This is a genomic window from Neomesorhizobium albiziae (genome assembly GCF_900114255.1).
Lineage (GTDB): Bacteria > Pseudomonadota > Alphaproteobacteria > Rhizobiales > Rhizobiaceae > Neomesorhizobium > Neomesorhizobium albiziae.
This window is the reverse complement of record NZ_FOSL01000001.1, coordinates 563,873-771,419: the sequence shown is the minus strand read 5'-3', so window position 1 is coordinate 771,419 and position 207,547 is coordinate 563,873. Positions and strand designations below refer to the sequence as shown.

Here is a 207,547-nt window from a genome sequence, read left to right as displayed (position 1 = left end):
ATTCGCGTCTCAGAGGAGCTTCGCGCAGCGTTGGAGCAAGAGCGCGGAAAGACCATTGGTCTAGCCCGCGACGTCAGCACTGCGCGCAAGGAAATTGGCATGCTCAAGGACCAAGCTGAGCGTCGCACCGCGCGTATCGAGCCTGCGCCAAAGCCACGCGCCAATTCAAAGCCACGTGTGTCTGGGAAGGCGAGCGCTCGACCAGTCCGCCAATTGCGGTCGCGGGAAATTCGTGTCGTGGAGGTCCGCAACCCATCGCGACCCGTTCGTATGTCCACGATTAGGCTGCCCGACATCTTGCTGCCGACGCGGCCGCCAGGTCGGGGCCTTCGGTAGCGCGGGCTAAGTCGGAAGGGCATTTCTGTGGTTGGAATTGCGCGCAGGAGAGGAAAGATAGTGGCAAATAAGTACGTGTTTGTCGCATTGTCGATCATCGCAGCAATCGGGCCGGCCTCGGCTCTTGATGTTGGTCTTGGCGGCAAGGTCGGCGGTATCGGCGTCGGCGCAAACCTTGGCCTCGGCAAGGAGGGCGCCTCCGTGGGAGGTGGCGCGGGCGTTGACAACGTCGGGGAAGCAACCGTCGGAGGATCACTTGCTTTGGGCAAGGAATCGGTTGGCGCCAGCGTTGGGGCCAGCGGCAAACTTGGCGGCGCAAGCGGGGGCCTATCAGCGGGTGTCGGCTCGCAAGGCACCTCCGAAGCTGTTGGCCCGAGCGCCGGCCAAGCGGAGAAAGCAAACAGTGCCGGGTCAGTCGGTCCCAGCAATGCAGCCAGTGACAAATTTGGCGATGCAAGCGGTCGCCCCGCGGGCAGTTTGGCGGGATCTGGGCCGGCAGGCAAAAACGTGGGGACGGCGGCCACCAAGCTTGGTCCGACCAAAGGCGTTCGACATTTCTTCGTCTTGCCACGCACCCTTTGGCCTTCCAGAGTTGGAAGCAACAAGTATAGCCAAGGTGCGGTGGGCTACCCCTTACTGCTGGTTGCGCCATTGAAAGCGATACCGGGTACACCCCGTGCTGTGGTTCGCGTCTGCCGTCAGGCGATCGTGTCGGCGGCAACGACGCTGGGCGCCGTGAGAGTGCGCGCGGCGAGCGCAGGCCCACTAAGCCGGCAACGCCGTGGTGTCCTTACGGCCCCGATCGACGTGCGCATCGACTATGCCACACGAGGCGGCGTCGAGATTCGTCAGGCGCGCATCAGGTGTCGGCTTGACGCGGCAGGCAGAGTCATCGGGGTCACCGGCTAGAGCGGGGCGACACCAACCTGGCCGTCCGCAGCCACCGTGCAGGCGATGGTCGCCGAGCGCGGCTCAATGCCACCCTGGCGCAGGTAGTCGATCTTGACGAACAGCGTAGCGATCCGCGCACCACCGCTGCCTCTCCGCACCGGCTCGGTCAGGCTGGTCTCAACGGCAACCGGATTGTATTGCGCGGCCCATTCGGCGATCGCCGCGTTGCAGCGGTTTACGGTGGGCCGTTCGGCCAGTGAAACGCCGTGGCTAACCGGCATCACGAGTTGCTGTTTGTCCATCTGCGGCAAGTCGGCCGCCCAAACCGGGCCGGTGAGAAAAAGCATGGCGGCGCTGAGCACTCTGATCGTGTGCATGGTTTGTGGTCCCTTTTTCCCCAGAGCGTGACTGGCATTCTAGCTTATCGACCCATCAAGATCGCAGTGCGACTTTTGGTGGATGGGAGGAGGATCATCCGTGGCATAGCCGCACTGCGAAGCGCGCCAACCAGATCAAGAGGGAAGTTGGCCCAACCTTCCGGAACGGTGAGCTGGATGACCCGCCATCATGACGAGCAGGCCGAGTGAAGCCGTTCAAGCGAAAAGCAAAATCCGACGGACCGATTTCCTCATGTAGCTGACTGCAATTCAGCCGGCGCAGGGCAGTTTCCTTTTCCGAGAATGGCTTCCCAACGCTTTCTTTAGGACGGTGCCGCTCTTTCGAGCGGTGGAGCGGTGTTTCTGCCGGCTGCAAGTGCGGCCGGCAGCTTGGGGTTGCAATGCCGCTATTTCTGCTGGGACTTCACATGGGCGATGTAGCCGCGCACGTCGGCGGCCGGCTCCGAATAGGCCTTTCCGAGCTTCTTCTCCATCGCCGCCATATAGGCCGTGCCCCAGTCCGGCAGCGCATAGTCAATAGCCGCCAGGAATTCGAGCGTCGCCGCAAGCCTGATGTCGGCGATCGATGGTTTTGAGCCGCCGATGAAGGGCGTTCCGTTCATGTAGAAGGTGCGGAAGACCTCAAGCGGCTCCGCGATCGCGGCGGTCGCCGCCTTGGAGGCTTCCGTCTTCTCCGTCGGGCCAGCGTCGCTGGCGCCGACCTCGCCCGCATATTGCGGGAAGCCGAGCGCCGGGTAGGTGGCCCGCGCCACATACGGATAGAGCGTGCCGATCAGGTAGAACATGGCGCTGTCGATCATCGCCCGCTTGGCAGGCGCCTTGGGGTAGAATTTCTCCAGCCCATGCTTGTTGGAGAGATACTGCATGATCGCACAGCTCTCCCACAGAGCTCCATTGGGCAGACCCTTTTCCTCAAGCATCGGCGTCAGGTGCGCCGGGTTCTTGGCAAGGAATTCCGGTGTGCGCGTGGAGCCCCAGACGTCGCTTTCCGCGAAATCCAGTCCAGCGGCGCGCACGAAGACGCGCACCGACATGTTGTTGACGCTCGGCTTCAGCACGTTGAGATGCAGCGCCGGTTTCTTCGCAGGCTTGGCGGCCTTCGCGCTCCTTGCTGTCTTTGTGGCGGCCCCAAGAGCCGGCTTGACGGCGGATTTCTTGGCGGATTTGGCGGCGGGTTTTGCAGCAGTCTTCTTGGCCATGTGTTCCTCCCACGGGTTTTGTGTTTAGTATGGGTTTTTCGGCGAGCGGTCGTTCGACAGTGTCGGGCGCGACGATTCCACCAGGTTTTGGATCGCATCAGCGAGATGCACCTCGGCGATAGCGTAATCGCGGCGCGCCACACGGATCTTATGCGCTTCCATCAGTACTTCTGCATGAGTGAAGCCGTGCGGCGGCTCGAACCGGTAGCTGGCGAGTTCGACCAGGAGGCCGAGCGGATCCTGGAAATAGATCGAATCCATGAAGCCTCGGTCCTTGACCCCGGTGTGTTCGATCCGGCGCTCGTCGAGCCGTGCCACCGCCTGAAGGAAAGTGACGCGCGAGACGGAAAAGGCGATGTGGTGGACGCAGCCGATGTCGGTCGATGTTCGGTTTGGATCCGGCTTGCGGTTTTCGTCGGTAAAGATTGTGATCAGCCGCCCGTCGCCGGGATCGAAATAGATATGACTCTCGCTCGCCTTGTCGAGATTGGGTTGCTCGAAGATGAACGGCATGCCAAGCACGCCTTCCCAGAAGTCGATCGAGGTTTGCTTATCCGCGCCGACCAGAGTGATGTGGTGCACGCCCTGGGACTGAAGTTTCTGCATGCTTTCCTCCCGCGTTACTGCCCGACAAGCTTTGACTTGTATTCGCTGCGCTCCAGCGTTCCGAATGGCGCAAGCTCGACAGCTGCTGAAAAAACCAGCGCGGCGCGCAGACGTTCCTTGATCCGGTCGGCAAGTCCCGGCTCCGGCTCGCCGCCCCTTGCAAGCTCGACCACCACCGGCAGGGGCGGCTCCTGCTTGAAGCCCAACGCGGCCGGTCTCACGAGGATAGCGCCGCTCACGGCCGGCGAAAACTCTCCGACAATCTCGCGGATCGCCGACGGGAACACATTCACGCCGCGCACGATCAGCATGTCATCGGTGCGGCCGACGCAGCGCAGCCGTAGCGCCCTGCGCCCACAGGGACAAGGCGAGGTCCACACCTCGACATGATCACGGGTGCGGAATCTGAGCAGCGGCGCGGCCTGGTGCCTTAGATGTGTCAGCACGAGTTCGCCGCGAGCTCCGTCCTGCATGGCAAGCGCTTCTCCCGTCTCCGGGTCGATCAGTTCGGGATAGACGAAGCCGCGCCCGCCGAGATGCATGCCGTTCTGCTCTTCGCATTCGCCCCAGAGCGAGATCCCGATGTCGCCGATGCCCATGGCCTCGGTAACCTTGGCGCCCCACCCCCGTTCCAGCCGCGCCCGCATCGCCGGCTCGCCGCCGCCCGGCTCGCCCGCCACCAGAACCCGCCTGACGCTGGAGTTTTGGAGATCGAAGCCGCGCTCGGCGGCCCATTCGATCAGATGCGCCGCATAAGATGGCGTCATCACCGCCGCGGTCGGTTTTAGCAGCCGGATCGCGGCCATCAGCCGTTCGGAGTTGCCGGTGCCGATCGGAACATGGCACATGCCGAGCCGGTCGAAGGCGGCAAGGGCGGCACCGGCGACGAAAGGCCCGGCATTGTAGGTCGACACGATCGTTTCGCCGGCGGCGATCCCCGAGGCTGAATAGCTGCGAGCCGATGTCGTCACCCAGTTGTCGAGATCCTGTTGGGTGAGCGGGATGTAACTCGGAGTACCAGTGGTGCCGCTGGTCGAATAGATGCGGACCAATTGGTCTAGCGGAACGGCGAGATGCGCGCCGATCGGGTTTTCCGCCGTGCAGCTCGCGCGGATTTCCTGCTTTTCGGTGAACGGCAGGTTCGCGATTGTGTCCAGACCGCCGATCGCCTTAGCAGTTCGAAAGCCTGCCTTGGCAAGCTTTTCGCGGTAGAATGATGAATGATCGAGAAGGTAGGCCGCCTGGCGACGGAAAGAAATGTCGTCCAGCCGGAACTGGTCTTCAGCCGTACGTGTTTCGACCTCCGGCTCAAGCATTGCCGGCTTCGTCTCTCTCGTAGGCGACCGCCGCCTCCGCCTGGCCGGCCATCAGAAAGCCGATCGGGTTTTTCTGCTCCTCGGCCAGATGCGCCAGAAGGCTCGCGGTGCGCGCCAAGAGCGGGATCGACTTGATCACGGCCGCGGGAAAATCGAGGTCGAGCAGCACCGCTGCGATCGGCATGGAGACGTTCATCACCAGCGGCCTGCCCCACACCTCGGCCACCGCTCTCTCAATGCGTCGCGCCATGACGACATGCCTTCCAGCCACGCCGCGTTCCTCGGCGAGCGCCAGGATGCGCACAGTGCGCGGATCCACCGGCCTATGGATCGGGTGGCCGAAGCCGGGCACCTTACCGTCTGCATCACGTATATTGCGCACCAGTGCCAGCGCCACCGCATCCGGCTCGCCGCCTGCCGCGACCTTCGCATCGGCCTCCATCAACAGTCTGCCGCAGAGTTCCGACGTCCCGAGGATCACCGGCCCGGCACCCAGAATGCCTGCCGCCACCGCCCCCTGCAGCGATCCCGGGTTTGCAGCGAGCGTCATGCGCGCCGCCTGCACAGTCGGCACCAGTCCGTGTTCGGCAATAGCCACCAGGAGAAGGTCCAGAAAGAAGCGCTGCTCCTCGCTTGCTTCCTTGCCGGTGAGCAGAAGGAAGAAATAATCAGTAAAGCCTATCCGTCCCATGAGGTCGGACGTGAGGTCGCGGCCACGCACCTCAATGCGGTCGGCCTGCGCATCGCAGATGCTGGAGACCGCCCGCCTGCCCTTTCCGATCTGCATCACCGCTCCTTGGTCGGATTTCCGGGAATGCGTTCTTGGTGCCGCGCTTTTTCCACGATATGCTAATTCAACTCCGGTTCGCGGGCCAGACGAAAGCGCTGCGGCTTAGCTGGTGTAATGAGGATAGGGGGTCGATTATGCTGAGACGCCTTTCCATTCTCGGGTCGTTGCTGCTTGCCGCATGCGTTCCTTTTCAGGGCTTTGACCTAACGCCGGGCCCCGCGGCAAGCTGCTACAATAAGGTCCCGACAAAGTCTGAAGCCATGGCATGGCGATCGGCGCAGAGGGTCAATACAGACAAATCCTATCGCGCGTTCATAAACAATTACCCGCGTAGCTGTTATGTTCCGATGGCTACCAAAAAGCTCAGTGCCGCCGTCACTAAAAGGCCGACGATCGTGCGCAATGTCCCAAGGTCCGAAAATACTACCCGCATCGGCGGTAGATCCTATTAGGTTGGTTGCTTCGCCTCTTTTTGCTGAGTGGTGCATAGCCTGCAGATGGCGTTCAAAAGGTCCACAAATCTGACCGATGCATTTCGACATAGTTCACGCCGCTAACCCGAGATACCGTGGCGGGACGTCGTCCGCTTTGAGAGCCGAACTAAAGGCTGCCAAGCGCTTTGGACTGACTTGCGCCCTTCTTCCCTTCGTCGGCAGAAGCGACCAATTGGTCGGCCCCTTCGAACCGCGCACAGGGCGGTTGATCGATGAACTAGGCATGGTTTGGCTGACGGGCGATGATGTCGCGACATGCGACATCCTTTTCGCCAACCACCCCCAGGTATTTGAACGAATGCCGGATCGACCGGTTAGAGTCCGGCCAGATCGTGTCGTTTGCGTTCTCCATCACCCGCCCTTCGACGGTGCCTGGGTTCCGCAGTACGATCTCGGCGTCGTCGACCGAAACCTGGCGCGCCTGTTTGGCGCACCAGTCTATTTCGCACCGGTTGGACCGAAGGTTCGCACGCAGTTCGAAAGCCTGATCGGCAAGAAGCCGAACATATTGCCGCGCGACCTCTTCAGCATGATTGACATGTCTGAATGGAAACCCAGGCAGCGGCCCGCTCCCGAAGGAACTGCTACTGTCGGTCGCCACTCGCGTCCCGATCCGCTAAAATGGCCTGACAGTCGCGAAGACTTGCTTGCAGCCTATCCAGACAAACGGCACCTGACCATCAAGGCGCTTGGCGGCATCCCTCCAGAATTCCAACCATGGCTCGGCTCGAACTGGCAGCTTCTGCCATTTTCCGAGGACGGCGGCGCATCCGAATTCCTGAGCAGTCTCGATTTCTATGTCTACTTTCACAGCCGTCAATGGGTTGAGGCGTTCGGCATCGGCATCGCCGAGGCGATGGCAAGCGGTGTCGTCACGATACTCGACCCCTCTTACGAGACACTATTCGAAGATGGAGCAGTCTATACCGAAGCCGGTGGCACGTCGGAGGTGATCGAACGGCTCCTGTCATCTCCCCAAGCCTTTGCCCAACAATCCGCTACGGGCCGGAATCTCGTCGAGGCAAAGTTCTCGCTGGCAATATACCAGAAGCGCATGGCTGAACTCTATGGAGCACTGGAATTGCAACCGATTCCGGCTTTGAAAGCCGCAAAATCGTCGCGGACTGGACAGAAACGTCAAAGCGGAGCGGACGCTGGCCAAAATTCCGAGAAAGCATGCCGGATAACTGCGCGGCGGCGCATTCTTTTCGTGGCAACCAACGGAATAGGCCTCGGTCACATCACCCGCCTGATGGCCATCGCCGAGCGAATGTCATCGGATGTCGAGCCGATTTTTGTCACCCGTTCAGCTGGATCTTCCCTGATCAGCCAACGCGGACATGCAACGGACTATATCCCATGGCCTGTAAAGATTGGCGTGACCGACAACAGCTGGAATCAGGTCTACGCCCAGGAACTGCTCGCCGCGATCGAATCCTTCGACATTGCAGCAGTCGTGTTCGACGGCACCTACCCGTTTCCCGGTCTCCTCGATGTCGCGGCCGTTAGGCCCGACCTCGCATGGATCTGGGTACGGCGCGCCATGTGGCGCGCCGGTCACGAGCTCAAAGCCGAGCTTCAGTCCTGTTTCGACATGATCATCGAACCCGGCGAGCTCGCGCATGACGAAGACTACGGTCCCACCCAGTCCATGCCGGGCCCTATCACGGTTGTGGGTCCCATCCTTCTCAAAGAACCCGGTAATTTCCTGCCCAGGGCGGATGTGGCCCTGCGGCTTGGCTTGGATCCGCGAAAATTCACGGCGGCCATCCAACTCGGTTCGCGACGCAACTACAGCTACGACAATTTGCCAGAACTCATCATGAAGGAGTTGCTCGGCAGAGGTGTCCAACTTGTCCAGATCGACAATCCGTTGGCACGCCCACCGGACTTTGAAGTCCCCGGGACGATACGAAGAACCTTCTATCCCATTGCGGATTATTTCGGCGCAATCGACCTCATGATAACCAACGCCGGATACAACTCGTTTCACGAATGTATTTATGGCGGCGTTCCAGCAATATTCGTGCCGAACGAGTCGCCGGAAATGGACGACCAGCACCTGAGAGCAACCTATGCCTACGCCTCCGGTCTCGGGTTGCGGCTCCGCGCCTCCGAGTTCTCACGCGTCAAGTCGATGGTTGATCTCGCCACGTCCGAGGATTTCCGGCAGGAAATGCGGCGCCGAGCTGCGCGGCTGGATTTCGACGACGGCGCGGTCGCTGCGGCACGGGCTATCGAACAGCTGGTGTTCTCGGTCAGAGCCAATCGCCCGCTTCACGAATCGCTGGCGCGGACGTAGTCCGCCGCGTTGGGCAAAGCTTGTTGATGCCCAAGCTGATCGGCGATGAAATCATCGAAACTCATCCCAAGCTCGATCTGCTTCAGGAAATTCCATTTCGTCAGCATGAGCGACCAGCGGCGGCGCGCGTAGTGCTCATATTCGCTTGGCGCAAAAGGCAAATAACGAAGTGTCGGTATGAACTCCATGGGAACCATGTTGACCGCTATCAGGTCGGGCCTGAGTTCCGACATGACCACGACCGGATACTCGCCACGAAGCTGACAGGCATCGGCAACCGAGTTGAGGATTTCGCCAACGTTTTCTGTAGGCACCCCCAAATAGGTGATGAGGCATCTTGGCTTGGCCTCGTCTATCGGATTGGCCAGAACGTAGACAAGCTGGGCAGCGGGGTCGTCCACCGCACCGTCGGAAGTGGTCGCAGACGAAGCCCTTCCGCTCAACCTTGCCTTGATGCTGTCGATCACACGACGCAATGACTACGTCTCCGAAACAACGTAATGGATGAAACCGTCATTTGCCGTTCTGCTCAATGAATCTTTCGGCATCTGCTTCCATTTTACGGCGGATGTCCGGCTTCAGTTTCTTCCCGATCTGTTCCTTTAACTCGCCGGCCTTCTCGACCTTGAGCCGTTCCGCCAAGGCGGCGTTGAGATAAGCTTGCGGCAAGTCCGCTTTGCCGAAGGAACCGTCCTGGTAGCCTTTGGCAAGATCGAGGTAGCTCTCTTCGAAGCCGCGCCGCGCGGAGAGTTCGAACAGGCCGAGCGCACGTTTTGTATCACGGCTAACCCCGCCGCCGCCGTTGAGGAAGAGCTGGCCGGCAAATCGCGGCGCATACTGGTTTCCCATGTCGGTGGCCTTCAGCAGCAATTCGAGACCGCGCTTGACGTCCTTCTCTACTCCCGAGCCGCCGATATAGGCGCGCCCGAGATTGCTCATGGCATCGATCTGGCCCATGTCCGCCGCGGCGGTGTAGAGCTTCGCAGCCTCGACCGCGTCTTTTTGAACGCCGACGCCCTTGCTGTACGAATCTCCCAGCGCGGTGATCGCATTCGACCACCCGCTGGAAGCGGCGAGCTTGTACCACAGGATGCCTTCTTCCGGCAGTTCCGGCACGCCTTGACCGCGAATATACGCCGTGCCGATATTCGTGCGCGCCCTCAAATTGCCCATCGCCGCAGCCTGCATGTAATAGTCGAACGCCCGCTTGTAATCGACCTCGCGCCCCATCCCGACACGTGCCATGTAACCGAGGTTCACGAGGGCGGCGCTGTACTGCTGCTTGCCCGCAAGCTCATAATAATGCTCGGCCCAATCGTAGCGCCGCGCAATTTCGAGAACGCGGCCGAATTGGAACAACAACCGGGGATTGTTGATGTCGGCAGCGAGGTCGAACCCGCAGGCCCGCAGCGCATCGCGAACATTGACAAGCCCATTGCTGACACCGGGCACAGCGCGCTGCGGGTCGTTGGGATCAGCTGCATAAAGGTCGCAATCGGTGACCAGCGCCTTCATGCCTAGCTCGGTATCGGGCAGCTCGGACGGCCATGCACGAAACGTCTCACTGACGGCGCGTTCGCCGGCCTGCTGGAAAACAAATTCTTCGCTAGCAGCACTGCTTTGTCCGACGACCAGAATGTCGGCCGCAATCGGAGCGGAGGTGAGGGCGCCGTTAACGAAGACGCCACGCTGGGAAAGCGCCGCCATTTGTACTTGGCTCTTTTCGGTCGCCTCCTTGGCGAAACGGCTCTTTGGAAAGACCGTTGCAAAACGGCCGAAATCTTCCGGGTTCGGACTGTCCTTGATGAAGGACCAGAGTACTTCGTCGATGGTCAGGCCTTTGCCGGCCTCGGTCGGCTGTTCCGACCCGGCGATAGCGGCCTCTGCGCCGCCTTCCCTGAACACGAATTTCGTTTCGATCGAGCCCGTGATCCAGGGGATCTGAAATCCACCCGTTGCCTGGCGGACATCGCCACGCACCGTCCGGAACGTGTCGTAGATATCCAGATTGGGCGTTTGCAACGCATTGGCCAGCGCGGAGGAATACGGGCTGTTTATCCCGGTGCCATCGTAGGCAACTTCCCCAGCGCTCGTGGCAAATGCGATGAGAACCTGACCGCTTCCCGCCTCGGTATAGGCGAGACCCTCATCCAGGCCCTTTTCCTTCGCAACCGGGTTGTCGCGACAGGCGTCGAGGATAAAGAGTTTCACGCCGACGGGGTCGTCCTTCACAATATCGATCAGATCGTTAAGCCGCACCGCGGCGGCAACGATCTCTTTTGCGGAGGCGGTCGTCGTGTCGACAGGCAGCAGCAGGTTCTGGCGCTCGAACTGCAGGGCATGGCCCGCATAATAAAAAACCGCCATGTCCGCGCCGACGAGGTGCGCGCGGATCGCTTCTTTCAGATCCTTAACGGCTGCCTTTTTGACGTCGTAGAAAAGCAGGACATCGAAATCGAGCTCGGTCAGGGTATTGGCGATGAGCTTGGCATCGTTCAGGGGATTCGTCAGGGGAGCAAACGTGTATCCGCCGTTGCCAACGACGATCGCCGCACGCCTTTCTGCTTGGGCGTTGCCTGCAGAAACCAGGTTCAACGCAGCGAAAAGCGTTAGAAGGAAAATGAGGGGTCTGTTCTTGCGAAACGGCGAGCTTGTTAAAAGCATGCTCCCATCCCCAGTTCGTTCCGCCATGAGGCACTTCAAAATAGTCCAGATGGCCGCCGATTCCAATCAAGTTCGATCGCGTTGATCGCCGCAGGCGTCTGCGGCCGCTGCCGATGCGCCAAGACTATGATCGCGCAATCCGGTCACGGTGATATCACCCATTTCATTTTCGGATGGGTCGCGCGTAGACGCCTCTGGCCACGGTTTCGCACTCGAACTGGGTCAATTGTGCCGCAGCATGAGCAAGTCCAAAGCCGACCGAAGTCACCGGAGGAGGTCTGGCGGCTTATGCTGCATCAATTCACGCGCGTGAGCGGTATTCGGCTGCCTTGATGATTTTAGATACTTCGAGTTCCGAAAAAATTTCTCCATGCAGGTTGGGAGCTATTTACCTGACCGCGCTTTAGGCGGATTATCCCGCGCTGGGAGGAAGCTGTCAGATTTATCCGACAAAAAGGTCGAACGGCTTCTGACCGTTGGATGCAAGGGAGGATAATCATGAGACGGACAGTTCCGCTCGCGGCATACGCCGCGGCGTTGTTGCTCGGTGTCCCGCATGCGTTCGCGCAATCCGGCGGCGTCGAGAAGGCAGTCGGCGGCTACAGCTTCGAGGATGCCGCTAAGGAGGCCCCCGGCACGAAGGACTTTCATTCGGCCGACGGCCATCTCACTTTCGCCATCGTAACGCATACGGCCGGCAACGGCTTCTTTGATCCGGTCTATGTCGGCGCGACCGTCGCTGGCAACCTGATCGGAGCCAAGATCCTGCTGCTCGGCTCGGAATCGCCCACCGACGATCCGGCCCGCGAGATTGAGATCCTGAACCAGATCGTGCAGGACCCGACCATCGACGGCCTGATCATGACCACGCCGCAGGTCGGCGCCTACAACGACATCGTCAAGGCGGCCGAGGCGGCCGGCATACCGGTCGCCACGACCAACTCGTTCGACGGGAACATCCTGAACCGGAGCGGCATCAGCCATACCGGCCAGGACGCGTCGGCGGCGGCGATCGCCGGCGAGGCGCTCGTCAAATGCCTGGCCGACAAGGGCATAGAGAAGGGCTCGATCGTGCTGCCGTCGTCGACCGCGATGGGCAACATCGAGGTCAACAACCGCGTCACCTCGGCTTTCAACGCCATTGTGAAGAGCCTGAAAGACGCCGGGAAGCTCAATGCCTTCAAGGTCGATGCGGGTCCCGAGAACACCGGCATCGATACCAACCCGAACGACCCTGTGAACGGCATCGTCACGCTGTTCGAATCGCGCGGGGACGTGGTCGGCGCCTTCGCCGGCAACAACGTGTTTACACCGGCGCTCGCCAAGGCCGTCGCCCAAACCGGAAAAACGGGAAAAATCTGCGCCTATGGTTTCGACCTTGGGCCGGCCCAGCAGGATGCGCTGAAGAGCGGCGATCTCACCGGCGCGCTCGGGCAGCAACCTTTCCTGCAAGGCTTCTGGCCGGTCATGCAGCTCTGGCTGGAGATCGACCGGGGCATCGCGGCAGCCAACCTCGACACGCGCGCGCAGCTCGTGACGCAGGAGACGGTTGCAGACGTCGGCAAGCGGTTCGAGAACTGATCTCGACAGCGGTCGCAAGCCGTCGCGGGGGGACTGGCGTCCTCCCGCGCCTTTGCATAACGTCACCCGAACCCTGTCTGCGCGCATGACCGACGAAGCTTCTGTTCGCCGCCTTCCGTCCCAGCTTGTTGGCGGCTGGGAAACGGGCCTGCTTATCCTGCTCGTGCTGCTCTATCTCGGTGGGGCATTTGTCAATCCCGCCTTCTTCGGCTCGACCGAAGCGTTCCACGCACTGCTGCGTGACAGCTCGCGGGTCGGCATCATTGCGGTCGGAATGACCTTCGTCATCGTCAACAAGGACCTCGACCTATCGGTCGGTTCCACCTACGGCCTGGTCGCCGTCGTCTTCGCCCGGCTGTTCGCCCCGAGCTTTCTCGATCTTGGCATCGTCACGTCGGTTGTCCTCTGTTTGCTCCTCGGCACAGTGATCGGGCTGATCAACGGCGTGCTGGTCACCATCCTGAAGGTGCCGGCGTTCATCGCAACGCTGACGATCCTCTTCATCGGTCGCGGTTTCGTGCTCGCGCTTACTCACGGCCAGTCGATCTACTATCCCGCCAAGGCGACAGAGCACCCCCTTTTCTTCCATCTCGGCGAGACCAATCTCCTGGGTTTCAACAACCAGATCGTGATCTTCGCCGTCGTCGCGATGGTCGGCGCCTACGTGCTCGCCAAGACGCGTTGGGGCTACGAGACCTTCGCCACCGGCGGCAACATACAGGCCGCGGCCTATGCCGGCATCCCGACAAACTGGGTGCGCATCCGGGCCTACCTGATCTCCTCGCTGTGCGCCGCGCTCGCCGGCCTGATGTCAGCCGCTCAGGACAAGGGCGTGACACCCCTCTACGGCGTCAGCGGCGAGCTGACCGTCATCGCCGCGGTGATCATCGGTGGCGCATCGATCCTTGGCGGCCGCGGCCGAGTGGCCGGATCGTGCCTCGGTGCACTGCTGGTGGTGCTGCTCGACAAGGTGCTGCGCGAAGGCTGGCCGATCACCCGCATCATAAAGATCGGCAACGAGGAGGTGGCGGTCAACGCGGTCTTCTCGCTGCCGGTCGGGGCGGTGCCGGTCTTCCTCGGCCTGCTGCTCATTCTCGCCGTGCTGATCGAGCCCTATCTCATTCGCCGCCAGGTCGCGGCGCGCCTCTGGGCATGGCTCCGCGGCAGACCGCCGCCGCCGGCCTACGAGATCGGCGGCATCGCGATCGAGAGCGTCCAGACCAAGGGAGCGATGACGACCGACATTGCACTGTCGGCGACCGGGCTCGGCACGTTCCTTGCCCGGCGCGACGCCCTCGCCATCATCCTGACCGTGGTGCTGTGGCTGACCGGCCTGGCGCTCAGGCCCGACTACTGGTGGAACCTGTCCAACAGCTTCGCGATCCTGCTCAACTACACCGAACTGGCGCTGATCACCATCGGGCTCACCTATGTTATCGCCGCAGGCGACATCGACCTCTCGGTCGGGGCGGTCCTCGCCCTCGCCGGAAGCACTGCGGCCTATTTCTTGAAGGTTCTCGGCGCCGATCCCGCCACCGCAGTCGCAATGGGCTTGCTCGCCGGGATGGCCGCCGGGCTGGTCAACGCGATCGTCACCGTCGGTTTCAAGCTGCCGGCCTTCATCGCCACGCTCGGTATGTTCTACATCGCCCGCGGCCTCGCCGCCTGGTTCGTCGCCGGCCAGCAGCTGACCGGCTGGCCTGAAGGCTACAACCTGCTTGGCCGCAAGGTGAACGACATCCTGCTTCACTACCGCATCTCGCTTCCGGACGGGCTCCTGCGTTCTGTCGCCGAGGTGGTGAGCGTGCAAACGATCTGGATGCTGCTCGTCGCGCTGGTTGCCGGCATCGTGCTGGCCTACACGCCGTTCGGGCAGAAGGTCTACGCCACCGGCGGCAACGTCCGCGCCGCCGCCTATGCCGGCATCAACACCAACCGGGTCCGCTTCCTCTCGCTGATATTGGCGGCGCTGTGCGCCACCATGGCCGGAATCATCAACGTCGCTTACTTCCGCAGCTTCAACCCGGTGGCCGGCCAGTTCCGCGAGCTGGACGCCATCGCCGCCGTGATCATCGGCGGTGGCTCGATCTTCGGCGGCTACGGCACAATGATAGGTGCGCTCGCCGGCGCAGCGGTGATCACCCTGGTCCGGGCGCTGCTGCAGCTCAACGTTCAGGGTTTCGCGATGCCGCAGCACTGGATCAATGTCTTCATCGGCCTCATCCTGATCGTGGCGGTCCTGATCGACATCTGGGTGCGCGAGGTCAACCTCTTCGGCCGCCTGCGAGCCAAGCTCGCGCGCCGCGCGCCGGCAACGGACACCACCCATGCTTGACGCGGCCCGGCCAGCACCGATCGTGGAGATGCGCGGCATTGAAAAGGCCTTCGGGGCAGTACAGGCGCTCCGCAATGTCGACCTCGTGCTCTATCCGGGCGAGATCCTGGGCCTGGTCGGCGACAACTCTGCCGGGAAGTCGACCCTGATGAAGATCCTCACCGGAGCCTATCAGCGCGATGCCGGTCAGGTCTTCGTTGCCGGGCAGCCGGTGCATTTCAGGAGCCCGCACGAGAGCCGCGACGTCGGCATCGAAATGATTTACCAGGATTTCGCCCTGTGCGGGAACATGGACGTCGGCCAGAACATCTTTCTTGGCCGGTGGCCACGAAGGGGCTTTTTCATCAATCGGCGGAAAATGTACGCCGAAGCCGACACCGTGCTGAAGCGGCTCAAGGTCGATGTGAATTCGGTCTTCCAGAAGGTCGAGAGCCTGTCGGGCGGCCGTCAGCAATCCGTGGCGATTGCCCGCGCAATCTCTTTCGAGCCGCGCGTGGTTATCCTCGACGAGCCGACCGCCAATCTCTCGGTGATGGCGACCGAACGGCTGCTCGAGACGATGCTGGAACTGAAAAAACAGGGCGTTGCCCAGATCATCATCTCGCACCGTCTCATCGATATTTTCGCCGTGGGCGACCGGGTAATGGTACTCAAGCGAGGCGAGAACGTCGGCGACCGCTTCGTCAAGGACACCGACGATCGCGAGGTCTTGGAGATCATCGTCTCCGGCACGAGAGAGAACGCGCAAACGGCCGATGAGGCACGAGCGATTTAACTGGTCGTGGGCCGCTCTTTCCCTGCGTATCCGGATGGTCCACGGCCAAGAAGACGGATTATTGGGGGTCGCCAATGGGCGCGGAGCATCTGGCTTCATCAAGGCGTGTTCTCGAACCTATCGACCGCATTTCCGAAGTGCTTTTCGGATTGATCATGGCACTTACCTTTACTGGCTCTTTGAGCGTTGCAGGGGCGGGCCGACCCGAGGTACGCACAATGCTGGTCGGCGCTATCGGCTGCAATTTGGCTTGGGCGCTCATCGATGCAATCATGTATCTTATGGGTTGTCTTGCGGAACGAGCAGCAGACAGGCAGACCATGTCCCAAGTTCTTCGGGCTGCCACACCTGAGGAAGCAAGGGCCGCAATTGCTTCCAGGCTGCCCCCACTGATGGCGTCGGCATTGACCGCCGCCGATCTCGACAAGGTGCTTTCCACGCTGTCGCAATCTGCCGGTAGCAGCAAGCCAGCAAAGCTCGAGAAGGAAGACTGGCTGGGCGCGGCGGCCGTATCTGTGCTGGTGTTCGGCTCGACGATCCCGATCGTTGTTCCATTCCTGCTTATCCAGGACGTCCAGATTGCACTCCGCGTCTCGAACTCGATCGCCGTTTTGATGATGATGATCGCCGGTTTTGCGTTCGGACATCTGGTAGGGTACCGACCTTGGTTGACTGCCGGTTCCATGGTCTTGCTCGGTTGTTTTCTAGTTGCACTGACCATCGCGCTAGGCGGTTGAACCAGCGAAAGCTTTGCTGCAGTAACTTGCAACCTGCCGTCCTGGATTGCGGCAAACAAGCGGGGCCTGCTGGGGCCTTGCACGCTTTTTGGCCTCGGACTAGTCTTTAGGTCACACGCTGCCGTTCCGTAAATAACTGTAAGTAACCTGATGCGACTTGGATGTTTGCGCGTGAAGGCCACAAGATCAGACTGTGGCGCTCTTGCCCAGCAAAGCCCCACCGCTCTGACAAGAGTAGGAACGCCGGGAGACCTAGACGAAACTTGCGCGGGAAGGGGTTCTGGCAACCAGCCGTTACCGTCGGGCTGACAATTGCCTTCGCCCTCGGGTTTGTCATGCGCGCAATACTCCCGCTGTTCGGTACCAAGACGGCAGCCGAGGGGGTGGTCGCGCCCAGTGTGTCAGATGATCTGGCGGGGCCCCGATGCTCGATGAGGCGAGGAGTTGTCGGTATGAAAAATGTTCTGTTCAACATAAGCCGAGCCGCCGCCGCAGCTCTCGCCCTCCTTATGTTGTCAGGTCTTCCGGTACATGCCCAGACACCCACTCCCCGGCCGGCGCCCGACAGCGGATCGGCCGCGGTCGAGAGCGAGGAAGCCGCGCCGCTGACGCTCGATGAACTGAAGATCCTGGCGGCACCGATCGCGCTCTACCCTGACGATCTCGTCGCGCTCACCATCGCGGCCTCGCTCTATCCGCTGCAAATCGTGCAGGCGGCGCGTTTCCTGGAGGAGAAGGAAAAGTCGCCTGACCTCGAGCCAAGCGACAAATGGGACGGCAGCGTGATTTCGCTGCTCAACTATCCGAAGATCGTGAAGACGATGAACGACGATCTCGAATGGACCGAGCAGTTGGGGGACGCGGCCGCCAACCAGCAGAAGGATCTGCTGGTTGCCATCCAGCAATTGCGCGACGAAGCGGTCGCCAAGGATTATCTGAAGACGACTGAACAGGTGCAGGTCGTCAACGAAGGCGATAACGTCGTGATAAAGTCTGCCGATCCGCAGACAGTCTATATCCCGACCTATCCGCCCGAAATGCTCTATGAGCCTGACTACGTCGTAGCGGGCGACCCGATCGTCTACGATCCGTATCCATCCTATTATTATCCGACCGCGCCTTACTGGGCAGCACTCGCTACCGGTGCGATCTGGGCTGCCGCGGTCGACTGGGACGACTGGGGAACCTGGGGTGGCGATATCGATCTCGACGTCGACATCGGCGACAACATCGATATCGACTTCGACAAGATCGACATCGACAAGATCGACGTCGACAGGCTGAAGGGCCTCGACCTCAAGAACATCGACCGCTCCAAGCTCAATCTCAAGAACGCGAACATCGATCGGGAGAAGCTGAAGCAGAACCTGAAGAGCAAGGACTTCAACAACATTGCCAGCAAGGCCAAGGAGCGCCGGGAGACGGGCACGGGAAGGCAGGCACGAGCGCACGATCTGAAGGGCAAGGACGTGCGCAAGAACGTCGCCGAAGGATTGAAGGATCGGCCTCAGGCCAAACTGCCGAAGCCGGGAACGGTGCGACCGGATGCAAAACGCGTGTCGGACCAGCAAAGGAAGGCCAAGTCGGCCATAAACACGTCCGCGGCCAAAAAGGTGGCGCAGAAGAAGACAACTCGACAAAAGCCCGCGGCGCGGGTGGACAACCGGCCGCGCAAGCCCTCGGCGATGGGAAATCCCAGGCCTGGCAGGGTCGCCACCAACCATTCCAACCGCGGCGCCTACAGCCGAGGCGGCGGGCAACGCCATATGAGCCGGGGTGGAGGCGGACGCCAGATGCACCGGGGTGGAGGCGGACGAGGTGGAGGCGGAAGGCGTCGGTAACGTGTCGAGGCATTGCCGCTCGCCGTTGCACCTTACAGGAACACGACCATGAACCGGTACCTCATCACTGCAACTCTCGCCCTCTCGCTCAGTGTTCTCACGCTTTCGGCAGGCAGCAGCCAGGAAGCAGAACCGAACACGGTGAAGGATTTCGAGTCCTTTATCGGCGAGGCGCCCCCGTCCTTCGCCACGCTCGACGAACTCATCGAAGCGTTCCGCAATGGACTCGCGGCGAATGACAAGGAGGCGGTCGCATCGCTCTTGGGGCTTGAGCCCACCGAGGTGGCCAAGTCCAAGGAGATCGACGAAAGCTTCGGTGAGATCAAGCAGGCAGCGGCAGAGTCGATTGGAGTCAAGGAGACTGATCCCGACCTCAAGACACTCGTTCTCGGCGACAAGGTGTGGCCGTTTCCGTTCCCGGTCGTGCAGACAGAGGGCAAATGGGCGTTCGATACCATCGCCGGGCTGGAAGAAGTCATCAACCGCAGGATCGGCGAGAACGAACTGAGCACTGTCGCCAACATGCGCGCCTATGTCGATGCCCAGGAGGATTATAAGGAAACCGACTGGGACGAGGACGGCGTTAGCGAATACGCGCAGAAGCTGATCAGCACGCCCGAAACCTATGACGGCCTATACTGGGAACCCGGCGACGGTGTGCCGGAAAGTCCTTTTGGTTCGCTGATCAGCCAGGCCGAGTTGGCGACCGCCCCCGAGGATGGGTATTTCGGCTACCGCTACCGCATATTGAACGGCCAGGGGGCAAATGTCGCAGGCGGCCAGTACGACTATGTCGTCAACGGCAACATGATTGGCGGCTTTGCGCTCCTCGCCGCGCCAGCCGAATACGACCGCACAGGCATCATGACCTTCGTGGTAAACCAGTACGGCACCGTCTACGAAAAGGACTTGGGGTCCGATACGGCGGCGCTTGTCGAAAAGATCACGATGTTCGATCCCGATGACGGCTGGACCGTCGTCAACGATCCGGGGGAATGAGCAGACAATGCGCATCCCGGATGTGCCCCTTCGGATTAGACGTCTGTTGCGTACCCCGCATTCAGAAGGCGGCTCCCAATGAAAACTACAGCCCTGCTTCCTGTCATCACCTACCCCGACCCCAGTCCTGAGACAGCTATCCCCGGAGTGCTCGCAATGGCGGCAGCCCTCGGCGCGCAGCTGCATGCCTTGGCTATCAACGTAGAGGTCCGGTCCATCTCGAATGCGCTGTCGCGGAAGTTGGTCGACGTTTCAAAAATGACCCGGGAAGCCGAAGCCCAGTGCCGGGAGCACGGTGAAGCGTTTCTGGCAAAGCTGGTGGAGGAAGCGAAACAAGCAGGCGTTGATACAATCACAGGCGCGGTCGCCTCAAACGCTACCTTGCTCAATGATACCGCTGCAATTGAAGCGCGCTATCATGATTTCGTGCTTTGCGCCTGGGCCAACAATCCCACGGCCAGGTTGACGGCAGAAGCCATCATATTCGGGTCGGGAAGGCCAACGATCCTCTTGCCGGAGGTCGATCCGGTGAGGGAGCTAAGAAATGTTGCCGTTGCTTGGGACGGCAGCCGCGTGGCGGCGCGTGCAGTGGCGGATGCACATGAAGTCTTGCGCCGCGCGTCCAGGATCACTGTGCTTACTGTGACGGACGAGAAGCCTCTATCAGAGACGAATGCCGCTGAACGCCTGGCCCAAGGGCTGAACGCACGCGGGCTATCGGCCGAGGCAATGCCCTTCGGAACCGAGGATGGCCCGATCGAGGTGTCACTTCAGGATCGCGCGCTTGAAATCGGCGCCGACCTGATGGTCATGGGGGCATTCGGCCATACCAGACTTAGGGATTTTGTTCTCGGTGGGGTCACGAATGGCATTCTGAGGGACGTCCGTCTGCCGATCCTACTTTCGCATTGACCGGGACGGTGACGGCCCGGCGAAACGCCCTCTGGCCCGAAGTAGCCAATCGAGCAAAGATCTAAAGCTGATTTTCACCTCGATTATGACGGTTTAACAGATGAAACTGAGTTGATAGGATTGAGCAGATGCGGCTGTCGATTTGGTCGCGTCGGATAGTCAAGGGATGGTAATCATGAACCATATTCTGCCTGGTGATGATATTTTCCTGAAGCCGCTTCGGCTATTCAGAGGGATACTTCTTGTTGCCATCGCGCAATCTTCCCTTGCTGGAATGTACAGCCCGAGTGCGTATGCCCAAGAGGCATCGTTCGAGGACTTTCCCGTTTTGGTGCGTTGTGAACTAAGCGGGGTTGTTCACATTTACTATTTATCCAAAATCGGGCCGGACGGGGCTGCCGTTTATATGTCGCCCGATAATCGGGCTGGCACGATCACCATAACAGGTAAGGCTACGCCAGTAGGCGGTGAATGGTCGGGAAGTTGTTCCGGAAAAACACTCGAGCAACTAAGAACTGCGGGCCAAGCATATGACTTGCATCGTTGATCCTTGAGATGCCTTTGTTGCTCCCCATCATGTCGGGATAGACGCAGCGTGTCCGTCCGGATGCTCGTCCATCCAAGCATTGAGCAGCGTGTAGGCGACCGCAAGCACGGTAGGGCCTATAAAGATGCCCAGCATGCCAAACGCCACAAGGCCGCCGATAACACCGGCCAGAATAAGCAACATGGGAAGATCCGCGCCCCTGCGGATCAAGACGGGGCGGATGAACTGGTCCATCGTCGCTGCGACAACCGCAAAGAGCAGCAACACCGTAGCCCACAGTGAATCGCCTGACGAATACATCCAGATTGCTACTGGCGCCATTACCAGGATGGGGCCGAGTTGGATCAGGCACAATATGAAGATCAATGCCATTAGCACACCAGCATAGGGTACGCCCGCAACGGCCAGCCCAATGCCGGCCACAGCGCTCTGCGCAACGGCGGTCACCACCACGCCCAAGGCCACGGCGCGGATCGCCTGGCCGGCCAGCACCACGGCAGTCTCTCCGCGAATACCGCCTAGCCGGCGGCCGAACAGGATTGCGGTGGCAGCGGCGCGTTCACCTCCCGAATACATGACCGCGGCGATTCCCGTTGTCAGGAGGAAGTGGATGAATACGCCACCAAGGCTTCCCGTCGCCGATGCTAACCAGTAGGTCAGCTTTCCCGCATAGGGAGAGATCAATTCCTGCATGCCCGCCGAGTTGAGCTTTTCCCATGCTTCGGTGGCGCGTGCTCCGACGAGTGGTACTTCCGTCAACCAGGCAGGTGGCGTTGGCAGCCGCAGCGAAAGGATCGACCGAACCAGATCGCCAACCTGGTCGATATTTGTGATGACCGTGCTGAGTGCCAGCCAAATGGGTACAATCACAAGCAACAGCAGGGTCGACGTCATGATCAGGACCGCAAGGCCGCGGTGATTTCCGGTATGGCGTTGCAACCAAAGCATAAGCGGCCAGGTGGCGAGCACCAGTGTGGCAGCCCAGACGATCGCCGGCAGAAACGGTTTCAAAACCCAGAGGCTGGCTATGAGTAGACTGCCGATGAACAGCACCCCAAGCGTGACACGCGTGAGATCCTGGCGCGGATTGACGAGGTGAGGCGAACCGACCGGGTCCATTACAACCCCTCCAAACAAACCCTGACGGTCGACCAGCTTTCTAGACTGGTGGTGGAAGCAGGTAGATCGTCATGGCGAAAATCACATAGACCATTATCAGCAGCACCCCGACGAACCATGCTGAACGTCCGCCACTGGTCAACAGGGATGCAGTTATCGTTGCAATGAGCACCATGGAGACGGCCCCGGGCCAGAACAGCAAGTCCATAGGCGCCGGGCCAATGACGTAGCTGAGGAACACCATCATTGGCGCCACGAAGAGCGCGATCTGTGCCGCGGCCCCGAGCGCAATGCCAACGCTCAGGTCCAGCCGGTTCTTGCGCGCGCCGGAGAATGCCGATGCCATCTCGGCCGAGCCGCCCACCAATGCAACGACGACAAAACCCACAAATGCCGGGGTCATGCCCAGCGTGGCGGCCGCCTGCTGCACGGACTCAACGAACACTTCACTTACCAAGGCTACGAGGACCGTGACGCCGGCCAGCGTCGCAAGTGCAAGTCCCATGGGCCACGTTTCTTCGCCTGCCTCCGCATGTGCGGTGCCAGCAAAAAGTTCCCGGTGGGACCTGAGTGAAAAAAGCAGGCCCATCGCATAGGTGCCGACCAGGATCACCGACAGTCCAACGCTCAGCTGCTGCGTGAAGGCTGAGGTATCCAGGGCATCGACGTGGGATACCATCGATGGTGTGACCATCGCGATCGTGGCCAGAAGCAGCAGGCTCGTTTGCAGCCGGGCGCTCTCTCTGTTGTAGACCTGGACATGGTATTTGAGGCCGCCGAGCAGAAACGAGACACCCAGCATGAACAGAGTGTTGGCGACAATAGCTCCAGCGATGGAAGCCTTCACCAAGGTGTACTGACCGGCATGCAGTGCAGTCAATGCAATGACCAGTTCTGTAAGATTTCCGAGCGTGGCGTTGAGCAGACCACCAACCGAATCCCCAGTCTTGGATGCTACCGCTTCGGTTGCGGCGCTCAGCAATGTGGCCAGCGGCAAGATCGCCAGTACTGAAAGCACGAAGAGCAGTGTATGCGCTTCCGGGTCGAAAAATCTGACAAGGAAGACCACCGGAACAAACAGCAGGAGCCAGAGAACGGCATTGGAGCGGATCTCACTCAGCAAGGGGCTCATTTTGTCTGCCTTCGTCCAGGGGATTGCGGTCTGTGGCCTTCAGCGCCTGCACTGCGACCGCGGCAACAAGCCCCGTCACCACGATACCCGCGAAGCCGATCGCTACCGCCAGCAACCGGCTAAGAAAATGTTGCGGAGCATAATCGCCGTAACCGATCGTAAGGCCCGTCACGAAGGTGAAATAAAGAGCTTCATCGATCCGCCAGTTCTCTATGCGGCCGATGATAAGACCGGCTGCCATCATCGCGAGGAATATCCCGGAAAAGATCGGCCACAGGACACGCAGTTGCTGTAGGAGCGCACGAAAAAACGTGCGCCTCATCCGTCGTGATCGGTGCTTAGGAGATATTTCTCCAGCCAATGAATTTCCCCTTTCACCGTTGCGTTGCAATTCGTTACGTCGAAGTCGCTTACCCGCGCGGGCTAGCGTGGGACGTGAGACGAGCGGAAATTCAACGCGGCGAATACGAGCATGCAGCACCGGCTCGGTGTCGTCGCTTCAGTGGCCGCCGGAAAAGATAAGCGTTTGCACGGGAAGAAGGAGCGCTTGGAACCTCAGTATAATTGCATGTACCAGGCCGACGGTATCTATGACGTGCAGGAACACCCATTGTACTGTTCCCAAGTTCCCCTCGGCAAAGCGGTCGTGATTGTTGGTGTAAGCATTGGCGATGCAACTGCTGCCCGGCGGAACGCCGTCGAAGCCACCTTCAAAAAGTGGTTCCAGAAAGACGGTTATCGTCCCAGGCCTGACGATCTGCTGGGCATCGATAAGTTGGTCCGACGCCCGCACCTGGCCTGCTGCGATCAGATCCTGGACCTCGGTTACGACCATTGGAATGATGGCCATCGGCTTTGAAATGCATGTCGCTTCGGCGACCATGCCGACTTTCATGACCTGGGCTTCGAGCTGGCCGAAGCCTGCGATCAGCGCCTTCCTGCCAGCGTCGGTTGGGATGAGGACGCCGGCCGGCCGCATCAGGGGATTGACGATATCACCCTTGCGAAGCGTGAATTGTTCGAGCGTGCCTGCGACGCCCGCATAGACGACAGTCTTGTCCAGTTCGACCTGGGCCTGCGCAAGCGAGGCTTCCGCACTTTTTTTCTGCGCCGGCAGAACGGAAGCAATCTGGGTCTCGACGGCCTGTTTGCTAGCCATGACAGCCGAAACGGAGGCTTTGCGCCCGTCAACCAGGTTGGCGAGCCTTTCGATTTCCCGTTCGGCAACTGTAGAAGCACTACGCCTTTGCAACTCGGACTTGGTTTCAAATTCATCGAGTGCTTGCTGATAGGCGCTCTGGGCTTCCTGGATCCGCGCATCGGCCCCGGCCAGTTCGGTCTTGGCCAGTTCGAACTGAGCGTCTATCTCTGATACGCGCTGGCGCGCGGTCTCCAGGGCCGCCTCCTGCTCCGAGCTATCGAGCCTGAAGATGCGATCGCCCGCTTCGACCCGGTCTCTCACTCCTACATAAACCTCCTCGACGCGGCCGGAGCCCTCGGGGAGAATGGGGATCGTGCGATACAATGAGACCGCGCTGCTCGTCGATGGATGGTAGTAAAGAATAAGTGTCAGCAGAACTATAGTCAGACCAATACATGCTGTAATTCCGTATCGCAGCTCGTACCACACGGAAAAGAGGGTGATCTCATGACCAATCCTCTTACCCTGCACGAACCTCCGGATCAGAAAATCCGGAAGAACGGTCAACACCGAGCAAAGCAGAACCTCAATCATTGCTTGCGCACTCCCGCCGCAGCGACCTGAAATTGATCGTCGGAGGCTGCAACTGCACGGGTCGGCGCCATTTCGTCGAGAAGGTCACTTCCGTTTATTTCCTTCCCGGTGTGAGGGGCTGCACTTGGCTCATGGCTGGCTTCGTGTTGCCTTTCGCCCGCGGAGCGAGACCACCTCACTGCCATTTTGGTGAGCGAGTCGGCCATGCTGGCCAACGGCGTCCAGAAGTCAGGTACAGGAACGAGAGCAACCAGCAACGCGGCAATCCAGAACGCTTGTATATGGGTGAACAGCGCGAGCAGCGACAGGACCGCCACCAACTGGAATTGGCGCTGACCTGCGCCGTGGGACATGCGTTCCGGCAAGGCGTGGAGCCAGAAGTATAAGCTTCCAAGCCCCATGACGGCTAAAACAAGAAAGATCACTGCCCCGGTGAACAACACATCGGTTTCGCCAGGGCCTGTTATGAACGATGGGAGATAATGCGGGGCCGCAGGGTGCATTGCCTCGGACATTCCTGCACTCCCTCATTTGCTCGCGATTCTTGTACCCGCGCATTACACACGCAAAGTCTTCGAGCGTTTTGGCGAGGATACTCCGACAATAAGCAAATGCAATCGAAACGACCGACTGCTGCCTCAGTTAACCGTATATAACACTTGGGCGCTGGCTTTTCTTGTCTCTTCTCTGACATTGTTCTCTTGCAGCCAATGCTTGCTATCGCGCCGCCTTCGATTTTCGAGCGCTAGCGGGTTCGTGAGGGGAAAACGGACATCCAGGAGAATGGTCGAGCAGCCTCTTGCCGCCGCATGGGCGTTCACCGGCAGCTGTCCCGTTCCGGTTCACAGCGGACTTGGTCGTGCGCAGCGGACGCCGACATCCATGCGGTCCAATCGGCTCCGCTGGTGCTGTTGTCCAGTTCTAATCACCAGAACGACCGACGACATCGCCGGTCGTCGCCACATGAGCGGGTAACAGCATGGTCGACTGGTTCGCAAACACTCTCCGCAGCTATCCCGAGATCGCCATCTTTCTATCTTTGGCCCTGGGCTATTATTTCGGCTCTTTCACCTACAAGGGCCTTGGCCTTGGCGCGGTGACAGCAACACTCATCGCGGCCGTTATCATTGGTCAGCTCGGCATTACGATTTCGCCGCCACTCAAGGCTACCGTCTTCCTGATGTTCCTGTTCGCGGTTGGCTACGGAGTGGGGCCGCAATTCGTCCGAGGCATTGCCAAGGATGGCGTACCGCAGGCTCTGTTTGCGGCAGTCGTCTGCGTTTTCTGCCTGGCCGTACCCTTCCTTGCTGCGAAGATTGCCGGCTATGACGTCGGGTCCGCGGCGGGACTTTATGCCGGCTCACAAACGATTTCGGCATCCATGGGCCTGGCCACCGACGCGATCAACCGCATTGGATTGCCTCCGGACGAAACCAAGCGGCTGCTCGATGCAATGCCCGTTGCCTATGCCGTCACCTACATTTTCGGGACAGTGGGTTCGGCTATCGTGCTGGCGTTGCTTGGGCCGGCACTGCTTGGTATCGACCTTGAGGCGGAATGCAAACGCTACGAGGAAGAGCATGGCGGCAAGAAGGAGGCAGGTGGTGCCGGTACTGCGTGGCACCACTACGAACTGCGGGCCTATCGCGTCCGCGAGGGAGGAATGGCCGTTGGACTGACCGCGCGAGAGGCAGAGTCGCGGATCGTCGGCGAGAGGGTGTTTGTCGAACGCATCCAACGGGATGGAAGGATCATGGATGCAACGGCGGATACCGTCATCCAGGCGGGCGACATTCTAGCCGTTGCCGGCCGCCGCGAAGTGCTTGTAGCGCTGGTTGGCAAGGGGGCCGAGGAAGTTGAGGATCGGGACCTGCTGGCGGTGCCAGTCGAAGGCGTCGACGTACTGGTGACCAACAAGAAGCTGGATGGCAAGACGCTGGCCGAACTCGCGGTGGAGCCGGTGGCGCGCGGTGTCTTCCTTCGCAAGATTGTGCGTGGAGCCACGGCAACGGAGATTCCGATCCTGCCGAACACCAAGGTGCATCGGGGCGATATCCTGACTATCGTGGGTCGCACCCAGGATACGAGCGCCGCGGCAAAATATATCGGCGTGGCCGATCGCCCGAGCGATATTGCGGATGTCGCCTTCATCGGAGCCGCGATTGCAATCGGCGCGCTTGTCGGGGCCTTCGTCTACAAGGTCGGCGACATTCCCCTGACCCTGTCCACTTCGGGAGGCGCGCTCATTTCCGGGCTCGTCTTCGGCTGGCTTCGTTCGGTACACCCGACCTTCGGGCGGATACCGTCGTCGACGGTATGGTTCATGAACTCGGTCGGCCTGAACATATTCATCGCTGTAGTCGGCATCTCGTCAGGTCCGGGCTTCGTCGCCGGCCTGCAACAACTCGGCTTCAGCCTCTTCCTATGGGGTATCGTGGCCACGACCGTGCCGTTGGTTCTGGCGATGTATGTGGGCAAGTATGTGTTCCGGTTCCACCCCGCGATCTTGTTGGGGTGCTGCTCTGGTGCACGCACGACGACTGCTTCACTTGGCATGATCAACGACCGTGCCAAGAGCCAGATCCCAGGGCTTGGCTACACCGTCACTTACGCAGTGGGAAACACCTTGCTGACGGTCTGGGGCATGGTCCTCGTGTTGCTGATGACTTGACCCATCAGACTTCTTCTCGATGGAGTGAGAACACTTGTCGCGCGAAGCCAAACATATCGATCAGTTCCTGCTCATCCATTCCGCGCGCGACGACAGTTGGCGCGAGATCACGACGTTAGCGGATGCCTGGGCAGCCAAGCGAGGCGATCGGGCTGCGCTGGAGGCGGCCGTCGCTGCAATATCGGCAACCGAGGAATACCACGCCTATCCGGGTCTCCGTCTGATGAGAGCGCTGAACGAGTGCATCGCCACGGACGACGCAGGCGGTGCCGCAAAACTTGCGCGGCGTATCTCTAACGGGTTGCTCACCCGTGTCTATCGCGGGCGCCCGGCCGAGTGGGATGTCCACGACGAGATGGCGCCGGGCGAGGTGGCGGACGTCATGCCGCCTGCCACAGGCGAAGCGGGCGCCCGGCGGCCCTACTTCGAGGTGCTTTATGTCAACAGCCAGCCGGCGGCGCGTTGGCCAGCGCTCGCCGCGGAGATCCGAAGGTTGAGGCGACCGGAGGATTCTTTCATTTACGAGCCGATCTTCGTCGGCTCCTTTGAGGATGCGGTATGCGCAACGGCGGTGAACCCCGATATTGCGTCGGTCGTCCTCGCTGAAGGTTTCCCCTACCGTTCGCGCCACGATGCACCTGTCCTGCGTTCCGTGCTCGATCCTTTGGGCGCGTCTGAAGCACCGGACGTTTCTGCGCTGCGCCTTGCACGCGAACTGAAGAGGATCAGGCCGGAACTCGACATCTATCTATTGTCCGACCGTGAGGTGGAAAAGCTCGCCGGTGACGCCGCGGCATACTCGGTGCGGCGCATCTTTTATGCAGTCGAAGAGCCGCTCGAATTGCACCTCGCCGTCCTGGAGGGCGTGCAGGCTCGTTACGAGACTCCCTTTTTCGACAATCTGAAGAGATACGCCCGCCGGCCAATCGGCACGTTCCATGCCCTGCCTATCGCCCGCGGCAAGTCGGTGTTCCAGTCGGACTGGATTCGCGACATGGGGGAGTTTTACGGCATCAACCTGTTCCTGGCGGAAAGCAGCGCCACGACCGGCGGCCTGGATAGCCTGCTGGAGCCTACTGGCAACATAAAGCGCTCACAGGAGATGGCCGCACGCGCCTTTGGCGCTGACCACGTATTCTTCGTGACGAACGGCACGTCGACGTCGAACAAGATGGCAGTGCAGGCATTGTTGGCGCCTGGTGACATCGCAGTGGTCGACCGAAACTGTCACAAGTCGCACCACTACGGCATGGTTCTGAGCGGCGCCCAGCCCTACTATGTCGAAGCCTTTCCGATGACCGAATATTCGATGTACGGCGCGGTGCCGCTTGCAACGGTAAAGCGCGCGCTGCTCGCGCTGCGGGCTGAGAAGCGGCTCGATCGGGTGAAGCTGCTCGACCTTACCAACTGCACCTTTGATGGGCACATGTACAATGTCAGGCGGGTGATGGAGGAATGCCTTGCCATCAAGCCCGACCTCATTTTCCTTTGGGACGAGGCGTGGTCGGGATTTGCGCGTTTCTCTCCATTCCTGCGCCCGCGCACTGCAATGGGGGCGGCGGTCGAGATCGAGGCATGGCTGCGCAACCCCGAATCCGTCGCGGCTTACGAGAAGCAGCGCAAGGAACTGGGCGACAAGCCCTCGGACAAGGCGTTGCTGGCCGCGCGCCTGATTCCGGACCCCCGTCAGGTGCGGCTGCGCGTCTACCAGACCAACTCGACGCACAAATCGATGTCGGCGATCCGGCAGGGGTCGATGCTGCTGGTCAAGGACGTGGATTTCCACACCGTCGAGGCCCAGTTCCACGAGGCGGTTTTCACCCATGCGTCGACGAGTCCCAACCAGCAGTTGATAGCCAGCCTTGACGTAGCGCGCAGACAGATGGAACTCGAAGGCTACGGGCTGGTGATGAATGCGATCGAAATCGCGCTCAAGATCCGACGCGCTGTGAACGACCATCCGCTGATCTCGAAGTATTTCCGCGTACTCGGCGCGGATGCAATGATACCCGACGCCTATCGGCAATCTGGGTTCACGGATTACCTGACGCCGGGCGCGACCTGGGCGGCGGTTGTGAAGGCGATGCGTGAGGACGAGTTCTACCTCGATCCTACACGTATGACGATGGTCTGCGGCACCGCCGGTTTCGACGGGACGCAATTCAAAGGCCTCCTGGCGACCAGCTACAACATCCAGCTCAACAAGACTTCACGCAACAGCGTGCTGCTGCAGTCGAACATCAACAACACACGCAGCGATGTCGCACATCTCGTGCGTGTTCTGGTCGAGATTTGCGAGAGTATCGAGAAGCGCTTGGCCGATGGCGGCGAGGGCGAACGCTCAGCCTTTGCGGCGCGGGTAAAGTCGCTGATGACCGATGTCCCTGACCTGCCCAACTTCTCTTGTTTTCACGAGGTGTTTCGCGGCGACGCCGGCCGAACCACTCCCGAAGGCGACATCCGCACCGCGTTCTTTGGCGCTTATGACCCGTCGGTTTGCGAATATGTCCCTCTCTTTGGCAAGGAGTGCGACCGTCGGCTGAGCGAAGGACCGGAGATGGTCTCGGCGAATTTCGTCATCCCCTATCCTCCTGGGTTCCCGATAATGGTGCCGGGGCAGGTGCTGACGCAGGAAACGATCGACTTTATGCGCAAGCTCGATGTGAAGGAAATCCACGGATACGAGAAGGCGCGGGGCCTCAAGCTGCTGAAGCCCGATGCTGTCGCGGCGAGGGTCAAGCGTTGAGGCAAGTTAAGCCCGATGTTCGTCGCCAACGCTGGGGTTCCCAGATCGCCCCAGGTGAAAGGCGAAAGCCATGAGACGCCATAGCCACCGGCTCGTAGCTATCACGCTGCCGTTTGCCTTGTCAGCACTCGAAGCGCCGGCCACCGCACAGGAGACTGCGAGCCCGAATGTAGCGACTGAAGCGGCTAGCGCTCCCCGCAAGACGTTTATCCCCAAACTGCGTGTTGGCGACGACGATGCCTACCTCGAGCTCTACGGGCAGATCAACAAAGGGGTGCTCGTCTTCGACGATGGCGGTTCGACGCTCGGATACATTCCCGTCGATAACGGGAATTCGTCGTCGCGCATCGGCCTGAGGCTCTACGGAACCGTTAACGAGGATCTGTCGCTCGGTGGAAATCTCGAATGGGAATGGACACCTTACTCGACAAACAACGTCAATCAACTCAATCGGGACGACTTCGACTGGGAAGCCGATCTGCTTCGCAAGGCGGAAGCGTATCTGGAGTCGGAGACATTCGGGAAGCTATGGCTCGGCCAAGGGAGCATGGCTTCTGACTCTTCAGCAGAGGTGGATCTGTCGGGGACATCCGTCGTCGGCTATTCACTGGTTGCAGACATGGCCGGGGGACCGTTCTTTCGCCTGGCGGACGGCGATCTCTCATCCGTCCACGTGGAGGACGCATTCGGCAATTTCGATGGCCTTGGCCGCAAGCTGCGCGTTCGCTATGACACCCCGAAATTCTCGGGCTTCAGCTTCGCCACGTCGGTAGGAACTCAGGTGGTTCCAACAACGACGGACGTCACTGTTTGGGACATCGCTGCCCGGTACGATAACACGATCGGCGATTTCAAGGTGTCGGGCGCGGTGGCCTTTTCCCAACCCGACGATGGGGTTTCCCTCTACGACGGGTCGGTTTCGTTCCTGCATGAGCCGACCGGCCTGAGTCTTACCCTGGCAGCGGCCTACTCTGACGAGGACATCGCCGACGGACGCTACGGCTATGTCAAGCTGGGCTACCAGACCGATTTCTTTGATGTCGGCAAAACCGCTATTTCCGTCGACGCCTATTTTGGAGAGGACGTCGCGGCGGTGGGGAGCGACAGTACCTCGTTCGGTGCTCAATTCGTTCAGAATCTGGACTACCTACAGACCGAGCTCTTCCTGGGCGCGCGGTCCTATTCATACGACGAAGACACCCCGGACTTTGACGACAGTTTTGCCATTCTTGCAGGGGCCAGGGTGAAGTTCTGACACTCTGAGCGTCGATCGTCGGCATATCGCGAGGTTCCCATTTCCAGGAGCCACAACTCGATTCGAAGGAGAAATCTCATGGCGATCGTCGACTACCGCGAATACGAGAAAATGAGCCCGTTCGAGATCAAGGATGGGCTGATCAAGCTGGCCAAACAGAGCGCCCAGAAATCAGCACATGCTCTTCTCAACGCTGGACGCGGCAATCCCAATTGGATTGCCACCGCTCCACGGGAAGCCTTTTTCCTATTCGGCCAGTTTGCTCTGAGCGAGAGCCGTCGAACCATGGACGATCCGAAAGCGGGGCTTGCCGGAATGCCTCAGATGAACGGTATTGTCGGTCGCCTGGAAGGCTGGCTGGCAAAGCGCGCCGACGCACCAGGCGTCGACTTCCTTTCGAGGATGGTGGAGCATGGCGTCAAGGCGATGCGATTTGATGCCGACGCATTCGTGCACGAACTCACCGATTCCATTATCGGCGACAATTATCCAGTTCCTGACCGCATGCTGGTTCATGCGGAGAAGGTCGCCCACGAATACCTTCTGTGGGCTATGGGCGGCGACGCAAAAGCGGGAAAATTCGACCTCTACGCCGTGGAGGGTGGCACCGCCGCCATGTGTTACATTTTCAAGTCGCTGATCGCGAACCGCATCCTCAAGAAGGGCGACACGATCGCGATGGGCACACCGATCTTCACACCATATATCGAGATTGCTGAACTCGAAGACTATGCCTTCAAGGCGGTTCATGTCAGGGCCCCGCAGGAGAACCGTTTTCAGTACACCGACGAGGAATTGAAGAAGCTAGAAGATCCCAAGGTCAAGGCATTCTTCGTCGTGAACCCCGGCAATCCGACGTCGATGGCCATCGATACCGCGACGATGAAGAAGATCGTCGATCTGGTGAAGACAAAGCGACCGGACCTCATTCTGCTTACCGACGATGTCTACGGGACATTCGTTCCGAATTTCCGCTCACTGATGGTGGAGTTGCCGTACAACACGATCGGCGTCTATTCCTACTCGAAGTATTTTGGCTGCACCGGATGGCGCCTTGGCGTCATTGCCATCAACGAGAAGAACATTCTTGACGACTTGATCGCCAAGCTACCCGCCAAAGAGCTAGAGGCGCTCGACAAGCGCTATATCGCGATCACGCTCGAACCGCGGAAGCTCAAGATGATCGACCGGATCGTGGCCGACAGCCGGGACGTCGCGCTCAATCACACTGCCGGACTCTCGCTGCCGCAGCAGGTGATGATGACCATGTTCTCCTTGAGCGAATTGATGGATACGGAAAAGGTCTACCAGAAAGCCTGCATGGATATCTGCAAGCGCCGGGTGGACAGCCTCCTGGAGGGCCTGCCTCTGGATGTCCAGCCGAATGCGAATTTCGCCGGCTACTATGGAACGCTCGATTTCGAGTTCTGGCTGCGAAAATACCAGGGCGAGGAAATGGTCGCGTGGCTGAAGAAGAATGTCCACCCGCTGGATTTGGTCTATCGCCTGGCCGAGGACCACTCGATCGTGTTGCTCAATGGCGGTGGATTCGATGCCCCCAACTGGAGCGTGCGGGTCTCCTTCGCCAATCTGCCAGACGACGTTTATGACGACATCGGGCGGGCGGTTCGTGCAGTCGGACGCGGTTACGTCGATACATTCAACGCATTGAAACATGGGAAGTGAAGATGAATTCGCCGTAGCCCCGCCAACGCGCCAATCCGCACATGGGCGCGAGATCTCGCTCGGGGCGCTGATGTATGGTTCAGATTGAGCTCTCGGAACTAGAGACGTTGATAGTAGGGTTGATTGCTCTACTCGCCGGAACGTCTCTGCGCCGGCGCGTTCAATTGCTCAAACGGGTCGCTGTGCCTAACGCGGTCGTTGGCGCAGCCATTGTCGCCATAATCGTCTTGATCTTGAGCAGTTTCTTTAAAATCGACACCGCGTTTGCGACTCGCCTTCGCGACGTCATGCTGCTGGTTTTCTTCGCGACAATCGGTCTGGGAGCAAAGCTCAGCCAGTTGCGCGCCGGTGGCAGGCCCCTGGTCATATTGTGTGCAGTGACGGTGCTGCTCATCGTCCTGCAGAACCTGGTGGGTGTTGCCGTCGCCACAGCGTGGGGGGCCAATCCAATCTACGGATTGCTGGCCGGCGGGCTGTCTTTCATCGGTGGATTGGGAACAGCTCTGGCGTGGGCAAGAGAGGCGGAGGCTGTCGGTATCGGCAACGCACAGGTCGTCGGTGTCGGCGCGGCGACCCTCGCCGTAATCAGCGGAGCTCTAATTGCCGGGCCATTTACAGGCTGGTTGGTTCAACGGCACGGTTTGCAGCCTGGCTCGACCAGGAAGGATGGTCCTGCGCCAGCCCCGCCCGAGAGATCCAACTCTGCTGCAGATTTCGGTCTTGAGCCCCTTTTCTGGACACTTCTCTTGCTCTCGATTGTAGTCCTGGTTGGTGACAAGCTGAACGACTGGGCACGAGCAAACGGTTTGATAATGCCAGGCTTCCTGACTGCGATGCTCGTCGGCGTCGCACTCGCCAACGTCGCCGATGCGCTTCGCTTCCGCGTTGATGATCTGCTGGTCCAGAAGGCTGGTGACATCGCCTTGAATCTTTTTCTCGTCATCAGCCTCATGAGCGTGAAGCTCTCCGCCGTTGCGGCAGTTCTCGCCCCGCTCGCTATCAATCTGGCTCTGCAACTGACCCTGGCGCTCGCAATCGGCTATTTCGTGCTTTTTCGGCTTCTTGGCCGCGACTACGACGCGGCCGTTTCGGTAGGCGGCTTTCTTGGCTTCGGGGTTTCCTCCATGCCCGTTGCGATGGCGACAATGGATGAGATCGTCAAGAAGTTCGGTCCTGCGCCGAAGGCTTTCCTGCTGGTCACGCTCGCCGGTGCTTTCTTCGTTGATCTCGCCAATGCCGTTGTGACCAAAGCATTCTTGATGTTTCCCTATCTGGCGTCAGCCATTCGGGCGGCGAATATCTGAATGTCACGTTTGGGGTCGCGAGGCTCGCGCCCCCGCGCGCTGAGCCACGTTCGACCGTGAGCCTACCTATGTCCCCGGCTCGTAGTGCGCAGCCTATCGCGTTGCTGTCATCGGCGACTTATGCTGATACGTGAGCGCCAGGAAGCGCTTCGACCTCGCTGCCGCGCAGTCCCGCCTTGCGCAGACCTTGGATAACCAGCGTGATCAGATCGCCGTGCAGATTGCGACTTTCGAGATCACGAACGACACGATCACCATACGCCGGATCAATTTCAAGGATGCGACGCACCGCTTCAACAGCTTCCTGTTTGCGACCAAGCTCGGCTGCCGCGATGGCAATCGCGACGTGGCCATAAAGGACGCTGGGCGCAAGCACGCGGCGACCTTCATGGAGCGCCTCCTGGTACCGTCCATGCGCAAGGTGGTAAAGGAACATGCCGATGCGATAGCCCGTCGGCTGTGCCGGGTTGCGGTCGAAGGCTGTTTCGAGCAAGGGAACCGCTTTGTCCCACTGCATCAGGAAGGCGTAGCGCTGGCCAAGTTCAGCAAGGATGGTGGTATCGTTGGGATTGAGCTGCCTGCCGGTCTCCAGGGCTCGGATGCTGGTGGCGACGTCATTGGCGAACCAGTGCGCGACCGAGCGTGCATAATGGCTCCAGGCTGAATTCGGAGCGAGTTCGATCGCGCGGTTGGCCAGTTCCAGCGCGCGCTCTCGCAGGTCAAAGGTAAGTGGCCCGAGGGAATGACCGAAACGATGCGCGTTGGAATATAGCAGGGACAAGCAGGCAAAGGCCTCCGCATAGTTTGGGTCAACACGGATGGTGCGTTCCAGGCAATCGCGCGTCGGTGCGATCATTTCCCGATCGAACGTCTTCCAGTATTTGTAGAAGGAGAGAACGCAACTGTAGCTTGACAGCATGGATGGCGGGTCGCCATCGCTGTCCTTGGCCGTATCGGTAAAGATTATCCCGTAAGGCTGCGCGATGATCTGTGCGACGCGGTTCGCGATCTCATCCCTCAACGAGAAGAAATCGACGGGGAGCAAAGCGGAATCGAAACTGTCGGCCCATACCGTGCGCCCCGACCGTGCTTTCAGGAGCACGATGTCGACACTCAGGTGGTCCGCAGAGAGCGACACGACACCGCGCAACACATAATCTGGTACTGGTGCTGTCGCTCGCTGATCGCCTGAAGGCGTCTCAGGTTGCGAGCTGGTAAAATAAACCCGCAGGCCGGTGAAGCGCGTGAGTCGCACCACGAGGGACTGCGTCAGGCCGGCGGCGAAGTGCGGATGAGTAGCGCTGGCCCCTTCCTGTTCGAACGGCTCCACCAGGATGGCTGGACCTCTGTGGAAGCGCGCTTGCGAAGCGTCAGCGTTGGCAGGCACAGGCTCGACCCCACTGGTTTCGCGGCCGATGATGACAGGCACATAGGACCCTACGGGGATGCGGATCTGGATCTCGTCATCGCGTCCGCCGGTCAAATAATAACGTTCGAGCGTGCGTCGAAGGCGGCCCGCCTCAATCCTCACAATCGAATCGACCTGGGGGTCGAAATTCTTGTCCCGCCCGAAGACTGATGTCGCGATGGTGTAGGCCTTTATACGCTCCGCGCGGCCCTCCAGTGTCTCTTCAATGATGTATTTCAGGAAGTTGCGAATCCGCTCTGTCGCACCAAAATCAGGCGACGACAGAATGTGGTGAACGGTGTCTCGCACCACGTCGGCCGGGAATCCCATCACCTGGTGCGACACCGCTACCCCCTGAGCTGCCCCCCGACGGCCCGCCGCACTTTATCACTCGCTGAAATAGGAACAAACCGTAAATTACCTTCTCGCGAAATACTTCGCGCCCTAAGATTAAGGGCTACCATTGGAAAACTTTCGAAGGCCGTGTCGAAACGTCTTGACCTGGACAAAGTGATAGAACGCTTTCCGGAATACGGAGCGCTTATTCGCCGACTCGTCCTTCAGGACAAGACTTTCCGCGAACTTTGCGAAGACTACTTTGCTGCATGTTCGAGTCACGCCTGGTTCCAGTCCGCCGGGGAACCGCGCCCCGAGGTTGAGGAGTATGCTCTGCTGATAAAGCAACTCGAAGGTGAGATCGCTGATAGGCTCCATGGCCGGCTGCGAGAAGGCGGCCACGAGGTCGACGTTTGTTAGAAACATGGACGGATCACACGTGGAAATGCCATTGGCTTGCCCTGGCGCGGGTACCGCGTAGCGGGGGTACCGCCTCGTTGGAGTAGGCGTCAATTGCGCTGCGGAACCCGCGTTCTTCAGTCTGCCAGCACGTCCCGGCAAGTATTTGTCATGCCCGCCGATCGAAACGTGTCACGAATCAATCGGTTCGTTGATCGTTGCCGGTACCCAAAATTTCCGAAGCGGTGTGCTATCGGCGACCGAAAAAACTCGTCACCAACGCTGGCGGTTCGCTCGACCTTTGCTTTCACGCTAACATTCGCGGGAAAGAGCAAGAGGCGAACCGGCTCCCGACTGGCAACGGTCGCCTGTTATATATCTGCAAACATCCTTCATAGGCTGGCGCCTTTACTTAAAATTAACCATCAAATCCGACTCTGTGTGAAGGTATAGAAGGCACCCACTGTCGGTCACATGACTACATTGGCCCAAAACCGGATCAGAAAACAAAAAGGCGGCATCGGCGACTCTTGGCCTGACCACCGCTCCAACCCTTTCATCGAACAGCTCAGCAAGATCAACGCCAAGGGCAGATTCCGATCGATCCACGACGATTTTCCTTGCGGCCTGATCACCGAAACCCTGGCTGACCTGTACTCGCTGCTTGATGAAAGCTCGAGGGAAAAACGATCCTGGGTAAGCAACTACGATCCTCTCGCAGCCTTGTCGCACGAGATTGAGGAAATCGTCCGCGGCGACCGCAAGCCTGCCGACAGCATTTTCGACGATCAACTGGCTCATACCAACTTCGAACGCTGGAAAGACGGGCAGGGGGGCAGGCACCGCATCCTGCTGAACGCAACCACAAAAGCGGGTAATCTAAGCGTCCGTTTCAGTCCCGAGTGTCTCAGCGAGTCCGGAAGATGGGAGCATGCGCCCGAATGGCGGGACATCCCGCTACAATCCGGCGATGCAACGCAGCGTTCGCGTGACGAAGTGCTTCTCATCAGGAATGTGCATTGGCTGTTTGAAGGAAGCCTGTCCCGCTGGAACCGCCAGGGGGATATCGACCGGACGGAACAGACCTACATTGCGGCGGCGTGCCGGGCCGTCAACATGGCCTTTTGGCTCACTGTCCATCGCTTGGAGCAACGGTTCGAGGTTCATCTCGGCCGCTATATCGCGATGCTCTCGTCCACGTCCGAAGCGCTTGATTGCCTGGGTCTAGAACTGGTCGACGCGCTGGCCGAACATCGGGCGTCCGTCAGGGAAACGATTGCGGCCTTCGAGGCAAACAGCGGCCATTCTCCACAATCGTTCTGGGATGCGTGTGGATCCGGAGACGCGCTCGGATACGTCACCGCATCCAAAGCAATGCGTGGTTCTTTTGGTCCTTCGGCAAAACTCACCCCTTCCGCCGTCGAGCGGTTCCATCGGGATTTGCGCCGGGCGATCGCATACGGCCTATGGTCGCCCGGCCTCGGGGAACAGGACACACCGCCATGCGAACCTTTTGAAGCCACGGAAAGCGAATCCGAACCTCAGAAGACCGAAGAGTTGTCGGCCGAACAGAGGCCGCTGCCTCCCGGCCGTACGGTACGTATCGGCCTCGTTCCCGTGTATCCGTTGCAGCAACCCAAAACACCACCGTCCCGAAGAAGATCGCCTGCGCAACCGCCCGACTACTCCAGGATTGCACGTTACAGAGCCACCGAGAAAGAACTGGCGTTGGCGGGAGTTTCCTCCGTCGACGAATTGGTGGAACGCGTCAACGAATTCGTAGGGTGCGGAATTCAGTTTCCCGTCACCCAGTCGGATTTCCCGAATTCAAGGAAGAAATTCGACCGCCTTACGGCACTGCTCGCCAAGCTCACCTGGGACCGAACGGCCTCCAACGGATAGGCCGGGCAAGATAGCGCCGCCGAAGCGGCGGCTGCCGCAAGACGAAGCTTGCGACTTGCTTTTGCATGGCCAGATGTCGCTACGAGCCGTGCACTTCGCGACAGCTAGTGCGCTATGCCGAGCTTTGCTGCCATGTTGACCAGGTCGGCTAAAAGAGCCTCCCGGTTTTGCTCCTGGCAGGTTGCAAATCGCCACGAATTGTGCGCAGTTTATGAGTGCGAAAAGCTTTTCCCAGAAGAACTGGTAGATCTGAATCGGCTTTGCATCGGGAAGGAAGGAAAAGCTTTTCCCAAGAAAAAGATGCTGGCTCGCGACAGGGAGGAATCTATGAGCTTGCTGAAGAGATTGCGCGTCTCGGCCGTTGGCGGGCTGCTGGCGCTGGTGACGTTGCCGGTTCTCGCGGACGACCTGCAGATGTGGGAGCGGAGCGGAGGCAATGCCGGCATGGTCGATGCGCTGGTAGCCGCGTGGAACGTCAAGAACCCAGACCGTAAGATCAACCTGACCTACATTCCCCATACCGAAATGGTGCCGAAGATTGCGCAGGCGATCGCCAGCGGCGACGTTCCGGACCTGATGGGCATGGACCTCATCTACGGTCCGCAGTTCGAGGCCGCCGGCCAGTTGATCGACATCACCGACAAGATCAAGGATTGGCCGGAGCTGAAGACTGCGAGCCCGGGCCATATGGCTGTCTCGACCTATGAGGGCAAGCTTTATGGCGTGCCACTTTACGCCGACGTCTCGGCGCTGTTCTACAACAAGGACCTGTTCCGCAAGGCCGGGCTCGATCCGGAAAAACCGCCAACCAGCCTCGCGGAAATTCGCGAATATGCGGACAAGATCACCGCACTTGGCGGCGACGTGAAGGGCTACTTCCTGCCTGGCAACTGCGCCGGGTGCAACATCTTCACCGTCGGTCCACTGATGTGGGCGTCGGGCGCCACGATCGAACCAAAGGACGCCAATGACGAGCCGCTGACAGGCGATGGCGTCAAGGAGGTGCTGCAGTGGACCCGCGACATGATAAAGGCGGGCAATGTCCACGAAGATGCGCGCGCCGAAACCGGCGAGACGTTCCACCTTCGCTTCGGTTCCGGCAAGATCGGCATGATGGGCACCGGCAACTTCAACATCACGCTGGCCAAGGAGCAGAACCCGAACATGGATTTCGGCATCGCGCTCCTTCCGGGTGTGAAAGCCGGTGAAGTGTCATCTTTTGCGGGCGGCGACATCGTCACAATCCCGAACGGGTCGAAGCGCGTCGACGACGCCATCGACTTCATGAAGTTCCTGCTCTCGGACGAGACCCAGGTCGAGGTCTACGCCAAGATGCTGAACATGACGACGCGCGGGGACATGGCGGAAAACAAATACTTTCAGGCCGAGCCGAAGGTGCAGGACGTCGCCAGGGCGATTGCAGTGGCCAAGACGCCCTACACGCTGAAATTCTTCGAACTGATCAACTCGCCGCAAGGTCCGTGGCTGCAGATGCTGCAGCGGGCCTACTACGAGGATACGGATATCGATACGATCATTTCGGAGGCCAAGGCGCAGATGAAGGCGATCGCGGCCGAATAGACTTCAGGGGAGGGCCGCGGCACCGAAGGATCGGCGCTGCGGCCTGAACCCGAATTCGAAAGGGGGCCGGCGCGGCCGGCCGTTTCCAGTCAACACAAGGTTCGATGCACACAGGCACCAGCAGATATGTCGGATTGCTCTACGTCGCGCCGGCGCTCGCCTTCGTCCTGGTGTTCACGGCCTATCCGCTTGTCCAGATGGTGTGGATGTCGCTTCACAACTGGTCGCTGATAGCGGCCAAGAAGTATGTCGGCGCGGGTAATTTCATCAAGGCTTGGAATGATCCGCAGTTCTGGATGTCGCTCGAATTCACCTTGAAATACACCGCGCTGATCACGCCGATCCTGATGATCCTCGGCTACCTGATCGCGCTTCTTACGGTCGAGAACCGACCCCTGAGGCAGTTTACCCGTGGCGTAGTCTTTGCGCCGGTGGTGATCGGACTCGGGGCCTCGAGCCTGCTCTGGTACTGGCTGTTCAGCTATGATTTCGGGCTGATCAACCGGATCCTGATGGATATCGGCCTGATCGCGAAACCGGTCGTCTGGTTCGGAGCCGACGCCGATCTGTCGATGTGGGCGGTGATCGTCTCGATCGTCTGGAAGGTGGTCGGCTTCGGGACCATTCTTTTCGTCGCCGCCATCCACGCCGTTCCAAGTGAAATCGGCGAGGCCGCCATGGTGGACGGCGCCAGCTACTGGCAGCGTGTAAGGCTGATCACGCTGCCACTGACTGCGAAAACGATCCTACTGGTCACACTGGTCAGTGTGATCGGTTCGCTGTTGGCCTTCGACCAGTTCTACATCATGACGGCCGGCCAACCGCGCAACATGACAGCGACCTCAGTCTTCCTGATCTACCTGAATTCGTTCCCGTACCTGAAACTCGGCTACGGCGCGGCACTATCTCTGATCTTGGCCGGAATTATTCTCGTTTGCACCATGTTGCAGATGCTGCTCAGCCGACGGAGTCACGCATGAGCGCTTCCTCTGGCGCCGCCATGACACGTGCTTACGCCCCTGAAACCGCAGGGCCAAGACTGGCTGCAAGCCTGTTGAAGGGGCGTCTCAAATATCTGATCTCGGCTGCCTGCGTGGCGCTGTCGACGATCATGCTGCTGCCGCTGGTCGCGTCGGTGCTCGCGTCGCTGAAATCGACCCAGGAGGCCGCCGCCGTACCGCCGACCTACTTTCCGCATGCGCTTAGTCTCGATTCCTATGAGCGGCTCTGGAATTACCAGGCCGGCCTGCCGACCTATTTCTCCAACAGTTTCGGCGCCGCACTTCTCACGATCCTTTTCTGCCTCGTTCTGACCGTGCCGGCGGGCTACGGGTTGGCCAAATTCCGGATTGCGGGCAAGGAGATGCTGTTCGTCTTCCTCCTGCTCGGGCTTATCGTACCCTACCAGGCACTGCTGACGCCGCTGTTCTTCCTGTTCGTGCAGTTGAACCTGCACAATTCCCTCGTCGGCCTGGCGATCGTCCATACCGCGATTCAGTTGCCGTTCAGCATCTACGTCATGCGCAACGCCTTCGAGGCAGTGCCGCGCGAACTGGAGGAGGCGGCAATTATGGATGGCTGCAACAGTTTTCAAGTCCTCACGCAAATCTGCCTGCCGGCTGTCGTGCCCGCTATGATCACCGTCTCGCTTTTTGCCTTCATCACGTCGTGGAACGAGTTGCTGGCGGCGTTGGTGATCATGAACAAGGATTCTTCCTTCACCTTGCCGCTCATTCTTGCTGCGGCGCGACAGCAGACAAGCATCGGCGGCACCGATTGGGGGATGCTCCAGGCCGGCATCACCATCTCGATCATCCCTTGCATGGCTTTCTACCTGCTACTGCAAAAATACTACATGGCCGGCTTCCTCAATGGCGCGGTCAAATAACATGCAGGACGATGCCGCAACACCGTCGGACTCGCCGTCTCAGCGCCTCGCGGTTGCCGGCCCGCCAACCATTCGCGATGTCGCTCGTCTTGCCAACGTCTCGATCGGCACAGCGTCGAAGGCGCTCAACGCCGGAGGACGGCTGAGCAAAGAGACTCGGGAAAACGTGCTCCGGGTCGCGCGCGAGATCGGTTACCGTCCCAATGATTTGGCGCAGAGCCTTCATCGCGCGAAGTCGCGCACGATCGGCATCATCTCGAATGACAGTTTCGGACGGTTCACTTTTCCGATCGTCGAGGCTCTCGAGGAACGGTTGGCGGAGGAGGGCATCGCGGTGTTCATGTGCAACGCGACCGATGATCCGGCACGCGAGCGTCAGCACCTCGACCAACTGCTTGGCAAGCGCATCGACGGACTGGTGGTGACCGCCCGTCGCGCCGACAAGCGTCCGCCCATTGGGCCATTGGCCCATGGCCTGCCGGTGGTCTACGTCTTCTCCCAGGCTGACGATCCCGGTGCACTTTCTCTGCTGCCGGATGATGAAGGGGGTGCAGTGCTCGCAGTCGCCCATCTCGCCGCGCGCGGCCGCAAGCATATCGCACACGTCACTGGGCCGGAGCATTTCGAGGCCGTCAGGCTGCGCAAGACCGGCTACCGAGCCGCTCTGGCCGAGGCCGGCCTGCCGGAAATCGATGGTTTCTATCTGTCTGGTGTGTGGTCGGAGGCGTGGGGGCGCGAAGCGGTCGCAAAACTGTTCTCGAGGCGAGAACGGCCGGACGCCATCTTCTGCGGCAACGACCAGATCGCGCGCGGCGCGCTCGACGCGCTGCGCGAAAAGGGTGTCAGCGTGCCGGGCGATGTCGCCATTGTCGGTTTTGATAACTGGGATGTCATGACGCTGGCAGCGCGACCGCCGCTGACAAGCATCGACATGAACCTGAAGGCGCTGGGCCGCGAGGCGGGTGACAGTCTCCTCGACATGATCGCCGGCGGGGCGAACAGCGGCGTCAAGCGCCGTCCCTGCTCGCTGGTTGTCCGGGAATCGTCATGACGCTGTTTCAACGGAGGCGTTCGCATGAATGAGTTGAAGCCCGTTCGCTTCGTGGATGTGGCGCTGGAGGGACAGTTTTGGCGCGAGCGGCTGGAAACGGTTCTGACGCACACGATTCCCAGCCAGCATGTCCAGTTAGGCAAGCACGGCATACTGGAATCGCTGACATTGCCGGAACCGCCGCCGCCTTTGCGTTTCCCCCGCAATCAGCACAATTTCACCGTCCAGGTTTTCTGGGATTCCGACGTCGGCAAGTGGATCGAGGCGGCGTCCTATGCACTCTCCCATCGCCGGGACGCCGACGTCGAGGCGAAGATAGAGGCGATCATCGACGATCTGGAAAAAGCCCAGGCGCCGGACGGATATCTCAACTGCTGGTATCTGCAGCGCGAACCGGACAAGCGCTGGACCAACCTGCGCGACAATCATGAGCTCTACAACCTTGGCCACCTGCTGGAAGGCGCCATCGCCTACTTCCTTGCCACCGGCCGGCGCCGGCTGCTCGACATCCTTGAGCGCTATGTCGAGCATGTGCGCGAGACGTTCGGCCCGAATCCCGGTCAGAAGCGTGGCTATTGCGGCCACCAGGAAATCGAACTGGCGCTGGTCAAGCTCTACCGCCTAACGGGAGCGAGGAAGCATCTCGACCTCGCCGCCTATTTCATCAACGAACGCGGGAGTCAGCCGCATTACTTCGACCAGGAGGCAATCGCGCGCGGCGAGAAACCCAAGGATTTTTGGGCCAAGAGCTACGAGTACAACCAGTCGCACAAACCGGTGCGCGAGCAGACCAAGGTCGTCGGCCACGCGGTGAGGGCGATGTACATGTTCTCCGCTATGGCTGACCTGGCCGCCGAGCTCGATGACAAAAGCCTGAAGCGCACCTGCGAGGTGCTCTGGTCCGACGTCATCAGTTCGAAGATCTACATCACCTCGGGTCTCGGCCCTGCCGCGGCGAATGAAGGTTTCACCGAAGACTACGACCTGCCTAACGACACCGCCTACGCAGAAACCTGTGCGTCTGTCGCCCTTATCTTCTGGGCCCAGCGCATGCTGCATCTCGACCTCGACGGTCGCTACGCCGATGTCATGGAGCAGGCCCTGTTCAACGGCGCGCTGACCGGGTTGTCGCGTGACGGCGAGCACTACTTCTATTCCAATCCGCTCGACAGCGACGGCCGCCACAGCCGCTGGGCCTGGCACACCTGTCCCTGCTGCACCATGAATGCGTCGCGCCTGATCGCTTCGGTTGGAGGTTATTTCGTTTCCGCCAGCAACGACACAGTTGCGTTTCATCTCTACGGGGGCATATCGACGACGGTCACAGCTGCCGGCACTAAAGTGTTTCTACGCGAAACCAGCGCCTATCCTTTCTCCGGATCGGTCAAGATCGAAATCGGTCCGGAAAGCCCCACCGAATTCACGGTCAAGCTTCGCGTCCCGGGCTGGGCGAAGGGTGTCTCGGCCAGCATCAATGGAGAGCCTGTCGATGTGAAGGCGGCTGTCACGAACGGCTATCTAAGCATCACACGATCCTGGCGCGCCGGCGATAGTATCGAGCTCGACCTTCCCATGCCGGCTGAGCGAGTCTACGCGCATCCCGCGGTGAAGGAGAATGTCGGTCGCGTTGCCCTCAAGCGAGGTCCGCTCGTCTACTGCGTGGAGGAGGTCGACAATCCGGGCGGCCGCGTGCAGCAGCTGCAACTGCCGCGCAACGCGGAGGTCGCCGTGAAGAGCCGGGGGGATCTTTTCGATGGGATCGTTACGCTGACTGCTTCTGCCGAGCGCGTCGAGGCGAAAGACTGGGCGAACAATCTCTACAGAACCACCCCCCCGGCGAGGATCGAGAGCGAACTGACGGCACTGCCGTACTATCTTTGGAACAATCGCGGCGGTTGTTCCATGCAGGTGTGGATCTGTGAGGCGTAACGCGCAAACGCAAAGTTTGTCTACTGAACGTAGCCGATCGGCTGGCCCGTTTCCGGGTGGAAGAACACGCCCATTTCCACACCAAAAATGCCTTTCAGTACGTCGCCGTTCATCATCTCGTGCGGCGTCCCGCGGGTCAGGAGCTTTCCCTCCTTCAGTGCGATCAGTTCATCGCAATGCCGCGCCGCCATGTTGGGGTCATGCAGCACTATGATCACGCACAGCCCGCGCTTGCGGCTGAGTTCCTGCACCAGTCCCAGCACTTCTTCTTGATGGGCGATGTCCAGCGCTGACGTCGGCTCATCGAGAAGCATCACGCTGGCGTCCTGCGCCACCAGCATGGCGATCCATGCCCGCTGGCGTTCGCCGCCGGACAATTCATCGACAAGACGGTCGCTGAAGCTTGTCATGTCGGTGAGGGTGAGTGCTTCGTCGACATGGCGGTGGTCCTCGGGCCCGAAACGTCCAAGAGCACCATGCCAGGGATAACGGCCGAGTGCTGCCAGTTCGCGAACGGTCAGGCCGGTTGCCGCCGGGGTGGCCTGCGGAAGGTAGGCAAGTACCCGGGCGAGTTCGCGTGGACGCCAGGCCGGTAGCGGTCGGCCAGAGAAGGTTATGGTCCCTGAGCTTGGCGACTGCTGTCTGGCCAGAAGCTTGACAAGCGTCGTCTTGCCGGAACCGTTGTGGCCGATCAGGCCGTAGACCCGTCCGCGCTCCAGTTGGAGCGAGATAGGGCCAAGCAGCGTTCGCTCGCCCGTCGTGAAGCTCAGTTCGCTGATGCTGAAGGCGTTCTGATCGTCAGCTGAAGTCACAAAGCTTATCCCTTTAACCCATGGCGGCGCCAGTGGATGACACACGCCGTTCGGGTTGACTAAGAAACATGACTCCAATAGTCAACATATTGTCCGTCGGCAAGAATCGTTCCGGCGAAGATACCAGTTCGAGAGATGGTTGGGGGCGTTGCAGCGTGGACGATTTCGCGAAGTTAGACGGTATGGGACGGATGAGCAAAGACAAGTCCGCTTTTGGCTTAGGCCAGGCTAACAGAAGGCGGCTGTGTCTTTTGTCTCAGACAATGCTCGGACTGGGACTTCTCGGCGTTGCGGCGCATGCGCAGGAGGGCGGCGCCGTTGTTCTCGACACCATCACGGTGCAGGAGCGGATCGAAAAGGCCTGGGGACCAGTTGATGGATATGTTGCGCAGCGCAGCGCCACCGGTTCAAAGACCGACACCCCGCTGATTGAGAACCCGCAGTCGGTTTCGGTCGTCACTGCCGACCAGATGGCGGCGCAGAATGTGGAAAGCATCGGCAATGCCGTGCGCTACACGGCGGGTGTCGGCGGCGAACTGTGGGGCAACGATACTCGCGGTTACGGCCTGCAGATCCGTGGCTTCAACGTATCGGATGAGGCCTTCTACAAGGACGGGCTGCGCCTCAAGGGATCGGATTTCGCGACCTTTTTGTCGCTCGATCCTTATGGCGCCGAACGCCTCGAAATCCTGCACGGACCCGCATCGGTGCTCTACGGCCAGAACAGTCCGGGCGGCATCATCAACTATGTCAGCAAGCGCCCGACCGACGAAACGTTCCGCGAGGTCGAGGTTAGCGCCGGCAGCTTCGACCGCTACCAGGGCCAGTTCGACATGGGCGGCAAGGTCGATGAGACCGGCGTATTAAGCTATCGGCTGACCGGGCTTTTCCGCGATGGCGACACCGGCGTCGACTATGTCAACGACGATCGCGTTTTCATCGCGCCTTCGCTCAAATGGCAGCCCGATGCCGACACCAGTCTTACCCTGCTCGGGACTTATCAACGTGACAAAACCGGCTGGGGCATCCAGTTCCTCCCGGCCGACGGGACAGTGTTTCCGGGCCTGGATGGACAGCGCCTGCCAAACAGCCGTTTCGTGGGTGAGCCGGCATTCGATGAATTCAACCCGACGCTCGCCATGCTCGGCTACGAGTTCGAGCACCGGTTCAATGACACCTGGATGGTCAGGCAGAACGCTCGCTATTCCTATCTCGACAATGACGAGCAACTCGGCGTTTTTGGCGGGGGCGCGAACCCCAATCCAGATCTGGAACCCGGCCTCGATCCCGACGGCCATACCTACCATCGGTACGCGGATGCCGGCCGCTCGAAACTCGGCAACTTCTCGGTCGACAACCAGACCGAGGCGACATTCGATACGGGGCCGCTCGCCCACACGCTGCTGATGGGGCTCGACTACCAATATACCGACTACAGCGACTGGGGCGCCTCGGGGACAGTCGCCCCGCTCGATGACATCTTCAATCCAGTATACGGCGCGCCGGTGACGGATCTGACGGCCTATAAGGATACCGACACCAGGCAATGGCAGGCCGGCCTCTATGTGCAGGATCAGATCAAATACGAAAACTGGGTGCTGACCTTCGGCGGCCGTCAGGATTGGGCGAAAAGCGAAACGCTGGACAAGATGTCGGACAGCACCACGGAGCAGTCGGACAATGCCTTCACCGGCCGGGTCGGCCTGGTTTACCTTTCCGACATCGGGCTGGCGCCATATCTCAGCTATTCGACGTCGTTTTATCCGGAGATCGGCACAAACAACGATGGCGAGGCCTTCAAGCCGGAAACCGGCGAGCAGTACGAAGTCGGCGTGAAATACCAGCCCGAAGGCTGGAACAGCTTCGTCACCGTCGCGGCGTTCGACCTGACGCGCGAGAACGTGGTCCGCTATCTCGGCAACGATCCCTTCCAGACCGGCAAGATCCGCTCGCGCGGCGTCGAGGTGGAAGGCGTGGCCAGCCTGGACTCCGGCTGGGACATCAAGCTTGCCTATGCCTACATCGATATGGAAATTCTCGACGATGACGAAGGCACCGGTGGCAACACGCCTTATGGCGTGCCACGGCATCGCCTTTCGGTCTGGGGCGATTATACGTTCCGAAGCGGCATGCTGGAGGGTTTCGGCCTGGGTGCCGGCGTGCGCTACATCGGGTCGACTTTTGGCGACGATGCCAATTCCTTCGAGGTGCCCTCGGCAACGCTGGTTGATGCTGCCATCCACTATGACTGGAAGAACATGAAGTTCCAGCTCAACGCCAGCAACCTGTTCGACAAGACATATGTCGCCACCTGCTATGCTCGCAGTTCGGGCTGCTTCTACGGAGAGGGCCGCAAGATCACCGGCTCGATGAAATATCGTTGGTAGCGCGCTTCGGATCACCAGTTGAATGCGCGGCCACCCGGCCGACACGTCGCCAATTTGTTGGCGGGCTCGCAGCGGCGGGGTGGGTGGCAGGCGTGCTGCCTGCATCTGCCGCGCAACCATTGCGGATCGCCTGCCTTGAATGGACGTCGGCCGAAATGGTCATTTCTCTCGGTATCGAGCCGATCGCGGTCGCGGACACGAAGGGCTATCGCGACTGGGCAGTTGCACCTGAGCTTCCCGCCGGCTGTCTTGACCTCGGCTCGCGCGGTGAGCCTAACCTCGAACTGCTGCTGGAACTCAAGCCGGACCTGATAACCGGGGCCTACGGTTTCGGGCTCGACGAAGCGCCGTTCAAGCGGATCGCGCCGCTGCACATGGTGCCCTTCTATGACGGTACGCAGGCGCCGTACCGGCAGGCCGAAGCCGAAACGCTGAAGCTCGGCGAAAGGCTTGGCCGCGAAGCCGAGGCTCGGCACCTGATCGCGCAGACGGCGGCGACGATAGAAGACGCAAGGGCTAGATTGACGGGGCAGGCGGCGGCGCTTGCCGTGGTGAGCATGTTCGACGACCGCCACGTGCGCGTCTATGGCGGAGGGAGCCTGCTGCAGGACGTGCTCGACCGCATGGGAATCGTCAATGCCTGGACCGGTCCCACCGACAGTTGGGGTTTTGCAACGATGGGCGTCGAAGAACTGGTGGCGATCGGCGAGGCGCAGGTCGTGTCGCTGGAGCCGATCCCGCTGCATGTGAAGATCAGGATCGAGCAAAGCAGCCTGTGGGCCAACCTGCCATGCGTCAAGGCAGGCAAGGTCACGGCGATCCCGCCGGTCTGGCCTTTCGGAGGGCTGGCTGCTGCAGCCCGCTTTGCCGGTTTTCTCGCCGCTTTGGCATGACGGCAACGCGCGCCACTGCCGGTGATAATCTTCGCCACGACAACGGCTCTTGGCGGCTGATGCTTCTGGTGAGTGTTCCGGCGCTGGTTGCGGCGTGCCTGACGATCGATGGGCTGCTTCGGCTTCTGCCTGCCGACATGTGGTGGCGGGCCCTTGTGGCGGCGGATTTCACCGACCCGAGACAATTGCTTTATCGCCATGCCTTTCTGCCACGCGTTGCGATAAGCCTGCTCGCCGGCGCAGCGCTCGGTCTCGCCGGCACGATCCTCCAGCAGGTTTTGCGCAACCCGCTTGCCGAGCCAACGACCGTCGGTACCAATGCGGGCGCCAGTGTCGCCCTGACCATCGCCACGCTCTACGCGCCCTGGATGTTGGAAAGCGGTCGCGAATGGATCGCAATCGCCGGCGGCGCCGCCACGACACTCGCCGTTTTCGGGTTGGCGAGAGGCCGCAGCTTCTCACCGATCGCCATCATCATCGCCGGCCTTGTCATCAGCCTGACCTGCAGTTCGGCCAGTGCCTTGCTGATGGCGGCCAACCGTGAATACTCAGCAGAACTCTTCATCTGGCAGAGCGGGTCCTTGGTCCAGAATGGCAACGCCACGGTCTTGAAGCTGGCGCCATGGCTGCTGCTCAGCGCTGGCGCCGCTTTTCTGCTGAGCCGTCAACTGCGGTTGCTCGATCTCAGCGACGAAAGCGCGGCCAGCCTCGGCGCCAGTCCAATTTCGACACGGCTTTCCGGCCTGGGGATCGCAGTTGCGCTAAGCGGGATTGTCGTTGCGGCTGTCGGTGTCATTGGTTTCCTGGCCTTGGCGGCGCCGGCACTCGTCAAGCTTGCCGGTGCGCGGACTCTGCGCCAGCGGATGATTTGGGCATCGCTTGCTGGTGCGGTCTTGCTCTGGTTCACCGACAGGCTTGTGCAGATACTGCCGTTCGCGTCCGAAATTCCAGCAGGCACCGCAACGGCGTTTCTCGGCGCGCCGCTGTTGTTTCTGCTTTTGCCAAGAATGCGGATCACGCCGGATCGTGATAGGGCGATGTCGCCAGTCGCGCGTCGGCGCAATGGGTGGGCATGGCTGGTGCCGGGACTTGTGGTAACGGCTGTAGCCGTTTGGGCGGCACTTGCGATGGGGCGCGGCTCCGGCGGTTGGCACTGGGCTGCGTGGGGCGAGCTTGTCGAGCTTCTGCCGCTGCGAGCACCAAGAGTCGCGGTTGCGTTGTCCGCTGGCGCGATGCTGGCGGTCGCCGGTACAATGATGCAGAGGATGACCGGCAATCCGATGGCGGCGCCCGAGGTGCTTGGCATTTCCGGCGGTGCGGCGCTGGGCGTCCTCCTGCTGTTTGTGTCGTTGTCGACCTTCAATCGGCCGGCTCTGCTCGCGGCAGGGCTGATGGGCGCGGTGGTCAGCCTGCTGCTGATATCGCCCACGGGCAACCGGAACGCGCTGGCGCCCGACCGGCTGCTGCTTGCCGGCGTTGCCGTAGCGACGATGGCGTCGGCTTTCTCGGCAGTGGTACTTGCAGGCGGAGATCCGCGGCTGGATACCCTGATCGCTTGGCTGTCCGGCTCCACGTACACGGCGACGGTCAACGATGCGTTCACCGCGGCTCTCACCGCCATCCTTTTGCTGGCGATCGTGCCGCTCACGGCGCGCTGGCTGGAAATCCTGCCGCTTGGCGAAGCGGCCTCGCTTTGTCTTGGCCTCGGGCTGACCCGCGTCCGGCTCGTTCTGCTTGCACTCATCTCGGTGCCGACGGCGGTGGCCACGCTTGTCATCGGGCCTTTGAGTTTCGTCGGACTGATGGCGCCACATATGGCGCGCATGCTGGGATTCCAGCGCGCCCGGCCGCAACTTTTCGCTTCCGCAATCCTCGGTGGCCTGATCCTTCTTTGCGCCGATTGGGCCGGCCGGATGCTGATCTTCCCCTGGCAGATCCCTGCCGGTCTGCTCGCTGCCCTGGTCGGTGGGCCTTATTTCCTGGTGCTGTTATGGAAGCGCAGGCAATGACTCCGCTGGTATGGCGGGAAGCCGGCTGAGGCTCTTCCAAACCAGCCATATTAGCTGCAAAGAAAATCCCTTACCAAGAGTGGTTCAAAGCCGAAGGCAATGATCAAGCGGTTCTTCTCCTATTACCGGCCCTACAAGGGCTTGTTCATCCTCGATTTTTCCTGCGCGATTCTGTCAGGCCTGCTGGAACTCGGCTTCCCGATGGCGGTGAAGGTCTTTGTCGATGAACTGCTGCCCGGTCAAAACTGGACGCTGATCCTCATCGCCGCAGCGGGGTTGCTGGTCATCTATCTGTTCAACACAGCACTAATGGCCATCGTTACCTATTGGGGTCACATGCTTGGCATCAACATCGAGACGGAGATGCGGCGCAAGAGCTTCGACCATCTCCAGAAACTCTCCTTCCGCTTCTACGACAACAACAAGACCGGTCATCTGGTGGCGCGGGTGACCAAGGATCTGGAGGAAATCGGCGAAGTCGCTCACCACGGCCCGGAAGATCTGTTCATCGCGGTGATGACGTTCATCGGCGCGCTGCTGCTGATGTTCACAGTCAACGTGAACCTGGCACTGATCACCGCCTGCGTGGTGCCGGTGGTCACCTGGGTGACCATTCGCTACGGCGAGCGCATGGAGACCAACTGGCGGGCGCTTTACCGGCGGGTCGGCGATTTCAATGTCCGCATAGAGGAGAATGTCGGCGGCATGCGGGTCGTTCAGGCTTTCGCCAACGAAGACCACGAAAGACGGCTGTTTGCTGACGACAACCAGCGCTACCGGGAAACCAAGCTCAATGCCTACCGTATCATGGCCGCCAGCAGTTCCCTGAACTACATGAGCATCCGCCTGATCCAACTGGTCGTCATGATTGCCGGCAGCTATCTGGTCATCGACGGCCAACTCTCCAACGGCGGCTTCGTCAGCTTTCTGCTTCTGGTCAATGTGTTTGTGCGGCCGATCGAGAAGATCAATTCGGTCATCGAGACTTATCCAAAAGGCATTGCCGGTTTCCGCCGTTACACGGAACTGCTCGACACTGAACCGGATATCGCCGACCGACCTGGTGCGATCGATGTGAAGAGCCTGAAGGGCGACATCCGCTACCGCAGCGTCGGCTTCGGCTACAGCGGCGACCGGCTGATTCTGCGCGATGTCGATCTCGACATTCCGGCCGGCCAGACGATTGCGTTTGTCGGACCTTCAGGTGCCGGCAAGACGACGATCTGCTCGCTGCTGCCGCGTTTCTATGAAGTGCAGTCCGGCGCAATCACGGTCGACGGTGTCGATATTCGCGATATGACACTTTCCTCACTGCGCAGCCAGATCGGCATCGTCCAGCAGGACGTTTTCCTGTTTGGTGGCTCTATCCGCGAAAACATCGCCTATGGACGTCTCGATGGGCCTGAAAGCGCCATCGTCGAGGCGGCGCGGCGGGCGCGGCTCGACGAGATGATCGACGCGTTGCCGGAGGGCCTCGACACCATCATCGGCGAACGCGGCGTAAAACTTTCCGGCGGCCAGAAGCAACGCCTGGCGATTGCGCGGATGTTCCTGAAGAACCCGCCGATCCTCATTCTCGACGAGGCGACATCTGCGCTCGATACCGAAACCGAGCGCGAGATCCAGCAATCCCTGGCAGAACTCTCGGACGGTCGCACCACGCTGGTAATCGCGCACCGGCTGGCAACGATACGCAATGCGGACAGGATCGTCGTCGTTGACGCAACGGGTATCGCCGAAGAGGGCTCGCATGACGCTCTTGTCGCCCGAGGCGGCATCTATAGCCGGCTCCACACCGCGCAGCATGGCGAGAAAGGCAGGAAGGAGCCAACATCTTCGACAGCGCACGGCACGTTGTCATTGTGAGCGGCCCCTGAGTGGTTGGTCAGTATAGCCGGTTCAGTTGATTTCGTTGCATAAGGCGGAGCGCCAAACGTCGGTCCGCTCTAAGAAGAATTTCGGGTGGTCGACGGTCGCTAGCATGAAAGACGGCAACGTGAAGTCAAACGGCTGAATGTTGCGCTTTGCCGCTCTGCAGATATCCATCCAACTCGAGGCAGGGATGTGGCAGCGGGCGGATAGGCTTGGATACGACGAAGCGATCGCCTTTGCGGTCCAAGTATCTGCAGCGGACCTGTCCGCCCTCGGTGCGGGCGGCCCAAAGGGCGGACAGGCTACCGGGTCGACCTAAGGCCTGATGTTATGGTTTACCCGGAAGAGGTTCGTGGGATCGAACTTACGCTTCACCGCAGCAAGTCGCTCATAGTTGGCGCCGTAGGAGGCACGGACGCGGGCCTCGCTTTCATCCGCCATCATGAAGTTGATGTAGGCGCCGCCATGGGGGTTGTGCTTGTGCACCGCCGCCCAGTACTCGCTCGCCCAGCGTCGCAGCTCCGGAGCCTTGCTCGGGTCAGGATCGATACCGGCGATAACCATGGACCAGCGGGCTCGCCGCGCGCCCCAGGCGGTAGCGTCCGGAGCCACATCGTGAACCGCTCCGTCGATGGGGTAGAGATGCATTAGCGACAGTTCGCTTGGGCTCTTCGAGCCATATTCGGCATGTGCTGCGATTGCCGCATCGGACAGGTCGTCAACATAATCGCCTTTCCAGTACCACTGCAGTCCCTTGGGCAGCAGTGGATCGAACAGCGCCTGCAGATCGACAAAAGGCATCTGCATCATGCCGTCAAGGATCGGTTGAGGAAGTGCGTCGCGCACCGGCTGCATCGCCCGGACGCCATCCGCCTCCGAGCCGTTGTAGCAGCTGATCAGTGCGCAGATCCGTCTTCCCCATATCTCGCGCGGGAAGGGGTCACAGGAGGGTACCGTCTTGATGCCGAAGAAGATCCCGAGCTCCCGGGGGGCTTCGGACAAAAAGTCACTGTACCAACGCATGATCTTCGCAGCATGCGCGAGGTCATAGAAGATTGGCCCGCCATAGACATCCTTCGCCGGATGCACCCGAAATGTGAAACTCGTCACGACGCCGAAGTTGCCGCCACCACCGCGCAGCGCCCAAAACAGCTCCGGGTGGCGGGTGTCGCTCGCCGTGACCACGCTGCCGTCCGCCAGAACGACCTCAACCTCAATCAGATTGTCGATGGTGAGGCCGTGTTTGCGCGTCAGATAGCCGGTGCCTCCTCCCAACGTCAGCCCCGCGATGCCTGTGGTCGAGACGAGCCCCGCCGGGACCGCCAGCCCATGAACGCTGGTGGCGCGGTCGACGTCGCCCTGGGTACAGCCGGCCTGAACGCGAACCGTGCGCGTGGCGGGATCGACATCAACCTGCTTCATCGGCGACATGTCTGTGACCAGGCCACCATCGCAACTGCCGAAACCCGGGCCATTGTGGCCGCCACCGCGAATAGCAAGAAGCAAGTGCTTCTCCCGGGCATAATTGACCGCGGCGACGACATCGGCGACCTCGGAGCAAGGGACGATCCAGCGTGGCCGTTTGTCGATCATGGCGTTGTAGAGCATGCGAGCCTCTTCATAGCTCGGATGATCTTGGTCAATGAGGTTCGCGCGGAGCCTCTGAGGGAAGTCGTTCGGAGTAATTGACTTGTCCATCTTTGAACTCTCGGGTTCTAGGCGAGGCGCAATAGTGTCTCGTTCAAGACTAGATTTACCTTGACGAGAGACATTTACGCTCACTGGTTGTTATCTCTGCTTCCGCAGCCTTCCAGTAATACGCCACCTTCATTTCAGATGGTTTTCTGTAGCCCCGAGGAATTGTTTCATTTGTTTCACCGGTGCGATCTCTCGCACCGACGGAGACCAGCATCCATAGGGGAGGGCTGCTGTGTTGGTGCCACAAGGACCAGCTCGGCTGTCAAACGTGAACTTCCCCATGCATCGTTTCATCGGCATCCCCTGTCAGCAATGCCACGTAGCCGAGCCAGCAGTAGAAAATGATCACGCCGAGCAGCACGATCGCGCCGGGAATTGGCCCGAATGCAGCGTTGCTGATTATCTCGGATAGCGATCGTGCAATGTCGTAGGGCGCACCGCCATCCTGTAATTTCGGGGTTGAGATCTTGAGCACCCAGGCAAACAGCAGGATGAGGAACATCCACGAATAATTTCGTCTCAACCGACGCGACATTGCAGCACGGATGGAAATCAAAAACCGTGGCCTGCGCAAATCTTGACCAAGGAGCTCGGCCCAGCCTTGGTCGACGTCGGGCAGTGGCGCGAGGATCTGAGCAAAATAGTTCTTCTCCATCTGGCGTACGCGGCCCCGATAGACATCAAAGAAGCGGTACCGCCGAGCCTCGATCAGCAGCAAAAGCTGGACGAGCACCATGCCGAAGAGAAGTACGCCGTGATGGGAGGTTGGCGATGACAACGACAGCGACAGCATTGCAGCAACGCCCGTAATCGCCCAGTTGGTCGTCCGATCGATGCGGTCGCGCCAGCCTGCCATGCGGCTCATTTCGGCGCGGTGATAATGCGCCAACACGGTAATGTACTCTGCTGATGTTGCCGGGAATGGAGGAGTGGTCCACCTCGCCACATTCTCCGCGACTGGTGCTTGCTCGTGAGATCTGTCCATTTCTGCCTCCCATCGGAAGACTTAAGTTCGCCAGCTAGGCGCCATTTTTCTCCACGCGCCATTGAACGGGCGTTGAGAGATCGCTTGTGCCGACACGTTCCCCGCAGGAAGCCGCCGCAATTGCGGTTCTATTTTGTTTACGAGAAAATATACCCCACGCCACGGACGGTCTTGAGCACCTGTGGTTTGGACGGGTCGGCTTCGATTTTCTTCCTCAGGCGAGAGATACGAATGTCGATGCTGCGGTCATACGGATCCCAACCGCGGTCATGGGCGAGTTCAAGCAGCTGATCGCGGTTGAGAATACGCCCGCGATGCGTGGCAAACACTCTCAGGAGGCTGAATTCCATCGCGGTGATCGCAATCTCGACACCGTCCCTATCGAACAGTTTGCAGGTGTCCAAATTCAAAGTGCAATTCCCGAATGGGACAGTCTGTGAAAGCCTCGCCCCGTCCTCTTCAGTGACTTTCTCTGCAGTCGCTGTTCGGCGCAAAACGGCTTTCACGCGGGCAAGCAACTCTCGCAGATCAACAGGCTTGGCAACGTAATCATCGGCGCCGATCTCCAGGCCGACGACGCGATCGATCACATCGGCCGAGCCGGTCAACATGATGATGGCGACCCCAGAGCGCTCTCGCATGTATCTCGCCAGCGAGAGGCCATCCTCGCCCGGCATACGGATATCCAGGATGACCACGTCGACACGTTGCTTGTCGATGACCTCCCTGAGTGCAGGGCCGCCATCGGCAGTCGTGACCGCATAACCTTTATCGTGCAGATATTCGGCGACGGTATCGCGTATATCCTGCTCATCGTCGCAGACGACAATATGTGGACTTTCCTTCAGCAACGGCAGTGACCATCCATAGGTGGAATACATGTCGCCAAGACATGCTCGCCCCTGTTCTATGACAAATCAATATACGCTTTCGAACTCAGCCGACCAACCGTGCAACGAAGGCCCGTAATTCATCCGGCTTCACCGGCTTTTCAAGAAAAGGCCGTTTCGTGGCGCGCAGGAATATCTGTGCACTCGGGCTGATTGTATCTCCGGTCAGGAAGGCAAGCCTTGCGAGTGCTTCGGGGTAGGAGTCCGAGATATGTTTGAACATGGCCCGACCATCGATGTTTGGCATCTTGAGATCGCTCAGGATCAAGGAGAAGGAATGGCCCGCAAGATGAAGCAAGGCTTCTTCGCCTGATCGAGCTACCGTGACTGCGAAACCGTCCTGCTCAAGGACATCAGCAACCAGGTCCCCAACCTCCGCCTCGTCATCGACCACCAGACAAGTAAGTCCCGCCACTTTGGCTGGTGCGGGGGCTGCGGTTGCGGTGGTCGCTCGTGGTCTGCGCAACCCCGGCAGCGAAACGATAAAGGTCGATCCGGAGCCTTCGGCTGTTTCCACTTTGATGGTTCCGCCATGCGACTGCACGATCCGGTGACAGAACGACAGCCCGATCCCGGTTCCCTTGCCGACCTCCTTTGTCGTGAAGAACGGTTCGAAAATGCGCGAGCGGATCTCGGGCGACATACCGGCTCCTGTGTCGGCTACTTTGACGACGATGTCGCCCGTCTTGGATCGCAGTTTCGTCGAGATCGTGATTTTTCTCGGACCGGCGCGGTCGTGAAGTGCCTGCTCAGCATTGACAAGCAGGTTGATGAGAACCTGACTGAGTTGATCGGGATCCGCCCAGATAGTCGGGAGATCGCGCTGGAGCCGGATCGCGAGTTCGATATCGGAAGACCTTATGGAATAGCCAGCAACCTCGACAGCAGTTGCAATGACATCGTCGATCGAAACGTTCGCGGTCTTTGTGGGCTGTTGACGGGCCATGGCCAGGAACGTCCGAACTATGCGGGCGCAACGCTCCGCGGCTTTGCTGATCTTGTGCGCGCGTTCGGCCGTCTTGGCGTCGCTGGCGGATTCCTCAAGCATGAGAGCCAGGCCAAGCACCACCGAGAGCGGATTGTTCAACTCGTGCGCCACCCCTGCCAGCAATCCACCGAGCGCCGACATTTTTTCGTTCTGATGCAACGTCTCGCGCTGCCGCTCCAGCTCCTGCTGCATTTCGATGCGGTCGGTGAGATCATAGGTATGGGAAACAATAACTTTCTCGCCGTGAAAATCGATCAGCCGGGAGGAGATTGAACACCAGCAAACTTGTCCATCCTTGCGCTTGAGCTGCGTCTCGAAATCGTCGACTCTTCCCTCTTCGAGCAGTCTCTCGACATAATGTTTCCGCTCAAGCGGATTGACGTAGTAGTCGACGGCGTTGGCCACATCGCCGAGAAGGTCCAGTGTGGCGGGACTGCGATAAAGCAGCGTTCCGTTGCGAGCGCTTGTCATCTGAATGTTGACCGGGCAAGCCTCCAGCACTTTGCGGACAAGTTCTTCAGCTTCCTTGATGGCCAGCTCAGCGCGTTTGCGTTCAGTGATGTCGACACGGGTGACGACGAAGCCGCCTTCGCGGGTCGGACAGTTCGATACGAAGAACCAGCCGCCGTCCGTGTGCTGGAATTCCTGTTGCCGAAACTCACGGCGATCCTTGGCTCGTTCTGCCAGCCATTCGTCGATCTTGCCGTCTGGCACTGTAAACTGATTGCGCTCAACGGTGACGCGGAGGAAATCGAACCAGTTGACACCTGGCACAAGCACGTCCGCGCTTATCGCGTGCATCGCGCGGTAGCGGCTATTGGCGAGTACAAGCCGGTCGTCCTTGTCATAGAGCGCAAAGCCTTCCGCCAGGGACTCGATGGCGTCGATCAGCCGGTCGCTTGCTTGTCGGGTCTGCTCCTGAGCGGTGATCATGTCGGTGATGTTCGTTGTGTTCGAGACGATCACCTGTCGCCCCTCGAACTCGATCAGGCGCGCCGAAATCGACGCCCAGAAGACCTCATCGTCGGCATCGTATTGCTTAACCCGGAAGTCATCGATGCTGCCTGTTTGCGTCAGTGCATCCACTAACGCTTGGCTGTCATCGGGTTGAACGTAGTAGTCGGCAATCCGCGTCCGGTCGCCATAGAGTTTACAGCTGGCTGGATTGCGATAGAGGGTTTCTCCGTCGATCGTCGACATGCGGGTCGGTGAGGGACAGGCATCAAGGACCTTTTGCATCAGCGCCGTGGCTTCACGTTCAGCCGCCTCGGCCTTTTTGCGTTCGCTAATGTCGGCTCGTGTGACGACAAAGCCACCGAGATCGGTCGGGTGTATGGAAACAATATGCCAGGTGCCGTTACCGAGATTTGCCTCATATCGACCGCGCAGGGTAGTGCGGTTGCTGATGCGCTCTTCAATCCACTCGTCTTCCCGCCCTATTGCGTCAGGATAAGCGCCGCGCCGCACTGATTGGATCAGAAGGTCGGTCCATTTCATGCCGGGCTTGATCAGGTCGGCGACGGTGCCATTCATCTCCCGATAGGAGCGGTTGCACATCACAAGCCGATGGTCTTCGTCGTAAAGGGCAAACCCTTCCGACAGCGATTCGACCGCGTTGCTAAGCAGTTCCCGCGCCAGCATGACTTCGCCGTCGCGTTTGCGTTGCTTGGTGACATCGGCGATCCCCGCAAGGACGACGCGACGGCCCTGGAATTCGACAACGCTCAAATTTCCGTTCGCCCAGAACTTGCGACCATCCTTGCCTCTCAATTGCGCTTCACAATTTTCGACGACGCCGTTGCGCATGAGTTCCTGGCTGATTTCGACATATTGGTCGGGATTCACGAACTGGTCCGCAAGTATCTTCCGCTCGCCTTCATCGTCCCAGCCGAACAGCCGCTCAGCGGCGTCGCTTTGGTAAATCACCGCACCGGAACTGGCATCGTTCATCCAGACCGGCAGGGGATGATGCTTGATCAGGAAACCGAACAAATCTTCACGCTGCTTGCGTTCGGTGATGTCCAGCACGCCAACCACCAGGGATGGTCGCCCCCGATAGACGCCGCGCCGGCAATTGGCCGAACACCAGATCGTCGATCCATTGCTGCGCCGCAACTGCATCTCGTGATCGCGCACGATGTCGTGCTTGCTGACCAACGTTCGGATTTCCTCGAACCCCTCGGGATCGACATAGTGGTCGGTGATGAATTGCTGATGCGGTCGCCACTTCCGTCCAAGAAGGTTCGAGGCGTCCAGACTTTCGTAGAGGATCTCCTTGCTTTCTTCATCCACCACCCAGACCGGCAGCGGATGGCTGTCTGTGATGCAGCGGAAGATGTCGACACTGTCCCAATGTGCCAGCTCGGCATTTTTCATCGCGGTTATGTCGACGCTCATCAGAGCGATCCCACCGTTCGGGCGGGGATGCGCGGCAAAAAGCCTCCAGTCGCCATCGGCGGTCTGCGCCTCAACCGGAGCTTCTTCGAGGTTGCTCCAGCGCGCCGTCGCATCCCGGACAAAGGCCTGGTTCAACTCGACCTTGCGGCCGTCAAAGCTTCTCAGGTTTGCGAGGACTTCGGCAACGACAGCGACCCTGTCCATGCCGTGCATTTCGTACTTGCGGTTGTCATTTGCCGCAAAGAACTGCGCGTTGGCATCCTCCAGGGCACCGCTGCCGTCAAAAAGGGCGTAACCCGTTTGCGCACCATTCGCGGCTTTCTTAACTGACATGGGCGGCTTTCCTTTTCTCTCGGCGCCGGAAAATAGTGCTGAAGTGTTTCCGGATGAGTGCTGAGGCAGGACTATTTGTTTCAATCTGCGGTGCGCCGAAACCTGGAACCGAAGCTGGCGCAACAAACGAAACAATTATCCTCACGTCCGGAAAAACAGCGGAAACAACCGTGCGATAGACATTGAAGCGCCGATTTTGTTGTTCCATTCCGAAATAGCGGATCAATTCTATCAAACTCACTTGAGCTTGGTAGGCCCGCAGTAATTCTTGGATCGACGAAGTCAATTTGTCGAAAGCTATCAAGACGGAGATCTCGCTATGAGACCAATTGTCCTCGCGCTCGCCGCTCTCCTGCCAGTTATGGACGGAGCCGCCGCGCAAGACGTGCTTTCCACGCTTCAGTTCCCGACGTCGTCGCGCCAGATCTACGGCGACGCAGCCATGCCCAACGTCAAATCACGAAAAGGTGGTTTGGGGATGTCGTCGGCCGCGTCGATCGAGCAACCCTTTCATCCGTCGGCAAGATCATCGCTCCAAAAATACGGCGATGCTGCGCCGCGAGCAGATGTTGGCAAAGCATCAAATGGCGCGGTGGTCGGAAAGCCCTGGTTCGCGATAGGCCGTCGCGTTCCTTCCGGAAACAATTGAGGCGACATAGCCGACGCCAACTGAGTTGGCTGGAAACGCCGCTGCCGGCGTCGGCCGGAGTTCGTTGCGACGAAATTCTCAATCCTCGCCTCCAGCCGGCTGAGCCGGATGCTGGCTTGCACAAAAACCTTTGAACGGGGATCGCCGCCAAACAGTGCGGCTCAACCAAATGGAGCACTGCAATGTCTATCTCGACTTTGAACGTGCCGGTCGAAAGCACCGGGAGGATTTGTCTTACGCGATTGGGGCAGATCTGGCGGGCCTATCGGAGCGCTCGTGACCGTCACAACGGGGTTCGCGCCCTTGAAGCGATGAACGATGAACTCCTGAAGGACATCGGCATTACACGTTCACAGATACTGTCCGCGGTCAACGGTAGTCACGGGAACTACTTGCCAAACGGCGAAGGCTGAATGGGCAAATTTCACGTACGTGGGGGAGGCCAGCGGCCTTCTCCCACGTCTGTCCTTGGTGCCGAGACGGCCAACAAACGGCTCGGTGACAACGGCGCCAACACGAACCCCTCATGCGTAGACTCGAACTTCCGTCAGCCTCGTCTGCTGAGCGTTGTCGGCCGCCGATTCTTCGTCGCTGGAACGGGTGGGATGCGCTCTCCAGATAGGAGACTTCCTGTAAACCGGGAAAACTCAATCTAGATGTTGACATCACTATCTAGCTGCCCCCTAAATGCAGGGGTCATGGTTCTTCCGAGTCTGTGCGGCTCGGGAGCTAAGAGGGAAGCCGGTTTAATGCCGGCGCTGCCCCCGCAACTGTAAGCAGTGAGCTTACGTCGAGTTACGCCACTGGCGCCAAACGGCGCTGGGAAGGCCGACGAAAGCGACGACCTGCGAGCCAGGAGACCTGCCCTGACGACTGAACGTCCACGGGCGGGGTGTCCCGGTGGTGCGCTTGCTTCGTGCGGCTTTGCGCCGTGCGATTTCCGGCATGCGTGCGCCAATGCTCCGTCCCCAAAACTCCATCGGGGATGATGATGACTGCGACTGCCGCCCTCCACACCAACGGAACAACCGACTTTCCGCCCGACACAGCCCCGGCTTCAAAGCCTCCGGCGGAGCCTGGTTATCGCATCATCCGCCGCAACGGCTCGGTGACGCCATTCGATGCGACCAAGATCGCCGTCGCGCTAACCAAAGCCTTTCTTGCAGTCGAAGGGTCTGTCGCCGCCGGTTCGCGGCGCGTCCATGATGTCGTGGAGGATCTGACGGCGCAGGTCTTTGCCGCGCTGACACGCCGGGCCGATGCCTGACGCACCTTCCACATCGAGGAGATCCAGGATCAGGTCGAACTGGTGCTGATGCGAGGCGAGCACCACAAGGTTGCCCGCGCCTATGTGCTCTACCGCGAGGAGCGTGCGCGCGAGCGTGTGGTGGAAAGGGCGACCCTCTCCTCTCCATCCCAGCCTGTGCTGCAAGTGAGGGGCGACGACGGCACTCTTTCGCCGCTCGACGAGGCGCGGCTGCGACGCGTCATCGACGAGGCCTGCGCCGGGCTGGAGGATGTTCGGGCCGACACGATCCTCACCGAGACGAAGCGCAACCTCTACGACGGCATCACTCTGGAAGAACTGTCGCTGGCGCCGATTCTGGCGGCGCGCACTCTGGTTGAACAGGAACCGAACTACGCCTTCGTGTCGGCGCGCCTGCTGCTTGATCGCCTGCACCGAGAGGCGCTGAGCTTCATCTCAGATCGACCCGAGCAGGCGACGCAGGCCGACATGGCCGGGTGCTACGCTAGCTACTTTCCTGATTTCATACGGGTAGGCATCGAAGCCGAACTGATCGACCCGGAACTCGGGCGGTTCGATCTGGCAAGGCTTGGAGCAGCGCTCAAGGCTGATCGCGACCTGAATTTCCAATATCTCGGGCTGCAGACACTCTACGACCGCTATTTCCTGCACACGCGGGGAAAACGTTTCGAGCTGCCGCAGGCCTTTTTCATGCGGGTGGCGATGGGGCTGGCGATCCGCGAGATCGACCGCGAAGCGCGCGCCATCGAGTTTTACGACCTGCTCTCCTCGTTCGATTTCATGGCCTCGACACCGACGCTGTTCAACTCGGGCACGTCGCGGCCGCAGCTTTCGTCCTGTTTCCTCACCACAATTGGTGACGATCTCGATGCGATCTTCAAGGGCATCAAGGACAACGCTCTGCTTGCAAAATATTCCGGCGGGCTTGGCAACGACTGGACGCCGGTGCGTGGCCTCGGCGCGCATATCAAAGGCACCAACGGCGAGAGCCAGGGCGTTGTGCCGTTCCTGAAAGTCGCGAACGACACCGCGATCGCCGTCAACCAGGGAGGCAAGCGCAAGGGCGCGGTCTGCGCCTATCTGGAAACCTGGCATATCGACATCGACGAGTTTCTGGATCTCAGGAAGAACACCGGAGACGACCGTCGCCGCACGCACGACATGAACACCGCGAACTGGGTGCCGGACCTGTTCATGGAACGGGTGGAGGCGGATGGCGAGTGGACCCTTTTCTCACCCGACGAGGCGCCCGATCTGCACGATCTCTATGGTGGGGCGTTCAAAGTGGCCTACGAGGCCTACGAGCTGCAAGCGGCCTCCGGCGGCATCAAGGTATTCAGGAAAGTTCGAGCGCTCGACCTGTGGCGGCGAATGCTCACCATGCTGTTCGAGACCGGGCATCCCTGGGTCACGTTCAAGGACCCGTGCAACATACGCTCGCCGCAGGGACATATCGGCGTTGTGCATTCGTCCAATCTCTGCACCGAGATCACGCTGAACACCTCAAAGGACGAGGTTGCCGTTTGCAATCTCGGCTCCGTCAATCTTGCAAACCATGTGACGGATAACGGCCTTGATCGCGATCGGCTGGCAAGGACCGTCTCCACGGCGATGCGCATGCTCGACAATGTCATCGATATCAATTTCTACACGATCCCGGAGGCGCGCCAGTCGAACCTTCGTCACCGTCCGGTTGGGCTTGGCCTGATGGGTTTCCAGGATGCGTTGCAGGTGCTGCGCGTTCCGTACGCCTCCCAGGAGGCAGTCGCCTTTGCCGACACCAGCATGGAGGCGATCAGCTATTACGCTATTTCGGCGTCCGTTGATCTCGCCGACGAGCGCGGCCGCTATCCAAGCTTCGAGGGTTCGCTTTGGTCGAAGGGGATTCTTCCCATCGACTCGATCCGGCTGCTGCAGGATTCGCGACCGGACGTCGATATGGATAGGTCCTCCGCACTCGATTGGGACGCCTTGGGCAAGCGCGTGAAGAAGATCGGCATGCGCAATTCCAACACCATGGCCATCGCGCCGACTGCGACGATCTCGAACATCTGCGGCGTCGCGCAATCGATCGAGCCAGCCTACCAGAATCTGTTCGTCAAATCGAACATGTCGGGCGACTTTACGGTGGTGAACGCGCAGCTTGTGCACGACCTGAAGGCGCGCGGCTTGTGGGACGAGGTGATGGTATCCGACCTAAAATATTTCGACGGCTCGGTCGGCCAGATTGACCGCGTGCCGGACGATCTCAAGGCACTCTACGCCACCGCCTTCGAACTCGATTCCGCCTGGCTGATTGAAGCCGCGTCGCGCCGGCAGAAGTGGATTGACCAGGCGCAGTCGCTAAACCTCTACATCGCCAATCCAAACGGCAAGAAGCTCGACGAACTCTATCGCCTCGCCTGGAGGAAGGGTCTCAAGACCACCTACTATCTGCGCTCGCGCTCGGCCACGCATGTGGAGAAATCGACACTGAAAGGTACCGACGGCAAGCTCAACGCGGTGTCGGCGATCGTTGCCGCAACCCCTGCCGCCGCTCCCATTCTCGTCGATGCCGATGCCGCCTGGGGCAAAGCCTGTGCGGCTGACGATCCCGAATGTGAAGCTTGCCAGTGAGCCAAGAAGGAGATGAACAAGATGCTCGACTGGTCTGAGCCGAAAACGAAAATGCCCGACGCGATCAAGTTGGCTTCGCTCGAAGACGGGCAATCGAGCACCGATGCCACCGGGCTCGGTGAGATCGACCGCAGCGGTGGGCGCGTGTCCGTCGACGACAAGCGCATGATCAACGCGCGCGCCGATGTGAACCAGCTGCTGCCGCTCAAATACCGATGGGCGTGGGAAAAGTATCTTTCCGGCTGCAACAATCATTGGATGCCGACGGAAGTGTCCATGCAGGCCGACATCGCGCTGTGGAAATCGAAGGACGGCCTGACCGAGGACGAGCGTCGCATGATCAAGCGCAATCTCGGGTTCTTCGCCGCTTCGGAGAGCCTGGTGGCGAACAACATCGTGCTTGCCATCTACCGTCATCTCACCAACCCCGAATGCCGGCAGTATCTTCTACGGCAGGCCTTCGAGGAGGCGATTCACACCCACACCTTCCAGTACATCGTCGAGAGCCTGTCGCTCGACGAGGGCGAACTGTTCAACATGTACCGGGAAGTGCCGTCGATCACCGATAAGGCGGCGTGGGCGCTGAAGCACACGCAGCATCTCGACGACCCGGATTTCAGGACTGGCACGCCGCAAGCGGACCAGGCCTTCCTTCGCGATCTCGTCGCCTTTTATGTCATCTTCGAAGGCATGTGGTTCTACACCGGTTTCGCGCAGATCCTCTCGCTTGGCCGGCGCAACAAGATGGTCGGCATCGCCGAGCAGTACCAGTACATCCTGCGCGACGAGTCGATCCATTTGAACTTCGGTATCGACGTGATCAATCAGATCAAGCTCGAGAACCCGCATCTATGGACGACGGCGTTCCAGAATGAGATCCGCGGCATGATCGCGAACGCGACCGAACTGGAAGCCGCATACGGCCGGGACACCATGCCGCGCGGCTTCCTCGGGCTGAACGCGGCGCTATGCGAGCAGTACATGCACTTCATCGCAAACCGCCGCTGCGCGCAGCTTGGTTTGATGCCGGTCTTCTCCGATACCGAGAATCCATTTCCCTGGATGAGTGAGGCAATGGATCTGAAGAAGGAGAAGAATTTCTTCGAGACCCGCGTCATCGAATACCAGAACGGCGGGGCGCTCTCATGGGATTGATGGCCGAACCTCGTGTCGCCGGCGAGGGCTGCATCATGGACACAGTGTTGATGCGGCGCGACCCTTGGGCCCTTTGGATGTTCGGTTCTCCGGGTTGGTTATGTTGAAGCTTCGGGCACAGTACATTATGATCGTTGGCCATGAGCGAGACATTCGTATCCGGTGCGCATATGGCCACGAGGCAACTTCTCTGGGCCGCCGCCGTCAGCGCCGCCAGCATACTTTTCAGCCTTGTGCTCGCCTGCGCCACGCCTTTTGCGGCGATCGCGACGGTTGCCGGGGCCAACATGTCCCGCCGCGGCGCCTTGTTGCTGACCGGAATGGCGTGGCTCGCAAACCAGGGGGTCGGGTACCTTGTGCTCGGCTATCCGACGACGTGGGACAGTTTCGCCTGGGGCGTGGCGGTCGGCGTCGCGGCTGCCTTGGCAACGGGGGCGGTGCTTTTGTTGCGCGACCGGATTCAATCTGGACTTTGGACCGTCATTGCAGGCTTCGTGCTCGCATTTGTCGTATACGAGTTTGTCCTGTTCGCTGCGACCGCGTTGCTGCCGTCCGGGGAAGAGGCATTCTCCCTTGACGTCATCCTGCAGATTCTCTGGCCGAATGTGCTGGCGCTGGCCGGCCTGGCGGTGCTGCACAGGATTGCCGTTTCAGTCCGGTTTCTTCCAAACCCGGACGCTGTCCGCGGCGGCGTTTACGCCTGAGGTCGGTGCGCTTTCCTTCTGAGCGGATCGTCTGCCTGACCGAAGAGACGGTCGAGACGCTTTATCTGCTGCGCGAGCAGGACCGTATCGTCGGCGTGTCCGGTTACGCGGTGCGCCCGCCTCAGGTGAGACGCGAGAAGCCGCGTGTTTCGGCCTTCACGTCCGCCGACATTCCGAAGATACTCGCTCTCGAGCCCGACCTCGTCCTGGCGTTCTCCGACCTCCAGGCCGACATCGTCGCTGCCTTGATCCGCGAGGGTATCGCGGTCCACGCCTTCAATCAGCGTGACATCGCCGGAATCCTTGCCATGGTCCGCACGGTCGGCGCGCTTGTCGGTGCTGTGGAGCGGGCCGATCAACTCGCGGCGGGATACGAGGAAAGGCTTCGCCAAATCAGACTTGCCGCCAACGGCAGGCCGCGGCCGCGCGTCTATTTCGAGGAATGGGATGAACCGCTGATCAGCGGCATCGGCTGGGTGTCGGAATTGATCGGCATCGCCGGCGGCGACGATGTATTCCCGGAAAAAGCAAAGCCAAAGCGGCGCGGGACAGGATTGTCGCGCCGGAAGAGGTGATCGCCGCCCAGCCCGATATCATCCTGGCGTCCTGGTGTGGCAAGAAGGTCGTGCCGGACAGGATCAGGGCGCGCATGGGCTGGGACAGGGTTCCTGCGGTGCGCGACAATCGCATCGTCGAGATCAAATCGCCGCTCATCCTGCAGCCGGGGCCGGCGGCACTGACCGATGGTCTCGATGCGATCTGTGCGGCGCTGAAGGGCTGAGGCGGAGAAGCGATCCTGTCGCCTTTGCGCTTCCCCGATGTCGTTTTCGTGTGGCCGAGACTCGCGCGCCGGTGTTTAGATCACGGCGTTCAAGGTGCTCTGCGGCGATTTCGCCGGAGGGATAATTGGGAAGCCGGTTTGATGCCGGCGCTGCCCCCGCAACGGTAGCGAAGCTTTGAGTTCCGACGTGAAACCACTGGGCAATAGCCTGGGAAGGTGTCGGAACGGTCCCGCTGGGATGGCTTCGGAGCCCGGAAACCAGCCTCGAACAATTGGAACTCGACTGATCGCGGTGGGCGATCAAGAGGCAGAGCGCTGCGGGCGGGTCGTTTGATCTCGCGTACCCAAAGCTTTCCTACCTCCATCACCACCAAGTTCAGTCCTTGTGAGACGAGCGAGGACGGACATGGACGTGCGCAACGAAATGCTGAGGCTGATCCGCAGCCGGCGTGACGGTTTTTCCCTTCAGCGGCCCTTCTATCTCGACCCGGATTTTTACAGGCTCGACCTTGAGCTGATCTGGTATCGCGACTGGCTGTTCGTCGGTCACGATTGCGAAATCGCGAAGGCGGGCGGCTTCTTCACCGTGCAGATCGGCGATTACCCGGTCGTTGTCGTGCGTGGGCGGGACGGGCAGATTCGGGCTTTCCACAATTCTTGCCGACATCGCGGCAGCCGCGTCTGCACCACGGACAAGGGCACGTCGGCAAGGCTGGTTTGCCCCTATCATCAATGGACGTACGACCTCGACGGCAAGCTCGTTTTCGCGCGCCAGATGGCCGACGATTTCAAGAAAGAAGACTTCGGCCTGAAGAGTGTCGCCTGCGAGAGCGTGGGCGGGTACATCTTCATCTGCCTGGCCAAGGAGCCAGCGGATTTCGCCCCCTTCCGCGCGCTGATGGAACCTTATTTCGCGCCCCACAATCTCCTCGACGCCAAGGTCGCTCACGAAAGCACCATCATCGAAAGAGGCAACTGGAAACTGGTCTGGGAGAACAACCGCGAATGCTACCATTGCGCGGCGAACCACCCGGAGCTTTGCAAGACGTTTCCGGAAGCGCCCACTGTGACCGGCGTCAACGGCGCCGAGAGCGACCCCGACATGCTGGCGCATTGGGCGAAATGCGAGGCGGCTGGCCTGCCATCGCGTTTCCGCATCGACGACGCCGGACAATTCCGCGCCACGCGTGCGCCCTTGCTTCGCGATGCCGTCAGCTACACGACGACCGGCAAGCGCGCGGTCCGCAACAACCTGTCGGATCAAGTCACCGCCGATCGTATCGGCGCGCTGCTCCTCTACCACTATCCGACGACCTGGAACCACGTACTCGGCGACCACGCGGTGACGTTTCGCGTATTGCCGATCAGCCCCACCGAGACCGCGGTGACGACCAAATGGCTCGTCCACAAGGACGCGATTGAAGGCGTCGACTACGACCTCCAGGAACTCATCCACGTCTGGACCGAGACCAACGACGAGGACCGCCGCATCGTCGAGGAGAACGCCTTCGGCATCAAATCGCCAGCCTATGAGCCGGGACCGTATTCGGAGCTGCACGAAGGCGGCGTGATCCAGTTCGTCGACTGGTATGCACGCTTCATGGAGCCGCGCCTTTCCGAGGGCGAAAAGCCTGCCTTGCGCAGCGTCGCATAGGCGAGGGCGGGCTGATGAACGCGATGACGGATATGCATCTCTACCGCCATCTCGACGAGATGGCGCCATGGAACGACCGGTTGCAGGTGCTGGAGGTGATCGGCGTCACCGACGAGACGCCCGACGTGAAGACCTTCACCTTCCGGTCGGATGCACAGACGTGGTTCCGCTACAAGCCAGGCCAGTTCGTCACGCTGGAGCTACCGACTGCAGATGGCCCGCTGATGCGGACCTACACGCTGTCGTCCAGCCCGTCACGGCCGTTCTCGATCGCGGTGACTGTCAAGGCGCAGCCGGGCAGCGTCGGCACCCGCTGGATGTTCGACAATCTCCGTGCAGGTGTCCGTATCAAGGCCTTGGGTCCGGCCGGTGACTTTACCCACCACAACCATCCAGCGCCCAAATATCTTTTCATCTCGGCGGGTTCCGGCATCACCCCCATGATGTCGATGCTGCGCTGGCTGAACGACTGCGCACCATGGACCGATGTCTCCTTCGTCAACTGCGCGCGGCGCCCGGAAGAGATCATCTTCCGCAAGGAACTCGAACTGCTCGGTACGCAGATGCCAGGGCTAACGCTCGGCTTCCTGATCGAGGAGCGTTCTTCTTCGCGCGAAAGCTGGTTCGGCCATATGGGCCGCATCGACGCGGTCCGGCTGCCGTTGCTGTCGCCAGACTTCAAGGAGCGCGAGGTGTTTTGCTGCGGGCCGGATCCGTTCATGCGTGCCGTGCGAGGCATGCTGGAAGCAGCCGGTTTCAATATGAGGTTCTACCACCAGGAGAGTTTTGGTGCGCCGCCCGCGGAAACACTGCCCGCGCCGGCGGACGGTCCGGGCATGGAGGTGGCGGTCGAGGCCAGGCTACCCATCCGCTTCGCCGACTCCGAAGTGGATGGCGAATGCCTCGCAGGACAGACCGTTCTGCAAGCTGCACGGGCGAGCGGCGTTCGCATTTCCGCAGCCTGTGAGTTCGGGCTGTGCGGTACTTGCCGCGTGAGGAAAATCTCTGGTGCGGTCGATATGAACCACAATGGTGGCATCCTCGATGACGAGATCGCCGAGGGTTATATCCTGGCCTGCTGCTCGAAACCGCTTTCTGCTTTGGAGATCGAGGCATGACGGCGAAGAAAGACGGTTGCACCACTCTCGCCCGCCATGCGATCGACCCGCGGATATTGGCGTCCATTTCCCCGCTGCCGCCGCCGGAAGAGATCTTCGCTGATTGGCTCCTCTCGGTGCCGCATGGCGCCAGCCTGGAAACGGCCGCTCGCAAGCAGATCGCGTTGATCGATCGACGCGCGTCGCTCCATCCAGATGTCCTTCATCTGCGCACGCTGCTGGTCGCCGTAGCCGGGGACTGCGAGTGGCGCAAACCGACGGCAAACCTGTGAAAAAGGAATCTTTTGAACACCGATGGCTTCGACCTGATCGAGCGGCCCTCAGCGCATCGTGGGTCAGTTCAGCCGCAGACCTTCGACATCGAACAGGTGCAATCTATCGTCGTCGAACTTGAGATGGACCTTTTCACCTGCGGTTACCTTGTGCTGGCCTTCCAAGGTCAACAGCAGCGGCTGGTTGCCGGCAGCCATGGTGTGCACGACCGTTTCTGATCCCAGCGCCTCAACCAGGGTGACTTCGGCTGGAACGGTTCCCATGTCGTTTGCAGCGAGCTTGACGTGCTGGGGGCGAATGCCGAGCGTCACCTTGCCTTTGGCGGGCACAGCCTTGTTCAACGTGTGTCCTCCCGGAAGAACCAACGCGTTCCCGTCTGCGCCGCATTCCAGAAAATTCATGCGAGGCGCCCCTATGAACCCTGCGACAAACCGATTTGCCGGCTTGTTGTAAAGTTCCAGCGGCGCGCCGATCTGTTCGATCTGGCCCCCGCGCAGCACAACGATGCGATGCGCCAGGGTCATGGCCTCAACCTGATCATGCGTCACGTAGATCATCGTCGTGCCCAACCGTGCGTGCAGCGCGGCAAGCTCGGCGCGGGTCGAGATGCGCAGCTCTGCGTCCAGGTTGGACAACGGCTCGTCCAGGAGAAAGGCGGTTGGATTGCGCACGATGGCTCTGCCTATGGCGACCCGCTGGCGCTGGCCTCCCGACAGTTGGCCGGGCCGGCGTTCCAGTAACTGCCCGATCTCCAGCATGCGTGCTGCCTCGGTGATGCGGCTATCGATCTCGGCGCGCGGCAGACGCGCATTCTCAAGCCCGAAAGCTAGGTTCTGGCGCACACTCATGTGCGGATAAAGCGCATAGGATTGAAACACCATCGCCAAACCCCGATCGGCGGCAGGCACGTTGTTCACCAGCCTGCCGTCGATGCGGATCTCGCCTGATGTAGGCCGATCAAGGCCGGCGATCTGGCGCAGCAATGTCGATTTGCCGCAACCGGACGGGCCGACAAAGACCATCAGTTCTCCGTCCACGATATCAAGGTCTATATCCTTCAGCACGTGGACCTGGCCGTAGGACTTGCCAAGCTTGTTGAGCGTAATGCGGCTCATGGCCGTCTCCTATTTCAGGCCGGTTCCGGCAATGCCGGTGGTGATGAACCTCTGCAGAAAAATGAAGACCAGCACGACCGGGATCATCGTCACCACGGTCATCGCCAGTATGTAATGCCACTGCACGTTGAGCTCGCCGGAATAGATGTTAAGCCCGACCTGCAGTGTGTAGAGCTCCTTGCGCGACAGCACGATCAGCGGCCACAGGAAGTCGTTCCAGCGCCACACCACCGAGAATATGCCGAGCACGGCCAGGGCAGGCGCAGCGAGGGGCAAGACGATGCGCCAGTAGATCTGCCACTCCGAAGCCTTGTCCATGCGCGCCGCCTCGATCAACTCGTCGGGGATGGTGAGCATGTATTGACGCAGGAGGAAGACGCCGGTCGGCGTGGCTACCGTCGGCAGGATCACGCCCCATAGGCTGTTGACCAGCCCTAGCGCACTGACGATCGAATAGAGCGGTACCATGATGACGCCAAGCGGGACCATCAGCGTAGCCAGGATTATCATCATGATCAGGGGCTGGCCGCGAAACTTGTACTTCGACAAGGCAAACGCCGCCATCGAGTTCACGAGCAGGGTTATCAGCGTCGCCATTGTCGTGACGAAAACCGAATTCCATAGGTAGCGCGTGAAGTCGAAAGCAAGGAAAGGCTGGATGTAGTTGGAGGTCGCGAACTCAACGGTGCGCACCGGCTCTCGCTTCGAGATGTCCACCTTGATGATGTCCTTGGGGGCCGCCGGGTCAATCATCTGCGCCACCAGGCCGATGCGGCGAATCTCCGCCAGAGTGCGGGTCGAGCCGTCCTCCATCGTTACCGTGTAAAGCGACAATGGCTTGTCGTAGCCTTCGACCGTTGCCTGCTGCGTCACATAGGGCAGCAGGGTCGGCGGAAACTCGGCCAAAGCAGCGGGCGTCTTGAAGGACGAAAGCGCAAGCCACACCGCCGGGCCGAACATGAGGATCAAACCTCCGATCAGCCACACCCAGGTGAAGATGTCGGTCCAGTGCCAACTGGCGCCGCCCCGGCGACGGAAAAGGAACTGCGATACAGTCGCCATCAGCGTTGCCCCTTCCGTTCGTTGGTACGTGAGATGCCGAGCTGTACGAGGGTCAGCACCACCAGCACGAGCCCCATCAGGATCGAAGCTGCTGCCGCCAGGCCGGGGTTGCGGAGTTGCGAGGCAAATCCGGTCTCGAAGATGTACTGAATGAGATACATGGTGCTCGTGCCTGGGCCGCCACCGGTCAGCACATAGACCTCGTCGAACACCTGGACTGCCCGGATAAGCGCAAGGACCAGCACGACGAGCAGGTTCGGCATCAACAGCGGCAGGGTAATTCGCCAGAACACGCGCGATGGGCGGGTCCCGTCCATTTCTGCCGCCTCATAGATGTCCTTCGGAATGGCCTGCAACCCGGCGAGGAGGATCAGCGCGTAGAAACCGACATGCGCCCAGATCGATACGCCGATAGCCGCCGCGAACGCCCAGAATCGATCGGTGAGCCAGGTATGGGGTTGTGCGCCGACCGTTTCGAACAGCATCAGGTTGAGCAGTCCCTGGCGCTGAAGGATCCAACGCCAGATGAGGCCGACGACGACTGGCGAGAGCAGTACGGGAAAGAAGAACACCGCCCGCCAGAAGCTACGCGCCTTCAGCTCGCGGTTCAGGACCAGGGCCGTTACCAGCGCCACGACCAGGAGCAACGGCACCTGCAGCAGCACGAACCACGCCGTATTGGAGGTCGCAATCCAGAAGCGGTCTTCGGCGCACGTGCCGGAATCCAGGTAACTGCCGCAGTCCAGTAGCCGGCTGTATTGTTCGGCGCCGACGAAGGTGCGGCTATCAAGGAAGATCGCGGTGCCGCCAGTCATCGAATAGATCACGTTCATGATCAGCGGCAGCAGCACAAAGATCGTGAAGATGGCCATGTTCGGCAACAGGAAGAAGGAAGCCATGCCGGTCAGGCCAGTCACCTTCTGGAGACCCCGCAAGGGAAGGTCGATGATGCCGGCCAGATACCTTACCGGCGCGAGTAATGCGCCGGTAAGGCGTGACGCGGCGCTGCTTGGAGTTTGCGCGTTCACGTCCGTGTGCTCCTTTGAAAAGGGCCGAGGTTACTGGGCTTCCTTGACTTTCTGCGCGATGTCATCGTCGATGCGTTTGAAAGCGTCATCGAGCGAGAGTTCACCGGCTACCGCCTGGCTGACCCGGCTGACCAGGGCGCTGTAATAGGCGTCGGACCATTTCCACCCCGGCAGTTTCAGCGCTTCGGGAGACGTGGTTGCGCTCGACGAAACGAACACGTCGAGTGCGGCCTTCACCTGCGGGTTGTCGGTCTGGAAGTTCAGTTCCTTGGCGAGAACCGCCTTGTTGGCTGGGATGAACAGCGTGCGCTCGGCGAATTCCTTGGCGATCGGTTCGCTTGCCAGGAAATCCATCACCTTGCCGACATCGGCCGGGTTCTTGGTGTATTTGACCGCTACCAGTCCGGCGCCACCGGGCATGCCGGTGCAGGCTGATGGGCCGCAAGGACTGCCGGTCGCGACCCAGTCGAAGGCATCGCCAATTTTCGTGGCGAAGTTTGGAATCTGCCAGGAGCCGGAATAGTAATACGCGACCTGGCCATTGATGAAATCTTCCGCGGCTGTTCGATAGGTCGTGCCGGCCGCCGACACCCAGACTTCCTTCTCCGAAATGCCGTCATTGTTCCAGCCGACGAATTTCGTGATGAAATCCTTGCCGCCTTGGTCGAGAGGGGCAGGTTTGCCGTCAGCGGCGATATAGTTGGCGCCGTGCGAGATGGCCGGCCCCGTCAGACGGTGTCCCGATCGATCGAGCGCGAGCGGGTAGGGCACCTGTTGGCTGTCGGCGACTTTTTTGGCCGCCGCCGCCCAGTCGTCCCAACTGGCCTTGGCATCGGGGATCGGAACTCCGGCCTGGTCGAACAGCGTCTTGTTGGCGAAACCGCCGGTCAACGTCACCTGGGTCATGAAGCCGGTGATGGCGCTTGAGCCGTCGGGCCGCATCCAGTCGGCCTGGGCGCCGTAATTGTCCTGCCAGTATTTTGCGTCCTTGATGTGCGGCGTCAGGTCGAGCCAATGCTGCGACAGCGCCTTGAGGTCGGTGACCCTTGCGATGTCTGGTCCTTCACCCGCCGCCAATTGGACCGGAAGCTGTTCCCGGATGTTCGAGTACGACACGTTGTCGATCGTGACCTTGATGTCTGGGTTGTCCTTCATGAACCTGCCCATCAGGTCCTGCAGGACTTCACCCTCGACACCGTCGGAATACCACATGATGCGGACATCCCCGGCAAATGCGGTCGTCGACATCAGGCTCGCCGCGATGGTGCTCAGCAGAAACGTCTTCATTTTCTCCTCCACATTAAGGGCGTTTCACGCCCGTTCATTCTCTCCCGTTGGCCGAGCCGGAGATGCCGGCTTAAGCCGCGATGTTCGTTACCGAACCCTCGATAGACCAGTGGCTCGGATCGATGACGCGCCCCTCCGCTTCAACGCGTCCATCCGTGTGAAAAACCACGCTTCCATATTCGGCATCCTCGACGAGGATCGTACCATCCGGGCGCTGCACGATCGACAGTCCGGCAAATTTCCGAGCCATTGCCTCGCGCGATTCACTGCGCGCAGTGTCGGATAATCTGACAATCCAAGCGCTCTTTCTTCCTGCGAGGCGAATTTCGTTGCCGGCGGTCGGTCCGGCGGAAACCCGATCAAACGGTCCGGAGCCCTTCAGCAGGGCAAGGGCGTTGCCTTCCCTGAGAGTAACAACGTCGCCATCAACGGACATTTCGTCGAAAGCCGCGTAAGGGGTCCATGCATGGGTGAAATCGGGCTGCTCCGGCGCGCAATCGAACAAAAGGATTGCCAGTCCGCGATATTGGTGCAAGCGAGGCAGGGTGCCCGACCCACCCCAATAGGACGGCCGGCCATATCCTGAGTGGATCGTTTCGCCCGGATGGTTGATCCAGAACTGAGCGTCGGGGTTGTCGCCCATGCGGGCATGGAAGACCGTCTCCTGATATCCCCATTCATCCCACCGATAGCGAGCGATGGTGCCGACGGCGAAGTCGCGTGTCTTGTAATGGTAGAGCTTGGCGATCCGATCCTGCCCCTGCGCAAAACACCACTCCTGCGCATTATCTTGTTGGTAGTCTGCAACGGCCAGCCATTCGGGAACCTTGAGAGCGTGGTCGCGGATGCAGATCGCCAGTTGCGGTAGAGCGTGGAAGCGGCAACCGAAATTGCCCTTGCCCCACAGCATGCGGGCGATACCCGAAAGCTCCAGTGAAGAACTTGCCCGCAGCGTGTGCTCGTAGGAGCGGCCCTGAGCGCCGGTGAGGATGCCGTGGTGGGCCGAACGCGCGACGATTTCGATCAGCCTTGCTATCGCCTTGCCCGCGCGCTCGCGAACGTCTTCATCGGGCGACAAGCCGTAGAGCGCTGTCAGGCCTTTCAGGTCAATCGGGAAATAGGTCGCGGAGTTGAACTCCGCCATTTCCCATTTCTCGAAATGGTCCAGCCAGGCTCTGACCCGTTCAAGGCCGACGCGGCTCTGCTCTCTCCCGGACCGCCCAGAGCGTTCGAATTTCGCGTCAGGCAACAGCGCGCCGGCAATGTAGGCGGCAGTATGGAAGAGCAACGCGTGGTTCTCCGAGAAATACCACTGCACATCGTTGCCCGGCTCGTCCATCCAATATCGGAAACCGAGAATGGTACGGTCGATGCGCTCGACCAGCTCCGGCGCGATCGAGGCGCCATAGGCCTGCCTGCACCACAGCAGCGGCACCAAAATGAAGTCGGCGCAATCGTGGCAATCCTCGATGGCAGGCAGGACGCGAGCCAGCATTGCATCTGTCGCCGCGCCGCCGCGACCGGAAGCCAGTCTCGCGAAAGCGCGCACGGCATCAGCTTCGGCGTGTTCGGAAACCTCGTCGAGCGCCTCCTCGATACGCTGTTCAAGCGTGGCTGCGGCCCGGCCTTGTCTTGCAGCGTGGCAGATCTCGACCCCGAAGACACGCAATGCGGCAAATCCCCCGACGTTCACTTCAACTTCGAAATGGCGGAAGTCGGCAGGCAGGTTTTCGGACGCGTCGATCCGCAGCCGCGCTTGATCTGCCTTCAGTTGCAACTGCCTGCTCGTGCTTTCCGTCGACATGAAGTCGCCGGCAATCCTGATCGAGACATCGGCCGCGACCGGCAGCGGAGCGCCGGTGACAAGGGCGACCTCGCCCGACTTGTAGGTCGGCTGTTCGAAATGCATATCGTCCAGCATCGCTTCCACTGCGCGCGCGAGTGCCGGCTTGCAGCTCACGGGAAGCGCCTGCCGCACGGCCGGGCCATCCACATAGTCCAGTTGGAAGAAATAGCGCGCATCACGCTCGGCGAGGTCGTCGAACCAGATGCGGATTTCATTCTCGCCCGCGTTTAGCTCAACCTCAAATTCCTTTCGCGCCTCCAGATTGCGCACATAATCGGCCATCCAGCCCGCTTCGGCGTCGTTAACGAAGAGGATTGCCCCACCGCAGGTGCCAAGGCGCAACGTCGCCTTGCCCGCCTTCTCGGCGACAAGAACCCCGCTTGCCCATGTACCCAGCTGGGTCGGCCGGAACCAGAAGCCGGACAGGTCGACGCGGTGCGAACCGAACGGAAGCCAGTTGCGCGAGGGATGCATGACACCCGTTTCAGTCGGACGCCGGGCGCGCCGCTCGCGGCCAAACATTGTTCGGCAGGGATATTCGTGCGGGATGAAGTTCTTGTGCTTGGTCAGGAAGAAGAAGGGGTCCATTTCCCCTTCCATCGGTTGGTCCGGTACATCGAAGCGTTGCTCGACAGTATCGCCAAGCCGCCAATAGACGATCGGATCGCCGGCCTTCAGCGGCCGCACAAGCAAAGTTCCGTGTTCCAAATTCATGGTGTTCATTTCAGCGTCGCCAGGGGTACCGGTTGAAAATCGTTGTAGGCCTGGTTCTCGCCGGTCATGCCCCAGACGAAGGCGTAAGGGCCGGTGCCCGCTCCCATATGGATCGACCAGGCTGGCGACAGTACTGCGTCGCAGTTCCCCACCATCAGATGGCGGGTCTCCGCCGGGCGCCCCATGAGATGGACCACGCGGTCCTCGTCGGCCATGTCGAAATAGAGATACGCCTCCATCCGGCGCTCATGCAGGTGAGGCGGCATGGTGTTCCAGATGTTGCCCGGCGCCAGATCGGTGATGCCCATCAAAAGCAGGCAGGACGGGGTGACTTCAGGGTGGATGTACATGCGCAAGGTTCGTTTGTTCGCGCGGCGTTCTTCGCCAAGGTCAAGCGGCTTGGACTCCTGCCGTTTGACGAGCCGGTTCGGTATATCGGCGCCTGCAGGCACGGAATTGATATAGAACAAGGCGGGCCGGGAGGCGTCGTCGCTTTCGAGGGTGATCTTCTTCCCGCCGCGACCGACATAAAGAACATCGCGATTGTCGAGGGCGAACGTCTCTCCGTCGATCGTCACGCGTCCCGATCCGCCGAGGTTGGCAATTCCAGCTTCGCGCGCCGAGAGAAAATACTCGGTGCCGAGTTCGGAACCATCGCCAAACGAGAGCGGCTTTTCGGTCGGGCAGCCGCCGCCGAGGATCATGCGGTCGATATGCGTGTAAACGAAGTTTAGTTCGCCGTTGCGAAACAGCCCTTCGACCAGGAATTCGGCTCGGAGACGCGCCGTGTCGAATGATGGGATGTCACCGGGCGCCGCGCCATAGATTGTCCTCATGCTGATGCCCTTGCTTCGTTCTTGCCTACATGATGGAGACCCTCAACCAGGCACAACATCGCCAGTGCTTGACCGTAGCCGGTCGGCTGGATCGGAATGTCCCGATAGAATTGGAGGTCGTGTCCCATTCTCGTACCGTAAGAGACATTTGCGACCGTGCCGTCGCTGCCGATGTTTTTCAGCACGAAATCCAGCGCGCGGAGCCCTGCCTCACGGCAACCTGCTGGTCCTATACCCAACCGCGAAGCCTTGAGCAGGCCGTAGCCGAAGCCGGCAGTCGCCGACGTCTCCTCATAAGAGGAAGGGTCGTCGAGCAAGGTGCGCCAGGCGCCAGACGGGGTCTGCAGTTTCAGCAGCGTCGCGATCTGGCTTTCGAGCATCGCATTCAGTGCGATACGAACCGCCGGTGATATCGTTGCCAGGTCGGCGAGATCGAGGATGCCCACCGTGATCCACGCATTGCCTCGCGCCCAGCGCGCACGCGCGAAATTGTGCCAGCCGTCGAAGGTCCATCCATGGAACCAAAGCCCGGTCTCGCGATCGGCAAGGTAGTGCGCGTGAAGAAGGAACTGCCGCTCGGCCTCGTCCACGAGTTCGCGCCGGCCCGAACCTTCGCCGTAGCTGGCCAGGAACAGTGCCGCCATGAACAACGTGTCGTCCCAGAGTTCGCCTTTGTTGATCTTGTCGGAGACGTCGTGCTGGAAGGCTCCGCCGAAAGTGCGCGGCGCTTGGCTGATGAGGCGGTTCGCCCAGCCGTCGAGAACCGGCGTCCAGCGCGGATCCTTTGTCTCGCGCCATATCATCGACAGAGCCAGCATCGGTGCGGTGGTATTGATATTGAGACTGGGCAAACCTTTCTCGACGTGGCGAGCGTACCAGTCGTTGAGCAAATCCAGTGTTGCTGCCGTCCTTTCAGCCTGCCAGAGCCGAACCAGGCCATAGAGGCCAACGCCCTGCGGCCATTCCCATGAATCGAAGCTGATGTAATCGCCCGCCGTCCCATCGAGGTTGGGTTCACTGAACGCACCTGCGTCACGCAGGCCGGTGATGCCGGACACCAGCAGATCAAGACGGGTGCGCAATATTTCGTTTGCGGAAGACACCAGGCCTCCTCCCTGAAGCTTTCGAAAAAGAAATGAAACAAAATGAAAATTTGCGCAATCTGAAAATTTTTTGCATACTGAATCCAAATGGAGCATGGCGATGCGAAAGACAGGCAAGCGCGGAACGGTCAGCAGGCGGGTTCGGCTGGAGGACATTGCGCAGCAATGTGGTGTTTCGATCAGCACCGCTTCGCGCGCCCTTGCAGGCGCCAAGGGAGTCCGCCCCGATCTGCGCGCCCGCATCCTTGCCGCCGCCAAAGCGTCGAACTACACAATTCCAGCGTCGATCGCGGACCGAAAGGTTATCCTCGCCGCAAGCAGCGTCGCCATGATCGACTATGTGCGCAACCAGTTCACCTTTTATGTCCTCGAGGGTTTGCGTGATCGAGCCAGCGCCCTTGGCGTCGAAATCGTGACGCGCCCTATTGCGAGCCGGGAAGAGGAGGTTGCGGTCCTCGAAGAGGCGCGGACCAGCGCGGATGTTGTCGGCTGCCTGTTCCTTACCCTCGACGACGAGGAGATGCTGACGCTAACGACGAATTTTCCAAAGCCGATCGTCCTGATCAATGGGGACGACCCGACAATGCGGCTGTCAAGCGTTACCCCCTGCAATCGGTCCGCTGGACGCATGGCGACCGAGTATCTGCTGCGTCTCGGCCATCGGCGCATCCTTTTCCTGATGAGGCGCGGGCGTCGCACGATCGAGCGACGATATGAAGGCTGGCAGGATGCTATGCGTCACTTGGATGATCATGATGCGGTGACGCTTGTAGTCGAGGTTGGGGATTGGCTGCCGGAGCTCGGCGCCGCGGCCATCGAGAACCGGGTTCGTTCGGGCGGACTGGACTTTACGGCGATCCTCGCGGCAGGAGACAGCCTGGCGGTCGGCGCTGCGATGGGGCTTGAACGTGTGGGCGTGAGGGTGCCGGAACAAGTCTCCATCGTAGGCATGGATGATCTTCCCCAGGCCGCCTTTCACAATCCGCCTTTGACGACCATGCACATTCCCATGCGCGAGATCGGCGCGGCAGCGCTGAATCTGCTCCTCGATGACCTGAGCGAATTTTCGATGCCTCCCCGCCGGGTCGAACTTGCATGCAAGCTCGTCGAGCGTCATTCCACGCGTCGGCTCGTCGAGCCGGTCGTTTCAGCTTAACCTCGGCGGGGCTCTCCGGTTCTTGACCTGCAAGACCTGCCGCAGCCGTAAACCCCTATTTGGGCATGTTCGCCTTGACGACTGTCTGGCACTGCGGCGTCAACTCGTTCAAATGTTTGGCGAGGCATTCGACGACGCGGCCTCCGCCGGGTTCAACGCCCGCGCAGAACTTCTCGAAATCGGCCTGGCAGGCAGCGCGCTCGGCTGCCGTCTGCGCCACTGCCGCGTTCGGCAATGAAAGGGATGCAAGAAAGAACAAGCTTAGCGCTTTTCGCATGATAGACTCCGCTCAACACAAGGCGTATCAAAAGGCTGACTTCCACAATAACACGCTCCAAACTATATTTGGAAGTATTTGGAGGGGTCGAAAATGCTTTTGGCTTCCGGTAAAGCCCCGCATGTCGCCAGTCTGTTGGCTGCTGCGGTCCTTCTAGCCGCATGCCGCGAGGAAAACGCCTATGTGCCGCCACCGCCCCCAAAAGTCGAAGTTGCGCTGCCGCTAAAGCAAACCGTCACGCCCTATCTCTTTGCCACCGGCAATACCGCGGCTGTGAACACGACCACGTTGGTGGCGCGTGTGTCGGGCTTCATCCAGGAAATCGACTACAAGGACGGTGACGAGGTGAAAGCAGGCGCCCGGCTGTTCCTGATCGAGCCCGAGCCTTACCAGCTGGCGCTGGAGCAGGCCCAGGCGGGGCAGTCCTCGTCGGATGCTGCGGCAAAGCAGTCCGGCGCCGAGCAGAAGCGCCAGCAGGAATTGCTGGCCCAGAAGGTGATCTCCGCGTCCGACGCGGATGCAGCCGTGGCCGCTGCCGCCGTCGATGCCGCCAAGCAGCAGCAATCGGCAGTCGAGGTCAAGCAGGCCCAACTCAACCTGAGCTACACCGAGGTCAAGGCGCCGTTCGACGGCATCGTCACCGCGAGGCAGGTATCGATGGGCCAGCTTGTCGGCGCCGGCAGCGCCACGACATTGGCCACCATCGTCCAGCTCGACCCCATTTACGTCGATTTCACTATCAGCGAGATGGACGTTCTGCGCATCCGGGCCGGCATGGCCAAGCGCGGCATCACCGCCCAGGATCTCAAGAAGGTGCCGGTCGAGGTCGGCCTGCAGAACGAAACCGGCTATCCCCACAAGGGCACGCTGGATTACGCCGCACCGGAGGTCACCGCCTCCACTGGCACGCTCGTCGTGCGGGCTGAGCTTCCCAATGCGGGCCGCCCGCTGCTCCCGGGCTATTTCGTCCGCGTGCGGGTGCCGCTCGGCGAGGAGCCCGACATGCTGCTGGTTCCGGACCGGGCAATCGGAAGCGACCAGGGCGGTCGTTATGTGCTCGTGGCGGGGGAGGGCGACGTCGTCGAGCAGCGCCCGGTCGAGATCGGCCAGCTCGTGGAAAATCTTCGCGTGGTGACTTCCGGCGTCAAGCCGGACGACCGCGTCATCGTCTCCGGTCTTCTGACGGCCGTTCCAGGGCAGAAGATCGAACCGCAGATAAAGACGCTCGAGGCGGACGCGACGGGTGGCATAGTGCAATGATCTCCAAGTTCTTCATCGAGCGGCCGGTTCTTGCCAACGTCATCGCCATCCTCACGCTTGTCGTCGGTATCGTCTCGCTCTTTGCCTTGCCTGTGGCGCAATATCCGGACGTGGTGCCGCCCACCGTTTCGGTGACCACCCGCTATCCGGGCGCGAGCGCCCGCACCGTCATCGACACAGTGGCGCTCCCGATCGAGCAGCAGGTCAACGGGGTCGAGGGCATGATCTACATGCAGTCCTTCGCCACCTCGGATGGCAGCTACAACCTTACCGTCACCTTCGCCATCGGCACGGATCTCGACCAGGCGCAGGTGCTGGTGCAGAACCGCGTGTCCGCTGCCTTGGCCAGCCTGCCGCAGGCCGTGCAGGTGCAGGGCGTTGTCGTGCAGAAGAAGTCGACCGCGATTCTCGAGATCGTGACGCTCACCTCGCCGGACCGCAAATATGACAGCCTTTTTCTCAGCAACTATGCGACCATCCGGTTGAAGGACGAGCTTGCCCGATTGCCCGGCGTCGGCAACATAAACGTGTTCGGCGCCGGGCAATATTCCATGCGCGTCTGGCTCGATCCCGAGAAGATGAGGGCGCGCGCCCTGACGACCCAGGACGTCGTCCAGGCGCTGGGCCAGCAAAGCGAACAGGTGACCGCTGGCCAGGTCGGAGCGCCGCCTTCGCCCGACAATCAGTCCTTCCAGTACACGATCGAAGTGCAGAGCCGCCTCGACGATCCCGATCAGTTTGGCGCCGTGGTCGTCAAGACCGGCACCGCCGGCGACCTGACGCGCGTGCGCGACGTTGGCCGTGTCGAGCTCGGCGCCCAGACCTATGGCCAATTCTTCACTCTCGACGACCAACCTGCGGCTGGCATGGCCATTTTCCTGTCACCGGGCGCCAATGCGCTCGATGTTGCCGGAAGGGTCGAGGCCAGGATGAAGGAACTGGCGGGCGAGTTTCCGCAGGGCATGGCGTATTCAATCCCCTTCAACACCACGATCTTCGTCAGCCAGGCGATCAACGAGGTCTACAAGACGCTCATTGAAGCCGCTTTGCTGGTGCTCATCGTCATCCTGGTCTTCCTGCAGGATTGGAGGGCGATGCTGGTGCCTGCGACTACTGTGCCGGTAACGATCATCGGCGCTTTCGCGGCGATGGCCGCGCTTGGCTTCTCTGTTAACCTGTCGACGCTCTTCGCCATCGTGCTTGCCATAGGCATCGTTGTCGACGACGCCATCGTCGTGGTCGAGGGCGCCAGTCACAATATGGAACGCGGCATGTCCGGCCACGACGCGGCAATTGCGGCGATGAAAACGCTGTTCGGACCCATAATCGGTATCACGCTGGTGCTGATGGCGGTGTTCCTGCCGGCTTCGTTCCTGCAAGGGCTCACAGGTAAAATCTATGCGCAGTTCGCGCTGGTGATTGCGGCGACCGCTCTGATCAGCGCCATAAACGCAGCGACGCTGAAGCCGACGCAGTGCGCTCTCTGGCTCAGGCCTCCGGTGCCGCCTGACCAGCGCAACTTTTTTTATCGCGGCTTCAACGCCGTCTATCAACGCATGGAGAACGGTTATGCGGGACTGATAGGCGCCATGGTACGGCACAGCGCCGTGACGGGCGTGATTGCGCTCCTCATCATCGGCGCGGCCGGCTACGGCATGTCGCGGGTCGCGACGGGCTTCATTCCGATTGAAGACCAGGGCTATCTGCTTGCCTCGGTGCAATTGCCCGATGGCGCAGCACTCGGCCGCACGCAGGCGACGCTGCAGCAGGTTTCGAAGATCGCCAAAGCGACCCCTGGTGTCGACCAGGTCGTGACCATCGCCGGCATTTCGGCGCTCGACAACAACTCGTCGCTCGCCAATGCCGGCGTGGCATACATAATTCTCAAGGACTGGAGCCAGCGCGGCAAGGGCGAGGATCTTGCCTCTCTTTACGCGACGCTCAACACGAGCCTTTCCAGCATGGAGGACGGGCGTGTTCTGGTGCTGCCGCCTCCGCCAATCCAGGGCATCGGCAACGCAGCCGGCTTCACCATGCAGATCGAGCTTCGCGATGGCAGCTTCGACCTCGCCAAGCTGCAAGGCTCGGTCAATGCGATGGTGAAGGTCGCGGAAACGCAGTCGGGCATCCAGCGTGTCTCGGCGACGTTCCGCGCCAATGTTCCCCAATACAAGGTCGAGATCGATCGCGAGAAGGTGCAGAATCTCGAGCTCACAACGGACGCGGTTTTCCAGACGCTCGCCGGTTATCTTGGCTCGAGCTATGTCAGCCAGTTCAACAAATTCGGACGGGTATTCCAGATCTACGTGCAGGGCGATGCACAGTTCCGCCGGTCGCCCGAGGACATAGGCCGTCTGACGGTGCGCAACCAGAGCGGCGACATGATCCCGCTTTCAACGGTGCTGACAATCACGCCAAGCGTCGGCCCTTCGCTCATCAGCCTCTACAATCTCTACCCCTCGGCGTCGATCATCGGCGTGCAGGCGTCAAATTTTTCGTCGGGCGATGCAATCAAGCTGCTGGAGAAGGTCGCGGCCGACACGTTGCCGCCCGGCACCGGCTTTGACTGGACGGCGCTGTCGTTCCAGGAAAAGCTCGTCACAAACCAGATCTACCTGGTTTTCGGCCTGGCGCTTCTGCTCGTCTATCTGGTTCTTGCGGGTCAATATGAGAGCTGGTTCGCGCCGATCGCTGTCCTGCTCGCAGCGCCGCTGTCGCTGATAGGTCCGGTCCTGGTGCTCAACGGCGCCGGCATTGCCAACAATCTTTATGTCCAGATCGGCCTTATCCTGCTCATTGCCCTGTCAGCCAAGAATGCAATCCTGATTGTCGAAGTCGCCCGGGACCTGCGTGCGACCGGCACGCCTATCGTGGAAGCGGCAGTCGAGGCGGCGCGCGCCCGCTTCCGGCCCATCCTGATGACATCCTTCGCCTTCATCCTCGGTGTAGCGCCCCTGGTCGTGGCGACAGGCGCGGGCGCCAGCGCGCGCAGGTCGATCGGCATCACGGTCTTTTCCGGCATGATAGCTTCGACCTGTCTTGCCATTCTCTTCGTGCCGTCTCTGTTTGTTATCCTTCAGCGCTTCGAGGAATGGCGGCTGGCACGTAAGAAGAAGCAGGAGGTGAGAGCGTGACGCCGAGCTAGGCGGCGGCTCGGTTCAAAGTGGTCGGCCCGCAGTACCAGGATGTCAGCCTCCCGCGTTACCGGATCTCCGCCAGGATATGATCGTAAAGCATCCTGGCGGCCGGCGAGAGGGCGCGGTTGCGCGCGGTGATGAGGCTGTAGGGTTGCACATCGATGTCGAATGAAATCGGCAGGATCTCGATTGCCCCGGCAAGGCCGCTTTCATCATTGATGAACTTTGCCATGTCGAGCGCCACGGGCGCGATGGCGTCCGATTGCGCGACCATCACCAGCGTCAAAAGGAGCGACGTGGTATTGAGGATGCGGTCGGGCAGGGCGACGTTGCGACTCATGAAGATCGTTTCGAGCGTGCGCCTCAGCAGTGAACCTGCCGGCTGGAACACCCAGTCATAGTCGATCAGCTGCTCAAGCTCGACCGTCTGGTGCCCGGCCAGCGGATGGCCACGCCTCACGATAAGGCAGGCTTTCTCAATGCCAATGACACGTGCGTCGAAAAGCCTGGGATTAAGGTCGTCCGGGATACGAGCGATGATGAAATCATGCCGCGAGGCAAGCAGTTCCCGCGCCAGCACGCCGCTTGTCTCGATCTGCACGCTGATCTCGATGCGCGGAAATCGTTTGCGGATGCGTCGGATCGCTGGAACAGCGAGTCCGATGGCCGGCGCCGTCACTGCGCCGAGGAACACCGCACCGCCTTTACCCGACTTGAGATCCGATATCTCGCGATCGACCTCGCGCAGTTCGAGCAGCATCGTACGCCCACGGCGCGCCAGCGCTGCCCCATAAGGCGTCAGTTCGACGCCACGCAACAGTCTTCGGCACAAGGGAATGCCAAGCATATCCTCCATCTGCGCGATCATGCGCGAGGCGGCGGGCTGCGAGATGTTGAGCATATGAGCAGCGGCGCTGATCTGGCCGCTGTCCTCGAGCGCGACGATCAAGCGCAAATGCGAGAGCTTCAAGCCGCTGCGGAGCAACGCCTTCGTGTCGTCGTCGGCCGCATCGACGTTCGAGAAGTTACCCTGGGTCGACAAAAAATTCCTCCATCGAAGGTCGGATTCTAAAGTTGGTATACCAGAAAATTATGCGAGACATCAAAAATGGTATTTGACAGTTATATCATTGGAAGACAGGTTCGCGATGTCCGGTCGATTATTCGTCTGCCCACGTCGCGTTCGCAGATACGTCAGCCGGTGCATTGAGGGGTAACAACTGCGAACCTAGGCTGCGGCAATCGGGCTTTATCCGCGATCAGGCTCAGGTCCGGGTCGCGTTTTCATCACCAGGGAGGATGACACGTGAAAATAATCAAGGCATTGGTTGGCGCGCTCGCGCTCGGCCTGGCATCCATGAGCTACGGCGCGCATGCGCAGGATAAGGGTTTGGTCGGGGTGCTGATGCCCACAAAGACCTCGCAACGCTGGATCAATGACGGCGACGCCGTCAAGTCGCAGCTTGAGGCCCTGGGCTACACGGTCGACCTGCAATATGCGCAGGACGACATTCCAAACCAGCTCAGCCAGCTGGAGAACGAAATCACCAAGGGCCCGAAGGCGCTCATCATCGCTTCGATCGACGGCACAACCATGTCGGACGCGCTCCAGAAGGCGGCTGATGCCGGCGTCGTCGTGGTCGCCTACGACCGCCTGATCAAGAAGACGCCGAACGTCGACTACTACACAACCTTCGACAATTTCGGCGTCGGCGTCATTCAGGCCAATTCGCTGGTCAAGGGCCTGAAGGAACGCTTCCCGGACACCAAACCCTGGAACGTGGAACTCTTTGGTGGTTCGCCGGACGACAACAATGCCTTCTTCTTCTATGACGGCGCGATGAGCGTGCTGCAGCCGCTGATCGATGACGGCAGCATCAAGATCAAGTCCGGCCAAACGGGAATGGACAAGGTTGGCACGTTGCGGTGGCTGGCGGCTACCGCCCAGGCGCGCATGGATAATCTGCTGTCCGCCAACTATTCGGACGGCACCCGGGTCGATGGCGTGCTTTCGCCCTACGACGGTCTGTCCCGCGGCATCATCGCTTCGCTGCGCGCTGTCGGCTACGGCACCGCCGAGCAGCCGTGGCCGATCGTTACCGGCCAGGATGCCGAGACAGCTTCGGTCAAGGCGATTATCGCCGGCGAGCAATATTCGACCGTGTTCAAGGACACCCGCGAACTGGCGAAGGCGACCGTCGAACTGGTCGACAAGGTCAGCTCGGGCGGCAAGCCGGACGGCCTTGACGAGAAAACCTATAACAACGACGTCAAGGTCGTTCCTTCGATCCTGCTGACGCCGCATGACGTCGACAAGTCGAACTACCAGGCGCTGGTTGTCGACTCCGGCTACATCAAGGCTGAAGAGCTGAAGTAAGCCTTCGACAGATAAGGGCTCTGCATAGTGGTGTAGAGCCCTTATCGTTGACCACTGACTCCGCTAGTGTGTGGGTCTCGCAGGAGTTCTGTCAGCAATGGCCTCGACGATTTTGGAGATGCGCGGCATCACCAAGACCTTTCCCGGCGTCAAGGCGCTGTCCAACGTCAATCTTAGCGTTCGAGAAGGCGAAATCCACGCCGTCGTCGGCGAAAACGGTGCCGGCAAATCGACGTTGATGAAGGTGCTTTCGGGGGTTTATCCGTCCGGCACCTATGACGGCGACATTGTTTATCGTGGGCAGGATTGCCATTTCAAAGGCATCCACGACAGCGAGCGACAGGGCATCGTGATCATTCACCAGGAACTCGCGCTGGTGCCGATGCTGTCGATTGCTGAAAACATCTTTCTCGGCAACGAGCACGCCAGATATGGCATCATCGACTGGGACGCCAACGAGGCGCGTACGAGCGCCTTGCTGAAGAAGGTGGGACTGAGCGAGGACCCAAAGACGCTGATCACGAATATCGGCGTCGGCAAACAGCAACTCGTCGAAATCGCCAAGGCGCTGAGCAAGGAAGTCCGGCTGCTGATCCTCGACGAACCAACCGCCAGCCTGTCCGAGAAGGACAGCCAGGCGCTGCTTGACCTGCTGTTGGAGTTCAAGCGCCAGGGCCTCACCTCCATCCTCATCTCTCACAAGTTGAATGAGGTGAGCCGGGTTGCCGACAACGTTACGATCATCCGCGACGGGCAGACCATCGAGACACTCGCCAAGCAGGATATCAGTGAAGACCGCATCATAACCTCGATGGTGGGGCGTGCTCTTGACGACCGTTACCCGCCGCGCGAGCCAGAGATCGGCGAGGTCGTCTTCGAGGTGAAAAACTGGTCGGTCTATCACCCCATCCATGCAGAGCGGCAGGTCATCAAGGGCATCGGAATCAACGTTCGTCAGGGCGAGGTGGTAGGCATTGCGGGCTTGATGGGCGCGGGGCGCACGGAATTTGCCATGAGCCTGTTCGGACGTTCCTATGGCCGGCACATCACCGGCGAGGTTCAGTTCAAAGGCAAGCCGATCGACACTTCGACGGTGGGCAGGGCGGTCGAGCACGGCATTGCCTATGTCACCGAGGACCGCAAGACCTACGGCCTCAATCTGATCGACCACATCAAGCATAACGTCACGCTGGCCAATCTCGGTGGCGTGTCGCGATACGGCGTGATCGACGATTTGCGCGAACTTGCCGCCGCCAACGACTATCGCGGCAAGACCAATATCCGGGCATCGAGCGTCTACCAGATGACCGGCAATCTTTCGGGCGGCAACCAGCAGAAAGTGGTGTTGTCGAAATGGCTTTTCGCCAACCCGGAAGTGCTGATCCTCGATGAGCCTACCCGCGGCATCGACGTTGGCGCAAAGTACGAGATCTATACGATCATTGCGCGGCTCGCGTCGGAGGGTAAGTCAATCATCGTCATCTCGTCGGAAATGCCCGAACTGCTGGGAATTACCGACCGCATCTATGTGATGAACGAAGGCCGCATCGTGGGTGAAATGGCGGCTTCAGACGCGAGCCAGGAAAAGATCATGCGCGCCATCGTTCGGGGAGAAGGAAAAGCATCATGAGCACCGATACCACCCCCGCCCCGCAGACCGGTGTCGCCGAAAGCGTTCAGCAAAGGCCCCGCGTGGCCGTCTCGGCGCTGGTTACCAATTTGCGCGACTACGGCCTTGTACTCGCGCTGATCGCCATCATGATCTTCTTCCAGTTCACCACCTCGGGAACGCTTTTCAAGCCGGTGAACCTGAGCAACCTGGTGCAGCAGAACAGCTTCATTATCGTCATGGCGCTGGGCATGCTTTTGGTGATCGTGTCCGGCCACATCGATCTCAGCGTTGGCTCTGTTGCCGGTTTCATTGGCGCCCTCGCCGCCATGATGATGGTGATCTGGCCGCTCGGCTTCCTCAGCAATCCCCTCGTGGTATCGATCGTCTGCCTGATCATCGGCGGCGCCATAGGTGCTGCGCAGGGCTATTGGGTCGCCTATCACCGAATACCAAGTTTCATCGTCACTCTGGCGGGCATGCTGATGTTTCGCGGCATGTGCCAGGCGCTGCTGGGAGGCGGTTCGTCCGTCGGGCCGCTTCCAGACGGTTTCAAGGCGCTGAGCTCGGGCTTCATTCCCGACGTGATCGGAACGTGGACCATCGTTGCGCCAACCGTGAATGCCGCCGGCAAGACCATCGTCGGTAGCGGTCTCAGCCTGCACATGACCACCATCGTCATCGGCGTCATCGGTGTGTTGGCCTACGCCTATTTCGGCATCAAGGCGCGTCGCACGCGCGAGCGCCATGGATACCATGCCGAGCCCTTCGTTCTGTTCACGATCAAGACGCTGGTGATCAGCGCGCTCGTCTTGTTCCTCGTCTACCAGTTCGCGACCTACAGAGGCCTGCCGATCGTCCTGATGGTCATGGCATTGCTGATTGCATTGTTCGTCTTCGTCACCAAACGCATGACGATCGGTCGCCGCATCTATGCCATGGGCGGCAATGCAAAGGCTGCGCAATTGTCCGGCATCAACACCGAACGGCTGACCCTTATCGTCTTCATCAACATGGGCGTCCTGTCGGCGCTCGGCGGGCTGATCATCGCAGCGCGTCTCGGACAGGCAGTGCCGGCCGCAGGTCTCGGCAGCGAACTCGACGTCATCGCTGCCGTGTTCATCGGCGGTGCGTCGGCCATGGGGGGCGTCGGTCAGGTGATCGGCGCCGTGGTCGGCGGGTTCATCATGGGTGTGATGAACAACGGCATGTCGATCATGGGCGTCAATGTCGACTGGCAGCAGGTGGTGAAGGGCCTTGTGCTGCTCGGCGCCGTGGTCTTCGACGTCTACAACAAGAACAAGGCATAGCAGGCAGGAAGAAGCCGCCACAATTGTTGATCCGGCCAAGCGGGCAAACACGCTTCAAACGGCGGAAATCAGGTTTTGAAGACATCCCGCGGCCCGGTTCGATTGGGCGGCGAGAGGGAGAATTTCGCGCGTGAGAACCGCGGTGACCGCATGGGGACGCCGCAAGCGAGGAGGTTGAGCAATGCTGATTTCACAGATTGTCGACGGGTCCGATATGATCCAGGTCGTTGCACGCTTTGACGGCGCCACAAGGATCTTGAACGGCGCCAAGAGCGTTTACTCCCTGGCGCTGGAAGCTGCCCGGACCGGCATGTCGCTTGCCGCGCTGATCGAACGCAAGGGGTTTGGCAAGACCGTCGATCTGGAAGCCGCCTATCGGCAAGGACGCCTGATCTCTCCGATCAATCATCCTGACGATGCGCACCTGCATCTGACGGGCACCGGTCTGACGCATCTCGGTTCCGCCTCGGCGCGCGACGCCATGCACAAGAAGCTGAGCGCCGACGGCGAGGAGACGTTGACCGATTCCATGAAGATGTTCCGTCTCGGTCTGGAAAACGGCAAACCCAAGGACGGCACGGTGGGAGTGCAGCCTGAATGGTTCTACAAGGGCAACGGCACCATGGCGGTCGCGCCGGGCGCTCCTCTTGTTTCGCCGCATTTCGCGAAGGACGGAGGCGAGGAGCCCGAGATCGCAGGTGTCTATGTCATCGGCGATGACGGCACGCCTTTGCGTGTCGGTTTCGCCCTCTCCAACGAGTTCTCCGACCATGTCACCGAACGGATGAACTACCTGTATCTGGCGCACTCGAAGCTTCGCAACGCTTCCTACGGACCGGAAATCCTCGTGGGCGAGCTTCCCGCCGATATTCGCGGCACGTCCCGCATCGTTCGCGCTGGCAAGACGCTTTGGGAAAAGCCCTTCCTCTCGGGAGAGGCTAACATGTCCCACAGCATTGCCAACCTCGAACATCACCATTTTAAATACGCCGTGTTCCGTCAGCCCGGCGATGTGCACATCCATATGTTCGGCACCGCGACACTCTCCTTCGCCGATGGTATCAAAGCCGAGGCGGGCGACGTGTTCGAGATCAGTTCGCCTGATTTCGGGCTGCCGTTACGCAATCCGTTGAAGATCGGGGCGCCCGAGACGGTCGTGGTCAAGGCGCTCTGACAGGCTACATCGCCGTTTCACGGCAGCCCAAGCCGCCGACCGGGCTGTGACTACTCCAATTGGGACAAGAACCAAGAATAATGGGCAGCCACGTCTCCGCTTCTGGTATTTCTGCTGTGCGTGGCATTAGTCTCATGTATTCTGATGCAGCCAGCAAGCAACTTAACCAGAAAAATGGATTTTAACGTCCTCTCCGGTCACGGTTATCTCCTCATCGGTGGCCTTATCCTGGTCGGGGCAGGGCTCCTCATCATATCGCTCATCTTCAATATTCGTGTGGCGCACAGCGTGCGCCAGGATGCGCGTCATCAGGAAAAGCTGCTGGAATATTACCGCAACACCTTTTCCCAGTTGGGCGTGATCCTGATTGGTATCGGAGTTTCCCTGTTCATTTTCTTTTTCCAACAGAACTATCAGGATCACCGCAGACGCGAAGCCGAGATGCAGCAGGTGCTCGCCAAAATGGCGCTTCGCATCGCTCGCGGCTCGACGGTGGTCGAATCCCTCAACGAATTTGACGAATTGCTTGATGAGGGCGGACCTTACGTCGATCCGGCAAACGGTGGAGCGAACCGTGCGGTCAGCGTGCGCGGAGCAGAATTCGCGGCGCAAGTTGCCAAATTGCTACTCGTGGAGCGCGATGTCGACGTCCAGGAGTTCGAGACCATGAACATATCCCGCGATTTTGAATCGTCGTTCGTCGTCAACGAACTCGATCCGACCCTGTGGTTCAACATCGTCAGGGATGAAAGTGAAATCAGATATGCGACGACCCAGCTTGCCCTGGACTACAAGGATCTTCACGCCGCGATTGGCGATGCGCCGCTTGCCGCTGCGATCGCCAATCCCGAAAAGGAACAAAGGATCAAGCAGGAAGTGCTGGACATCTTTTACGACGCTGATCTCCTGCGGCAGCGCGGCCGGCGGCTTCTTGGCCGCGCGTGCTGGTTCTTCAGCAAGGGACCTGACTTTATCGCGCTTGAACCGGCTGATGAGATTGAAGCGGATGCCGCCTCACACCAGGAGTGGCTCGATCGGTCCAGACCGTTCCTTGCACAATCAGCATCCGGGAGCGGGGATTGCTTCAAATTGCTTCGTTACGGCTGAATTCGAGCGAACGAGCGCAACCTGCCTTGCCGGCGACTGGCCCTCTGATATGACACTGCTCGTGCAGAAACGGTGAGTACCATGCCCCCATCCATCACACCCATCAGGATCGGAATTGTTGGCGTAGGGAAAATCGTCCGCGACCAACATCTGCCGGCTTTGGCCAAGGATCCAAGCTATCGTCTTGTCGCTGCGGCCAGCCGTCACGAAAAGGTCGATGGCATCCCCAACTACCCATCAATTAAGGCGATGCTCGAAGACGTTGCAGAGATCGAGGCCGTTTCGCTCTGCATGCCCCCGCAGTTCCGCTTCGACGCGGCGCGGGCAGCGCTCGAAGCCGGCAAGCACGTCTTCCTCGAAAAACCGCCGGGCGCCACGGTCAGCGAAGTCGAGCATTTGAAGGAACTTGCTGCGGAACGAGGCGTGTCTCTCTTCGCCAGTTGGCACTCGCGCTACGCGCCCGCGGTCGAGTTCGCTAGAACCTTCCTGACCTCGACCACTATCAGATCGGTCGCAATCAATTGGAAGGAAGACGTGCGCCGCTGGCATCCCAACCAGGAATGGATTTGGCAACCCGGCGGCTTTGGCGTTTTCGATCCCGGCATCAACGCACTATCGATCGCCACGCACATTCTTCCGAAAATGTTCATCACCGCCGCAACGCTCGATTTCCCGGAAAATCGCCACGCGCCCATTGCCGCGCAAATCGCCTTCAGAACGCTGGACGGCATCCCGGTGACGGCGGATTTCGACTGGCGTCAGACCGGTCCGCAAAGCTGGGATATCCTTGCCGATACCGAAGCCGGATCCATGCTGCTTTCCGGCGGCGGCGCGAAACTGGCAATCGACGGCCAAATCGTTCACGACGAACCGGAAGCCGAATATCCCATGCTTTACCAACGGTTCGCCGAGATCTTGCGCACTGGCACGCTGGATGTCGACGTTGCCCCGCTTCAGCATGTCGCCGACGCCTTTATGCTGGGCAAGCGCAACGTGGTCGAGGCGTTTTACGACTGATTTCACCCGTCCGAATATGCAGGCGGCCAGCCTGCTACATGCCGATCCAGTGCCGCAGACTGGCTCAGGCCCACTCGGCGCCCCACTCCTGCACCATGTGATTGCGGCCAACCTGGTTGAACGCACGAACGGGCGCCTGATAGTCCACCGCGCGAACAGGGCTCTTCAGTTCGTCGTTGACCAGCCGCCTCTTGCCGACGCGCAGGCTCGGATCGGGGATCGGCACCGCCGAAAGTAGCCGCCTGGTGTAGGGGTGCTGCGGATTGCCGAACACGTCGGCACGCGATCCAATCTCGACGATCTCGCCGAGATACATCACCGCGACGCGGTGGCTGATCCGTTCCACCACGGCCATGTCGTGCGAGATGAACAGGAAAGCCAGCTTCAACCTCTCCTGTAGATCGAGCATCAGATTGATCACCTGCGCCTTGATCGAGACATCGAGCGCAGACACCGCCTCATCGGCAACGATGAGTTCAGGTCCCAGCGACAAGGCCCGGGCGATGGAGATGCGCTGGCGCTGGCCGCCGGAAAACTCGTGCGGATAGCGATCATAGACATCGGCACTGAGACCGACGCTCTTCAGAAGCTCGCCAACGCGTTCGCGCGCACGTTTCGGTGTTTCCGTCGCATGGGCAATCATCGGCTCGGCGATGCTTTCGCCGATGCGCATGCGCGGATTGAGGCTGGCATAGGGATCCTGGAAGATCATCTGCATGCGTTTGCGGGTGTCGCGGAAAGAGGATTTGCCAGTCCTGAGGATGTCTTCCCCGGCAAGGTGGATCGACCCGCTTGTCGGCTCGGTCAATCGCACGATGGAACGGCCGGTCGTCGACTTGCCGCAACCGGATTCACCGACGAGCGCCAGGGTCTCGCCGGGCTGGATACTGAACGAAACATTCTCCACCGCATGAACACGTCCGGTCAGGCCGCGCAGGACACCCTTACGGATGTCGAAGTACTTGGTGAGGTTCTTCACCTCGAGGATCGGCCGGGCCGCGTCGACCGTATCGATGCCGGCCGCCGGTTCGGCTGCAATGCCGGTTTCCTGGTCGACGACCGGGAAACGCAGGGGGCGAGATTTGCCCGTCATCGAACCGAGCTTGGGCACAGCGGAGAGAAGCGAGCGGGTATAATTGTGCCGGGGATTGGCGAAGATCGCAGCGGTGTCGCCGCTTTCGACGATTTCGCCCTGCAGCATGACGATGGTCCGGTCGGCAATCTCGGCCACAACACCCATGTCGTGCGTGATGAACAGAACGGCCATGTCCTCTTCTTCCTGCAAGTCGCGGATGAGTTCGAGGATCTGGGCCTGGATGGTGACATCGAGCGCCGTGGTCGGCTCGTCGGCAATCAGCAGCTTGGGCTTGCAGGCAAGCGCCATGGCGATCATCACGCGCTGGCGCATGCCGCCGGAAAGCCGATGCGGATAGTCGTGGAACCGGGTTGTGGCCGACGGGATGCGAACGCGCTCCAGCAGGCGGATGACTTCCGCTTCGGCCTCGGCGCTGCTCATGTTGCGGTGACACATCAACGCTTCGGCAATCTGGAAACCAATGGTCAGGCTCGGGTTGAGGCTGGTCATTGGCTCCTGAAAGATCATGGCAATGTCATTGCCGCGCACGCTGCGCATATCCTTTTCGGGAAGGTCGAGGAGCGACTTGCCGGCGAGCGAAATGCTGCCTTCGACCTTGCTGTTGCCGCCTGGCAGAAGCCGCATGATCGACAGCGCGGTCATGCTTTTGCCGGAGCCGGATTCGCCAACGATTGCCACCGTCGTTTTGGGCGCAACATCGAAAGAGATGTCGCGAACGACCGGTGTCCACGCCCCATTGTTGTGGAATGACGTGCGCAGGTTCGTCACGGACAGGATGGGTTGCTTCATGGGTTGTTCCAAGCTCAGGTAATCACGCTGATGAGGAAACGCAGGCAGACCGCCAGCAGGAATATGCCGAAAGCCTTCTCCAGACGGGATTTCGACAGGGCGTGCGCAAGCCTCACCCCGAAAGGTGCTGCCACGACGCTGGTCGGAATGAAGAGGATGAAACCGAGGAGCGAAACGTAGCCGAGCGCCAGCGGCGGCTGCAGCGCGATGACATCTGGAAACTCGGCGGCACGCGGCCAGCCGGCGTAGATATAGCCAAGCGCGCCCGGTATCGAAATCAATATGCCGAGGCCCGACGACGTCGCGACGGCTTGATGAATGGGGCGGCCGTAGAAGGTCATGAAAAGATTGGAGAGCTGGCCGCCGCCAATGCCCATCAGGGATGACAGCACTCCGATGAGCACGCCGTAGGATTTCATGATCCAGCCCGCGGGCAGATCATCGGCCAAGCGCCATTTGTCGTTTCCAAACAGCAGGCGGATAGCGGAAATACCCGCGACAACCACAAACACGATCTTGAAGAGGTCCGCCGGCGCGTAGCGTGCGATGATGCTGCCGAGCACCACGCCGGCAACAACCGGTATGGCCCATTTTTTCAGGATGGACATATCGACCGCTCCCTTGGCGCGGTGCGCATAAAAAGAGCGCAGCGAAGTCGGGACGATGATCGCCAGAGACGTACCGATGCAAAGCGGCATGCGCACTTCTTCCGGCACCTCCATGAAGCGGAAGAGCTCATAAAGAATGGGGACTGCGACCGCTCCGCCGCCGACGCCGAACAGGCCGGCCAGGACACCGGTGATCGCGCCTGCTGCCAGCAGTCCCAGAACCAGCCATGACAATTCGAAGACAGGAATTCCGAACATGTTTCAGCGTCCGATTGCGTAGGCTTGCATCAAGCGCGGCGTTGCTGCCGCACGCAGGATACCGTCCGGCTCCCGCTCGGCTGCCGTCAGGCGCCCTACAGACCATTGGGGAACGATTTCGACATCATGGCCACGCGCCTTGAGCGTCTCGATCGTCTCGTGTCCAAAACTCTCCTCGACGACGAGTCGGCCCGGTACCGCCTCACGCGGATAGAAGGACGATGGAAAATGCATGGTGTGAAACAGCGGCAGGTCGATGCCTTCCTGCAGGTTCAAGCCGTGATGCACCCGGCGCAGGAACAACGCCAACTGCCACTGGTCCTGCTGGTCGCCTCCCGGCGTGCCGAACACCATGCGCGGCTTTCCTTCGAACAGCGCCAGTGACGGAGTCAACGTCGTGCGCGGCCGCTTGCGCGGCGCCATGCTGGTAGGCAGTCCCGGCTCCAGCCAGAACATCTGCGCGCGTGTGTTGAGCGCAAACCCAAGCTCGGGAACAACCGGAGAGGATTGCAGCCATCCGCCGGAAGGCGTGGCCGAAATCATGTTGCCCCAGCGATCGATGACGTCGATATGGACGGTGTCTCCACGCTTTTCAGTGCGCAGATGCGCCATCGTCGGCTCGCCCGCACCTGGCGCTGCATTGCCGCTCGCACCGGTGTAACGCACTTGCGACATGGCCGTCTTGAGCTGGGCCTCGAAACCGGGAACCGTTCCGGGCCGCAGCTCCAACGAAGCGTTTACGCCGATCAATGCCCGCCGCTGCGCTGCGTAGGCGTCCGAAAGCAGTGTCTCAAGCGGAACGTCAATGAAGTTCGGGTCGCCGTAATAGACCTCACGATCCGCGAAGGCGAGCTTCATGGCTTCCGTAACCGTGTGGATTAAGTCGGCACCATCCGGCTTCATGGCGGCGACATCCAGTTCCTTCAAAAGCGCCAGCGTTTGCAGGAACACCGGTCCCTGTCCCCAGGGTCCGGTCTTGGCAACCCTCCAGCCATGATAGTCATAGGTCAGCGGCGTTTCATATGTGGCGCTCCAGCGCGCCATGTCGTCACCGGTCAAAAGCCCCTTGTGACGTCGCCCGCTGGTGTCCATTGCTTCGGTCTCGCGGCAGAAACGGTCGATCGCTTCAGCCACGAAACCACGGTAGAAAGCATCGCGTGCCTTGTCGATCGCAGCCTCGCGATTGCCACCCGCCGCTTCGGCCTCGTCGACGATACGCTGATAGGTGTCGGCAAGAACCGGATTGCAGAAAAGCTTCTTTGCTTCCGGCGCTTTGCCGCCGGGAAGCCAGGTCGCGGACGAGGTCGGCCACTCCTTGGCGAAGAATTCGGCGTTGTCCTTGATGGTGTTGGCGACACGCGGCAGGAGCGGATGACCATGACGGGCATAGTGTATTGCCGGCTCCATCACGTCGCGCAGTTTCATCGAGCCGTGGTCGCGCAAAAGAAGCATCCACGCATCGAATGCCCCGGGAACGACCGTGGCCAGAAGGCCCGAGCCCGGCACCAGGTCTAGGCCCAGTGCCTTGTATGCATCGAGGGTTGCGGCTTCCGGTGTAACGCCTTGGCCACAAAGCACCTCGGTCTTTCCGCTGCGGGCCGAGTGCAAGATGATTGGAACTTCGCCGGACGGGCCGACCAGATGAGGCTCCACCACCTGCAGGACGAAACCGGCCGCCACGGCGGCGTCGAAGGCATTGCCGCCACGTTCCAACATCGCCATTCCGGCCGCCGAGGCAAGCCAATGCGTCGAGGTCACGACACCGAAAGTGCCCAGAATTTCAGGTCTGGTGGTAAACATGCTTGTCGTTCCTGCTATCTGCTAATGCTTAGTATTCGCGCGGGTCGATGGCATCGCGCAGGCCGTCACCCAGAAGGTTGAAGCCCAGCACGGCGAGGAAGATCGCCGCTCCCGGCCACAGCGACATCCATGGCGCCTGCGAGATGAAGTTCTTGGCCGTGTTCAGCATCGAACCCCAGGACGGGTTGGGTGGCTGTTGGCCGAGGCCGAGGAAGGAAAGGCTTGCCTCGGCGATAATGGCGGCGGCGATCGTCAGCGTTGCCTGCACGATGATCGGCGGGATGGAATTGGGCAGGATGTAGCGCAGAATGATGCGCGGGTGCCGCAGGCCGATGACCTGCGCTGCCTCGACATACTCCTCCGCTTTCACCGAAAGCACCTGGCCCCTGGTCAGGCGCGCAAAGATCGGCGCTGCCGAAAGGCCAATGGCGATCATGGCGTTGGTCAGGCTGGCGCCGAGGAAGGCTGCCAAGGAAATTGCGAGGATCAGGAAGGGAATGGCCAGCATGGCGTCGATCAGGCGCGAAATGACGCTGTCGATCCAGCCGCCGAAATAACCGGCCAGAAGGCCGAACGGCACGCCGACAATCACGGCAATCACCACGGATATGCCGCCGGCCATCAGCGATGCGCGCGCGCCGTAGATCATACGGGAGAACAGATCGCGCCCCAGTTCGTCGGTGCCGAGCCAGAATTGCGCCGAAGGCGGTTTGCGCACCGTCGTGAAGCTGGTCTGAAACGGATCATAGGGTGCAATCAGCGGCGCAAAGACGGCGATCAGTACAAACAGGCCGACAATGACAGCGCCTGCGACCGCTGCCTTGTTGCGGGTGAACTTCGACAGCTGACGGCCGAAAGGGCTTTTGTGGGTGGAGGCGAGGGCAGTCATGCCGCATCTCTCAGGCGCGGATTGACGACGATGTAGAGGAGGTCTGCGACGAGGTTCATGAGAATGAACCCGACGGCCGTGCACAGCACGACGCCTTGAACCACCGCATAGTCACGGGTGAAGACGGCATCGACGATCAGCTTGCCGAAGCCTGGAATGGTGAAAATCTGCTCGGTCAGCACTGCACCCGCAAGCAATTCGCCAAACAGCAGCGTGGAAAGCGTGATGATCGGCACCAGGGCGTTCTTCAATGCGTGGCGCAGGATGACGGTCTTTTCGTTCAACCCCTTTGCGCGCGCGGTCCGGACATAGTCGGAGCGCAGAACGCCCAGCATTGCCGAGCGCGTGTGGCGCATCAGAACGCCCGCCAACCCGGTGCCCAGAACGAAGGCCGGCATGAACATGGTGCGCAGGTTCTGGCCGATATCCTCGAGGGGCGAGGTGTAGCCGGACGCCGGCAGCAATTGCCATTGCACGGAGACCAGCAGAATGAGCATCAGGCCGAGCCAGAAATTGGGAATGGACAGCCCCGACAGCGCCACGACGTTGATGGCATAGTCGGTGGTCGTTCCCTTTCGTATCGCTGAAACGATGCCGGCGGGCACGCCGATCATGAATGCGACGATCATGGCGAAGGCCGCCAGCTGGATCGTTACCGGCAGCTTCTGGACAATAAGGCTGAGCACCGGCTGCTCAGTGCGCAGAGAGATGCCGAGGTCGCCCCGAACGATCTGCCCGAGCCAGGCCACATATTGGACCGGGATCGGGTCGTTGAGACGATACTTCTCCTGCAGATAGGCGATCGTTGCCGGATCGCGATCCTCGCCCGCCATCGTCAGGATGGGGTCGCCGGGCAAAAGTTTCTGCATGCCGAACACCAGCATGGAGACGAGCAGCAACGTAGGCAGGACTACCAGGCATCGTCTGAGAACGATCGCGATCATGGCAAAAGCACTTTGAAACCGGAGCGGGAGGGGCGGTGCGGCCACTAGTATGGCCGCGCCGCGCTGTGGAGGATCAACCTTCGGACGAAACGCCGCGCAGTCGGATCATTCCATCGGGATAGGCGGTAAAGCCCTTCACGTTGGCACGCGCCGCAAACGGCCAGGGCTGGTAATAGAGATAGACGATCGGCAGGTCGTCCTGGATGATCTCCTGGACCTGATCATAAAGCGCCTTGCGCTTGACCGGATCTGTCAGGCTGCGTGCCTCTTCAAGCAGGGCGTCGACCTTCTCGTTGCAATAATGGGCGTCATTGAGATTGCCCTTGCAGCTGACAAAACTGTGGATGTTGCCATCCGGGTCTGCGCGGCCGGACCAACCGCTCTGACCAGCCTCGAAGCTGCCTTCCTTCAGTGCCGACTGCAATGCTGCAAACTCCGTCGGACGCAGCGAGATGTCGAAGCCTGCTTCCGCCGACATTGCCTGGATCAACTCGTAGACCTGCTGCGAAGCCGTGTTGTTGCCGAAGGCGATTTCCAGCTTCACGCGTTCGTGGCCGGCTTCGGCAAGAAGCGCCTTTGCCTTGGCGACCTCGCGCTGGCGGCTCTCGAACTTCTTGTCATAGGCGAAGCTCGTCGGCGGAAATGGCTGATATGCCGGCTGAAAAATGCCCTGGCCAACAACATCGTTGATGACGTTGCGATCAATCGACAGTTCGAAAGCCTGGCGAATACGCTTGTCGTAAGCAATCGGGAATGAATCCTTGTCGCCCTTTTTAAGATTGAAGGTCAGGGCCTGGTAGCCGGTTCCGGTGACCGGGTAGAAGGCAAGGCCGGAGTCACCCTTGACGGTTTCAACGTCGGATGGGGCGATACGCTCAATGATGTCGAGATCGCCCGAACGCAGGTTGGCGAGGCGCACGGTCGAGTCCGAGATCGGGATGAAGGTGATCTTGTCGTAGGCGAAGCCGGCCGCATCCCAGTAGTCGGCGAATTTCTCCAGAACGATGCGGTCGTTCTGGATACGCTCGACGAACTTGTACGGCCCCGAGCAGACCGGGTTCTGGCCGAAATCGCCGCTTTCAAATGCCTTGGGCGACAGAACCATGCCGGCGCGGTCAGCCAACTGAGACAGGAGCGACGCGTCCGGCTTTACGAGATGGATGGCCAGCGTCGTGGCGTCGATCACTTCAACCGTATCGATCGAAGCGACTTCGCTCTTGCGAAGCGATTCCGGCAGGGACTTCGCTCGTTCGAGATTGGCTTTCACCGCGGTCGCGTCGATTGTCGAACCGTCGTGGAACTTGCCGTCGCCGCGCAGCTTGACTGTCAGCGTTTTGCCGTCTTCCGACCACGTCCATTCCTTGGCCAGCTGTGGCTGGATTTCCAGCTTCTCGTTGATGTCGAAAAGCTTGTCGCAGAGGGAGGTGAAAACGATACGCCCGACAAAGGTCCTCGCGCGATGCGGATCGAGGATGTCGGCATCGTCCTGCAGACCGATACGAAGATCGGCGGCGAGAGCCGATGAGGCCGAAACCATGATCGTCGCGGCCAACAGGAATTTCTTTACGGAATTCATTTGTTTCCCTCTGTGATTGAGCTTTTCTGATTTGGGATTTGCAGCCCGATGGAGGCTTCCAGGCCGGCGGTGGGGCTGCCTGCTGTCTGCATGGCTTCGATCAGCGCATTGCGCAGCGAGATCAAGTGTTCGCGCATGGCAGATTCGGCTGCTGCGGGGTGGAAATGGCGAATGGCGTCAATGACGGCGTTGTGCTGCTCGACCGAAAGGGTGGTGCGGCCGGCCGAACGTGTGCGCTCGCGGAAATGGCGCCAAGCCTCGTTCTGACGGATCTGGTCGATCATGCCCATGAACAGGATGAACAGTTGGTTGCCTGCAGCCTCTGCGATCTTGCGATGAAACGCACCGTCCCACAGTTCCCAGGAATCAGTGTCGGTCGAATCCTTCGCCTTGGCCGCCAATTTCTCCAGCTGCTGGATCAGCGCCGGCGTTGCCTTCGTGGCTGCCATGCGCGCCAGCACGGGCTCTATCTCGATGCGCACTTCCATGACTTCGATCGGATTGGTGAATTCCGCCAGGCTGTTGACGCGAAGCGTGCTTGATATCTGCTGGGAGCCTCCAAAGGTTCCCTTGCCCTGCTGGCGCCAGATCAGGCCCTCATCTTCCAGAACCTCGAGGGCCCGTCGCAACGCACGCCTGCCGACGCCGATTTCCGCAGCCAGCTCGCGCTCGGGAGGCAAGCGCAGTTCTCCGCCAGACGGCACCGAACCCAGCAGAACGCGCAGCCGCTCAAGTGCGTAACCAGAGTTTGCTGCGGGTTTGGTGTGGGATGGCATGACAACACTTAGTCAGGTGATCAATGTTGCAAAAGGTTCACGTTGAAGGATCGTTTCTTGCGAAAATCGAGATTCCGATCCTGAGTTGGTGTGCCCCTCAGCGAAAATCGAACCTATGGAAGGAGAATCGACGATGCAACCAATTTCTTTAATGGTTCCGTTCAATCCAAAGCCGATTACGGGTGGGCGAGTGATCAAATGTCTCGCTCGCGAAGAAATGGCCAGATCCTGCAGCGATGACGGGTTGCCCACCCTTTCCGAAGAGATGGCGCGCGCGACATAATTGACCACAAGATTGTTGATTATCTTGTTGAATAATTGTCGCCAATTTGATTGGAATACATTTGTTAAGTGAATTGCGATCGACGGTGTTCCGTCAGAACCGCATTGGGAGGAGTGGAATGAAAATCTCTGTTAGAGCATGCCGCCTTGCCGCGGGTGTTTTGCTGCTGTGCTCAACCGCGATTGCCGCGCAGGCGGCGACTACGCTTGAGACCGTCAAGGCGCGCGGTAAGCTGATCTGCGGCGTTTCGATGGGCACGACGGGCTTTGCGCTCGCCGATGCGCAAGGCAAGTTCGCTGGCTTCGATGTTGATGTCTGCCGCGCCATCGCATCGGCCGTGTTCGGCGATCCGACCAAAATCGACTTCGTGCTGACCAACATCAACACCCGCTTCCAGTCGCTGCAGTCGGGCGAGATCGACGTTCTGTCGCGCCAGACCACGATGACCTATTCGCGCGAGGCCTCGCTGGGCATCGATTTCGGTCCGACTGTGTTCTATGACGGCCAGGGCCTCATGGTCGCAAAGAGCCTCGAAGTCGCCAGCGCCAAGGATCTTGACGGCGCTGCCATCTGCACCTTGCCCGGCACGACGACCGCGCAGAACCTTGCAGACTTCTTCCGTGCAACCGGGAAGAAGTTTGAACTGGTAGTTTTCGAGAATCCCGACGAGAACAATAATGCCTTCTTCTCGGGCCGCTGCGACGCGGTCTCTTCGGACCGTTCCGATCTTGCCTCCATTCGCGCCGCCTCGAAGAGCCCCAACGACTATCTCGTGCTGCCGGAAACCATCTCCAAGGAGCCGCTGGCGCCGGCTGTGCGTCAGAACGACTCCAACTGGCGCGACATCGTTTCCTGGTCGGTCTGGACGATGATGGCTGCTGAAGAGAAAGGCATCACCCAGGCGAATGTGGAAGAAAAGCTGAAGAGCGAAGATCCGGAGGTTCAGCGCATGCTGGGCATCACTGACGAGCTTGGCACGATGCTCGGGCTCGACAAGGCCTTCGGCTACAACATCATCAAGAATGTCGGCAACTACGCCGAGGTCTTTGATCGCAATCTGGGTGAACAGACAGCGCTCGGTCTGAGCCGTGGCCCGAACGCCCAGTGGAACAATGGCGGCCTGCTTTACGCACCGCCGTTCAGATAAGCTATATGCCGGCGCACGGTGCGTGCCGCCTGGCATGCGCCGTGCGCCGGCAGGCCGATCCCATGAGCACATCCGGATTTTCTGGACTATTCCTGCTGCGTGACCGGCGGATTCGCGAGGTTGCCTATCAGGTTGTCTGCATCGCAGCCGTCGTCGCGATCGGCTGGTACCTGTTTCAAAACGCAGCCGCCAATCTCGCCAGGCAGGATATTGCGACCGGATTCGATTACCTCAGCCGGGAGGCCGGCTTTATCATCAGCGAGACGCCGATCGATTACCAGCCGTCCGACAGTTACGGGCGGGCATTGCTGGTCGGGTTGCTCAACACGCTTACGGTGGCGCTGCTCGCCATCGTGCTCGGCACGGTTGTCGGCACGCTGGTCGGGATTGCGCGTCTTTCGAAAAACCCGCTGCTCTCGCGGCTGATGCTTGCCTATGTGGAAGCGCTGCGCAACGTGCCGCTGCTGCTCTACCTCTTCCTCTGGTACTCGGCCATCATCTTCACGCTGCCGCCGGTCAAGCAGGCCATTGCGCTTCTGCCCGGTGTCTTCGTCTCTAACAGCGGCCTGGTCGTGCCAGCCATCGTCTGGCATTCCGGCTTCTGGACCGTCATTGCTGCAATTGCCGCAGGCGTGGTGGCTGCTTTCGCCTGGCGGACCGTTGCAACGCGTCGGCGCATCGCGACTGGCAAGGCCGTGCCCGGCTGGCCGGTCTCGCTTACGCTGCTTGTTTTGCCTTTTGTCATTGCAATCGCGGTATTCGACATCAGGTTCGAGTTCGACTGGCCGGAGCTGGGGCGCTTCCGGCTGACTGGCGGCGCGCATCTCAAGCCGGAATTCGTGGCGTTGCTGCTCGGCTTGACACTCAGCGCCTCGGCGACAGTTGCCGAGATCGTCCGCAGCGGCATTCTGGCGATAGGCAAGGGCCAGCGCGAGGCAGCCCAGGCGCTTGGCCTGTCTTCCGGGCGCACCATGCGCCTTGTCATCCTGCCGCAGGCGCTCAGGGTCATCGTGCCGCCCTTGACCAACATCTACGTGACGACATTCAAGAACAGCTCGCTGGCCATCGCCATCGGCTATCCGGACCTCGTGATGGTCTCCAACACAATCATGAACCAGACAGGGCAGGCGATGGAGCCGATCGCGCTGTTCATGCTGGTCTATCTCGGTCTCTCGCTGGCGACGTCGCTGCTGATGAACTGGTATAACGCGCGCGTTGCGTTGCAGGGGCGCTGAGATGAGCACCATGGCAAACTCGGGCGAGGAGCAAATCGCCATCCGCGCACCGGCACAGAGCGGTGGGCTCGGCGCCAGCGCCTATTTCGGAACGCCCGCCAACACGATCGTGACGCTGCTATGTTTGGCCCTGCTTGCGCTCGCCGCCAAGGTCGCTGTTTCATGGCTTGTGATCAACGCCGTGTTCGACGGTACGCCGGAGGACTGCAAGGCGAGTGTCGGCGCCTGCTGGCCATATCTCACAGCCAAGCTGCGCTACATGCTGTTCGGCATCTATCCGTTCGAGGAGCAATGGCGGCCGCTGACGGCTACGGCGCTCTTCATTCTGGCCATCACAATTTCATGCATCCCGCGCCTGTGGAGCCGTTGGCTCCTGCTGGGCTGGGTCGTCCTATTGCCGGTGCTCTACCTGCTGATGGCCGGCGGCGCGTTCGGATTGGCCGAGGTGCCCACGTCCCAGTGGGGCGGCCTGCCGCTGTCCTTCATGCTGACCTTCGTGGGCCTCGTCTGTGCGCTGCCGCTCGGCATCCTGCTCGCGCTCGCACGTCTTTCCAATCTGCCGGCGATCCGCATTCTCGCCGTCACCTTCATCGAGCTGGTGCGCGGCGTGCCGCTGATCAGCATCCTGTTCATGGCGTCCGTCATGCTGCCGCTGTTCATGCCCGACGGCGTTACCATCGACAAACTGCTGCGCGCCCAAGTGGCTATCATCCTGTTCGCCGCCGCCTATATTGCCGAGATCGTGCGCGCTGGGCTTCAGGCGCTGCCGCGAGGCCAGACCGAAGCCGCGCAGGCGCTGGGACTTCACTACTGGCAGTACACCTTCCTGGTGATCATTCCGCAGGCCTTGAAGACGGTGATCCCACCGCTGGTGTCGCTGTTTATCGGCTTCTTCCAGGACACCACGCTGGTGACCATTGTCGGCCTGCTCGATTTCCTGAACACGGTCCGCACGGCGTTGCGCGATCCCAACTGGCAGGGCATCGCAGTGCTGGAGGGATATCTTTTCGCGGCTGCGGTTTATTTCGTGTTCAGTGCGCTGATGGGCGCATACAGCCGTTTTCTCGAGAAGCATTTCAGGGTGGGCTATGACTGAGGTCACCGTCATTCGCAACGTCGACATCATCGTCGCGTACGATCCGGTCAACGACCGCCACGTCTACCTTCATGGCGGCGACGTGGCCTTCGATGAAACGGGGTTGCGCTGCGTCGGTCAGAGCTTCGACGGAGAAGCGACCACCGAACTGTCCGGCAAGGCTCGGATGGTCGTGCCGGGGCTTATCGACATCCACTGCCACTCGCATGATGAGCCGCTTGCCAAGGGTATTTTCGAGGATGTCGGAACGGCAGCGCTCTGGGGCAACGCCATGTATGAATTTTCCGGCCTGATCGACGGTGGGCCGGACGCCCGAGCCGCCTGCCTGACCGTCATGCTGGGCGACCTGATGCGCAGCGGCGCAACGACGGTGCTTGATATTGCAGGCCCGCATGATGCCTGGCTCGACATAGCAGCCCAAAGCGGCGCACGCGCCTATCTCGCGCCCGGTTTTCGGCAGGCCGACTGGGTGGTGCATGACGGCCATCGGCTCGATCTGGACTGGGACGACGAGGCGGGCAGGCAGGCTTTCGTGCGGGCGCTTGATTTTGTCGACCGGGCGCGGGCGCATCCGAGCGGGCGGCTGGACGGCGTCGTGTCGCCGTCGCAGGTGGAGACCTGCCGGCCCGATCTTTTAGTCGATGCCGCCGAAGAAGCGCGACGGCGCGGCATGCGCATCACGATCCATGCCGCGCAGACCATGGCCGAGCACGAGGAACTGATGCGCCGCACCGGCCTGACCGCCGTGCAGTATCTCGACCGGCTTGGCGTGCTCGGCCCCGACGTCATCCTCGGCCACTGCATCTTCGCCGATCACCATTCCTGGACCAGGCAGCGGACGTGCGATGATCTCGCGACGCTGGCAGCGCGCGGGACGAGCGTCGCGCATTGCCCGGTGACCTTCGCCCGCAGCGGCATGGCGCTGGAGACGCTCGGCGCCTATCGCCGCGGCGGCGTCAACGTGGCGATCGGCACCGACAGTTACCCTTTCAACATGCTGGAGGAGATGCGGCAGGCTTTGATCTGCTCGCGGCTCGGCGGCAAGAGCGTCTTCGATCTTTCGACTGGCGATATCTTGCACGCGGCGACGCTTGCGGGCGCGCGTGCACTGGGTCGGACGGATATCGGCAGGCTCAGCGTCGGCGCCAAGGCCGACCTCCTGGTCGTCGATCTGAGCGCACCGACCATGCGGCCAGTCTATGATCCGCTGCGCGGCCTGCTCCATTGCGCCGCCGAGCGCGCAGTCGAGAGGGTCTACGTCGATGGTCGCCTGACGGTCGATCGTGGCAAGCCGACCGGGATCGACTATGACGGCGCGCTGCGCGAGATGCAGGCCCTGCAGAATTGGGCATGCGCCCGCGCCGGCGCGCTCGATCCACGTGGGCGCGACATTGCCGAACTGGCTCCGAAATCGCTGCCGGTGATGGAGGTCTAAGTTCGCGCGGCGAGGGCGGGTTTCTCGCCGGTCAAATCAGGATGGGGTAGCTCGGGGGAAAAAGCTCGGATACCGGCGGATGTTGCCAACTCCTGTCGGGATACTTGGCGACGAGCCCCTCGAATTGGCGTTGCGCCCTCTGGCGCGCAGCATGGATGTCGAAACCCGCGAGTTTCCCGTCCAGCATCGACAGCCGCCCGTCGACGAAAACGGCCTGCGTGACCTTGCCCGAGCCGCCCAGCACCAGCGTGGTGATGGGATCGACGGTCGGGGTCATATGCGGATCGTCGAGACGGAACACCGCGATGTCTGCCTTCACTCCAGGAGCAAGCCGCCCGATATCGGTGCGGCCGAGGGCCTTCGCTCCGCCCAGCGTTGCGGCGTCGAACAGGTTGGCGCTGAACACGGCATCCGGAGCCTTTTCGCTGATACGGCAGGCGACGAGGCCCATCAGCAGGTTCATCAGCATGTCCGGTGGCGCGGTGTCGGTGGCCATGCCGATGTTGATGCCAAGCTCGCGGCAGACTGCAAACGAATTCAGGATGCTTCCCATGCGCGCCGACACCAGCGGCGAATGCGCGATGGAGACGCCATGGTCCGCGTAGAGCTGCAGGTCGCCGGGAGAAGCGTAGGTGGCGTGCGGAGCTATCAGCCGTTCGCTGAGCAGCCCGTGATCTGCCATCCATTGCGGCCCGGTCGCACCGTGCAGCGTGCGCATGGTCTCCAGTTCCGAAGGGCCTTGCGCCATATGTAACCGCACCCGGCAGTCGAGATCGTCGGCGGCGGCCATCGTCCGGCGCAGCAGGCCGAGCGTGCAGGTCTCGACCCTGTCGGGAGCGAGCATGCCGTTGACGAGACCGCCATGGCGGCCTTGCTGGCGCTCGATGAAAGCGATCGCGTCGGCCAGCCCGTCGAGCCCGCGCTCTTCGTCGAAAACGGGGGTCATCCTGCCGGGCGCTTCCAGCACCATGCCGCCCGAGCGAAAGGCTGGACTTAAGAAAACGCGCAAGCCGAGATCACCGGCTGCGTCGGCGGCGGCGTCGAATTCGGCAACCGTCTCACTCCATTGCCGATAATAGAGCGATGCGATAGGTGCAGCCGTCGTGATGCCATTGAGCAGCAGCAACCCGAAGGCGAAGCGCTTCTGAAAGGCAAGTTCCTCCGGGCTGTACATCTCGTACGGCCCGCGCTCGACATAGGAGCGCGGCCAGATGCGGCCCTTGGCCCATCCCGGCTGATTATCCGTGACCAGGACGTAGGTATCGATATCCGAGAGGGCGTCGAGGTCGACCAGCCCGGGGCTGATCAGCGCGCTGCCGAAATCGATCCGGCGGGCGACCTCTCCGTCAAAGCGGGTTCCGGCGAAAATGACGTCGCCGTTCTCGATGACCAGTTCGCCGCGCGGCACGAGGCAATGGCCGCCGTCGCGATGGGCGAGCAGCCATTCGGCGGTCATCAACGTACGGCCCGCCGGCCGCTTGCCCAGAGCCAGGTCCATAGGGAGGTTCATTGGACTCTTCATAATGTCCGTGGCCTGCTCATCGCAGTCTTAGTGAAGCAATCAAAAGAAGGGCGTTTCATCGGATGATGAAACGCCCCGAGGTTGGGAGGGTGCGATCCTGCCGGATCGTCTCAGTCGCCGGCCATCTGCGTCAGCCAGTGGCGTGGCTTGTTGTCGGAGCGGAAGTCGACGCTCTTGACCTTGTCCAGCATGGCCCAGGCAATCGGCTGCTGATGGAGCGGGATCAAGATCGTGTCATCCTTGGCGATCTTGAGGGCCGCTTCCTCGAGCTGAAGACGCTTGGCGATATCAGGCTCTTGCACCGACTGCTCGACCAGCTTGTCCAGCTCCGGATAGGACCATCCGCCATAGTTCGACACGCCGACCTTACCCGTCTTGGTGGAGAGCACCTGCGCCAGGATGGAATACGCGTCGAGCGTCGGCTCGTTTGCCCAGCTCAGGTTGAACATGTCGGCCTTGCCGTTTGTACGCTTGGGCGACTGGATGGCGCGCGGCGCGATATCGATCGACGGATCGAAACCACCGCGCTTCAGCATGTTTGCGATACCGGCGCAGAAGTCCTCCTCGCTGATGCTCTCGTCGTTGGAGCACATGTAGGTGAACTGGAGCCCTTCCTGGCCGGCATCGGCGAGCAGCTTCTTGGCACGCTCCGGATCGGCTGGGCTGAAGGTGTCGAGCGACTTGGCGTAACCCGAGATTTCGGGGGCAATCAGCGAGCCGGACGGACGGGCCAGTCCGCGCATCACTTTCTTGTTGATCAGGTCGCGGTCGATCGCCGCTTCGACGGCCTGACGCACGCGCACGTCGTTGAACGGATTCGGACGTCCGTCTTCCAGCTTCTCCTTGCGGTTGAAGCCTAGGAAGACCGTCCGGAACTCGGTGCGCTTCATGACCGAGAGGCCCGGCGAGCTTTCGAGACGGGAAAGGTCCTGGATCGGCGCGGAGTCGACGAGGTCGACCTCGCCTGACAGCAGCGCCGCGACGCGCGTCGCCGGAGAGGCGATCGGCATGTACTCGATACGGTCGAGATTGTGCTTCTTCTCGTCCCACCAGCTGTCGTTGACGATCAGCACCGTCTTGCTGTCCGCCACGCGGCTCTCCAGCTTGAACGGGCCGGTGCCGTTGGTGTTGTGCGTCGCGTAGCCCTCCGTCTTCGTGTCGACGGCGGTCGGCTTTTCGGTGTTGTTGTCCTTCAGCCATTTCGCGCTGAACATGAAGATGTTCGTCATGTCATTGAGGAACAGCGAGGTCGGCGCCGACACTTCAATGTCTACCGTATAGTCGTCCACCTTCTTGCTGCTCACATAGAGCGGTATGTTGCCGCGCAGCGGCGAGTCCGGATCGGTGACGCGGGTGAGTGAGGCGATCACGTCGTCGGCTGTGAAGTCCGCACCGTCGTGGAATTTCACGCCCTTGCGCAGGGTGAAGCGCCAGACCTTGTTGTCGATCAGCTTCCACTCGGTCGCCAGCGCCGGCTCGATCTTGAAGTTCGCGTCGTAGCGGACCAGCCCCTCATAGATATGATTGAGGAACGACAGGTTGAACGTCGATGCGATCGAGTCCGGGTCGAGTGAGTAGATGTCGGCGCGGCCGCCCCAACGCAGGGTTTCCGCAGTTGCCGGTGCGGCGAGGGCGATTGCCGCCACCGCGCCAAGGATGATTTTCTTCAAACGAGACATGTTACCTCCCAGGTCCTATCGTTCGTCGGTATCATCATTGCGATGATTAACTAGGATTGTCAACAATATTGTTGACTGAAATGGCGCGCATCGATAGCAAACTGTCTTCTGGATAAACGTCCACTTGCCCGGCACTTTGGGCAAAGTCCGAAGAACATTGATGATTTTGGCACGAATGAGGGAAACCGCGTGAACGAACTGCTGCTTGTCCATGGAACCATCGTGACCGTCGATCCCGGCCGGCGCATCATCGAGGACGGCGCGATCGCTATATCGGGCGACAGGATTGTCGACATTGGCTCAGCCAGCGAACTCGAACCCCGGCATCAGGGCAAGAAGATCGTCGATTGCCGCGGCAAGCTCATCATTCCCGGCCTCATCGACGCGCATGGTCACGCCGGCCACGCGCTGATCCGCAGCATCGCCGCCGACACGAATGCCATGTGGATGCGGATCGTGACGCCGACCTACTATCACTATGCCACGCGCGACTACTGGTACGCGGATGGGCTGGTGGGCGGCCTTGAGCGCCTGCGCGCCGGCGTTACCACCGGCGTCAGCATCATTTCGTCCATGCCGCGCAGCGACGACCCGGTTTTCGCGATCAATCATGCAAAGGCCTATGGGGAGATCGGCCTGCGGGAAATCATCTGCGTCGGCCCGGCGGGCTTGCCCTGGCCGCATCCGGTCACGCGATGGGAGAGCGGCGCGCCCGTGCGCCGTGACGTCACTTTCGAAGAGATGATCGAAGGCGCCGAGGCGACGATCCAGGCAATCAACGGAAGCGCCGATGGGCGCATCAGCGTGTTCCTCACGCCCTTCACGATCGCTCCGTCACTCGACCCCTCGAACGCATCGACGCCCGATCAGGCAGTCAGGCTGAGCGACAACGACCGCATGCAGGCGAGGCGGGTGCGTGAAACCGCCCGCAAATGGGGCGTGCGCATCCATTCCGACGCTTTCGCGGGCCAGATCCGCATGGCCTTCCAGGACAAGGAGAATGCGCTCCTTGGCCCGGACGTGCACCTTCAGCACTGCTGGGGAATCTCTCACGAGGAGGTCGATATCCTGGCCGAGACCGGCACGCATGTTACCCATGCGCCACCCGGACGCGCGACGCCTATCCTGGACATGATGTCGAAAGGCGTGCCGGTGGCGATCACCTCGGACGGCGTCTCGCCCAGCCGTCACTTCGACATGTTCCAGATCGCCCGCCTGGCGCAGTTCACGCAGCATCTCCTGAACAATCACGACCGTTACCTGCTGCCACCCGGCAAGGTGTTCGAGATGATCACCATCGACGCCGCAAAGGCCCTCGGCATGGATCACGAGATCGGTTCGCTGGAAATCGGCAAGAAGGCTGACGTTGCCATCATCAACATGCGCCAGCCCCACCTGACGCCCAACTGGATGGTGGTCCACCGGCTGGTTCAGCAGGTCCTCGGCAGCGACGTCGACACCGTCATCGTCGACGGCAGGATCCTGATGGAGGGGGGTGAGGTGCTAACAACCGATGTCGAGCAGGCACTTGATCTCGGCGAGCGGGAAGCGCAGGCCATGGCCGAACGGGCGGGCCTGCGGGCGCATATGCACGACCCCGGCTGGGGTCAACTCAGCCGGACTTTCCGCGAACCGGTCGTGCCGCCCCGCCCACCGGAGGCGTAGCGCAGCGATTACTCGGCAAGGGCCGCACGAGCGGCCCCGACACGCGGCAGCGCGACCGCACCGTCGAAGACGCCTTTCTCCCGCGGATAGTCGTAGCCGTTGACCTTCGAGGTCGAGTAACCGGCGCCCACCAGCGCTTCGGCTATCTTGAGGGCAGCGGTTACACCGTCGATGACTGGAACGCCGGTCGCTTCCGACAGGCGCTCGCACAGGCTCGACATGCCGGCACAACCCAAAACGATCGCCTCGGCACGATCCTCGATCTTGGCGCGCTCGATCTCGTCGAGCAGCAAACGCTCCGCCGTTACTGGATCTTCTTCCAGTCCAAGAACCGGCAGATTGATGGCGCGCACGGTGCGGCAATGATGTCCCGCTCCATAGGCCTGGACCATGTCCTCGATGATGGGAACCGACCGCGGAAGCGTGGTGACAACTGAAAAACGGCGGCTGATGGTCATCGCCACCTGGACGGCTGCCTGGCAGATGCCGATCACCGGCACCCTCGCGACTTCACGGGCCGCATGCAGGCCGGGATCGTCGAAGCAGGCGATCACATAGGCGTCGATGCCCTGCGCCTCGCCAGCGCGGATCTCCGACAGCATCGCCGGCACGGCCATTGCTTCGTCGGTGGAGCCCTCGATGCTGACCGGCGTTCCAACCGGATTGACTGCAGTGACGCGTGTTCCGGCGCTGGCGACCCTGAGGGCGCTCTCCAGCGCCTGGGTGGTCATCGAGGCTGTCGAATTGGGATTGATCAGGCGAATATGCACTTTTTAGTCCACCTGTTTGGATGCCTTGAGAACGTCTGTCATCGCCGGGGCCTTGAGCACGAACTGGCGATCCGAAGTGATGTAGTTGTCGGCGTGAAGCCGGGCGATCGGCTGGTAGACATCGGGGTTCACGTAGCGCCCAGCCGCATCGAGGCAATCGCGGTGGACATGCATGTGAACAACCTCGCCAAGCACCAGGACGCGGCGCGGATATTCGATCATTCGCTCCACCCGGCACTCGAAGGCGCACGGTGAACTGGCTACATAGTCGACATCGATCTGCGTGCAGCGGGCGGTGGGAAGATCGGCCATCTCAAGCTCATCGACATCACTCTCAAACGCCAGGCCACAGACAAGCATCTGCTGCGACAACGCCATGTCGACCATGTTCACCGCGAATTCTCCGGTGCGGCGAATGTTGACCATGGTGTCCTTGTCTTCTCCCGACAAGCGCGGTTGTATGCCGAGCACGACGATCGGCGGTTCGTGCGAGAAAACGTTGAAAAAGCTCATTGGCGCCGCGTTGCCACGCCCGGTTGCCGAGCGCGTTGTCACCAGCGCGATGGGCCGAGGACCAACGAAATTGGTCAACAGGCGGTACCGGCCGTCCGCCTCCATCTGCCTAAAATCGAATTCCATGGTCGCCTCTCACCGTATCTGCATTTTTTGCATACAATTATTATTGAAATTGTCTACAAAATATACCACATAAAACCTGCAAATGTTGACTTTTTGTCATCCTTGGCGAATGTCGACCAAGCAGCAGGGAAGAAGATTCATGAGCGACCAGGCGAGTGTCTCGATACAGCAGATCGTTGAAAAAGTATGGCTTTCTATTGCCGAGCGCAGGCTGCGTCCGGGCGTTCAGCTCAAGGAAGGCCAGATGGCCGCGATTTTCGACGTCAGCCGCGCGCGTGTCCGGCAGGCTCTGGCGGCGCTTGAACGCGAGGGCCTGGTGACGATCATCCCCAACCGGGGCGCTTTCGTGTGTCAGCCTTCGGTGGACGAGGCCCGTGACGTTTTCTCCATTCGCCGTTCCGTGGAGAGTTGCGTCGTCGCCCGCATCGGAACCTCGATCACGAAAGCCGACGTGGCGCGCTTGCGCAGCCATGTCGACCGGGAGCGAACCGCCAACGCCAACGACATGACAACCGACATCATCAAGCTGTCCGGCGGATTCCATCTTCTGCTTGCGGAGATTTCGGGTTCCGACTTCCTGTTCGGCATGATGCGCGACCTGATCTCGCGGACCTCGCTGATCACCGCAGTCTATCGCAACACCGCGCGCTTCAACTGCGGCCCGGACGAACACGCCGAGATCGTCGACCATATCGCAGCTGGCAACCTCAAGACGGCGCTGGCGCTGATGGAGCATCATCTCGAGCATGTGGAATCGGAGCTCGACCTGAGGGAAGTGCGGGACATGTCGCACGACCTGCGCGCCGCGCTTGCATAGGTGAACGACGGAGGCATCGTCATGCCTCCTCCGCAAGATGGCATGCGACGCGCGTTCCGGTTGAAAGCGTGCGCACCTCGGGAATTTCGGCCGAGCAGCGCGCGGTTGCAATCGGGCATCTCGGATGGAACGGACAGCCTGACGGCGGATTGAGCGGGCTCGGAACCTCGCCAGCGGCGACGACGCGATCCCTGTGCGGATGCTCGATGTTCGGGATCGTCTGGAGCAGCAGTTGAGTGTATGGGTGACGCGGTCTGGCGAACAGCGCCTCCGTCTCGCCCTCCTCGACGATGCGGCCGAGGTACATCACCGCGATGCGGTCGGACATGTGCCGCACCACGCTCATGTCATGGCTGATGAACAGATAGGTCAGGCCGAATTCGTCCTGCAGGCGCCGCATCAGATTGAGCACCTGAGCCTGGACCGAAACGTCCAGCGCGGAGGTCGGCTCATCGCAGACCAGGAACTGAGGTTCGCTTGCCAATGCGCGTGCAATCGAGATGCGCTGCCGCTGTCCGCCAGAGAATTCGTGCGGGAACTTTTCGCCATCCGATGCTGACAGGCCCACGGTTTTCAGCAGTTCCACCACACGCTCGGTGATCTCGGCGGCGGTTTTGCGCAGCTTCAGCTCACGCAGCGGCTCGGCGATGATATTCTTAACGCGCCAGCGCGGATTGAGCGAAGCGTAAGGGTCCTGGAAAATCATTTGAGCGGATAGCGGATTGCCGTCCTGACCGGGTGCGAAGCGCATCTCGCCGCTATTCGGTTTGTAGAGCCCTGTCACCAGGCGGGCGACGGTGGACTTGCCGCAGCCGCTTTCACCGACAAGGCTCAGGCATCCACTCATCGGGACGTCGAAGCTGATGTCGTTGACAGCGTGCAGAAACTGCCGGGGTTTGCGCTCGACCACGCGATTGAGCCACGGCGCCGAAACGTCGAATGTCTTGGCGAGCCGCTCGACCCGCAGCGCCGGCGCCTTTTGTGCAGTGATGACGTTCATGCTGTTCCTCCTGCATTCAACCAGCACGCGCTGGCGCCTGCGCCCGCCGAGAGCAGGCTTGGCCGTTCGCGCCGACAGCGCGGTCCGGCCTCCTTGCAGCGCGGATTGAAAGCGCAGCCGGACGGGACGGCATCGAGCCGCGGCATCGATCCATCGATCTGGTTCAGGCGCTCGACGCGTGCGCCAAGCGCCGGAATTGAAGCCATCAGCCCGCGTGTGTAGGGGTGCATGGGAGCGTGCAGCACCTGTTCGACCGGCCCGATCTCGACGAGGCGGCCAGCGTACATTACGGCGATCCTGTCGGCCGTTTCGGCGATGACGCCCATGTCGTGCGTGACCAGCATCACCGCTGTCCGCTTTTCCTTGCAGAGACGGCGCAGCAGCGACGTAATCTGGGCCTGAATCGAGACGTCGAGGGCGGTGGTCGGTTCGTCGGCGATGATGAGCTTCGGTGAGGCGGCAAGCGCCAGCGCGATGACCACCCGTTGTCGCATGCCACCGGAAAACTGATGCGGGTACTGATTGATGCGTTCCTCGGGGGAGGGGATGCCGACATCCTTCAGAAGGGAGACCGCTCGCGCCCGAGCCTCGGCCTTGCCCATGCCGAGATGCTGCCGGATGGTTTCCGTCAGCTGCGCGCCGACTGTGAAAAGCGGATTGAGCGAAGTCAGCGGGTCCTGGAAGATGGCGCCGATCTCGCGACCGCGGATCTTCTCCATTTCGCGGTCGTCCAGGGTGTCGATGCGGCGATCGCCAAGCCAGATCTCGCCCTCGGCGATGCGTCCTGGCCGCTCTAGTAGGCCCTGGATCGCTAGCCCGGTCATCGATTTGCCGGCGCCGGACTCGCCTACGACCCCGAGAATCTCGCCGGGCCGGATCGCCAGGCTCACGTCGGAGAGCGCCGTGGCGACACCACGGCGGCCAGGGAATTCAACTTTGAGGCCACGAACCTCAAGTACCGCTTGCTCGGCTTCAACCATTGGTATTGACCTCGATCGGATAGCTCGGCGGAAAGATTTCGGAAACGGACGGATGGCCCCAACTCCGCTCGGGATATTTTGCGATAAGGCCGTCGAACTGCTGTTGCGCGCGCTGCCGTGCGGTCTTCATGTCGATGCCGGCGACCTCGCCGAAACGCATCGACAAGCGTCCGTCTACGAAGACTGCCTGCGTAACCTTGCCCGAACCGCCGGTCACCAATGTGGTAATTGGGTCGATCGATGGCGCCATCACTGCGTCATCGAGGCCGAATACCGCGATATCGGCACGCGCGCCCGGTGCGAGCCGGCCCAGGTCGTCACGGCCGAGCGACTTGGCGCCGCCGAGCGTCGCGGCGTCGAACAGGTCGGCGCAGCGGACGCGGTCCGGAGCGCGATCGTTGATGCGGCAGGCAATCAGGCCGACCAGCAGGTTCATCATCATGTCGGCGGGCGCGGTGTCCGTTCCCATCGCGATGTTGATCCCGCGCTCCCGGCATCTCGAGAACGAGTTCAGCGTGCTGCCCCCGCGCGCGGAGACCAACGGGCAGTGCACGATCGAGACGCCATTGGCAGCGTAGAGTTCGAGGTCTTCGTCGGTGGCGTTGGTTGCGTGCGGTGCGATCAGCCGATCGTTGAGCAGGCCCAGGCGCGCCAGCCAGGCAGGGGCAGTAGAGCCGTGCAGCTTGCGCACTGTTTCGACTTCCATCGCGCCCTGCGCCATATGAAGGCGGATCTTGCAGCCGAGTTCGCCCGCGGCGGCCTGGGTCTGGCGCAAAAGCTCCGCCGTGCAGGTCTCGACGCGATCCGGGACCAGCAGACCGCGCACCAGATCGTTGAAGCGGCCGGTCTGTCTTCCGATGTAGTCGACGGCATCGTGCAGGCCTTTCAGGCCATGCTCCTCGTTGAAAATCGGCGACATCTGGCCGGGCGCATCAAGGACCATGCCGCCGGCGCGATAGGCCGGGCTGAGATAGACCCGCAGGCCCAGTTCACCGGCAGCCTCGGCCGCGGCGTCGAATTCGGCAACCGTTTCGCCCCACTCACGGTAAAACAGCGAGGCGATGGGCGCGGCCGTCGTGATGCCGTTTAACAAGAGCTGGCCGAAAGCGAAGCGCTTCTGGAACGACAGTTCTTCCTGCGAATACATCTCGTAGGGACCGGCCTCGACATAAGATCGCGGCCAGACCCGGCCCTTGGCCCAGCCGGGATGGTGATCGATACCCAGGATCGTCGTGTCGAGATCAGACAGTGCATCAAGGTCGATGAAGCCGGGGCTGACAAGCGCATTGCCGAAGTCGAGCCGGCGGGCCACTTCGCCAGGGAAATCGTTGCCGACAAAGATCACCTCGCCGCCATCGATGACGATCTCGCCATTGCGGACAAGTCGATGCCCGCCGTCTCGATGTCCGAGTACCCAGGCGGCCGAGATCAACGTCCGCCCTTGGGGACGCTTGCCGAGTTCGAGCGCGTCAAGCAACTGGCGTGTGGTGGGCCGCGTCATGGCATGTCCACCACGGCCTGGCCGCCGCGCGCGATGACGCGGCCGCCCTTGACGACCAGCGGGCGCGGCGCCACCTCGACGACCGCATGAGCAAGCGTTTCGCCCGCGAGCAGCGTGAGATCGGCGTTGCAGCCTTCGGCAAGGCCGTAGCCCTCGATACGCATGACGTCTGCGCCGCCCTGCGAGACGATGTTGAGCACGTGTTCCAGTTCGTGGTCGGACCGCAGGCCGTTCTTCATGCCGACGACCTTGGCGCGGTCGAGCATGTCGGGTTGTCCCCAGGGGCCCCAGGTATCGCGGATGCCGTCACATCCTGCGCCGACGCGCACGCCGGCCTGTTTGAGGCGCATGATCGATGGCACTGTCGCCGATGGCGCTCCCGTGGTCAGGATTGCCACGTCGAGTTCCGCGATCTGCTCTATAAGCTGGCCGACCCTGAGATAGTCGTTCATGCCGAGCGCAAATGCGTGGCTGATCGCCACCTTGCCCTGCATGCCATTGGCGCGAATGCGCTCGAACATGAGCTCCATGGTGAAGGCGCCAAGATCGCCCGCCTCATGCAGGTGGATGTCGATCGGCTTCTGGTGCTTCACCGCCAGCGCGAAAAGGATGTCGAGCTGACCCTTGGGATCGCGGTCAATGCCGCAGGGGTCGATGCCGCCCAGGACCTCGCAGCCTTGGCGCAGCGCCTCGTCCAGCAGTTCCGCCGTGCCGGGCATCACCATGACACCTGACTGCGGGAAGGCGACGATCTCGATATCGATGACCCCCTTCAGCTTTTCGCGGGTTTCCATGACGCCGTCGACAATGGAGAGGCCATGAACCGGGTCGATATCGACATGGCTGCGGATATGAGTGGCGCCGTGCGCGGCAAGGCCGATCGCGTGGCGCATCGACTGGCGGTGCGGATCGATGCCGATGGCGATCCGGTTCTCGCGTTCGAAGTCGATGCGCTCGCGCAGCACCGCGCGCCGGTTGTTTTCGTGCCAGGGCATGCCCCAGGTCGTCTTGTCGAGATGGGTGTGCGCGTCGATGAGGCCGGGGATAGCGATCGCTCCACCGCCATCCTCGACAGGCATGTCGGGAGCCGGTTCGAAGCGGCCGACCCCGTCAATCCGGCCATCGCGGATCAGCAGGTCGCTGTTGGCGCCCCCGTAGGGCCGGACGTTGCGGAGCAACAGATTGGTCATTCGCATTTACCTCAGCTTCGGATTGAGCACGTCGCGCAGCCAGTCACCCAGCACATTGACGACGACAACAAGCAGGCAGAGCTGGACGACGGGAAAGAGGACGATCCACCACGAGCCCGAGAACAGGAACTGGTTGCCGATGCGGATCAGCGTCCCCAATGAAGGCTGTCCGGGCGGCATGCCGATACCGAGAAATGACAGCGTCGCCTCCGTCAGGATCGCCATGCCGAAATTCAGCGTGGCGGCGACCAGCACCGGCGTCAGCGTGTTGGGCAGGATGTGGTGCGCCAGGATGCGGCGGGCAGGCACCTTCAGCAGTCTGGCAGCCTGAACATACTCCTTGTTGCGCTCGACAATGGCCTGCGCGCGCACGGTGCGTGCATATTGAACCCAGGAGGACAAGGCGATCGCAAACACCAGGACGGCCGCAGCGCCGATCTCGCGCAAGTCGGCCGGAAGCATCTGGCGCACCACGGTCGAGACGAGGATCGCGATCAGGATGGTCGGAATCGACAGTGTGATATCGCCGATACGCATCAGGATGTTGTCGACAAAGCCGCCGAAGAAGCCGGCCACCAGGCCAGCCGTCATTCCGATCAGCAGCGACAGGGCAACCGAGGTTAGGCCGATCACGATCGAGATTCGGGTGCCGTAGAGGATCGCCGAAAGCATGTCGCGGCCCTGTGTGTCGGTGCCGAGCAGATAGGGCCATTCGCCACCTTCCTGCCACAGCGGGGGCAGCTCCGCCTTCCACATGTCGAGCTGCGCGGAATCGTAAGGGTTCTGGGGCGCGAACAGAGGCGCGAAAACGGCCGTCAGGATCAGCACGGCAAGGAGTGCTGCCGCGAACATCGCGGACTTGCTGTGCGTGAACGACCACCAGATATCGCTGTCGCGCCAGCGCTGCATCATGCCGGGACGCGGTGCTGCGCCGGGTTTTGAAGTGTCGGTCGTCATCGACTTGCCCTCCGGCGGTCAGCGTGCGTCGCGCAACCGCGGATCGATCACCGCATAGGTGATGTCGACCAGCGTGTTGAGCGCGACGAAGATGAAGGAGATGATGCAGAGATAGGCGGCCATCACCGGTATATCGAGGAAAGTGACCGCCTGGATGAAGAGCATGCCCATTCCCGGCCACTGGAAAACGGTCTCGGTAATCAGGGCAAAGGCGATCAGCGAGCCGACGTTCATGGCCGTCATCGTCACCACCGGCATCAGGCAGTTCCTGAGCGCATGACGGAAGTAAATCCGCCACCGGGGGATGCCTCTCGCCCTTGCGAATTTCACGAAATCCGACCGCAGCACTTCGAGCATCTCGGCACGCACGAGCCGCAGGATGAGCGTTATCTGGTAGAGCGAAAGCGCCACTGCGGGCAGGATGAGCGCGGCGCGGCCTGATGGCGTAAGCAGTCCGGTCGACCACCAGCCGATCTGCACCACTTCGCCGCGGCCGAAGGATGGGAACCATCCCAGGATCACTGAAAACACGAGGATAAGCAGGATGCCGACGACGAAACTTGGCAGCGATACGCCGACAATTGAGATGAATTGCAGCGCCTCCGTGTACCATTTTCCGCGTTTTATCGCGGTCAGAACGCCAAGAGGTATGCCTGCGACAAGCGAGATCAGCGTTGCGACAAGCACCAGCTCAAGCGTCGCCGGGAAACGTTCCCCAATGAGCTTCAGCACGTCCTGGCCGTTGCGATAGGAAATTCCAAAATCGCCTCGCGCGGCATCTGCGACAAACCGGACGAACTGCGTTGCGGTGCTGTCGTTAAGGCCCAGCCGTTCGCGCAGATTGTCGCGATCCTCCTGGGTCATCTGCTCGCTGGCCATCAACTCGACCGGATCGCCCGCAAGGCGAAAGATGAGAAACGCGATCATGGCCACGGCAAGCATGACCATGATCGCGTTGCCGATGCGGCTTATGATGAAGACCAGCATGTGAAGCCTCGTCAATTTGGACAGAGCCTTACCGGCTCGGTGTGTCCGCTATGGCGGCAGATCGTCAAACAGGCGGCGCCGCCGCTGCCATCCAGCAGAGCGCGAAGAGCTCTTCAGAGCATTGTTTTGTTGCGCATATCTCGTTCCTCCCATGTGACGGCTTTGTCTCCTTTACTGGGAGATCTCGTTCCAGCCAGTTTGCATGCTTCGTTTCTTGCCGCCGGTTGCGACCGGACGCTTTGTCCAATCGGCACGGCCCGGCACGACTGTCATCGGGATTCGCGAGGACGCGCCGGCATCTCTCCCAATGATTCATAGCGGGCTGTTGTTCTGGTACCGGAAAGCGTTCAGGGTTGTCAACCCGATTGTCGACAATTTATGTACTTTTCGGTAACGATCAGCTTGAAGTGCGTCGTCGACGGCTGGAGAACACTTTCGATCACCTCGCGGACGGGGAGGCGGCTTTCGGGCTTGACCTGATCGTCGGAGGGCTTCCAATGGACGCCATGAAGAGGTTCTGCCGATGAGCGAAACTGCGACAGGGCAAATCGCCCGCGAAGGCATGGTCTGGATACCCGGCGGCACCTTCCTGATGGGGTCGGACAGCCACTATCCCGAAGAGGCGCCGGCCCATCGGGTCAAGGTCGACGGCTTCTGGATGGACAAGTTCACCGTCACCAATGACCATTTCGAGCGTTTCGTGGCCGCAACCGGTTACATCACGCTTGCCGAGCGTCCCGCCAATCCGGCCGATTACCCCGGTGCTCTGCCCGAACTCCTGGCGCCTTCCTCGTGCATGTTCAAGAAGCCGTCTGGTCCCGTTGACCTCAGCAATCACTACAATTGGTGGGTCTACGTGCCCGGTGCGGACTGGCGCCATCCGCGCGGGCCGGCAAGCACCATCAGGAGGCTCGGCAGCCATCCCGTCGTGCATGTCGCCTACGAGGACGTGGAGGCCTATGCGAAATGGATCGGCAAGGCGTTGCCGACGGAAGCCGAGTGGGAGTTCGCCGCGCGCGGAGGCCTCGAAGGGGCGGAATATGTATGGGGAGACGAAATTACGCCGGGCGGCAACCACATGGCGAACATCTGGCAAGGCGATTTTCCTCACCAGAATACGCTCGGCGATGGTTTCGAATATACGGCTCCGGTCGGCTCGTTTCCGGCCAACGGCTACGGTCTCCACGACATGGCCGGCAACGTCTGGCAATGGACGACCGATTGGTACCAAGAGCACGGCGTGATCAACAGCCCTTGCTGTACCGCCACTAATCCGCGCGGCGGCGATCGCGATGGCAGCTATGACCCGCGCCAACCCGATGTGAGAATCCCGCGCAAGGTGACCAAGGGCGGCTCGCATCTGTGCGCGCCGAATTACTGCCGTCGCTATCGCCCGGCTGCACGCATGGCGCAGCCGGTAGACACCTCAATTTCGCATCTAGGATTCCGCTGCATCGTTCGCGGAGACGCGGAGGGTCGCTAGCGCGTCTGTCACCTCCGCCGCATCGCTTCGGAAAGCGCTGCGCCGAAGGATCCTTGCCCGGCCTGGTCCCCGCGAGGAGGCTTGCCGTTGTTTTTGGGCGCGTGGGCGCCGGTCGCCGCCGGCTTGGCCATGGACTTCGGCCGATCGGGAACCTGCCCGTCTCTGCGCATGGAAAGGCTGATGCGCTTGCGCGGCACGTCGACCTCCAGCACCCGCACCTTCACGACATCTCCCGCCTTGACCACATCGTGGGCGTCCTTGACGAAACGATCCGCGAGCTGGGAGACGTGAACCAGACCGTCCTGGTGCACGCCGATATCCACGAAAGCGCCGAACGCCGCCACATTGGTGACCGTGCCTTCAAGCAGCATGCCGGGTTTCAGGTCCTTGATGTCGTCGACGCCGTCGGCGAATGTCGCCGTCTTGAAGTGCGGGCGTGGATCCCGTCCCGGCTTTTCGAATTCGAGCAGGATATCCTTCACCGTCGGCAGGCCGAAACGCTCGTCGACGAAGCGCTTCGGGTCAAGCGTTTTCAGGATGGCGCCGTCGCCCATGATGGCGCGGATGTCGCGGCCGCATGCGGCGACGATCTTCTTTGCGACCGGATAGGCTTCCGGGTGGATCGACGAGGCATCGAGCGGCTCCGCGCCGTCCCTGATGCGCAGGAAGCCGGCACATTGCTCGAACGTGCGGGCGCCGAGCCGGGGTACCGAAAGCAGATCCCTGCGGCTGGCATAGGGTCCCTCGGCGTCGCGGCGCAAAACGATGGCTTCTGCGGTCGACTGGCCAAGGCCCGAAACCCGCACGAGCAGGGGAACGGAAGCCGTGTTCAGGTCGACGCCAACCGCGTTGACGGCATCCTCGACCACGGCGTCCAGCGCTTTCGCCAGGCGATACTGGTCCACGTCGTGCTGGTATTGGCCGACGCCGATCGATTTCGGCTCGACCTTGACCAGTTCGGCAAGCGGATCCTGCAGGCGGCGCGCGATAGAAACGGCGCCGCGCAGCGAAACGTCGAGATTGGGAAATTCGGCCGCTGCTGTTTCGGAGGCTGAATAGACCGAAGCGCCGGCTTCTGAAACCGTGACCTTGGTCGGCCTTGGCGATGGCATGTCGGCCAAAAGATCGGCGACGAGCTTCTCGGTTTCCCGGCTCGCCGTGCCGTTCCCAATAGCGATCAGCTCGATCTTGTGGGAGGCGATGAGCCTCGCGAGTTCGGCCTGCGCGCCACGGATGTCGTTTTTCGGCTGGAAAGGATAGATCGTGGCCGTTTCAAGCAGCTTTCCGGTCTGGTCGATGGCCGCGACCTTGACCCCCGTGCGGATGCCGGGATCGAGGCCGAGCGTCGGGCGGGTGCCGGCGGGTGCGGCCAAAAGCAGATCCTTCAGATTGCGCGAGAACACGCGGATGGCCTCTTCCTCGGCCCGTTCGCGCAGTTCGCGCATCAGATCCAGCGACAGTTGCAGCGACAGTTTCACCCGCCATGTCCAGCCCGCGACATCGCGCAGCCAGCCATCGGCCAGACCGGAGCCGATCTGATAGGCGGCCGCAATCTTGCGTTCCACCGGCTTGTTCGGCGACGCGACATCAGCGTCGATCTCGATGGCGACGCTCAGGATGTCTTCGTTGCGCCCTCTCAGGATGGCGAGCGCCCTGTGGCTCGGAACCGTCGACCACTTTTCGGAATATGCGAAATAGTCGGAGAACTTCGCGCCGGCTTCCGCCTTGCCGTCGAGCACTTTTGACGTAACGATGGCGTTTTCCTTCATATAGGTGCGCAGGTTGCCCAGCAGTTCGGCGTTCTCCGCCATCTGTTCGGCGATGATGTCGCGCGCGCCTTCAAGCGCTGCTTTCGCATCAGCGACCTCGCCCGTCACATAGGCTTGCGCAACGCCATGCGGGTCGAGCGAGCGGTCGGCAAGAATGGCTTCCGCCAGAGGTCCAAGACCTCTCTCGCGGGCGATCTCGGCCTTGGTGCGGCGCTTCGGCCGATATGGCAGGTAGAGATCTTCGAGTTCGGCCTTGGTTGCGGCGCCGGCGATTTTTCCGGCCAGATCGTCGGTCATCTTGCCTTGGCTAATGATCTCTTCGCAGATCGCCTGACGCCGTGCCTCAAGTTCGCGCAGATAACCGAGCCGCTCGGCCAGATTGCGCAACTGCGTATCGTCGAGACCGCCGGTAACCTCCTTGCGGTAGCGCGCCACGAACGGCACGGTCGCACCTTCGTCGAGCAGCCCGATCGCCGCCGAAACCTGAGACGGGCTGGCGCCGATCTCGGAAGCGATTGCGGTTACGATCTTCATCTCTGTCTTCATTGTCATCCCGAAGCAAAAAAGTGGACCATAGGGAGGGGAGTGTAGCCGAGATATGGCGATCGGCGTGTCTCCACAATAGATTCGGGCGTGTTTGGACGGCGAAACGCGAGCCGGCGCGATATGCGATAGACGCATCCGTGCGCTTCGCCGCCCGCTGAAACTGGTGATTGCGGTTGGCTGTTGGAGAAAAAGGGGCGGCCGGTCTCTGTTCCATCTAAGTAGAGCGAGCGGGTTGTGCGCCGTCGACTGACTTGATTGGACATATCGGCATCCCGGTGAGAATATCGTTTTTCAGGCAATTCTAGGGGGTTATCAACAATACTTGTTTTGATCACTGAAGGGAAAATCCATTATGGCACTGTGGCAGCCCGATCCTTCATTCTATCCTTCGCCCAGAATGGCCGCCAAGGCAGCGAAAGAGACGCTCGCCTACGTGGCGTCCTTCGATCCCGACCGCAAGAAACCTGACGCGATCGCCGTGGTCGATGTCGATCCCAAATCCCCTTCCTATTCCCGGATCGTCGGCCAGGTTGATATGCCGAACGCAGGCGACGAGCTGCATCATTTCGGCTGGAATGCCTGCTCGTCCTGCCTTTGCCCCAATGCGCCGCATCCCCACATGGAGCGCCGCTATCTCGTCGTGCCCGGCCTGCGTTCGTCGCGGCTGCACATCATCGACACCAAGCCCGACCCCAAGAACCCGAAGATCGTCAGGGTGATTGAGCCTGAAGAGATCGCGGAGAAGGCCGGTTATTCGCGCTTGCACACCACGCATTGCGGACCCGAGGGAATATACGTCAACGCGCTGGGCAACGCGGAAGGCAAGGCGCCGGGCGGCATATTCCTGCTCGATCCCGTCAGCTTCGATGTGCTTGGCCAGTGGGAGATGGACCGCGGACCGCAAAAGCTCGCCTATGATTTCTGGTGGCATCTCGGCCACGACACAATGGTTACGAGCGAATGGGGAACCCCTGACACGTTCGAGAACGGGCTGGTGCCGGAGATCCTGCTCGGCAGCAAATATGGACGCAGGCTGCATTTCTGGGACCTGCACAAACGCAAGCATCTGCAGGAGATCGACTTCGGCGAGGAACACCAGCTGGTGTTCGAACTGCGCCCGGCGCACGATCCGACCAAGGCATACGGCTTCGTCGGCTGCGTCATCAGCCTGAAGGACCTGTCGGCCTCGATCTGGACCTGGTACCGCGAAGGCGACAAATGGGCGGTGAAAAAGGTGATCGAAATTCCGGCCGAGCCGGCCGACCCGGATTTGCTGCCGCCAGTGCTGAAAGGCTTTAAGGCCGTCGCCCCGCTGGTCACTGACATCGACCTGTCGATGGACGATCGGTTCCTCTACGTTTCCTGCTGGGGCACGGGAGACATGATCCAGTACGATGTGTCGGACCCGTTCAGTCCAAAGGAGACCGGCAGGGTTCGCATCGGCGGCATCGTCTCCCGCGCGACCCATGCCAAGGCAACGAACGGTGCGCTCAATGGCGGCCCGCAGATGGTCGAGATCAGCCGTGATGGAAAGCGGGTCTATTTCACCAATTCGCTCTACGGACCCATTGATCCGCAGTTCTACCCCGAAGGCATCGACGGCTGGATGGTGAAGCTGCATGTCGGGGAGAATGGCGGTATCACGTTCGATGAGAACTTTTTCGTCGACTGGCCGAAAGGGCATCGGCCGCATCAGGTGCGTCTGGAGGGTGGCGATTGCTCGTCCGATTCCTATTGCTACCCCTGATGCCGACACGAACGGTTGCGTGAATGAACTCCGTCTCGCCCTGGCTGGTGCTTGCCGGCCTCGGCGCCTTTCACGGCCTCAACCCCGCCATGGGATGGCTGTTTGCTGTCGCACTGGGGCTGCACAGGAAAAGCCGCAAGATCGTGCTGATGTCGCTGGCTCCAATCGCGATAGGGCACACGGTTTCGATCGCGGTGGTTGCCGTGGTGGTGGTGGCGCTTGGCTTCTTCGTGGACCAGCGCCCGCTGGAGATCGCGGCCGGCGTGCTGCTTATCGGCTGGGCCATCTACCACATGGCCTACGGTCACCGTCATCGCGTCCGGATCGGCATGCAAACCGGCATGGCAGGACTTGGGGTCTGGTCCTTCCTGATGGCGAGCGCTCACGGCGCCGGCCTCATGCTGGTGCCTGTGCTCATACCGCTTTGTCTGTCGGGAAGTCCCGCACAGGAACTGACGGCAGCGGGATCGCTGCCGATCGCGCTCGCGGCGGTCGGCACCCACATGGCGGCAATGCTCGCCGTTATCCTGGCGATCGCGATCAGCGTCTATGAGTGGCTGGGCCTTTCATTCCTGCGCCGCGGATGGATCAACCTCGATCTCATCTGGACCGCCGCCCTCGTCATCACCGGCTTGATCCTGATCATGTGAGTGCGGCGCAAAACAGTTTGAAACCCTGAGAGTTGTCGATGCGGATTGTCCTATGAGAGTTGCCGCGCCTTCAGCACGGACACCGCATCCTCGCTGTTGTGGATGTAGTCGTTGGCGTCAGGCTGCCTCTGGACGAGCAGTATGAACAAAAGGTCGGTCAGCGTCAGTTGCGCGTCGCGCGCTGTGATCGAGGAGGACCGCACGCGATCCTCATCAGCAATGGTGTAGAGGATGACATTGGCGACCCGGCTCAACGGATTGTCGCTCATCGAGGTGACAACCACGACCGCGGCTTCCCGCTGCCGCGCCAATTCCGCAATCCGCAATGTCTCGATGCTGGCGCCCGAGTGCGAAAGCGCGAACATGACGTCCTTGGCGGTAAGTGTCGACGCGCTCGCCATCTGCACATGGCTGTCGCTGTCGTGCATGACGTTGCGGCCAAGTTTCATCAGCTTGTAGGAAAAGTCGCGCGCGACAAGCGACGAGGCGCCGACGCCGGCGAGGTGTATGCGGTCGGCCTCGTCGAGCAGTTTCAGAACCTTGCCGATGTTCTGTTCGCTGTTGGCAGAAATCGTCTGCTGCATCGAGGCGAGCTTACTGGCCACCAGCTTTTGCAGGACGGCGATGTAGCCGTCGCCCCGTTCGATCGTCCCGTGGACCATGCCCGCCGGCACGCTCCATTCCTGCGCCTTTGCCTCGCTGACGGCGAGTTTCAGGTCCTGGTAGCCGGCGTAACCGAGCTTCTGCGAAAACTTCACCACGCTCGACTGGCTGCGCCCGGTCTCTTCCGCCAGCGCGGCCGAGGAAAGGCGCAACATCTGGTCCGGATTGTCGACGATGAACTGGCCGATCTGCCGATCGGCCGGAGCCATGGTGTCCAGCGTGGCCTGGATCTTCCTGAGGATCGACATCTCATCTTTTCCCATTGGCGACAGTGCCGCCGGCAATCACCGAAATAGGAATAAAATATTCCAACCGAGATTGACAGTGGAGAATACTGGATCAACTCTCCCGGGCGAGGGGTGGTGGGGTCGAGTCGACCCGGCAAGGGCTGCCGGCCCGCCGAATGATTGGTAAGGCCTCATGGACAAGTTGCGGATCGTCGGCGGGCAAAGGCTGCAAGGGGCGGTCACCATCTCCGGCGCCAAGAACGCCGCCCTGCCGCAGATCGCCGCCTCCCTGCTCAGTCCTCATCCACTCGAACTGACTAACCTTCCATCGGTCACCGACGTCGACAACATGTTGGGCGTCGTAGCGTTGCATGGCGCCAGCGTCAGCCGCGCCGCCCATTCAGCCGTCATCGACACAAGTTCCGCAGTCTCCAAGGAGACCAGCTACGATACGGTGCGCAAGATGCGGGCGACGGTGCTGGTGCTTGGGCCGCTGCTGGCGCGGTTCGGCCATGCGCGGGTATCGCTGCCTGGCGGCTGCGCGATCGGCGCCCGCCCGGTCGATATACATGTGAAGACGCTGGCCGCGCTGGGCGCCGACATCGGCATCCAGAACGGGCTGATCGTCGCCGCCGCGCCGAACGGACTGACAGGCGGCCGCGTGGTGCTGAGTTCTCCGTCCGTCGGCGCGACCGAGACGGCGATGATGGCTGCGACGACGGCCAAAGGCGAGACCGAAATCGTCAACGCAGCGCGTGAGCCTGAGGTGGCCGATCTCGCAGCCTGCCTGATTGCCATGGGCGCGCGCATCGAGGGCGCCGGTACCCATCGCATCCTGGTCGAAGGTTCGACAACATGGCGGGCGGCGACACATCACACGATCCCCGACCGCATCGAGGCCGGCACCTATGCGATTGCCGCAGCCATCACCGGTGGGCAGCTTGAACTTACCCATGCGCGGCTCGAGCATCTTGCTTCCGTCGTGCAAACGCTCGAGGCGACCGGGGTCACGGTGTGGCCGGGTGACCGGGGGCTGATCGTTTCGCGTGATGGCCCGTTGAAGAGCGTCGACATAACCACCGAACCCTATCCGGGTTTTCCGACGGACTTGCAGGCGCAATTCATGGCGCTGATGTGCTGCGCTGAAGGTGCCGCCCTGTTGCGCGAGACGGTCTTCGAAAACCGCTTCATGCATGTGCCCGAACTGATGCGGCTTGGCGCCAACATCACCTTGCAGGGAACCACCGCACTTGTGCGCGGCGGCGCTCCGCTGCATGGGGCGCAGGTCATGGCGACGGACCTTCGCGCCTCGGTCTCGCTGGTGCTCGCGGCACTTGTCGCGAATGGCGAGACAGTCATCAACCGGGTCTATCACCTGGACCGCGGCTACGAGGAACTTGACCGCAAGCTGCGCCTGTGCGGCGCGACGATCGAGCGGGTAGCCGGATGAGCGCCGATTCCGGGTCGCATTTCTATCTCGGGGTCGATGGCGGCGGCACCGGTTGCCGCGCCCGCATCGAGGATGGGGAGGGCACGCTGCTCGGGCAGGGTTTGTCCGGGCCGGCAACCACGCGGCTCGGCATCGACGAGGCCTGGGCTTCCATCTCGCGGGCGTTCGGAGCCGCGGTCGGCGAAGCGGGTTTAGGCGCCAGCGAACTGGCGCGCACCCATGTCGGCATCGGACTCGCCGGCATTGGCCGCAAGGGGGCCATGGAGGCATTGCAGGCGATCCCGCATCCCTTCGCGCGGGTCACCTTTGTCAGCGATGCCGTTGGCGCCTGCCTCGGCGCGCATTCCGGACAGGATGGAGCCATCGTCATCGCCGGCACTGGCTCGATCGGCATCGGCTTCGTCGAAGGCAAGGATCTGCGTGTCGGCGGCTACGGCTTTCCGATTTCCGACGAGGGCAGCGGCGCCGATCTCGGCCTGAAGGCCGTGCAGCTCGCCTTGCGTGCCCATGACGGCCGTCACGACCGTTCAGCGCTGCTTGCCGAAGTGATGCACCGCTTCCAGGACGATCCCATGGAGGCGGTGGCCTGGATGGATCGTTCAACCGCGACGGACTACGCCGCCCTGGCCCCAATGGTGATGCGGCATGCCGACCAGGGCGATGCCGCCGGGCGGCGGATCGTGCAATCGGCAGCCGAGCAGATCGATGCGCTGGTGCGTGCGCTGTTCGATCAGGGCGCGCCCCGCGTGACCCTGCTCGGCGGCCTTTCTTCTCCGCTCGAACCCTGGCTTTCGCCCGACGTGCGCCGCCGGCTGAAGCCTGCTGATGGCGACGCTGTTTCCGGCGCCATCATCCTGGCAAAAGGTCATCAAAGAGGCTCCGCAGAATTGGAATGAAATATTCCAATTCTTATTGACCGAATGAATATTCCATTCTAAATCGTTAACGAGACCTTGAAGCGGCCGGTCGCAAGCCGGTTTGATACGGGGCTCAGACCAAGTCGGCCGAGAAGGCATCAGCGACCGCAAGCCATCGCGGTCCTGTGCCGTAAGCCGCGAGATTGCGGCCGGATCGGACTTGGCCGTAACAATTGATGGGTGAGTGGCCAGGTGTTGGAACGCGCTTTGATCGCCGAGCTGGAGCAATTGGTTTCCGAGGACCGGAATCCACGCACCATGGACATCGACCTGCTGCCGACGGCAGACATCCTGCGCAAGATCAACGACGAAGACAAAACCGTCGCCGCTGCCGTCGAAAAGGTCATTCCCGAGATAGCGGCTGCGGTCGATCGCATCGTGATCGCTTTTCAGAATGGTGCGCGGCTGATCTATATGGGCGCCGGAACCAGCGGGCGGCTTGGCGTCCTTGATGCCTCCGAATGTCCGCCAACCTTTCGTGTGCCGGCCGGCATGGTCGTCGGCCTCATCGCCGGCGGACCGAAGGCCCTCGTGAGCGCCACGGAAGGTGCTGAGGACAGCCAGCAGAAGGGCCGCGAAGCGCTGGAGGAAATCAACCTCACCGCCGCCGACGTCGTGGTCGGCATCGCGGCCAGCGGCCGTACCCCTTACGTGATCGGTGGGCTGGATTATGCCAGGAAGATCGGCGCAACGACTGTCGCGCTCTCCTGCAATCCGGGTTCCACCATCGCGGCGGCCGCCGACATCGCCATCTCGCCGGTGGTCGGGCCCGAGGTGTTGACCGGCTCGACGCGCATGAAGTCGGGAACGGCGGAAAAACTGGTGCTGAACATGCTGACGACGGCGAGCATGATCCGCATCGGCAAAACTTACCAGAATCTCATGGTCGACCTGCATGCCAGCAACAGGAAGCTGGTCGCGCGAGCTGCCCGTATTGTCACACAGGCGACCGGCTGCACGCTCGAAGAGGCGCGCGCCGCGCTCGACAAGACAGGCAATGACGTGAAGCTGGCAATCCTGATAACACTGACGGGAATGAGTCTGGCCGAAGCGCGGAGCGCCCTTGAGGGCGCCGGCGGATTTCTGAGACGAGCAATCGAGGAAGGCGGCTCCGCCACGCGGTGAGCACTGCCTGTTTAAACTGTGACGAACTGAACCACGGGAGGATTCAATGATAAAAGAACGTACAAAGACGCATTTTTCGGCAATCGCCATGGCGGCGATGCTTGGAGTTTCGGCACTCGCCGCACCCGCCAATGCGGAGACCTTGCGCATGGCCTGGGCGCAGGATGCGACCGGCCTCGACCCGCACAAGCAGGCTGCCTTTTCGTCGATCCGCCTGCTCGAATTGATCTATGAGCCGCTGGTGCGGCTCAACGCCAATCTGCAGATCATCCCAGGCATCGCCACTTCCTGGGCGTTCTCGCCGGACGGCAAGGAACTGACCTTCAAGCTCGACCCGAAAGCAAAATTCCAGAATGGCGCGGCGGTGACGTCCGCCGACGTCAAAGCCTCGTTCGAGCGCATTCTGGACGAAAAGACCGGTGCGGTGAACCGTGCCAACTACTCCTCCGTCGCCAGCATCGAGGCGCCCGACGCCGGCACCGTCATCTTCAAGCTGTCGCAGCCCGATGTGCCGATCCTCACCGCCATGACGGACACCAATTCGTCGATCCTGCCGGCCAGCGAGATCGCCGCCGGTACGATCGGCACCACCGCCATCGGCTCCGGCCCGTTCAAGCTCGACAAGTGGGACCCGAACTCCAAGGAAGTGCTGAGCGCCAACAAGGATTGGGCCGGCGGACCGACTGGTGTCGACGGCATCGAGATCAGCGTACTTCCCGACGAGTCGGCTATCCTTGCGGCAATGCGCGCCGGTCAGGTGGATTTCGCTCTCTTGAACGATCCGCTGATCGCCACGCTGGTGCCGCGCGAAGCCACTCTCCAGCTCAACCGCGCGCCGGCGCTAGCCTATCACGTGCTGCAGCTCAACCCGTCGCGCAAGCCGATGACGGAGCTTGCCGTGCGTCAGGCAATTTCCTGCGCCGTCGACCGGCAGGCGGTTCTCGATACCGCGGCGCTGGGTGAAGGCAAGGTCACCGGACCGCTGACCATGCCTTTCTTCGCCAGCGATCCGAACGGCTTGTTCTGCTACAAGCGCGACGTCGAGAAGGCCAAGAAGCTGATGGCCGACGCAGGCGTTGCTGACGGCTTCACCGCGACGGTCATCGCCGCCACCGGCGAACCGCCGACAGCTGCCGCCGAAGCACAGGTCCTTCAAGCCCAACTCGCCGAGATCGGTATCAAGCTCGACATCAAGATGATGGAGCTCAACGTATATGTCGACACCTGGCTGAAGGGCGACTTCGACATGGCCGTGGCGCTCAACGGCGGCCGGCCCGACCCGTATACGATGTATAACCGCTACTGGACCAAGACTGGCAATCTGCAAAAGGTTTCCAACTTCGCCGACGATGAAATCGACAGCCTGATGCAGCAGGGCCGCGCCGAAACCGATGCGGAGAAGCGCAAGGCGATCTTCAACGCTTTCGAGACGCGGCTCGCCGAACAGTCGCCCTGGGTCTGGCTCTACACATCCTATGGCTACACGGCGCAGCAGAAGAGCGTGCAGGGCTTTGTCCCGATGCCAACAGGCTCGATGTTCAGCCTCGCCAAGGTCACCGTCCAGCGCTAGCCGATACGGGACAGAACTGAACCGCCATGAACTTTGACGGAAACATCCAGGGCCAGGCCAACGCTGGCGGGGCAGGGCGCTCGTGAACTATCTGACACGGCGGCTCGCGGCCTTTCCACTCGTCCTGCTCGGTGTTTCCGTCATCGTTTTCTTCGCGATCCGGCTGGTGCCTGGCGATTCCATCACCGCGATGCTGGGCACCGAGGCCGGGTTGCTGACGCCGCAGCAACGCGATGCGCTGGCCGTCTATTTCGGTATCGACCAGCCTTGGCCCGTGCAATACTGGCGCTGGCTGCTGAACCTCTTTCATGGCGACCTCGGGATATCGGCGACCTACGGCAAGCCGGTGCTGGAGGTGATCCTGCAGCGATTTCCGCTGACGTTGGAACTGGCTCTGCTGTCGATGCTGATCGCGTTGTCGGTTGGCGTGCCGGCTGGCGTTTTCGCAGCCACCCGCAACGAAAGGCCTTCCGATCTGGCGGTGCGTGTCGCCGCGATGATCGGCCAGTCGACGCCGAGCTTCGTGTTCGGATTGCTCATTATCTACGTGCTCTCCGCCGGTTTCGGTGTGTTGCCGACCATGGGCGCGTTTACGCCACTCTGGGAAGATCCGATCCGGAACCTTGGCCAGCTCATCTTGCCTGCGCTGACGCTCGGCTTCGCCTTCGCCGCTTCGGTAACCCGCGTATCGCGCTCGGCGATGCTCGACGTGTTGAGCGACGACTATGTGCGCACCGCGCGCAGCAAAGGCGCGTCGGCCAGAAGCGTGGTCTGGCGTCATGCGCTTCCCAATGCGCTGATCCCGGTCGTGACGCTGAGCGGCATCGAGTTCGGCTACCTGCTCGGTGGCGCCGTTATCGTCGAGCAGATCTACGCGCTTCCCGGCCTCGGCCGCATGGTTCTGGAAGCGATCCTGCAGCGCGACTATGCGCTGGTGCAGGGCGCGGTGCTGTTCATCGCCCTCAACTTCATGATCGTCAATCTTCTGGTCGACCTCGCCTATGTGGCGCTCGATCCGCGTATCCGGCTGGAAAACCAATGATGGGTTTCCTGCGTTCAATCTTTGCGCATCCCAGCGGCAGGATCGGCGGCGCTATCGTTGCTGCCTATCTGCTGATCGCCATCCTCGGCGCGCTGGGATTGACGCCTTATGATCCGCTGATGCAGTTCCGCATCGATCGCCTGCATGCCCCGACCGTCGCCTATTGGATGGGCACGGACCTGTTCGGCCGCGACGTTGCAAGCCGCCTGATGAAAGGCATCGGCCAGTCCTTCACGGTCGCCTTCTTCTCCGTCGCGATCGCGACGGCTGCGGGCACGGTGCTCGGCCTGACGACGGCATGGTTCGGCAAGCGCTGGGATGCGATCCTGATGCGCCTGATGGACGTGCTTCTGGCATTTCCAGCAATCCTTCTCGCCTTGCTTATCGTCACCGTCGTCGGGCCGGGAACCTGGACCAGCGTCGCCGCCATCGGCATCGTCTACACGCCCATATTTACGCGCGTGGTGCGCGGTCCGGCGCTGTCGCTGAAGTCGCGCGAATTCGTTGACGCGGCGCGCACTTTCGGCTCCAGCCGGTTCTACATCCTTACCCGCCATCTTCTGCTCAATCTTGTCGCGCCGCTGACGGTGCAGGTGACGCTGGCGCTGGCCTGGGCGCTGCTGACGGAGGCTGGCCTGAGCTTCCTCGGCCTCGGCACCCAGCCGCCGGCCGCATCGCTTGGGCTGATGCTGAGCGACAGCCGCAACCTGATGGAATCGGCCCCCTGGCTGATGATCTTTCCCGGCATCACGATCATGCTCAGCATCCTCGGTTTCAACCTGCTCGGCGATGCGCTCCGCGACATTCTCGATCCCAAGACGCGGAGGGCATAGAGATGTCGCCGATCCTCTCCGTTTCCGATCTGCATGTCGGCTTCGGCCGTGGCGCGAAGGCTAGGGAAGTCGTGCGCGGGGTCAGCTTCGATCTCGCCGCCGGCGAAACGCTCGCCATCGTCGGCGAGAGCGGCTCCGGCAAGTCGGTGACGGCGCTCTCCATCAACCGTCTGGTCGACTATGGCGGCGGCCGCATCACCAATGGCTCGATCCGGCTGCTGCGCACCGACGGCAAGATTTCCGAGCTGACCGAAGCGAGCGAGAAAGAGCTGACAAGAATCCGCGGCGGCGAGATCGGCATGATCTTCCAGGAGCCGATGACTTCGCTCAATCCGGTGCTGACGATCGGCCGGCAGATCGAGGAATCGTTTCGCCTGCATCGCGGCCTTACCGGCAATCAGGCGCGAGCGGCCGCCAAGGACGCGCTCGATCGCGTGCGCATCCCGGATGCCGAGCGTCGCCTGACCTACACACCCAACCAGCTTTCCGGGGGCATGCTCCAGCGGGTGATGATCGCAATGGCGCTGGCCTGCAATCCGCGCCTGTTGATCGCCGACGAACCGACGACGGCGCTGGACGTTACGGTGCAGGCGCAGATCATGGCGTTGCTCGCCGAACTCAAGCGCGAAACCGGCATGTCGATGATCTTCATCACCCACGACATCGGGCTGGTCGCCGGAATCGCCGACCGCGTGATGGTGATGCAGGACGGGCAGGCGGTCGAACAGGGTGAACTCGGCCAGATTCTCGACCATCCAAAGCACCCGTACACCCAGCATCTCCTGCACGCGGTCCCGCATTTTTCGGGTGGCAATGCCGCGCGGCCGGACGGTCAGCGCGAAAGGACGGCCGAGCCGGCGCTCAAGGTTGACGGGCTCGTGGTGCGCTACCCCTTGAAGGGCGGCTGGTTCGGCCGGCCGACGGGTGCTGTCCATGCCGTCGACGGTGTCGATTTCGATCTTCTCCCCGGGGAAACGCTCGCCGTCGTCGGCGAAAGCGGCTCGGGTAAATCGACCACGGCACGCGCCGTGCTCGGGCTGGTTCCCGCGACGCGGGGCGCATTTTCGATGGCCAGGAGAGAACTCGTCGCCGGCGACAGCAATCTGCCCGTACAGATGGTTTTCCAGAACCCTTATGCCTCGCTCAATCCGCGCCTTTCAGTCGACAGCATCCTGGCGGAGCCTGTCATTGCATCCGGCGTTCGCATCGACGCTGCCGTGCGCGACAGAATGAAAATGCTGCTGAAGCGCGTCGGCCTTCCCGAGAACAGCCTCGAGCGATATCCGCACGAATTCTCCGGCGGTCAGCGGCAACGCCTCTGCATCGCCCGTGCCCTTATGCTCAACCCATCGGTGGTGGTGCTCGACGAAGCGGTCTCGGCTCTCGATGTCTCGGTGCAGGCCCGGGTGCTGGAGCTGCTGATCGATCTGCAGAAGGAATACGGCCTCGCCTACCTCTTCATTTCGCACGACATGGCGGTGGTAGAGCGCATCGCGCATCGCATCGCGGTAATTTATGCCGGCCAGATCGTGGAAATCGGCGACGCCAGATCGGTGCTCTCCGCACCGAGGCATCCCTACACGAAAAAGCTTATCGCCGCCGTGCCGACAATCGATCGCCGACACGAGACCTTCGAGTTGGACACACGCCAGGTTCCATCGCTCGTTCGTCCGCTGGGGTTTGAGCCGCCGAAGGCGCGATGGATGGAATATGGGCCGGACCACAAGGTGCGCGCCGAAGCATGAGGAAAGGGCCGCCGGATTTGTCACACCCTGTCCTCTCCAATCCTGAGCTTGCAGCGCGGTTCGAACGCGCCTTCGGCCTCCTGCATAAGGCGGTTGCGGATAAGCGAATTCCAGGTGGCGTGTTGGGGCTGGTCGGCGGCGGCGAGCGGCTTGTTCGCGCGGTCGGTTCTGCACAGATTGTGCCGAAGATGCGCCCGATGGAGGTCGACACGTGGTTCGATCTCGCCTCGCTGACCAAAGTCATCTTCACGACGCCGCGCATCCTGTCCCTGGCGGAGCGGGGAGTGATAGACCTCGACGCGCCGCTGATCACCGCGCTTCCTGACCTTCGCCAGTACTCAGCCAGTGCCTGGGAACGGAAAGTCACTTTCCGCCAATGCCTCGGCCACCAGACGCCGTTTCCGGCGGTCGAGCCGATCTACACCTATGGCCGCGATCCGGACCTGCTGCGCGCATTCATCCTGCAGCGGGAGTGGCGGGCAGGCGATCCCGTCTATTCCGACATCAACTTCATCCTGCTCGGCTTTGCCCTGGAGCGTCTCAGTGGAAAATCCATCCGCGACATGGACGCCGGACCGGGCTTTGCATTCGCCGCCGATCCCGAAAGCGCCGCGGCGACGGAAGACTGTACTTGGCGCCACCGCGTGCTGTCGGGCGAAGTCCACGACGACAATTGCTCGGCTCTGCAAGGGGCCGGTCACGCCGGGCTATTCGGCACTGCCGGTTCGGTTCTCGATTTCGCGCAAGGCCTGCTTGACGGCGCCGGCGCTTCCGCGAACGCCATCGCGTTGATGCGCCAGCCCTTGTCGCAGAAGCGCACCCATGGTTGGGAGCATGCCTACGAAGGCTGGTCGGGCGGCAACCGGTGTAACCCCAAGACAATTGGCCATACCGGCTTCACCGGAACCGGCCTCTGGATCGACTTTGCCGAAGGCAAGGCGTGGACCTTGCTCACCAATCACATCCATCCGACGCGGCATTTCAACAGCGGCATCGCCGAACTTCGGCGCGAGGTCGGCGATATCATCAATGGAGCCTGGAACTGACATGAAGCCAATTTGGGCGGTCGGCCTGATGACCGGTACGGTGCTTGACGGAAACATCGACGTCGCGCTGATCAGGACTGATGGCGAGCAGGTCGAAGCTTTCGGCGCCTATACGCTGGCGCCATATGCGCAGTCGATCCGCACGTTGCTCGAAGAAGCACAACGCGAGGCAAGAACCTGGAACTTCACCGGGCCGGAGCCGGCCATATTCCGCGAGGCCGAAGAAGCGTTGACGCGGGCGCAGTCGGCGGCCGTCAGGGGACTGGTGGAAAGCAACGATTTGAGAATGTCGGACATCGGCGTCGTCGGCTTCCACGGCCAGACGGTTTTGCACCGGGCGCCGGCAAGGAACCGGCTGGGCGAGACCCGCCAGCTCGGCGATGGCGAATTGATGCATTCGCTGCTGGGGACCAAAGTCGTCTATGACTTCCGCTCAGCCGACATGCGCGCGGGCGGGCAGGGGGCGCCGCTGGCCGCCGCCTATCACGCCGCCTTGCTGGGGGCGCACGGGGCGAGCGGCGAAACGGCAATCCTCAATCTCGGCGGCGTGGCCAACATCACCTGGTGGGATGGCAAAGGCGATATCGTGGCCTTCGACACCGGCCCGGCGAATGCCCCGATCAACGATTTCGTCAAGGCGAGAGGGCTCGGCGAAATGGACCGCGACGGCGCGCTTGCGGCAGCTGGGGCCGTCGATGAAGCCAGGCTCTTGAAGCTGCTAGAGCACCCCTATCTCAGCGCGCCCTATCCGAAATCGCTCGACCGTTTCGACTTCACTGCAGCGATGGCCGAGGGGCTCGGCGCGGAGGACGGCGCGGCCTTGCTGACGGCATTCACCGCAAGCGCCGTTGGCAAGGCGCTCGACCTGTTGCCGCGTAGGCCGAAAAAACTCTTCGTCAGCGGCGGCGGGCGCCATAACCCGACCCTGATGGCGATGCTGGCAAGCCGGGCCGGTGTCGAGGCGGTATCCGTCGACACGATCGGCTGGCGGGGCGATGCGGTGGAAGCCGAGTGCTTCGCCTTCCTGGCGGTTCGCGTCTTGCGTGGGATGCCGATCAGTTTCCCCAGCACGACCGGCGCGCCGGAGCCGATGGGCGGCGGACGCATCGCCGGGTAACGATGACTGCCGGTCTCAAGTTGAGGCCGGCAGCTCTTTCTGCAAAAAGGTCCTGCTGCGGCCGGGGGGAAAGTCGTCGAGCTTTCCGAACGGCCGATACCCTTGCCGCTGGTAGACTTTGAGGGCTGCGGGGTTGAACGTGTCGATATAGGCGCCATGGCAACCACGAGCGACGGCCTCCGCCTCCGCCGCCTCGAGCATTTTGCCGGCCATATGCTGGCCGCGAAGCCTTTCGTCCACCCATAGCCATTGCACATAAAGCCAGCCCCAGGCGGTGTACCCGGAAATGCCGGCCAGGATGGCGCCCGCCTCGTCGCGCACCAGCACGGCGAGAGTTTTCTTTCCGGCCGGCCCGACATCGCTGTCGTTGAACGCCGCCAGGTTCTCGCCGATTACGGCAAGCTCGTCCTGCGGCGGCGCACCGGTCACTTCCAGGGTCGTAGTCAATCAAGCCTCTTGGATGACAGCGGAAATACCGCAAACGTGTCTGGATCAATGACACGAAATGTTGCGGCTGAGTAGCAGGCGGGGGAAGACTATCCAACTGTTCTTGGTCCAAGCGAAAAAATCCGCGCAAGGCCTTGAGTTTCCAGCGGCTGGAACGTCTATCTCCGGGAAAATCACGCTCTGGGGATACCGGTGAACATCGGAACCGCCACCGAAAGATCTCGTCTCGCAGCCTGCCATGGGTGAGCTTGCTATTTACGCCGGGTTGTTCGCCGCTGCCTTCGCGGCAGCGACCGTCCTGCCGGCGCAGTCCGAAGCGGTGCTTGCGGCCCTGCTCGTCGAGGGTTCGTTGCCGGCGGCAGCGTTGATCGCGGTGGCAAGCCTCGGCAATGTGCTGGGCTCGGTGGTGAACTGGCTGATTGGCCGGGGCATCGAAGGGTTTCGCGACCGGTCGTGGTTTCCGGCCAGCGCTGCGCAACTCGACAGGGCAGCCATGTGGTATCGCCGATACGGAAAATGGTCGCTTCTGCTGAGCTGGGTGCCGATAGTCGGCGATCCGCTGACGCTCGTCTCAGGCGTCCTTCGCGAGCCGCTGTGGAGTTTTGTGGCAATCGTGGCGATCGCCAAGACGGCACGTTACCTTCTCGTAGCGGGCGCGACGCTGGGCCTGTCATGAGCCAGGTCGGCCTTGGCCGAGTGTCAATCGCTGGGATTTTGACGAAAGCATTGTTTCTGGTGAAAACCATTCCTGGATGCGATGCTTTCAGCCAGAATTCCGCTGAAATCGCGAAACCGAAATGCATTGCTGAACGGAGACGCCACGCGTGACCTTTCCATTGTTCGATCTTGAGGGCAGACGCGCGCTGGTCACCGGTTCCAACCAGGGCATTGGCTACGCGCTGGCGCGAGGCCTGGCCCGGCATGGGGCAAGGATCGTGATCAACGGCCGCAACCCGGAGAAGGTCGAGACGGCGGCGCAGCAGCTTCGCACTGAAGGCTTCGATGTCTCGGCGGCGCCATTCGACGTCACCGATGCGAAAGCTGTCGCCGACGGTGTTGCGGCGATCGAAGGCGGGGAGGGCGCCATCGACATCCTGATCAACAATGCCGGCATGCAGTTCCGCACCCCGCTGGAGGATTTTCCGATCGACAAGTGGGACCAGATGCTGCGCACCAACATTTCCAGCATCTTTTATGTCGGACAGGCTGTCGCGCGGTTCATGATTGCCCGTGGCGAGGGCAAGATCGTCAACATTGCCTCCGTGCAGAGCGAACTGGCGCGGCCGGGTATCGCGCCGTACACGGCGACCAAGGGCGCGGTGCGCAACCTGACGCGCGGCATGTCGACCGATTGGGCCAGGCATGGGCTTCAGGTCAATGCGCTGGCGCCAGGCTACTTCAGGACGCCGCTCAACCAGGCATTGGTCGACGATCCGAAATTCTCCGCCTGGCTGGAAACCCGCACGCCGGCGGGGCGCTGGGGCGATGTCGACGAACTGATCGGCGCAGCCGTGTTTCTTTCCTCGAAGGCTTCCTCGTTCGTTACCGGGCACATGCTGGTCGTCGATGGCGGCATCACCACAAGCCTGTAGCATTGATTGGAAGGTTGCCGGCGGCATTTATCAACGCGAGAAATCGTTGATAAAGGCTGCCGCCTATGCGAAGGCGACGAGCCTCGATGACGGTGCAGGGCTTGGTCGCGGCCGCAACGCGAATAGAGAAGCAAAAATATTGGGTTGTACTTCGTGGTGGCTTCGATATTAATTATCGCGACCGGGGATGAGGCGGCATCATGACGGCTGTTCAAAGCAGTCTAACGCGCACTTCCGACACTGCTTTAGCTGGTGGGAAACCACGCTCAAGCTATAGCATTCCATCCTTGCGTCGCTTGTATTTGTCCCGCTATGGGCTGTTGCTTCTGGCCGGCGCGCTTCTTGTCGTCGCGGTGTTCCTGCTTGCGGCATGGCAAAGCCGGACCCGTATGCTCGACGCGGCTGCGGTCGAGGTCGCACAGCGGACCGCGCTCCTTGAAGCCCACATGTCGAAGGTTTTCGAATCCAACGAACTTGTGCTGGGCGACATCGTCAGGCGGGTCGAGGGGATGAGCTGGGGAGAGATCAGGGATTCCCCTGATATTTCCACGATGTTGTCCGAGCGCGAGGCGGACATGCGCGACATCGTGGACGTCGAGCTGCTTTCGCCGGATGGCAATGTGGTCAGCCACAGCAATCGGTTTCCGTCCTCAACGGTCGATGAGAGTGACCTCGACTATTTCCGCTTCCACCGAGATTCAGCCGACGACGTCACCTATCTGGGGGAACCTGTTATCAGCCACCTCAGCAAGGTTCGGTCCATGACGATGAGCCGGAAGCTGAGGGGACCTGACGGATCTTTCAACGGCGTGGTGCTGCTGACCATCCCGGTGACCTATTTTTCGGAGCTTCTCGACAGCGCCATGTCGAAATCCGACGTGGCTGTTCTCAGCAGGAACGATGGAACCGTCATCGTTGCTGCGCCTGCGCCGGTCGCGGACCCAGATGCTCCCCCGCAAGCGCATGCGCTGTTTCGCGCGGGCGCATTTCCGGCATCGCCGGGATCGTATCGTTTGCTGGATAGCAGCGGCGTGGCGCGTACCGTAGCCCTCCGGAATTTCGCCAGCTATCCGCTGGCGGTGGCGATTGGTGTCGACGAAAGCAAGGTACTTGAGCCTTGGCGCAGTTCCAACGTGCTGTATGTATCGATCCTTGGCCTTGCGGTGACGGCATTTCTCGTTTCGGCAAGCATCGCCCGTTCACGAGCGGTTTCGCTCACGGAATCGAACGTCGCGCTGCGTGAGACGACGTCCCGCCTGCTGCTTTCCCAGGATAGCGAGCGTCGCAAGATCGCCCGCGACCTGCATGATTCCACCGCCCAGAACCTGCTTGGGGCAAATGTCGAGATCGAAATTGCGCTTCGCAGAAACCCGGCGCTTAACGCCGAGGCCCGGGCGGCGCTCGAACGATGCGCCGCCCTGATTTCCCGCAGCGAGCAGGAACTCAGAACGCTGTCCTACCTGCTGCATCCGCCGATGCTGGACGAGTCAGGCCTTCCCAACGCGCTGGAACTTCTCGTCAGCGGTTTCGAAAAGCGCTGCGGCATCGAAGTGGAGCTGCGGGTGGCGCCGCAACTGGCAATCGTGAGGCCGTCGCGTCACGTGGAACTGGCGGTTTTCAGGGTTGTGCAGGAGGCTCTGTCGAACATTCACCGCCATTCCGATGCCACCACGGCGCGTATCCGGCTGGTCAATCCACGGGGAGGCAGCCACAGCGTCTTGTTTCTCACGGTCAGCGACAATGGCGGCGGCATGATCGACGCGGCGGCGGTAGGTGTCGGCCTGGCAAGCATGAGGGGACGACTGCAGGCGCTCGGCGGCACGCTGGAAATAACCAGCGGAGCCAAGGGCACGACCGTGACTGCCACGGTGCCGGGCTAAGACTCGGGCCCGGCGCTAGGGTTCTACCAGGCGATTGCGCACGGCATAGCGAACAAGTGCGGCGGTCGAATGGGCGTCGAGTTTTCGCATGGCCGAGGCACGATGGGTTTCGATGGTCTTCTCGCTCACGTTGAGCAGCGTCGCTGCCTGTCGGTTGCTGTGGCCTTCCGCAATGAGCTGGACGACAGAGCGTTCCCGCACGGACAGCACGCTCGTCGAGCCGTTCGGTTTGCTCAGGTAGGCCTGCACCAGCGCCTCAGACATCGACCGGGTGAAAAAAGGCTGGTGGGTCGAAAGAGCCTCCACCGCATGAATCAGGTGCTTTGCCGCATCGCTCTTCAGAAGATATCCCTTGATCCCGGCCTCCAGAACATCGCGAAGCAATGCCTCATTGTCGTGCTGGGTGAAAATGAGCACCTCGGTTTTCGGACTATGCAGGCGAATCTGTCGTGCAGCCTCAACGCCGTTCATGACGGGAAGCGCATAATCGACGATGGCAACGTCGGGTTTTGTGCGCTGCGCCTGGCTGACGGCGTCCCGCCCATCGGCCGCTTCGGCGACGATTTCCCAGCCATCCTCGTCCGACAGCATGGCGCGCAGCCCGTTCCTCACGATTTCATGGTCGTCGGCTATCAAAATCCTGAGCATGCGCAGGCCTCGCAAGTCACCCGTTTGCGTCGATCGATGATGATACACGAGCGATCCTGGAAGCACGATCCTGTGATTACCGCTAATGCGATGGGGAAATACCCGGTTCGGCTTCAGCACGAGGAAGCCTCTGCATCGTTGCCGTTTAGGGTGATGGCCCCGAAACTAATAGGAAAACACCTGATGGCGTGCGTGCCGCCCGCCATGCATCATGCCGGAACCAGAACCGATGGGACGCCAGGCGGAACGGGAAAAGGTGACGCGTTGCCGCTATCTGAGCAATCATCGGCTACAGTTTCGAGGTCGGAAAGCTGCTGGTGCCGACCCGGATCAAATGTTTCCACAAGTTCGATATGGAAAACCGGCCGAAGGCGATGCGGACTGCCCGGCCTTCGCAATTCCGCTCGCGGTTTCGCAGGCAGGTCAGTGAGACATCAGACAGCAACGGGGGAAGAACCATGCCCATGAAAGCAATCCTGCTCACCTTGCCTCTCATGCTCGGCGGCGCAACCCAACTCATGGCAGCGTCGCTCGACGCGTTGCAGGGCGCTTGGACGGCGGAAGGGACGAGTTGCACCGACACGTTTAAGACGGTCAACGGCCATTCCGAGTTCAAGGATCGCGGCGCTTCGCTGAACAGCGGGATCATTGTTTCTGGAAAAAAGATCACCGGGGCAAACGCGGTGTGCACCGCGGGCCGGGTGCGTGAGGAGAAGGATCGTCTCACGATTTCGATGACCTGCGCCGACACGATCATGTTCAGCGACATGTCGGTGTCGTTCCGCATCATCGATAAAGACAGCTTCGAACGTTTCGATCCCAATTTCTCCGACGTTCTGACCACCTACCATCGATGCTCTCCGTGAAGAGTCGGAAGCAGAGGGCGTTCTTTGCAGGGAGTACCCGGATGAAATTTTCCCCGCTTTTCGGTTTTCGGTCGGCTGGGTTCGTGGTGCTGGCGTTGCTCGCATCCGCCAATCTGCCCGTCTACGCGCAAACCGCCGCGCCCACGGACGCGGCGGCGCCCGCGGACGCAACCGATGAAGCCGCCGCTCCGCTCTCGCTTGACGACCTCAAGGTGCTGGCGGCGCGCATCGCGCTTTATCCGGACGATCTCGTCGCGCTCTGCGTTTCCGCGTCGCTCTATCCGCTGCAGATCGTTCAGGCGGCTCGATTCCTGGATGACAAGAAGAAGACGCCTGACCTGGAGCCCAGCGACAAATGGGATGGCAGCGTGATCTCGCTCCTCAACTATCCCGAGGTCGTGAAGATGATGAATGACGATCTCGATTGGACCGAACAGCTTGGCGACGTGGCGGCGAACCAGCAGAAGGACCTGCTTGTCGCAATACAGCAACTGCGCGACGAAGCCATGGCGAAAGGCGTGCTCAAATCGAGCCAGCAGGTCCAGGTGGTCAACGAGGGCGACAACGTCGTCATCAAATCATCCGATCCCAAGACGATCTACGTGCCGACCTATCCGCCGGAAATGCTTTATGATCCAGGCTATGTCGTCACCGGCGATCCGATCGTCTACGCGCCGTATCCTTCCTACTACTATCCGACGGCGCCCTATTGGGCCGGGTTCGTCACCGGAGCGGCATTTGCGGCGGTCGTCGATTGGGACCGTTGGGGCACCTGGGGCGGCCACGTCGACTGGGACGTCGATGTCGGAAACCGCGTCGATTTCGATTTCAATAAGATCGATATCAACAACATCGACGTGAACAAGCTGAACAAGCTCGATTTCCGCAACATCGACCGCTCGAAGATTGATCTCAAGAACACCAATTTCGATCGAACCAAGCTCAAGCAGAACCTGGAAAGCAAGGATTTCAACAACATCGCCCGCAAGGCCAAGGATCGTCCAGGAAATGGCGTCCAGGCCGGCAAGCTGCAGGCCCGCGCCCATGATCTCAAGGGCAAGGACGTGCGCAAGAATGTCGCCGAGGGCCTCAAGAACCGGCCTAACGCCAAACTGCCGGCGCCGGGAACAAGGCAGGTGGACGCCAAGCAGATAGGCAATCAGCTGAAGACCGCGAGGCCCGCCATCAACAAACCTGCCGCCCAGCGGGTCGCGCAGAAGCACGTGGACCGTCCGAGGCCGGCTGCGCGCGTTGACAACCGCCCCCGCAGGCCGTCCGCTCTCGGCCATCCCCAGGCAGGGCGTGTCACCCATAATTTTTCCAACCGCGGTTTCCAGAGCCGGGGAGGCGGACATCTCGGGGGTGGGCCTCGCGGTGGGGGCGGGCGCATTCACCGTCGCTGACCGGCAGAATTTGAGGTAACGACAATGATCCGTCACATCGTCATCGCAGCCGTTGCTGTCCCGCTCACCCTTGCCGCGGTCCCCGGCGTGTGGGCGCAGGAGCTTCCCGCCACCGCGGCCGAGGACCTGCAGAGCTTTGTCGGCGATCAGCCGCCGTCATTCGCTACCGTGGAAGAACTTGCCGAAAACTTCGGCGCGGCGGTCAAGGCGGGCGACAAATCTGCGCTTGCTGTCCTGCTCGGGCTCTCGGCCAGCAAGGTGCTGGCGTCGAAGGAAGTGGAAGACAGTTTCCAGCACATACAACAGGCCGCCGCCGAGTCGATTGCCGTGCGCGAGGCGGCCGCTGACCGCCGGACGTTGCTGCTTGGCGATGAAGTCTGGCCGTTTCCGTTCCCGATCGTCAAGGTGGACGGGCGCTGGGCTTTCGACACCGTTGCGGGACTCGAGGAGGTCATCAACCGGCGTATCGGCGAGAACGAGCTGACGACGGTCGCCAACATGCGTGCCTATGTCGATGCCCAGGAAGAATACAAGCAAACTGACTGGGACGAGGATGGCGTTTCAGAGTATGCGCAAAAGCTGATCAGTTCCCCGGGCGTCTATGACGGCCTCTACTGGCAGCCGGGAGACGGCGTACCCGAAAGCCCGGTCGGATCCCTGATAAGCGAGGCCGAACTGGCGACCGCAAAGCAGGATGGCTATTTCGGTTACCGCTACCGCCCGCTGACCAAGCAGGGTGAGAACGTTGCCGGGGGAGCCTACGACTACGTCATCAACGGCAACATGATCGGCGGTTTCGGCCTCATCGCAACCCCTGTCAAATACGACCGCACCGGCATCATGACCTTTGTCGTCAACCAGTACGGCACTGTCTACCAAAAGGATCTCGGGGCCGACACCCAGGCGCTCGCTGACAAGATGGACGCCTTCGACCCTGACGACAGCTGGACCGTCGTTACCGATCCGGGCGATTGAAGCAACCAATGAACCGGCCCGACATCCATCCGGTCGAGGGCGAAACAGCCTGCCCGCCAGGCATGGTCTTCGTTCCTGGGGGCACTTTCCGGATGGGGTCGGACAACCACTATCCCGAGGAAGCGCCCGCACACGAGGTGCGTGTCGACGGCTTCTTCATCGACAGGACGCCGGTCACGAACCGGCAGTTCAAGGCGTTCGTCAAGGCGACTGGCTACGTGACCGTGGCGGAGCGGATCCCCGACCCGGATGATTATCCGGGCGCTCTCCCGCATATGCTCTATGCGGGATCTCTGGTGTTTCAGAAGGCATCGGGTCCGGTCGATCTCAGGGATGCGAGCCAGTGGTGGGATTTCATCCGCGACGCAAGCTGGCGCCATCCGCTCGGCCACGGCAGCGGGTTGTTCAAGAAGGAAAACCACCCGGTCGTCCATGTCGCCTACGAGGATGTGCTGGCCTACGCAGCATGGGCAGGCAAGGAACTCCCCACCGAAGCGGAGTGGGAGTACGCAGCCTGGGGCGGTGTCGAGGGTGCCGAGTATGCCTGGGGCGCCGAATTTTCGCCCGGCGGCAGATACATGGCCAACGCCTGGCAGGGTGAATTCCCGTATCGGAACCTGCTTGGGGACGGCTTCGAACGGACGTCTCCGGTCGGCACCTTTCCGGCCAACGGTTACGGCCTCTACGACATGATCGGCAATGTGTGGGAATGGACGACCGACTGGTGGTCGGGCAGGCACGCGGGGCAGGCGAAGACCTGCTGCATTCCGCAAAATCCCCGTGGTGGCTCAGAGGTCGAGAGTTTCGACCCGCGACTGCCGAAAATTCTCATTCCAAGAAGGGTGGTGAAGGGCGGCTCGCATCTTTGCGCGCCCAACTACTGCCGGCGCTATCGTCCGGCGGCGCGCCACGCGCAGCCCGTCGACACGTCGATGAGCCATGTTGGGTTCCGCTGCATCGTGAGGAGAGGATCGATGCAATAAGCGATCGGCGCTGGTTTCCAGGCTGATCTTCCCATGGAGAGCGAGGTGTACGTCATGAAGTTAGATGTCTTTGCCACGTGTCTGGCCGCTTTGGTCGCGCTCTCGGTCCCGCCTTCCCAGGCCGCCGACATCTGAAAAGCTCCGGCGCTGGAGCGCACAAAATGAGCATGAGGAGATTCGACATGAAGATCAAACATGTTTGCGCACTGGCCTTGGCGCTGGCGGCGTCCGGCGGACTTCGGGCGACAGCGCTGGCCGCGGACGCCATACCGGTTACGGTCGACAATTTCGTTCGCGCCGAGTCGGACTCGTATCTCGGCGGCCTTCTCAAGGACAGCGGCGGTATTGGCAAATTCAATCACCGCCGTGAGCCAGCTGGGATCGATAACCAGACGGTGATCCGCCTCAACCGCGACACTCTCTATTCGCCGGCGGTGTTCGACCTCGACGCCGGTCCGGTGACCATCACGCTGCCTGACGCCGGCGAACGCTTCATGTCGATGCAGGTGATCAGCGAGGATCATTATGTGCCCGAGGTCGTCTATGGCGCGGGCACCTACACACTGGACAAGGAAAAGGTCGGCACGCGCTACGCCGTGGTCGGGATACGCACATTGGTCAACCCGGCCGATGCGGAGGACGTGAAGAAGGTCCATGCGCTGCAGGACGCGATCAAGATCGAGCAGCCGGGTGGTCCGGGCAGCTTCGAGGTGCCGAGCTGGGATCAGGCCAGCCAGAAGAAGGTGCGCGACGCATTGCTGGTTCTTGCTGCGACCATACCGGACTTCAAGGGTGCGTTCGGCAAGAAGGACGAGGTCAATCCTGTCCGCCATCTCCTCGGAACCGCCGCTGCCTGGGGCGGCAATCCGGACAAGGACGCCATCTATCTCAACATCACCCCGGCCAACAATGATGGCACGACGGTCTACAAGCTCGACGTGAAGGACGTGCCGGTCGACGGCTTCTGGTCGGTCAGCCTCTACAATGCTGAAGGTTATTACGAGAAGAACCCCTACAACGCCTATTCGCTCAACAATATCACAGCGACCAAGAGTGCCGACGGCGCCGTCGCCATCCAGTTCGGCGGTTGCGATGGCAAGATCCCGAATTGCCTGCCGATCATGAAGGGCTGGAACTACACGGTCCGCCTCTACCGCCCGCGGGCAGAGATACTGGACGGAAAATGGAGTTTCCCGGAGCCGAAGCCGGCCGGTTGAAGGTTGTCTGAGTTCAACGGCGGCGAACGCTGCTGGCCGGTATGAGGGCGGCCACCAACGCGCTCAGCTCGAAACCGTCTGCTTTTCCCTGTCGATCGCCTGCGTGGTCGCACGAACACCGATGACCTCGTACAGTTCGAGCGCGGCCGCGCGGCCTTTTGCCTGGCCCGCGCCGCGCGGGCGGAATTCGATTGTGTGCTCGCAGGCCTGTTTGACCGCGGCGCTTGCCAGGATCGTCGAGTGGTAAACCTTGTTCATGCCTTCCAGCCGCGACGCGACGTTGATGGTATCTCCCATCGCCGTGTATTGAAGCCGTTCACGGGCTCCAACGCTTCCGACGACCGCCTGGCCGGTATGGATGCCGAACCGCGTGCGGAACTCCGGCAGCCCCTTGGCGCACTGCGCCTCGTTGAAATGGGCGAGGCTCTGCTCCGCCGCCAGCGCGGCGCGGCAGGCATTCTCGGCATGGTCGGTGTCGGGAATCGGCGCGTTCCACATGGCGAAGATGGAATCGCCCAGAAACTGGATGATCGAGCCGTGATGGGCGTTAACGGCTTCATCCAGTATGTCGAAATATTCCGATAGCATGGCGACCACATCCTCGGGGGAGTGGCCCTCGCTGATCGTCGTGAAGTCATAGATGTCGGTAAAAAGTGCTGTGACTTCCTCCCGTTTCGCCGATCTACCGGTGAAGTAACCTGCCTGTACGCTCTTCTTCACGAATTCCTTGGGTACATAGAGCGCGAAGGTGAAGATGGCGTCGCGCGCGCGGTTCATCGCCTTGCCGAGCGAGGAGATTTCGGCGACGTGCGAGGGCACTTCCACCGGTGTCGCAAAATCGAGGTTCTGCAGCCGGTTCGCGCTCTCGGTGAGCTGTTCGAGCGACTTGGTGATGAGATGCGAGAGCAGGAGAGCAAGCGCCACCGCCACCGCTACGACGACTGCCGAGATAGCCAGTCCCTGGAGCAGCGCGCGGTTGGCGGGCGCCATCAACTCGTCCAGCGGTGCGGCGACCACCACGCGCTGGCCCTTGAGCAGCACCGCGGAAGCGACCGGCTTCGACGCCACGAGGAATGTCCTGTCCCCGACGTCGACAAGGTTCGCTTCAGGGTTGGACTTGAGGCTGCGGATGAAAGCATCCGTCTCGGGTGAGTTGACGGAATCGGCCTCGGCTTTGCCTGCGACGATGCGGGCCATCACGCCCCGATTCGAATGGATGATCAGGTTGCCCGAGGCGTCGACCATGAAGGCCACGGTATCGGGCGACATGCGCTGGGCGGACAGGAAGTCGGTTATGGTGTCCAGAACGATGTCTGCGCCAATCACGATCTTCGGATTGCCTTTGTGGGCTTCGGCAAGGGTCATGCCGAGCTTGCCGGTCGTCGCCATTTCGTAGGGGCCGATCGACACCGTGCCCGCGGTGTCCAGCGCTGCCTGATACCACGGTCGCGCGCGCGGATCATAGTTCGTCGTTCTTGCCGGAACGCTCTTGATGATCGCTCCGGTCGAATCCTCGAAGCTCAGGTGCTGGATACTTTCGCCGCTGTCGTTAGGTGCGATCGCTCGGATGGCCAGCACGGCATTGTGCGGGGCTGCGAGTGCACGGCGCCAGCCTTCGGATTTGAGGTTGATGACATGGAAAAATGACCCGTCTGGATATCCGGCATAAGCGCCGTCGAGCTGGGGAGACCGGCGGATGAACTCGCGCAACAGCGCCGTCTTGTCATTCAGCCGGTCCGGCGGCGGAACCAGGAATGCGTTCGGGATCGAAGCGATGAGGCCTACAAATCCCACCGTCTGGCCCGAAATCACGCTGAAGCGGTCGATCAGCTGCTCGGAAAAGGTCCGCATCTGCGTCTTGGCGTCCTCAATCGCCGCGTTGCGCGCCCGGTAGTAGCTGAAGCCGGCCAGCGCTGCGGAAACCAGGATGATCAAGGCGACCATCGATGTGCCGAGCAGGAATTGGAGCGAACGGCTCCAGATCTGACCTATATCATCACCTGGTTCTCGATCGGTTTTTGTACGCCCCAGCAATTTCGACCGCTCAGTTCCGGCTCTCGATGCGTCCTAGGCAGAGCCAACGGATAATATACAACACAAAACAACCTTGCGATCCGATGAACACCGCAAAGTCTCTGGGGAAAGACTGGATAGGATTTTTCGGTTTTCTTCCGGGAAGCCGGTCTTGGATGCCTCAGACCTTTTGCACCGACACCACGGTTCCGGCTGTGTCGACGACACAGTTCGCGCGGGCGCCCTTGGCTTCGAGCACGACCTGGAAGGTCTTTTCATCGACCTGCGATGAACTGACGGGCAGCACGGCCGAGCTGTCGACGCCAAGGGGGGCGGCGGCGGCGGAAGCGCAGGCCAGTTGCAGGTCGGCGGGCGCGGTCGCCCCGGTGTTGCGGACGCTGCCGGGCGCTGGCTGGTTCGACACGCAGCCGGCAAGCTGGATCGCGGCCAGCGCCATTGCAAACGTCGTCATGCGATTGCGGTTTGCCTCGAGCTGAAACCATCCACGGGCGAGCTGGATGCCGGATCTGTTCATTGGCTGTCAAACTCCCTTGTAAAGAGAAGCACCTTGCATGAGCACGATGACTTTCGCCCCGACATTGATCCGGGAGTGAAGGTCGGTGATGTCGTCGTTGTTCATCCGTATGCATCCCGACGAAACATCGAGGCCGATTGTCCAGGGTTCCGGCGTGCCGTGAATGCGGTAGATCGTATCCTGGTCGCCCTGGTAGAGGTACAGGGCCCGCGCACCGAGCGGATTGTCCGGCCCGCCCGGCTGGCCACTGGCCCATTTCGCCGCATTGGGATCGCGGGCGACCATTTCGGCAGGCGGCGTCCATGTCGGCCATTCGGCGGTGCGGCCCACCCGCACGATACCTGCCCAGCCGAAGCCCTCGCGGCCGACCCCGATGCCATATCGGATGGCGGTGAAGCCGGGCTGGACCAGGTAGAGAAAATGCTGGTTACCGTCGATGATGATGGTGCCGGGTTTCTCGGCGGTCTTGAAGGGCACCACCTGCATGCGGAAGGCTTCCGGCACCTGCTTGTGGGCGGCGTAGTAGGAGCGGGCCTTCTTGCGATCGTACTTTACCCATTTGTGGGTTTTCGGATCGAATATCTGTGTCTCGGCTGCGTAGGCGAGGGTGGCCCACACGGCAACGCCCAATGCCAGGCATGTCGCCGTCGCGGCACTTATCGTTCGGCCAGAGGTCTTGCGGAGGGGAGTTCGGAGCGGGAATGCCATCAGCGCCTACCTCGGTTCTGTTCTATTTGGACCAGGCGTTCAGCCGGTCTTCGTGCTCAGCAATCCATTGCTGCGCATATTTGGCGGGATCCTGCCTTTCCACCTGCAGGGCGTAGCTCATCTCCGTGATCTCCTTCGGGGTGAAGTCGATGTTGGAAAGGAACGACGCGACCTTCGGCAGCCGTTCGGCCAGCTTTGACGAGAAGCCGATATTGAAATACGACGGCGGCCATGCCACGGGCGCGGAGGATTTGGACAGCCAGTTCGTCGGATCGTCGCTCGGCAGCACGACCTTCCATTTGGCCGCGTCATAAGCCGGTTCGGTCAGCGGCACGATCTCGTGCAGGTCGAAAACATGGTGCGGGCTGTAGCAATAAAATGCGATCGGCGTGTTGGTGGCGGCAGCGGCGTCGACTGCCGCCATGGCCACATCTTCCGGCGCCTCGAGCAGCTTCACCGTTTTGGCGTAGCCGTAACTTTCAGCGCGTATCCTCTCGATGGTCGTCGACGACCATGTCGTTGCGCCGATCCACATCTCGCCCTTGCCGTCGCCATCGGTATCGAGGACGGCGGTCTTTTTCGGATCGCTCAGGTCGGCAATATCCTTGATCCCGTATTTGTCGGCGGTTTCACGTGTCGTGCAGATGCCTTGCGTGGCCGCGACCTGTTTCGGACTCAGCCGCACCGTCTTCTTCTCATCGACGTATTTCGTCACCAGCGAATCGAAGTTGGGCCGCCAGACCTCGGGATGCACATCCACTTCGCCGGTATCGAGCCCGGCGAAAATGATGAGCGTGCCCATCTCCTGGACCTCGACCTTGAGGCCGAGCTTCTTCTCGATGCCGTATTTGATGATGTTGGCGGAGGCCTGCCCGGAGGGCCAGTTGGGCATGCCGACCACCAGGTCAGAAGCCAGGCTCGCGCCATAAAATAGCGGAAGCAAAAGCGCGGCGGCGCTCAGTTTTAGCGCAATAGTACGGACCACACCCGCACCCTCCAACCAGTCGCCCCTCCGCGAACTTAGGTCGCATGCCTGATGCATTCTCAGCACAACGCCGGCATTACCGCCAGCAATTTCTTACATATTTGCGTGACATGGTAGACCGTGTCTTGGACAGAAGTTCTTCTTCCCGCACGGCGGATGGACTGTGCGGGTCGAAGGCCTAACGGATTCGGCGCGATGCTTGGTGTTTCCGCCCCGTCCGTCGTGATGACGTCCAGCCGGGTGCGGTCGGAGGCTCAGTGCGAGGCCTCTTTCATGAGGTCCTTCGTCCGGGCATAAAGCTCGTGGAATGTCTTGCTGCGGTTGGCGTAGACGGCGGCATTGGCGGCGTCCGGCACGATCTGCCGCTCTGCCGGGTTCCACGCGTCGATGTCGTCGCGCCTGGCGTCGCCCACCGCGACGGCGGCAAGGAAGGCGTTGCCATAGGCCGCGCCGATGGTCTTGGCGCGCACCGATTGCGGCCAGCCGCTGACATCGGAGACCGACTGCGACCAAACCTTGTTGTTGGTGCCGCCACCGACCGCCGCGATCTTCTTCAACGGGGCGCCGGCCACGACATAGGTCTTGATGATCTCGTTGACGCCATAGGCGATGCCTTCGAGGAAGGCCCGGTAGATGTCGGCGCGCGTATGGGTAAGGTCGAGGCCGAAAATCACGCCTTTCGCTTGCGGATCGTGGATCGGCGTGCGTTCGCCCGAGAAATAGGGCAGCACGACCAGGCCGTTGGCTCCCGCAGGCGACGTCGCCGCCTGTTCGGCGAGTTCGCGCAGCGCCGATTGGGGGTCGAGTTCGCGGGCGAACTGGTCCTGGAACCAGCGCGTCAGCGTGCCGCTCGTCGATGTGCCGGACATGCAGGCATGCTGGCCCTCGAACAGCCAGGGGGCATACCAGAGCCGCGGATCCTCGACGCGCCTGTCGGTGACCAGGATGATGAACATCGTCGAGCCGTACATGACCATCATTTCGCCGGTGCCCTGCACCCCGACGCTGACGGCTTCGGACGCCGCGTCGATGGTGCCGGCGATCACCGGCGTACCAACGGCAAGGCCGGTTGCCTCGGCCGCAGCCGCGGTCACCCTCCCGGCGATGTCCGTGGTCCACAGCAATTCGGGCAGGCGCTCCGGCGCGATGATGCGCTCGGCGAAGCGGTCGGTCCACTGATTGGAGGCGGCGTCGTAGAGCGGGCTCGAACTGCAGGCGGAATAGTGGTCGAGCACATAACGGCCGGTCAGCCGGTGCACCAGAAACGACGAGGAATTGAGCACCTTGTGGGTGCGGGCATAAAGCTCCGGCCGGTTCTTCTTCAGCCAGAGAATTTTCGGGCCAACCGACTGCGAGGTCAGCGCATTGCCGCCGGTGCGGACAAGTTCGTCGACGCCGATCTCGGCGGTGAGTTCCTCGATCTCCGCCGCCGCCCGCGTGTCGACGCCATAGAGCACGGCGTTCATCAGCGGCGCGCCGTCGGCATCGACCGGCAGCATGCAGGGGCCGATGCCGCTGGCCCCGACTGACCGGATATCGCTGGAAGCTACGCCGCTCGAGGCGATCAACTCCTTGCTGATGGAACAGAACTCGCCCCACCAGTTGGTCTCGGCATCGTGCTCGGCCCAGCCAGGCTGGGGCACGAGCATCTTGTGCGGACGCGCCGCCGTGGCGACGATCCGTCCGGTTTCGTCGACCAGGGTGCCCTTCGATTCGAAGGTGCCGATATCGATCCCGAGATAGTGTGGCATCAGGTGTAGAGGTCGCGATCGAGGCTGAAGGACGGGTTGATGCGGCGGATGGCCGAAACCAGCAGTTTCGTCAGCCCCTCCAGGTCGCGCAGGTCGCACATTTCGAGAGCGGTGTGCGTGTAGCGGCAGGGGAAGCAGACGTCGATGCAGGCGACGCCCTCGTTGACGAGCTGCACATAGGACGAGTCCGTCAGCGCGCCGGTATGGGCAGTCCGCTGCAGCGGGATGCCCTCATCCTTGGCCGTCTGCGAAAACAGATGCGGCAGCGCCGGATGCGGAATGGTGCCGTTCAGTGTGCCGCGGCCGTGGAAGGAATAGAGGCTGATCGCCGGCCCGCCGCCGAGCGCCACTTCGCCGCGATGCGCCATGTCGGGCGTGTCGGCGTTAAGCGCCAGATCGAGCTGGATGGCGATATCGGGGTTGATCGACTGTGCCGCAACCATGGCGCCGCGCAGGTTGAATTCTTCCAGCACGGCAAAGACGAAATGCACGGTCGGGCGCGGGCCGCCCTGCGCGAGCTGGCGAGCGACTTCCATCACAACGGCGCAGCCTGCGCGGTCGTCGACCGAAGTGCCGATAACGCGGTTCTCGTTGAGATGGATGATGCGCGGATCGTAGACCACCGGTGTACCGATCGCGATGCCGAGCCTGCGTACGTCTTCCGCACTTTCGGCGCCGACATCGATGAAGAGTTCGGCGTATGGCGTGACCTTGTATTTCTCTTCGGCCGGTGTCGCATGGTGGCTCTTGTTGGCGATGACGCCGCGCACGTCTTTGCCCTCGCCAACGCAGAAAAGCACCGCCTGGGCGGGAAGCGCCTTCTCGGGAATGCCGCCGAGGCGTTCGATGCGGATCAGGCCGTTTGCCTCGACCTTGCGCACGATGAAGCCGAGTTGGTCGGTGTGGGCGAACAGCATCACCGAGGGTGCGCCCGCGTCGCCTTCCAGCGTCGCGATGAGATTGCCCAGCGTATCGGTGCGAAGTTTCAGCGGCAGGTCGGCCAGGTCGCGGGCGATCAGCCGGCGGACACGGTCCTCATGGCCCGAAAGACCGGGCGTCAGCATGAGGGATTCAAGCAGGGAGCGAAGACGGTCCTTCACGACGGTTTGACCTTTCGTTGGAACAGCGATGACAGGGTGAGCGAGCCTATGGCGACGCGCTGCGACATGGCGGCGGCGACGAAGCTTGGCGTCGCGATGCTCAACGCGACAAAGACGAGGGCGCTCGGAGCCGCTGGGCTTTCGAGATAGGAATTGGTGGTGTCCTGCCTGATGTCCATTGCTTTCGCCCCAAGCTTCCGATCCGCCTACTGGCCACGCGCCGCCTTGACGATGCGCATGAACTCCTTGGCCCGCTCGGGATCGACCGCCTTCCAGGTGTCGCCGTCGATCTTCAGCGACGAGCCGACGATGCAGCCGTCGGCGATCTTCAGGACGTCGGCGACTGTGGCATGGCGAACGCCGGTATTGGCGAGCACCGGCGTGTTGGGCAGCACCTTCTTGACCGATACCAGCGCCGACATTTCGGCGGCTTCGCCAGTGATCGCGCCGGAAACCAGCACGGCATCGGGGATGGACGAGAACACGGCCGAACGGGCGCGGTCGGCAAGCGAGCGGCGGTCGAGCGAGTCGGCGAATTCTGCTGAAACGTTGTTCAGCATGACAAGATCCGTGCGGCCGAGCCGGTCGCGGTAGCGCATGGCCTGGCCGGCATTCGGCGTCCACGGGCCCATGTCGGAGGCATAGGTGCCGGTGAAGATCTCACGCACGAAGGAGGCGCCGGTGGCGACCGCCAGGGCGACGGTGCTCATCGGATCCCACAGCACGTTGACGCCGAAGGGTTTGGCGATTTCGGAGCGAAGCTGGCCGATGACATAAGCCATCGTCGCCGTGGAGGCGGTGTCGACCTGCAATTCATAGGGGCGGTCGTTTTCGTTGCCGAACATTACGGCGTCGACATCTGCCGCCTGCAAGGCGATGAGGTCACGCCTTGCCGCCTCGACGATGCCGGCAATGCCTGCTTCTGCATCGTAGAGCGGGGTGCCCGGCATCGCGTTGAGATGCACCATGGCGATGATCGGTTTCTTGCCGCCGAACAGTGTGTCGAATTTGTTCACTTGTATTTCTGCCTTTCTGCCCTGGGAGGGCGATGACCGTTGCGGTCAGACAACCTGGACGGTTGCGAACTTGTCGCGATTGGGGGCCGAGCGGCGCGGGTCTCGCAGGGCGGTTCACGAGATGGCAGTCAGTCGATGGGCTGCCCGTGTCGCCTATTCGCTCTGGCGGAAGTTGCGTATCCGCTCGAACAGCACCGCCAGGATGATGGCGCTGCCGATGAAGGTGCCTTGCCAGAAGGCGTTGATGCCGAGCAGGCCAAGGCTGTTGCGGATGATCTCGATCAGCGCCGCGCCGATCAGCGCGCCCGTCGCGGTGCCGATGCCGCCGGCGAGGTTTGCGCCGCCGATGACCGCTGCGGCGATGACCTGGAGTTCCAGTCCCGCCCCTAGATTGGTGGTGATGGCGCCCAGCCACCCGGTCTGGATGATGCCTGCGATGCCGGCCGACAACGCCGAAATCATGTAGACCGCGACCTTGATCGGCTTGACCGGCACGCCAGTCAGTGTTGCGGCGTGCTCGTTGCCGCCAATGGCGTAGACGTAGCGGCCGAACCGCGTCCAGCGCAGCACGAAGCCCGTGATCAGCGCCAGCACGATCATGTAAAGTACGGGGTTGGCGATGCCGAAGAACCAAGCGCCGCCGCCGAGCGACAAGAGCAGGTCGTGGTCCGGCCCGAACTGGAACACAACCGTGTTGTTCGAGGCGACCATGGCCAGGCTGCGGGCGACCGACAGCATCCCGAGCGTCACCACGAACGGTGGAAAGCCGAGATAGGCGATCAGCACGCCATTGAAGGCGCCGATGATCAGGGCCGTGGCGATGGAGGCGGCAATACCGACCTCGATACCGTAGCCGGCATGCATGGTGACGCCCAGCACCATCGAACACAGGCAAAGCACCGAGCCCACCGAAAGGTCGATGCCGCCGGTGATAATCACCAGCGTCATGCCAAGCGCGATGATGGCCACGAACGTGACGTTGCGGGTGATGTTGTAGAGGTTCTTCGATGTCGCGAAGGCATCGGTTGCGAACGACAGGAAAATGCAGGCTGCAACCACCGCGATGAAGACCCAGAAGGTCTGGCTTCCCAGCACGCCGGACAGCCAGCTCTGCTGCTTTTGCCCTATTGTCTGGTCCAGCGTACTGATTGCCATGGTTGCCTTCGTCTGCTGCTTGTTGTTGATGCGGCGCCGGTCAGACCTGCTCGATGGCGCCGGTGATAAGCCCGGTCACTTCCTCCGGCGAACTGCTTGCGATCTTCTTGTCTGCGACCTTGCGGCCGCGCCTGAGCACGATCACCCGGTCCGCGACGGAGAAAACGTCAGGCATGCGGTGGCTGATCAGCACCACTGCGATGCCCTGGTCGCGCAACCGGTGGATGAGGCTCAGCACCTCGGCGACCTGTCGCACCGAGATCGCCGCGGTCGGCTCGTCCATCAGCACGATCTTCGCATTGGACAGCCGGGTGCGGGCGATGGCAACCGCCTGCCGCTGGCCGCCGGACATTTTTTTCACAAGATCGCGCGGCCGGGTCTCGGATTTCAACTCCTTGAAAAGCTCTCCGGCGCGCCGGTACATCGTCGCGTAGTCGAGAACGGCGAAAGGGCCGAAGCCGCGGCGCAACTCACGGCCGAGGAAGACGTTGGCTGCGGCGGTCAGGTTGTTGCAGAGCGCCAGATCCTGGTGGACGATCTCGATGCCGTGGCGGCGCGCCTCCACCGGCTTGTGAAGGATGAGTTCGGCGCCATCCATTTTCATCGTGCCTTCGCTCGGGCGGAAGTTGCCGGCGATCATTTTGACAAGCGTCGACTTGCCGGCGCCGTTGTCGCCCATCAGCCCGACCACTTCGCCGGGTTCGATCGACAGCGACACGTCGTTGACTGCCTGGATGGCGCCGAAATGTTTCGAGATGTTGGAAAGTTCGAGAACTGCCACCGATATTTGCCTCCCAGCAAGCTCGCGGCAGCCGGTGGTGTCGTTGCCCGACGGCGGCATTGCAGCGATTGCGTTCCCACCTCCCTGGGAAACACCGGCGCATTTACGCAAACCCTTGCGCGGGCGTCAATCAAGCTCCGGCTGAAATAAGCGCTAAAATCAGTTTTGTCGGACAAATGCCGTTGACGAAAAAAGCGCGGCGAGATTAGTTATCGATTGGAGAAGGAGTGGGCCGGTCCGTCATCTGCGTGCCGTGCAGCATCCGGCCACTCGGTCAGTCCGTGAGATTCTCCGCCAGTCCATTCGGCGGCGGGCTGAGACTTTGAAGGCTTGTCGACCTGGATGAATTGTGGGCGAGCCCGAACGGCTCACAGGACTTCCAGGCCGATTTGGTGGCGGGCACGCCGTGCCCGTCTTTTCAATGGGAGGACTGAATGAAGAAACTTGGTTTACTGGTTGCCGCGGCGGCCCTTGCGCTTTCCGCCGGGACTGCGATGGCGCAGAAAAAGCAACTCGTGATCGTCGTGAAGGGGCTCGACAATCCCTTCTTCGAGGCGATCAACCAGGGTTGCCAGAAATGGAATTCCGAGAATGCAAGCTCGGAATATGAATGCTTCTACACCGGTCCGGCATCGACCTCGGATGAAGCCGGCGAAGCGCAGATCGTGCAGGACATGCTGGGCAAGCCGTCGACCGTCGCCATCGCGATCTCGCCGTCCAACGCCAAGCTGATCGCGCAGACGATCAAAACCGCCGCTCCGACGATCCCGGTGATGACGCTCGACGCCGACCTTGCCAAGGAGGACGCCGCGCTGCGCAAGACCTATCTCGGCACCGACAACTACCTGATGGGCAAGCGCATCGGCGACTACATGAAGGAGGCGTTGCCGAAAGGCGGCAAGGTCTGCTCCATCCAGGGCAATCCCGGCGCCGACAACATCCTGCGCCGCGCCCAGGGCTGGCGCGATTCGCTGTCGGGCCAGGAGGGGCTGACCGAACTGAAGGGCGAGGGCGGCTGGACCGAGGTCGCCGGGTGCCCGGTCTTCACCAATGACGACGGTGCGAAGGGCGTGCAGGCGATGACCGACATCCTCGCAGCCAATCCCGACCTCGTGGGCTTCGGCATCATGGGCGGCTGGCCGCTGTTTGGCGCGCCGCAGCCTTACCGCGATCTGTTCAAGCCCCTGGCGGAAAAGATCGCCGCCAACGAGTTCGTCATCGGCGCCGCCGATACGATCGGCGAGGAGGTTGCGATCGCCAAGGAAGGCCTCGTCACCGCGCTCGTCGGCCAGCGGCCGTTCGAGATGGGCTACAAGGCGCCGACCGTGATGATCGACCTGATCGGAGGCAAGCCAGTCGAAGATCCGGTCTTCACCGGCCTCGATGAATGCACCAAGGACACTGCAGACACCTGCATACAGAAATAGTTGGCTGGATACGAGGCGCGCGGAACAGCCGCGCGCCTCGCTTTGCCCGACGAAGCCGGACTGCTAAGACGAATGACCGATGGAATGATGCGGGGCAAAAAGTGAAGACACCTCTGGCGCTGAAAGAGACGGCGCAGGCCGCGGAGCGCAACAGGGATCTGAGCACGTTCCGCGCCACCGGAACCAGCGTGCACGCCTCGCTGGCCAACGAGATCGGCCTCAGGATCGTCCGCGGCGACTATCCGCCCGGAACGATCCTGCCCAACGAAGCGAAGTGGTCGGAAACCTTCGATGTCAGCCGCTCGGCCGTGCGCGAAGCGATCAAGATGTTGATGGCCAAGAGCCTGCTGGCCTCGCGCCCCAAGATCGGCAGTTGGGTGGAGCCGCGCGAGCGCTGGAACCTGCTCGATCGCGACGTGCTCGCCTGGTATGCGATGGCGCCCGACCGCGGATCGTTTCTGCGGACGGTGCAGGAGTTCCGCCACATCATCGAGCCGGAGGCGACCGCGTTTGCCGCGCTTCGGCGAACCGACGAACAGATGGAGGAGATTAGCCGCAACTGCTTCGAGATGGGACGGGCGACCTCGCTGATCGAGCGCACGCGCGCCGATACGCGCTTCCATCTTGCCATCCTGCATGCCTCCGGCAACGATCTTCTGGTGCCGCTCGGCGTCCTCATCGAATCTGCGCTGGAGCACCTGTTCACCTTCACCAGCCGGGAGGTCGGCGATCTCCGTCACGCGCAGAAACTGCATGAGAACATCGAGAAGAACATCCGGCTGCAGCGGCCGGACGCGGCGCGGGCCGCCGTGCGCAAGCTGCTCGCCAACACGGACAAGATAATCGGGTCATAGCCAGCGGCCACCAACATCGCGTTACTGCGGCTGGCTTTGCGCGCGGGTGTCGGATCCCGTTGCCCGGTCGGCGTGAACGGAAAAACTGAAACGGGTTGAAAATGCAGACTTTTCGTATCGCCACTATACCGGGCGACGGTATCGGCAAGGAAGTCGTCGCGGCAGGTGTCGAAGTTCTCGAAGCTATCGCCCGGCGCGACGGTCGGTTTGAAATGTCGTTCGATTTCTTCGACTGGGGGTCCGATCACTACAGGCGCTCGGGCAGGATGATGCCCGACGACGGGCTCTCCAGGATCAAGGACCACGATGCCATCCTCTTCGGGGCTGTGGGCGCGCCCGAAGTGCCGGACCATGTTACGCTGTGGGGGCTGCGGCTCGCCATATGCCAGTCCTTCGATCAATACGCCAATGTCCGGCCGACGCGCATTCTGCCGGGCATCACCAGCCCGCTGCGCGGCGTTGCCGGAGGCGAACTCGACTGGGTCATCGTGCGCGAGAATTCGGAAGGCGAATATGCAGGGCAGGGCGGTCGCACGCATCGCGGCCTGCCCGACGAAATCGCCACCGAAGTCGCCATCTTCACCCGTTCCGGCGTCGAGCGCATCATGCGTTTCGCCTTCGAACTGGCGCGGTCGCGGCCTCGCAAGTTGCTGACCGTTGTGACCAAGTCCAACGCCCAGCGCCACGGCATGGTTCTGTGGGACGAGATCGCGGCCCAAGTCGCGGCGAACTATCCCGACGTCACCTGGGACAAGATGCTGGTCGACGCCATGACAGTGCGCATGACGCTGCAGCCGCAATCGCTGGACACCATCGTCGCCACCAATCTGCATGCCGATATTCTGTCCGACCTTGCAGCCGCGCTCGCCGGGTCGATCGGCATCGCGCCGACCGCCAATCTCAATCCGGAACGCAAATTCCCCTCCATGTTCGAGCCGATCCACGGTTCGGCTTTCGACATCACCGGAAAGGGTGTCGCCAACCCTATCGCGACATTCTGGACGGCGAGCCTGATGCTCGGCCATCTCGGGCAGGGGGATGCCGCGGCACGGCTGATGCGCGCGGTCGAACGGATAACGCGCGACACGGCTTTCCATACGCCTGATCTCGGCGGGCGGGCAACGACGCGCAGCGTCACCGACGCGGTGATCGATGCGATCAATGGCGAAAACATCTAGCTGACGGAAAACAGAGTCCGTCCAACAGTTTGGAGGCGAGTCGTGACAAAAAGAATCATGTTCACCGGTGGCAGCGGCAAGGCCGGCCGCCACGTGGTCCAATATCTCGTCGATCAGGGCCATCAGGTGCTGAACATCGACAGCAAGCCGCTCGACAATCCCAAGGTGCGCACGCTTATTGCCGACATCACCGACAGCGGACATGTGTTCAACGCGCTGTCGAGCTACATGGGACTGCACGAGTTCGACCCATCGCTGCGGTCCCAGCCGGTGGATGCCGTCGTTCATTTCGCCGCCATCCCGCGCATCATGATCACCCCCGACAACGAAGTGTTCCGCGTCAATGCGCTCGGCACCTACAATGTCGTCGAGGCGGCGGTGAAGCTCGGCATCCGCAAGATCGTCATCGCCTCCAGCGAAACCACCTACGGGCTGGTGTTCGCCAACGAGCCGCGCGATCCCGTCTATTTTCCGCTCGACGAAGACTATGATGTTGATCCGATGGACTCCTACGCCCTGTCGAAGGTGGTCAACGAGAAGACGGCGCGCGCCTTCGCCTTGCGCAGCGGCTTCGACATCTACGCGCTGCGCATCGGCAACGTCATCGAACCGCATGAATACGAACAGTTCGTACCGAAGTGGATCGCCGACCCGGCCTTCCGCAAGCGCATCGCCTGGAGTTATGTCGACGCCCGCGACCTCGGCCAGATCACCGACCTCGCGGTGAAGAAGGACGGTCTCGGCTATCAGGTCTTTAACGCTGTCAACGACGACACGTCGTCGGGTCTGCCGACCCGCGAGTTGATTGAGCGGTTCTATCCGGGCGTGCCGGTCAAAGGGGAACTCGGCGAATACGAGACCCTTCTCTCCAACCGCAAGGCGAGGGATATGCTGGGCTTTCGCCCGGCCCATGGTTGGCGCAAATAGCCTGATCTAGGATTGAAAAAGGTCGGCCGCAACGTCGATACCCCCGGGGAGAGGGTAAGGGTGACGGGCTGTTTCCGCGTCGAAAACTGTCCAGGGTGCCGCAGCAGCGCTTTCTTCCAAAGGTCTCTTTGTCGGAATTGACTTTTGTCAGCGACGATGAATAATGTCGAGGACAGGAGAGCGGCTTGATGGCGATCCGGGCCTCGGAACAGATCATTCACAAAGCGGCGTGGCTTTATTACACGCACGGGCTGCGCCAGGATGAGGTCGCCAGGCAGCTTAACATTTCGCGCGCTTCTGTCGCCATGTATCTCAAGAAGGCGCGCGATACCGGCATCGTCAACATTTCGACCTCGACGCAGCTCTTCACCGATGACGTGCTGGCGCGGCAGCTGGAAGACGTTTTCGGGCTGTCGGCCGTGTGGGTGGTGCCGCAGGAACGGCATGCGATCGACCCGGCGGCGGAAGTCCCAGCGGTGGCGGCGAGTGTCTTCATCGAACTCGTCAATCGCGGCGACCGTATCGGCGTCGCCTGGGGCCGCACGGTCTACACTATGGCGGACGTGATGTCGTTCGCCGACCTGCAGGACGTCACCGTCGTGCAGCTCTGCGGCAATCTTGGCGCGCCTTATTCCTATCGCCCGGACCAGTGCACGATGGAGATCGCCAGGCGGCTGAACGCCAAGGGCCTGAATTTCTACGCTCCGCTTGTGCTGTCCAGCGAGCCACTGGCGCAAGGATTGCGCAACGAGCCGGTTATCCGTGAGCAATTGGCGAGCGTCGCCGATTGCGATCTCGCGCTGTTTTCCGTCGGCACCGTCGATGAGGACAGCCATGTGGTGAAGTGCGGTGCGCTGAGCCCGGATGACATGCACGCCCTGCGCGACAACGGTGCGGCGGGGGTCATCGCCGGCCAGATGATCGATGCGAAAGGCGAATTGCTCGACTGCGACTACAATCGGCGGGTCATCTCGGCCGATCTCGGTTCGATCCGCTCGATCCCGAAGCGTATGATGGTGGTGCAGGAAGACAGCAAGCTCGATCCGCTGCTTGCAGCTCTTGCCGGCGGCCTCTGTTCGCATCTGGTGGTGACGGCACCCATGGCAAAACGCCTGCTGGAGCACCGGAAAAGCGATCTCCGACCTCTGTCGCAATAGGAAGACAGGCAGGGCTTATAGAAGCGGCTTCATCAGGGCCTCGAGGCCGCGCGAAGCCAACGACAACCCGAACATGACGATGTGGACGATCGAATGAAGAATCTCTGGAACGACGCCGAAGCCGAAAAGCTGGTCGCCGCCTATGCCGCGAAAGGCGTCGACCGCGACCTGGCGTTGCGCGTGTACACGACCCGGCTACTCGGCGGCGAACCCCGGCTGGTGCTGCATGGCGGCGGCAACACCTCCTGCAAGGCCACGGTTACGGATCTCGTCGGCGACCGGTGGGATGTGCTGTGCGTCAAGGGCAGCGGCTGGGACATGGCGGTGATCGAGCCGCAGGGCCTGCCGGCGGTGAAAATGACGCCGCTCCTCAAGGCACGGGCGCTCGACAGGCTTTCCGACGAGGACATGGTGGCGCTGCAACGCGCCAACCTCGTCGATCCTTCGTCGCCCAACCCCTCGGTCGAGACGCTGCTGCACGCCTTCCTGCCGCACAAATTCGTCGACCACACGCATTCCACCGCAATCCTCGCCATCGTTGACCAGGGAGATGACAGCGAAGCGCTCTCGAAAAAGGTATTCGGTGCGAAGATGGGTTTTGTGCCCTACATCAAGCCGGGCTTCGATCTCGCCAAGGCGGCGGCCGACATTTACGACGCCGATCCCACGGTCGAGGGCCTCATCCTCGACAAGCATGGCATCTTCACCTTCGGGGCGACCGCCAAGCAGGCCTACGACCTGATGATCCACTACGTGACGGTCGCCAAGCACTACGTCGCAAGGAACGGCAGGAACCCGCTGTCGCCGGTGAAGCTGCCGGCGGCAAAGGTAACGCCCGGCGATATCGCGCCGATGCTGCGCGGCGCGGTTGCGGTGGCGAAGGGCGAGGGCCGTTTCGACCGAATGGTCAGCGACTTCCGCACCTCGGAAAAGATACTCGAATTCGTCAACTCCGCCGGCGTTGCCGATTTCGCGTCGCGCGGCGTCTCGACGCCCGACCTGTCGATCCGCATCAAGACCGGCCCGATGGTGTTGCCGGCGCCGGATGGCGCCAGCCTCGGCGGCTACAAGGCGGAGATCGCCAGGCACGTCGGAAAATATGCCGCCGAATATCAGGCCTATTTCGAGGAAAACGATGCGCTCGACAACGTCAAGCGCACTATGCTCGACCCGATGCCGCGGCTGTCGCTGGTTCCGGGCCTCGGCATGTTCGGCCACGGCCGCACGCTGAAGGACGCAAAAATCGCGTCCGATGTCGGCGAGATGTGGATGGAGGCGGTGCGTGGCGCCGCGGCGATCGGCACCTTCCGGCCGCTCGCCAAGTCCGACCTCTTCCCGCTCGAATACTGGTCGCTGGAGCAGGCAAAGCTCGCCTCCAACAAGCCGAAGCCGCTGACGGGGCAGATCGTGCTGGTCACCGGCGGCGCTGGCGCCATTGGTGCTGCAACCGCAAAACTGTTCGCCCGCGAAGGCGCTCATGTCGTCGTGGTTGATCTCGATGCCGCAAAAGCTTCCGAAGTGGCGAAATCCGCCGGCAACAATTCGATCGGCGTCGGCGGCGACATCACCAAGGCGGCCGACGTACGCGCTGCCTTCGACGCGGCGGTCGCTGCCTATGGTGGCGTCGACATCGTCGTCTCCAATGCGGGTGCTGCCTGGGAAGGCATGATCGGCGATATCGACGACGCGCTGCTGCGCAAGAGCTTCGAGCTCAACTTCTTCGCCCACCAGAGCGTCGCCCAGAACGCCGTACGCATCTTCCGCCAGCAAGGTACCGGCGGCGTGCTCCTGTTCAATGCTTCGAAGCAGGCGGTCAATCCGGGCGCGAAGTTCGGCGCCTACGGCCTGCCCAAGGCGGCGACGCTGTTCCTGTCGCGGCAATATGCGCTGGAATATGGCGGCGAGGGCATCCGCTCCAACGCTGTCAACGCCGACCGCATCCGTTCCGGCCTTCTGACGGACGCCATGATCGCCAGCCGCTCCACCGCGCGCGGCCTTTCGGAAAAAGACTACATGTCCGGCAACCTGCTCGGCCAGGAAGTGACGGCCGAGGATGTCGCGCAGGCATTCCTGCACCAGGCGCTGGCCGAACGCACCACGGCGGATGTCACCACTGTCGACGGCGGCAACATCGCGGCAGCGTTGAGATAGGGTTCGCGGGAACGGCGGCGGGTTTAGCAGGCCCGCCGCATCAGGCCAGGTCGGTCAAGGCAAAGTCGTTTCCCTTGTAGACCAAGGGCGTATCGAGCGCCTTGGCGCAGGCATAGGCAAAGCAATCGCCGAAATTGAGATCGGCGGCGTGGCCGATCGCTTTGCCGTAGGTCATGCTGGCATCCAATGCGAGCGAGCCGATCTGCGGTGAAAACGGAATTTCGTCGATACGCAATCGAGCGATGAAAGCGTCAAGGATTTGGCGCGCTCCTTCCAGCGTTTCGGCCGACGGTTTGACTGATGGGCTGGTCTGTTTCCGGGCCAATGCCTGGACCGCTTCGAAGCGGACGAGCGGCGAAATGTAGAGTGACGCATCCGTTCCCAGCTTGTGGATGAGATCCTCCCAACCTTGCTCCCGGCCAAGGATCGCAACGATTGCCGAAGCATCGATGAACATCAGATGTCGCCCCACATCTCATCGGTGAAGCGCTTCATGTCGAAGTCGGGGTTTTCGGGGCCTAAAGCAGCCGCTTTCGCCTGGAGCTCGGCGATCGCCTCCATAAGCGGGCGCTTTTGGCTTGCCTGATCCAGCTGATGCTGCAAGGCAAGGCGCACAGCCTCCTTCTTGGTGGGGGTGTTCAGGACCCTCTGCACGTCGCTGGCAAGGCGGTCGACAGTTTCATCACGAATGAACAGCGCCATGGATATCCCTCCTGGATATCCAGATATACAGGCGAGATATCCATGGCGCAACAAAAGGGCGGCCCTTGGGCCGCCCTTTGCTTTCCGATGCCGAAGCAGTCGCTACTTCTTGTTCGGATTCGGCATCCAGGCCGGCATGACAACATCGGCATGGGCGAATTGCGGCATTTTCGCCGAAAGTTCTTCCATGTTCTTGATGTCGTTGTCGTTCAGGTCCTTCTGGGTGATCAGCGTTGGCGGCACGATCACGCTTTTGCCCGGATCTTCTCCGGCAATCAGCATGGCCAGCGCGCGCACGGAAACCTGGCCGACGACGGCCGGGTTGGTGGCTGCGGTTGCCGCCCAGGCGCTGCCCGGTTCGCGCATCGCCGCGATGTCCGATGTCGAAATGTCAGCCGAATAGATCTTCACGCCCGACGACAGGCCGGCCTCGTCGACTGCGATCTTCACGCCCTTGGCGAACTCGTCATAGGGCGCAAACATCACGCTGATGTCGGGGTTGGCGGAAACCACCGAACGGGCCTGGTTGGCGACCGAGTTGGCGATCGGATTGTCGAGCGTGCCGAACATCGCCTTCTCCTCAATGCCCGGATATTTCTTCTTGAAGTCCACCCAGGTTTCGTTGCGGCGGTCGAGCGGCGCGATGCCGGCGACATAGACATAGCCGGCCTTCCAGCTTTCGCCATTGTCCTTGATCGCCTGTTCGAGCGCCAGGCGCGCCAGGTCGCGGTCGGACTGCTCGACCTGCGGGATCTTGTCGTTCTCGACATTGACGTCGAAGGCTACGACCTTGATGCCGGCGTCCACCGCGCGCTGGGCGGCTTCCTTCATGCTCTCGGTCAGGCCGTGCTGGATGATGATGCCGTTCACGCCGAGGGCGATCGCCTGGTCGACCATGTCGGCCTGCAGGGCAGCGTCCTGGCGGCTGTCGAGCACGCGCAGGTCGACGCCGAGCGCCTTCGCCTGGCTCTCCACGCCCGACAGGTAGGCCTGGAAGAAATCGCCCGTCGAGAGATAGCGCACCAGCGCGATCTTGACGTTGCCGGGGTTGTCGAGCGGTGCGGGCGCGGTCTGCGCAAAAGCCGGCGCCTGCATCAGCGCGGTCGCGCCCACCAGGCCGAGGGCCAGTTTTCCGAGAGTTCTGCGGTTGATCATGTCAGTCTTTCCTCCACCTTTTCCAACGTTGAGAATCCTAGCGGCGGCCGGCGTTCGAAAGCGCGAACGTGAACACCAGCGCGACGACGAGAACGATGCCCTTGACGAAATCCTGCGTGTAGTAGGGCGCGTTCATCATGGTCAGGCCCTGCAGCAGGATGCCCACGAAGAGCGCTCCCACCGCGGTGCCGAAAGCGTTTGGTTTGGCAGCACCCAGAACGGCAAAGCCGATCAGGGCTGCTGCGACGGAATCCAGAAGCAGATTGTTACCCGAGGCGATGTCGCCGCGTCCAAGCCGGGCGGCGAGCAGAATCCCGCCGATTGAGGCGAATATGCCGGAAATCACATAGGCCCAGATCTTGTATGCCTTGACAGGCGCGCCGGCCAGTTGCGCGGCGCGCTCGTTGCTGCCGACGGCGTACATCATGCGGCCGAAACGCGTGTATTCGAGGAAGAACCAGATCGCCGCAGCGAGCACCAGAAGCACCACGACGGAAACCGGGATCAGGTTCGGGATGAAGAAGTCGAAGCGGTGGCGGCCGAGCGCCAGGAAGGCCGGGCTGAACGTGCCGCCGGCGACCGAGCCGTCAGGCATGGTCATGCCGGTGGCGATGGAGCGGCCTTCGGTCGGAATGCGCTGCAGGCCGACGAGCAGGAACATCATGCCGAGCGTCGCGAGAAGATCGGGCACGCGCATGTAGACGATGAGGAAGCCGTTGATCAGGCCGACGACCACGCCGATCAGCAGGCAGGCGGCAACAGCGACAAGCGCGTTCTGCTCGAAGATGACCATCACATAGGCTGCCGCCATCATCGCGGTCGTGGCGACGGAGCCGATGGACAGGTCGAAGCCACCGACCACCAGCGTCGCGGTGACGCCGAGCGCCAGGACGCCGGTGATGGCGACCGACTGGAAGATGAAAACAGCGCTTTGCGGTGAGGCAAAGCCATCGGCGGCAATGGCGAAATAGGCGACGAGCGCGGCAAGCAGCAGCAGGAACCCGTAACGCACGGCAAGGTCACGCGTGGTCATGTCAGAGAATGACCCCGCAAAGTTGCCAATCCGATTCCAGATCCATGCCGAACTCCTTGAATTTCTTGGCTAAGCCGCGCTCTGTGCCGGCTGTCCGGCGATCTCGGCCAGCAGGCGTTCCATGTTCAGGCTGGCATTGCGGTGCTCGCCGACGATCGTGTGTTCCGACATGACGAGGATGCGGTCGGCTGTTTCCAGCGCCTCGTCGAGTTCGGTGACGAAGATCAGCGTCGCCCGCCCTGCAGCGCTGGCACGCAGCTTCGCCGCGATGTCGCGCCGGGCGGCGATGTCGACGCCCTGGAACGGCTCGTCGAGAACGAACAGCCTTGCCTGTTCCGGCATCCAGCGGGCGACCATCACCTTCTGCTGGTTGCCGCCCGACAGTGTCGACATGTCGTCTTTCTCGGTGCGGCAGACGATGCCGAGGTCGCCGATCTGCCGGCGCGCGATGCGCCGTTCGGCGCCGCGCCGCGAGATCGCGAGGCGCGAGATGCGGTCGAGGAATGGCAGGCTGATATTCTCATAAATATTGAAGTCCGGGACGATGCCGCTCTCGGCGCGGTCCTTGGCGACCAGAAAGACGCCCGCGTCGATCGCCTGCCGCGGCGAAGCCGGCGCATAGGCGGCTCCGCCGAGCGTCATCTTCCCTTCGAGCGGCTTGCGCAGGCCAAACAGCGTTTCGGCAAGGGCCGTCTTGCCGACGCCCACCAGTCCGGTGATGGCGACCACCTCGCCATCGCCAAGGGCGAGCGAAAACGGTTTGGCTGCGTTGGCGATGCGCAGCCCGTCGGCCGAGAAGACCTCTTTCCCGGCCTCACGGATCGCCACCTGGCCGATGCCGACCTTGCGGCCCAGCATGGCGTTGACGGCGCCTTCATAGTCCAGCGGCTTGTCGTCGAAGGTGCCGGCGATCACCCCGTCGCGCAGAGAAACGATGCGGTCTGCCAGCCGTCTTATGTCCGACATGCGGTGGGTGATGTAGAGAATGGCGACGCCCTGCGCCTTCAACCGGTCGATCAGGGTGAAGAGACGGTTGGCCTCGGCGCTCGAAAGCGAGGAGGTCGGCTCGTCGAGGATCAGCACTTTCGGCTGATGCGCCATGGCGCGGGCGATCGCCACCATCTGGCGGTCGGCCAGCGACAGGTCCGGAATTTTCGCGCCGAGGTCTATGGTCAGCCCCATGCGTTCGGCGACTTCTTTCGCCTCGCGGCGTATCCGGCGCGGGTTGAAGAAGAATGAGGCGCCGGCGCCGTTCAGCCGGTCGAGCGTCAGGTTGGTGGCGACATCGAGTGCTGCGACCACCCCGTCATTGATGTTCTGGTGGACGGTGACGACTCCGGCGCGGATCGCTTCGGCGGGCGTCTGCGGGTCGAAGGGCTTGCCCTCCAGCGTCATTGTTCCGGCGTCGAGGCCGTAGACGCCACTGACAACCTTGACCAGGGTCGATTTGCCGGCGCCATTGGCGCCCATCAAAATCGTCACCTCGCCGGAGTGCAGCGCAAGTCCCACACCGCCAAGCACCTCAATCGAGCCAAAAGATTTCCTCAGGCCCGCTATGCCGAACACGGCTTCCTTGCCCATTCATTCCTCCGTGGGACAGGATGCTATGGACCGTTTCGTCAAATGTCAACTCGATTGACAATTGACAGAGTGATGGCTACGCCTACTGTATCGTCTTGCTCCGGGCGGCACTCGGAGCATAGTGGGAGGACGGGAGGAGAAGATGACAAAAACACTGTCATTCGAAGCGCTGTCCGCCGAGACGCTGCCACAGCGTCTTGGCAATACCGAGCCGCTGGCCAGCCGCATCGGCGCCGACACCAGCTGTTGGAAAGTCCGCGAGGTCGGCGACGGCAACCTCAATCTCGTCTTCATCGTGGAGGGCGCCGAAGGTGCCGCCGTGGTGAAACAGGCATTGCCTTACGTGCGCCTCGTCGGCGACAGCTGGCCGCTGCCGCTGAAGCGTTCCTTCTTCGAATATCACGCGCTGACCCGCCAGAAGGCTAGAGCAATTCCAGGAAAAGTGGTCACCGGTTTTCCGTCCGGAATGGCGGAGAAAAAAACAGGCGCCATCGTTCCGGAAATCTATCATTTCGACGAGGCGCAGGCGCTCATCGTCATGGAATATCTCTCGCCGCACATCATCCTGCGCAAGGCGTTGATCGACGGGCGCCAGCTGCCGAAGATCGCCAGGGATCTCGGGCTGTTCATGGCGCGCACCCTGTTCCGCGGCTCCGATCTTCACATGAAGGCGCGAGACCGCAAGGAAGACCTGGCTTTGTTCGCCGACAATGCCGAACTCTGCGACATCACCGAAAACCTGGTCTTCACCGACCCGTATTTCGCAGCACCCATGAACCGCCACACCTCGCCGCAACTTGACGGGCTGGTCGCCGAATTGCGTGCTGACCGTGACCTCAAGGTCGAGGCGCAGCGGCTGAAGCATCTGTTTGCCGCCAATGCCGAGACGCTGCTGCATGGCGACCTGCACACCGGCTCCATCATGGTCACCGATGGCGAGACACGCGTCATCGATCCGGAATTCGCCGTCTATGGCCCCATCGCCTTCGACGTCGGCATGGCGCTCGCCAATTTCTGGATGTCCTTCTTCTCGCAGCGCGGCCATGAGAACGCGGGCAGCCGCGACGCCATGCGGGCCTATCTGCTCGGCGTCGTCGCCGAAACCTGGTCGGTGTTCCGCACCGAGTTCGCGCATCTGTGGCGTACCGAACGCACCGGCATGCTCTACCACCGCAGCCTGTTCGAAGAACAAGGCGACACATTCGGCAGCGAGCAGGCGCTCGACCGTTTCCTGCATTCCATCTGGACGGACATGCTGGGTTTTGCCGGCGTCGAGATCCATCGCCGCATCCTCGGGCTTGCCCACAACGCCGATTTCGAAACCATCGAAAACGAAGATTTGCGGGCCGGATGCGAGGCAAAGGCGCTGAAGTTCGGCCGCCATCTCGCTGTCAATCGCCACACCATCCACAGTCTCGACGAAATCAACGCGTTGGCTGAACTGATCGAAAGGGAAAAAGTCTCGTGAACGTTGGAGACCGTCACTACCGCACGATCTGGCTGGCCGACGACGGCCGCTCGGTCGACCTGATCGACCAGCGCTGGCTGCCGCACGAACTGCGCGTCGAGACGGTCGGCACGGTCGACGGCATCGCCGTCGCCATCCGCGATATGTGGGTGCGCGGCGCGCCGCTGATCGGCGTCACCGCAGCTTATGGCATGGCGATCCAGGCGCTCGACGATCCCAGCGATACGGCCTTGCAGGCGGCGTGGGAGAAACTTCACGAAACGCGGCCCACCGCCATCAACCTGCGTTGGGCGCTTGACGAGATGATGCGGGTGCTGAAGCCGCTGCCGCCCGAAGAGCGCGCGACCGCGGCCTACAAACGGGCGGCCGAAATCGCCGACGAGGACATCGAGCTCAATCGTGGCATCGGCCGTAACGGGCTGGAGATCATCAGGAAGATCGCAGCGACGAAGAAGCCCGGCGAACCGGTCAACATCCTCACCCATTGCAACGCCGGCTGGCTCGCCACCGTCGACTACGGCACCGCCACCGCGCCGATCTACCTTGCGGCGGAAGCCGGCATTCCCATTCACGTCTATGTCGACGAAACGCGGCCGCGCAACCAGGGCGCCCAGCTCACCGCCTGGGAGATGGCCGGCCACGGCATTCCGCACACCCTGATCGTCGACAATGCCGGCGGCCATCTTATGCAGCGTGGCGAGGTCGACATGGTCATCGTCGGCACCGACCGCACGACGGCCAATGGCGATGTCTGCAACAAGATCGGCACCTACCTAAAGGCGCTCGCCGCGCACGATAATGGCGTGCCGTTCTATGTCGGCTTGCCGTCGCCGACCATCGACTGGACAGTGCATGACGGATTGAAGGAAATCCCGATCGAAGAACGTTCCGGCGACGAGGTTTCCCTTGTCTGGGGCAAGACGATATCCGGCGAGGTTGCGCAGGTGCGCATTTCTCCTGACGCGACCCCCGCCGGTAATCCGGCCTTCGATGTGACCCCGGCGCGGCTGGTCACCGGACTGATCACCGAGCGCGGCATTGCCGAAGCTTCGCCGGAAGGCCTGCTGGAGCTGTTTCCGGAACGGCGGACGAAGGCGGCATAGTCAAATCTGGCCTGGGCAGCGCTTTCGGCCGTTTCTTTGTTGGTCAAACCACCAACTTTGCCTCGTTGACCGACACCAGCTTGCCGAGTTTTCCGTACTCGTGCAGGTCGCCGCCGACCTCGATTCGAATGGACTTATCGATGCGGCCAACGGCAACTGGCGAGAATCCGCTGGCTGCGATGAGATTCGCCACAACTTCGCCGGCCCGCGGAAAGTCCGTTGCGTAGAACAAAACGGCGCGTTCCGGAGTGCGGTTTGCGCCCGATGCCAAGGACTGAGCACTCATTGTGCCGAATGCCTTGACGAGCTGCGCGCTGGCCGGGAGGAGCGAGGAAATGAGTTGTCCCGAAGACTGCTCAGCCGGGATCGTTTTCTTGAAACCGCCGTTGCCGTCGGGAGCGATCGGGTTTGACGGATCGACGACAATCTTGCCTGCCAGGTTGTGTGTGCCGATCAGTTGTTTGATTGCATCGAGGTAGACCGCGAGGATGATCACGTCAGCCTTGGCGATTGCGGCGTCGACCGGCATGGCCTGCGCATTGCCGCCGAGTTCGGAAGCAAGTTTCTCCGCTTTCGCCAATGTCCTGTCGGCGACGATTACCTTCTGACCGCCGGCGGCAAGGTTTTTTGCCAATCGGGCGCCGATGTTTCCCAGACCGATTATTGCTGTGCTCATAGCGAGTCCTTTCCTATTGCGCCGCCACTGTTCCCGCCAGCCGACGCCGTGGCGCATGCTCCGCGGAGGCTGGTTGCCGACGGCTTGCAGCCAGATCGATTTCTTGGATAATGGTCCGATACTCGAGGAAGTCGTCGATTGCGGACATGCCGTTGAGGCGTCCGAGGCCGCTCTGCTTGTAACCGCCTTCTTCAGTTTCGTCGTAGACGATCGCCCAGTTGTTGATCCAGACCGTGCCCGCATCGATGCGCCGTGCAATCCGCAGCGGACGGTCGATATTGGTGGACCACACCGAAGCCGCCAGGCCGTAGTCCGATTGGTTGGCGAGGGCCACCGCTTCGTCCTCCGTGTCGAAGGCCTGCATCACCAGTACCGGACCGAAAACTTCTTCCTGGGCGATCGGCATGGAATGGTCGTCGATCTCAAGCAAGGTGGGCCGGTAGAAGGCGCCTTTTGCGAGAGGTCCGTCCTGGATGGGACCGCCACGCACAACGACTTTGGCGCCCCCGGCAATTGCAGCCTCGACCATCGCATCGACCCGCTTCACGTTGGCCACGTTGATCATTGGTCCCATGTCGCTGGAAAGGTCGGCGGCCGGGCCGACCTTGACAGCTTCCAATCTGGCTGCGAGGCGGTTGCGGACGGCGTCGAGGATTGGCCGGTGGACAAGAAGCCGGCTGCCAGTCATGCAAAACTGACCGGCAAAAACGGTTAGCGCCTTCTCCACTATCGGCAGTGCCTTATCCAGATCGGTGTCGTCGAACAGCAAAATCGGCGTTTTACCGCCCAGTTCGCCGCTGAAACGTTTCAGGTTTTTGGCGCAGGCCGCCATGATTGCCTGCCCTGTCTTGGAGCTACCGGTCAAGCTGATCACTGGCACGTCGGGACAGTCGATCAGCATTCGCGCGCCGGCACTTCCGGACTCGGTAAAGACGTTGACGACCCCCTTCGGCAGGTCTTTCACTTCACTGAACACCTCGCACATGCGTGCGTTCGTCTGGGCGGTAAATCCCGGAAGCTTTCCTACGGTCGTGCACCCCGCCGCAAGAGCTGGCGCAAGCGAACGGATAAAAAGCACGACAGGCGAGTTCCAGGGGGCGATGATGCCGGCAACGCCAGCTGGTTCGCGCAACGTCGTCGTATAACGTCCTGCCGCCGTTTCCACAGCCCGCCCGAAATCCGTGAGTGTCAGCGCGGCATAAAACCGGAGCTTGGACGGCACCATCGAAACTTCGAATTGACCCTCCGGTTTTACCTTGCCGTTTTCGAGTGCCAGTATCTCAACCAGGTCTTGCGTCCGCGCTTCGAAGCGATCCGCCATGTCGTTGAGCACCTTCGCCCTGAGGCGGCGGTTTTCGCTCCATTCGGTCTCTTGAAAGGCTCTGAGCGCGGCTTCAATCGCCTTGGTCGCTTCCGCCTGCGTAGCCTCCGTATAGCTGCCGATCGGCTCGCCGGTGGCGGGATTGACGCTCTCGCGTCGATCCTTGGCATCCATCCATTCGCCGTCGATCCAATGCCGAGCCTTCAATTGAGAAGTCATGTCACACTCCCTTGGGTCACCTTCATTCAAAGCCACGGGCGAAACTGTGCGCTTCGCTGCCGCGACGCACCTTGTTGGCGCTGTCGCCGCGCAAATCCTGAACTGTTGAGATCGATCGGTCGTGATACCTTCGCGAGCTTGCTGCACGGGTATCTATGCGTGCATCTTTCACTAATTACCCGGCAAAATGGGGAATTATATTTCCAGATATGGAATAATCGTTTGGCGAGCTGTTTCGTTTGTCAGCATCTGTCAGCAGTCTTCCATTTTGTTTTATCCACACCCCTTTGCCGCTCCCGCATAATGCAGCCATCGCCCTCACAGGCGCCGCTTCCCACCTTTCTTTCAATGGCCAGACGCGAAAGCGGGCGTGGCAACGGAGAGGCTTGTGCTGATGAAGAAACCCCTCTCCGTCTCGGCTTCGCCTCGACACCTCTCCCCCGCTTCGCAGGGGCGAGGAACCGTTGCCGCGACGCCAGCGCCCTTCCAGCTTGGGTTCCTCGCCCCCATAAAAAGGGGGGAGAGGTGTCGAGGCGAAGCCGAGACGGAGAGGGGGTCTTTCCGAAAAAAAGAGCAGAAGCTGGCAGACCAGAGGAACACGAAGGAACGCAACGCCCCGCTCCCGTCCTTCACGGGGTGAGGGGCAGCGCGACGTTGAGAATGGGTGTGCTGGAAGCTCAGGAGGCCAAAAGGGGTGCGTCGAAACGCATCCGCGCAGCGTGCAGCGCTTCCGTTCCGGGCGCCAGGAAACGCATCGACGGCTTTTCCCGGATGTCGCCTTCGAAACCCTCGGGATCGCCGTGCCCGGTCCAGGCTTCGAGCGACACCAGCGGCGCGCCCGGCCGGCTCCAGATCGCGAAATGCGGAAAGTCCTCGACCGCCATGGAGATGGCCGCGCCATCTTCTGCAACAAAGCGGATCAAGCGGCTGTTTGCGTTGAGAAAACAGAGCGCTTCGCGCGACAGAAGTTCCTCCGACAGCGGCAGCACGCGGCCGTCGAGCGGCACCGGCCGTGTGCTGGTCGAGAACAAGCCGCCGCTGGCGATGACGGGCACTTCCGGTTTTTCAGCCCGCTCGAATTCGATGCGGCAGCCGTCGCGGCTCTGCCCGGAAAACGGCCAGCGGAAGCCGGGGTGAACGCCGAGCGCGTAGGGCAGGGGTTCGTCGCCCGGGTTTCGCACGGTGAACGTCGTCGACAGTTCGCCCTCGGAAATCGCATAAAAAACGTCCAGTTCGAATGCAAAGGGAAAGCTCTTTCGGGAGTCAGGATCGTCCCTGAGGGTCAATCTGGCGGAGCTTTTCGTCTTTTCGGCAAGCACGAACGGCTTGACGGCGGCAAAGCCATGCACGCCGATCTTGTGCGGCTTGCCGTCGACGCGGATTTCTCCGTTGCGCGCCCAGCCGACCAGCGGAAACAGGATGGGACTGGTCTGCGCCCAGAATGTCGGGTCGGCTTGCCACAAAAGGTCGCGTCCGCCGACATACCAGGCGATGGGTTCCGCGCCCGTGAGCGCAATTTCCGCCGCGGTGCTGCCGGCGGCAAGACGGATCGTGTCGCCCAACAAAACCTCCCGGTTTGTGAAGAACTCTAGGCCAGCTGGGTTGTAGCCGCGATGCGGCGGTAGATGAAGCTCTCTTCGGGAGGATTGCCTGCAGCTTTCTCGGCGCGCGCGCTGGCCAGCGCGTCGTCGATCAGCATGCCCATGCGCGCATGCACCGGCGACTTCACGCAGGCCGGGTCGGTCGCGGCTGGATCGCCGGCTATCGCCATCGCCTGGCAACGGCAGCCGCCCCAGTCGATCTCACGCCGCTCGCAGCCGCGGCATGGCTCCTGCATCCAGTCGGTGCCGCGAAATGCGTTGAAGGCCGGCGAATCCGTCCAGATCTCAGCCAGAGAGCGGTCGCCGAAACGCTCGAACGTCAGCGAGCGGATCGTGTGGGCGGCGTGGCAGGGCAGGACCGTTCCGTCCGGCGCCACCATGAAGGCGTCGCGCGCCCAGCCGCCCATGCAGGGTTTCGGGTAGATGGCGAAATAGTCGGGCGTGACGAAATCGATGTTGAGGATGCCGCGCAGTCGCTCCTGCGCCTGCCCGACGATCTCCATCTGGCGCTCGACGGCGTCGCGGTCCGGCATCAGGGCATCGCGATTGACCAGCGCCCAACCCGAATATTGCACATTGGCGATTTCCAGCCGCTCTGCGCCCAGCGACAGCGCCAGCTCAATGAAATCCGGCACTTCCCCGATGTTGTGGCGGTGGATCGGCGCGTTGATGGTGAGCGGCAGCCCGGCCGCCCGCACGCGCCGCGCCGTTTCCAGCTTCTTCTGGTGGCCGCCACGATGATTGCCGATGCGTTCGGTCGTTTCGGCGTGCGCGCCCTGGAAGCTCAATTGCACATGGTCGAGCCCGGCTTCCGCGAAGGCCTCGATGCGGCCTTCGGCGATGCCGACGCCGGCTGTAATCAGATTGGTGTAGACGCCATGACTGGAAAGTCCGGCGATCAGCTGTTCGAGGTCGCGCCGCAGCGTCGGCTCACCGCCGGAAAGATGCACCTGCAGAACGCCGAGGTCCGCCGCCTGGCGGAAGAGGTAAAGCCAGGTTTCGGTATCCAGCTCCCGGTTGGCCTTCATCAGTTCGGTCGGGTTGGAGCAATAAGGGCATTGCAGAGGGCAGCGGTGGGTGAGTTCCGCCAGCATGCCGATCGGGGGAAGCAGCGCCTCGCTCATGGCCGCACCAAAAGTCTGTCGGCCCATTCCTGCAGGAATGTCATGATATCGCCGGCCACCTCATCCTCCGGCGCGTCATATTCGGCGGTGAGGTCGGCGATCATGGCGCCGACCGATGTGCGGCCGTCGCAGCGGCGCAGGATGTCGAGGCTGATCTCGTCAGGCCAGAAGACCCGCTCCGGCGACAGCACTGCATACGCCTGGCGCACCGGATCGAACTGGATGCGCACATGCCTGGGCAATGAGGGAGTCGAATCCAGCAATACGAGCGCTCGTTCGCGCAATGCTGTCATCGCGCATCCTCCGGCCGGAAGGCTCCCGGTGGAATGTTTTTTCCACTTTCCGCATAGGCGTGCTGCAGTGCATCGAGCATGGCCCAGAGGACATCGCATTTGAACAGCAACGCATCGATCGCCAGCTGCTGTCGTTCCGGGGTGTCGGCATGCTCCGTCACATAGGCGAGCGCGAAATCGGAATCGCGCGATGCCTGGTCGGGCCGCTTCTTGAAATAGGCCAGCGTATCTTCGGTGATGTAGTCGTATTTCGCCAGCATGGCCGGCACCCGCTCGCCAATAATCACCGGCGAGAACAGCTCGGTCAGCGACGAAGCGACCGCTTCCAGCAGCGAGCGGTTGGCACAGAAGGAAAGATAGGCGCCGACCGCGAAGCGGGTCGCCGGCAACGCTTGGCGCTCGCTCTTGACCATCTCGGCGTCGAGACCGAGCGAGGTGGCGAGGTGGAGCCAGCGCGCGATGCCACCACTCCAACCGTCCTCGCCGTCATGATCCTCGATGCGCTTGCGCCATTCCGCGCGAAAGGCAGGGTCTTCGGCGCGGGCGAGGATCGTCGCATCCTTGCGCGGGATGACAGCCTGGTAGCAGTAGCGGTTCAGCGCCCAGGCTTGCATCTCGCCTCTGGTCAGGTCGCCTCCGGTCATCCGGTGATGATAGGGATGGCGGTTGTGGTAGCGCTCCGCGCCGACCTGGCGCAACACCGCTTCCAGTTCAGCCGGCGACAATCCGCCCTTGGCGGCGGTGGCGAAGTCGGTTCTGGCAGTGACGAATTCGTTCACAACTCGATCTCCATGCCGTCGAACGCGACATCCCATCCCGCCGCCTTCACCGCGGCATATTCCTGCGAATTTCCGTCCAGAACGGGATTGGTGTTGTTGATATGAACGAAGATGCGGCGGCTGATGTCGATGCTGGCGAGCGATGCGATCGAACCGGATTCTCCGGACATTGCCAGGTGCCCCATGCGCTGACCGGTTTTCTGGCCAACGCCGGCGGAAGTCATCTCGTCGTCGGTGTATACGGTCCCGTCGAAGAGCAGGCATGCAGCACCAGCCAGTCGCCGCTGCAAATCCGAATCGACCCGCGCGCAGCCGGGTACATAAAACAGCGATCTGTCAGCACGTCCGGCAAGGCGGATGGCGATCGTGTCGCCCGCTTCCGAACCGTAGTTGGCGTCGGGTCGGCTGGCGTCCTCGAGAAACAGCGCAACCTTGCCCGGCACCGCAAAAGCTTCGATGCGAATGCCGGTTCCCAGGCCCTCGGCATCGCAAATCTCAAACTCGCCGTCGGGAAGTTCTCGCCTCGGCACCACCGCCGGGTCGAGCACGCCGAAGATCGGATTGGCAGCAAGAGCGGCAAGCACCTGGGCGGTCGCGTAAATTGCAAAGGGCTGGCGCTCGCGCAAGCTGAGCAGCCCGGCGATGTGGTCGACATCGGCGTTGGTGAGCACCACCGCCTTGATTGGACTGGAGCGCAAGGGTGCATCGGCGGCGGGTTGCAGTTCGGGCGTTTGCGCGATCTGCTGGCGAATATCGGGGGAAGCGTTGAAGAGCACCCAGGCGGTTGCGTCAGCCGAGACGGCGAGGCTGGATTGCGTGCGCGTATAAACACCGCGCACTCCGGCACGCGCGGCACGGCTCAGTCGGTAATTGCAATTCCATTGCGGAAACCCGCCTCCGGCAGCCGAGCCGACGATCTTCACGCGCACGGAATTATCCAGTCTGCGGGTATCCGGGTCGCCTATGGATATGGCAGCCGGAAACCCGTCGCGGCCTGCGAAATGGCTCGTCATGATCTATGCGGACAGGCTGACGCGTGTCCCCGACCTGGGGACACGCGCCGCGCGGCCTACTTCTTGGGAGTAATTTCAGCAGGCAGATACCGCGAAATCTCCATGCCCGCCGCTACCTGGCACATAGTAGGCTTTTTCCAGCTTTTCTTCATTTCATTCCTCCTGTTGCACCGGCCCCGGAGGGCCGGTTCCTTCCCGATTGGCCACCGCTTGGCACCTTGTGCAGCGACCCGTCCAAAATGGACAAATGAAACAGAACGTTCTGAAACCAATAAAACAAAGTCACTGCAGCAATTTCTGTGCGGCCTCGTCAAAAGGCTTGGCCTCGGCGACCGGCAGGCCGGCTTTTTCCCAGCCATCGGCACCACCCGGATACCAGATCACCGAAGTATAGCCCCATTCGAGCGCCCTTTTTGCGGCATTCCAGGACATCCAGCAGTCGGTCATGCAATAAAACAGGATGGGATCGGTTTTGGCCGGCGCATGTGCCGCCAGACCGTTGCGAAAATAGGCGGCGGTTTCCTCCGTGATCGCGCCATAGCCGACATTCGGCAGCCAGACACTGCCGGCGATGTCCGTTCGCACCGCGTCGCGCCAGATGGTGCCTGCCGGCAGATTGGCGGGCTTGGGTGTCTTCGGCATGACGTCGAAAAACACCGCTGTCTTGTCGCGCCACAAGGTTTCCGCCTCGGCCGTGGTGACCACCCTGGCGCCCCGCAAAGCGTCCGGCACCGGTGCGCGATAGTCTTCCATGCGATAACCGGCAGGTTCGGCAACGTCGCCGGCCAGGGCTGGATACGCAGTCTCGAAGAGGCTCGCCGCCAGAAGCAAAATCGTCGCCTTTCCCATCATTGCCGTCGGCATTTCCGTTTCCTCCAGCCGACCTCATGCCGGCTTCGGGCACTGTCATTGCGTGATCGGCCGGTCCTGTTCGTCGACCAGCGGCACGTTGTATTCCAGCAGGATCTTGTTGATCTCCGCCTGGTTTTCCTTGATTACCTTGTTGAGCAGGCGCTTCCATTCCTGGTCGGAAGGGCGCACGCCCATGGTGATGCGGTAGGTCATGCGCGAGCCGACCTTTTCCTTGAGCAGCGGCACCACCGCGTAGTCCGGGCCGGCCTCCTTCGCATAAAAACCAGCCATCGGTCCCCACAGGACCGCCGCGTCGATATAGCCGGCCTTCATGTCCTTGAGCATCACCTCCGCCATCGAAGGGGCAAAACGCGTATCGACCATGAGGGGATAAACCCTGGCGGTTTTCATAAGGCCCGCTTTGGCCATGTTGGAGCCGGGTGGCGTGCCTTGCACGACACCCACTCGCTTGCCAGCCAGCTTCGGATCCTCGATCGTCTCGACACCGTCGAGACCGCTGTCCTTCTTGTAGATCAGCACGTAGGTCGAGCGGTAATAGGCGTTGGTGTTCTGCACGAGTTCGTCACCCTGGGCGTAACCCATGATGATGTCGCAGCGGTTGGCCCTGAGCGTGTTGCGTACAAAACCGGTGACCATCGGGAACCAGGTATAGGCTACCGATTTGCGACCGGTCTTTTCTGCGACCAGTTGCGCGAGCCTGTTTTCGAACCCTTTGCCGCCTTCATCGCTGAACGGCATGTTGGATGGGTCGCTGCAGACGCGCAGCACGTCCGGATCGACCAGTTCGCCCGCGGCGCCGAGACCCGCTCCCTGAGCAAGCGCCGGGCTGGGGGCCAGCGCAAGCGCCAGCGCCAGCAGGGCGAAACGGTCAGAACGGTAGCGCCTGGCGGCCGGCATTCGTCACCCTCCCATGCAGGATGCTTCAGCATCCTTGGCGGCCTGCGGCTTGTCGGCCTTCTTCGGTGGGCGGCCGCGCGGAATGCCGTCGACGGAGCGCGCGCGTAGATAGATGTAGAGATCGTCCATGTAGCAATAGACGTTCTTGTTGTCGCCGAAGGCCGGCATGACGTTTTCCTTGCCGGCGCTCAGATTCTTGCGGCCTTCCGCGACGATCGAGAGGAAGGTGCCGTAGTCCATGTTTTTCATGGTCGCGGCCAGCGCGGGCGCGTAGGAGGAGCCGACCCCGTCGGGACCATGGCAGACGTGGCAGTCGGAATGGTAGCGGCGGTAGCCGCTGAAGGTATACCAGTCGACGGTGCCGTCGTCCTTAATGTTGTAGGTCGGGTTGCCGTCCGCATCGAACCACTTGCCATCCTCTTCCTTTACCGCGGCGGCCTTTTCCTTGGTGTCCTGTGCGTGCGCCAGGCCAGCGCCGCTTATCGGCAGGCAAACCAGGGCAAGAACCGAAACTGCTTTTGCGAAGAACATGCGAAACCTCTTTCATTTCAAATCGCCACGGACACAGCGTTGCTGTCGCGATGCGGCGGTAACAGTGCTTCGTGATTGCGCGGCGAAATCGAGAGCCCGGTCGGGTGTGCCGGGTATATCCGGGCTCTCGTTTCTCAGGCCTGCCGTCTTTCACAAGACCTCGGCGCGGTTATGGTTCCCCGTGTTACTCCGGGAGACCGAAGACGGTGAGCTGTCCGCCCAGCGTCGTATAGTCGGCAAGGGCAGCGTAACCACCGACAGCACCCAGACCAGCGGTGCCGACGACTTGTGCTTCGTCACCCTGTTCGCGACCCTGATCGACGGCGCCGTGCCAGGCAGCGGCGTTCTCCGGCGACAGCAGGCCACCAGCGAGACCGATGCCGGCCCAGCCGCCAACACCCGACAGGACGGCGATGTACTGCTTGCCGCCATGTTCGAATGTGTTGACGTTGCCGATGATGCCGGAAGGGGTCTTGAACTTGTAGAGTTCCTTGCCGTCGGTATCGACCGCCTTGATGTAGCCTTCCAGCGTTCCGTAGAAGACCACGTCGCCGGCGGTGGCAAGCGCGCCCGACCAGACCGAGAACTGCTCGGGCACCGACCAGACAATCTCACCCTTGGCAGCGTCCCAGGCGATGAAGTTGCCCATGCCGCCATGGCTGTCCGCGGCCGGATACATCGATACCGTAGCTCCGACATAAGGCTGACCTGCCGTGTAGCTCACCTTGTACGGCTCGTAATCCATGCAAACATGGTTGGTCGGCACGTAGAACAGGCCGGTCTTGGGCGAATAGGCCGCCGGCTGCTGGTCCTTGGTTCCCAATGCGGCCGGGCAGATGCCGGTCGAATTGGTGTCTTCGCCGTTCTGCTGGGTGGAGTATTTCGCCACCACCTGCGGCCGGCCATACTGGTCGCTGTTCTTGTCCATGACGACCTCGGTCGCCCAGTTCACCTTCGGATCGTATTTCTTGGCGACGAGAAGCTCGCCGGAGTTGCGGTCCATGGTGTAGGCGAAGCCGTTGCGGTCGAAGTGTACGAGAACGTCGTGCTTGGCGCCGTTGACGTCCATGCCGTCGACGAGGATCATCTCATTGACGCCGTCATAGTCCCACTCGTCGTGCGGGGTCATCTGGTAGACCCACTTGGCCATGCCGCTGTCCGCATCGCGGGCAAAGATGGTCATGGACCAGCGGTTGTCGCCGGGGCGCTGTACTGGATTCCAGGTCGACGGATTGCCCGTGCCGTAGAACACCAGGTTCGACTTCGGATCGTAGGCATACCAGCCCCAGGTCGTACCGCCGCCAGTCTTCCACTGCTCGCCTTCCCAGGTGCCGATACCGGAGTCCTTGCCGACCGGCTTGCCGAGGTGGGTGGTTTTCTCGGGATCCATCAGGGTTTCGGCGTCGGGACCCATCGAATAGCCCTTCCACGCCAGTGCGCCGTCCTTCAGATTGTAGGCCGCGACCCAGCCGCGGACGCCGAATTCGCCGCCCGAGATGCCGACGATCACCTTGTCCTTGACGACGATCGGAGCATGCGTTCCGGATTCGCCCTTGCCGCCGTCGGTTTGTTCGCCGTTCTTGACCGACCACACAACCTTGCCGGTCTTGGCGTCGAGTGCGGTGACCATCGTGTCGGCCTGGTTGAGGATGATCTTTCCGTCACCATAGGCGACGCCGCGATTGACGGTATCGCAGCACATGATCGGAATGACGTTCGGATCCTGCCTCGGCTCATATTTCCAGAGGATTTTCCCGTCGTTGTTGAGGTCGAGCGCATAAACGATATTCGGGAACGGCGTGTGTACGTACATCACGTCGCCGATCACCAGCGGGCCGCCCTCGTGGCCGCGCAGCACGCCAGTGGAGAACGTCCACTTGACCTGCAGGTTCTTCACATTGTCCTTGTTGATTTGCTCAAGCGTCGAATAACGGGTGTTGGCATAGTCGCCCGTCGGCATCGCCCAGTTCTTCGGATCGGACGCAAGCTTCTGCAGTTCTTCATTGGCCGAAACGCCATAGGCCGTGGCGCATGTGAGCAACGCCGCGGTCGATAGAATGTAGGTGGCAGTTCTGAGTACACGCATTCGATATCCTCCCGGGGTTCACAATCAGGAATCGACCGTTGAGCCCACCAGGGCTTGCCCAAGCGATTCATGTGGTGGGAAGTATTTCCGGCAGCGTGTCACGACCTAAGCCAGATGAGCAGAGGGCACCATTACTGCCCACCCCACTTGGCCTACGAAAGACGGTCGCCGCTCCCTATGACGGTGACGCCCTTTGAAGCCGGAAACAGCGAAAGGCTATGTTATTAAAAACCGAGGCGCAAGAAAAAACGGCCATTTTCTTGTGCGCCGCAATATAGGATATTTTGCATCGCAATATGACAGAAGAAATCAATTAACTTACAGCTTAACTACTTTCCAGATGCCTCATTTTTGTAGGATGGATGGGTTTCATTATACATTTTCCGTACATTTTTCATATTTCAAGCAATTAATATTTCTATTTAATTTGCTACTTCGATATCGGTGGCCCCTGTTCTCGCAAGCGACATGACGATTGTGGAAAGCGCCTGTACAGCGTTCCTCACGGGCGAGATCCCCACCTAGAAAACATGACTGCGATAGGCGCCCGAACCACTGCTTGGACGCTGCTGCGCACCATCCTCCTTTGGTCCTATATGACAAGTTGACTGCGCCGCCGGTTTGTCGCCAACTCGGCCGAAACGGAGTTTGCGACCATGAAAGGACCGGCTGCATTGACGATCCTGGGATTGGCGGTGGCCACCCCGCTGACCGTGCCGGCTCCGGCATCTGCCGCGAGCGGCTATCCGACCGAAGCGCTCGCCGAATATGTACTCGGCTGCATGCGCTCCAACGGCCAGACGCGCGACGCGCTTGAACGCTGCTCATGCTCGATCGACGTCATCGCATCGATCGTGCCCTATGAGCATTACGTCACCGCCGAGACATTCAAGCGCATGTCGCAAACCACAGGCGAGGCGAGCGGGCTTTTTCGCGAAAGCGCGCCAGCCAAGGCCGCCGGCACGGAGTTAAAGCGCGCCCAGGCCGAAGCCGAGATCCGCTGTTTCTGATCAGAGGCCCGTCGCCTCCAGCGGCCATTGATCCTGGAACACCTTGCCGTCGGTGTCTGCCGCCTCGACCTTGATCTCGCCGGTGCCGTGCGCCTTGAAATCGAAGCGGAAATTGGGATCTTCGGAGATAGAGATGCCGCCCTCCATGGCGAGGATCAGCTGGTCGTCCTGCGAGATCGACAGTTTCTGGACGAAATGCGCGGGGATGAAGTACTGGGTGATCGGATCGCGCTGGAACCCGGAATTGTTGGGGTGGCGGATCATCAACTGCAACTCCTGCACCTTGCTCATCTGCGGTTCGGCGAACTGCTTGAGCTTCATCTTGCCCATAGAGGCCATCGCTTCGTCGGTGTTTTTCACCGCCGGCGCCGAGCAGCCGCCCGACGCCTTGACGAAGGTTTGCGACATATGGAGCTGGCCGCTCCCGGTCTCGGCGATGGCGCGCAGCCAGGAATAATCGTTGACGCGTACGCGCGTCGAAATGTGCGTAACGCCGGCATCCTTGCCAAGCGTGAAGGTCGCCGCCAACGGCGCGGGATTGACGTCGATAATCAATGTCACCGCCTTGACGCCTTCGGGCGCCTTGGCCGGATCGATATAGATGTCGACGGGTACGAGTGCGGCGTCCTGAGCGCGCTTCGGCGCTTCAATCCTTACCAGGCCGGTATCCGAGACGATCTGGCGATCGCCAAAGAAATCGCCTTTGATCTCGCCCCAGATCTTGTCCGACGACGCCATCGTCTGCTGTGCGCCGGCCATATTCGTCAGACCGCCGAGCATCGCAAAAACAGCGATCACAAAGGCAAAAAGGAGAGATGCCGGCGAACGCCGACGCCGATTGGTGAGCGTGTAGCTCTGCATGATCATGCCTCCACCGCTGACAAAGGTGGTGCCCAGGCAGCATGATTCATATTCCTTCGGGGAAAACTTGGCAAATTACGCTCTCGTGAAGCTGTCTGAGCTCTATTCCCACTCCAGTTCGGCATAGGCGGCGGTGGCGTTGCGCCCGTTGTAGTCGTCGAACAGCGCCCAGTTGCCGCGCTCGGTCTGGGCTGCCGTCTCAACCGCCTTGTCGAGTGGCACGCCATCGGCGATTGCCTTGCGCAGGTCGCCGGCCAGCACGTCGAAATAGCGCCGCTCGGCATCCAGCGCCTCCGGCCAGGCCGACGGCACTGGCCCATGGCCGGGCACGGCTACAGCGGCGTCGACGGCAGCCAGTTCGTCAAGCTGCCGCATCCAGCCGAGCAGCGAACCGTCGAGCGTTGGCAGGTGGCCGAGGAACGCGAGATCGCCTGTGAAGAAGGTTTTTGTCGCAGCGTCGTAAGCGGTGAGATCGTTGTCGGTATGGGCAGCCTTCCAGGCACGCAGTTCCAGCGTGCGGCCGCCGAGATCGAGTTCCAGCCGGTCGTCCACAGTTTGCTCGGGGAGTACGATCTCGATGTCCTTCATCAGCGCGTCGCCGATCTGGCTGCGATAGCTCTGCAGGTAGAAATCGCCTCGGGCAGCGAGTGCGCGGGGCAGATTGCGATGGCCGATGATTTTTGCGCCGATATCGCGAAAGGCGGCATTGCCGAAAATATGGTCGGGATGCATATGGGTGTTGATGAGGTAGCGAACCGGTCTGTCGGTCGTTTCCTTGATCGCTGAAATGAAGGCGCGCGCCTCGATCATGGAGCCGCCGCTGTCGATCGCGGCTGCCGCCTCGTTGCCGATCACCAGTCCAAGATTGCAGATCGCGCCCTGGTTGGCTTGCGTCATCAAATCGTTGACGCCACCGAAAGCGTAGACGCCGTCGGCTACCCCTTTCAACGCGAGCTTTTTGCCGGCATCGGCGGCAAAGGCGGTATGGTTCAGGCAGCAGGGCAGCGCTGCGCCGACACCCAAACAGGCAAAACCCTGGACAAATCTGCGGCGAAAGAGATCGGTCGGCATGGCTTTGCTCCCGTCTCACACCGCGCCAGGAAATTTCTGGTGGAACGAGCGCAGCAGGTCTTCCATCACCTGTGGATTGCGGTTGTGCCTTGGCAGCCTGACATCGAAATAGCCGACCACGTGCGCCGGCCGGGGTGACAGGACGATGATGCGGTCGGACAGCATCAGCGCCTCGCGCAGGTTGTGCGTCACCATCAGGGCTGTCGTGGGGCGCGCCGACCAGACGCTCAAAAGCAGATGACGCAGCCTCTCGGCCGTCTGCTCGTCAAGAGAGACGAACGGTTCGTCGAGGAACAGCACGGCCGGCTCGGTGGCGAAGGCGCGCGCAAGCGCTGCCCGCCGTGCCAGCCCGAGCGACAGTTCGGAGGGGAACAATGTGCGCATGTCGGCGAGACCGAGGGTCTTGAACAGCCTGTCGAGGTCGGCGTCGCGCATCGCCTTGGGCAGCGCCAGCCGGACATTCTGCTCGACCGTACGCCAGGGCAGAAGCGTCGGCTCCTGGAACACTGCGGCGGTGCGGTTGCCGTCGCCGGCGCCCGGTATCTGGAAGGACCCGCGAAAATCGCGGTCGAGACCGAGCAGGATGCGCAGCGTCGTCGTCTTGCCGCAGCCGGATGGCCCGAGCAGGCAGGCGAATTCGCCTTGCCGCACTTCGAACGCAAGCTCCTTCAGCGCCGTTACCTGGACGCCTTCCGCGGATTTGAAAGTCTTTTCGGCGATGTCGACCCTAAGCGGGACGCCGGCGCCAACGGGTTGCATGTCGTTCAAAGGGCTGCACCAGAAGGAGTTCGATGACCAGCATCACGGCGACGAAGGCCAGCGTGTAGGCAAGGATGGCGGCGACGTCGAAAAGCTGGAAATAAAGATAGATCTGAAAGCCGACACCGTTGGAACGGCCGAGCAGTTCCACCACCAGCACGATCTTCCAGATCAGCGCGATGCCGGTGCGCGACGCAGCGGCGAAATAGGGTTGCAACTGCGGCAGCACAATATGGCGTAGCCGGTCGATGGGGCTGAAGCGATAGACCGCCGCCATTTCGGCGTAACGCGGATCGAAGGCGCGAGCGCCCTCGCGCATGGTGACAACGACATTGGGGATCTTGTTGACGGCGACCGCGCCGATCGCCGCCGCCTCGTTGAGGCCGAACCAGATATAGGCAAGAACGATGATCACCAATGCCGGCAGGTTGAGGAAAAGCACGACCCATGGATTGAAGAAGCTGTCGGCGCGCCGATAGCTGCCAAGCAGGATGCCGATCGCCGAGCCGAACACCATCGCCACCACGAATGATGCTGCGACGCGGGCGAGCGTGACGCCGAGATGATAGGGAAGTTCGCCGCTGGCGGTGTCCTCCAGCAATTCCTGCCAGACCGCGCCCGGCGGCGGGAAGGCGCGGCTCGGCCAGATCGCGGCCACGAGGCTCCAGACAGCGAGCAGCCCGGCGAGCGACAGGATGACCGTCACCGCGGGCAGGGCAGGACCGAGCCCCGATCTCAAGCGACCTGCGGTTTCGGCGTCGCCTTGCTCGTTCATCTCAGCAGTTCCGGCCAGAAGGTGCCGGGCGCCATTTCCATTGCCTTGCCGACCAGCTTCTCGCCGCCGACTTCGGCGAGGACGCTATAAAGCTTCGCGGCGTCGGCCTGTTCGTCGGCGACCGGCCGCTTGGGAATGCCTTCGCGGTAGCGGTCGCGCAGGACTTCAAGCTCCCTGCCTTCGGCGCGCATCGTCGGCGAGAGGCGTTGCCATTCTTCGTCCGATCTGGCCAGCAGTTCTTTCGCCGCCGCCGAGGCTTTGACGAAACCCATGGCCGTGTCGGGGTTGTCGGCCGCCCATTTCTCGTGAAAGACGTAGCCGAGCGCTGACACGTCGCCTGTTGCGCCAAGCGCCCGGGCGGCGTCGTTAGCGCCCACCACGCGGCGAAAACCGTTGGCTTCCAGCCGCGCGCAGAAATGCCAGAAGTTCAGGACCGCATCGAGCTCGCCTTCCATCGCCTTTTCCGACATGAGCGGCGGCGCGCCAAAAACAATCTCGTTTTCCGCAACAAGATCAAAGCTATGGTCGCGTTTGGTGAGAGCTTGAATCAACAGCCAGCTCTTGTCGAGCGGTCCGCCGGTGACGCCGATCTTCTTTCCCTTGAGGTCGGCGATGGTTTTGACCGGCGATTCCTGTTTCACCATGATTGCCCCGACTGCGGTGGAGTAGGGCGCCAGGGTCACGTCGCTGCCCTCGCTGCGCTGGCGTGAAACCCACAGCCAGTCCGACACGATGATGTCGATGTCACCGGCCAGCATGGCGACATTGGTGGCGTCCTCGCCGGCGAAATAGACGACTTCGAGGTCCAGGCCGTTTGCGGTGTCGAACCCGTGGTGTTTCAGCGTGTCGAGTTCCCAGCTCACCGTGCCGAACTTCAACACGCCGATGCGCGCCTTGCCGGTGGCTGCTTGGGCACGGCTGGCATTGGCCAACATGGCGCCTGCAGTTCCTACTGCAATAATGCCAAGCGCCTGGCGCCTCGATACAGTCATTTTCGTGTCTCCTCCCAAGACGAGGCTGGGGCCGAATTGCCTGTCAGATGTCGCGTCCGTTGTCCGGGAAAAGACATTTCCACTTGACCACCTTGCGGCCCGGATGCTGCTCGGTCCACTTGGCGATTTCGGCGGGCGCCAGCAGCATGCACTGAACAAGCGAGCCGCGGCTTTCGAAATAGAGATGTTCGTCCCGGCAATTGCTCGGGTTCGCCAGCAGGCAAACCGTCAGCACGAGATCGACCATGTCCATAATAGCACCTCTCGACGTCCGGCGGCATTACCTTCAATACCTTCCGATGCGCGTTGTGCAGCGTCGGATTCGATCGACCACAGGCGGGTCCCCAAGGTGCCCGGTGAGAGCCCGTGAGTGAAGGCTAATGTTTCGTCCGGGGGCCGTCAACAATGCCCGGCATGGCCAATGGTGTGACCCTTCGTACCGTTGACTTCCTGCGGTCCGGGTCTAGCTTCTGACGACATGCAGGCGCCGCGGTCCGGTAACCCACATGACCAACCGCCCGCTTGCCCGCATAAAAGCGCATGTCGGCGGGTCAATGCATCGGCATACGTGGAGTCGTCAGGGCACCCAGACGATTGAGAGGAAACGTCATGCGCTTAACCGCATTTTTTGCCGCCATATCCATCGCCGCTCTTTGGGCCGGCCAGTCGCAGGCCCAGGACGCCGCGGCCGGAGAAAAAGTCTTTGCCAAATGCAAGGCCTGCCACGTCGTCGACGAGGACAAAAATAAGGTTGGCCCGTCCCTGAAGGGCGTCATCGGCCGCACTGCCGGCACGCATGCCGATTTCAAATATTCGCAAGCCATGGTTGATGCCGGCAAGGCCGGCCTCGTTTGGGATGATGCCAAACTGACGGAGTATCTGCGTGCGCCGCGCGAGATGATCAAGGGCGGGAAAATGGCGTTCGCCGGCCTCAAGAAAGACGACGAACTCGCCAACGTCATCGCCTATCTCAAGCAATTCCCGTAAATTGAAATACCGCGATGAATCGGCGGCTGGATAGTCGCCGATAGGCGTAGATGTGGCTCAAGCGGCGTTGCGCAGGCCGTCGAGTGCCGCCGGCAGGTCCAGCAGGCTGTCGCAGACGAGATCTGCGCCAAGCTGCTCGGCCGGCACTTTCGTATAACCGCCACGGATGATGATTACCGGCATGTCCGCCGCGCGCGCGGCCTCCACGTCGGCAATGCTGTCGCCCACCATCAGCGCGTCTCGCGGTTCGGTCCCCAGCCGCTCCAGTGCCAGCAACAGCGAATCCGGCGCCGGTTTTTTTCGCGTGACGGCGTCGCCACCGACGATGGCGCCGAGCCGTTCCGCCAGTCCGAAATGCAGCAGGATCTCGCGTGTGGCGAGCTGCGGTTTGTTGGTGGCCACGCCCAGCCGAACGCCGGCGACGTGCAGTTGCGCCAGCGCTTCAGCTGCACCCGGCAGCAGCCGCGTCAACCGGGTGATGTGCCTGAGGTAGATCGGCGCCATCTCGCGGTTGGCTTCCTCTAGTCCGCCATTGGAAAGCGGCGTGCCGGAAGCCGCGAAGGCGCGCTCCACCAGCTTTTCCACGCCGTTGCCGATCATCGACTTGACCTGCGCCAGCGAAAGTGGCGGCAGGCCACGACCGGCCAGAAGCTCGTTGACGGCGGCGGTGATATCGGGGGCCGAATCGATCAGCGTGCCGTCGAGATCGAAGAGGATCGCCTTGGGCATCTGCAACATGGCGCCGTCGCTCATACAGTTTCCTTCCATTTGATCGAACAGCCGATCGAGGCGATCTGGTCCAGCGGTCCGTTGCCGGTGCGGGCGACCTGTTTCATCGCTTCGTAAAGATCACGGCGAAGGTTGGGGGCGCCTTCCTCCTTGCGCGACGCATCGAGCCGGCCCCGATACTGCAAGGTGAAGTCGCTGTTGAAGCCGAAGAAATCCGGCGTGCAGGCAGCGCCGTAGGCGGCGGCGACCTTCTGGTCTTCGTCGTAGAGATAGGGGAAGGAGAAGCCGTGCGCGGCGGCAAAAAGCTTCATGTTGTCGAAGGAATCCTCCGGATAGCTTCCGGCATCGTTGGAACTGATGGCGACGAAGCCGATACCTTCCTTCTTCAGGTCTGCCGCGTCGCGCACAATGCGGGCGATCACCGCTTTCACATAAGGGCAATGGTTGCAGATGAAGGCCACGACGAGGCCGTTCGGCCCTGCCTGCTCGAAGATCGCGTGTTTTTTGCCGTCGACGCCGGGCAGGGTCGCATCGACCGCCGGCCAGCCGAAATCGCACACGGGTGGGGTTGAAGCCATGGTCGCCTCCTCGATGGATGTAAGGTTACGCGGCCTTGCGGATCGCGCCGTCAGCAGCTTGCCGGATGGCGGCGATGTTCTTGGCGTAAGCGTCGGGCGTGCCACCCTTGAACACCGCCGAGCCGGCGACCAGCACGTTGGCGCCGGCGGCGGTGACCAGCGGCGCGGTTTCGGGCGTCACGCCGCCATCGATCTCGATGTCGATCGGGCGGCTGCCGATCAGCGCCTTCATCCGCTTCACCTTCTCGATGACGGACGGAATAAAAGCCTGGCCACCGAAGCCGGGATTGACGGTCATCAGGAGCACCAGGTCGAGCCGGTCGAGCACGTATTCGATGACGCTTTCCGGCGTGGAGGGGTTGAGAGAGACGCCGGCCTTCTTGCCGAGATTGCGGATCGCCTGCAGCGAACGGTCGAGATGCGGGCCGGCTTCGGCGTGCACCGTAATGATGTCGCAGCCGGCATCGGCGAAGGCTGCCAGATAGGGATCGGCCGGCGCGATCATCAGATGGCAGTCGAACACCTTGTCGGTGCGGTTGCGGATCGCCTTGATGACCGGCGGGCCGAAGGTGATGTTGGGAACGAAATGGCCATCCATCACGTCGAGGTGGATCCAGTCGGCGCCCGCCGTGACGATCGCCTCCACCTCTTCGCCGAGGCGCGAGAAGTCCGACGACAGAACGGAGGGAGCAATGATGCTGCGGGAGGTCATGTCTCGTTCTCACCTTATTTGCATGGCGTTCGCCAATCACATTGCCTTACCGATTGCGACGTCTCAAGTCACTCCGCCGTCCGCCGGATCGCTGTCGAGTTTCCCTTCCATGAAAACCCGGCTGCCGCGAATGTCCGCTTCCTCGATGGTGATGAGGTCGAGCCGGGTCAGTTTTTCGCTACGCTGGGCGAACAGGCGGTTGGCCTGCCGAAGACGCGCCCGGTCAAGCGCGTTGCGGATCGAGCGGGCGTTGGAAAAGTGCGACATCTTCATCCTCAGAGGGATATATTCCTCCAGGGCAGCCGAAGCGCCTTCGCTCAGCCGGTAGTTCTGGCCGGCCAGCATGATGTCGGCGATCGATTTGAGCTCCCCGGGTGAGTAGTCCGGGAAGTCGAGGTGATGGGCGATGCGCGAGCGCATGCCCGGGTTGCTGTCGAAAAAGCGGTCCATCTTGTTCTTGTAGCCGGCAAGGATCACCACGAGGTCGTCGCGGTTGTTCTCCATGCACTGCAACAGAATCTCGATCGATTCCTGGCCATAGTCGCGTTCGTTTTCGGGCTTGTAGAGATAATAGGCCTCGTCGATGAACAGCACGCCGCCCATGGCGCGCTTGATCACCTCGCGGGTCTTGGGCGCCGTATGCCCGACATATTGCCCGACGAGATCGTCGCGGGTGACCGAGACGAGGTGACCCTCGCGCACATAGCCCAGCCGGTGCAGGATCTCGGCCATGCGCAACGCCACCGTGGTCTTGCCGGTGCCGGGATTGCCGGTGAAGTTCATGTGTAAAGTCGGCGTTTCGGCTGAGATGCCGAACTTGCGGCGCAAGCGTTCGACGAGCAGGAGTGCGGCGATCTCGCGGATGCGTGTCTTGACCGGTTTCAGCCCGACAAGCTCGCGGTCCAGCTTGTCGATCACTTCGTCGATGTTCGAAGCTTCGAACTCCTGCTGCAAATCGACCACTTCGCCGTCGCCGAGAACTGTCTTGTCGAGGCTGTTCAGCATGGTGCCCTCCTGTTTGCGGGAAGCCCGCCGGCAACGCTGCTCCTTGATATGCAGCAGCGTTGCCGGCTGCGCGTTAGGATCGCTCGCCTTCCGGCCTGTCGGTGGCATAGGGAACGATGCTGTAACCCTGGCTGCGGCCGTCGCGCTCCTGTCGCAGCAGCCGGAATCCCGGCTCGTTCGGCGGCCGGTTGACGAGGAACGACATTCGCGGCGCTTCCCAGCCCTTGCTCGAATCGAAGGCGGTGACGCGGATATACATGTTGGGCAGCGCCTTCCGGCAACTGTTGATCTCCATCAGGATGCCGGCGGGATCCTTCAGATCGAACATCGGATTGCCGTACATCTCCCAATAGGTGTTGCGGGGATGCGGATCGTCGGAATATTCAACGCTAACCGCCCAGTTGTTCTTCAGCGCGTATTTGATCTGCGCCGAAATCTGTGTGTCGGTCAGGTCGGGCAGGAACGAGAACTGCCCCTGTGTGACCTTGTTTCCGGGATTGGTCATCATGACTTTGATCCTTCCTGTCCTTAGAAGCTGGGGGTCGCGGTGGGCACGAAATCGGCCGTGTCGGTCGACTCGTAGTTGAAGGTGATGTCCTTCCATGTCGTCAGCGCGGCCTTGAGCGGCGAGCACCACTTCGCCGCGTCCTCGAGGATCTGCGGCCCTTCGCGCAGATAGTCGCGGCCCTCGTTGCGGGCGAGGATCATTGCCTCCAGCGCAACGCGGTTGGCCGTCGCGCCCGCCTGGATTCCGTCCGGATGGCCGATGGTGCCGCCGCCGAACTGCAGCACCACGTCCTCGCCCAGGTAGTGGATGAGCTGGTGCATCTGCCCGGCATGGATGCCGCCGGAGGCCACCGGCATCACCTTGTTGAGCGACGCCCATTCCTGGTCGAAGAACAGCCCGGTCTCGAGGTTCTGCGCCGTGCGTTCCTCGCGCAAGGTGTCGTAGAAACCCTTGATCATCAACGGGTCGCCCTCGAGCTTGCCAACGACGGTGCCGGCATGGAGATGGTCGACGCCGGCCATGCGCATCCACTTGCAGATGACGCGGAAGTTCATGCCGTGGTTCTTCTGGCGCGAATAGGTCGAGTTGCCGGCGCGGTGTAGGTGCAGGATCATGTCGTTCCTGCGCGCCCACTTCGCCATGGACTGGATCGCTGTGTAGCCGATGACAAGATCGATCATGATGATGGCCGAGCCGAGCGACTTGGCGAACTCGGCGCGCTCGTACATCTCCTCCATGGTGCCGGCGGTGACGTTGAGATAGTGGCCCTTGACCTCGCCGGTGGCGGCGGACGCCTTGTTCACCGCCTCCATGCAGTAGAGGTAGCGGTCACGCCAGTGCATGAAGGGTTGCGAGTTGATGTTCTCGTCGTCCTTGACGAAATCGAGCCCGCCCTTCAGCGCTTCGTAGACGACGCGGCCGTAGTTGCGGCCGGAGAGGCCGAGCTTCGGCTTGGTCGTGGCGCCGAGCAGCGGCCGACCGAACTTGTCGAGGCGCTCGCGCTCGACCACGATGCCGGTCGCCGGGCCCTGGAACGTCTTCAGATAGGCGACTGGAATGCGCATGTCCTCCAGCCGCAGGGCCTTGACCGCCTTGAAACCGAACACGTTGCCGATGATCGACGCCGTGAGGTTGGCGATCGAGCCGGGTTCGAACAGGTCGAGATCGTAGGCGATGTAGGCAAAGTACTGCTGCTCGGTCTTCGTGCCGGGACCGGTGTTGGGCACCGGCTCGGAACGATAGGCCTTGGCGCGGTAGAGTTCGCAGGCGGTCAGCCGGTCGGTCCACACGACGGTCCAGGTCGCTGTCGAGCTCTCGCCGGCGACGGCGGCGGCCGCCTCCTCATGATCGACGCCCGGCTGCGGAGTGATGCGGAACATGGCGATCAGGTCGGTGTCCTTCGGCCGGTAGTCGGGCTCCCAGTAACCCATATTCTTGTAGGGGATGACGCCGGAGCGATACCGCTCCTTGCCTTCCTTGATGGTTCCGGTCGCCTGTATGTCCACCTTGTTCATGGCAAAAATCTCCTGTTGGTTGCTCAGGCCGCTTTGGCGGTTGCGATATGCGGGTCGAGTTTTCCCGCGGCGTAACGTTTGGCCATCTCGTCCATCGCGATGACCTTGATCTTGGATGCGTTGCCCGCGGTGCCGAAGCGCTCCAGCCGGTCGCGGCAGAGATCGCGCATGGCGTCCATCGCCGGCTTCAGGAATTTGCGCGGGTCGAACTCGGTCGGGTGTTCGGTGGCGATGCGGCGGAACTGGCCGGTCATCGCCATGCGACAGTCGGTGTCGATGTTGACCTTGCGCACCCCATGGCGGATGCCGCGCTCGATCTCTTCCACCGGCACGCCATAGGTCTGGGGCATCTCGCCGCCATATTTGTTGATGACGTCCTGCAATTCCTGCGGCACCGAGGAAGACCCGTGCATGACGAGATGAGTGCTGGGCAGCTTGCGGTGGATTTCCTCGATGACGCGCATCGCCAGGATGTCCCCGTCCGGCTTGCGGGTGAATTTGTAAGCGCCGTGCGAGGTGCCGCAGGCGATCGCCAGTGCGTCGACCTTGGTGCGGGCGACGAAATCGACGGCCTGGTCGGGGTCGGTCAGCAACTGGTCGTGCGACAGCGCGCCCTCCGCACCGTGGCCGTCTTCGGCCTCGCCGTGACCGCTCTCCAGCGAGCCCAGCACGCCGAGTTCACCCTCCACCGAGGCGCCTACCCAATGCGCCATGCGCGAAACGCGTTCGGTAATGGCGACGTTGTAGTCGTAGCTTGCCGGCGTTTTGGCGTCGGCTTCCAGCGAGCCGTCCATCATCACCGAGGTGAAACCGTGGCGGATGGCGGTCAGGCAGGTCGCTTCGTTGTTGCCGTGATCCTGGTGCATGCAGACCGGGATCTGCGGATAGATCTCGGCCAGCGCGTCGATCATCTTCGCCAGCATCACGTCGTTGGCGTAGCTGCGGGCGCCGCGCGACGCCTGGATGATAACCGGCGCGTCGCAGGCCTTGGCCGCTTCCATGATGGCAAGGCCCTGCTCCATGTTGTTGATGTTGAATGCCGGCACGCCGTAACCGTGTTCTGCGGCGTGATCGAGCAACTGGCGAAGGGTGATGCGGGCCATTCTTTCGTCCTCTAGATGATGAGTCGGCGGGCCGCGTCGGCGACCGCGTCGGGCGTGATGTTGAAATGGCGGTAAAGGTCGGGGGCAGGAGCGCTGGCGCCGAAACCTGTCATGCCGACAAAGGCGCCGTTGTCGCCGATCCAGCGGTCCCAGCCGAGCCGTGCGGCGGCTTCCACGGCGACGCGCGGGGCCGAGCCGAGAATGGCGCGCCGGTAGTCAGCATCCTGTTCCTCGAACAGTTCCCAGCATGGCATGGAGACCACCGCCGCGGCGAGGCCGTGTTCGCTTTGCAGCTTCTCGGCAGCAGCAACCGCGATCTCGACTTCCGAGCCGGTGGCGATCAACGTCACGGCGCGGTGTCCGGCCGGTTCGCGCAGCAGATAGCCGCCACGCGCCGAACGGTTTTCATCCGTATGCGCCAGCCGCAGCATCGGCAGGTTCTGGCGCGACAGCACCAGGACGGTCGGCCGGTCCTCGGCCTTTAACGCCAGTTCCCAGCATTCAGCCGTCTCGACTATATCGGCGGGACGCAACACGTTGAGGTTCGGTGTCGCCCGCAGCATCGCCAGGTGTTCGACCGGCTGGTGGGTCGGGCCGTCTTCGCCAAGCCCGATGGAGTCATGCGTCATCACGTAGATGACCCGCTGCCGCATCAGCGCCGACAGCCGCATGGCGCCGCGCGCATAGTCGGCGAAGCAGAGGAACGTTCCACCGTAGGGGATGAAGCCGCCATGCAGTGCGATGCCGTTCATGGCAGCCGCCATGCCGTGCTCACGGATGCCGTAATGGACATAACTGCCGGCAAAATCGGAGGGCGCGACACGGTTCATGCCCTTGGTAATGGTAAGGTTCGAGTGGGTGAGGTCGGCCGAGCCGCCGACCGTCAGGTCGGTGGCGCCGTTGATGGCGCCGAGCGCCATTTCCGACGCCTTGCGGGTGGCGACCTTGGTGGCCTTCTCGACATGTTCCTTGCGGAAATCGGCAAGCGCTTCGAAGACGGCGTCGGGCAACTTGCCGGCAATGGCGCGCTCGAAAGCGCGGCGCTGCGGCGAGACGGCCAGCCGCTTCTCCCAGGTGCGGCGGGCCTCGCTTCCGCGCTCCGCCACCTCTCGCCAGGCCAACAAAATCTCTTCAGGCACATCGAATGGCTGATGCGGCCAGCCGATGTTTTGGCGTGTCGCGGCGATCTCGGCCTCTCCCAGCGGGGCGCCGTGGGTCTTTTCCGAGCCGCCGAGGTTTGGAGCACCCATGCCGATCACCGTCTTGCAGGCGATCAGCGACGGGCGGGCGGATTGCCGTGCCGTTTCGATTGCGGTGGCAACAGCTTCGGCGTCGTGGCCGTCGACCGACTGCACATGCCACCCTGCCGCGTTGAAACGCTTGGGCTGATCCATCGAGGTGGAGAGCGAAGTCGGTCCGTCGATGGAGATCGAATTGTCGTCCCAGAAAACGATGAGTTTCCCCAGGCCGAGATGCCCGGCAAGGTCGATCGCCTCGTGAGAAATGCCCTCCTGCAGGCAGCCGTCGCCGGCAATCACATAGGTGAAATGGTCGACGAGATCGGCGCCGTGGCGGGCCGCGAGCATCCGCTCCGCCAGCGCCATGCCAACGGCAGTCGAGATGCCCTGGCCGAGCGGGCCAGTGGTCGTCTCGATGCCCAGCGCGTGGCCATGTTCGGGATGGCCCGCGGTGCGGCTGCCGAGTTGGCGGAACCGCTGCAACTGCTCGATGGGCATGTCGGGATAACCAAGCAGATAATGCAGCGCATACTGCAGCATCGAGCCATGCCCGGCAGACAGTACGAAGCGGTCGCGATCCGGCCAGTGCGGGGACGACGGTTCGAGATTGATGAAGCGGTTGAAAAGCACCGTAGCGACATCGGCCATGCCCATCGGCATGCCGGGATGGCCGGAATTGGCCTTCTGCACGCAATCCATGGCGAGCGCACGGATGGCGTTGGCCATGTCGCGCTCGGAGACGGCGGTATCGGGGACAGACTTGACGGCAACTTGGCTGTTCATGGCGTCCTCCTCAAGACACGCGGCGCTTGCGTTCGATCAGGTTCAGGATCAGCGGGGTCAGGATCAGCTGCATGGCGAGATCGAGCTTGTTGCCCGGCACCACGATGGAATTCGCCCGCGACATGAAGCTGTCGTGGATCATCGACAAAAGGTAGGGAAAATCGATGCCGCGCGGGTTGGCGAAGCGGATGACCAGCATGGATTCGTCCGGCGTCGGGATCCAGCGCGCGATGAACGGGTTCGACGTGTCGACGATGGGCACCCGCTGGAAGTTGATGTTGGTCAGCGAGAACTGCGGAACGATGTAGCGCGTGTAGTCGGGCATGCGCCGCAGGATCACGTCCATCACCGCTTCCGTGGAATAGCCGCGGGTCGCGCGGTCGCGGTGGATCTTCTGGATCCATTCGAGGTTGATGACCGGCACGACGCCGATCTTCAGGTCGGCATGCTTTGCAAGGTCCACCTTGTCGGTCACCGCGCAGCCGTGCAGGCCTTCGTAGAAAAGAAGATCGCTCGGCGCGAAGTCGCGCCATTCGGTAAAGGTGCCGGGCGGCGTGCCATAGAGCTTTTCTTCTTCCTCGTCGTGGATGTAGGTGCGGGTCTTGCCCGTGCCCTTGCGGCCGTACTGCGCGAAAACCTCCTCAAGGGTCGCCAGTTCGTTCGCCTCGACGTTGAAGTGGGTGAAGTTCGGGTTGCCGTTCTTCTCTTCGTCGGCGACCTTTTTCTTCATCGCGGCACGGTCGTAGCGGTGAAACGCGTCGCCCTCGATGAAGGCCGCTTCGATCTTCTCGCGGCGGAAGATCAGCTCGAAGATGCGCTTCACCGAGGTGGTTCCCGCTCCCGAAGAGCCTGTGATCGAAATGATGGGATGCTTGGCTGACATGACAGGCTCGATTTTCAGGCGCGAAACAGGCCGCGGTTGGAAAACAGCGGCGCCCGCTCGCCAATGCTCGATGGCTCGGTGTGATAGCGGGCGATGCGGTTGACTTCGCGCGAGGAGCCGAACACGACCGGCGTGCGCTGATGCAGGCTCTCGGGTTCAAGATCGAGGATGCGGGTAACCGTGTCGGTCGCGGCACCCCCGGCCTGCTCGACCAGGTAGGCGATCGGGTTTGCCTCGTAGACCAGCCTCAGCCGCCCTTGATGGTAACCCTTGCGTTGGTCGCCGGGATAGAGAAAGACGCCGCCGCGGATCAGGATGCGGTAGCAGTCGGCGACCAGCGAGGCGATCCAGCGCATGTTGAAATCGCGCCCGCGCGGCCCCTCGGCACCCTTGAGGCAATCGTCGACATAGAGCCGCACCGCCTCGTCCCAGTGGCGGTAGTTGGCGGCGTTGATGGCGAATTCGTGGGCGCGCGCCGGGATGATGCGGCTCTCATAGGCCTGGACGAAGGCACCGAGCCGGTTCGACAGCACAAAGACATGGGTACCGCTGCCCAGCGACAGCACCAGCGCCAGTTGCGGGCCGTAGATGAAGAAGCCGGCGCCGAGCTGGTTCGCCCCCGCCTGCAAAAAAACGGCGGCCGGGTTTTTTGCGCCCGGCGCGCCAGTTGCAGGGAGGAGGGAGAAAATCGTGCCGATCGAAACGTTGGTGTCGATGTTGGAGGAGCCGTCGAGCGGGTCAATTGCGATCGCCAGCGGCGCGTCCGCTTGCAGCAGAACCGGCTGCTCCAGCTCTTCCGACGCGTAGAAGGCGATCGGGGCATGGCGCATGGCGTCGAGAAAGATGTCGTCGGCGTAGACGTCGAGGTCCTTCTGCACGTCACCATCGCTGTTGGCGCCGCGCGTGCCGGCGAATGCCGCGCCCAGAACGCCCTGGTTGATGGTGTGGCGGACCTTGACCGCTGCTTCGGCAAGCTGATGGACTGTAGCCGCCACCGCTGAGCGAAGCCGGTCACCCTCACCGACATATGAGTTCAGGAAGGCGTCGAGTGTCGCCGCTGCCATGATGTCCTCCCGAGCCGGCGGCGCCTCCTCACGGGTCAACCAGGCTCGGGAGCATCAGAACAAGCGTTACGACATAAGTAAATTTTAATAACTTTACGACCGCAGTTAAAAAACTTTACTATGTGCCATGCGCAACATCACTTTCAGGCAACTCAAGGCGGTCCAGGCAATCATTGAGCACGGCAAAATCGTCAATGCTGCCAAGGTGTTAGGTCTGTCTCCTCCAGCCGTGACGATCCAGTTGCGGCAGGCGGAGGAGGAGGTAGGCCTCACGCTGTTCGATCGTACCGCGGACGGCATGCGTCCCACTGCCGCAGGCTTGGCGTTCGTCGACGCCGCGCAGGCGATCGAGGAGCGCCTGCGGCTGCTCCAGGACCAGATGGACGCCATCAAGGGCGTGCGCACAGGCAGCCTGCGGCTTGGTGTCGTTTCGACCGCCAAATATTTCGCGCCGCGCCTGATGGCGGCCTTCATGAAGGACTATCCCGACATCGCCATGCGGCTGATCGTCGGCAACCGCGCCGAAACCATCGCCAGCCTGAAGAATCACGATGTCGACATTTCGCTGATGGGGCGGCCGACCAAGGATGTGCCGGTCCGCGCATCGGCCTTCGGCGACCACCCGCTGGTCATCGTGGCGCCGCCCGATCACCCGCTGGCCAAAGCGCGCGACATCTCCAAGGAGCGCATTGCCGAAGAAAATTTCCTGATCCGCGAACCCGGGTCCGGCACCCGCATCTCGCTGGAGATATTCTTGAGCGAGTTGCCGGGCCGCCTCGACGATCCCGGCGTCGAGATGGGCTCCAACGAAACCATCAAGCAGGCGGTGATGGCGGGGCTGGGCATTGCCTTCATCTCGGCCCACACCATCGCCTCCGAGGTCGAATCCGGCCGGCTCGTCATCCTCGACGTGGTCGGCATGCCGATCCGTCGCCAGTGGTTCGCGGTCATGCGCACCGACCGGGCGATCTCCCCGGCAATGGCGACGTTCCACGATTTCCTGATGCGCAAGGGCGCTATGTACCTGCCGTTGTTCGGGAAATTGTATCCGGAAGAAAAGGCAATCGGCAGTCGGCAATAGGCAACCGGAAGCCGAACCCTACTGCTTGCCCTCCATTATCTCCGCCACCGTCTTCGCCAGCGCGTAAAGCCGCTGCTCGATCAGTGTTGGGACCTCGCAGACATAAGTCAGCGACTGCACCCGCTCCTCGAAGATGCGGGTTTCCCAGTTCAGCCGGTCCGTACGGTCGGTGATGTCGGTGGCGCTGGCGTCCGGCTTGGCGCGCAGCGCGTCGAGTTCGGAGGCCTCCTTGCGCAGCCGTGCGGCGAGTTCCACCTGGTTGCGGGCGTAGCGGCCAATGCCGGAAATGACCTGGGAACGCTCCTGGTTCATGTGGTCGAACAGGCCCTGGACGAGTTTCATCAGCTGCTCGTCGGGCTTATCGTTCGGCAGCGTCGCGGCGAAATCGCGGATTTCTTTCTGAGCGTCGGCAATCGGCACGCGGCGCGCCGCGAGCTCGGCGACGAGTTCGGGAATTTCCGGATCCTTCTGCCAATCCTTGGCCGAAGCCGGCAGTTCCGGGCCGTTCCATATCTGGCCGAGCGACAGTTCCGGCACCTTGCGCTGGATGCACGGCCAATCCGGATCGGTGTTTGCCGCGCCGCTGGCGGCGGTCGCCGTCGCCACTGCCAACCCGGCGAAGACCAGTTTGCGCAAAAATCTCTTTGCCGGCATCAGGCGTTTCCTCCCGTATCCTGCTTGCGGGTCATCAGTCCGCGCGAAGGGTCGTAGGCTATGATGGCGCCGGCAAGGAACAGCGTGGTGAAACCAGCCACGATACCGAGCGACATCCAATCGATCTGCCCGTAAAAGGCGAAGCGAACCAGTTCGACGGCGTAGGTGAACGGATTTGCCAGGCAGATCTTGTAGAGCAGGGGGCTCGATTCCTGGATGCGCCACAGCGGATAGAGTGCCGGCGAGGCGAAATACATCGGGAAGATCACGAAGTTCATGACGCCGGCGAAATTTTCAAGCTGGCGGATCATCGACGACAACAGCAGGCCCAGTGAACACAGCATCAGGCCGGCGAGGAACAGCGCCGGAAGCACCATCAGATAGCCGAGCGGCGGCGCTTTCACGCCCCAGAACCAGGCGACCGCGAGGAACACATAAACCTGGGCAATCGATACGGTGACGCCGGCCAACAGTTTCGAGACAAGCAGGAACCAGCGCGGGAAGGGGCTGACGAGCAGCGTGCGCATGTTGCCCATCTCGCGATCGTAGACCATCGACAGCGACGACTGCATGCCGGAAAACAAGAGGATCATGCCGCACAGGCCGGGCGTGATGTAGACCTCATAGAGCACATAGGTCTTGTAGGGCGGGATGATCGAGACGCCGAGCACCTGGCGAAAGCCGGCGGCAAAGATGAACAGCCAGAGCAGCGGCCGCACCAGTGAGGAGACAAAGCGCTCGCGCTGGTGCAGGAAGCGCAAACCCTCGCGCACCAGAATGCCTTTCAGGCAGACGAGATAATTGGCCAAGCCGAAGGCTGGCGCCTTGAGCGGCAGCGTGCCGCCTCCGTCCGTTTCGGCTGGCATGGTCATGGCGACGCCTCCGGGCTCGCCGCCGATTGCTTGCCGCTAAGCCGCGAAAAGGCCTCGCCGATGGTCCTGGCCCCCGTCGCGGCGACCACTTCGGCGACATAACCCTTGGCGACCAGATTGCCTTCGGCCAGCACCACCACATGGTCGTCATCGTCGACCTCGTCGATCAGGTGCGTTGCCCAGAAAACGCTGATGCCTTCGGTGGCCACAAGTTTCCTGATATTGGCGAGAATACCGGCCCGGGACTGGACATCCAGTCCCACGGTTGCCTCGTCAAGCAGCAGAAGATGCGGCTGGTGCAGCAGGGCGCGGGCGATTTCGACGCGCCGCATCTGACCGCCCGAAAGGCTGCGCGCCTTGTCGTGCTGTTTGCCGCTCATCTCCACGGTTTCGAGCACCGCATCGATGCGCCGCCGCGCATCAGCCGCGCCGATGCCGTGCAGGGAGGCATGGTAGGAAAGGTTCTGGTAGACGCTGAGGTCGAGGTCGAGCGTGCGCGCCTGAAAGACGATGCCAAGCCTCCTCAGCGCTTCGCCGGGAGCGCGGCGGATGTCATGCCCGAAAATGCGGATCGAGCCGTGCCGCGTGTCGTAGAGATGGCTGACCAGCGAAAAGAGCGTCGTCTTGCCGGCGCCGTTGAGGCCGAGCAGCACAGTGAAGCTCGCCGGCGCGATCTGGAACGACACCTCGTTCAGCGCGCGCCTTGCTCCGTAAGAATGGCTGACCGCGGCGACGTCGAGCGCCGCCACGCCGTTGGTTCCATCGCCTGTTCTCACATGCTGCACGGCGGCTGGCTCCTCGCCTGGCAATCTAGCGCACCGTGTCCGGTCTTGCAGGTTCTACTTTCCGCCACCCTCACTTGATCGTGATCGTGCCTTTCATGCCCTTGTCGGCGAGGTCAGGCACCGACCAGGTGTAGATGCCTGGCCGCACAGTGGTGAACTGCACCTGGATGGTGCCATCGGCATCGAATTCGAGCCACGCAGGTGCGCCGTTCATATGCACTTCGAGGTCGTTGATGACGATCTGGTTGTTCCACACATTGCGGAACAGGTCGGTATGGAACTTGTATTCCAGGCCGCCTGCCGCCGTGATCTTCCAGCGGTAGCCCTGGCCGGCGATCAGCTGGAAATCCTTCTGGTTGGCCGTGAACTGGTCTTCCTTGGTGCCGAGGATGAGTTCCGGCACGTCCTTGGAAGCGCGCGTGGGCTTTTCACCCTCTGGGCCCGCCGCCGCCTCGGTAGTGGCGGCGCCGGCCGCGGCATCGTCATCGTCGTCGGCGTTGTCCTGCGCCCAGACTTGGCCCTGCGCCAGCGCCATGCCCACCAATGCGGCGAAAGCTCTTGCACGAAATTTCCGCATGATTTCCTACCCTTCTGCTGGTTTTTTGCTGGTTTGATTCAATTGGGCGAGACGACAACGCCCCAAGGCAGGGCCCCCACCGTCACTGATTGCACCGGCTCGTCGGTCGCGACGTCTATGAAGGTGATGTCGTTCGACACGCCGTTGGTGGAGATGATCGTCTTCTGGTCGGGGGTGAAGGCGAGCTGCCAGACGCGCTGGCCGACCAGCACGTATTTTTCGACCGCGTAAGTCTCGGTGTTGACCACCGCGACGCGGTTGGCAGGCCCGAGCGCCACATAGGCCTTCTTGCCATCGGCGGTGATACGGACGCCGACGGGCTGGATGGACTCCGAGCGCAGGCCTGCAATTTCGAAGGTTATCTTGTGGATTACCTCACGGCTGGCGTTGTCGATCACCGAGACGGTGCCACCGATTTCGGCGCTTACCCAGGCCTGGCTGCCGTCAGGGGTGAATTCGACGAAACGCGGCCGTGAATCGACCAGAACGTTATCGGTGATCTCATGCGTCGAAGTATCGATGAAATGCGCCATGTTCGTCGTTTCCGACGTGTTGACCATGGTCTTGCCGTCGGGGCTGACGCCCATGCCTTCCGGCTCGACGCCGACCGGAATCTCGGCCAGCACCTTCTTGCTCTCGATATCGATGACGGTGACGAGATTGTCGTCTTCATTGGCGACATAGAGCGTCTTGCCGTCTGGCGAGAGCACGAAAAGCTCAGGATCAGGGCCGGACGGCAAGGTGTCGACGACCTCCAGGGTCGCGGTGTCGATCACCTCGATCGTGTCGTCGTCGCTGGCGCAGAGATAGATGTGCTTGCCGTCATGCGAGATGGTGATGCCGCGCGGTCGTTGGCCGACGTTCACAGTCTTGACCACCTGCATCGTCGAGGAATCGACAACGGTGATCGTGTTGTCCTTTTCATTGGAGACGTAGACCATGTAGGCCGATGCGGGGCCGGCAAGAAATGCTGCCATGGCCACCGCTCCGGCCAGAACGCACAATCGTCTTCTCATCGGGTTCCTCCACTGATTCTGCCGATTTTTCTAACTGCTTATTTCAGCACGCATTTTGTCTCCGGCTGGTCGACGCCCAGCGTGTCGAGTTCGGACACCTGATGCAGGAAACCTTCCTGGGGTGAGGTCGAAACCACCGAGCGGTTGTCGCCGAGGAAGATCGGCTGCCGGAGCTGCTGGTTCCATTTGCGGAAGGTGAGTTTCTGCCCTTTGAAGGCGGCGATGGAAAAATTCTCGGAGCGGACGAAATCGACGATCTTCTCCGGGTCGGCGCCTTGGGTGCGCGTCGCGGCCTCGCCGAGGATGCGCACCGCCGTCCATGCCGCCATATCCTTCGACAGCATGCGCCGGCCGCTGGCCTTGGCGAAGCGGTTCTGGATCTGGGTGCCGCCCCATTGTTCGCTGGCAGGATGCCAGGCCTGCGGAGTCAGGCCGGCGGTGCCCGCGACAGGGCGG

At 61.4% G+C, this 207,547-nt stretch carries 175 protein-coding genes, 2 pseudogenes and 2 riboswitches (1 of these 179 only partly in view); of the genes and pseudogenes, 80 read left to right on the top strand and 97 right to left on the bottom strand.

Translation table 11 applies throughout. The features are described 5' to 3' along the window. Window positions 1-396 precede the first annotated feature (396 nt). On the top strand, window positions 397-1,245 hold the full coding sequence (locus F3H98_RS03575) for a helicase (protein ID WP_425294804.1): 849 nt from the start codon (window positions 397-399) through the stop codon (window positions 1,243-1,245). Here the strand turns inward: F3H98_RS03575 and F3H98_RS03570 are convergent. From F3H98_RS03570 to F3H98_RS03550, 5 genes are all read right to left on the bottom strand, one after another. Beyond that, the gene (locus F3H98_RS03570; protein WP_149758292.1) at window positions 1,242-1,604 is read right to left on the bottom strand and encodes a hypothetical protein; all 363 of its coding nucleotides are present in this window, start codon (window positions 1,602-1,604) and stop codon (window positions 1,242-1,244) included. The genes F3H98_RS03575 and F3H98_RS03570 overlap by 4 nt on opposite strands. A gap of 407 nt (window positions 1,605-2,011) precedes the next feature. After that, window positions 2,012-2,824, bottom strand: coding sequence for a glutathione S-transferase family protein (locus F3H98_RS03565; RefSeq protein WP_149758290.1), 813 nt, complete (start codon window positions 2,822-2,824; stop codon window positions 2,012-2,014). A 24-nt stretch (window positions 2,825-2,848) separates the two neighbouring features. After that, on the bottom strand, window positions 2,849-3,430 hold the full coding sequence (locus F3H98_RS03560; protein WP_149758288.1) for a VOC family protein: 582 nt from the start codon (window positions 3,428-3,430) through the stop codon (window positions 2,849-2,851). Between the two features lie 14 nt (window positions 3,431-3,444). Next, a complete protein-coding gene (locus tag F3H98_RS03555) occupies window positions 3,445-4,746 on the bottom strand; it encodes a phenylacetate--CoA ligase family protein (RefSeq protein ID WP_149758285.1) in 1,302 nt (433 codons plus the stop codon). Then, window positions 4,739-5,533 carry a citryl-CoA lyase gene (locus F3H98_RS03550; RefSeq protein WP_149758283.1) on the bottom strand — a complete coding sequence of 265 codons (795 nt, stop codon included), beginning with the start codon at window positions 5,531-5,533 and terminating at the stop codon, window positions 4,739-4,741. The genes F3H98_RS03555 and F3H98_RS03550 overlap by 8 nt, the downstream gene beginning before the upstream one ends. A 720-nt stretch (window positions 5,534-6,253) precedes the next feature. On the opposite strand from F3H98_RS03550, the gene F3H98_RS03545 reads away from it, so the two are divergent. Next, a complete protein-coding gene (locus tag F3H98_RS03545; protein ID WP_244621591.1) occupies window positions 6,254-8,332 on the top strand; it encodes a glycosyltransferase in 2,079 nt (692 codons plus the stop codon). Here F3H98_RS03545 and F3H98_RS03540 read toward each other — a convergent pair. Continuing rightward, window positions 8,308-8,808: a hypothetical protein gene (locus F3H98_RS03540; protein WP_149758279.1), complete on the bottom strand. Its 501-nt coding sequence runs from the start codon at window positions 8,806-8,808 to the stop codon at window positions 8,308-8,310. The two genes, F3H98_RS03545 and F3H98_RS03540, sit on opposite strands and share 25 nt — an antisense overlap. Before the next feature lie 37 nt (window positions 8,809-8,845). Beyond that, on the bottom strand, window positions 8,846-10,996 hold the full coding sequence (locus F3H98_RS03535; RefSeq protein ID WP_149758278.1) for a caspase family protein: 2,151 nt from the start codon (window positions 10,994-10,996) through the stop codon (window positions 8,846-8,848). Between the two features lie 498 nt (window positions 10,997-11,494). On the opposite strand from F3H98_RS03535, the gene F3H98_RS03530 reads away from it, so the two are divergent. The 8 genes from F3H98_RS03530 to F3H98_RS03495 all read left to right on the top strand — a co-directional run bounded on the left by F3H98_RS03530 (window position 11,495) and on the right by F3H98_RS03495 (window position 20,723). Then, window positions 11,495-12,577, top strand: a complete 1,083-nt coding sequence (locus F3H98_RS03530; RefSeq protein ID WP_149758275.1) for a substrate-binding domain-containing protein — start codon at window positions 11,495-11,497, stop codon at window positions 12,575-12,577. A gap of 85 nt (window positions 12,578-12,662) precedes the next feature. After that, a complete protein-coding gene (locus F3H98_RS03525; RefSeq protein ID WP_149758273.1) occupies window positions 12,663-14,912 on the top strand; it encodes an ABC transporter permease in 2,250 nt (749 codons plus the stop codon). Beyond that, window positions 14,905-15,687, top strand: a complete 783-nt coding sequence (locus F3H98_RS03520; RefSeq protein ID WP_149758271.1) for an ATP-binding cassette domain-containing protein — start codon at window positions 14,905-14,907, stop codon at window positions 15,685-15,687. The genes F3H98_RS03525 and F3H98_RS03520 overlap by 8 nt, the downstream gene beginning before the upstream one ends. Before the next feature lie 74 nt (window positions 15,688-15,761). Then, entirely contained in the window at window positions 15,762-16,424 is a 663-nt protein-coding gene (locus F3H98_RS03515; RefSeq protein ID WP_149758268.1) for a VIT family protein, read from the top strand. Window positions 16,425-16,876: 452 nt separating this feature from the next. Next, window positions 16,877-18,265 (top strand): DUF3300 domain-containing protein, encoded by a 1,389-nt coding sequence (locus F3H98_RS03510; RefSeq protein ID WP_244621590.1) that lies wholly within the window; start codon window positions 16,877-16,879, stop codon window positions 18,263-18,265. Window positions 18,266-18,313: 48 nt separating this feature from the next. Further along, entirely contained in the window at window positions 18,314-19,264 is a 951-nt protein-coding gene (locus F3H98_RS03505; RefSeq protein ID WP_149758265.1) for a DUF2950 domain-containing protein, read from the top strand. A gap of 78 nt (window positions 19,265-19,342) precedes the next feature. Beyond that, window positions 19,343-20,176 carry a universal stress protein gene (locus tag F3H98_RS03500; protein WP_149758263.1) on the top strand — a complete coding sequence of 278 codons (834 nt, stop codon included), beginning with the start codon at window positions 19,343-19,345 and terminating at the stop codon, window positions 20,174-20,176. Between the two features lie 175 nt (window positions 20,177-20,351). Further along, entirely contained in the window at window positions 20,352-20,723 is a 372-nt protein-coding gene (locus F3H98_RS03495) for a hypothetical protein (protein ID WP_244621589.1), read from the top strand. 27 nt (window positions 20,724-20,750) lie between these two features. Here the strand turns inward: F3H98_RS03495 and ydiK are convergent, their stop codons facing one another. From ydiK to F3H98_RS03470, 5 genes are all read right to left on the bottom strand, one after another. After that, a complete protein-coding gene (ydiK, locus tag F3H98_RS03490) occupies window positions 20,751-21,842 on the bottom strand; it encodes an AI-2E family transporter YdiK (RefSeq protein WP_149758261.1) in 1,092 nt (363 codons plus the stop codon). A 40-nt stretch (window positions 21,843-21,882) separates the two neighbouring features. Further along, window positions 21,883-22,974 carry a calcium/proton exchanger gene (gene cax, locus F3H98_RS03485; RefSeq protein ID WP_149758259.1) on the bottom strand — a complete coding sequence of 364 codons (1,092 nt, stop codon included), beginning with the start codon at window positions 22,972-22,974 and terminating at the stop codon, window positions 21,883-21,885. Next, complete coding sequence (locus tag F3H98_RS03480) at window positions 22,955-23,296, bottom strand: potassium channel family protein (protein WP_149758257.1); 342 nt, start codon at window positions 23,294-23,296, stop codon at window positions 22,955-22,957. Before F3H98_RS03480 ends, cax begins: the two co-directional genes overlap by 20 nt. A 177-nt stretch (window positions 23,297-23,473) precedes the next feature. Further along, entirely contained in the window at window positions 23,474-24,709 is a 1,236-nt protein-coding gene (locus F3H98_RS03475; protein ID WP_149758255.1) for an HlyD family secretion protein, read from the bottom strand. Beyond that, window positions 24,706-25,224, bottom strand: coding sequence for a hypothetical protein (locus F3H98_RS03470; RefSeq protein WP_149758253.1), 519 nt, complete (start codon window positions 25,222-25,224; stop codon window positions 24,706-24,708). The genes F3H98_RS03475 and F3H98_RS03470 overlap by 4 nt, the downstream gene beginning before the upstream one ends. 464 nt (window positions 25,225-25,688) lie before the next feature. On the opposite strand from F3H98_RS03470, the gene aspT reads away from it, so the two are divergent. The 5 genes from aspT (at window position 25,689) to gltS (ending at window position 34,371) form a co-directional block, all read left to right on the top strand. Continuing rightward, a complete protein-coding gene (aspT, locus tag F3H98_RS03465; protein WP_149758251.1) occupies window positions 25,689-27,380 on the top strand; it encodes an aspartate-alanine antiporter in 1,692 nt (563 codons plus the stop codon). A gap of 34 nt (window positions 27,381-27,414) precedes the next feature. Further along, window positions 27,415-30,126, top strand: a complete 2,712-nt coding sequence (locus F3H98_RS03460; protein ID WP_149758249.1) for an aminotransferase class I/II-fold pyridoxal phosphate-dependent enzyme — start codon at window positions 27,415-27,417, stop codon at window positions 30,124-30,126. Window positions 30,127-30,196: 70 nt separating this feature from the next. After that, a complete protein-coding gene (locus F3H98_RS03455; RefSeq protein ID WP_149758247.1) occupies window positions 30,197-31,381 on the top strand; it encodes a porin in 1,185 nt (394 codons plus the stop codon). A 78-nt stretch (window positions 31,382-31,459) separates the two neighbouring features. Further along, window positions 31,460-33,067 (top strand): bifunctional aspartate transaminase/aspartate 4-decarboxylase, encoded by a 1,608-nt coding sequence (locus F3H98_RS03450; RefSeq protein WP_149758245.1) that lies wholly within the window; start codon window positions 31,460-31,462, stop codon window positions 33,065-33,067. A 74-nt stretch (window positions 33,068-33,141) separates the two neighbouring features. Beyond that, window positions 33,142-34,371 (top strand): sodium/glutamate symporter, encoded by a 1,230-nt coding sequence (gene gltS, locus F3H98_RS03445; protein WP_149758242.1) that lies wholly within the window; start codon window positions 33,142-33,144, stop codon window positions 34,369-34,371. Between the two features lie 118 nt (window positions 34,372-34,489). Here gltS and F3H98_RS03440 read toward each other — a convergent pair whose 3' ends face one another. After that, window positions 34,490-36,124, bottom strand: a complete 1,635-nt coding sequence (locus F3H98_RS03440; RefSeq protein WP_149758240.1) for a tetratricopeptide repeat protein — start codon at window positions 36,122-36,124, stop codon at window positions 34,490-34,492. 864 nt (window positions 36,125-36,988) lie between these two features. On the opposite strand from F3H98_RS03440, the gene F3H98_RS03435 reads away from it, so the two are divergent. The 6 genes from F3H98_RS03435 (at window position 36,989) to F3H98_RS03410 (ending at window position 44,865) form a co-directional block, all read left to right on the top strand. Further along, window positions 36,989-38,416 carry a hypothetical protein gene (locus F3H98_RS03435; protein ID WP_149758238.1) on the top strand — a complete coding sequence of 476 codons (1,428 nt, stop codon included), beginning with the start codon at window positions 36,989-36,991 and terminating at the stop codon, window positions 38,414-38,416. 327 nt (window positions 38,417-38,743) lie between these two features. After that, window positions 38,744-39,997, top strand: a complete 1,254-nt coding sequence (locus F3H98_RS03430; protein ID WP_149758236.1) for an ABC transporter substrate-binding protein — start codon at window positions 38,744-38,746, stop codon at window positions 39,995-39,997. Between the two features lie 104 nt (window positions 39,998-40,101). Then, on the top strand, window positions 40,102-40,977 hold the full coding sequence (locus F3H98_RS03425) for a carbohydrate ABC transporter permease (RefSeq protein ID WP_149758234.1): 876 nt from the start codon (window positions 40,102-40,104) through the stop codon (window positions 40,975-40,977). Then, entirely contained in the window at window positions 40,974-41,885 is a 912-nt protein-coding gene (locus F3H98_RS03420) for a carbohydrate ABC transporter permease (RefSeq protein ID WP_244621588.1), read from the top strand. Before F3H98_RS03425 ends, F3H98_RS03420 begins: the two co-directional genes overlap by 4 nt. Next, window positions 41,869-42,936: a LacI family DNA-binding transcriptional regulator gene (locus F3H98_RS03415; RefSeq protein WP_244621587.1), complete on the top strand. Its 1,068-nt coding sequence runs from the start codon at window positions 41,869-41,871 to the stop codon at window positions 42,934-42,936. The genes F3H98_RS03420 and F3H98_RS03415 overlap by 17 nt, the downstream gene beginning before the upstream one ends. Window positions 42,937-42,960: 24 nt before the next feature. Continuing rightward, a complete protein-coding gene (locus tag F3H98_RS03410; RefSeq protein ID WP_149758232.1) occupies window positions 42,961-44,865 on the top strand; it encodes a glycoside hydrolase family 127 protein in 1,905 nt (634 codons plus the stop codon). Window positions 44,866-44,885: 20 nt separating this feature from the next. On the opposite strand, the gene F3H98_RS03405 is transcribed toward F3H98_RS03410, so the two are convergent. Further along, window positions 44,886-45,677 (bottom strand): ATP-binding cassette domain-containing protein, encoded by a 792-nt coding sequence (locus F3H98_RS03405; RefSeq protein ID WP_149758230.1) that lies wholly within the window; start codon window positions 45,675-45,677, stop codon window positions 44,886-44,888. Between the two features lie 251 nt (window positions 45,678-45,928). Here F3H98_RS03405 and F3H98_RS03400 point away from each other — a divergent pair, with 251 nt between their 5' ends. From F3H98_RS03400 to F3H98_RS03385, 4 genes are all read left to right on the top strand, one after another. Further along, window positions 45,929-48,064, top strand: coding sequence for a TonB-dependent siderophore receptor (locus tag F3H98_RS03400; RefSeq protein ID WP_244621586.1), 2,136 nt, complete (start codon window positions 45,929-45,931; stop codon window positions 48,062-48,064). Window positions 48,065-48,147: 83 nt separating this feature from the next. Continuing rightward, complete coding sequence (locus tag F3H98_RS03395; RefSeq protein WP_280177960.1) at window positions 48,148-48,957, top strand: ABC transporter substrate-binding protein; 810 nt, start codon at window positions 48,148-48,150, stop codon at window positions 48,955-48,957. Beyond that, window positions 48,954-50,966: a Fe(3+)-hydroxamate ABC transporter permease FhuB gene (fhuB, locus tag F3H98_RS03390; protein WP_149758226.1), complete on the top strand. Its 2,013-nt coding sequence runs from the start codon at window positions 48,954-48,956 to the stop codon at window positions 50,964-50,966. The genes F3H98_RS03395 and fhuB overlap by 4 nt, the downstream gene beginning before the upstream one ends. Before the next feature lie 99 nt (window positions 50,967-51,065). After that, a complete protein-coding gene (locus F3H98_RS03385; RefSeq protein ID WP_149758224.1) occupies window positions 51,066-52,832 on the top strand; it encodes an ABC transporter ATP-binding protein in 1,767 nt (588 codons plus the stop codon). A 321-nt stretch (window positions 52,833-53,153) separates the two neighbouring features. On the opposite strand, the gene F3H98_RS03380 is transcribed toward F3H98_RS03385, so the two are convergent. From F3H98_RS03380 to F3H98_RS03360, 5 genes are all read right to left on the bottom strand, one after another. Then, the gene (locus F3H98_RS03380) at window positions 53,154-54,446 is read right to left on the bottom strand and encodes an FAD-binding oxidoreductase (RefSeq protein WP_244621584.1); all 1,293 of its coding nucleotides are present in this window, start codon (window positions 54,444-54,446) and stop codon (window positions 53,154-53,156) included. A 352-nt stretch (window positions 54,447-54,798) separates the two neighbouring features. Continuing rightward, a complete protein-coding gene (locus F3H98_RS03375; protein WP_149758220.1) occupies window positions 54,799-55,521 on the bottom strand; it encodes a DUF2270 domain-containing protein in 723 nt (240 codons plus the stop codon). A 137-nt stretch (window positions 55,522-55,658) separates the two neighbouring features. Next, window positions 55,659-56,402 carry a response regulator gene (locus tag F3H98_RS03370; RefSeq protein ID WP_149758218.1) on the bottom strand — a complete coding sequence of 248 codons (744 nt, stop codon included), beginning with the start codon at window positions 56,400-56,402 and terminating at the stop codon, window positions 55,659-55,661. Between the two features lie 55 nt (window positions 56,403-56,457). Further along, complete coding sequence (locus F3H98_RS03365) at window positions 56,458-60,129, bottom strand: PAS-domain containing protein (RefSeq protein WP_149758216.1); 3,672 nt, start codon at window positions 60,127-60,129, stop codon at window positions 56,458-56,460. Next, complete coding sequence (locus tag F3H98_RS03360) at window positions 60,119-60,511, bottom strand: hypothetical protein (RefSeq protein WP_149758214.1); 393 nt, start codon at window positions 60,509-60,511, stop codon at window positions 60,119-60,121. Before F3H98_RS03360 ends, F3H98_RS03365 begins: the two co-directional genes overlap by 11 nt. Before the next feature lie 3 nt (window positions 60,512-60,514). Here F3H98_RS03360 and F3H98_RS03355 point away from each other — a divergent pair, with 3 nt between their 5' ends. The 9 genes and pseudogenes from F3H98_RS03355 (at window position 60,515) to F3H98_RS03315 (ending at window position 70,345) form a co-directional block, all read left to right on the top strand. Further along, window positions 60,515-60,778: a hypothetical protein gene (locus tag F3H98_RS03355; protein WP_188130307.1), complete on the top strand. Its 264-nt coding sequence runs from the start codon at window positions 60,515-60,517 to the stop codon at window positions 60,776-60,778. Between the two features lie 182 nt (window positions 60,779-60,960). Then, window positions 60,961-61,191: a DUF1127 domain-containing protein gene (locus F3H98_RS32260; protein WP_149758210.1), complete on the top strand. Its 231-nt coding sequence runs from the start codon at window positions 60,961-60,963 to the stop codon at window positions 61,189-61,191. A 269-nt stretch (window positions 61,192-61,460) separates the two neighbouring features. Then, a riboswitch (cobalamin riboswitch) is annotated at window positions 61,461-61,661 on the top strand. A gap of 108 nt (window positions 61,662-61,769) precedes the next feature. Further along, window positions 61,770-64,661, top strand: a pseudogene (locus F3H98_RS03345) (ribonucleoside-diphosphate reductase subunit alpha). A gap of 21 nt (window positions 64,662-64,682) precedes the next feature. Next, window positions 64,683-65,816: a ribonucleotide-diphosphate reductase subunit beta gene (locus F3H98_RS03340; RefSeq protein ID WP_149758208.1), complete on the top strand. Its 1,134-nt coding sequence runs from the start codon at window positions 64,683-64,685 to the stop codon at window positions 65,814-65,816. A 140-nt stretch (window positions 65,817-65,956) separates the two neighbouring features. Then, window positions 65,957-66,520: a hypothetical protein gene (locus tag F3H98_RS03335; protein WP_244621583.1), complete on the top strand. Its 564-nt coding sequence runs from the start codon at window positions 65,957-65,959 to the stop codon at window positions 66,518-66,520. A gap of 5 nt (window positions 66,521-66,525) precedes the next feature. After that, window positions 66,526-67,301 (top strand): annotated as a pseudogene (locus tag F3H98_RS03330) (cobalamin-binding protein). A gap of 75 nt (window positions 67,302-67,376) precedes the next feature. Continuing rightward, a riboswitch (cobalamin riboswitch) is annotated at window positions 67,377-67,582 on the top strand. Between the two features lie 125 nt (window positions 67,583-67,707). Beyond that, window positions 67,708-68,955 carry an aromatic ring-hydroxylating oxygenase subunit alpha gene (locus tag F3H98_RS03325; protein WP_149758206.1) on the top strand — a complete coding sequence of 416 codons (1,248 nt, stop codon included), beginning with the start codon at window positions 67,708-67,710 and terminating at the stop codon, window positions 68,953-68,955. A 23-nt stretch (window positions 68,956-68,978) separates the two neighbouring features. After that, window positions 68,979-70,073 carry an FAD-binding oxidoreductase gene (locus tag F3H98_RS03320; RefSeq protein ID WP_149758409.1) on the top strand — a complete coding sequence of 365 codons (1,095 nt, stop codon included), beginning with the start codon at window positions 68,979-68,981 and terminating at the stop codon, window positions 70,071-70,073. Beyond that, window positions 70,070-70,345, top strand: coding sequence for a hypothetical protein (locus F3H98_RS03315; protein ID WP_149758204.1), 276 nt, complete (start codon window positions 70,070-70,072; stop codon window positions 70,343-70,345). The genes F3H98_RS03320 and F3H98_RS03315 overlap by 4 nt, the downstream gene beginning before the upstream one ends. Before the next feature lie 63 nt (window positions 70,346-70,408). Here the strand turns inward: F3H98_RS03315 and F3H98_RS03310 are convergent, their stop codons facing one another. The 7 genes from F3H98_RS03310 to bglB all read right to left on the bottom strand — a co-directional run bounded on the left by F3H98_RS03310 (window position 70,409) and on the right by bglB (window position 79,550). Then, window positions 70,409-71,461, bottom strand: coding sequence for an ABC transporter ATP-binding protein (locus tag F3H98_RS03310; protein ID WP_149758202.1), 1,053 nt, complete (start codon window positions 71,459-71,461; stop codon window positions 70,409-70,411). A 9-nt stretch (window positions 71,462-71,470) separates the two neighbouring features. Then, on the bottom strand, window positions 71,471-72,523 hold the full coding sequence (locus tag F3H98_RS03305; RefSeq protein ID WP_149758200.1) for a carbohydrate ABC transporter permease: 1,053 nt from the start codon (window positions 72,521-72,523) through the stop codon (window positions 71,471-71,473). Continuing rightward, a complete protein-coding gene (locus F3H98_RS03300) occupies window positions 72,523-73,551 on the bottom strand; it encodes a carbohydrate ABC transporter permease (RefSeq protein WP_244621582.1) in 1,029 nt (342 codons plus the stop codon). The genes F3H98_RS03305 and F3H98_RS03300 overlap by 1 nt, the downstream gene beginning before the upstream one ends. A 30-nt stretch (window positions 73,552-73,581) precedes the next feature. Then, entirely contained in the window at window positions 73,582-74,838 is a 1,257-nt protein-coding gene (locus F3H98_RS03295) for an ABC transporter substrate-binding protein (protein WP_149758198.1), read from the bottom strand. A 70-nt stretch (window positions 74,839-74,908) separates the two neighbouring features. Further along, complete coding sequence (locus F3H98_RS03290) at window positions 74,909-77,398, bottom strand: hypothetical protein (protein WP_149758405.1); 2,490 nt, start codon at window positions 77,396-77,398, stop codon at window positions 74,909-74,911. Between the two features lie 5 nt (window positions 77,399-77,403). Continuing rightward, the gene (gene kduI, locus F3H98_RS03285; protein ID WP_425294803.1) at window positions 77,404-78,234 is read right to left on the bottom strand and encodes a 5-dehydro-4-deoxy-D-glucuronate isomerase; all 831 of its coding nucleotides are present in this window, start codon (window positions 78,232-78,234) and stop codon (window positions 77,404-77,406) included. After that, window positions 78,231-79,550 (bottom strand): beta-galactosidase BglB, encoded by a 1,320-nt coding sequence (gene bglB, locus F3H98_RS03280; protein ID WP_342211597.1) that lies wholly within the window; start codon window positions 79,548-79,550, stop codon window positions 78,231-78,233. Before bglB ends, kduI begins: the two co-directional genes overlap by 4 nt. On the opposite strand from bglB, the gene F3H98_RS03275 reads away from it, so the two are divergent. Beyond that, window positions 79,438-80,493, top strand: coding sequence for a LacI family DNA-binding transcriptional regulator (locus F3H98_RS03275; RefSeq protein ID WP_149758194.1), 1,056 nt, complete (start codon window positions 79,438-79,440; stop codon window positions 80,491-80,493). The two genes, bglB and F3H98_RS03275, sit on opposite strands and share 113 nt — an antisense overlap. 55 nt (window positions 80,494-80,548) lie before the next feature. Here F3H98_RS03275 and F3H98_RS03270 read toward each other — a convergent pair whose 3' ends face one another. Next, window positions 80,549-80,770, bottom strand: a complete 222-nt coding sequence (locus tag F3H98_RS03270; RefSeq protein ID WP_149758192.1) for a cysteine rich repeat-containing protein — start codon at window positions 80,768-80,770, stop codon at window positions 80,549-80,551. Window positions 80,771-80,863: 93 nt separating this feature from the next. Between F3H98_RS03270 and F3H98_RS03265 the strand changes: the two genes are divergently transcribed. Both F3H98_RS03265 and F3H98_RS03260 read left to right on the top strand, forming a co-directional pair. After that, complete coding sequence (locus tag F3H98_RS03265; RefSeq protein WP_149758190.1) at window positions 80,864-82,030, top strand: efflux RND transporter periplasmic adaptor subunit; 1,167 nt, start codon at window positions 80,864-80,866, stop codon at window positions 82,028-82,030. Next, complete coding sequence (locus F3H98_RS03260; protein ID WP_149758188.1) at window positions 82,027-85,164, top strand: efflux RND transporter permease subunit; 3,138 nt, start codon at window positions 82,027-82,029, stop codon at window positions 85,162-85,164. Before F3H98_RS03265 ends, F3H98_RS03260 begins: the two co-directional genes overlap by 4 nt. A 67-nt stretch (window positions 85,165-85,231) precedes the next feature. On the opposite strand, the gene F3H98_RS03255 is transcribed toward F3H98_RS03260, so the two are convergent. Next, a complete protein-coding gene (locus tag F3H98_RS03255) occupies window positions 85,232-86,209 on the bottom strand; it encodes a LysR family transcriptional regulator (protein ID WP_149758186.1) in 978 nt (325 codons plus the stop codon). 264 nt (window positions 86,210-86,473) lie between these two features. Here F3H98_RS03255 and chvE point away from each other — a divergent pair, with 264 nt between their 5' ends. The 6 genes from chvE to F3H98_RS03225 all read left to right on the top strand — a co-directional run bounded on the left by chvE (window position 86,474) and on the right by F3H98_RS03225 (window position 93,761). Next, a complete protein-coding gene (chvE, locus tag F3H98_RS03250; RefSeq protein ID WP_149758184.1) occupies window positions 86,474-87,544 on the top strand; it encodes a multiple monosaccharide ABC transporter substrate-binding protein in 1,071 nt (356 codons plus the stop codon). 97 nt (window positions 87,545-87,641) lie between these two features. After that, window positions 87,642-89,174, top strand: a complete 1,533-nt coding sequence (gene mmsA, locus F3H98_RS03245; protein WP_149758182.1) for a multiple monosaccharide ABC transporter ATP-binding protein — start codon at window positions 87,642-87,644, stop codon at window positions 89,172-89,174. Beyond that, a complete protein-coding gene (mmsB, locus tag F3H98_RS03240) occupies window positions 89,171-90,463 on the top strand; it encodes a multiple monosaccharide ABC transporter permease (protein WP_149758180.1) in 1,293 nt (430 codons plus the stop codon). Before mmsA ends, mmsB begins: the two co-directional genes overlap by 4 nt. Window positions 90,464-90,644: 181 nt before the next feature. Continuing rightward, window positions 90,645-91,637 carry an AraD1 family protein gene (gene araD1, locus F3H98_RS03235; protein WP_149758178.1) on the top strand — a complete coding sequence of 331 codons (993 nt, stop codon included), beginning with the start codon at window positions 90,645-90,647 and terminating at the stop codon, window positions 91,635-91,637. Between the two features lie 174 nt (window positions 91,638-91,811). Next, window positions 91,812-92,744, top strand: a complete 933-nt coding sequence (locus F3H98_RS03230; protein ID WP_149758176.1) for a hypothetical protein — start codon at window positions 91,812-91,814, stop codon at window positions 92,742-92,744. A gap of 93 nt (window positions 92,745-92,837) precedes the next feature. Further along, on the top strand, window positions 92,838-93,761 hold the full coding sequence (locus F3H98_RS03225) for a Gfo/Idh/MocA family protein (protein ID WP_188130315.1): 924 nt from the start codon (window positions 92,838-92,840) through the stop codon (window positions 93,759-93,761). 64 nt (window positions 93,762-93,825) lie between these two features. Here the strand turns inward: F3H98_RS03225 and F3H98_RS03220 are convergent, their stop codons facing one another. The 7 genes from F3H98_RS03220 to F3H98_RS03190 all read right to left on the bottom strand — a co-directional run bounded on the left by F3H98_RS03220 (window position 93,826) and on the right by F3H98_RS03190 (window position 102,497). Further along, window positions 93,826-95,646, bottom strand: coding sequence for an ABC transporter ATP-binding protein (locus F3H98_RS03220; RefSeq protein ID WP_149758172.1), 1,821 nt, complete (start codon window positions 95,644-95,646; stop codon window positions 93,826-93,828). A gap of 14 nt (window positions 95,647-95,660) precedes the next feature. Then, window positions 95,661-96,512, bottom strand: a complete 852-nt coding sequence (locus F3H98_RS03215) for a sulfite exporter TauE/SafE family protein (RefSeq protein WP_149758171.1) — start codon at window positions 96,510-96,512, stop codon at window positions 95,661-95,663. 3 nt (window positions 96,513-96,515) lie between these two features. Beyond that, window positions 96,516-98,312 (bottom strand): gamma-glutamyltransferase family protein, encoded by a 1,797-nt coding sequence (locus F3H98_RS03210; protein ID WP_149758169.1) that lies wholly within the window; start codon window positions 98,310-98,312, stop codon window positions 96,516-96,518. A gap of 28 nt (window positions 98,313-98,340) precedes the next feature. Beyond that, window positions 98,341-99,201: an ABC transporter permease gene (locus F3H98_RS03205; RefSeq protein ID WP_149758167.1), complete on the bottom strand. Its 861-nt coding sequence runs from the start codon at window positions 99,199-99,201 to the stop codon at window positions 98,341-98,343. Further along, the gene (locus F3H98_RS03200; protein ID WP_149758164.1) at window positions 99,198-100,145 is read right to left on the bottom strand and encodes an ABC transporter permease; all 948 of its coding nucleotides are present in this window, start codon (window positions 100,143-100,145) and stop codon (window positions 99,198-99,200) included. Before F3H98_RS03200 ends, F3H98_RS03205 begins: the two co-directional genes overlap by 4 nt. 73 nt (window positions 100,146-100,218) lie before the next feature. After that, the gene (locus tag F3H98_RS03195) at window positions 100,219-101,721 is read right to left on the bottom strand and encodes an ABC transporter substrate-binding protein (RefSeq protein ID WP_149758162.1); all 1,503 of its coding nucleotides are present in this window, start codon (window positions 101,719-101,721) and stop codon (window positions 100,219-100,221) included. Further along, window positions 101,718-102,497, bottom strand: coding sequence for a FadR/GntR family transcriptional regulator (locus tag F3H98_RS03190; RefSeq protein ID WP_149758160.1), 780 nt, complete (start codon window positions 102,495-102,497; stop codon window positions 101,718-101,720). The genes F3H98_RS03195 and F3H98_RS03190 overlap by 4 nt, the downstream gene beginning before the upstream one ends. Before the next feature lie 401 nt (window positions 102,498-102,898). Between F3H98_RS03190 and F3H98_RS03185 the strand changes: the two genes are divergently transcribed. The 4 genes from F3H98_RS03185 (at window position 102,899) to F3H98_RS03170 (ending at window position 107,693) form a co-directional block, all read left to right on the top strand. Continuing rightward, a complete protein-coding gene (locus F3H98_RS03185) occupies window positions 102,899-103,927 on the top strand; it encodes an amino acid ABC transporter substrate-binding protein (protein WP_188130306.1) in 1,029 nt (342 codons plus the stop codon). A gap of 62 nt (window positions 103,928-103,989) precedes the next feature. Beyond that, entirely contained in the window at window positions 103,990-105,162 is a 1,173-nt protein-coding gene (locus F3H98_RS03180; RefSeq protein WP_149758158.1) for an amino acid ABC transporter permease, read from the top strand. Between the two features lies 1 nt (window position 105,163). After that, window positions 105,164-106,258, top strand: coding sequence for an amino acid ABC transporter permease (locus F3H98_RS03175; RefSeq protein ID WP_244621581.1), 1,095 nt, complete (start codon window positions 105,164-105,166; stop codon window positions 106,256-106,258). Next, a complete protein-coding gene (locus F3H98_RS03170) occupies window positions 106,251-107,693 on the top strand; it encodes an amidohydrolase family protein (RefSeq protein ID WP_149758156.1) in 1,443 nt (480 codons plus the stop codon). Before F3H98_RS03175 ends, F3H98_RS03170 begins: the two co-directional genes overlap by 8 nt. Window positions 107,694-107,724: 31 nt before the next feature. On the opposite strand, the gene F3H98_RS03165 is transcribed toward F3H98_RS03170, so the two are convergent. Continuing rightward, window positions 107,725-109,203, bottom strand: a complete 1,479-nt coding sequence (locus F3H98_RS03165; RefSeq protein WP_425294802.1) for an amidohydrolase family protein — start codon at window positions 109,201-109,203, stop codon at window positions 107,725-107,727. 122 nt (window positions 109,204-109,325) lie between these two features. Further along, entirely contained in the window at window positions 109,326-110,894 is a 1,569-nt protein-coding gene (locus F3H98_RS03160; RefSeq protein ID WP_149758152.1) for an ABC transporter substrate-binding protein, read from the bottom strand. Between the two features lie 189 nt (window positions 110,895-111,083). On the opposite strand from F3H98_RS03160, the gene F3H98_RS03155 reads away from it, so the two are divergent. Continuing rightward, window positions 111,084-112,559 (top strand): amidohydrolase family protein, encoded by a 1,476-nt coding sequence (locus tag F3H98_RS03155; RefSeq protein ID WP_149758150.1) that lies wholly within the window; start codon window positions 111,084-111,086, stop codon window positions 112,557-112,559. Window positions 112,560-112,567: 8 nt separating this feature from the next. On the opposite strand, the gene F3H98_RS03150 is transcribed toward F3H98_RS03155, so the two are convergent. Both F3H98_RS03150 and F3H98_RS03145 read right to left on the bottom strand, forming a co-directional pair. After that, on the bottom strand, window positions 112,568-113,329 hold the full coding sequence (locus F3H98_RS03150; RefSeq protein ID WP_149758148.1) for an aspartate/glutamate racemase family protein: 762 nt from the start codon (window positions 113,327-113,329) through the stop codon (window positions 112,568-112,570). Between the two features lie 3 nt (window positions 113,330-113,332). Further along, window positions 113,333-113,968: a flavin reductase family protein gene (locus F3H98_RS03145; RefSeq protein WP_149758146.1), complete on the bottom strand. Its 636-nt coding sequence runs from the start codon at window positions 113,966-113,968 to the stop codon at window positions 113,333-113,335. A gap of 139 nt (window positions 113,969-114,107) precedes the next feature. Between F3H98_RS03145 and F3H98_RS03140 the strand changes: the two genes are divergently transcribed. Beyond that, entirely contained in the window at window positions 114,108-114,785 is a 678-nt protein-coding gene (locus tag F3H98_RS03140; RefSeq protein ID WP_149758144.1) for a GntR family transcriptional regulator, read from the top strand. Window positions 114,786-114,804: 19 nt separating this feature from the next. Here the strand turns inward: F3H98_RS03140 and F3H98_RS03135 are convergent, their stop codons facing one another. From F3H98_RS03135 to F3H98_RS03110, 6 genes are read right to left on the bottom strand one after another with little or no spacing between them, the layout of a single operon-like run. Continuing rightward, window positions 114,805-115,785: an ABC transporter ATP-binding protein gene (locus tag F3H98_RS03135; RefSeq protein WP_149758142.1), complete on the bottom strand. Its 981-nt coding sequence runs from the start codon at window positions 115,783-115,785 to the stop codon at window positions 114,805-114,807. After that, a complete protein-coding gene (locus tag F3H98_RS03130) occupies window positions 115,782-116,765 on the bottom strand; it encodes an ABC transporter ATP-binding protein (protein ID WP_149758140.1) in 984 nt (327 codons plus the stop codon). Before F3H98_RS03130 ends, F3H98_RS03135 begins: the two co-directional genes overlap by 4 nt. Beyond that, a complete protein-coding gene (locus F3H98_RS03125) occupies window positions 116,758-118,266 on the bottom strand; it encodes an amidohydrolase family protein (protein ID WP_149758138.1) in 1,509 nt (502 codons plus the stop codon). The genes F3H98_RS03130 and F3H98_RS03125 overlap by 8 nt, the downstream gene beginning before the upstream one ends. Further along, window positions 118,263-119,456, bottom strand: coding sequence for an amidohydrolase family protein (locus tag F3H98_RS03120; protein ID WP_149758135.1), 1,194 nt, complete (start codon window positions 119,454-119,456; stop codon window positions 118,263-118,265). Before F3H98_RS03120 ends, F3H98_RS03125 begins: the two co-directional genes overlap by 4 nt. A 6-nt stretch (window positions 119,457-119,462) precedes the next feature. Next, window positions 119,463-120,413 carry an ABC transporter permease gene (locus tag F3H98_RS03115; RefSeq protein ID WP_149758133.1) on the bottom strand — a complete coding sequence of 317 codons (951 nt, stop codon included), beginning with the start codon at window positions 120,411-120,413 and terminating at the stop codon, window positions 119,463-119,465. Window positions 120,414-120,431: 18 nt separating this feature from the next. Further along, window positions 120,432-121,400 (bottom strand): ABC transporter permease, encoded by a 969-nt coding sequence (locus F3H98_RS03110; RefSeq protein ID WP_149758131.1) that lies wholly within the window; start codon window positions 121,398-121,400, stop codon window positions 120,432-120,434. A gap of 523 nt (window positions 121,401-121,923) precedes the next feature. Here F3H98_RS03110 and F3H98_RS03105 point away from each other — a divergent pair. Continuing rightward, a complete protein-coding gene (locus F3H98_RS03105) occupies window positions 121,924-122,883 on the top strand; it encodes a formylglycine-generating enzyme family protein (RefSeq protein ID WP_244621580.1) in 960 nt (319 codons plus the stop codon). Between the two features lie 8 nt (window positions 122,884-122,891). On the opposite strand, the gene F3H98_RS03100 is transcribed toward F3H98_RS03105, so the two are convergent. Continuing rightward, window positions 122,892-125,186 carry a Tex family protein gene (locus F3H98_RS03100; protein ID WP_425294800.1) on the bottom strand — a complete coding sequence of 765 codons (2,295 nt, stop codon included), beginning with the start codon at window positions 125,184-125,186 and terminating at the stop codon, window positions 122,892-122,894. A gap of 364 nt (window positions 125,187-125,550) precedes the next feature. Between F3H98_RS03100 and F3H98_RS03095 the strand changes: the two genes are divergently transcribed. Next, window positions 125,551-126,945, top strand: a complete 1,395-nt coding sequence (locus tag F3H98_RS03095) for a selenium-binding family protein (RefSeq protein WP_149758127.1) — start codon at window positions 125,551-125,553, stop codon at window positions 126,943-126,945. Between the two features lie 23 nt (window positions 126,946-126,968). Further along, window positions 126,969-127,595, top strand: a complete 627-nt coding sequence (locus F3H98_RS03090; RefSeq protein WP_149758125.1) for a hypothetical protein — start codon at window positions 126,969-126,971, stop codon at window positions 127,593-127,595. A 50-nt stretch (window positions 127,596-127,645) separates the two neighbouring features. Here the strand turns inward: F3H98_RS03090 and F3H98_RS03085 are convergent, their stop codons facing one another. Next, window positions 127,646-128,506: a MurR/RpiR family transcriptional regulator gene (locus tag F3H98_RS03085; RefSeq protein WP_149758123.1), complete on the bottom strand. Its 861-nt coding sequence runs from the start codon at window positions 128,504-128,506 to the stop codon at window positions 127,646-127,648. Window positions 128,507-128,678: 172 nt separating this feature from the next. Here F3H98_RS03085 and murA point away from each other — a divergent pair, with 172 nt between their 5' ends. From murA to F3H98_RS03040, 9 genes are all read left to right on the top strand, one after another. Next, a complete protein-coding gene (murA, locus tag F3H98_RS03080) occupies window positions 128,679-129,935 on the top strand; it encodes a UDP-N-acetylglucosamine 1-carboxyvinyltransferase (protein WP_149758121.1) in 1,257 nt (418 codons plus the stop codon). Next, the gene (locus F3H98_RS03075) at window positions 129,932-130,831 is read left to right on the top strand and encodes a glucosamine kinase nucleotide-binding domain-containing protein (protein ID WP_149758119.1); all 900 of its coding nucleotides are present in this window, start codon (window positions 129,932-129,934) and stop codon (window positions 130,829-130,831) included. The genes murA and F3H98_RS03075 overlap by 4 nt, the downstream gene beginning before the upstream one ends. Before the next feature lie 213 nt (window positions 130,832-131,044). Beyond that, window positions 131,045-131,977 carry an N-acetylmuramic acid 6-phosphate etherase gene (gene murQ / locus F3H98_RS03070; RefSeq protein ID WP_149758117.1) on the top strand — a complete coding sequence of 311 codons (933 nt, stop codon included), beginning with the start codon at window positions 131,045-131,047 and terminating at the stop codon, window positions 131,975-131,977. A gap of 46 nt (window positions 131,978-132,023) precedes the next feature. Next, a complete protein-coding gene (locus F3H98_RS03065) occupies window positions 132,024-133,547 on the top strand; it encodes an ABC transporter substrate-binding protein (protein WP_149758114.1) in 1,524 nt (507 codons plus the stop codon). Window positions 133,548-133,629: 82 nt separating this feature from the next. Further along, complete coding sequence (locus tag F3H98_RS03060) at window positions 133,630-134,589, top strand: ABC transporter permease (RefSeq protein WP_149758112.1); 960 nt, start codon at window positions 133,630-133,632, stop codon at window positions 134,587-134,589. After that, window positions 134,589-135,422, top strand: coding sequence for an ABC transporter permease (locus tag F3H98_RS03055; RefSeq protein WP_149758394.1), 834 nt, complete (start codon window positions 134,589-134,591; stop codon window positions 135,420-135,422). The genes F3H98_RS03060 and F3H98_RS03055 overlap by 1 nt, the downstream gene beginning before the upstream one ends. A 2-nt stretch (window positions 135,423-135,424) precedes the next feature. Further along, window positions 135,425-137,167 (top strand): ABC transporter ATP-binding protein, encoded by a 1,743-nt coding sequence (locus F3H98_RS03050; RefSeq protein ID WP_149758110.1) that lies wholly within the window; start codon window positions 135,425-135,427, stop codon window positions 137,165-137,167. A 17-nt stretch (window positions 137,168-137,184) separates the two neighbouring features. Continuing rightward, window positions 137,185-138,213: a serine hydrolase domain-containing protein gene (locus F3H98_RS03045; RefSeq protein WP_425294799.1), complete on the top strand. Its 1,029-nt coding sequence runs from the start codon at window positions 137,185-137,187 to the stop codon at window positions 138,211-138,213. Between the two features lies 1 nt (window position 138,214). Then, window positions 138,215-139,330, top strand: coding sequence for an anhydro-N-acetylmuramic acid kinase (locus tag F3H98_RS03040; RefSeq protein WP_149758106.1), 1,116 nt, complete (start codon window positions 138,215-138,217; stop codon window positions 139,328-139,330). A 15-nt stretch (window positions 139,331-139,345) separates the two neighbouring features. Here the strand turns inward: F3H98_RS03040 and F3H98_RS03035 are convergent, their stop codons facing one another. Next, window positions 139,346-139,777: a GNAT family N-acetyltransferase gene (locus F3H98_RS03035; protein ID WP_149758104.1), complete on the bottom strand. Its 432-nt coding sequence runs from the start codon at window positions 139,775-139,777 to the stop codon at window positions 139,346-139,348. Window positions 139,778-140,015: 238 nt separating this feature from the next. Between F3H98_RS03035 and F3H98_RS03030 the strand changes: the two genes are divergently transcribed. The 3 genes from F3H98_RS03030 to F3H98_RS03020 all read left to right on the top strand — a co-directional run bounded on the left by F3H98_RS03030 (window position 140,016) and on the right by F3H98_RS03020 (window position 143,249). Then, the gene (locus F3H98_RS03030) at window positions 140,016-140,453 is read left to right on the top strand and encodes a YqaA family protein (protein WP_149758102.1); all 438 of its coding nucleotides are present in this window, start codon (window positions 140,016-140,018) and stop codon (window positions 140,451-140,453) included. Between the two features lie 148 nt (window positions 140,454-140,601). Continuing rightward, a complete protein-coding gene (locus F3H98_RS03025; protein ID WP_149758100.1) occupies window positions 140,602-141,369 on the top strand; it encodes an SDR family oxidoreductase in 768 nt (255 codons plus the stop codon). A 476-nt stretch (window positions 141,370-141,845) separates the two neighbouring features. Then, window positions 141,846-143,249 carry a cache domain-containing sensor histidine kinase gene (locus tag F3H98_RS03020; protein WP_210249652.1) on the top strand — a complete coding sequence of 468 codons (1,404 nt, stop codon included), beginning with the start codon at window positions 141,846-141,848 and terminating at the stop codon, window positions 143,247-143,249. Window positions 143,250-143,264: 15 nt separating this feature from the next. Here F3H98_RS03020 and F3H98_RS03015 read toward each other — a convergent pair whose 3' ends face one another. Further along, window positions 143,265-144,017 (bottom strand): response regulator, encoded by a 753-nt coding sequence (locus tag F3H98_RS03015; protein ID WP_342211596.1) that lies wholly within the window; start codon window positions 144,015-144,017, stop codon window positions 143,265-143,267. 344 nt (window positions 144,018-144,361) lie between these two features. On the opposite strand from F3H98_RS03015, the gene F3H98_RS03010 reads away from it, so the two are divergent. The 5 genes from F3H98_RS03010 to F3H98_RS02990 all read left to right on the top strand — a co-directional run bounded on the left by F3H98_RS03010 (window position 144,362) and on the right by F3H98_RS02990 (window position 149,341). Continuing rightward, entirely contained in the window at window positions 144,362-144,763 is a 402-nt protein-coding gene (locus F3H98_RS03010) for a hypothetical protein (RefSeq protein WP_149758095.1), read from the top strand. Between the two features lie 41 nt (window positions 144,764-144,804). Then, window positions 144,805-146,166, top strand: a complete 1,362-nt coding sequence (locus F3H98_RS03005; RefSeq protein WP_149758093.1) for a DUF3300 domain-containing protein — start codon at window positions 144,805-144,807, stop codon at window positions 146,164-146,166. A gap of 24 nt (window positions 146,167-146,190) precedes the next feature. Then, on the top strand, window positions 146,191-147,141 hold the full coding sequence (locus F3H98_RS03000; RefSeq protein ID WP_149758090.1) for a DUF2950 domain-containing protein: 951 nt from the start codon (window positions 146,191-146,193) through the stop codon (window positions 147,139-147,141). 8 nt (window positions 147,142-147,149) lie between these two features. Beyond that, the gene (locus F3H98_RS02995) at window positions 147,150-148,124 is read left to right on the top strand and encodes a formylglycine-generating enzyme family protein (protein WP_244621579.1); all 975 of its coding nucleotides are present in this window, start codon (window positions 147,150-147,152) and stop codon (window positions 148,122-148,124) included. Between the two features lie 182 nt (window positions 148,125-148,306). After that, window positions 148,307-149,341, top strand: coding sequence for a DUF1254 domain-containing protein (locus tag F3H98_RS02990; RefSeq protein WP_149758088.1), 1,035 nt, complete (start codon window positions 148,307-148,309; stop codon window positions 149,339-149,341). A 63-nt stretch (window positions 149,342-149,404) separates the two neighbouring features. Here F3H98_RS02990 and F3H98_RS02985 read toward each other — a convergent pair whose 3' ends face one another. The 10 genes from F3H98_RS02985 to F3H98_RS02940 form a co-directional block, all read right to left on the bottom strand. Then, entirely contained in the window at window positions 149,405-151,285 is a 1,881-nt protein-coding gene (locus F3H98_RS02985) for an adenylate/guanylate cyclase domain-containing protein (protein WP_149758086.1), read from the bottom strand. Window positions 151,286-151,535: 250 nt separating this feature from the next. Next, window positions 151,536-151,889 carry a hypothetical protein gene (locus F3H98_RS02980; protein ID WP_244621578.1) on the bottom strand — a complete coding sequence of 118 codons (354 nt, stop codon included), beginning with the start codon at window positions 151,887-151,889 and terminating at the stop codon, window positions 151,536-151,538. Between the two features lie 6 nt (window positions 151,890-151,895). Beyond that, entirely contained in the window at window positions 151,896-152,597 is a 702-nt protein-coding gene (locus tag F3H98_RS02975) for a L,D-transpeptidase (RefSeq protein WP_244621577.1), read from the bottom strand. A 22-nt stretch (window positions 152,598-152,619) separates the two neighbouring features. Further along, complete coding sequence (locus tag F3H98_RS02970; protein ID WP_244621576.1) at window positions 152,620-153,582, bottom strand: ABC transporter substrate-binding protein; 963 nt, start codon at window positions 153,580-153,582, stop codon at window positions 152,620-152,622. 254 nt (window positions 153,583-153,836) lie between these two features. Continuing rightward, the gene (locus F3H98_RS02965) at window positions 153,837-155,333 is read right to left on the bottom strand and encodes an FGGY-family carbohydrate kinase (RefSeq protein ID WP_149758082.1); all 1,497 of its coding nucleotides are present in this window, start codon (window positions 155,331-155,333) and stop codon (window positions 153,837-153,839) included. Continuing rightward, complete coding sequence (locus tag F3H98_RS02960; RefSeq protein WP_244621575.1) at window positions 155,333-156,397, bottom strand: M42 family metallopeptidase; 1,065 nt, start codon at window positions 156,395-156,397, stop codon at window positions 155,333-155,335. The genes F3H98_RS02965 and F3H98_RS02960 overlap by 1 nt, the downstream gene beginning before the upstream one ends. Window positions 156,398-156,429: 32 nt before the next feature. After that, window positions 156,430-156,612, bottom strand: coding sequence for a hypothetical protein (locus F3H98_RS02955; protein ID WP_149758078.1), 183 nt, complete (start codon window positions 156,610-156,612; stop codon window positions 156,430-156,432). 27 nt (window positions 156,613-156,639) lie between these two features. Next, window positions 156,640-157,449 (bottom strand): BtpA/SgcQ family protein, encoded by an 810-nt coding sequence (locus F3H98_RS02950; RefSeq protein WP_149758076.1) that lies wholly within the window; start codon window positions 157,447-157,449, stop codon window positions 156,640-156,642. Window positions 157,450-157,602: 153 nt separating this feature from the next. Further along, complete coding sequence (locus F3H98_RS02945) at window positions 157,603-158,604, bottom strand: ABC transporter permease (protein ID WP_149758074.1); 1,002 nt, start codon at window positions 158,602-158,604, stop codon at window positions 157,603-157,605. Between the two features lie 40 nt (window positions 158,605-158,644). After that, window positions 158,645-159,445, bottom strand: coding sequence for an ATP-binding cassette domain-containing protein (locus F3H98_RS02940; RefSeq protein WP_425294798.1), 801 nt, complete (start codon window positions 159,443-159,445; stop codon window positions 158,645-158,647). 374 nt (window positions 159,446-159,819) lie between these two features. Here F3H98_RS02940 and F3H98_RS02935 point away from each other — a divergent pair, with 374 nt between their 5' ends. From F3H98_RS02935 to F3H98_RS02910, 6 genes are all read left to right on the top strand, one after another. After that, window positions 159,820-160,812: a sugar-binding protein gene (locus tag F3H98_RS02935; RefSeq protein ID WP_149758070.1), complete on the top strand. Its 993-nt coding sequence runs from the start codon at window positions 159,820-159,822 to the stop codon at window positions 160,810-160,812. Between the two features lie 119 nt (window positions 160,813-160,931). After that, the gene (locus tag F3H98_RS02930) at window positions 160,932-161,666 is read left to right on the top strand and encodes a FadR/GntR family transcriptional regulator (RefSeq protein WP_425294807.1); all 735 of its coding nucleotides are present in this window, start codon (window positions 160,932-160,934) and stop codon (window positions 161,664-161,666) included. 101 nt (window positions 161,667-161,767) lie between these two features. Next, window positions 161,768-162,844 (top strand): tartrate dehydrogenase, encoded by a 1,077-nt coding sequence (locus F3H98_RS02925; RefSeq protein ID WP_149758066.1) that lies wholly within the window; start codon window positions 161,768-161,770, stop codon window positions 162,842-162,844. A gap of 42 nt (window positions 162,845-162,886) precedes the next feature. Then, window positions 162,887-163,771, top strand: coding sequence for an NAD-dependent epimerase/dehydratase family protein (locus tag F3H98_RS02920; protein ID WP_149758064.1), 885 nt, complete (start codon window positions 162,887-162,889; stop codon window positions 163,769-163,771). Between the two features lie 188 nt (window positions 163,772-163,959). Beyond that, window positions 163,960-164,928 carry a sugar-binding transcriptional regulator gene (locus F3H98_RS02915; protein WP_149758062.1) on the top strand — a complete coding sequence of 323 codons (969 nt, stop codon included), beginning with the start codon at window positions 163,960-163,962 and terminating at the stop codon, window positions 164,926-164,928. A gap of 93 nt (window positions 164,929-165,021) precedes the next feature. After that, the gene (locus F3H98_RS02910) at window positions 165,022-167,079 is read left to right on the top strand and encodes a bifunctional aldolase/short-chain dehydrogenase (protein ID WP_149758060.1); all 2,058 of its coding nucleotides are present in this window, start codon (window positions 165,022-165,024) and stop codon (window positions 167,077-167,079) included. A gap of 40 nt (window positions 167,080-167,119) precedes the next feature. Here F3H98_RS02910 and F3H98_RS02905 read toward each other — a convergent pair whose 3' ends face one another. The 5 genes from F3H98_RS02905 to F3H98_RS02885 form a co-directional block, all read right to left on the bottom strand. Continuing rightward, window positions 167,120-167,536, bottom strand: a complete 417-nt coding sequence (locus F3H98_RS02905; RefSeq protein WP_149758058.1) for a type II toxin-antitoxin system VapC family toxin — start codon at window positions 167,534-167,536, stop codon at window positions 167,120-167,122. Next, window positions 167,536-167,781, bottom strand: a complete 246-nt coding sequence (locus F3H98_RS02900) for a type II toxin-antitoxin system VapB family antitoxin (protein WP_149758056.1) — start codon at window positions 167,779-167,781, stop codon at window positions 167,536-167,538. The genes F3H98_RS02905 and F3H98_RS02900 overlap by 1 nt, the downstream gene beginning before the upstream one ends. Window positions 167,782-167,883: 102 nt before the next feature. Further along, window positions 167,884-168,936: a substrate-binding domain-containing protein gene (locus F3H98_RS02895; protein ID WP_149758054.1), complete on the bottom strand. Its 1,053-nt coding sequence runs from the start codon at window positions 168,934-168,936 to the stop codon at window positions 167,884-167,886. Window positions 168,937-168,973: 37 nt separating this feature from the next. After that, the gene (locus F3H98_RS02890) at window positions 168,974-169,969 is read right to left on the bottom strand and encodes an ABC transporter permease (RefSeq protein ID WP_149758052.1); all 996 of its coding nucleotides are present in this window, start codon (window positions 169,967-169,969) and stop codon (window positions 168,974-168,976) included. A 69-nt stretch (window positions 169,970-170,038) separates the two neighbouring features. Next, window positions 170,039-171,550: a sugar ABC transporter ATP-binding protein gene (locus F3H98_RS02885; RefSeq protein ID WP_149758050.1), complete on the bottom strand. Its 1,512-nt coding sequence runs from the start codon at window positions 171,548-171,550 to the stop codon at window positions 170,039-170,041. A 142-nt stretch (window positions 171,551-171,692) separates the two neighbouring features. Between F3H98_RS02885 and mtnK the strand changes: the two genes are divergently transcribed. Next, window positions 171,693-173,018: an S-methyl-5-thioribose kinase gene (mtnK, locus tag F3H98_RS02880; RefSeq protein ID WP_149758047.1), complete on the top strand. Its 1,326-nt coding sequence runs from the start codon at window positions 171,693-171,695 to the stop codon at window positions 173,016-173,018. After that, window positions 173,015-174,121, top strand: coding sequence for an S-methyl-5-thioribose-1-phosphate isomerase (gene mtnA / locus F3H98_RS02875; RefSeq protein WP_149758045.1), 1,107 nt, complete (start codon window positions 173,015-173,017; stop codon window positions 174,119-174,121). The genes mtnK and mtnA overlap by 4 nt, the downstream gene beginning before the upstream one ends. A gap of 43 nt (window positions 174,122-174,164) precedes the next feature. Here mtnA and F3H98_RS02870 read toward each other — a convergent pair whose 3' ends face one another. From F3H98_RS02870 to F3H98_RS02815, 11 genes are all read right to left on the bottom strand, one after another. Next, the gene (locus F3H98_RS02870) at window positions 174,165-174,854 is read right to left on the bottom strand and encodes an NADPH-dependent F420 reductase (RefSeq protein WP_149758043.1); all 690 of its coding nucleotides are present in this window, start codon (window positions 174,852-174,854) and stop codon (window positions 174,165-174,167) included. Then, on the bottom strand, window positions 174,811-176,373 hold the full coding sequence (locus tag F3H98_RS02865; RefSeq protein WP_244621574.1) for an aldehyde dehydrogenase family protein: 1,563 nt from the start codon (window positions 176,371-176,373) through the stop codon (window positions 174,811-174,813). Before F3H98_RS02865 ends, F3H98_RS02870 begins: the two co-directional genes overlap by 44 nt. Before the next feature lie 641 nt (window positions 176,374-177,014). Then, entirely contained in the window at window positions 177,015-177,899 is an 885-nt protein-coding gene (locus F3H98_RS02860) for an aldose 1-epimerase family protein (protein ID WP_149758040.1), read from the bottom strand. 26 nt (window positions 177,900-177,925) lie between these two features. Continuing rightward, the gene (gene pqqE, locus F3H98_RS02855) at window positions 177,926-179,089 is read right to left on the bottom strand and encodes a pyrroloquinoline quinone biosynthesis protein PqqE (protein WP_244621573.1); all 1,164 of its coding nucleotides are present in this window, start codon (window positions 179,087-179,089) and stop codon (window positions 177,926-177,928) included. Beyond that, the gene (gene pqqD / locus F3H98_RS02850; protein WP_149758035.1) at window positions 179,059-179,355 is read right to left on the bottom strand and encodes a pyrroloquinoline quinone biosynthesis peptide chaperone PqqD; all 297 of its coding nucleotides are present in this window, start codon (window positions 179,353-179,355) and stop codon (window positions 179,059-179,061) included. The genes pqqE and pqqD overlap by 31 nt, the downstream gene beginning before the upstream one ends. Beyond that, window positions 179,352-180,170 (bottom strand): pyrroloquinoline-quinone synthase PqqC, encoded by an 819-nt coding sequence (gene pqqC / locus F3H98_RS02845; protein ID WP_149758033.1) that lies wholly within the window; start codon window positions 180,168-180,170, stop codon window positions 179,352-179,354. Before pqqC ends, pqqD begins: the two co-directional genes overlap by 4 nt. Then, the gene (gene pqqB, locus F3H98_RS02840) at window positions 180,131-181,063 is read right to left on the bottom strand and encodes a pyrroloquinoline quinone biosynthesis protein PqqB (protein ID WP_149758385.1); all 933 of its coding nucleotides are present in this window, start codon (window positions 181,061-181,063) and stop codon (window positions 180,131-180,133) included. The genes pqqC and pqqB overlap by 40 nt, the downstream gene beginning before the upstream one ends. Window positions 181,064-181,429: 366 nt before the next feature. After that, window positions 181,430-182,011 (bottom strand): PQQ-dependent catabolism-associated CXXCW motif protein, encoded by a 582-nt coding sequence (locus tag F3H98_RS02830; RefSeq protein WP_244621571.1) that lies wholly within the window; start codon window positions 182,009-182,011, stop codon window positions 181,430-181,432. A gap of 42 nt (window positions 182,012-182,053) precedes the next feature. Further along, a complete protein-coding gene (locus tag F3H98_RS02825; protein ID WP_149758029.1) occupies window positions 182,054-182,917 on the bottom strand; it encodes a substrate-binding domain-containing protein in 864 nt (287 codons plus the stop codon). Between the two features lie 3 nt (window positions 182,918-182,920). Beyond that, entirely contained in the window at window positions 182,921-183,448 is a 528-nt protein-coding gene (locus F3H98_RS02820; RefSeq protein WP_149758027.1) for a c-type cytochrome, methanol metabolism-related, read from the bottom strand. A 184-nt stretch (window positions 183,449-183,632) separates the two neighbouring features. Next, complete coding sequence (locus tag F3H98_RS02815; RefSeq protein WP_244621600.1) at window positions 183,633-185,408, bottom strand: methanol/ethanol family PQQ-dependent dehydrogenase; 1,776 nt, start codon at window positions 185,406-185,408, stop codon at window positions 183,633-183,635. A 782-nt stretch (window positions 185,409-186,190) separates the two neighbouring features. Between F3H98_RS02815 and F3H98_RS02810 the strand changes: the two genes are divergently transcribed. Next, a complete protein-coding gene (locus F3H98_RS02810) occupies window positions 186,191-186,544 on the top strand; it encodes a hypothetical protein (protein WP_149758024.1) in 354 nt (117 codons plus the stop codon). On the opposite strand, the gene F3H98_RS02805 is transcribed toward F3H98_RS02810, so the two are convergent. The 6 genes from F3H98_RS02805 to F3H98_RS02780 form a co-directional block, all read right to left on the bottom strand. Further along, entirely contained in the window at window positions 186,545-187,405 is an 861-nt protein-coding gene (locus F3H98_RS02805; protein ID WP_149758022.1) for a quinoprotein dehydrogenase-associated SoxYZ-like carrier, read from the bottom strand. It lies immediately after the preceding gene. Between the two features lie 102 nt (window positions 187,406-187,507). Next, on the bottom strand, window positions 187,508-188,476 hold the full coding sequence (locus F3H98_RS02800) for a quinoprotein relay system zinc metallohydrolase 2 (RefSeq protein ID WP_149758020.1): 969 nt from the start codon (window positions 188,474-188,476) through the stop codon (window positions 187,508-187,510). A gap of 15 nt (window positions 188,477-188,491) precedes the next feature. Continuing rightward, on the bottom strand, window positions 188,492-189,235 hold the full coding sequence (locus tag F3H98_RS02795; protein ID WP_149758381.1) for an ABC transporter ATP-binding protein: 744 nt from the start codon (window positions 189,233-189,235) through the stop codon (window positions 188,492-188,494). Next, window positions 189,204-190,010 carry an ABC transporter permease gene (locus tag F3H98_RS02790; RefSeq protein WP_149758018.1) on the bottom strand — a complete coding sequence of 269 codons (807 nt, stop codon included), beginning with the start codon at window positions 190,008-190,010 and terminating at the stop codon, window positions 189,204-189,206. Before F3H98_RS02790 ends, F3H98_RS02795 begins: the two co-directional genes overlap by 32 nt. Continuing rightward, window positions 190,007-191,002, bottom strand: a complete 996-nt coding sequence (locus tag F3H98_RS02785) for an ABC transporter substrate-binding protein (RefSeq protein ID WP_149758015.1) — start codon at window positions 191,000-191,002, stop codon at window positions 190,007-190,009. Before F3H98_RS02785 ends, F3H98_RS02790 begins: the two co-directional genes overlap by 4 nt. 43 nt (window positions 191,003-191,045) lie before the next feature. Next, entirely contained in the window at window positions 191,046-191,255 is a 210-nt protein-coding gene (locus F3H98_RS02780) for a hypothetical protein (protein ID WP_149758013.1), read from the bottom strand. Between the two features lie 356 nt (window positions 191,256-191,611). Between F3H98_RS02780 and F3H98_RS02775 the strand changes: the two genes are divergently transcribed. After that, window positions 191,612-191,989 (top strand): c-type cytochrome, encoded by a 378-nt coding sequence (locus F3H98_RS02775; protein WP_149758379.1) that lies wholly within the window; start codon window positions 191,612-191,614, stop codon window positions 191,987-191,989. A gap of 57 nt (window positions 191,990-192,046) precedes the next feature. On the opposite strand, the gene gph is transcribed toward F3H98_RS02775, so the two are convergent. The 10 genes from gph to F3H98_RS02725 all read right to left on the bottom strand — a co-directional run bounded on the left by gph (window position 192,047) and on the right by F3H98_RS02725 (window position 202,106). Further along, a complete protein-coding gene (gene gph, locus F3H98_RS02770) occupies window positions 192,047-192,742 on the bottom strand; it encodes a phosphoglycolate phosphatase (RefSeq protein WP_149758011.1) in 696 nt (231 codons plus the stop codon). Further along, a complete protein-coding gene (locus tag F3H98_RS02765; RefSeq protein ID WP_149758009.1) occupies window positions 192,739-193,296 on the bottom strand; it encodes a thioredoxin family protein in 558 nt (185 codons plus the stop codon). Before F3H98_RS02765 ends, gph begins: the two co-directional genes overlap by 4 nt. A 25-nt stretch (window positions 193,297-193,321) precedes the next feature. After that, entirely contained in the window at window positions 193,322-194,008 is a 687-nt protein-coding gene (gene rpe / locus F3H98_RS02760; RefSeq protein ID WP_149758007.1) for a ribulose-phosphate 3-epimerase, read from the bottom strand. 63 nt (window positions 194,009-194,071) lie between these two features. Further along, window positions 194,072-195,013, bottom strand: coding sequence for a CbbX protein (gene cbbX, locus F3H98_RS02755; RefSeq protein WP_149758005.1), 942 nt, complete (start codon window positions 195,011-195,013; stop codon window positions 194,072-194,074). Between the two features lie 73 nt (window positions 195,014-195,086). Further along, window positions 195,087-195,521, bottom strand: coding sequence for a ribulose bisphosphate carboxylase small subunit (locus F3H98_RS02750; RefSeq protein ID WP_149758003.1), 435 nt, complete (start codon window positions 195,519-195,521; stop codon window positions 195,087-195,089). Window positions 195,522-195,541: 20 nt separating this feature from the next. Then, complete coding sequence (locus F3H98_RS02745) at window positions 195,542-197,035, bottom strand: ribulose-bisphosphate carboxylase large subunit (RefSeq protein WP_149758001.1); 1,494 nt, start codon at window positions 197,033-197,035, stop codon at window positions 195,542-195,544. 23 nt (window positions 197,036-197,058) lie between these two features. Then, window positions 197,059-198,138: a class II fructose-bisphosphate aldolase gene (fba, locus tag F3H98_RS02740; protein WP_149757999.1), complete on the bottom strand. Its 1,080-nt coding sequence runs from the start codon at window positions 198,136-198,138 to the stop codon at window positions 197,059-197,061. Between the two features lie 11 nt (window positions 198,139-198,149). Beyond that, the gene (gene tkt, locus F3H98_RS02735) at window positions 198,150-200,159 is read right to left on the bottom strand and encodes a transketolase (RefSeq protein ID WP_149757997.1); all 2,010 of its coding nucleotides are present in this window, start codon (window positions 200,157-200,159) and stop codon (window positions 198,150-198,152) included. Window positions 200,160-200,169: 10 nt separating this feature from the next. Next, window positions 200,170-201,042 carry a phosphoribulokinase gene (locus F3H98_RS02730; protein ID WP_149757995.1) on the bottom strand — a complete coding sequence of 291 codons (873 nt, stop codon included), beginning with the start codon at window positions 201,040-201,042 and terminating at the stop codon, window positions 200,170-200,172. Between the two features lie 14 nt (window positions 201,043-201,056). Next, complete coding sequence (locus tag F3H98_RS02725; RefSeq protein WP_149757993.1) at window positions 201,057-202,106, bottom strand: class 1 fructose-bisphosphatase; 1,050 nt, start codon at window positions 202,104-202,106, stop codon at window positions 201,057-201,059. 127 nt (window positions 202,107-202,233) lie between these two features. On the opposite strand from F3H98_RS02725, the gene F3H98_RS02720 reads away from it, so the two are divergent. Next, the gene (locus F3H98_RS02720; protein WP_149757991.1) at window positions 202,234-203,187 is read left to right on the top strand and encodes a LysR family transcriptional regulator; all 954 of its coding nucleotides are present in this window, start codon (window positions 202,234-202,236) and stop codon (window positions 203,185-203,187) included. A gap of 18 nt (window positions 203,188-203,205) precedes the next feature. On the opposite strand, the gene F3H98_RS02715 is transcribed toward F3H98_RS02720, so the two are convergent. From F3H98_RS02715 to F3H98_RS02690, 6 genes are all read right to left on the bottom strand, one after another. Next, a complete protein-coding gene (locus F3H98_RS02715) occupies window positions 203,206-203,841 on the bottom strand; it encodes a hypothetical protein (RefSeq protein WP_149757989.1) in 636 nt (211 codons plus the stop codon). Beyond that, entirely contained in the window at window positions 203,841-204,713 is an 873-nt protein-coding gene (locus tag F3H98_RS02710) for an ABC transporter permease (RefSeq protein WP_149757987.1), read from the bottom strand. Before F3H98_RS02710 ends, F3H98_RS02715 begins: the two co-directional genes overlap by 1 nt. Next, a complete protein-coding gene (locus F3H98_RS02705; protein ID WP_149757985.1) occupies window positions 204,710-205,498 on the bottom strand; it encodes an ATP-binding cassette domain-containing protein in 789 nt (262 codons plus the stop codon). Before F3H98_RS02705 ends, F3H98_RS02710 begins: the two co-directional genes overlap by 4 nt. A 70-nt stretch (window positions 205,499-205,568) precedes the next feature. After that, complete coding sequence (locus F3H98_RS02700; protein ID WP_149757983.1) at window positions 205,569-206,075, bottom strand: cupredoxin domain-containing protein; 507 nt, start codon at window positions 206,073-206,075, stop codon at window positions 205,569-205,571. A gap of 38 nt (window positions 206,076-206,113) precedes the next feature. Further along, entirely contained in the window at window positions 206,114-207,091 is a 978-nt protein-coding gene (locus tag F3H98_RS02695; RefSeq protein ID WP_149757981.1) for a YVTN family beta-propeller repeat protein, read from the bottom strand. A 38-nt stretch (window positions 207,092-207,129) separates the two neighbouring features. Beyond that, window positions 207,130-207,547 carry the 3' end of an ABC transporter substrate-binding protein gene (locus tag F3H98_RS02690; RefSeq protein WP_149757979.1) on the bottom strand. Its footprint extends 833 nt past the window's final position, so 418 of the gene's 1,251 nt are visible here — the last part of the coding sequence; the start codon falls outside the window, past its right edge — the gene reads right to left on this strand; the stop codon is at window positions 207,130-207,132.

What these genes read in the sequence shown, in the direction of transcription:
- F3H98_RS02945 (WP_149758074.1), bottom strand. Translation starts at nt 158,604, where the DNA reads ATGGCAATCAGTACGCTGGACCAGACAATAGGGCAAAAGCAGCAGAGC.
- F3H98_RS03125 (WP_149758138.1), bottom strand. Translation starts at nt 118,266, where the DNA reads ATGACGCGGCCCACCACACGCCAGTTGCTTGACGCGCTCGAACTCGGC.
- F3H98_RS03415 (WP_244621587.1), top strand. Translation starts at nt 41,869, where the DNA reads ATGGCGCGGTCAAATAACATGCAGGACGATGCCGCAACACCGTCGGAC.
- F3H98_RS02940 (WP_425294798.1), bottom strand. Translation starts at nt 159,445, where the DNA reads ATGCCGCCGTCGGGCAACGACACCACCGGCTGCCGCGAGCTTGCTGGG.
- F3H98_RS02800 (WP_149758020.1), bottom strand. Translation starts at nt 188,476, where the DNA reads ATGCCGACCGATCTCTTTCGCCGCAGATTTGTCCAGGGTTTTGCCTGT.
- F3H98_RS03180 (WP_149758158.1), top strand. Translation starts at nt 103,990, where the DNA reads ATGAGCACATCCGGATTTTCTGGACTATTCCTGCTGCGTGACCGGCGG.
- F3H98_RS03275 (WP_149758194.1), top strand. Translation starts at nt 79,438, where the DNA reads ATGCGAAAGACAGGCAAGCGCGGAACGGTCAGCAGGCGGGTTCGGCTG.
- fba (WP_149757999.1), bottom strand. Translation starts at nt 198,138, where the DNA reads ATGGCCCGCATCACCCTTCGCCAGTTGCTCGATCACGCCGCAGAACAC.
- F3H98_RS02710 (WP_149757987.1), bottom strand. Translation starts at nt 204,713, where the DNA reads ATGACCATGCCAGCCGAAACGGACGGAGGCGGCACGCTGCCGCTCAAG.
- F3H98_RS03495 (WP_244621589.1), top strand. Translation starts at nt 20,352, where the DNA reads ATGAACCATATTCTGCCTGGTGATGATATTTTCCTGAAGCCGCTTCGG.
- F3H98_RS03340 (WP_149758208.1), top strand. Translation starts at nt 64,683, where the DNA reads ATGCTCGACTGGTCTGAGCCGAAAACGAAAATGCCCGACGCGATCAAG.
- F3H98_RS03320 (WP_149758409.1), top strand. Translation starts at nt 68,979, where the DNA reads ATGACGGATATGCATCTCTACCGCCATCTCGACGAGATGGCGCCATGG.
- mmsB (WP_149758180.1), top strand. Translation starts at nt 89,171, where the DNA reads ATGAGCACCGATACCACCCCCGCCCCGCAGACCGGTGTCGCCGAAAGC.
- F3H98_RS02895 (WP_149758054.1), bottom strand. Translation starts at nt 168,936, where the DNA reads ATGATCAACCGCAGAACTCTCGGAAAACTGGCCCTCGGCCTGGTGGGC.
- F3H98_RS03090 (WP_149758125.1), top strand. Translation starts at nt 126,969, where the DNA reads ATGAACTCCGTCTCGCCCTGGCTGGTGCTTGCCGGCCTCGGCGCCTTT.
- F3H98_RS02695 (WP_149757981.1), bottom strand. Translation starts at nt 207,091, where the DNA reads ATGAGAAGACGATTGTGCGTTCTGGCCGGAGCGGTGGCCATGGCAGCA.
- F3H98_RS03215 (WP_149758171.1), bottom strand. Translation starts at nt 96,512, where the DNA reads ATGTTCGGAATTCCTGTCTTCGAATTGTCATGGCTGGTTCTGGGACTG.
- aspT (WP_149758251.1), top strand. Translation starts at nt 25,689, where the DNA reads ATGGTCGACTGGTTCGCAAACACTCTCCGCAGCTATCCCGAGATCGCC.
- F3H98_RS02955 (WP_149758078.1), bottom strand. Translation starts at nt 156,612, where the DNA reads ATGGACATCAGGCAGGACACCACCAATTCCTATCTCGAAAGCCCAGCG.
- F3H98_RS03315 (WP_149758204.1), top strand. Translation starts at nt 70,070, where the DNA reads ATGACGGCGAAGAAAGACGGTTGCACCACTCTCGCCCGCCATGCGATC.
- F3H98_RS03380 (WP_244621584.1), bottom strand. Translation starts at nt 54,446, where the DNA reads ATGCTCTACAACGCCATGATCGACAAACGGCCACGCTGGATCGTCCCT.
- F3H98_RS02815 (WP_244621600.1), bottom strand. Translation starts at nt 185,408, where the DNA reads ATGCCGACGGGCGACTATGCCAACACCCGTTATTCGACGCTTGAGCAA.
- ydiK (WP_149758261.1), bottom strand. Translation starts at nt 21,842, where the DNA reads ATGGACCCGGTCGGTTCGCCTCACCTCGTCAATCCGCGCCAGGATCTC.
- F3H98_RS03305 (WP_149758200.1), bottom strand. Translation starts at nt 72,523, where the DNA reads ATGGCGACTGTATCGCAGTTCCTTTTCCGTCGCCGGGGCGGCGCCAGT.
- F3H98_RS03140 (WP_149758144.1), top strand. Translation starts at nt 114,108, where the DNA reads ATGAGCGACCAGGCGAGTGTCTCGATACAGCAGATCGTTGAAAAAGTA.
- F3H98_RS02765 (WP_149758009.1), bottom strand. Translation starts at nt 193,296, where the DNA reads ATGGCTTCAACCCCACCCGTGTGCGATTTCGGCTGGCCGGCGGTCGAT.
- F3H98_RS03220 (WP_149758172.1), bottom strand. Translation starts at nt 95,646, where the DNA reads ATGAAGCAACCCATCCTGTCCGTGACGAACCTGCGCACGTCATTCCAC.
- F3H98_RS03560 (WP_149758288.1), bottom strand. Translation starts at nt 3,430, where the DNA reads ATGCAGAAACTTCAGTCCCAGGGCGTGCACCACATCACTCTGGTCGGC.
- F3H98_RS03205 (WP_149758167.1), bottom strand. Translation starts at nt 99,201, where the DNA reads ATGACTGCCCTCGCCTCCACCCACAAAAGCCCTTTCGGCCGTCAGCTG.
- F3H98_RS03450 (WP_149758245.1), top strand. Translation starts at nt 31,460, where the DNA reads ATGGCGATCGTCGACTACCGCGAATACGAGAAAATGAGCCCGTTCGAG.
- F3H98_RS03425 (WP_149758234.1), top strand. Translation starts at nt 40,102, where the DNA reads ATGCACACAGGCACCAGCAGATATGTCGGATTGCTCTACGTCGCGCCG.
- F3H98_RS02900 (WP_149758056.1), bottom strand. Translation starts at nt 167,781, where the DNA reads ATGGCGCTGTTCATTCGTGATGAAACTGTCGACCGCCTTGCCAGCGAC.
- F3H98_RS02750 (WP_149758003.1), bottom strand. Translation starts at nt 195,521, where the DNA reads ATGATGACCAATCCCGGAAACAAGGTCACACAGGGGCAGTTCTCGTTC.
- F3H98_RS02960 (WP_244621575.1), bottom strand. Translation starts at nt 156,397, where the DNA reads ATGCTGACGCCCGGTCTTTCGGGCCATGAGGACCGTGTCCGCCGGCTG.
- F3H98_RS02935 (WP_149758070.1), top strand. Translation starts at nt 159,820, where the DNA reads ATGAAGAAACTTGGTTTACTGGTTGCCGCGGCGGCCCTTGCGCTTTCC.
- F3H98_RS02810 (WP_149758024.1), top strand. Translation starts at nt 186,191, where the DNA reads ATGAAAGGACCGGCTGCATTGACGATCCTGGGATTGGCGGTGGCCACC.
- F3H98_RS03195 (WP_149758162.1), bottom strand. Translation starts at nt 101,721, where the DNA reads ATGAATTCCGTAAAGAAATTCCTGTTGGCCGCGACGATCATGGTTTCG.
- F3H98_RS02965 (WP_149758082.1), bottom strand. Translation starts at nt 155,333, where the DNA reads ATGCCACACTATCTCGGGATCGATATCGGCACCTTCGAATCGAAGGGC.
- F3H98_RS03565 (WP_149758290.1), bottom strand. Translation starts at nt 2,824, where the DNA reads ATGGCCAAGAAGACTGCTGCAAAACCCGCCGCCAAATCCGCCAAGAAA.
- F3H98_RS02805 (WP_149758022.1), bottom strand. Translation starts at nt 187,405, where the DNA reads ATGCAGAGCTACACGCTCACCAATCGGCGTCGGCGTTCGCCGGCATCT.
- F3H98_RS02890 (WP_149758052.1), bottom strand. Translation starts at nt 169,969, where the DNA reads ATGACCACGCGTGACCTTGCCGTGCGTTACGGGTTCCTGCTGCTGCTT.
- F3H98_RS03265 (WP_149758190.1), top strand. Translation starts at nt 80,864, where the DNA reads ATGCTTTTGGCTTCCGGTAAAGCCCCGCATGTCGCCAGTCTGTTGGCT.
- F3H98_RS03535 (WP_149758278.1), bottom strand. Translation starts at nt 10,996, where the DNA reads ATGCTTTTAACAAGCTCGCCGTTTCGCAAGAACAGACCCCTCATTTTC.
- F3H98_RS02780 (WP_149758013.1), bottom strand. Translation starts at nt 191,255, where the DNA reads ATGGACATGGTCGATCTCGTGCTGACGGTTTGCCTGCTGGCGAACCCG.
- F3H98_RS02995 (WP_244621579.1), top strand. Translation starts at nt 147,150, where the DNA reads ATGAACCGGCCCGACATCCATCCGGTCGAGGGCGAAACAGCCTGCCCG.
- F3H98_RS03135 (WP_149758142.1), bottom strand. Translation starts at nt 115,785, where the DNA reads ATGAACGTCATCACTGCACAAAAGGCGCCGGCGCTGCGGGTCGAGCGG.
- F3H98_RS03370 (WP_149758218.1), bottom strand. Translation starts at nt 56,402, where the DNA reads ATGTATTCCACCTATGGATGGTCACTGCCGTTGCTGAAGGAAAGTCCA.
- F3H98_RS03075 (WP_149758119.1), top strand. Translation starts at nt 129,932, where the DNA reads ATGAGCGCCGATTCCGGGTCGCATTTCTATCTCGGGGTCGATGGCGGC.
- F3H98_RS02725 (WP_149757993.1), bottom strand. Translation starts at nt 202,106, where the DNA reads ATGGCAGCGGCGACACTCGACGCCTTCCTGAACTCATATGTCGGTGAG.
- F3H98_RS03055 (WP_149758394.1), top strand. Translation starts at nt 134,589, where the DNA reads ATGGGTTTCCTGCGTTCAATCTTTGCGCATCCCAGCGGCAGGATCGGC.
- F3H98_RS02885 (WP_149758050.1), bottom strand. Translation starts at nt 171,550, where the DNA reads ATGGGCAAGGAAGCCGTGTTCGGCATAGCGGGCCTGAGGAAATCTTTT.
- F3H98_RS03295 (WP_149758198.1), bottom strand. Translation starts at nt 74,838, where the DNA reads ATGAAGACGTTTCTGCTGAGCACCATCGCGGCGAGCCTGATGTCGACG.
- F3H98_RS03005 (WP_149758093.1), top strand. Translation starts at nt 144,805, where the DNA reads ATGAAATTTTCCCCGCTTTTCGGTTTTCGGTCGGCTGGGTTCGTGGTG.
- tkt (WP_149757997.1), bottom strand. Translation starts at nt 200,159, where the DNA reads ATGAACAGCCAAGTTGCCGTCAAGTCTGTCCCCGATACCGCCGTCTCC.
- F3H98_RS03310 (WP_149758202.1), bottom strand. Translation starts at nt 71,461, where the DNA reads ATGAGCCGCATTACGCTCAACAAGCTTGGCAAGTCCTACGGCCAGGTC.
- pqqE (WP_244621573.1), bottom strand. Translation starts at nt 179,089, where the DNA reads ATGGGCCGACAGACTTTTGGTGCGGCCATGAGCGAGGCGCTGCTTCCC.
- F3H98_RS03500 (WP_149758263.1), top strand. Translation starts at nt 19,343, where the DNA reads ATGAAAACTACAGCCCTGCTTCCTGTCATCACCTACCCCGACCCCAGT.
- F3H98_RS03365 (WP_149758216.1), bottom strand. Translation starts at nt 60,129, where the DNA reads ATGTCAGTTAAGAAAGCCGCGAATGGTGCGCAAACGGGTTACGCCCTT.
- F3H98_RS03480 (WP_149758257.1), bottom strand. Translation starts at nt 23,296, where the DNA reads ATGAGGCGCACGTTTTTTCGTGCGCTCCTACAGCAACTGCGTGTCCTG.
- F3H98_RS03530 (WP_149758275.1), top strand. Translation starts at nt 11,495, where the DNA reads ATGAGACGGACAGTTCCGCTCGCGGCATACGCCGCGGCGTTGTTGCTC.
- F3H98_RS03435 (WP_149758238.1), top strand. Translation starts at nt 36,989, where the DNA reads ATGACTACATTGGCCCAAAACCGGATCAGAAAACAAAAAGGCGGCATC.
- F3H98_RS03010 (WP_149758095.1), top strand. Translation starts at nt 144,362, where the DNA reads ATGAAAGCAATCCTGCTCACCTTGCCTCTCATGCTCGGCGGCGCAACC.
- F3H98_RS02975 (WP_244621577.1), bottom strand. Translation starts at nt 152,597, where the DNA reads ATGGCATTCCCGCTCCGAACTCCCCTCCGCAAGACCTCTGGCCGAACG.
- F3H98_RS03050 (WP_149758110.1), top strand. Translation starts at nt 135,425, where the DNA reads ATGTCGCCGATCCTCTCCGTTTCCGATCTGCATGTCGGCTTCGGCCGT.
- F3H98_RS03550 (WP_149758283.1), bottom strand. Translation starts at nt 5,533, where the DNA reads ATGCAGATCGGAAAGGGCAGGCGGGCGGTCTCCAGCATCTGCGATGCG.
- F3H98_RS02720 (WP_149757991.1), top strand. Translation starts at nt 202,234, where the DNA reads ATGCGCAACATCACTTTCAGGCAACTCAAGGCGGTCCAGGCAATCATT.
- gph (WP_149758011.1), bottom strand. Translation starts at nt 192,742, where the DNA reads ATGAGCGACGGCGCCATGTTGCAGATGCCCAAGGCGATCCTCTTCGAT.
- mtnK (WP_149758047.1), top strand. Translation starts at nt 171,693, where the DNA reads ATGACAAAAACACTGTCATTCGAAGCGCTGTCCGCCGAGACGCTGCCA.
- F3H98_RS03335 (WP_244621583.1), top strand. Translation starts at nt 65,957, where the DNA reads ATGAGCGAGACATTCGTATCCGGTGCGCATATGGCCACGAGGCAACTT.
- F3H98_RS03430 (WP_149758236.1), top strand. Translation starts at nt 38,744, where the DNA reads ATGAGCTTGCTGAAGAGATTGCGCGTCTCGGCCGTTGGCGGGCTGCTG.
- F3H98_RS02980 (WP_244621578.1), bottom strand. Translation starts at nt 151,889, where the DNA reads ATGAACAGATCCGGCATCCAGCTCGCCCGTGGATGGTTTCAGCTCGAG.
- F3H98_RS03510 (WP_244621590.1), top strand. Translation starts at nt 16,877, where the DNA reads ATGAAAAATGTTCTGTTCAACATAAGCCGAGCCGCCGCCGCAGCTCTC.
- F3H98_RS03375 (WP_149758220.1), bottom strand. Translation starts at nt 55,521, where the DNA reads ATGGACAGATCTCACGAGCAAGCACCAGTCGCGGAGAATGTGGCGAGG.
- mmsA (WP_149758182.1), top strand. Translation starts at nt 87,642, where the DNA reads ATGGCCTCGACGATTTTGGAGATGCGCGGCATCACCAAGACCTTTCCC.
- rpe (WP_149758007.1), bottom strand. Translation starts at nt 194,008, where the DNA reads ATGACCTCCCGCAGCATCATTGCTCCCTCCGTTCTGTCGTCGGACTTC.
- pqqD (WP_149758035.1), bottom strand. Translation starts at nt 179,355, where the DNA reads ATGACAGCATTGCGCGAACGAGCGCTCGTATTGCTGGATTCGACTCCC.
- F3H98_RS03165 (WP_425294802.1), bottom strand. Translation starts at nt 109,203, where the DNA reads ATGAACCTCCCTATGGACCTGGCTCTGGGCAAGCGGCCGGCGGGCCGT.
- F3H98_RS03515 (WP_149758268.1), top strand. Translation starts at nt 15,762, where the DNA reads ATGGGCGCGGAGCATCTGGCTTCATCAAGGCGTGTTCTCGAACCTATC.
- F3H98_RS02990 (WP_149758088.1), top strand. Translation starts at nt 148,307, where the DNA reads ATGAAGATCAAACATGTTTGCGCACTGGCCTTGGCGCTGGCGGCGTCC.
- F3H98_RS03040 (WP_149758106.1), top strand. Translation starts at nt 138,215, where the DNA reads ATGAAGCCAATTTGGGCGGTCGGCCTGATGACCGGTACGGTGCTTGAC.
- F3H98_RS02825 (WP_149758029.1), bottom strand. Translation starts at nt 182,917, where the DNA reads ATGCCGGCCGCCAGGCGCTACCGTTCTGACCGTTTCGCCCTGCTGGCG.
- F3H98_RS03325 (WP_149758206.1), top strand. Translation starts at nt 67,708, where the DNA reads ATGGACGTGCGCAACGAAATGCTGAGGCTGATCCGCAGCCGGCGTGAC.
- F3H98_RS03545 (WP_244621591.1), top strand. Translation starts at nt 6,254, where the DNA reads ATGGTTTGGCTGACGGGCGATGATGTCGCGACATGCGACATCCTTTTC.
- F3H98_RS03475 (WP_149758255.1), bottom strand. Translation starts at nt 24,709, where the DNA reads ATGATTGAGGTTCTGCTTTGCTCGGTGTTGACCGTTCTTCCGGATTTT.
- F3H98_RS03115 (WP_149758133.1), bottom strand. Translation starts at nt 120,413, where the DNA reads ATGACGACCGACACTTCAAAACCCGGCGCAGCACCGCGTCCCGGCATG.
- F3H98_RS03085 (WP_149758123.1), bottom strand. Translation starts at nt 128,506, where the DNA reads ATGTCGATCCTCAGGAAGATCCAGGCCACGCTGGACACCATGGCTCCG.
- F3H98_RS02795 (WP_149758381.1), bottom strand. Translation starts at nt 189,235, where the DNA reads ATGCAACCCGTTGGCGCCGGCGTCCCGCTTAGGGTCGACATCGCCGAA.
- F3H98_RS03210 (WP_149758169.1), bottom strand. Translation starts at nt 98,312, where the DNA reads ATGTTTACCACCAGACCTGAAATTCTGGGCACTTTCGGTGTCGTGACC.
- cax (WP_149758259.1), bottom strand. Translation starts at nt 22,974, where the DNA reads ATGAGCCCCTTGCTGAGTGAGATCCGCTCCAATGCCGTTCTCTGGCTC.
- F3H98_RS02700 (WP_149757983.1), bottom strand. Translation starts at nt 206,075, where the DNA reads ATGCGGAAATTTCGTGCAAGAGCTTTCGCCGCATTGGTGGGCATGGCG.
- F3H98_RS03170 (WP_149758156.1), top strand. Translation starts at nt 106,251, where the DNA reads ATGACTGAGGTCACCGTCATTCGCAACGTCGACATCATCGTCGCGTAC.
- F3H98_RS02870 (WP_149758043.1), bottom strand. Translation starts at nt 174,854, where the DNA reads ATGCGCCACGGCGTCGGCTGGCGGGAACAGTGGCGGCGCAATAGGAAA.
- F3H98_RS02745 (WP_149758001.1), bottom strand. Translation starts at nt 197,035, where the DNA reads ATGAACAAGGTGGACATACAGGCGACCGGAACCATCAAGGAAGGCAAG.
- F3H98_RS03110 (WP_149758131.1), bottom strand. Translation starts at nt 121,400, where the DNA reads ATGCTGGTCTTCATCATAAGCCGCATCGGCAACGCGATCATGGTCATG.
- F3H98_RS02775 (WP_149758379.1), top strand. Translation starts at nt 191,612, where the DNA reads ATGCGCTTAACCGCATTTTTTGCCGCCATATCCATCGCCGCTCTTTGG.
- F3H98_RS03100 (WP_425294800.1), bottom strand. Translation starts at nt 125,186, where the DNA reads ATGAAGATCGTAACCGCAATCGCTTCCGAGATCGGCGCCAGCCCGTCT.
- F3H98_RS02925 (WP_149758066.1), top strand. Translation starts at nt 161,768, where the DNA reads ATGCAGACTTTTCGTATCGCCACTATACCGGGCGACGGTATCGGCAAG.
- F3H98_RS02790 (WP_149758018.1), bottom strand. Translation starts at nt 190,010, where the DNA reads ATGAACGAGCAAGGCGACGCCGAAACCGCAGGTCGCTTGAGATCGGGG.
- F3H98_RS03420 (WP_244621588.1), top strand. Translation starts at nt 40,974, where the DNA reads ATGAGCGCTTCCTCTGGCGCCGCCATGACACGTGCTTACGCCCCTGAA.
- F3H98_RS03230 (WP_149758176.1), top strand. Translation starts at nt 91,812, where the DNA reads ATGGATTTTAACGTCCTCTCCGGTCACGGTTATCTCCTCATCGGTGGC.
- F3H98_RS03190 (WP_149758160.1), bottom strand. Translation starts at nt 102,497, where the DNA reads ATGCCATCCCACACCAAACCCGCAGCAAACTCTGGTTACGCACTTGAG.
- F3H98_RS03520 (WP_149758271.1), top strand. Translation starts at nt 14,905, where the DNA reads ATGCTTGACGCGGCCCGGCCAGCACCGATCGTGGAGATGCGCGGCATT.
- F3H98_RS03145 (WP_149758146.1), bottom strand. Translation starts at nt 113,968, where the DNA reads ATGGAATTCGATTTTAGGCAGATGGAGGCGGACGGCCGGTACCGCCTG.
- F3H98_RS02715 (WP_149757989.1), bottom strand. Translation starts at nt 203,841, where the DNA reads ATGCCGGCAAAGAGATTTTTGCGCAAACTGGTCTTCGCCGGGTTGGCA.
- F3H98_RS03095 (WP_149758127.1), top strand. Translation starts at nt 125,551, where the DNA reads ATGGCACTGTGGCAGCCCGATCCTTCATTCTATCCTTCGCCCAGAATG.
- F3H98_RS03000 (WP_149758090.1), top strand. Translation starts at nt 146,191, where the DNA reads ATGATCCGTCACATCGTCATCGCAGCCGTTGCTGTCCCGCTCACCCTT.
- F3H98_RS03470 (WP_149758253.1), bottom strand. Translation starts at nt 25,224, where the DNA reads ATGTCCGAGGCAATGCACCCTGCGGCCCCGCATTATCTCCCATCGTTC.
- F3H98_RS03260 (WP_149758188.1), top strand. Translation starts at nt 82,027, where the DNA reads ATGATCTCCAAGTTCTTCATCGAGCGGCCGGTTCTTGCCAACGTCATC.
- F3H98_RS03455 (WP_149758247.1), top strand. Translation starts at nt 30,197, where the DNA reads ATGAGACGCCATAGCCACCGGCTCGTAGCTATCACGCTGCCGTTTGCC.
- F3H98_RS03555 (WP_149758285.1), bottom strand. Translation starts at nt 4,746, where the DNA reads ATGCTTGAGCCGGAGGTCGAAACACGTACGGCTGAAGACCAGTTCCGG.
- F3H98_RS02820 (WP_149758027.1), bottom strand. Translation starts at nt 183,448, where the DNA reads ATGTTCTTCGCAAAAGCAGTTTCGGTTCTTGCCCTGGTTTGCCTGCCG.
- kduI (WP_425294803.1), bottom strand. Translation starts at nt 78,234, where the DNA reads ATGAGGACAATCTATGGCGCGGCGCCCGGTGACATCCCATCATTCGAC.
- F3H98_RS03105 (WP_244621580.1), top strand. Translation starts at nt 121,924, where the DNA reads ATGAGCGAAACTGCGACAGGGCAAATCGCCCGCGAAGGCATGGTCTGG.
- fhuB (WP_149758226.1), top strand. Translation starts at nt 48,954, where the DNA reads ATGACGGCAACGCGCGCCACTGCCGGTGATAATCTTCGCCACGACAAC.
- F3H98_RS03160 (WP_149758152.1), bottom strand. Translation starts at nt 110,894, where the DNA reads ATGTCTCGTTTGAAGAAAATCATCCTTGGCGCGGTGGCGGCAATCGCC.
- F3H98_RS03175 (WP_244621581.1), top strand. Translation starts at nt 105,164, where the DNA reads ATGAGCACCATGGCAAACTCGGGCGAGGAGCAAATCGCCATCCGCGCA.
- F3H98_RS03290 (WP_149758405.1), bottom strand. Translation starts at nt 77,398, where the DNA reads ATGAATTTGGAACACGGAACTTTGCTTGTGCGGCCGCTGAAGGCCGGC.
- pqqC (WP_149758033.1), bottom strand. Translation starts at nt 180,170, where the DNA reads ATGGGATGTCGCGTTCGACGGCATGGAGATCGAGTTGTGAACGAATTC.
- murA (WP_149758121.1), top strand. Translation starts at nt 128,679, where the DNA reads ATGGACAAGTTGCGGATCGTCGGCGGGCAAAGGCTGCAAGGGGCGGTC.
- gltS (WP_149758242.1), top strand. Translation starts at nt 33,142, where the DNA reads ATGGTTCAGATTGAGCTCTCGGAACTAGAGACGTTGATAGTAGGGTTG.
- araD1 (WP_149758178.1), top strand. Translation starts at nt 90,645, where the DNA reads ATGCTGATTTCACAGATTGTCGACGGGTCCGATATGATCCAGGTCGTT.
- F3H98_RS03505 (WP_149758265.1), top strand. Translation starts at nt 18,314, where the DNA reads ATGAACCGGTACCTCATCACTGCAACTCTCGCCCTCTCGCTCAGTGTT.
- F3H98_RS02730 (WP_149757995.1), bottom strand. Translation starts at nt 201,042, where the DNA reads ATGTCAGCCAAGCATCCCATCATTTCGATCACAGGCTCTTCGGGAGCG.
- cbbX (WP_149758005.1), bottom strand. Translation starts at nt 195,013, where the DNA reads ATGCTGAACAGCCTCGACAAGACAGTTCTCGGCGACGGCGAAGTGGTC.
- F3H98_RS02785 (WP_149758015.1), bottom strand. Translation starts at nt 191,002, where the DNA reads ATGACTGTATCGAGGCGCCAGGCGCTTGGCATTATTGCAGTAGGAACT.
- F3H98_RS03030 (WP_149758102.1), top strand. Translation starts at nt 140,016, where the DNA reads ATGGGTGAGCTTGCTATTTACGCCGGGTTGTTCGCCGCTGCCTTCGCG.
- F3H98_RS02915 (WP_149758062.1), top strand. Translation starts at nt 163,960, where the DNA reads ATGGCGATCCGGGCCTCGGAACAGATCATTCACAAAGCGGCGTGGCTT.
- F3H98_RS03200 (WP_149758164.1), bottom strand. Translation starts at nt 100,145, where the DNA reads ATGATCGCGATCGTTCTCAGACGATGCCTGGTAGTCCTGCCTACGTTG.
- F3H98_RS02910 (WP_149758060.1), top strand. Translation starts at nt 165,022, where the DNA reads ATGAAGAATCTCTGGAACGACGCCGAAGCCGAAAAGCTGGTCGCCGCC.
- F3H98_RS03385 (WP_149758224.1), top strand. Translation starts at nt 51,066, where the DNA reads ATGATCAAGCGGTTCTTCTCCTATTACCGGCCCTACAAGGGCTTGTTC.
- F3H98_RS03270 (WP_149758192.1), bottom strand. Translation starts at nt 80,770, where the DNA reads ATGCGAAAAGCGCTAAGCTTGTTCTTTCTTGCATCCCTTTCATTGCCG.
- F3H98_RS03065 (WP_149758114.1), top strand. Translation starts at nt 132,024, where the DNA reads ATGATAAAAGAACGTACAAAGACGCATTTTTCGGCAATCGCCATGGCG.
- F3H98_RS03410 (WP_149758232.1), top strand. Translation starts at nt 42,961, where the DNA reads ATGAATGAGTTGAAGCCCGTTCGCTTCGTGGATGTGGCGCTGGAGGGA.
- F3H98_RS32260 (WP_149758210.1), top strand. Translation starts at nt 60,961, where the DNA reads ATGTCTATCTCGACTTTGAACGTGCCGGTCGAAAGCACCGGGAGGATT.
- F3H98_RS03120 (WP_149758135.1), bottom strand. Translation starts at nt 119,456, where the DNA reads ATGACCAATCTGTTGCTCCGCAACGTCCGGCCCTACGGGGGCGCCAAC.
- F3H98_RS03525 (WP_149758273.1), top strand. Translation starts at nt 12,663, where the DNA reads ATGACCGACGAAGCTTCTGTTCGCCGCCTTCCGTCCCAGCTTGTTGGC.
- F3H98_RS03130 (WP_149758140.1), bottom strand. Translation starts at nt 116,765, where the DNA reads ATGGTTGAAGCCGAGCAAGCGGTACTTGAGGTTCGTGGCCTCAAAGTT.
- F3H98_RS03570 (WP_149758292.1), bottom strand. Translation starts at nt 1,604, where the DNA reads ATGCACACGATCAGAGTGCTCAGCGCCGCCATGCTTTTTCTCACCGGC.
- F3H98_RS02830 (WP_244621571.1), bottom strand. Translation starts at nt 182,011, where the DNA reads ATGCCGACGGCAATGATGGGAAAGGCGACGATTTTGCTTCTGGCGGCG.
- F3H98_RS02985 (WP_149758086.1), bottom strand. Translation starts at nt 151,285, where the DNA reads ATGGTCGCCTTGATCATCCTGGTTTCCGCAGCGCTGGCCGGCTTCAGC.
- F3H98_RS03185 (WP_188130306.1), top strand. Translation starts at nt 102,899, where the DNA reads ATGAAAATCTCTGTTAGAGCATGCCGCCTTGCCGCGGGTGTTTTGCTG.
- F3H98_RS02905 (WP_149758058.1), bottom strand. Translation starts at nt 167,536, where the DNA reads ATGTTCATCGATGCTTCGGCAATCGTTGCGATCCTTGGCCGGGAGCAA.